Source organism: Halobacterium noricense (genome assembly GCF_021233435.1).
Classification (GTDB): Archaea; Halobacteriota; Halobacteria; order Halobacteriales; family Halobacteriaceae; genus Halobacterium; species Halobacterium noricense.
The window spans coordinates 1-222,031 of record NZ_CP089469.1; the positions used below are offsets into that span (position 1 = coordinate 1).

Sequence of the window (222,031 nt, forward strand, 5' to 3'; positions counted from 1 at the left end):
AAACGACCAAAACGAACGAAACGAACATAACGAGAAAAACGAAGATAATGACTGACACCAATACCGCACGAATCACGGTAGCGAACCAGAAGGGAGGCGCGGGGAAGACTACCGACGTCATTCATACTGGCGGCGCACTCTCTGCGCGAGGCCACGACGTCCTCCTGGTCGATATCGACTACCACGGAGGGCTCACCTGCTCGCTTGGCTACAACGATCTGTACTACGACACCGACCGCACAACGCTGTTCGACGTCCTCGACTTCGACCAGATGGAGTCGGTGAACGACATCATCGTCGAGCACGAGGAATTCGACATCCTTCCCGCCAGCGAGAAACTCGCGAACAACAAGAACATCCAGACGCTGCTTGAGGCGCCGAAGAGTCGCGAGCGGTTGGAGATGACTCTCGACGAACTCGAGAAGGACTACGACTACATCATTGTCGACACGCCGCCATCCCTGAACGTCCTCACCGACAACGCCCTCGTCGCAACCGGCAACGTCGTTATCCCCGTCATTCCCGAGAAGCTCAACGCCAACAGCCTCCAGATTTTCGCAAAGCAACTGAGTTCCCTCGAACAGGCGTACGGAGACATCAACCGGCTCGCCATCGTCTGTAACCGTGTCGAGCAGAACGCCGAGCACCGTGACACTATCGAGGAGATCAAGTCGGCGTACTCCCTCCCGGTGTTCGAGATCCCGAAGCGGACCGACCTCTCTCAGTCGATTGGCGAGGGTGTGTCCGTCTTCGGCTTCGGCAAGGAGAACCAGCGCGTCGAGGATGCACGCGACCTGTTCAACGAGATCGCCGACCTGTTCGATGAGACGTTTGAGAAGACCGCACCTGAGGAGGTGGAAGCATGACCGACGGTTGGGGCGATGCATCCGGCATCGAGGGCAACTACGAAGAGGAGGACGACGAGGCTGATTCCAGCGAAACGAGTGAGGTGAGTGAAACGGTGGAAACCAGTTCATCGACCGAAACGACCGAATCGACTTCAACGAAGGAAACGAACGAAACGAGCAAAACGAAGACGAACATCAAGGACGAATGGAATGGGCGGACGATCTACATTCCCGACGATGTCCTCGACGAGATGGAGGATACCTACCTCGAGTCCCAGCTGAAGCTCCGCAAGGCGGGGCAGGACGAGTTCAAGAAGAACCGTCACTTCTACCCGCTACTCGTCCAGTTCGGTGTTGAGGCGCTCTCTGATGCGGATGCTGAGGAAATCCAGGCTCGGCTCTCGGAACTCGGCGACGAATGACCTTGCGCAGAGCGAGGCTCAGAATTTTGTATAGCGATATACGATATACATTCTACTGTATTACGGATTTCCGGTACTAAGAGACTCTAGACCTCCGAATTCTCCCGATGAGCCGAATACAACAAGTGGTCCTGATTATGCCCGTAATCACGACCACTTTGAAGTACCCCGGCGCCGTCGGTGAAGCACGAATGCTGCAACCGCCTCACGACGACGCTTCCCCCAGGGTAGAGGACCCGAGACCGGGGCTGCAGGACGGTGGAGGGCCGGTGAATGCCTGACCGAGCGCTTTCGACGCCGCTCGACGACAGCTTCGAGCGCTACCTCCAAGACAAGGGGAAAGGCCGGGGCGGCGGCGGTGGGAACTATCGACGTAACGCTGCACGCGAGCTCGAACGGTTCGCCGAGTGGGCCGCCGGCGACCGCGGCGCCGACGACTGGACCGGGATCGTCCCCGACGACATCGACCGCGAGCCGACCTTCGACGATCTCGACGAACGCGTGTTCCGGGAGTACGCCCGGCATCTCGGTGGAGATCGGGGACTCAAGCAGAACACGGTACAAACCTATTACCGCTATATCTCTGCCTGGTGTGGGTGGTGTGTCAACGAAGGGTATCTCGAGGCGCATTACGCGCAGCGGGCGAGTGCGATGGCACCGTTACCGGAGGACGACGGCCGCAAGCCCGGAGACCAACAGGCCTGGACGTCCGAACAGCGCCACGCCCTCACCCGCCACGTCGACGAACGGGCCCGCGACGCCGTCGAGACGTACACGACACTCCCGGAGGGTACTGACCCCCTCGACAAGCAGCGAGCACGCTACGCGGCGCTGAAGGCGGCTCGTGACCGGGCGCTGGTGTTCGTCCTCGCGTACACCGCCGTCCGCGTCGGAGAACTCCTCCGCGATCCGAACGACCCGCGCCGGCGCGGCGTCCGTTGGGAGGACCTCTCCCTCGACGACGGGAGTATGGACGTCTACCGGAAGAAACAGCAATGGGACGCCGCGAGTCTCCCCGACCCGGTGATCTCGCCGCTACGGAGCTACCGCCAGCTGATGGACCCACCGACGGAGCGCTGGCCGGTGTTTCCCACGTTCGACCAGCGGACGCTCGCAGGGCTCGTCCAGGATGATCTCGCCGACCGAGGAGAACATACGGAGGCAATCGCCGAACGCCGTGGGGAGTACGCTCGCGACCTCCTCCTGGCGCTCGATGAGGATATTCGGCCGCCGTCGATCACGACGGACGGCGCACGGTCGATTCTCCAACGCCTCTCTGAGGCCGCAGAGATCGATATCGACCATCCGAAACACGACTATCTCGCCCCGCACGGTGGTCGGCGTGGGATGGGAGAAGTTCTCGTTCGAGCATTCGGATACACGGTTGCCGCCCGGTATCTCGACAATTCAGAGGAGATGGTGAGAGAGCGGTATTCACATATCGAGGCCGGAGAACTCGGTAATGTCGCTACTGAGGCGCTCGAGGAGATCGATAGTATACCGTAGTAACATATTTCGAGTGTGAGGGGTAGACCGTCGCGTTCACACCGCGTCGACGGTGAACAGCGAGTCGTCGCTGAGGACGACCTGTACCCGGCGGTGCCAGGCGTCAGCAAAGGCCTCCCGTTGCTGGTCGCTTGCCGATCCGTCGAGAATCCCCTGGAGGTTCCCGATCGCGGGTCCACCGCCAGGAACATCGCTGACGTGGTAGGCCACTTCGACGGTCTCGTCCGTGTCGGTTCGCCGGAACCGGAACGTCGGGTCCGCCGTGTCCGGGTCGAACGCGTCGAAGCGCAGGAGGTCGCGGCGGCCGCCATAGCCGCCGGCGAGCCCGCTGAATCCGTCATCGCCGGTCGCGCCAGTCACGTACGAGATGATGCGGCTCATCACGCCGTACGCGGCATCGTCCTGCGGGCCGGCCGTCTGGACCTCGATTTCGCTCCGGACTGGATAGTCGTCGGGATACAGGGCGTCGAGCCCGAGCTGGACGATCCGATAGGCACCCGAGGCTGTCGGACAGGAGTGTCCGGCTTCTTTCACCGCGTCCCGGTAGGTGACGACGAACGGCTCGCCCGGTTCGAGGACGCCGAGGGCCTCCGCGACGGGGTCGCGGATTTCGATCGGGTCGGCGTCGTAGTCGACCTGCCAATTGGTTCTCGTCTGGGTCGTGTCAGTCGCAGTCGAATTCGATGTCATGAGTTGTGGTTGTGATCGTGTCTCGTGGTCAGTAGCGGAGCAGTCGCATCCCGTTGAGGATGACGAGGAGGACGCTGGCCTCGTGGACCAGCATTCCCGACGCGAGGGTGACGTAGCTGGTGAGCACGCCCGCGAGGAGGACGGTCACGGTCAGCACCGCGAGCCCGACGTTCTCGAGGACGTTCCAGCGCGTCGCCTTGCTGAGTTTGACCGCGTACGGGATGCGTTCGAGGTCGTCGGCCATCAGCGCCATGTCCGCCGTCTCGATGGCGGTGTCCGTCCCGGCAGCGCCCATCGCGATGCCGACGTCGGCGGTCGCCAGCGACGGCGCGTCGTTGATGCCGTCGCCGACCATCGCGACGACGTGGCCGTCGGCCTGGTAGCCCTCGATGACGGACTGCTTGTCCTCGGGGAGGAGTTCGGCACGGTAGTCGTCGATGCCGACTTCCTCGGCAACGGCGGCGGCCGTCCGCTCGTTGTCGCCGGTGAGCATCACCGTCTCAATGCCGGCCTCCTGAAGCGCCGCGACGACCCCAGGAGCGGCCTCCCGGAGCTCGTCCCGCATCGCAATCGCGCCGATGACGTCCCCGTCCCGAACGACGTGGACGACTGTCTCGCCGCGCCCCTCACGCTCGCGGACGTAGTCGGCGACCCGACTGGGGACGTCGATGTCGCGGTCGTCCAGCAGTGCGCGGTTGCCGACAACAACTTCGTGGCCATCGGTATGGGTGATAACGCCCTTCCCGGCGACCACGTCGAAATCGTCCGGATCGGGGATCGACTGGAGGCTGGCGTCCGTATCGTCCGCCTGGGCGACCGTCGTTCCGCCGTCCGTCGCGGCGGTCGGATCCTCGCGGGCCGCGTCGACGATGGCGTCAGCGAGGTGGTGTTCGCTCTTCTTCTCGGCGGTCGCCGCGAGTGAGAGGACCTCGTCATCAGCAGCGCCGAACCCCTCAACATCGGCGACGGTGGTCTCGCCCTTCGTGAGGGTGCCGGTCTTGTCGAAGGCGACAAGGTCGATCTTGCCGGCGCGTTCGAGGTGTTCGCCACCCTTCATCAGCACGCCAGACCGAGCGGCGTTGCCGATGGCCGAGACGATGCTGACCGGTGGCCCGATGACCAGCGCGCCGGGACAGCCGATGACCAACAGGGTCAGTGACAGGATCGCGTTCTGCGTGACGGCGTACGCACCGATAGCGAGCACGATGACGGCCGGCGTGTAATACTTCGCGAACCGGTCGATGAGACTCTCCGTGGGCGACTGGGCCTCTTGGGCCTCCTCGACACGGCGGATGATCCGTTCGAGCGTCGTATCCGAGCCCGCACCCGTCGTTCGGATCTCCAGTGCGCCTTCTTGATTGACCGTCCCGGCGTAGACCTCGTCGCCGTCGGCCTTGTGGACGGGCGCGCTCTCGCCGGTGACTGGTGCTTGGTTGACGGCGCTCTCGCCGTCGACGACGTCACCGTCGACCGGAATCTTTCCGCCCGGCTTTACGACGACGACTTCGTCCTCTTCGACCTCGCGGGCGGGGACTTCTTGGAGTTCCCCGTCGCGACGGACGGTCGCCGTGTCGGGCGTCATCTCCAGCAGCTCCTGGAGGGCAGTCCGGGTCTTCCGCATCGTCCGTCCCTCGAGGTAGCTGCCGAGGCTGAACAGGAAGACGACGGCGGCGGCCTCCCAGTACTCCCCGATGATGATGGCCCCGATGGCGGCTAGCGTCACCAGCGTCTTGATGCCGAGCGTCCGGTTGGTGACCTCGTGGTAGGCGGTCTTGGCGATGTCGTAGCCACCCACGATCGTCGCGAGGATGAGGATGGCGGCGCTCGCCGTATTGAAACTCGTGAGGTAGCCCAGACTCCAGCCACCGCCGTAGAGCAGGCCACTCGTCGCCGTGACGATGGCCTTCCGGTGTTTCCGGTAGTACTGCGTGATCGATTGTTTGTTCATGGTGTTAGGCGGGCTGGGGCGTGTACCCCTGGTTTTCGATGGTCTGTGCGAAGGCGTCGGGGTCAGCGACGTTGTCGTCGTACTCAATCTCGACGCGGCCGGTCGCGTAGTGGACTTCGACGTGCTGGACGCCGTCGACGTTCGAGAGGGCGCGTTCGACGGTGCTCGCACAGGTCGGGCAGTCGAAGTCCATGACGCGGAACTGGGTTGTGTCGCTCATTACAGTTTGAGGTAGTGCCCGCACCCCAATAACTATTTTTTAGATGATATGTTTGAATGGGGGAATAGATGATTTGAACGGTCAAACGGGTCGTCTAGGGCTTTCAGTATCACGAACCCAGCGAACCCAGTTCCAAGCAGCGTGCCGCTAGCTTTTCCCGCCTGCTCATACTCAGTTCTCGTATGAGTAGTTCCGGCACCGACCACCGGCTTGCGGACATCGCGTTGCGAGACACGCGGGTTTCGGACGCCATTGACGAACCGATGCGGGCGATGATCCTCGATATTCTCTCGGAGGAGGCGCTAACGGCAACCGAGGTCCACAAACGTCTTGATGACCGCGGCGTTGACCGCACGGAGAACACGGTCCGCCATCACATCAACGAGTTACGAGATGCCGGTCTCGTCGATGTGGTCCGCTTTGAGGAGGGGCGCGGCGGGACGACGAAGTACTACCACGCAAATACGATCGTCCTCTCGTACTCGCTTCCTGAGTCAGCGGATGACGCTGTCGAGGAGATGATTGAGGCCGTTCAGCCCCAGATTTGGGATGCACTCGGGACGCTCACAGAAGACCACGAGGACGCGATAGCGGAGATCGTCGCAGATATGCAACCGTGTGAGCACTGTCAGACCCAGAAGTACGAAACCTACGTGCTCCTAACTGTCCTCCGCCGGGCGTTCGTTCGTGCGCACAGAGAGTCCTAAGCGACAAAATCGGGATTGTTGGGCTCCATCAATAAGGCCACAACATGAAATAATCGGTCGCTGAAGGCTGTGCATGGATCAAGATTACCGATCAGCAACAACTGGTGTCGTCGGGAGTCCACTCGCACGCATTCCCGGTAGTTAGGTTGTTCTCGTCGATATATGCGGAGAGGCAGGCGTAGTTACAGAAATACGTTGGTGAGCCACAGCCGTTCTCGCAATCGCGGACGCAGATTGGATCATGGTCGAAGATCCGGGAGTCACAGTACGCACATGTCTCGTCTGTTTCGGGGGTTGAGACAGTCGTCGACATACTTGTGCTGAGGTGCCCCTCATAGAAAACGCTTCTTTGGGCTGTGATCAGTGAAGGAGTCTCGATCACCACCTCCTCCTCGAATTAGCAGCCTTCCCACCACCTTTTCGAACAGCGTTGAAAACAGTCACCTGTTACAAATCCTCAGGTTTCGGTTTGCGTCGTCCGTCGATATCCTTCGTACAAGGCCGGCAATCCAAGAGGAAGTGCGAGGAATCCAAACCCGAGAAGGGCATATCGGTCTCTATCCTGGTGTCGCACGACGAGGAAGGTCGTGACGATGCCGAATAACGCAATGACGTATGCGGTGTTGCTCCAGAGCACGTTGTAGGTCGAACAGTACAGCCAGCAAACGAACGTGTAGGCTGGGGCGTTCCAGGTCGGTGGATGGAGTTTCGGCCAGAAGAACCGGCAGTACGTGGTCCAGCCCAGCATTGCCAGGGTCGGCAACCCGACGAGCCATACCGCTGCCCCACGGCTTCTGTCACCGTATCGCCGGTATCCGGCGAGGAAGAGTGCGGGAAAGCAGAAAACCCACAGGCAGATGCCGATAGTGTAGGTCACTGGCCAGTGTTCGATGCGGGGCTGTGCAACCGGCAGCCGTACTGCCTCGGGCAGCGTCGCCCACGGGAACGAGGGGTCGGGAACGGGGTTCGTGAGGAACGCTACCAGACAGAGGACTGTCCCGACAAGTAGTCCGTACAGTCCCAGCGTCGTGTATCGGACGAGCCACGGTGGAAGCTGCAGATGCGTTGACTCTTGACGGCGGTCGGAGAATCCGGTCATCGTTCAAGTTTACCGGGTGGAAATCAGGTATCTCGTTCGAGTGCTTCGCGTCGCTGTTCGTATTCCTCGTCGGTCAGCTCTCCGCGGGCGTAGGCGAGCCGGAGCTCCTCGAGGGCTTGGTCTGAGCTACTCTCACTTCCCGTAATCGCGCGGTAGATGAGGTAGCCACCGCCGACGAGGGCGGCGAGGAACAGTAACTGCATCACGATGCCGACGATGAACATCCAGCCAGGCATCGTCCCGTCGCCCCACATATGACCGCCCCACGTACCACCCATCATCGGACCGAACCCCATCATTCCGAAGCCCATGAAGAACAACGGGACGATGAATACGGCGCCGATGATAACGAGAAGGAGCGTGACAAGTCGTGTGTCGTCTGAATTTGTCGGCATATTGTGATCCCTCCGTGAGTTTGGTTCTCAAGTATTACTACGTACTAACTATTCAATGCGGTTATGCCTTCGACCTGCGTGCTTCTCCCACCGCTATTCTTTTGAATTCATACTTCCCACGGCTCTAACCCGAACTATCTGAAGGAAAACTGCAAAAGATGATCCGCACGATGAAACATCTATGCAGGTGACGATGGTCGAGGGTATCTTCGAAGCCCTCCGAATCGGTGTCGGATTCCTCTGGACGGCGGCGTGGGCGATCATTATGGGACTCACGATCACAAGTCTGGTCCAAGTCTACGTCTCCAAGGAGCGAATGGCACAGGTGCTGGGCGACGGTGATCTGAGCGGGCTCACCAAGGCGACCGCGTTCGGGGCGGCAAGTAGCGGGTGCAGTTTCGGCGCCGTCGCCATCGGGAAGGGGCTGTTCAAGAAGGGGGCGCACGCGGTGAACTTTCTCGCGTTTATGTTCGCGTCGACGAATCTGATCGTCGAACTCGGGCTGATGATTCTGATTCTGCTCGGCTGGGAGTTCCTCTTGGCGGAACTGCTGGGCGGCCTCATCCTCATCGCCGTGATGGCCGTTCTCGTCCACCTCACACTGCCAGAGAACCTCTTCGACGAGGTCCGAGAGACGCTCAACGAGCGCGACCGCGAGTCCGGCGTCACCGAGGACCCGACCTGCGGGATGGAAGGCAAAGACGAGTACACCCTCACCACTGACGGCGGCGAGACGCTGGAGTTCTGTTCGGAGGGCTGTATGGAGACGTACCTGCAGGAGGCGTCCAGCCGCGGCGGGTGGCGTGACGAGTTGTTGTCGTGGGGTGGCTGGTACAAGGTCGGGAACCAGTACCGCAAGGAGTGGTCGATGATCTGGAAAGACGTTATCGCTGGCTTCCTCATCTCCGGGTTCGTCATCGTCTTCGTCCCCCAGTGGGTCTGGAACACGCTGTTCATCCAGGGTGACGGCCTCCTCGTCACCGCCGAGAACGCGATTATGGGCGTCGCCATCGCCGTCATCAGCTTCGTTGGGAGCATGGGCAACGTTCCCTTTGCCGTCGCGCTTTGGGGCGGCGGCATCAGCTTCGCCGGCGTCATCGCGTTCGTCTACGCCGACCTCATCACAATCCCCGTCCTGAACGTCTACCGGAAGTACTACGGCTGGAAGGTCATGCTGTACATCCTCGGCGTCTTCTTCGTCACGATGGCGTTCACGGGCTTCCTCATGGAGTTGCTGTTCGACGCCTTCGGCATCGTCCCCGATTTAGCCGGTGGTGAGACGGCGACCGAACAGACATACTTCGAACTAAACTACACGTTCTACCTCAACCTCATCGCGTTCGCGCTTTCCGGATTCCTGCTGTACGTCTATCGTCGTGGTCTCGGTGCGCCCGGCCAGTACCGCGACCCCGTCTGTGGGATGCGGACTGACGACAGCGAGCCATCGGCGACGTACGACGGCGAGACGTACTACTTCTGCTCGCAAACCTGTAAGGAGACCTTCGGAGAGAACCCGGACGAATACGCCACCGGGCATCCGATGGTGATGGAGGGACACGACCACTAACGGACAGCTCATCGATGGTTCACAGTATCGATTGAGTACGTCAGTCGTGCTTGGACACATCTGCTGACGCGGCCTTACTGAACACGCTACCGTGACTCTTGAGCGCAGAGAATTGGAAGCCGAATTTATGATACCTGCCTTTGAATTCCGACTGAATGTACGACCGAATTCTCCTGTCGACCGATGGAACTGTTGCGTCTGAAGATGCTGAAACGCACGCACTCGAGCTCGCAGCCGCTCACAACGCAGTCCTCCACGTGCTCTACGTCGTCGACGAGGATGTCGTGACTGCGTACAGCGGGGACGAGTACGTCGACGAGGCCGAAGGTCCCGAACACGGTCTCGAGGAACATGGCGAGGAGACGCTTTCCGAACTCCGACGTCGAGCCGCAGAAACCGATGTCGACGTCGAGACGGCAATGCAACATGGCCGCCCCGCTGAGACCATCGTGGACCACGCAGACGACTGTGACGCCGATCTCCTCGTGCTCGGTACCAAACGCCGGCCGGACGAATATCGTGCGTTACTCGGAAGTGTCACTGACCGCGTTCTCCGATTGACGACGCGTCCGGCAACCGTCGTGAAAACTGAAGTCAGCGAGTAGGGAACGATCGTCCGTTACCGTCCATCATCTGGTGTGAGACGGGCGCGACGGCGGTCGAACTCCTCGTCGTCGATCTCGCCACGGGCGTACCGCTCTTGGAGGACGGCGAGTGCGCTATCCTCAGCGGGGCCGTTCGATTGCGACCGCGTTCCCAGCCAGTAGATGAAACCGAGGGGGACGGCGACGAGGAGTGTCATCCACAGGAGACCGAACAGCATCATCCCCCAGCCCCAGCTACCCCATCCGGCCATGTGGCCGTCGTTCCACATCCCGTCGTGCCAGCCCCACATCATTGCATCTGGGACAGTCGCGTGTGTTAGCGCCATTCCGGCGACGACGGCCAGAGCCAGCGCTCCGACGACGATGAGTCCCAGAGAACGAATCCCGCGTGCTTGAATTGGATTTTGCATTGTTGTACTCCCAAAGAACTCGGCGTGGTTAGCCGAGGATGTATTCGAGGGCGGGGTAGCGCTCGACGAGCGTCTCGCCGCCGACGTCGTAGTTCTCGATGTACTGGTCGAGGCCCAGGATGCGGCCCGCAGCGAACGCGGCGACCGCGAGGAACACGAGCATGTACGCGAAGTCTCCGTTGATGAATCCGTGGCCCATGTCCCAGTTCCCGAAGTAGAACATGAGCATCATCAGCGCGCCGAAGAACGCCGCGAGGCGGACGAACGCACCCACGAGGAGGCCGAGGCCGATGAACAGCTCGCCCCACGGGACGGCGACGTTCGCGAACTCGACGAACCACGGCGTACTACCCATCCACGCGAACATGCCCGCGAGCGGGTTGCCGTTCGTCGCGGCGACGTTCGAGAGGTAGCCGCCGGCGGCGAACTCGCCGGTGATCTTCGTGAACCCGGAGTAGGCGAACGCGTACCCCATCATGAGGCGGAGCGCGAGCACGAACCACGCGCTGAGGCTGTGGACTTTCCCGCCGACGGTCAGACCGCCGACTCTGCTCTCGAGCTGATTCATGCCGGAGTCGAGTGTGGACATAGTTATTGCACCTTCAACTATCAGTACGGAGGCAGAGACGATATAACGGCGAGCCGGCGTTCTGGGTCAGAAAATCGGCGGGCTATATTACGCTCCTGTCGCGGGTAGAGACGTGTGACCGAGGAGTCCGACCCGTCGGAAATCTTCGCTACACTCGACGACGAGTACGCTCGCGACATCCTCGTGGCGACGAAGACCGACCGACTGTCTGCGAAGGAACTCAGCGAGGAATGTGACATGTCACGCCCGACCGTCTCGCGCCGTGTCACCCGCCTCGTCGAGCAGGGCCTCCTCGAGGAGTATACGCACGTCGACCCCGGGGGACGACACTACAGCGAGTATGAGGCGCGCCTCGAACGCATCGAAATCCTCCTGCAGGCGGAGGGCTTCGACGTCAACATCGACATCCGGCCTGACCCCGCCGACCGGATTACGACCATCTTCGAGGAAATGCGGGGAGACTGAATCATGGACCACACGCTATTCGTCATCGGCAAACTGTTCACGACCGCGTTAGCACTGGTCATCGCATATCAGGCCTATCGCGGATACCAACGACATCACACGCAGTTACTCCTGTACGTCGCCGCCGGCTTCGCATTGGTCGGGCTTGGCGGCCTCCTTGAAGGCGTCCTCTTCGAACTCCTCCAGGTGTCGATCTTCGAAGCAGGATTCGTCGCAGCACTCGTCACCGCAGCCGGGATGCTGTCTATCCTCTACGCCCTGTATGCCCCGAATCCATAAGGATTCAGGACGCCCATTCGACAAGCGGCCTCTGCGCGTCGTGCCCGGTTCGAAGCCGCTACTGTTCGGACTCCCCTCGTTCTCGATAGTGTAGCGTCGCAGTGGGAGTTATATCCATATCGGTCGTACCATATCGTATGATTCGAACACTCGTCGGTGTCCTCGGCGCTATCTCAGCGCTGTTCCCGGACGAAATCGTCGAGCTCTTCGAGAAACTCGCGATTTCGAATCCAGACGAGGGAACAGTGAGAGGGTGGATACGTCCAGCAGTCCGGTCGGAGGGTGTTCTGATAGCTGCGCTTTCACTCTTTAACGGGCGAGCATACGCGTTGCTGATGAATCTTACCGGCGTGTTCGGTGCGATAGTCCTCTTATTTCCCGACCTGTATCAGAGATTTGCCACCGCGTTCCTGTACGAGCGTCCAGAGTCGATAGAATGGAACGAGCGATTCCGCTTGGGCATTCGGGCTATCGGCGCACTCTATGTCTTTTTAGCGGCGAAGACGTACAGAGAGCGTCACAACGATACTTGAGCCACCTCGCTATTGACACCTGGCGCATCCGATGTCTAGTTCGTTACGGCCGCAGGTATCACTTTGAATCTAAAGTTTGAGCCCCACGATATCAGTATGATCGAAGGGGAAATCCGCTAAAGAGAGGAGGCCGTGTGTATCCCTGTATGACGACGACGATCATCGTGGAAGGCATGACGTGCGGTCACTGTGAGCAGACGGTCGAAGAGGCCCTCGAAGAGGTATCCGGCGTGACTGACGTGACCGTCGACAGGGAGAGCGAACAGGCGAGCGTCGATGGTGAGGCAAATGTCACAGCTCTCGTGGAGGCCGTCGAAGACGCAGGGTACACCGCTCACGCCTGAGTATTGCGATCGGCGGATAGCATGGACCGCTTCGAGACGACGGCCATCCGTTGTCTTTGGAGTTTGCCTACGATGGTCCTGCTGTACGGTTTCAGGGGGCGAAGATTCAGGAAGCCGGCGAATCCACCTCAATAGAGAACATGACCCATGGACGACCACAAAGATACAGCTGAGAATTCCCCGGAAGGAGAGGACCAGCAGGACACCACCAGTCACCAGCACGAACACGGCGACCACGATGAAGCGGTCGCTGAATCTGACGAGGAAGGTGTAGAACAGGAGCTACTGGAGGAGGAGGCTCACCCTGCTGCGGCAGGTGAGATGGCGTCCCACGAGCAGCACGAGCACGCCAGACACGAGGGCGAAGGGCACGGCCACGGTTCCCACGAGGGACACGGCGAGGGCCATGGCGGGATGCACGAAGGCCACGAGCAGATGTTCCGCCGGCGCTTTTTCGTCTCGACGCTCCTGTCGATTCCCGTCCTCCTGTACAGCGAAATGCTGCAGGAGTGGCTCGGCTTCTCCGTCCCAGCATTCCCGGGGAGCGAGTGGATCAACCCTGTCTTCGCGGTCATCGTCTTCGCCTACGGTGGAATCCCGTTCCTCCAGATGGCGGTACCGGAGCTGAAAGATCGGTCGCCGGGGATGATGACGCTCATCTCGATGGCCATCTCGGTCGCGTTCGTCTACAGCCTCGCGAGCGTGGTCTTCCCGACGCAGTCTGCGTTTTTCTGGGAACTCGTCACACTGATTGACATCATGCTGCTGGGCCACTGGATCGAGATGCGGTCGGTCCGGCGCGCCTCGAGCGCTGTCGACGAGCTGGCGAAGCTGATGCCGGACACGGCGGAACGGCTCACCGAGGACGGCGAGACCGAAGAGGTCCCTGTTAGTGAGCTCTCCGAGGGAGACCTCGTGCTCGTCCGGCCGGGCGCGAGTGTCCCTGCTGACGGCGTCGTTGAGGAGGGGGATTCCGACGTCAACGAGTCGATGATCACCGGCGAGTCCAAGCCCGTCTCGAAGGAGCCTGACGACGAGGTCATCGGTGGGACGATCAACGGCGACGGCAGCCTCCGTGTCCGTGTCGGTGCGACGGGCGAGGAGACGACGCTCGCGGGCATTATGCGGCTTGTCGAGGAAGCCCAGCAGAGCAAGTCGAAGACCCAGGTGCTGGCCGACCGCGCGGCCGGCTGGCTGTTCTACGTGGCCCTTGGGGCGGCAGTCGTGACCGCAATCGCGTGGACGGTCGCGGTCTCATTCGACGCAACGGTCATCGAGCGCGTCGTCACAGTGCTCGTCATCGCCTGCCCACACGCTCTTGGACTTGCCATCCCCCTCGTCGTCGCGATCAACACCTCCCTGGCGGCGCGCAACGGGATGCTCGTGCGCGACCGCATCGCGATGGAGGACGCACGGAATCTGGATGCCATTATCTTCGACAAGACGGGGACTCTCACCAAAGGCGAGCACGGCGTCGTGGATATGGCGACCGTCGAGGGCGTCGACGAGGACGACGCGCTCGCACTGGCGGCAGCTGTCGAGAGCGACTCCGAACACATGATCGCGCGAGCCATCCGCGAGGCAGCTGACGAGCGTGATCTCAGTGCCCCTGATGCTTCCAGCTTCGAGGCAATCAAAGGACGAGGGGTCCGGGCGAACGTCGACGGCAACGAGGTGTACGTCGGCGGTCCGAATCTGCTCTCACAGCTCGATAGCGAGGTTCCGGGCCACCTCCAGCGGTTCGCTGACGATGCGGGAAAGAACGCACAGACGGTGGTGTATCTCGTCCGTGATGGGGAGTTGATCGCCGCGTTCGCGATGGCCGATGTGATCCGCGAGGAGAGTTTCCGCGTCGTCGACGCCCTCCACGATCTCGATATCGAGGTGGCGATGCTGACCGGCGATTCGCAGGACGTCGCCAACGCTGTCGCCGACGAACTGGGCATCGACACGGTGTTCGCGGAAGTCCTCCCCGAAGACAAGGACAAGAAAGTCCAGGAGCTCCAGGACCAGGGCAAGCTCGTGGGGATGGTCGGCGACGGTGTGAACGATGCGCCGGCGCTGACGCGGGCCGACGTCGGCATCGCAATCGGGAGCGGTACCGACGTCGCGGTCCAGTCGGCGGACGTCATCCTCGTGCAGAACAACCCGATGGACGTCGTTCGGCTGGTAAAACTGAGCAAGGCGAGTTACCGGAAGATGCAGGAGAACATCGTCTGGGCGGCGGGGTACAACGTCTTCGCGATTCCGCTTGCAGCAGGTGTGTTGGCACCGATTGGGATTCTGCTGTCCCCCGCTGTGGGTGCGCTCCTGATGTCGTTGAGTACAGTAATCGTCGCCATCAATGCTCAGCTGCTCCGCCGCGTGGACCTGTCCATCCCCGAGCTTCCAGGCGGGACACCAGCGACTGACGCACAACCTGCAGACTGAAACGCTCCCGATTGCTCCGGAGCTTCTTTCAATTGAGTTCGGTTGGTGGACAGCAAATAGCGACATTGCGTAATTTCGGTGGGTATCGCTATGCGGTCACCGGTTCCACAGTTCCCAGCAGAGGGATAGGTAGTTCGGTATAAACAGACGCTTTCGCCAATGGGCTACATAGCTGCTCCAGCATAGATTTATACCGCTAGGCGGATTTCTTTCCAGTATGAGCCTCGAAGAGACGGTTGACTACCTCGCCGAGGAACTCGACCTCGAGCGAAGTGAACACGTCCGTGAGGTCGGTCAGTCGGTCGCCGAGCTTCGAGACTGATCAGAACATTTCTCTGAAGTCCCGTTCGACGAGACCGTCCTCCAGATACGTGATGAACTCTTGTTTCGTTGGTCCTTGACGGTCGAGTAGATCGTCCCGCTCTGCTCGTTCGAGAACAGCCTGCGCGAAGTCTGTACAGTGGGATTCATGCTGCCCAGCGTACTTCGAGAGGGCCTCTCGCCAGTGCATATCCAGCTCGAACTCGGCTAATCGAATTTGGATCCCGTCTTTCCGTTCGACGTCCAGGTCTTCGAGTTGCTTGAAACGGAGGTTGTTCCGGCGGACCGGCACGATCGAACAGGAAATCCGCTTCACAAATCTTGAGTCGCCGCTTGATGCCCGCATTGAGCGGAGTGACGACACGGTTGTTCCGCAGCTTTGCGTACGAATGGTCCACCTTAACCAACACAATCGACGCATAGGGTGATCCTGTTGGTTAACTGCGCCATCCAGTCAGAGAGCCGCAGGAGACGCATTTCAAGCAAGGACTGGGCCGAGAGATTTTCCCGCCATACGACCAAGGACTACCATGCCCTTTACCGCGAGCTGGCGGACGCTCCTCGACGAGTGTGAGGAACTCGCCGCGGATGCGACACTCATCACGCCGTTGTCGGAGACGCGTTTCCGCCTCACCGACGTCCAAGAGCACCGCATCGTCATCGAGTTCATCGACGCAGGCGACTCCCAGCCGCTCCAACGCGAGCAGTTCGAAACGCTGGCCGAGCGCATTACTGACGCTGGCGGCACCTTCAACCTCCAGCGCCTACCCCCGGACGCAGACCCGTACGCGGCAGTACTCAGCTTGCATCCCCGCTACGAGATCGACGATCGAACTGGGACGCTCACCGAAACCGACGAGCCGACGACGTCCCAGCTCATCACTGGGACGGCCACCCAACCCGCTGCCGACCAGGACGACGCCGCAGACCGTACGGAACCCGACCTCGACGTCTACGCCGATATGCTTCTCTTGATCGACGCGCTCGAACGCCACGATCCAACCGCACTCGAGGACTGTGAGACGCCGGCGCTCATCAACATCTACACACTACTCTCGGACGTCCAGCGCAACGCCGGTGACCTCCGGCAGGACGTGCGTGAGGTACTCCTTGGACGGCTCCACCACGACCAGCCGGTGCATGGTCAGTACGGGTCAGTCCAGCGGACGAGTCGCCGCAATCGCTCGCTGAAGGACGACGACGAGGTTCTGGCCGTCCTCGAGGACGCCGGCATTCCCCGCGAGCGGATTCTGGCCGTCGATCGCGAGAAGGTCGACGACGCCCTCGACGTGACCGAACTCTCCGAATCGGCGGTCTACGAGATCGAGGAGAACGAGTACGTGCGCAAAGCCGACGTCGACGAGGAGCGCAAGGAAACCCGGCTGCAGGGACTGAAGGATCAGCTCGCGCTGAGCGATGATCCCGACGCCGAAGAGCTACGCCAGGAAGTAGACGATCTCGAACAGCGCATCGAGGAATTAACCGAGTTCAAACCCGGCACGGAAGTTGGGTCGCGATCATAGCGACGGCGGCCGAATGGAGCTTCAGATAGATCTTAACCAACGCTAACACCTCATCCCCCACGCTGTTGGTTAAGAACACTCCACCATTTCCAGTAAACACCCCCCTCGTGCCGAATGAAAAACAGGCTGTCTGCGGGCGAATTTGTTTTGCATTCCGATTAACCAACAACGGTGTTTCCGACCGGTGAATGTTGGTTAACAGCGGTCGCGTACCCCGTCGACGATTCGCACTATCGAACATCAGCTCGACGGATACCAGTAATGAAAGCCCTCGGCCGCTCGGCATCCCGCGACCACAGCTGCGCGCCTCGCTTCGCTCGGTGCTTGCAGGGTCGGGGGACGACCGAGACGGCCTCGCCCTTTCTGAGTCCGCCAGGACGCCGGTCGTGCCACCGAGCGTCGAGTCCGGTTGGTCAGGTGGTTCGTAACGGCACGCCCCGCTCGCCGCTGCCGCCCTCCGCGTCGCTCGCGACCGACCATTCCGGGCGTGCGGGCGCTCTCCGCACCGCGAGCGCCCGTTCCGGGCTAAAATGAATGTGCCCTCGACGCCAGCGCTTCACCCGTTCGGGTCCTGCGGACCTCGGCGAAGCCGACCGCGACGGACGTAGTTGCGTCGCGGCGAACGGGGAATGCGCTGGCCGCTCGCTCCGGGCGGGTCGGCGCGCGGTGCTGGATGATCGTCCGCCTCGGGCGCGCTCTCGCTCGCGCCCAAGGGCGCTCACGAAGGCGCGAGCGAGAGCGCGCAGACGAGTCTGTCGGTCGTAGTCGTTGAGAAATCCGCGATGTAGTAGCATCGCGGTGTCGGGCGCGTGAGCGCCTTCAGGTTCGGTGTAAGAACCAATGTCAAGTACGAGCTTTGTACGGTATGAATCTTCGGTCGAACAGGCAGCCGAGAACAACGAGGCGTCCGAGGAGTCGGTCGTTGAGCGTGCACCGAGCAGGCGGTCGGCATGTCCCGAGTGCGACGGACGGGTCGTCAGTGAAAATCAGGAATCGTACTGTATGAAATGCGGTCTTGTGGTCTCCGCGGAGCACGTTGATCGCCAGCCGATGCTTCGTGTGCATGGCCCCTCGGACGATAGCGGGCCTGCTGAGTGGAGTTGTGAGTCGATCAACCCACTCCGGGTCGACAAAGGCCTCCATACGACGTTCTTCCTCGGCAGCGATGGATACGGAAATTCGCTGTCGAGCGAGCAGATGGATAAGTTCGAGCGGTTGCGGCAGCGGCACAAGCGCTTCCAAATGGATGACAAGCGCGCGATTCGGCTCAACGAGGGCTATCGCGATATCGAGTCGATCACCGGCAATTTGGCACTCCCCGGGTTCGTCGCCGAAGATGCCGGACTGTTCCTGAAGCAGGCGGCCGACGCGCGGCTTCCCGGCGGCCGGATGTCCTGGGAAGCACTCGCCGGTGGAGCAGTGCTCCTCGCAGCGACCGAGGCGGGATTCCCCCGGTCGTGTGACGAGGTCGTGCAGTATACGAAGTCCTCGTATGAGCGAGTGAGCGCGGCAGCGCGGAAGTTGCGGTGCGAGCTCGGTCTGGATGTGCCCCCGGCGCGAGAGGGGGTCGTCGACGATGTGCTCATCGCGCTCGACGACAGTCTCGACGTGCAGACGTGTCTGGAGCTGCGGGAACTCAGTGACCACTTCCTGGCGATCGCCGACGAGAAACCGGTTGGGCCGGGGACGTCACGCCTGACGATGGGGGCGGCGGCCGTCTATGCGGCGGATCGGCTCACTGACGGGAAGGTCGTCACCCAAGCGCAGGTGGCTGAAGCAGCAAGCACTGTCGTCGACACCTCGAAAAGTCGAGTCAGCCGGTACTCGCAGGCGTTGCACGACGCCTACGTGGACAAGCACGGAAGCGACGATCCGGGCGCAGTCCTCGAACGCGGCCGCGTCCGACTGCGGTAACGAGCTCTCAAGGCCCTCTTTTTTTTATCGTGACCACCGCCCGGTAACGCCCCGCCTCCCCACCCACCGCTCCCGGCCTCCCTCCGGTCAGCCGGCAGCCACAACCGACACTATAGACAGGTGATCATACAAGTGAAACTAATCGCTCAATATAGGGCAATTCCGTTTCTCCGCCCATTTCTTCGTTGATCTATGGAACGGTCAGACCCACTCTCGACCTAGACGATACACGTCTCGACTCAACAGAGCGTCAGGGCAGCAGCGATCGTTCCTCGACGGTGATGGTGGCTTCAGGATAGAACTCAGTCCACTCCTCGGCGTTCCCCACCCGGTAGAAGAGTGGTACCTCCTCGAAATACCCCCGAAGTGTGTACGTACCGGAACTATAGAAACGATTGCCGTGAATCTCGTACTGGTTCGTGACTGACTGGCCAGCGTCAAGTGGGCGGACGATCGGTACGTTGTCGGTCTGGATACCGTTCGCCGTCACCTCGACCCGATCGGTCTCTCCATACTGGTCCGAGCGGAGCAGAATTTTCCCTCGACCACGCTCGCCCGACCGTGCCAGCGCAAGCAGACCCAGCGGCCAGACACCAGTATTCCGGATACTGATATCCTCGTCATCATCGTTTCGAAGCGTCACGTCGAGCCGAGCCGGACTGTCAACCGTCGCGGCAGCATCCACAAGGTCCAGGTCGAGCGCCAGCGGCCCCGCCGGGTCGGCGACGGAGACATCGGTGACAGTGTACTCGGTGTTCCCCATACAGCCCGCGAGCCCGGTCATCGACACGGTCGCCACCCCGAGGAAGTGACGGCGTTTCATTGCTCCACCTCCCCAGTACGGATCGAGTCCTCGGTGAGTTCGACGAAGATGTCCTCTACCGTTGCGTCGGCCTGGAGTCCGAGTCGGCCCCGGACGTCGGTCAGCGCTCCTTCGTCGACGAGGTGTCCCTGGTGGAGGATACCGATGCGATCACAGACCAGTTCGACCTGCCCAAGGACGTGACTGGAGAAAAACACCGTCGCCCCGCGCTCTGATTCGGCCTTGACGACGTCCCGAACCAACGCCACGCCGTGAGGATCGAGCCCGGTGAACGGTTCGTCGAGGATCAAGAGGTCCGGGTCGCCGACGAGGCTCATCGCAAGCGCGAGGCGCTGTTCCATCCCTTGGGAGAACTCGCCCGCTGGCTGGTCGACGGCGTCGGTGAGGCCAACCCGTTCGAGCAGTGTCGGTGGGTCGTCGTCAGTGCCCTTGGTGTCGATCACCAGTTGGAGGTGGCGTCGGGCAGAGAGGTCGTCGTAGATATCGAATCGATCGGGGAGGATGCCAACCCGCTGGTGGCAGGCGACGACCTCGTCCCAGGGGTCGTGCCCGAGGACCTGCGCCGTTCCCTCGGTCGGCTTGATGTAGTTCATCAGCAGGTTGATCGTCGTCGACTTGCCGGCACCGTTGGGGCCGAGAAAACCATACACTTCGCCTTGCTCGACGGTCAGATCGAGCGCATCGAGAGCGACGGTGCCGTCGTAGTGCTTCGTCAGACCGCTGGTTTCGATGGCTGGCGTCGTCACACCAGATCACCCCGTTCAAAGCGATAGCGGGCAAGTCCCAGCGGCACGACGAGCCACAGCAATAAGACGACGAGTCCCAATATTTCGTGTAGATAGACGGGGATCGGTTTTGTCTCGAATGCTGCCTCAACGACGTACGCGTTGACGGCTGTGGGGGTATGGAGCTTGGTGATCACGCCAGTGTAGCCCGCGCCCGAGTTCCCGACCTCGAGGATCCAGTTCGTGAGGACACGGTATGCTCTATCTGGTGAGATTCTGAGGAGTGCGAACAGCAAGCCGTCGGCCGGTGCATTGGTCGGCGTGGCTGCGAGTCCGGTTAGGTTGCTGTAGGTCATCCCTGCAACTGTCTTCCAGAGGACCGTCAACACGAGGTAGACGACGCCGAAGATCACACCGGTCGCACGGACTGTACTCGTTGTCACCGCCGAGACTGCTGTCGCGATCGAGACGAGAACAACGACGTACAGGAGCATCGCAAGGAAGACAGCCAGAAACAGGAGCGGCGAAAAGAGGCCGAACCGGGCGACTCCGATCAGACCCAGCACGAGTGCGGCCGCCGTAACGGGAATCGCGATCCCCGCACTTCGGCCGAGGATTTTGCCGACGAGGATGTCGGTTCGCGTGAGCGGCAATCCGAGGACGAACTTCAGACTCCCCGACGTCCGCTCGCCGACGATCGACCGGTAACTCAACAGGAGGACGCCCAGTGGGAGCAAAAATGTGCTCGCGACTTGGACGAACCCGACTGTCATATCTGGTCCGAGGTAGTCCCAGCCGACGTAGCTCGGTCGGTATCCCCAGAGGACGAGGAGGATCGCCAGCGCCCACGGACCTTTGGAGGTGAGGATCGTGCGGGCTTCCTTGCGTGCGAGCGGGAACCATCGCGGGCGGGCCATATGCGCCCCTCTGTAACACGAGCCAATAGTAGTGTCCGTTTAGTGCGCCCACCGCCCGGTACCGCCCCGACCGCCCCACCCACCTCCACGGTCCGGGCGTGCACTGCGTGCCGGGCTTTCGCCGCCGAGTTGTTCGACCACCTCCACATCGCGGCGAATGTGGACCGGAGTGGCTCACTCAGGTTCTCGGCGTGACTCGGCGACCGGATATGCATGGCCGTGGAATCCAACCGTCGTTGCCACTCGCACACGAGTGGTTTCGCCCGGTTCGACATTGGCGACGTGGAGTGTCTCGTTCGCTGGTGTGTACGCTCGATACAGCCCGTGAGCCTCTGGTTGCGGACCATGATCGTCGACCGTCACCGTGTATTCCTCGCCCGGCGCGAAGGGATGTTGCCAGCGTCTCCACCACTCTCTGCCGACCTCCAGCGCCATCGCAGTTGCGTTATTGCCCGCATGCACCAGCACTGCTACCCACCAGAGCCCTACCGCCCACAGATATAGACAAAGCAACCCACCGACAAATACCGGTGCTGTCGCCCGACGGTAGCCGCGCGGATTCAGCGTATGGACGTACGCCCAGAGTACCGACCCACCGATCAACAGCGGGAGCCGATACCCGTCCAGTGTCAGCGCCAGCAGCAATGGACCACCCCGAAAGGTGAGTTCCTCGACCACCGGCGCGACTACAGCTGACCGGACCCCAAACCGTGCCTTCCGACGCCACCACTCTCGCTCCCAGTCGAGCTGCTCCTTGAGATCCGTGACCGAGTACGTTTCCGTACCTTCCGTATCCTCCGTGTCGTCAGTGCGTTCGCGATCGGGAAACTCGAACCAGCCGAGCGGATCGGTCCCTGTCACCCTGACGAGCCAGAATTTGCTTCGACGGATGATGCGGCCGAGGCCGATGCTCGCGACAGTGAGTACAACCCATGCCGCAACGATCGGTACCGGGTATACCACCCGCGTTCCCGTAATGGTCGGAACCGAGATGCCCGGTCCGAATGCCATGTGCCAACAGCGAAAGCATGGCTGAAAAGCCCACCGAGGAAATCCCGTCTGTCCCCACGACGTCTACTGCCCGGTAACGGGCCACCTCCCCACCCTCCGCTCCCGGTCTCCCTCCGGTCGACCGGCAGCCACAACCGACAGCACTGCAACGTCGAGTATTCACCCCTGGTTTCCGTCGTCCATTTCGTTTCCCTGTGAAAGTGAGATGTGCGTAGACGGCCGTCTCAAGCGGCTTATTGACGGTTTACATTCCGAATATGGGGTGTTCTTCGACAATCGGTGTATCTCGAGACTGGGCGTGGTTCGTTGGGGTTTCGCATTGACATCACCAGAAGCGTAACGCGGGATGAGGCGAAGATGCACGATTCAGAAACTGATTAACCAACAGGACAGGCGATGTAGTTCTCTGTTGGTTAACTGTAGTGATAGCGCGATTTCTTTATTCAGTTTGGCGTCTGAAATCGGAACACCGAATCGCTACGTGGATGTGTGAGCTCAACAGTACGAACAGATAGGTATACAACCTCAGAACTTGATCTACCGGTATGGCATTTTGTGATTATTGTGACGACAAGGTCCCACCCGGCGAAGGATTAGATTCTCCCCGTAACAGCGCCCACATATTCTGCAATAGAACGTGCATGAGAAGATATCAGGAACAGGAAAACGAAGGTGAGTGAAGAGGAAAACCGCCGAACCAATCTTATCAGATGAGTCGTTTATACCCTGAATCTATCACTCTATCCGTTATCGAATCCACGGTATGGGACTGTTCTCTGACACCCCCTTCTGGAGGACAGTTATTGCGATCCTTGCCCGATGATCCCTCCACCGCCCCTCCCTCCGCTCCCGGCCTCCCTCCGGTCGGCCGGCAGCCACAACCTCATTGACAACCCCTGAAGGAACGTCGTCCTTCAGCTGGGATCAACCGACCGAGGCCCAGATCATGGCAGGTTTCTGTTCCCCCAGTAGCGTGGAGGCACCGTAGCCAATGGCAACAGACCCCTCGTTCAGACTCGAACTCGACACCGCAACCGCCCTTCGCGACTGGCTCCTCGATGCAAGCCATCGCGATACCACCGATACAGTCGTTGCTGAATCGCTCGCAGAACTCGCTGCTGGCATCAACGGGCAGCTCCACAGTCAGTCCGAGTACCTCGAAATCGGCGTGTCGACGACGAAATTCCCCCCGACGAACTCGTCTTCGAGCCCCGATGACCAGAGCGAGATGAGTGAAACCGCTGATCCGTCCGGCCAGGATACCGACGCAGCTGACTGTCCGGCTGAACGTGGCTCAGTCGATACGGAGCACACGGATCCGTCTCAGGTCTATGATGCCCTACCCAGCGATGCGTGGCACTCCCCGACTGGAGAGGATAGTACTTGCTCGGAGGGTTCGTCGACGTCGACGACCGGTTACGAACAGACACCGACTGCTGGACGGAGCCGCAACCGCCCCGATACCGACGAGGACTCCGGCGCGTTCCAGTTCGTTACATCGTACGAATGCGGGGTGTGTGGGGCCGTTCAGGAGATGGAAACCTCACTGCAGGTCTGTGCATTCATCGACAACTGCGCGGCCTGCGGCGCGGTCGACGTCCGGTTCAGTGCAGTCGGAATCCCGGAACCAATGTAGGGACGTTATCTTCTCGCTGCCGTCACTCTTTCGTCGCGCGTTCAAGCGCTCGCTCGAGCTGCGCTCGAATCGCTGTAAAGCGGGCGATCAGGCCGCGCATCCAACCGTCGGGGACGATGACGATCGCCTCGCCATCGTCGAGGCGTTCGAGGTCGCTTTCGGCGATCGGATGCGTTTCATCCTGGAGTTCCTGGCGGCCGACGGAGCGTCCGTCACGGTCATGTACGGGGACGGACCGGCGCTGTTCCTCACGGCCGATCTGTGACCGGGCGTACTCGACGCTCGCTGCATCGCCGACCCGCATGATTACTGATTGGACGAGGCCGCTCAGTAGCGCATTCGCGCGGTCTTTCCCGTAGGCGTCGTGGAGCTGTGCGACCGACTGGACGCCGAGCAGGAGTTGGGTGTTCCGGCCCCGTCCCGCGTTGATCAGGTCACCGATCTTCCGGAGACTAGGAAGGCGCGCGAACTCGTCCAGGACGAAATACGTATCTTGGTCGTCAGCAAGCGCAAAGCGTGCTGCCCAGTCGATGAAGAATCGAAATGCGGGTTGGACCGCGTCACCCTCTGTGATCGGGAAGTCCAAGAGCAACGTCCGCCCCTGTGGGTCCTGCATGTACTCGCGGATCGAGAACTCGCCCGCTTCAGCGAAGTCGCCGCGGAAGAGGTCAGCGATGATCTGCTGAAAGTTCGCGTAGACGCCTGCAGCCTGTCGTTCTGAATCCGGATCGATTGCCGAGGCCGCCGCAGTGAGATCCGAATGTTCGGTAAGCTGCTCGTGCATCTCTTGTTTATCGGTCGACTGGACAAACGCCACAAGATCCGCGTTCGTCGGCGTTGTGTCGTCCGCTTGGGCTTCCCGGTGGAGATACGTCACGACCGCAACGAACAGCTGGCGTGCGGCTGGACTGAAGAACTCAGATCCCTCCGTTTTAGGAAACAGTGCTCGGCCGATTTCGTCGATATCGCCCTCGCGTTCGATTTCGGCGAAGAGATTCCAGTGTGCGGTTGCGCCCGTCGACGAGAGGTAAATCAGGTCCTCGTGGTTGTGGTCGCGCTCGAGGATGTCCTGATATTCGCCTTTGTAGTCGAAGACGACAAACGGATCGTCAGCCCCAGCCTGCATCTGATGGGAGAGATGTTTGATCGTCTCCGTCTTCCCCGCGCCCGTCTCCCCGAGGACGAGAATTGAACGGTCCTTCTGCAGTGGGAAAAACCGTGAGAGGCTCATGTGATCGCTCACAGCAGAGAGTCCCCGAAACGGCAGGACGTAGTTCCCGTCGCTGATGATTCTATAGAGTTCGCGTTCCGTGTCCCAGGTACGCAGTCGCTGGCCAGTATAGGCTGTAGCGCCGAGGATGCCGATGAAGCCGCCGACGCGGAGTAGCGTGAACTGCTCGACGAGCGGGAGGGCCATGCCGGTCAGATATCCCGCCTGATGGAGGATGAGCTCGGCCAGTTGTGCGAGCAGGAGGACGTGGAACGCCCAGAACAGTTTGAGGTGTGCTGGAAAGAGCAGGACAGTTCCGACTGCCCCGACCAGGTAGAACAGCGGGACGAGCCAGAGTGCGCGACTGCGATGTAACCCTTCGAATTTGAGGGCAGTGAAATTCGCCCGCTCGAGGATGGCATACACCCAGGGAAACAGCAGCGCGGCCGCCATCACCGCCACGATCTTGAAGAAGATCTCTACCTCGTCCTCTTGCCGGTAGTCCTCAGTTTGAGACTCGGAATCGGTACGTTTGCTCACGAGTTCACTCTCCAATTGTGCCGTTGACTAACTGAATGTGGAAGTGTCTTCTCCATCGGTCTGTGATGAGGGTATCAGTGGACTGGTCGCATCCCTGTTCGATGTGCAGTACACGGGTGCTGGCGTCGAACCGAATGCCGATGCGCCCGGGACGTCCGGCGGTATCTTCGATCCAATCGAGGAGCTCTAACTTCATTCACCGCCAGCCGCCGTGCGCTTGGTGGTAGGTTTCGGCGTAGTGTCGCCAGTCCTCGCGCAGACGTTCCTCAGCATTCTCAGCATCAAAATCCGACGGGAGAGAGGTATCTTTCCCGCCTTCTTCGCTATAGAATCGGTCGATGTGTGGGCCGCCGTGCTTTCGATCGTCGATCCGGACGATGTGCTCATGTGAGGCGTCGGGTGCGTCCTCAGACGGCATCCAGTAGAACAACCAGACAGCGAAATCGGTCGTCACGGGGGCGGTCGCGGTGTCGACGGCGTCAGAGAGATCGACCGCAAGGCGAATCATCCGCCCTTTGTGTGTGCCGAGAGGGTAGGCGTAGTCATACGATTCAGACATACTCGCTCATACCGATTTTCGAAGCCTAGCATAAAACGCTACCCAAGATACCACCCTCACTGGTGGATCAATCGGCCGTCCCCGCGAAATTCAGCAGAGGTTTTATGACTATTGACTTCTAATGCAACAGTAGAGAGGTTGATATATGTGTCTGAAATAAGCCATGCGGGAGACGAGACGGCTGACCGCGTTGCAGACAGGGCCGAGTTCAGCCGCACGCTCGCCCAGAGCGACTACGATAACGTGACTGTGCTCGCCCTCAGCGAGGCAGCGGACGTCCTCACAGACCGGCGACGGGAACTCATCGACGCGCTTCGCGTGGGCGAATACGAGTCTATCCGCGACCTCGCCCGAGAGGTCGGCCGTGACAAAGGTGCCGTCTCGCGGGACCTCGCCGTCCTCGCCGAGCACGGCGTCACGACGCTCGAGGAGAACGGCCGTGCAAAGCGCCCGGTCCTCCGGACCGGCACGATCGTCGTCGAGCCGGTCGCCGTCACCCACGGCTGACGACGCTATCGCTGCGCACCACTAGCGCGTGCTGTTCTCAGCTGGCTCGCCAGCTACCGACGCGGCTGTTTTTCACTCGAAACGCGGTGTGTTACCAGTAGTTGCCAATACGGTTTCTTTATTCAGTGGATAAGGTGAAACGCCCGGTAAGTACAGAGGAATTACTTATCACTACTACATCCTGCAAATGCTGGGCGACAATCTTTTTAATACAGGCGAGAAAATTGATAAGTTGAGATGATTGGATTCGGTACAGGGATGCCTGTTGCTCACGTGATTGCTATCCTCGTTGGATACATTATTTCCGGGATGGCATTCTACATTTACAAACAGAGAAATGACCGCTCGATGATATTCCTTGGATTCGGACTTGCATCCCATTCTACTACATTTCTGCTACCATTAGTTTCAACTTATTGGATGGAAATCCCCGATTTATTACCTATCAACTATATTCTGCTATTTATTGGCTATGCACTCATAGGATATTTCCTAATACAGAAACAAAACGCGTAGTCTATTCTCAGAAGAGTTAGTAAATATAAGAATGCCCATTTAGCGGTCGGTTGTCCCTCAGCGTGAACATGGATAGGGGAGATACCGATTGTTTGGCCCTACTGATGCAACCGCATCAACACTTATCCTCGAACGACTCATAGATATCGTATATGGCCCTCAGTGTTTGGGAGGTGTTCCTCGCCTTATTCAGAGGAAGTGAGGAATCCAAAGAGAAATCCGGTGAAGAATCCGGTGAAGAGGAAGATGAGGGTCGCTTTGTTCCATCCCCGCTGGACTTGTCCGTCCGAATCGGTCACGGTGGGTCGGACAGCCAGCGGGTCCGGGAACTCGCCAAAATAAACAAACAAGCAGAAGAAATCGAGGAACAACGACGCGATAACTAAGCAGCTCCACTTACCGATTCAGCCGCCTCAGTTCCAGCACTGCTCTGAATAAAGAAACCGCACTAGCAACAACTGTTACAGGTCGATACCGGGTGTCGGCCGTATCAACCAACACTGGAACCAGTGGTGTGTTCGGCGGCAGAAGGGCAGAGAATCCGGAAAGGGATGCAAACGGATTAACCAACAGAAACGCGGTATGACGCGTCAGTGTTGGTTAATCGCTGACCGCGTGGACATCGTCGAGACGTCAGTCGAGAGCGTGCCTATTGCTGTCGGTCGCTCATCGAGCCCCGCTATTGCGCCGTACCGACCCAGCTGGGGCAGCGCGAGTTACTCAGGAACCTCGGTGTGTGCGTGTCGTCAGGCGCGGCCGCCCGCGGTCGCCGTGCTCGCTCGCGCGAATGGGTCGCGCGCCAGCGGGTATGCCCGTCGGTTCCTGCGCTCCAGTTGGTGCTCGGAACTGTCCTCACTCCGCTCCCGTTGGTCGCTCCGTTCGGCGACCGGGCATACTCCGCTGGACGGTCGCGTGGCTGCGGGCGTTGCGCCTTCCTCTGTGACCCGCTCGCGCCAGGGCACCCGAGGCGCGAGCGGTAGCCCGCAGTGTCGAGGTTCAGGTCGTCGGGAAGAGGATGAATGAAGACGCGGCGTTCGCCGCGCCTCGCACCTTGTGAGTGCAATGTCGAGTAACAACGAGAGCGGTAAGAGCGTACTGGTACAGACCGAACTCAGCGAGTTCCGAACGACGATCCCACCGGTCGTCACCGATGGCGGCCATCGCATTGAGGATGCGCGGACGCAGCGGGCGTTGACCGAGGAGATGGACGTGTGGCTCTCGCAGGAAGGCGGCATCTATGGTGTCCAGAAGGGTGCAAGCGGCAGCATCTATGAGGTCGACGTCGTTTCAGAGACGTGCTCGTGCCCGGACTGGCAGACAGGCGAGCCAGACGGTGGGTGCAAACACCTCCGGCGGGTCGACATGGAGATTCGAGCCGGTCGAGTCCCGCGCCCAGATGGCCGACTCACCGAGAGTGCGGCGGTGATCGAACTGCCAGCTGAGGAGGTACGACGGTGATGTTGGTCTGTGAGTGTGGGAGTCGGCGGCTAGAGTTGGAGCGTGCAAGCCAGAACGAAGCGGCGAACGGCTTCTTCGAGTTCTATCGCTGTGCGGTCTGTGGTCGAACGGGAAGCTACGAGGTCGACGATGTCGCCGGGATCGACTGGACGAACGGCTGTGTGACGACTGAGGAGCAGATGCCGTAGCTGCGAATACCCGGCACTCGTTTTTCGTATCCCGAACCACCCCTCCACCTCCAGGTTCCGAGCGCTCACAGTCGTCGTGAGCGCTGGGCTTTCCCGATGGTTGTTTCGCGATTAGCTCCGGACACGACACCCACCGTTATCGATTTGTAACGAGGTCCTGTTCAGCCCCAGCTCCTCAACAGGAACCTCGTGTGTCTGTCCGGTCGAGCAACTGGTGGCCCGAGAATGCGAATCCGTGGATCGTCGACGAGTAGCGATGCATCGGCCCGTCGATGACTGATTCGAGAAGTGGCTGTCTTGTTGTACGATCTGAAGGACTTGGTAGACGCTTCCGAGAAGAGTGGGGGGTTGACCGAGCTATGTGCGATGGAAATTCGGTGTGGCTCACCGCGTGGCAGGTTAAAACCCTGCTGGCACTTTTAGAGAAAGCGCCAGACAGCGCCGGAATATCTGTGCGCTGGTATGGAGATACTGTGCGGTGGTTTGGGGATTGATATATTAGTGCCTCATGGAGGATCAGTGATTACACTCTCGTGACATTCAAAACCGAAATTTAAGCAAGAACTTTCGCCCCTCTCCAGCATAAATGTACTATGGGTTCGATTCGAGATCTGGTCGAACGATTAGAACCAGGTGACAAAGTCCGGTGGTACGCGGAAACAGATAGTATTCAACGCGCCCCTTGTAGAGCGAAGAGAATTGATCTTAATCCAAGAACCGCTATCGTAGAGTTGGAGGGTTCTCGAGGTGGGGAATATAGAATCACGGTTCCTGACCAAGACAAACCTACCATCGCTTACATCCAACCAGGAGGCGATGAAGACGACTATGGGGAGCTGAAGTGGCTATCCGTAGTTGCTGGCGGTGATTTTCGCCACAATACCCTGTATAGCGACGATTCCTGAAGAGAAACTACTCTGTGTAGATCCCCTTATCGATCCATCGATACACAGACAAATGGGTTTGTAAACTGTCCTCTTACATCCGACTAACTGGAAAAACGAGACCTATGTACGACGAGCAAAAAGTAAAGTACCGAGAATGACGCAGTGTCCAGTCTGTGAGAGTGAGAAGGACTATCAACGGATCGGCCAACATTGGTCGAACTCGACGTCGTGCGATTTCCCGTATCCAAGCGAGAGCGAGCGAGCGGTTTTCACTGGGCTCTGGTTAGCGGGCGCGACCGTCTCGGAGACTGGCAACAATCCGCTGCTAGTGAAGACAACAAAATACAAGCAGGCGTTAGAGTGGATCGCTGAGGAGATCGGCATCTGGCACAGTACGATCAAGGAAGGGGCAGGCCGCGAGACGCTTACTGAAGTCGCTGGTGACCAGACGGAACACAAACACGAGAAATGGCGATGGACATCCGTCTCCTGTCCGTGGTTACAGCACTTAGTTGATGCGTCTCTTACCAACGAATTCGTCGATTTCTCTCCACGAGCGGCTCGTATTTTTACCTCGTTTCGGGGTACGCTCAATAATAGCGGCTCTCTTGCACTGTGGTACCCGGACGGTTCTGCATTCGCGGATCTCCTCGCAGACCACGGTTTTAGCGTAACTACCAATGCATACGAGGGACGATCAGATCTGCTTTGGTTCAACCGACAAACATCAGTGGAGTATCTCGACTGGATTGACGGCCCGATACCACCGCTGGCGATGAAGTTCGAGAGTGGGTGAGGACAGAGATCAGCAGCTGTCGTTTGTGGGTAGAACGAACAGTGTGAGTGGTAGTCTATATTCCCTCACAGGGTATCACATAACAGTTCTCATACTGTGCTACAGTATCCGACGAACGGTCAGTACAGGTGAAGCACCTATCGTTGAGTACAGTTACCCGGAACAGCCGACGTATCACCGTCGAATGAATACGAGCCCAAGCAGAACCAATCCGATAGGGAGCATCACAGGCCCGAGCCCCATCGTACATTCCGACCCAGTCGTACAGTAACTGATGATGACGCCAGCGAAGCGTGTGACTTCAACACCGAATAGCGAGAAGCCCTCACTCCCACAGTGGTCTGAACACGACTTAAAAAAGAGAGCCGGGCTCAAGAGGACAAGGAGTCCGCCTGTTAGGGCTAAGACGAGGTTTTTCATCGGTACACAGTACAATGGCATACCATCCCATTAATGGTAATGTCGTACCGGTCAATTCGCAGTCGTACTAAACAGCTGATTCTGAGCAAACGTGCCGAAATTTACTGCTTTGTGACCCGTTCTTTGACATCCTGCTACATCTCGTTGATCTGAGTCAGTTTACAACCGTTTCTCGGTTCTGGCAGTCTCCATTGACGCATTCGGAGTCCGTGACGACGTCGCCACAGTAAGGACACCGTTCGTCGATTGAATCAACTTCTCGTCCCTCGGTCGTGGAGCCAGTATCGGTGATGTACTCAGCAACATCTTCATACAGGTCGATCTGCGCATCAACCCACCCGTCGTTTCGCACGATAATCCCCCATCCCGGTGCGAAATCCCCGAACTCGCCTTTGGCCATCGCGTGCTTCTCAACATCCTCAGTCGATGTTCCAGAAACCTCGCCATCGGCGTTATATTCAGGGATGTCCTGCTCTTCCCAGTACGTGCCAACCCTGCTCCGTGCGAACGCGATACTCGAGGAGTCATTGAGCCGGAGAATGATCGTCGAGAGCAGTCCAGAAAGGAGTGCATCGCCCCCGTCGCGACCATACCGATCATACAGCTGTGCAACTGACTGCAACGTGATGAGTGCCCGCGTGTCTTGCCCGGCCCCGACGTTCACGAGATCCCCGATGCGCCGTAGTGGTGGCAAGCGAGCAAACTCATCGAGAACAAAGTACGCGCTCTGATCGCCATCGTCGAGCGCAAACCGAATTGACCAGTCGATAGTAAACCGAATGAGTGGCTTCGTGGATTCGCCGAGCCGTTGCGGATAGTCGATGATCAAGACCTTGCCCTGTGGGTCGTCCATGTACTGGCGAATCGACCAGCTCCCTGCCTCGCAGAGATCGCCCTGGAACATATTTCGAACCTCCTTGCGGAACGACGCCATGACGCCCTGCGACTGTTCGGACGCGTCAGGGTCGATGTAGTCAGTGATCCCCTGGAGATCAGGATGCTCCGAGAGCGTTTCAGCGAGTTCTTCGACCGTCGTTGATTCGATCCACGTTACGAGGTCCTCATTCGTGGGTGTGGTTCCATCAGGCGCGTCTCGCCGCATGACTTTGAGAACCGCAGCGAACAATTGACGTGAGGCATCGGCGAAGAAATCGGAGCCATCAGATGGAGCCGGGAATAGTTCTCTAGCGAGCTCTTCGCATTCCTGTTCAGATTCGACTTCCTCGAAGATATTCCACTGGACATCGGCTTTCCGACCTGAAAGGACAATGCGCTCATCTTCGTCGAGGTGATCCTGGAAATCCGTTTTGTGGTCGTAGATGATGAACGGCGTTTGCTCATCGGTTTTGTCGCGTATCTGGTCCACGAGCAGTTTCGCCGCGTTGGTCTTCCCCGACCGAGTCGCCCCCAGAATCCCGATTGATCCCGTCACGTCGATGGGAATCATCCGCCGCAGTAGACGACCGCTCAAGTGGTCTGTCTCGTTGATGTGATTGACTGGAAGCCCAACCTCAGAGTCGTCGAGCCGCTCCGACGAGAGCGTTAGCTGCGGTGGGCGATCTCCCCAGTACCGATAGAGAATGAACGGGCTTGCAAGAAATGCCAGCCCCCAGATTGAGAGAGGGATGACTGGGAATTCTGGAGTCGGGAGGTAGAAAAGCCAGACGAGGAGCAACAGAATCCACCCAACAACGAACCACGCCGGACGAACGTAGTACTGGAACCGCTTCGTCAGACTCATCGACTATGTCCCTGTCCACGGTCCTGCTCCTGCTCCTGGCTAATCTGCTCCTGTTCCTGCTCTTGGCCCACTGACTCGTCAAGGGCCTGGTCGAGGGCGTGCTCAACGCCCTGCTCCTGCTCAATTGAATGCTCGTGCGCTCGGTCACGAATTTGGTCGAGATCCTCCCTGTCGATCCAGAGCGGGTCGCCAGGCTGGTCAGCGCGCCCAGTCGCGACCACGTGCGCGTGAGGACGGTCACCACCATCGCGATGGACGGCATAGCCCCAGTCAACACCCTCGCGACTACCGATGGTCTCACGGATGGTTTGCCGTGTCGCGCGCCCGATTTCCTTGTTATCGAGCTGTTCCGCATTCTCGGGCGAGATGATGAGATGGCGACTCATCCCATTCTCCTCGGAACGGTCGAGCAGATGCTGCTGCTCGCTCTCATCCATTTCCTGGCCCGTTCGGTCGCGCAGGTTCTCTTCCTCGTGCTCGATGTAGCGCATCAGCGCCCCCGTGTCTCGGCGCTTAAAATCAGAGTCGATGACCGTTGTCATTGGTTGCCCTCACGTAGTGCTTCGAAATCGAGTCCACTGCCGTCCTGATCAGAGTCATCTTCAGCAGTTGCGCTCTGGTCGTCATCCCCGCCGCTAGCGAGATCGTCAACGTCGTCCTCACGGAGTCGTCGCGCACCGGTTTGCAAGGCCTCTCGAATAGCCGCCTCGCCGTGTTGTTGCTTCACAAGTTCGAACGCAGCCACAGCATAGACGCCAGTCTTTGCATTCAAATCCTGTATCTCCCGGGCAGTGTCCTCCATGTCTGTGAGACCGTCATCGAGGAGGTCTTGCAGCCGTTCAGATGCGCGCGTTTCAGCAGAGACCGCACCCTCGCGTTCGCGACGAAGCCCCTCACGAACGAGTTCGAAAACGACGGTTGAACGAGTCGTGTCCTGGTCGTCGGCCAACTCGTCCAATTCGCGTAAGGTCTGTTCGTCGCTGTAGAAGGTAATTTCCTGATCACGCGCCATGGGAATCTCCCCCGTTTTCACAGGCATCTGTTTTGTGGGACACCGACGGGATACTGTCTTTCCAGTCTCGTTCAGTGCGTCAACTGCCCCGCGCACGGTGGCGCAGGGCTTGTCAGTGAACTCGGCCTCTCCCGACAGTTAGTCGGACGGGACGAATCCCCGATTCGGCGTCACTGTTCCTGACTTCAGGGCGAGTTGACTGTCGCCCGTCCGCCGCGACGACTGTAGGCCGCGACGGACGTACCGCCATCCAACATTTTTCGCTCCAACATAGTCCGCATTCGCTGTCGCACCACACTTCTCGCACTCGAACTCCGCCTGCCTGACGCGATTGCCTTCGCTAGTGTGTCCACACTCGGGACACCGCCGACTCGTGTTCTCCGGATCAACGTACTCAACACTGATGCCTTCCGCGTCAGCCTTGTACTCCACGAGGTCAACGAGCTGGCGGTGCGCCCACTGGTGGAACTCTTTCACCGGCGGCGCACGTTCCCTGATGTGTCTCAGGTTCTCAACCGCGATGTACTCGCAGTTATGCTCCAGTGCTTCCTCGATGATGTCGTTGGCCACGCGGTGGAGGACGTCTCGAACGTATCGGGATTCCCTACCGCTCATCTGCTGAATCGTCCGATGTGCGGATTGTGTACCAGTCTGTTGGAGGTTGCCACGTATCCGCTCGAATTCCCGATGGCGGTGTCGAAGTTCCCTGCCGGACGCGAAGTACGCCGTACTGGTGGTGGCGATGTTGACGATACCGAGGTCAACGCCGAGAACTGTCCTGTCCTCGTCGTCGCCCTGTTGTTCGACCTGTTTCTCGGGCTTCGGTTTGCGAAAGCCGAGATGCAGGTAGTAGTCGCCATCACGCCGAGAAAGCGTGGATTCGGTGACCTCCCAGTCCTCATCGTTGAGGTACTGGTGTTGGTAGCCATCTTCGTCGTCAGGCAACGCAAGATCACACCGAATACGGTCGTCAACCGTTGCGAGTGAGACTGTTCCGTCGTCGAATATCGTCATCGTCCGGGTGTCGTATTTCACTGTCTCGGCGGTGAACTCCGGACGTGATGTCTTGTACTCCTCGTCCAGTTCTTTGATTTCTTCGACGCCGGAGAGTGCGGCTGCGGCTTGGTGGGTGGCGAGGATTGCGTGCTGACTCCCGAGACGCGTTTCCTCTCGCACATCGCCGTAGGCGAGGTCTTGGAGGTACGTCTTCCGCGTTTCACCGTGTTCCCATCCGATCTGGCTGCTGGTGTTGCAGGCAGTTTGCCACTCGTTGATAGTGGCATCAAGCAGTTGCTTCTGCTCGTGGGTGAGGATGGGGCGAGTGATTGCGGTGCGTCTCAGGTAGTCGTCTGCCACGAGTTTCAATAGAGAGTAAAGGTACTTAATAGTTGGTAGGTTTGTGGCAGCGGGCGTCGGCTTCCACCCCGCCCACGGTGGGGCGGGGAATCCGCCTTGCTACCTAGTTTGAGAGGGTGTCATAGAACGGCTCTCACACAACCTATGTGAGTACCCTGATTCGATAAGTACAGGTGAACTACTTACCGCTGGTTCTATCGACCCGGCTCAGAATATGTCGATAACAGCACCAAGGGCAAAACCGATCCCCAATGCGAGCGTTGAGTAAAGGGCTTGTTTACTGGTAGCACGAAAAATACCGGAAAGCATTATTCCGATTGAGCAACCGAAGAGAAGGCCGTGAACTGCTGTCTCATCACTTCCGACCGGCCCTGATGGTGCCATGACTTCAACGAGAATTATGCCCATGAAGCCGAGTAGAAAGAGGGCTCCATCTCGTCGTATGTTCCGTTCCTGCCGCTCAATCATACGTCACTGTTGGGAGAATACTTGAATAGTCTTTGTCACTCGTATTGTTAAGTTCGCAGACCTACTTATCGGCCAATTCACCGTAGAAGTGGATGTAATCAACACTATGAGAAGACTTCTATGACACCCTTACAGAGGCTTAACAGCCACCACAAGCGAGGCGACCGAAGGATGGGACCCTCACACGGGTCCCGACTGACGGAGCCGAGCGCACGCCCCCGAGCGGAGCGACGGGGGCATTCGTGATGCGGTAGCGGTTCAATGCGCACTCGTAGATCTCATCGTCTTTCCAGCCATGATCGGCCCGAGACAGCTATCTTAACCAACACTCGGCGGCAAATGAGAACTCGTGTTGGTTAATACGTCTCAGAAAATCTGAGGACGCTATTCAGCAACTGACACCCGCCGTTAGCCGTTACAACCTGCAAACGGTGGATAGACGGATTTGTGCAGTAGATGGGTATTTCGAGTGTACAGTGCCAGGACTGGCAATTTAGATTCAGCATACACAACGACTTTTACCCTCGGGTGAAATGTCCGACTCATGACCCGGCCGCAGAAGGATAGCACTCCAGACCAAGCGGAAATCACTGACGACAGTGCAATACCCGATGTAGACGGCGAATCTGGTGCTGACAGTGAGACTGCTACGGAATCAGATTATGGATCTGCCGAGACTGACCCTGATTCGGACACAGAAGAGGGGAGCAGTACTAGCGGATTGAATGAGACGATTCGGGATCGCGTCGAGAGCCAACTGAACGAGAAGGATTCGACGACGTCAGTGTTTGCCAATAAGGACCTCGTTCACCCGGATACGATCATTGACGCCAATCGCATCGTTGGTCGCGACGAGCAGCTAGATCGGATCATCGAACTACTCCTCCCCGCAGTGAAGGGAGGGCGGCAAGACAATATTCTCCAATTCGGCCCCTCTGGAACGGGCAAATCCCTCATCATCAACGCGACTGCCGAGGAGGTCGCGACGCTCTGTGAGAATCGCGGTGTCGACTTCGGCGTCATTCGCATCAACTGCCAGCGGATCAGCTCCGAGGATAAAGCCGTCTACGCGATGCTGCAGGACGTGTCTGAGAAGACCGGTGCTGAGGTCGGCATCAAAAAACAGGGAACGGCAACCTCAGACAAGTACGACCGCCTCTACGAGATCGTCAATGAACGCTTCGAGGCGATCCTATTCATCCTGGACGAGATCGACTATCTCACCGGGAATAGCAACGACGACGAGCCGGATTACTCTCGACTGCTCTATCAACTCTCACGCGCTACCGCCGAGGGCGACATCGAAGGCCGGTCAGCAGTCGCTGCACTCACCAACGACACCCAGTTGATACAGAAATTGGATGGGCGGACAGCCAGTTCGTTCAATCCAGATAACGTCGTGTTCCCCGACTACGACGCCACCCAGATTCGAGCCATCCTCGAGCATCGAGAAGATGCGTTCCGTGATGGCGTACTCTCCGGCGATGTGATACCGCTTGCCGCCGCGTTCGCTGCTCAAGACGAGGGTGACGCTCGGAAGGCAATCGACTTGCTCAGAAAGGCAGGTGAGATGGCCGACCGCGAAGGAAGCGGGACCGTCGAGGAGCGCCATGTTCGAACTGCACAGGGGAAACTCGACGTCGACCAAGCACAGAAGACGATCAACGGGCTCTCCGCGCAGAAAAAATACACTCTGTACGCCTTGACGTCGGTCGCTGTTCACGCGACTCGTTCACTCGATTCGATCCCCGGTCCAGTCGCCTATGAGGTCTACAGCTACGTGACCGAGAGCATCGATGCGGTCACGAAATCGGACGATTCCTTCCGACGGTATGCAAAGGAATTAGCGTCGTACAACATCATCTCGAAGGATCGGAGCGGCCGCGGGCGCGGACGTGGTGTTCACAACGAGTACGCCTTCGCTATCGATCCCGAGACTGTCGAAGAGACGATTGAGCGGGACAGCCGGATAACTGAGATCGAACAGGATTCCCTCCAGCTTGTCGTGGAATCCCAGCTCGACGAATTCAATAGCACGTGACATCCTCTCCGCCGTAAACGGCGGGGCTTCCCACGACAGTGGGATTCCGGCTGTGCCGTAGGTTTCAGTCCGAGTAGGCCGCGAGCGTCATCTGCGAGTATTTCTCGCTCGTCTCCCGGTAGACTGTGGCGCTGTCACAGGCGCTCCCGTTCCGAGGCGAGTCATCGCGTTCCGGTTCCCAAGGAACGCTCTCTCCCCACGGATCTACGCGACTGGCGATATTCGCCGCCGCGTTGATGTCTGCTTGGAACTCAGTTACGTGACAGTCGTCGTTCGTACACTCGAACTCCGCTTGTGAATTACGAGATCCAATGTGTCCGCATTCATGGCACGTCTGGCTTGTATAGCGCGGGTTCACGTACTCGACCGGGACACCGGCCTCGGTGGCCTTATCTTCGACCCGGCCTTGAAGCCGAGCGAACGCCCATGCGTGAAGGCGTCGGTTCATGTACTCCCCGTAGTCCAAGTTCTCGCGGATGAAGGACAAGTCCTCCATCACAATCACGGGATCGTCGAACTGTCGGGCGTACTCGACGGCTTTTCGAGACGCCTTCTCGACGATATCTGTCAGCGCGTTCTGATAGTGGTTGAATCGTTCACCGATCCGCCACTCGGCAGCGTCGCGCTCTTGGAGCCGCCGGAGTGTCGTGAACATCTCTTTGCGAAGTGCTCGAGCACGACTGCCACTCTCGAGCATCGGCTTCGTCGGCGTGTTCCGCTTGAGGGCACAGCCCGTAATCAACGTAGATTCGCCGATATCGAACCCGATGTACGTCTCGTCACCGTCCATCTCGGGTTCTTCGACCGAGTACGTGACGGTAATGTGCAACACCCAGCTACTCCGGTTCTGCTGGAGCCGGATCTGTCCGGCCTTGGCACCCTCATTGAGGAGATCGTGCCACAACGATTCTTGCTCGGGGTTGATTCGCAGCGGAATCCAGAAGTTCGTCCCGTAGCCCGGCAGGGGCACGTTCCAGCAAATCTCGTGGTGGCGAGATTCATCGCGGTCGAACTTCGCGGCTTGATTTGTGAGCCGGATCGGGTGTTCGTCGTCTAACTCGCTGGCGTTGTACGTTTTTCGGAGCTTCGGGACGTAGCTGCACAGTGCAGCCTTCGCCTGGTAAGGCAGGTCGAACGGCGTTACTACGTCGGACACGCCGTTCATCGTATCCGCACCGGAGTCGAACGCATCGTGCAACGCCTCGCGGTAGGTGGAGAGAAGGCGACGGAGACGCACCGCCTTCCCCTCCGTCGGTGGGGCAAGTGTCGCCTCGAGAGTTTTCGTCACCTCCCCTGCCATACCACACGATACACATCCTACACACTTTTTGGTTCCGATGCTGTAGAACCGTCTGTGAACCGAAGAAACGTTACAATCCGGGAAGAGCAAGACGAATGGATCCGGGAGAATCATATCAACCTGTCGAGCCTCGTCAGAGAGTGTATCGACGAACGTATGGAATCCAGTTCCGCCGATTAACGGCGGTTGCGTAGTCGAGTGACGCGATTCACGCCTGCCCTTTGGGGCGAGATTCTTCACTGTTTAAAAGATGGGACTGGTCGAGGCGGTACGTAGCCACCCCCCGTTTGCTGATTGTATACTGTGAGAGGCCCCATGTGCAGAATGTATTCTCTCGATCTGGGGTCCGAGCATCATCGACGAACGTCTGACAGACGTCATCCCCCCATTTACTGATTGTATCTCGCTACACCAGAGGAAGTCGGAGGTGGTATCGGAGGCAAGAGAACGTTCCCGCATTGCTCATCGAGGAAATATTCGATAGACCAGCCGTAACAGCCCAGATCGGCTGTTGAGAACTGAAATCTTCCCAAGCGAACAGTCGCAACCCACCCTCTCCCCCCATTTACTGATTGTATCTCACCAAAAGGCGGGTGGGGGTTGAGAGGAGAATCACGACAAGAATATCTAAAACCAGGAAAATCGCGCTTATAGACTTTGAGATAGCTGATCTGGTGAATATCTGCAACTAGGTTTGTAGATAGAAGGTTTTATGCAAAGGGACTGGTAACAATATCCGTAATACAGTAAGAGCGTAATGGAAAGGAAGATATAATTTCTATATGGAGAGGAATGGCTTCGGAACTGTTCTTCGTCTTTATCTCCTCTAAACGTCTTCTAACAGCTGATCTCGACATTTTGGTCATTCTCGATATTAGGATGTCCCCCGGCCCTTTCTCAAGATACATTCCGCAAATGGGGGGAGGGGGAGCAATACAATCAGCAAAGCAGTCGCTATATTCTCTCCTGCTCAACGTTACCCCACGCCAGCGATCTATGATTGAATGCGTGGGGTAACTACAGGGAGAACCACTCGAGGATATCTGGAGCAATCAAGATTCTCGGTTCGCGTTCACCGGTGCGATATACTCGTTTTTCCAGGAGTCGCCGTCACGCCATTGCCAGTAAAAGTAGTGATAGCCCGGCTTCGTCTCTTTGATCGTGATGTAGGCTCCACCAGCTGGGACATCATCGTAGTCTGCTGGATCAGTCGAGACGTCTCGTTCCTCGAGTTCGTTCTGTTTGGCTTCGCTGATCGATTCCTCTTCCTGTTTTTGGTCAGCCATACGCTCGCGTTCGGCGCGTTTCCAAGCCGCCAGCTTCGTGGCATACGTTGCAATCGCATCGAGTCGATCGGGCGACTGCTTGTCCAGTGGTTCGAGAATATAGTTCGGTAGCTCTGGCGCTTGCGGTTCTGTTGTGGGCGGCTCTGAAGATTCGTCCATAGTTACCCCACGTCTCGCTTTGAGTATCAATATGTGGGGTAACTCAGACGGCAAGAGACCGAAACGCGTCTGACGTAGTTATTTGAAGTCACAGAAAGCACAGAACGGATGGAAGCCATGACTCGGAGAATCGGGATCACGAATCAGAAGGGAGGTGTGAGTAAAACCACGAATACAATCAACGTCGCTGGCGGGCTCGCTGCCGATGGTGTAGACGTTCTCGCCGTCGATATGGACCCTCAGGGATACCTCACGCATCGGCTTGGGTTCGAAGACGAGTACACTTCGGACCCACCGTCGCTATACGATGCGCTTCAGTCGCCCGCCGACCACGACGTCGACGATCTCGTTGTCACTCACGAGGAGTTCGATCTCCTTCCGGCCAACATCGATATGTTCCATCTTGAGCAGGACCTCATCGCGAGCGGGATGCGTCCCCGGCTGCGGTTGAAGACGGTCCTGGAGAACGCGACCGCGTGGGACGTCGTCCTTATCGATGCGCCGCCGTCGCTCGGCCCACTGAATGATAACGTCGTTCTTGCCACCGAGGAACTGCTCGTCCCGGTCGAAGCCGACGAAAGTTCCCAGCTCGCGCTCAATCATCTACTCCGCCAGTTGGATACGCTCGAGGATAACTACGACACACACGTCGATGTCCTCGGTCTCATTGTTTCGAACGTGGCCTATCCGCTGGACAATGAACAGCAGGCGGCCATTGACTGGTTCAACGAGCGTTTCGAAGGACGCGTCGGGGTGTGGACCGTTCGAAGCCGGGCAGCAATCAAGCGGGCAGTGAAAGACCAGGGTTCGGTGTTCGCCGAAGACGCCGAGGAAGTCGATATGACCGACGTGTATGCGCAGATAGCTGCGGAGGTGGCCGATGAGTGACGAAATCGACGAACGTCTGAGCCGTCGGTTTGACGACGACCAGGACGACGAGAACGAGACCATTTCTGAGAAGTCACAGAACGACATGAATTCTAGTCAATCAGGGGCCGAGAGGAAGTCACAGGCTTCACAGAGAGCACAGAACATCAAGAAGGAATGGAATGTGCGGAGTTTCTACCTCGATGACGGCCTCGATAGTAATCTCACGACGGCGTTCAAACGACTGGATCTCTCGCTTTCGGAGGCTGACGCCGAGGTCAATCTCAAGAAGACACGGCACTTCTACCCATTGATCGTCGAACTCGGTCTAGAACGCTTGGCGGAAATGGACGTCACAGAAGTCACAGAACGATTGGACGACGAAGATTCAGCATAGGCGATTTCGATTACTCTCCCACGACACTCTTATGTATGACTGGGACGAAGTAATGAATTGAGGGAGTATGAGTAAAGCAGAGTCTGAAAAAGTAGTGTCTGTATCGTCGCGCGGCCAAGCGACCATTCCCAAAGAGTTCCGGGAGGAACTCGACATCGACACACCCGGCCGCGTGAAGTTCGTTCGCACCGAGGAGGGCGAAATCGTCGTCCGTCCCATCCACTCGGTCACAGACCTGCGTGGAGTCTTGGAAGGGAAAACCGACGAGCAGGGTCGTTCAGCAGTCGAACGACTGCGGGAGGAACGCGAGCAGGACAAGGCTAGTGAAGAGGAGTTGCGGCAGCGCTACGCCAGTGATGACGAGGCCGACACATGACAGAGGGGACTGACATTCCCGAGACGATTATCTTCGACGCCGAACCACTCATCGCCTATTTCTGCAACGAACCAGGGAGCGACACCGTCGAGACGTACGTCGACGCCGTCGAAGGCGCGGCCGATGGATACATCTCAGCGATCAACCTCGCCGAGGTCCACTACGTCGTGCGTGCAATCGACGGCGAGGAACGCGCTGATGCTGTCGTCGACGTCCTCGAGGAAAGCGGCATCCGTCGCGTCGATACCGAACAGACCTGGGCGTCAGCAGCCGACTTCAAATTCCGCTACGCTCCAGCGCTCGGTGATGCCTTCGCGCTCGGGACTGCAGCACACGTCGACGGGATGCTCCTGGTCGGTGCCGACGACGACTACGACGACGTCACCGACGTCCCAATCACTCGGTTCCGGACCGAACCGGCATAGACCCTGGATCTCGTCCCATAGTGGCCGCTATGAGTGCTCCTCTGTCCGCTCTTCGAGAAACTCTCGCAGTTTCGATTCGAAAGACGGTGGAGTAGCCCCGAACGTTGACGCTGCAGATTCGACCACTTCGTCAGTCTCGGCTTCCTCTTGTATCGTTCCCAGTCCGTAGAGCACTGTGCGGACGACCTCACTGTAGAATTCCTCTTCGTCGTAGCAGAATTGACAGTCGTTTCGCCAGTAGTCGGGGACGAACTGCACACCGAGTGCCTGGTGTTTGGGACAGATTCCTTTGCGAACCTGCCCGATGTTTCGGAATTCGACCTCCCACGTTCCGTCAGGGGCGATCTCAACGACGAAGTACGCGCCGAGAAGCGCGTCTGCACCATGGTCTGCCGTTCGGTAGAGGAATGCGGTATTGAGAGCCTTGTTCTTGTAGCGACCGGTGTGTATATGACCAGAGAAGTATGCCTTCCCCGCGAAGTGTTCCAGCAGTTCGGGGTGCCAGTAGTGATTCACGAGGATTGTCTCGTCTTCAACTAGTTCGGGATTCTGCGTGAATGTCTCTCCAGCAACGGTGATACTGTCATCTTCGGGGATGTACGTCCCTGGAAGGTCGTAGTCTTGGAACGGCTGTTCCGGGCCGATTGCCCCGTCCCGATTCCCCCAGATGTAGAGGAGCTCTCCCCGCTCGTGGAGCGTCTCGAAATACGGCGTGACCGCATCGAGCTGTTCCCGCCCCTCGTCGACGCCATCAAACCATGCGTTCGTGATATCGCCGACGTGAATTACGAAGTCGAATTCCTCGCCTTCAGTACCGTCGACGACCCGCTCCAGTGAGTCGACATCCCCGTGGTTGTCTCCCATACAAAGAAGTCGGAGCGTCTCATCATCGTTAGTCGTCATTAGTTGACTCCCCGTACTCACTCAGGTGTATAGAAGACCACGTTCACCGTCAAGGAGATATCTCATAACAGTCTCTCACTGCTATTCTTGCTAGTCCTTCTCTCCTTAGTGCGAAGCCCCTCTCTGGTTCTTCTGCAAGATACATTCAGCAAATGGGGGGTGCGATAGATGCCAGCCGACTCCAGTACATCTTCATGCTGCGCCGCCTCGAGCTGGTGCAAAGCCTGGTGGATGAGCCGGCCAATTCCCCATTTCACCGATTTTCGCTACGCGTGATCGGTGAACCACTTGCTGTGAACTCACGAAGATGTGCCACTTCTACCCGCTGATCGTCGAACTCGGCTTGGAACGCTTGGCGGGAATGGAAGTCACAGAAGTCACAGAACGATTGGAAAGCAAGGATTTGGGATAATTGCAGAGGGCGGATACCAGCGTTGTTCATTCACCACAACAACCCTCTACCATACGCGCGTTGTCCTACATGGACAATACAGATGCCCCGATGTAGGCGTCAAAAATCCTCGAAGAGGTCGATCCCATCCATGAGCAAGCATTCGCCTGACCACCTGCACGAATCCCCGGCGGACGCCGAGTATTCCTCGACGCTCCGAATCACGTCGACGCCGTTCGAGGAGCACACGGAGAGTGTGCTGAACCGCGCTGAGCGCTGGGAGCAGGGCGAAGCGGTGCCCACGTCGTCAACTTCCAGGACACCAGCCGGCTCCAGCGCGTTCTCACGCCGCGCCGCCTGGAGCTGGTACGGAGTCTGATGGAGGAGCCAGCCGAGAGCATCCGCGCCCTTACCGACCGCCTCGACCGGGACGTCCGTCAGGTTCACGACGACCTGCAGATCCTGAGCGAGTACCGTATCGTTCACTTCCGCGAAGCGGGCAGCGCGAAGCAGCCCCACGTTCCCTACGACACGGTGAAGATCGAGGTCGAACTCACTACGTCGGTCGGTGACACCTCAGAGTCGTCGACGTCCGCGTAGCCGTCCACAAGCTTATTCCACCCGAGCGCCGACATTTCATCAATGAGTCGCCACTCTGCTGGCGATGACCGCAAGAGCGATGCCGAGGACGGGGGTCGTCCTGAGGTTCCCGAGGGCATTCTTCGCGGTATTGAGGACATCGCCGAAGGGAATACAGCGAGCAAAGAGGATCTCGAGTCTGTCCTGAAGTACTGACTGACGTTTCCTGAGACAGAGATGAGCTACGTATCACTGTCGGCCGTCGGACGAAGAGACGAGGGTCATCTTTGCTGGTGAATCCGATTTCACTCACGAGGCCGTTCGGACTTAGCTCATTGTCGAACTCTACAAAGCGCTGTCCAACTCCTAACACACGTCATCGACACCCAGTTTGCGCTCGTATCGCCAGTCGAGCGATTCGTGGTACTGCTTTTATACCGCTGAACAGGCGCAATACCACGGCCTTCAGGCCGTGGATACGCCCCGCCACTTCGGAGAGAACCCACGTTCGACAGCACTCTGAGTTTCGGGATACCGACGTTTAAGTGACAGGCACCCCTATTACTGGATAGGAATCGGTCGGAACGGAGCGGATTCCGAACCGTCCTTCGGAGGCGGCCTGTCCGCCCACGTAACGAGGCAGTATCCGAAAGAGCAGTCGGTGAACGCCACATCCTCGACGGGTGTGCCAACGTGCCGACTGCTCAAAGCAAACCAGACGATACCCCCGACTCCGTTGACGCCTGCTGGCGTCCCCGTGGCCAAAACAACACGGGGACGCCAAACACGGTTGAGGATAGGGGTACCGGCGGGTTGGCACTGCCAGCAGTCCACCAGTCCGATATTGTGGGACTATCCGTGCCCGAAAGGCCTGGTAGTCCGGTGATTGGGCTGCGAACCTGAAACTCCCACCGCTCGGGATTCCTCCGCGTTTACGCGGAGGAGGATGTCAATCGGCTTCGTCGACATTGTTGAGCGCACTATTCAGTTCGAAGAGTTCCTGGACGACGTCACTCTTAGCGACTCGGTAGCGACGAGGCGACGTGTTTGGGACCTCCTCGACGATATCGGTCTCCAGTAGGAGATCGATGTAGTTGCTGACCGTCTGCCGAGTGACGCCGGCGTGATCGGCGAACTCCGTCTTGTTGAACTCCCGACCGGGAGGGAGGGTGAGGATGGCGTCAAGGAGGATAGGGACGCTCTCGTGCTGAAAGAGATGGAGGACGCCGCTCGGGTTCTCAAGGCGAGCCTCCTTAGTGTCCTTCTCCTCCGCCGGGTGCTTCGGCGTTGACTCGCTCATGTTTCTAGTGTGCCGGTCGGCGTACATAGTTGTTTGTTTTGGCGTAAACGCTCGTTAACGCACACTTATCAGAGAGGGGTGAAGATAGGGGAATATGCGCAAGCCATCGGTGAAATGCGCTCTCCTCGCGGCGATGATAGCTGAGCACCGGTGGGGGTCACCGATCGTCGAGGAGAATCTCCTCTCCATTTCCGCCATCGAGACGAACGACTATCCCACCGCGAGCAAGGTCTTCGATGAGCTCCGATCCGCTCTCTACATCATCAACCGGGGGAAGCGGGGCATCGAACTGAACAGTGGCGAATTCGGAGCGCTCGCTGACCGTCTCTATCACGAGTGCGGGTGGGAACCGTTCGAAATCAAGAGTCGGCTGAAGCACTACGAGGGGTGGGATAATCACGAGTGGGCGTAGTCCCGCGAGAGCGTATTCGACGAAGGAGACACTGTCTTCCGAGGAAAACGCCGTTCGAACCACACTACTCGTCCGAGAGCCACGGCGGCGGGCCGTCTTCTCTGATTTCGGCGTCGATCCCGAGTTCCTCGAGGCACGCCTCGGGGTCATCGATCTCCTCGCCGCGACCGACGTGGCTATCCAGAGCGTCGGCAAGTTGTCGGAGCGCCTCGGCTTCCGTGTCGCCAAAGGACGCCACCCCCGACTCGACGTGTCGCGCAGTCATGCGACCGTCGTTCTTGTGGATGAACTCGACGCCCGAGGGCGGGTCCGATACCGTCGCCATACACACAGATACGCGCCGAGAGTGACGTAACCCTTCCCCTGCGCCACGGTCTTAACCAACAGACACCGCCCTCTACCCCCGAGTGTTGGTTAACCGCTGAGCGCGAGCCCGCCAGCGACCGCCACACCGGCGACCACGACGCCGATCACAAGCAGGGCGTAGTTCGCTATTGGGTTCGCGGCCGTGACGACGTCGAGCGTGTACTTCTCGCCATGCACGGGCGCGAACGGCCGAACGCCAGTCGGTGTGAGCACGTCAGCGAGGATATGCGCCACCACGGCGAGCGTCCCGACGACGGCGCCGAACAGGCCCGTTCCGAGCGCAGCGAGCACGCCACGGGACGTCCCCAGTAGTAGGCCACCGACACCGGCGACCGCGCCGACGGCGAGCGCGAACCACACGGTATGTGTCGGTCCTCGGTGTTTCACGCCGGGGATTCGTTGGTCGACATCAGGGAGCATGGCCCCGCCAACGACAACGGCACCACCGAGCACTCCGAGCGTGGTGTAGCCAAGCGCAGTCAGGATGAATACAACGGGGGCGTAGGCGACCAACGCCGCGCCGTAGTGGCCTTTCTGGTGCATGGGTTAGTAGTCCCGAAGCCACTCCGGCCCGCCGTAGGCGTCGACGTAACACCGCCTGTGTGCCGGCTCGCCCCTCGGGTTCGGCACCGCCTTTTCTAACGGAACCGATTCCCCGCATAGGTCACACTCGGCCGTGTGGCCCGCTTGCCGGGCGTCCGGTGAGAGATTCTTTGTCTCGACATAGAGCTCTTGGAGCGCGCGTGGCGTCAGCCGAACGAGGACTTTCTCGCGGTCGTCCTCATCTCGCTGTTCCGGCGTGTACGTGAGCACCCAATCTCAGTACTTCACAAAGCCGGTTAGTTAGAACGTCTGCTTGCTGAGGATGTGTACTCCAACAAGCAAGCAGACGGTGAGATTCACGAGGACCAACTTCTTAACTTTCTCGTCAACCGCCTTGACGAGGAAGTTCCAATCTCTTTAGCAAATAACGCTGAAATCGCTGCTGAGGACATCTATGAGGTCCTCGTCGGCGCTTGCGCCGACGGGACCTCTGTCTCTACGCTCTGTGCGTCGAGCCAGAATACACCCACTGCGAACACGATCCTCTACCATCTTCGGACGAAGTTCGAGCCGGAACGGCTCGAACGAGTCGCTAACACGCTCCTTCGGAAGGATATCGATGAACTGCTCCCCAAGCAGGTGGAGGTCTGCGCAGACCTCCACCTGCGACCCTACTACGGTGACAAAGCCGACACAGACGGTCTCTATCACTCGGTAGCGAAGCGTGGAACCACCGCGTTCCACGCCTACGCCACACTCTACGCGCGTGTGACGAACAAACGCTACACGCTGGCGGTGCGCCGTCTCGAAGACGGCGACACCGCCAGCAGCGTCCTCGCTGAGTTCCTCGGTATTCTCGACGGCCTTGACACCGAGATCAAGGCCGTCTACCTTGATCGCGGATTCTACGACAGCAAGTGCCTCACGCTGCTTCAGACGCACGACTACGCGTACGTGATCCCAATCATCCGGTGGGGTGAGACGATTCAGCAAGAGCTCTCGGAAGGGTGGAGTCGTGTCATTCAGCACGATCTGACAGGGAAACTCGACGGCCACAGCTGGACCGTCGAGTTTCCCGTCTACATCGACTGTACGTACCTAAACGGGAAGTATGACGAGAACGGTGTGGCGCGTCACGGCTACGCCGCTGACGCGCCGTTCATCGACTCACCACGCGACGCTCGATACCACTACACCAAGCGGTTCGGTATCGAGTCGAGCTATCGATTGTTTGAACAAGCGATAGCGACAACAACCACACGAGATCCAACGGTACGGCTGCTGTACGTCGTGGTGAGTCTGCTATTACAGAACGTCTGGCGGTACCTTCACTACGAGTATGTGGCGACGCCCCGCCGAGGCGGGCGTCGCCTCTGGTGGTGGCCGTACAAGGAGTTCGTCAATATGGTTCGACGAGCTGCGTGGACGGCCCTCGCGGTGCGTCGGGCCGTCCCCGCGAATCGGCCACCTGACGACCGGTTCCACCGCTAACCACCGACCGAGCAAGCCAGCAAAGTGAGTGGCAACGCTGTCGCGTCGGCGGCTGACCGCCGCCGACAGCGACAGCTCTCCGTCGATCCGTCCGTAATCATCTCATCGAGACCATCAGTACAACCGCTTCGAGACAGAACTTAGGCCGCAGAAACAGCTAGCTGTGGATGCTTTGTGAGGTACTGAATCTTGGCCCGCTTCGCCGTCGCCGCCCGGTCCCAGCGAAATCGTCTGTGCGAGGTCGTCCGGAACGTAGTGCCACTCGTTATCCCTGAACCGCGGGTAGTTCCCCGCCGGTCGCGGGTTCTCGGGATCGACGTCGTCCTCGGTCACGCGAGCCCCGCCTCCTCGAAGGCGTCGTTGACGACCTCGGCCGTCGGGGCATTGAGATATGGTTCGATGGCCTGGAAGGAGTCCCAGCCACCGACAGCCATCACAACCCGGGGATTCATCTGTCGGTCGACGAGAAGGCGCTGAGCGAAGCGGCGGCGGAGATCGTGAGAACTCACGTACTGGTAGTCGTCGTCCCCGGTTTCGGCGGCCGCACGCTCGGCCGTGCGCTTCACGACGTCGCGGACGCCGCGCTCGGTGAGATCGATCAATAAATCGTCTGGCGCTATATCTTCGGCATTCTGATAGCGGTGAACGTCGCCCTCGACGTCCGCGGGGAGGTAGGCGTCACGGGGCTTCCCGCCGTTCCCGGTCGTGTCCTTGCCCTCCGGAACCCGGAGTCGATAGTGATCGCCGTCCGGTGTGCGTTTCACGTGCTCGGGGCGGATCTGTGGAATTTCGAAGGCTCGGAGGCCGACGTAGCCACCGAGTTGGATGATGAGATCGTCGCGATGGTTCGCAGCGGCCCGCCGCAGCTCCTCGAGTTCGGCGTCGGTCATCCAGACCTTGTATTCGTCCTGCTTTGCGGTCGCTTCCAGTCGCATAGGAGCTTCTATAACAAGCTTACACTAAATATCTGTCGAGCATCAGAAACGGTGGTGTGTCATCCCCCGATTAGGCCGCTAGAGCGGAGAATAGCGGTATTCCAGTGACGACTTCTATGATAACCCGGAAGTCACTGAACGCCGTGAGGCATCAAATGACGAAAAGAAATGCCGCTATTACGGCCCGACAAGCGATCGTCTCGACTCATACTACGAGATTGACCTACCAACTCGTTCTCGGACAAGATGACCTAGAGGCGGGAACTATCGACGAAACGCTGCACGCGAACTCGAGCGGTTCGTCGAGTGGGCCGCTGGCGAGCGCTGCGACGAGGACTGGACCGGGATCGTTCCCGAGGACGTCGACCGCGACCCGGCCTTCGAAGACCTCGACAAACGCGTCTTCCGTGAGTACGCCCGCCATCTCGCCGGCGACCTCGGGCTCAAACAGAACACGATCCAGACCTACTACGCCTACGTCTCGGCGTGGTGTGGCTGGTGCGTCAACGAGGGCTATCTCGAAGCGCACTACGCGCAGCGGGCGAGTGCGATGGCGCCGCTGCCGGAGGACGACGGCCGCAAGCCCGGCGACCAGCAGGCCTGGACGTCCGAACAGCGCCACGCCCTCACCCGCCACGTCGACGAACGGGCCCGCGATGCCGTCGAGGCGTACACGACACTCCCGGAGGATACTGACCCCCTCGACAAGCAGCGAGGGCGCTACGCGGCGCTGAAGGCGGCTCGTGACCGGGCTTTGGTGTTCGTCCTCGCGTACACCGCCGTCCGCGTCGGTGAACTTCTCCGGGACCCGAACGATCCGCGTCGACGTGGCGTCCGCTGGGAGGACCTCTCGCTTGACGAGGGGAGTATGGACGTCTACCGGAAGAAACAGCAGTGGGACGCCGCCAGTCTCCCCGACCCGGTGATCTCGCCGCTACGGAGCTACCACCAGCTGATGAACCCGCCGACAGAGCGCTGGCCGGTGTTTCCGACGTTCGACCAACGGACGCTCGCGGGACTCGTCCCGGACGAGCTCGCCGACCGAGGGGAACGCCCAGAAGCAATTACTGAGCGGCGTGAGGAGTACGCTCGCGACCTGCTGCTGGCGCCTGATGAGGACATTCGGCCGCCGTCGATCACGACGGACGGCGCACGGTCGATTCTCCAGCGGCTTTCAGAGACCGCAGAGATTGACATCGACCATCCGAAACACGATTATCTTGCGCCGCACGGTGGTCGACGCGGGATGGGTGAGGTCCTCGTTCGAGCATTCGGGTACACGGTCGCAGCCCGGTATCTTGATAATTCGGAGGAGATGGTCCGTGAGCGGTACTCTCATATTGAGGCCGGCGAACTTGGTGATGTGGCGACAGAAGCACTCGACGAAATCGAACCACGGCCCTAGGGCAGAATAACTGAAGTCATCCCCCAGTCCTTGCTCGTCGCATTCCCTCGTAGAGGGCTGGGAGGCCGAGGGGGAGGGCCAGCATGCCGAACCCGATTAGCGCATACTTGGTTCCGCGTATACGCTGCAGTATCAGAACCGTGACGACGGCGCCGAGAAGCACAATCAGGAACGCTGCGTTACTCCAAATAACGTCGTAGGTCGAACATTACAGCCAGCAAACGAACGTGTAGGCCGGGGCGTTCCAGGTCGGTGGATGGAGTTTCGGCCAGAAGAACCGGCAGTACGTGGTCCAGCCCAGCATCGCGACGGTCGGCAACCCGACGAGCCCCACCGCTGCCCCACGATTTCCGTCGCCGTATCGCCGGTATCCAGCGAGGAAGAGTGCGGGAAAGCAGAAAATCCACAGCCAGATCCCGATAGTGTAGGTTACTGGCCAGTGTCCGATACGGGGTTGCGTGACTGGTGCTCGAAGTGAAGCGGGCAAGGTTGCCCAGGGGAACGAGGGATCGGGGACAGGGTTCGTGAATAACGCGACGAGACAGAGGATTGTTCCGGCGAAAAGGCGTAAATGCCGGCCTTAGTGTACCGAATCAACCACGGAGGAAAGGGATCAGTCCGCTGGTGAGTCACCGACATCGTCGGATACCGTCAAATTAGTTAGCGTCCTACTTCATCGATCCGACGTGAGCTGGTCGTGCCGGCGTTCGAATTCTTCCTCGTCGATTTCGCCCTGTGCGTACCGACGCTGGAGGGTATCCATCGCGGAATCCTGACTCTCGGGAGATTCATCACTTCTACCCAGTGCCCAGTAGAGGAGTCCACCAATCAGTCCCAGCATTCCGAGTGCCCCGCCGATGAAGGGGACGCCGCCGCGACCGCCCCTCGATCCGCCCATCATGCCGCCGCCGGGACCCATCATGCCGCCATCGGTACTTCCGCTGCCCTCGACATCTGAGCCGACGGCGACGGCGCCGTTCTGGACTATCGTCTCGCTGTCGGGGACCTCGCCGTCCGGGATCGGGCTGTCTTCAGCTGGACCGCCAGGGCTACCGACGACGATACGACCGACCATGCCGACCGTCTTGTGCGGGATACAGTAATAGTCGTACGTGCCGGGCGCCTCGAACGTGTACTCGAAGGCTCCCGACGAGATGGTTCCACTGTCGAATGCGCTGCCGTCGGCCGGAATCCGGTTCTCGTAGGCGGTCGCCGAGTGTGCTCCGGCCGCTATCTCGAAGCGGACGGTCGTGCCGGGTTCGACGTGGAGTCCGATCGGGTCGAAGTAGTTGTTGCCCATCTTCACGACGGGCGTCTCCTGTGCGGCGACTGGCTGGGTGAATCCCGCACTCGCGACTGTGCCGGCACCGAGCGCTCCTAGGAACTGGCGTCTACTGTAGTCTGTCATTGTAGCTGGTTGGCTTCTGTTATCCACGGATGATGCTGGCGAGTCAGTTCGCGAGTCCGGGCGATTGCTGGCCGGCGCTCTCGATGGCTGCCTCCAGTTCGTCCTGGTCGGCGATGCCGATGAATTCGGCAGTTCTCTCCCCGTTCGCATACACAAGCGTCGTGGGCGTCTTTCGGACACCGTACTCCTCGGCCGTCTCCAGATCGGCCTGGATGTCGACCTCTCGGAACTCGACATCCGGATACGCGTCTTCGATGCCCTCGTTTTTCTCTCGCTGCGTTGCGCACGCTCCACAGGTCTCCTGCGTGAACAGGATAACTTCCGTCATAGTATCTAGTATGGTCTTGTTCCTTTAGCGCATTTCTATTCACATCCGAAAGCTGTGACCCTCACAGCTTTCGGATTCCAAGGAGGTGGACGTGAGTAACGCCGGAGGTTGGTGGTTGGACCGTCACTCCGAGCGTTGGAGCTTGTTCCGACGCGCCTCGAACTCTTCCTCGGTGAGATCTCCGCGGGCGTATGCCATACGCAGCTCCTCCATCGCGGGATCCCGAGACGACTGCGATGCCGTCACCCGACGGAAGACGAGATATCCTCCACCGAGCAGGAGGAGGAGGAAGACCAGCTGGACGAGCATCCCGACGAGTGGCCACCAGCCGCTGGTCGTCCCGTATCCACCCATCATTCCACCGTATCCCATCATCCCGCCGAATCCCATCCCCATCGTGAGCAAGGGGAGGACGATGATCGCCCCGAGGATGAGAAGGACGATGGTTGTGGTGTCGAGTTGGTTTGATGATGCCATGGCTCAGATTTCAGTCGATGATTCGAGTTCGTCCGCGACATTGGCGAGAACGCGTTCGAACCGGTCGTGGACCTCGTTCGCGATCGAGTCGAGCGCCTCGTTGTCGGCGATGCCGACGAGCTGTTGTGGGTCGACGGCACTCACCATGATCTCGCCGTCGTCGGTTTCGTAGACGATGACGTTACACGGGAGGAGTGCGCCGAGTTCGGTTTCTTCGGTCAGCCCTTCGTATGCCAGCGGGGGATTGCATGAAGTCACCGGCATCGGGATAATTGACCCGGTCACGGCGGCACTTATCGCCGGCGTTGTCCTGTGGTCGGCTGGGAAAGTCCTCCGTGGCAGCGGGGCTATCTTCTTCCTGAAAACACCGTTCGAACCTGAGGGCGTCCGAACCGACATGGAGGCCGTTGATGGCGTTGACCAGGTTGAGGACTGGCATGCGTGGCAGATTTGCAGTCAAATCACTATCGCCACCGCTCATGTCGAAACATCCGTTGAGACGATGACGGAGGCTGAAACCGTGACACAGCAGATCACGGCGTCGATCACGCGACGGTTGAACTCTGTCCTGCGTACGATGATCGGCATACCCATCTCAACTCCCATGCTCACGAAGTATGAGAACCTTCTGATGAATACAATTGCAAGCGCGAAGGCACGCACTTCGTGGAGATTCAACCAGGTGGCACGACCAAAGAATGCACTCAGTGTGGCGTCGCAACCGGGAAACCGCTCGGGTGCGTGAACACTCCTGTCTCGCCTGTGGTTTCGAGGCAGACAGAGACGCAAATGCGGCGTGGAAACAGGAAGCATTTATTCAAGGAGGCGGCGAGTAGATAGGGATAGTTCACGCGGTCGCGGTAGTCGTCAACTCCGCTGCACTGCGTAGCGTCTCGAGAAACTCCTCGGCGTCGAGCGCGGCCATGCTTCCAGTTCCGGCGGACGTGATCGCCTGGCGGTACCGGGGATCAGCGACGTCACCGGCAGCGAACACGCCATCAACGCTCGTCCGGGCCGTCGGTCGGCCGACATCGTCTGCCTGCGTGAAGATGTAGCCGCTTTCGTCTCGTTCGACGGCAGTCTCATCCAGGAACCGCGTGTTCGGCGTGTGGCCCACCGCGTAGAACACGCCGCCAACATCGACGGTCTCCCGCTCGACGTCGACCCCGGACTCGGCCTTCTCCGTGGGGTAGCCATCGGGGTGGGAGACGAGCGTGGCACCGGTGACGCCCTTCTCCTGGGAGCCGTGGATGGCTTCGAGTTCCGTGTTCCACCGGAACTGGACGTCGTCGTGGTCGCGAGCACGGTCGGCCATGATCTCGGACGCACGCAGTTCCTCGCGGCGGTGGACGACCGTCACGGAATCGGCGAACTTCGCGAGGAACAACGCCTCCTCCATGGCGCTGTCGCCGCCACCAATGACGAGGACGTCGTCGCCGCGGTGGAACGCGCCGTCACAGGTCGCACACGTCGAAAGCCCGGCCCCCATCAGTTCGTCTTCGTTCTCGGCGCCGACCCAGCGCGCGCTCGCACCGGTCGCGACGATCAGGGCGCGCGTGTGAATCGTGTCGCCGGTCGACAGCGATAGCTCCAGCGGCTGGCCGTCGAGGGCCGCGTCCTCGATGCGACCGTGTTCGAACTGAGCGCCGAACTGCTCAGCCTGCTCTTTGCCACGCTGGACGAGTTCCATGCCACCGACACCCTCAGGAAATCCGAGGTAGTTCTCGACGTCGGTCGTCAGCGTGAGCTGGCCGCCCGGCTCGTCGCCCTCGAGGACGAGGGGGTCGAGGTCGGCGCGGGCCGCGTAGACCGCTGCCGAGAGGCCGGCGATTCCCGAGCCGGCGATGACGAGGTCGTGTACGTCCGTGCTCATCTAGTTCGTGTAGGAGTCGACGAGCGTTCGGAGCTGGTCTTCGCCCTGGAGGCCGACGATCTCCTCGACCTGCTCGCCGTCGGCGAACAGGACGAGCGTCGGGACGCCGCGGACGCCGTAGGCGCCTGCGAGTTGCTGGTTCGCGTCGACGTCGACCTTCGCGACCGTCGCGGCGGTCTCGGCGGCGATAGTCTCGACGGTCGGCTCGAGCATCTGGCAGGGGCCACACCAGTCGGCGTAGAAGTCCGTCAGGACGACATCGTGTTCGCTGACCACGGCATCGAGGTCGTCGGCGCTATCGACGTGAATCGGTTCGTTCGCAGGAGCGCTGCCTGCGTCGGTTGCAGTATCGGTTGCCATCACCTGTCCCTACGGACTGCCGACCATTAAGTCTTGCTCTATTTCCACAATACCCCACACAATTCAAAGAGCAGTCTGGGGCCATGAAGCAAGCAAGGCATAGAAACCGGCGTAACACCCACGTAAGCGCTAGAACCCGTCCTGCCGGGGCTCACACTCGCCCCTACAATTGTAGAGATAGTGAACGTGTGGGGCGGACAACCCATCGCACTTCGACGTCAGGTCCACTCCGGTTCGAGGGCGTCCAGCAGCCGCTCAACCTCAGTGTGAGTGTTGACCGCGTGGACCGACGCGCGGACGGCGTCTGGCGTCGGTAAGGCACGAACGACGATTCCCTCTGACGCGAGTCTATCGACCGTCGCTTCAGGATCAGCCACGTCGATCGTCACGAGTCCCGACTCGGGGTCCATCGGGCTGAGAAGCCGGTCGTGAGGGACGCCAACGGCCAGCTGACCGGCCAATTCCTGGATTCGGGCAGCGATACGGTTGACTCCAACTTCGTCGATCGCCTCGATAGCTTCCGCCAGGGCAACGTGTGGCGCCGGGTTCGCCGAGCCGACCTCGAATCGGCGGGCGCCAGCTGCGAACTCGTAGGGATCTGCAGTCGGCGTCTCGACGCTTCGGTACCCAACTGTGGTGGGGAGGAGGGAGTCAGCAGCTGTCCGGTCGACGTAGAGGAAGCCGCCGCCCCACAGCCCCAGCAGCCACTTGTGACCGGCCGCCGCGACGGCGTCCGCACCCCACTCGCCGACATCGAGGGGAAGCTGTCCCGGCACCTGTACAGCGTCGACGAGCGCGAACGCGCCAGCCTCGTGAGCGATATCAACGAGATCGTTGACGGGCAACTGGGTGCCGTGCGTCCACGTTACCGCGCTGAAACAGGCCAGGCGCGCGTCCTCGACGGCCTCGGCGAAGGCGTCGAGATCGATACGGCCGTCCGATGTCTCGACGACGCGAACCTCGACGCCCTCCTGTTCTAGGCGTTGCCATGGGAGCGTCCCAGCCGGGTGTTCGAGGTCGGTTCGAACGACGGTGTCGCCGGGCTCCCAGTCGATGGCGGTCGCGACAGCGTTGATGCCCGCGGTCGTGCTCTCCGTGAGCGCGATCTCGTCGTCGTCCGCACCGACGAAGGTGGCGACGCGCTCCCGCACGCGGTCGTAGGCGTCGAACGCCACCTCGTAGGGATCGTTTTGCGTGCTCGTTTCGTACTCGTGTGACCGGACGAACTCGTCAGCAGCCTCGACGACGTACCGTGGGCTCGGCCCGTGGGCGCCGAAGTTCAGGTAGACGTCCTCGTGCAGGGCGGGCGTGTCGGCGCGAAGTTCTCTGGGGTTCATCTCGTTGTCGGTGAGTTAGTCGTGATATCGGGCGATCAGGTCGCGGAGGGTCTGTTCGTTCTGGCCGCCACGAAGCTGTTTCACCGGTTGTCCGTCGGCGAACAGGACGAACGTGGGCGTGCTCTGGGCACCGAACTCGATCGCCGTTTCGAGGTTCGACTCGATGTCGATCGTTAGGATCGTCGCCTCAGTGTCTTCGGCGAGCGCTTCGAGGACCGGCTTCATTCGTTTGCAGGTGCCACACCACTCCGTGTAGAACTCCACGAGCGCGACGCTACTGTCTTCGACGACCGTTTCGAGGTCGTCGTCACCAAGCGAAACCACGCGGTCCGTCTCCGCTGTCTGCGTTGCCATTAACAGACTCTATGCATTAGATCGTTAATAGTCTTGGGCATACTATACAATATAGGCCGGGCATGTCTTTCGTCTCAGAGCTATTGAATGAGAGTAAAGCGATGCGAGGGCCATCCGTGGATGCCACGAGCACACAATTGTCGGGTTAGATAGCCTCGTTATTCGAATCAGACATCACCGAACGTAATATCAGCACCATCCCAAATGAGACGAGTACTGCCTGTATGAGGGCCGCTGAGAACAGCGACGTTCCCAACACACTGTAGACGAGGCCTTCACAGATAGCTCCGATTCCTATGAATACGAAGCCGACAGAAACGTAGAGCATCGGATGGCTCTCACTCCGCTTGTATGCGTAGAAGGCGAGGTACGCGACCAGAAGGCTGAGAAACAGCGTAATCAGCTTGACGACGACGATTGACGGGCTGATCATGTGCTCTCCCGGAAGTTCTCCCAAAGCGAAGCGAAATTATCGGCGAGTTCATCACGTGTTTCGACGGAGAGTTCGAACTCACCGTCGGCGATTGAAACGTGGAACGCCTCGACCGTCGTCTCGAACAGCTGTTTGTGCTCTCCACCGGAGCCGATCGTCGAATGGACGGCAATAAGATCATGGCTCCGTAATGTGGAGATGCGACGGTAAATGGTCGCCAGCGACGCGTCACAGACCTCGCTAAGATCCTTTGCCGTTCGTGGCTCCTCCTCAGCTGCAAGTAGAATCGTGCGTGAGTAGTCGTCCGCAAAGACTTCGAGGAGGGACGCGGACGGATTGCCCTCACGACTCTCCATATCTCTGCATTGTGAGGAGGGCGTAAAGATTCGGTGGTTTCCCCGATTCTGGTTCGTAGGCTGAGATTTCCCCGTTCAGAGAGTCGTATTGTGGTACGAGGCTTTTTGCGAATAGTGCAAACAGACAGCGTCCTTTACAGCCCAGCAACCCGAGCGATAGTACTGATGAGACGGTTTCAGAGACGGCATCTCAAAGCGGCAGTCATCAGCGTCGGGTCGTTTGTGCTGTTCGGGGTCGTCACTGGATTGATTCCCAATCCGGTCTACGTTCGGATGGTTCCCCGAACGCTGTTGGATTATCTCTTTCTCGCTCTCACTGCTGGATTCCTGGGCTTCTACGTGTTACAGCGAACAACGGAGCAGCGTGACGACGAAAAGACTGCAACTGCGGGTGCTGTTCTCGGATTTCTAGCGTTTGGATGCCCGATCTGCAACGCGTTTTTGCTTGCCCTGTTTAGCAGTTCCGCGCTAATGACGTACTTCGACCCGCTCCGGCCGCTTCTGGGAGTCGTGAGTGTTGCGCTCTTCGCCGGGCTTCTGTACGTTCGCTCACAACGTCCGTGTGAGTCCTGTGAGGTAGAACCGAAGCAGACGACCACACATCAGTAGACCAGTCAAATGCCAGACACTCAAACAGAAACAACCGACGAGACGGGTTCACGGCGCCGCTGGTCACTGCTCGGACTCGGTGGCGCACTGAGTCTCTGTTGTCTCTTTGCCGCTCCGGCCGCGACAGGCGCTGCCGGAGCTACCGCTGCTGGTGGTGCAACGGCGGCCCTCGGAGGCGGACTCATCCGAATACTAGTGGCGGCACTAACAGTTGGGGTTCTCGGCTTTGTATACCGATTTCGGTCAGACTCCAAATCCTGCGAAACGTGAGTCCTCTAGACGAGAATGAGTCACTACTGTCCGGTCTATCCGAACATCGCTCCGCCAGGGAGATACCCGAACGACCGGAGCGAATACCACGTCACGTAGACGCCGATCACGACGAAGGCCAGACTGCCAGCGTAGCGAGCGGACTGTCCGTATTTGCCAAGCGAGAGTGAACTCCCCGTAACGCGTGCGACAACACTGACACCGAGAATCAGCGTTCCCATGCCCGCTCCGAATGAGCCAAACACGGCAAGTCCCTCGACCAGCCCTTCCGTTGTGAACGATGTGAGAATCATCCCCAGAAAGATCGGCAAATTACACGCTAAACTACCAACTCCGTACACGATACCGAACACAAAGAAGGCTGGTATCGTGGCTGAATCTCGCTCAGGGAGGCGAATCGACTGGAGCGGAGAGAGGTTGTAGAAGTACATGATACCGATACCGATCAAGAGCGGCCCGACGAGGAGCTCCATCGACACGAGATACGGTTCGATCCACTGACCGAGGAGAAGCACGGCACCGCCAATAAGCAGATAGACGGTGACTACGCCGGCCGTAACGAACCCGCCGACGCGAAGCCCATCGATCACTGCGCGTCGGCCGAGTCCCAGTAGCATGAGAAGAGTGCCGACGACGACAACGGCGACTGGGGGATAGTAACTCCCTGTTCCGAGTTTCGCGAGTGGAACGATCAACTCATAGCCGGGGAGCAAAACCCGAATACCGGCAACCGACATGTAGAAGAGCGGAATCGCCCCGACGAGAAACACAAGAATGCCATTAACCAGGAATGCTATCCGGACAGGACCAGACGCATCCGATTGGTCTGCTCGCACTGCATCTTCGCCTTGTGTATAAAAGTACGAGAGGTACGCAGGGAGGAGTCCAACACTACACGGAGCAAAGAACATCAAGACACCCGCAGCGTACGCCGCCACTAGTAGTGATGATGAAGCAAACAGTGCCATCGGTCACTCCCCCTCCGTAGCTGAGTCGATCGTACAGTAGCGTGGGTCGCCAGCACGAGCGAGGTACCCAATCAGAAGCGTGAGGCCACCAACACGGAGCAGGTTCCCGTGAAACGGCATCGCTGCTAACGCACCAGCGAACCCGATGAGGCCGAGAACACCTGCGCCACAGCTCGCACAGCCGGATGCGAGCAGACCGGGAATCGCACTCGACAACCCTCTGGACCCTGAGAGTCCGACCTGAGCTACTCGACCAGCTACGTTCGTGACCGCGACGCCAGTTAAGATTGCATACCCAACAATCAGCCCGAGGCCGATGGCTCCAATTGTCGCGTACGTGTTCGCAGTGAGCGCCACGAGTGCAGTATCGAGATACCCGAGGTTGGCACCGAGCATCTGCATCGAGTACTCCGGGAACGAACTCAAAATTAGAAGGACGTAGGTTGCGACGGAGACCCCGACGAACAAGAGCCCCCGCGTTGCAGATGTCAGCGGGTAGGCCAGCGCTGCTAGAAGCTGTTCGGTGTGATGTTCGAGTCGCAGTGTTGTCATGCGTTCTGCACCCGTGAGATTGCTTCGTCGAATCGGTCGTATGGCTGTGCCCCGACGAGTTTGCCAGCGGTATCTACATCGCGATTGTAGAGAAGGAACGCAGGCGTCCCACGGATCCCGAACTGTGCCGCCCGGCTCATATCCTTGTTAATCGACGCCTCAATCTCGCTTCGGTGGGTCTGCATACACGAATCGACAGCACTTGCATCGACACCGTCGACGCCTTGAGTGATCTCCAGGAGATTTGCTTTCGACGCCCATCCCGAGTTCTTTGAGCCCTGCTTGTCAAAGAGCGTCGAATGCCACCGCCAATACGCCTCGGGGGTGTCCTCTCTCACCTGCCGCCAGACACAGCGATCCATCACCGCCGCGGTCATCGACGTTTTGCCCATGTAGGGAAACTCGATGAAGACGACCCGAACGGTGCCCGATTGGACGTGATTCCGGATTATCTTCGGAAGCGTATTCTGCTCGAAGCGGCGGCAGAAGGGGCACTGGTAGTCACTCCAGTAGTACATATCGGTAGGGGCGTCTAATGGCCCCATTATCGGATGGCCCTGCAGGTCAATTTCAAACCCAGTCGTGTTGGAACTGGTGTGGAACGGGGCCGCAGTCGGAACTTTCGAATCCTGGCTTCCGTCTAGTTTCGAAGCTCCGTAGACGATGCTACCACCAGCGAGGACCGTTCCGATACCACCAAGAACCGCACGCCGTCGTGTGATCGGAGACGGAATATCCATACCCGAATTGCGCCCTCGCCATATATGGCTGGAATGGCGATTTGCAGGGTCTGCAAAAATGCGCCCAGTGCGGATAGTGGGCAGCACGCTACAAGGGATTGCAATTAGAAGAAGTCCACTCGGTTTTGAAGAACACCAGTTGGAGTCTCCCCTTTGAAGTAGTCAGTATAATGTATCTATGGGCGGCTACTGATCTATCTGGAACTGCCACACTTTCGGAAGCTGTGCGTAGACGACCGCGTTGTCGACGAGCACGTCGACAGGGACGTACTCGTCGGGCGCGTGGACGGTGTCGGTTCCGAGCGCGAACTCAACGGTCGACACCCCCGCGTTTCGGAGGGTCTTGGCGTCCCCGCCGCCCGTGGCACTCCGCCGGAAGACACGCTCGCCCGTGACGTCCGCCGCCGTCGACGCGACAGCTTCGACGAGCGGACTGCCGGGAGGCTCGGCGGTCCCGACGCTCCACGAGACGTCGGCTATCGTGATACCCTCGCAGTCGGCAACACACTCCCGAATCCCCGCGAGCACGTCGGGCGTGTGGACACCCGCTGTCAGTCGCACGTCGATCTCGGCGCGAGCGGACTGTGGGACGGTGTTTATCGCGTCCCCGCCCTCGAGGATGCCGAGATTGATCGAGGGATACTGAAACAGATCTCGAGCGACGTCTTCGCCCATCGACGGGCTGTAGTATTCGATGGACTCTTCGACGATCGGCTCCACGTCAGGGTCAATATCGAGGCGCTGGGTGCCGAACCGTTCGCGCACGGTCTCCACGGCATTATAGAGTCGGTCAATTGCGTTGACGCCGAGTACTGGCCGGGAGCCATGGGCCCCCTCACCGCTGGCGTCGAGCGTCAGCCAGATGCTGCCCCGGTCCGCGATTGTGACGGAGTGGCGGCCTTCCTCACAGGTCGGCTCGCCAATCACGCACGCTTCCGCATCGAGCTCACCAGCGTCCAGTAACGCTGGCAAGCCGGCGTCACCACCTACTTCCTCGTCGCTCACGAACGCGAATTGGAGGTCGACAGGTGGCTCAGTGTCGGTGGCTGCGAAGGCCTGTATTACGAATAGCATCGATGCCACAGCCCCCTTCATATCGGTCGCACCGCGACCGTAGACGCGCTCGTCGGTGCGCTCACCGAGCGGATCGTGGGACCAGGCATCGGCGTTGAAGGGCACCGTATCGAGGTGGCCATTATATAGCAGTGTGTGGTCAGACTCACCCGGTAGTCGAACGAGCAGATTCGGCTTTGCTGGATCGACTGCAAAACGCTCTACTTCGACCGGAAGCGGGTCGAGGAATTGTTCGATTCTGGTGACGATTTCGCTGGTGTCGCCGGGCGGGTTCGACGTCTCAACCGCGAGAAGGTCGAGGGCGAGCGCGACCAGTTCCTCTCGGTGGGCTCGCACGTATTCGGTAGGAGTGTCATTACTCATTCAGGAGTGGGTTTGCTGTCGAGCGGTCCCGCCACCGAGAGCGGCGAGAGCCAGTGATGGCCAAGCGTCAGTGCAGAAGCCTGGTTTCCGTCCCGTATCCCGGCCGTTACCAAGTTCGCCACAAACGACGTCATGTTCGTATCGCGCAGCTTTGGTCGGGATCACCAGAAGAGTAAAGCCAATACAAGGCGCCAATCACGCCAGCTGTTAGCGCAGTCACGACGATTCTGATGAGCCCACCACCGAGTGCAGCCGCCGTTCCCCCGGCAGCCGCGGCGCCGGCCGCCGGCGCCGCGAAGAGACAGCAGAGACTCAACGCGCCGCCAACACCGAGTAGTCGCCACGGCGGTGTCGATGCATCCTCCGTACTCGCCTCCGCGTCCGAACCAGTCATCGATTGGTCCCTCGTTTGCCTGATGGACCCAAGTGCGTTTGGGTTGTCGCGGCCGTCGCTCGCACTGTCAGCACACCTTGCAACGCCGGCGCTGGTAGACCAAGAGTGCGGTGAAGAACGCGACGCTCACGACACCGAGGATTGGGCGGAGCGGGTCGAAGTACGTCATGAGCGCCGACGAGCTGAACAGCGCGAGCAACACGGCGTTGCAGATCGGACAGCCGAACGCCAGAAAGCCGCCGACGATTCCACCGGCGGCGAATCGATCGCCAATTGGCTCCTCGGCTAGCGAGCGCTGGTAGACGAACGCCCCGGCGAACGCCGCAGTCGCGACGAGGAACAGGTAGTCTGCTGGGGTCCGAGAGACCATCCGGACGTAGACTCAGTACATCACAAAGCCGCTTAGTTAGAACGTCTGCTTGCTGAAGGTGTGTCTACGACCCAGCAAGCAGACAGTGAGATTCACGAGGACCAGCTTCTTAACTTTCTCGTCAACACCCTTGAGGAGGAAGTTCCGCTTTCCTTAGCCAATAACGCTGAAATCACTACTGAGGGCATCTATGAGGTCCTCGTCGGCGCTTGCGCCGACGGGACCTCTGTCTCTACGCTCTGTGCGTCGAGTCAGAACGGCCCCGCTGCCAACACGATCCTCTACCATCTCCGGACGAAGTTCGAGCCCAAACGGCTCGAACGAGTCGCTAACACGCTTCTTCGACGAGATATCGTCGAACTGCTTCCTGAGCAGGTGGAGGTCTGCGCAGACCTCCACCTGCGGCCCTACTACGGTGATGAAGACGACACGGAGAACCTCTATCACTCGGAAGCCAAGCGTGGAACCACCGCATTCCACGCCTACGCCACACTCTACGCGCGTGTGAAGAACAAACGATATACGCTGGCGGTGCGCCGTCTCGAAGACGGCGACACCGCCAGCAGTGTCCTCGCTGAGTTTCTTGGTGTACTCGACGGCCTTGACGCCGATGTCAAGGCCGTCTACCTTGATCGCGGATTCTACGACAGCAAGTGTCTCACGCTGTTGCAGGCGCACAACTACGCCTACGTGGTCCCGATCATTCAGTGGGGGAAGACGATTCAGCAGGAACTTGCGGAAGGGTGGAGTCGCGTCATTCAACACGATCTGACGGGGAAACTCGACGGTCACAGCTGGACCGTCGAGTTTCCCGTCTACATCGACTGTACGTACCTGAACGGACGGTACGACGACCACGGTGTGGCGCGTCACGGCTACGCCGCTGACGCGCCGTTTATCGAGACACCACGCCAGGCTCGATACCATTACTCGAAACGCTTCGGTATCGAGTCAAGCTATCGCTTGTCCGAGCAAGCGATAGCGACGACAACGACGCGAAACGCGACGGTGAGACTTCTGTACGTTGTGGTGAGTCTGCTCTTGCAGAATGCGTGGCGGTATCTGCACTACGAATACGTGGCGACGCCGCGCCGAGGCGGGCGTCGCCTCTGGTGGTGGCCGTACAAGGAGTTCGTGAATATGGTTCGGCGGGCTGCGTGGACGGCCCTCGCGGTGCGTCGGGCCGTCCCCGCGAATCGGCCACCTGACGACCGGTTCCACCGGTAGTCACCGACCGAGCAAGCTCCCTTCAGGAGTGGCAACGCTGTCGCGTCGGCGGCTGACTGCCGCCGACAGCGACAGCTCCCTCTTCGATCAGCGTTGCTCGACCGTTACTGACGACTCATCACAACAGAACAGATGGCTCAGGTCAGGCTAACTGGCGATGCTTTGTGAGGTACTGAGACTGGGTTCGGCAGCAGTCCCGTCACCGCACCGAACAGGATGAAGACTGCGGCGCTCACACCGGCGCTCCGGACCAGCCGAGGGTTTGGCAGTGACGTCATGAGTTCGTATCCCGGTGATTCGAATACGTTCGCGGGGCCGCTAGCTGTTTGTCGAAGGTACGATGCAGAGGTATCTCGATGGGACAGAACAATATAGAGTTAAAGCTTGGTTTTCCGTCTCCGGGATATCGACCTCGCCCGCTAATATTGTGTTTCCAACCCACTATTATACGATATTCCTCTGGCGTTTGAAAGTGATTATGGTCCAATCGGGCACTATATTAGAATAGTGGCTTTCGTCGGACCTACACCGCGTTTTCGGCTGTCTCAATTATCGAATACGGATTGTGTGTGCCATCATTCCGTACCACGACGACGAGTCCCGCCGTCTCTTCGACTGGTACGGTGATGGTACCCAGCGTATCGTACACACGAACGGTTGCATGCAGTGACTCTCCGTGGTACTCCTCGTAGACTGGAGTGCCGATCGCCTCGAGCTGAATGTGCTCTAGAATCGCCTGGATATCCGACGAAGCGTACTGTGCGGACGCCGCCTCGTCTCGGTACAGGACATCGTACCCGCCATCCTCGTAGGATGCCAGGCCGACCAGCGTCTCACCGAGATCAGCCTTCAGTGTCGACTTGAGGGAGCTAGCGATGTCCCCCAGTGAGCGGTCCCCCGAGAGCCGATCGTCCGCGCCAGTAGACTCATCGGTCATTATTGTTTCACGCGTGCGCTTCGATCACGGAGCGAAGCTGCGCTTCGTCTTGCATCCCGACGAGTCGTTCCGCCGGCTGGCCGTCAGCGAACAGGACGAGGGTCGGAACCCCTCTGACCCCGTACTCTGCGGCGAGTTGCTGATTCGCGTCGATGTCGATCTTCGCTACGGTCGCATCGGTCTCGGCCGCGATCGTTTCGACGACTGGTTCGAGCATCTGGCACGGACCACACCAATCGGCATAGAAGTCGGCTAGCACGAGATTGTACTCGGCGACAGTTTCGGACAGCTCGGCGCCGCTGTCGATATGGATCGGTTCGGACGGGCTCTTCAGGGTGGACGCCTCAGCACCGCCCGTTTCAGCCTTGTTTCGAAGCTCCGCCAGTTTCTGTCGACGGATCTCCTCGATATCTTCAGCCATTAGGTGTCCGTTTGAACCGCGCCGCCTTATTTGTTTTGCATAACTCGCACAATACTGCCTCGGTGGGGTTTGAACGATAGGGGTCAGAGACAGGACTCAATCGACTGCTTCTCTCGGCCCTCCGGGTCTCGGCAGTACCGGTCTTCGAACTCCTGAATAAGCTGTCCGATGGCCGCATACCAATCGTTGAGCAATCGCTGCATGTCATGGGCAACTTCCTCTGGTGCCCGCGAACGATACACGTAGTAGTACCCTCCGTGCTCGTAGTTTACTTGCTCCTGAACTACCACGCCGGCCTCAAGGAGCCGAGAAATCGAACGGTACGCAGTCGAACGCTCACAATCCATTCGATCTGCGACGTCGTCGACCGTGAGATCCCCCTCTGCCTGTTGTAGCAGCTGAAATACCATCTGATCCCGCTCGTTGAGCCCGTGGACGCAGCCCAAGAGGTCGAGGCACCCCAGGTCGCGCTCGAGGTCCTCACGCACTGATGTGGCCACCATGTCCGAAAATAAGGTAGCAGAGACGATTAAAGTTGTTCCCGAACACTACAATACTCGGTTGGCAGAATAGGTGCTAAAGTGAGTCTTTTCCCAGGTTTCTCCGCTTTCGCGAGAGGATACCCGAAGAGACTTTGTCCTGAAGACCCAAGACAATACACGAATGATGCTCCCAATCGACCCGGACCAGATCGGCTCTGCAGATATCGGTGAAGAACGGGCGACCCTTGAAATGAGCCACGAGGAGGCCGTTGAGCACGTCCGCGAGGTGTTTACGGACGCCGGCTTCGGCATTCCCGTCGAGTTCTCACCCTCCGAGATGCTTAACGAGAAAGTGGACGCGGACCGCGACCCCTACTACGTGCTCGGCGCGTGCAATCCCGAGGTCGCCGACCGCGCGCTCGATGCGACCGACAACCGGCTCGGCGCCCTGATGCCGTGCAACGTCGTCGTTTGGGAAGCAGAACCCGGGAAGCAGGTCGTCTACCACGTCTCCATCATGCGCATCGCCCGCCTCATCGGGATGGCGCCCGACAACGAGGAGATGGCAGACATCGTCGCCGATACCGGCGAACTCGTCGACGAGGCGTTCGCGAACCTCTAACATGGGTCATCACACGTTCGACGCCGACCGCGCCGACAAGCTCGAAGATGCACAACAGCGATACCGGTTCCTCTCCGCGGAGGAGTTGCTCTGGGCGCTCTCACCGGATGGGGACGAAACAGTGGCAGACCTGGGTAGCGGGACCGGGTTCTACACCGACGACGTGGCACCAACTGTCGACCACGTGTACGCCGTCGACATCCAGGAGGCGATGCACGACTACTACCGGAAGAAAGGCGTCCCCGAGAACGTCGACCTCGTGACGAGTGGCGTCGACGACCTCCCACTCGATACTGGCAGTCTCGACGCTGCATTCTCGACGATGACCTACCACGAGTTCGCAAGCGAGCAGGCGTTGAGCGAAATCAGTCGCGTGCTCACGTCACAGGGGACGTTTGTTATCGTCGACTGGGCAGCTTCCGGAAGTGGGAACCACGGCCCACCCGTTGCCGAACGATTTTCGGCCGTCGAGGTTGCAAATGTGCTCCGCCAGCACGGATTCAATATAGAGTTTCAGGCCGAACGGCCGGAAACGTTTCTGCTGATAGGACATACTAAATAAACCGTCTGGTGCGTTTTGCAGTAATTTTTCGTAGAATCTGACAAGAACGTGTTCGTGCGCCGATCAGATATAGGAGTTCGTAACCAACAATCTAAGTGGGAAATCGCTACTGTTGGTTAAGTTTCTCTGCGCCCGCGGAAGGGCGGAGGCGCGTTCTGACACGTAGCGAGCGGAGGTCCACTACCTCTGGCCGGAAGGCCATATGGTGGAGAAAGTGCTCCACGAGCCGCTCAGTGGCCCTGCGGAAGCCGTCGCTCCCGACGGTGGCCGAACAGGCGACGTTCGCGACCGACTGGTCGTCAACGAGAACCCACAGTCGCAGGACAAACTCGAGCCCCGCACCAAGCGTGCCGTCACCGAAGCGATGGACGTCTCACTCCTCTCAAAAGGGAGCCGCTACGAGGTGCAGTTCGCGCCCGAGAACCGAAGCCGGCGCGATTGGAGAAGCGTTCGCAGAATGAGTTACTGCCCCTGTTTCGTTCTCTAACGCTCAAAGCGTACCACCCTCCTTTCGAAATACGTCGAAAACTGACGGCAACAACGGCAGACTTGCACCACCAATTGTTCACGCCACTTACCACCAAACTCGAAGTTCAATAGAGCCCTGCCTCGTGACTTCATCCACGCTCGCCTAGCCCGGGCGGGCGTTAATGGTCCCCCAGGCAACGAGCGCCAAGGAGACGACCAGGGATGTCCCCCAGAGGTAGGCGGTCGCCAACAACATGGGTTCGACCGACCGCATCAGCATCGACGCGGGGAGAAGCCACTGTCCAACAATAAATGACCAGACGGCGACCGAGCGGGTGCGCCCCGAAAGAGTTGTGTGCTCGATACCGAACCCGGCGACAACGGCGAGGATAGACAGCATCCCGAACTGGGCGTGTGCGGTGACCGCCATCGGCGGCATCGTGGGGCCGGCGGGCGACAGCGCGAACGTCTGGAGCAGTCCCCACAGCGCTTGCACGGTGAGCGCGACGAAGCCCGACACCCGGAGCGTCCACGACATTAAGTGACAGATGGTACGAGCACGTCAGTGATAAGTCTACGGAGACGACTGGCTGCCGCGTCCAACCCGTAACAGCGACCTGGACGGGTTGACGGCTCTCGGCGGAATGGAATGTAAAGCCGGTACAGTAATACGCATCCCCAAACATCATCCGGCAGTGCGACGGAAGAACAAGCTACTGGTCGCCGGGGTCGGTATTCTTGTGCTCCTGGGCGTTCTAGGGGTGACGACGATGAGCGCGTCCACCGAGTTTGTAACGCCGACAGCGCTTTCCGAAGACAACAATTACGAGGGTGACTGGGTAAACCTCGAGGGTACCGTCCAGAATCTGGACACGAGCGGCGAGCGCACTACGTTCGCCGTAGCTGACGGGAACCACTCTATCCCCGTCACCTACGAGGGGACGCTCCCCGACACGATGCAGGAGGGACGGATCGTCGTCGCGAAGGGCCGGTACGCGGATGGCTCCCTGACCGCCCAGCAGCTCTCGGTGCGTGCCCACGAGGGCGAGGAACGACCCGACGACGTCTGATGAGCGCCGACGAGCCCGCTACCGACGGTAAGAGCACCGGCCCGCCGGCGATAAGCGCCGACAACTTGACGAAGCGTTACGGCCAGTTCCACGCCGTTGACGGTGTCTCATTCTCGGTTGCGGACGGCGAGACTATCGGGTTCTTCGGGCCGAACGGCGCGGGGAAGTCGACAACCATTCGAATGCTCGCTGGGCTCGTGCGGCCGACGGCCGGGTCGGTCCGCTTCGGGGGTGTGGAGCGATCGCTCGGCGACCCGGACGCCACCAGCGGTGTCGGCGTCGTGACGCATGACGCGATGCTGTACGACGACCTGACCGCCCGTGAGAACCTCCAATTTCACGCCCGCCTACACGGCGTCGACGGCGTCGACGCCCGAGTCGAAACGGTCCTCAACAACGTGGGTCTCGCCGACCGGGGAAGCCAGCGGCCTGCGACATTCTCGCATGGCCTCCAGAAGCGCCTGTCCCTTGCGCGCGCGCTGCTCCACGACCCCGACGTACTGTTGCTCGACGAACCGTACTCGGGGCTCGACCAGCGCGGTGTTGCCGACCTCGGCCACATTCTCGACGGCATCGACGACAGGACCGTCCTCCTATCTACCCATAACCTCAACCTGGGACTGCAGCGGTGCTCGCGAGCGCTCGTCCTTGACCGTGGCCGCGTCCAGGCCGACATCCAGACCGCGTCCACGTCGCCGGACGAGTTCGAAGCTATCTACCGGCGTGCTATCGGGCTTGACGGCCAGTCGACGGACAACCGCTCCACCGCCACCGACCAGCAATGACAAGCTACCTCACCGCCGTCTACCTCGTAATGCGCAAGGATCTCCACCTAGAGGTGCGAACAAAGCAGGTGACGACCACGGCCGCCGTGTTCGCGTTACTGGTCGTACTGGCGTTCGCGTTCGGATTCGTGAAGACGTTCACCGACCCTCAGGTCGTCGGGCGGAGCGCGCTCTGGGTTGCGTTCGTGTTCGCCGGCACCCTCGGAGTGACTGAAGCGGCCGACGTCGAGGCCCAGCACGCCGCCCTTGACGGCCTACTGCTGGCGCCTGTCGATCGATCGGCGGTGTACGTCGGGAAGGTCCTCAGCACGACCGCGTTCGTGCTCGCCGTAGACCTCGTCACCCTCGCCGCGACTGGCGTATTCCTCGGGTATGAACTTGCGCTCTCGATGATGCCGGCGCTCGTCGGCGTGCTCGGGCTGGCCGCATTCGGCTTCTCAGCGGTCGGCGTTGTCGTATCGACGCTGACGTTTCGGTCGTCGCTGGGCGAACTCGTGTTGCCCGTGCTACTCGTGCCGCTGGTCGTTCCGGTGTTGCTCGCAGGCGTCGAACTTACAGCCGCGCTCACGACCGGCGCACCGACGGGCACGTGGCTCCGTGTATTGGGTTCGTACGCAGGCATTCTATTCCTTGGCGGACTCGTCACCTTCGAGTACGCCGTCGAGGAATGAGAATGAGCGAAGGGTGGCGCTGATTACAGCACGCGGTAGGCGACGAGGCCGCCGCCGACCATCACAGCGAGACTGCCGAAGACAGGCATCGTCGGGAACTCAGGGATCGAATTACTCTCCGATGACCCTGTCTCGGCCATATTGGCTCCACCAGCACTTCCGTTACCGCCGGCCGTAGCGGAGCGCGCGTTCGAGACATCGACCCTGACTGTCTCGTTCGCACTCACTGGGCCGTCTGACGTGAGAACCGGGACGGGCGAGTCACCAACGCGGAGGTTCTCGGAGTGGTCAACCTCATCGATGTCGTATCCCTGGAACGACACCGCGAAGCTCTCCGCGTCGCGACGGAGTTGCTTCTCGAACGTTCGGTCGGCGATGTCGTAGGCGACGCCGACCTGTGTGCTGCCGTTCGCGGGGACCGATACGTCCACAGCGACGCCGCCATCGACGCGCCGGTAGTTGGTCTCTTCACCGGCCGCCATCGCGGAGTACGGCTGGCCGTCCGACGGCACTCCGATGACGACCGTACCGGCGAACGGCCGGTCGGCGTCATTCTGGAGGGTGAGCGTCTCCACCACGCCCGTGAGACCCGAGCGATTCTGTGGTGCAAGCACGCGGACGACGTGGCTGACGGGGTCGCCGCCCATCACCGAGAGCACGCTGGATTCGTTGATGGGCGGCGGCGTCGACACGGTCACATTCTGGGTGCCGCCGTCCGCAGTGGAAACCGTTTCGCGATACTGGACGCCGTCGACGGCGACGGCAAGGCGGTACGTCTCGTTCGACTCCAGGGGAGCGAACGCAAACGTCCCGTTTTCGGCCGCCTGGGTGCGGTCGACCGAGAAGCCGGCTTCGTCGATGAGGCTGACAGTGGTGTTTGGTCGCGGCTCGCCGGCCTCGTCGACTACCTGGCCGGAGATAGCGGCCTCGAGGTCGATGGTCGCTGTGGAGTCGTTCCGCAGCACCTCGTAGTGGGCGGCGCCGTCGTGGACGACGCGGACGACGTACGCGGGCGAGTCGGGCGCGTCAACGGAGAAGGTGGTTCCATCGACGGTCGTCCGCACGGAGTTCCCCGTACTGCGCAGGTTTTCGTCGACAGGTGCGACGGTCACGCGAGCGCCATCGGCTGAGCCGTCCGCAACGGTGACGGTGCCTGAAACTGAGGTAGTCGCTGCAGCGATACTTGGGAGGGCAATGATGCAAGCGGTGAAAACAACGACTGCGGCAAGAGCGTGCTTATGGTTCATGTTAGTCTGTTGCCTCCGGTTCGACATCGGTACTCGAAGCAGTCGAAGCAGTTAGCGTCTGAATACCGTGCTCGGGGTCGAACACGAGCACGGTGGACATCCCTGCGACGAGCAACACGAGGCTGAGCCGCAGTAGGGACATTAACGGCACCTGCTTGACGGTCATCGAGGCAGTGCCGTCGCTGACGCCTGCGATAACGTAGGTGTCGGTCACGAGTCCCCGGTCGATGAGGACATCCCTGACCTGCATGTTACCTTGCTGGGGGTACTCGCGCTGACCGGCGACCCCGGAGGTGACAAGTTTCCCGTCCTCGTAGACCGCGAGCGAGACGCCGTCGACTTGAACGCGCGTCGGGACCACACCTTCGGGCGGATTCGCTGGCGAGCCGATGGCCTGCGGGCTCGCGAGCACCGTCGCGTCGGCGTTCGGCACGAAGTTCCACATCAGCCGGCCGCGTGCGACAAGGCCTTGACCGGTCTGGACGGAGAAATTGCCCGCAGTCTCGTTGCGTTGGATGACGCCTACCCACGTCCGGGAGCCGTCGAGTTGGATAACCGTCGCCTGTGGCCCCCTTCTGACGTCAGTGACGGTGCCGTACACCGCCTGTACCGTTCCGTTTAGTGACGGTCCACGAGCGGCCACTTGGTCGGTCGAGAGCGCGTACGACTCAGGCTCGGGGTTCTGGGGGAACTCGTTGCTGGTGTAGTCCAGCACGCGGACCGAGTAGTCGGTGCCGGCAACGTCCTGATAGGAGGTATCAACGGACTCAGACGCGACGCCGGTTGCTATCGCTGACGCCTGGCCCGCGAACATATACATAAACGGGAGCGACAGCACGAGTAGCACGGCACCGACATGGATGGCAGTAATTCCTGTCTCCTTAAACACCGCGCCCCGGTCGGCGGCCGCCGGAATTCGGGCGAGCGCGCGCTTCGTGACGCCAAGAATGGCGTACGCGGCTGGGGGGAGAATCGAGAGCACGCTGATACTCCCGAGGACGCCATATATAGGGGATTGAGTCGGAGGCGAAGGATAAAGCTGCCAGATCTCTGAGGGTGCAACGAACGCAGCGACCACGGCCGCGGTGCCGAAGACGGCTAATCCGGCGAGGCTGCGGCGGCGTCCTTCGACGTCGAAGTCCATGTAGAAACCCAACAACAGCAGCGCGACGCCGACCAACGGGTAGCTCCAAAGGTTGAAGTAATGAGACTCCACGGACACTTCGACGCCGGTAACCGCGGCCCGGAGGACAGGGAACGACAGCCCCCAGAGGGAGACGAACGTCAGCAGACCGAACAGCAGGACGGCGGCGTGCAGGAGATTGTCCCGCGTGAGCCACGCGCCGTCTGAGCCGGTCGCTTCGTCGTCCTGGAGGAACCAGTACGCGAGCGGGACGACGACGCCCAAGACGCTAGTCAACACCATCAGGACGATGAACGAGATGCCGATACCGCCGTCGGCGAACGAGTGGACACTCCGGAACGTCCCGCTGCGGACGATGGAGGTGGTGTAAATTGCGAGCGAGAATACCGTCGCAGTCATCGCGGGCGCGAGAATCCGGTACTCGTCGTTCGGCCGGTACCGGACGACGGCGTGGACAGTGGCAGTGAGGAACAACCACGGCACAAGAATGGCTGTCTCCACCGGGTCCCACGCCCAGATACCACCCCAGCCGAGTACGGTGTACGACCAGAGGCCGCCGAGCGCCACGGCGACCGTAAGGAACAGCCAGCTGACGCGCAGCCAGCGCGTGACGCTCCCGCGCCAGGCCGCAAACACGCTTCCGTCACCCCGGAATAGAGAGACGAAGTGCGCGGCGCCGATGGCGAACGGCATTGTGAGCAGCGCGTAGGAGATAAACATCACGGGTGGGTGGATGGCCATGTACGGGTCGACCAGCAGAGGGTTGAGCCCCTCGCCGCTCGTCGGAATGTACCCCGGTGGCGCGTTCGCGAACTCCGTCCGAATGGACGCGAACGGGCTCTGGAGCAGTAGCATCCCGACGAAGTACGTGACGATCCCGAACGTGATAGCGTGGACGAGCTTCGAGTGGCGGTCCGGGAACCCGCGGATGACCCCGGCGGTGAACGCGACCAGCACAGTGAGTGCCGCCCACAGCAAGATCGATCCCTCGTTACCGGCGTACACGCCGGTCACGCGGTACAGCAGCGGGAGGTAGTCGGCGGTGTTGTTCCACACGTACGCGTTCGAGTAGTCCGTCACCACGAACTGGTACGTGAGCTGGGCCAGGGCGCCGGCCAGCGCTACCGCGCCTGCGCCCGTGAGTATTGTCACGTACCCGACGTGCCGGTCGTCATCGGCGAGGTACGCGCGGGCAAGAATACCGGTTGCGCCCAGCAGAACGGTGAACGCGGTGGCGAGCAGGACATTCCCGACGTTCATTGGTTGTCACCCGCGTCGTACTCGCGCTCGGCCTCTGCGAGGTAATCGAGGAACGCCTCGCGGTCGGCGTACCCGGAGATTTTCACGAGCTGTTCGCCCTCGGGCGTGATGATGACGTGCTGTGGCGGGTAGTTGGCGTTGTACCGCTGCTGGAGGCGGCCGTATTCGCCCTGGTCGCTGTCGAGGTTCACCGCTACCTTCACGAAGTCGTCGAGTTCAGCTTGTACCTCGGGGTCAGAGTAGACGTACTGGTTGTAGTCTTCGCAGTACGTACACCACGTCGTCCAGAAGTAGACGATAATAGGGCGGTCCTGCTCGCTGGCTAGCTGCTCGGCCTCGGAGAAGTCGGTCCGCCATTCGGTTTCGCCGTGGTACGAATAGTTATCGTCGCTCAACACTGGTGCGGAGTGCATCGACAGGTAGCCAATGCCCAGAAGGAAGACGAAGAAGGCGATTGTAAGCGCCTTTCGAGGCTTCATCGATGTGTGACGCTTTCTCATCTCTCTCATTAAAATGTGCTGTCTGTGAACGACCCGGGGTCGGCGCACGTCAGACGGTCTTTCGTGTGTCCGCTAATACTCCCATGTCCGCAGAAAAGCTTTATTACAGTCGTGTCCACATATTGGAATACCGATTGCGAATACCGCAGTAGCAAGCTGAAATCACCACCGGGACCGATGAGCAATATGTAGAGATTTACGATGAGCAAACGAGATTCAACGAGACTACTGAAACCGACGCTGCTCGTGGTCGGAGCGCTCGTCGCGGGTGTTATCGTCGTCTTCGCCGTCAACGGCGCGTTGGCGTTCATGAGCGACACCGGCGGGGCGCCGTCGGCTATGGAGGGCGACGGCGGTGGCGGCGTCATCCAGCTACCGGGAACGTGGAGCGGCTCGGAGTGGTACAGTCCGGAACTCCGCGATGAGGGGTTCGAGTACAAGAACGCTTCAGCGGGCGACGAGGTGGAGTTCGTCCCGAAGGAGATGAACAACTCAACGCTCCCGGAGAACGAGAATCGGCGGGAGCTCGTCCAGTACGGGCGTGAGATCTTCGCGAACACGTCCAACGAGATGCCCAACCACGTCGGCAACGAACTGTCGTGTGCGAACTGTCACGGCGGCGGCGACCTGCCGACGACCACCGGTATGGTCGGCCAGGATATCGATATGATTCCGCTCGTCGGCACCGCAGCCGGCTATCCCGAGTGGACCGGCCGTACTGAGCGGATGCGGGACATGCGCCAGCGCATCATGGGCTGCTTCCTGCGGAGCATGGACGCGCCCGGTTCCCCCGAGGGGGTCCCAGCGTACGACAGTCGTGAGATCCAGGCGATGGAGTCGTACATGGTCTGGCTGAACAAGGGCACGCCGAGCCAGAAGGTGCCGTACTGGCGGCACATCCGGAAGCCCGAGGGCGACGAGAAGGTGAACGTAACAGAAGCCAACCCGGTGCGGGGCGCCGAGCTCTACCTCGAGAACTGCGCATCCTGCCACGGCGCTGACGGCCAGGGGACTCCCGGCCAGTATCCGCCGCTATGGGGTGAGGGCTCCTACAACGACGGTGCCGGCATGGGCCGGCTGTACACGTCTGCCGGATTCATCCGGGAGGCCATGCCGTACGGCACGGCGCACACGTTCACGGACTGGAGGGACGTCCATGACGTCGCCGCGTTCATGAACGGCCACAAACGCCCGCACCTCCCACGGCAGCCCAAAGACTGGGCCGAGTCTGGGGCGCCCGACGAGGGGATCTACTACCAGCGCGTTCAGGAGCGGTTCGGCTACGACATGAACCCGATGACGAAGAAGCTCATGATCGCCGGGATTCCCATCGGCTCCCAGGAGATCAATCAGAGCGTCATCCCTGACAACGTTGACCGCTACGACCAGCCCCTCCGTGACGTCGAAGTGAACGGCTCGTGGCAGACCACCTGGATTCGGACGTACGAGGACCACGACAACGGCTGGTCCACGAACGAGACCGAGTCGAACAACTCAACGTCCACTGACGCGCAAGAGTTGATAGGGGCAGCAATAGACGGCGGCAGTAGCCAGCAGGCAAGCTGACCGCCGTCCGTGATTCGCTGACATAATGGTAGAGGCTCCAACTACGTTCGCGGTGTTCGCCGCCGGCATTCTGACGATCTTGACGCCGTGCTGTCTGCCGATGATCCCGGTACTCGTAGTTGGGTCGTCAGGCCACTCGCTGCGCCCGGTGGCCATCGTGGCGGGGAGTACGCTCACGTTCACCGTGCTCGGGGTCGCGACTGGGATGATAGGGTCCGTAACCCCTGACACCGTCCGGTTACCGTTCGCCATCATGATGCTGGCGTTCGGGGCCATAATGGCAGACGACGACCTCAACGAGATGTACTCCCGGTACGCGTCCCGGCTGTCAGGACGCGCGTCGGCTGCGAGCACGCGGATCGACAAGGACGAGCGGCCGCTGACAAACGCGTTCGTCGTCGGCCTCCTGCTCGGGGTTATCTGGCTACCGTGCGTCGGTCCCGTCCTTGGGGGCGTGCTCGCGCTCGCCGGAACGACCGGTGACGTTGGGCGGAGCGCATGGCTGTTGTTCACCTACGGTGGCGGCTTCTCAGTGCCGCTGCTCGGGGTGGCCTACGCCGGTAAGCACGGTGTCCGGCGGATCTTCAATTCCGTCACTGAGGGTGTCTCGGGGGACGCGGTCCAGACAGCGACCGGGTACACGTTCCTGGCATTAGGCGTGGCCGTCCTCTTCGACGTGGACAAATTGCTGCTTGCGTCAATCGTTGAGTACCTATGAGAGCACACGCATGAGTTCGGACGAGATTGAATCGACGACCGATCAAGCAAGCGAGCGGTCCCAGAGTCTGCGGCTCGGACAGCTGGTCGGACGTGTGACCCGCGTGCTGCGTGCGGTGATCATGAGCCGCGTCGTGAAGTGGGGAGCGCTGGTGTCAGGCGTGGCATCGTTCGTACTGGTGTTCGGTTCCGCGTCGGACGTGATGTACGGCGTCTCCCACGGTGGAAACCTGCTGGCGTATTGGCACATCGCGCTGGCATGGGTGGCGGCATCCGCGCTCGGGACGACGTTCGTCGGCAGTGCGCTCTACCTTCGGTACCGGGGAGCGTTCTGGAGCCGGCTCGCGCACAGCGCGGGTGAACTCGGATTCTTGCTCGTGACGCTGACGCTGCTGTTCGGGAGTTTCTGGGGGAAGGTTATCTGGAACTCCTACTGGGAGTGGACGGACGTGCGGCTGGTGACGTTTCTGGTCGTGTGGTTCATCTACGCGGGCTACCTGGTCGTCCACGCTGGTACCGATGGTGGCAGCGGCGACCGATACGCCGCCGTCTACGGCGTGCTTGGCTTTATCACAGTGCCTATCTCCTACGTCTCGACGCGGCTGTGGACGCCGACATTTCACGAGACGACGCTGGGGAACCCGGACGTGAGTGCGAATATCGACCCGACGACGCTACTGGTGTCGCTGCTGGCGGCGTCGCTACTATACCTCTACCTACTCGGGCTCCGCATACGGCTGCACGAACTCGAAGACGACCTCGCGGCACGCCAGCAACGGAGGTGACATAATGGAACCACTGCTACTGGCCGGCTACACGGCACTGTTCGTGACGCTGTTCGGGTACGTGGCGTACCTGCAGCGGCGGATGGAACACCTTGAGCGCCGTCTCGCCGACCTCGACGACTGAAGTCACGCCAACGACCAATAGCTTATTGCCATTACATGGTTCATACACTATTATGAATTCGAGTGGTAACGGGGGAACGACGGCAGCCGGCCGCCGGGCGTTCCTTAAGAGAGCAGCGCTGGTGACCGGCGCCGCCGCAGCGGGCGGCACAACCGGAACAGTCACGGCCCAAGAGGGACAGAGTTACGACGGCTGGCTCGCCAACACGAGTAACTTCGACGGAACCTACGACTACACGGGCCAAGATCAGGTGACTGTCTGGGTCGGCGCATCCGGCAACGGTGGGAACCTCGCGTTCGGTCCGGCAGCGATCCGCGTCGATCCCGGCACCGAAGTCGTCTGGGAGTGGACAGGCAAGGGCGGCACCCACAACGTCGTCGACAACGCGGGGAACTTCGAGAGCGACACGTACAGCCAGGCTGGCGAGACGTACTCACGGACGTTCGAGTCAGAGGGGACGTACAAGTACCTCTGTGTCCCTCACCAGTCGATGGGGATGAAAGGCGTCGTTGTTGTCGGCGGGTCAGGCGGATTGGATCCAAGCGAGTTCGAGAAACCTGCCTCGGCCAGTGGCTCCGGCGATGGCAACGGAGCGGGTGGTGACGGCTCGTCCAACGGTGGAAACGGCCGACCGATATCCCTGGAGGCAGCTCTGATGGTGACTAGTGTGGCAATAGCGTTCCTCTCGCCCATCATGTTCGGCCTGTTCCTGATGTTCGACGACAGTGACGACACTGCCGCCGCCGAGTAAGCGCCACTGTCGGCGACCCATCTAATGTTCGACGATAAGATGCACACCGCTAGCGCGGCTGAACCAGGTGACACAAGCAAGTGACATCCGCCGCGCCGTGAACGGTGCGGCTTCCCTTGACAAAGGGAACCCGGCCTGGTACCGGTTGGTTCCAGGACTTGCTCTTCCGAGGTCGGCGGGGTAGGTTTTCGGCCCTTCGCTAGGGAGCGTCCTATGGCCCTGTCACGGGGGCTCCCATCTGTCACCGAGTCATCGCCCCGCGGTTTCTCAACGTGTCTCTCTCCGTGGCGGTCGCGTGGTTCGAGGGAGCGAATCGCTCCCTCGTCGTTTTCGGTGTTAGTGGTACTATTGGCCTCTTCCTTGCAGGAGCGCCGGGTGCGGCCATATTAGGCGTTCTCGGTGTTGTGGTGGCATTGTTCAGATTAGCTGATTCCAGGTGAACGCGAAGGTTTGCAACCATGTTTCTGCAGAGTCAGCAGTTGCGTGGCGGAAGTGGTTGGCGAACTGCTCAGTCCGACGTTTCAGCTCCTTAAACACGCGTTCGACAGCATTCCGATTCCCATGCGTGACGTGTCGGAATCGGAGCCCAAGCTCGAATAATGCCGCTTTGAGCCACGGTGCGCCATCAACGAGAAACACGGCAGTTTCGACGCGATGTTTCTCACGGAGTTCCTCCACAAACTGTTTTGTCAAGACGATTGTTCGGGTGGGAAAGAGTCTGACGTGCAGGAATTCGTTGGTTTCAGGATCAACGGCAGCGTACAGCCAGTAACGCTGGTCGTTGAGTTGAATCACGGTTTCGTCGAGTGCGACGTGATTCGGATTCTTCCCGGAATTGGGCTGTAGGCCGGCTTTCTGGACCCAATTGTGGACAGTTGAGCGAGCACGTTCGACACCGAATGAAGCTAAGACTGAGACGGTATCCGAGAGTGATAATCCGGCAGCATGGAGTCGGATACCCAATTTCATCGCGGGTTCCGGTGTCGCTTCTCGCTCCACAAATTCTAACTCGAAGCAGTCGCTACCTCCGGTGAGGCGGGCGATTTCTGGCATGGATCACTAGAATCTCGCTCCGCCTCACCCTTCATCCTTATCTGAACACTGCCTTGTGGTCTTTGCAAAGACACTTGGTCATCCGTCTTTAGCTAAGCCAGAAACCGCGTGACAGCAGCGACTTATCGAGGCTACTTTTCGGGAGGAATGAGGAGGCGTAGCTGTGTCCAACAGAGCCTCCTCATCGAGAATTATGCGTCGGCTCACTACTCTCTTTCCCTCCGAGTTCCTCGAAGAGCACGCCGAGGAACTCGGCGTGGTCGAGCGAGAGGGCAAGCTTCAGATTCCCGTCCTCGTGTGGGCGCTCGTGTTCGGCTTCGCCGCAGGCGAGAGCCGAACACTCGCCGGGTTCAGACGCTGCTACAACTCCACAGCTGATGAAACGATCTCTCCCGGTGGATTCCATCAGCGGCTGACGCCGACGTTGGCAGAGTATCTCCGCGACCTCGTCGAGCGTGGTCTCGACGAGGTCGCTGTTCCCAACGCTGTTGACGCTGATATCGACCGATTCAGAGACGTGATGATCGCTGATGGAACGGTGTTGCGGTTGCACGAATTCCTCTCTGATGAGTTCCAAGCCCGTCACGAGGAGCAGGCTGGAGCGAAGCTCCACCTGCTCCACAACGCCACCGAGCAGACGATTGAACGACTCGACGTGACCGACGAAAAAGCGCACGACAGCACGCTGTTCAAAACGGGCTCGTGGCTCCAAGGACGGCTCGTTCTGTTCGATCTAGCGTACTTCAAGTACCGCCGGTTCGCGTTAATCGACGAGAACGACGGCTACTTCGTGAGTCGGCTGAAGCAGAACGCGAATCCGGTGATAACGGAGGAATTACGGGAATGGCGCGGGCGCGCCATTCCCTTAGAGGGCAAGCAGATCCACGATGTGGTCGATGATCTCTCTCGGAAGTACATCGACGTTGAGGTCGAAGCGGAGTTCAAGCGAGGCCAGTACGAAGGAACGCGGTCGCTGGACACGAAGCGGTTCCGCGTCGTCGGCGTCCGTGACGAGGACGCCGACGACTACCATCTGTATATCACGAATCTATCGCGAGAGGAGTTCTTCCCGGAGGATTTAGCAACGCTGTATCGGTGTCGGTGGGAGGTAGAAACGCTGTTTCGTGAACTGAAGACGCAGTACGAGTTGGACGAGTTCGACACAAGCGACCCGGATATCGTGAGAATTCTGCTGTATGCGGCGTTGCTGTCGCTGCTGGTGAGTCGTGAGCTGTTGGATCTGGTGACCGAGCAGGCTGATGACGAGATCGTGTTTCCGCCAGAACGCTGGGCGGCGACCTTCCGGTCGCACGCCCAGCTCATCCTCCACGAACTCGGTGAGTATCTCGGTTACTCACCACCGCCGTTGCTGGAGCGGCTGATCGAGGATGCTCAGAAGATTCACCAGCAACGACCGGTCTTACAGGAGACGCTCGCTACCGCTACACAACCGAGGTGTGAGTCTTAGCTAAAGACGAATGGCGGTGGAGGTGGGTGTACTTCTCGGCGTCGAAGACGTTGCTGGTGCCGCCGCAGTTCTGAAATTATCGCGCGCTACCGTATAAAATACTTTGACGAGGGCGTCGGCGCCGAACCAGGGTCGAGATCACTCCAGTCGCTCTTCGAGGGTGCACTCAATTGCGTCGTCGACGAGTCCTTCTTGGACGAGGTCCACCACCGCGTCGATGTCGTCGTGTAGCGGTCGGTCCGCCTCGACGGGTGGAGAGACCTCCCGCACGAGGTCGTAGACAGCGCTCGTGCCAGCAGCGTGTTCGAGGTCGTCGTCGAGGAACTCGCTGGCCTGGGCGGCTACGAGGAGTTCAACGCCGACGACCGTCCCGGCTTTCTCGGCAGCCTCGCGGAAACCGTACGCGCTCCCCGCGCTCATACTCACGTGATCTTCCTGGCCGCCGGAGACCGACGTGTTGTCCGTCGAGGGGCGGCCTAGCGACCGGAGGTCGTTGATGAGTGCGGCGGCCGTGTACTGGGGAATCATCAATCCCGAGTGGAGGCCGCTGTCGGGCGTGAGGAACGGCGGCAGGTGGGATTCCTGGACGTTCGGGTTGAGCATGCGGTCGACGCGGCGTTCGCTGATGGCCGCCAGTTCTGCGAGCGCGGTCGCGGCGTAGTCGAGGCGGAGCGCGAGCACCTCGCCGTGGAAGTTCCCGCCGGAGACGACTGCTGCGGTGTCGGTGCCGCTCGCGCGCGGGTCCGCCGACTCGGCGTCGAAAACTAGGGGGTTGTCAGTCGCGCTGTTGAGTTCGGTCTCGATGGCGTCTCGGAGGTGGTCGAGCGCGTCTCGGACGGCGCCGTGGACTTGGGGTAGACACCGGATAGAGTAGGCGTCCTGGACGCGGTCGCAGTTCCGGTGGCTCTCCACGATCTCGGAGTCCGCGGTGAGGCGCTTGACGTTCCGCGCGCTCGCCGCCTGGCCGTCGTGGGGACGAACGCGCTGGACGGCAGCGCTGCAGTTCGCGGTCGTCGACATCGTTACTTCCGTGGTGAGCGCGCCCGCGGCGTCAGCAGCACGGAGCGCGCGCTCGCCGTCCAGAAGGGCGAGCGCGGCCAGCCCAGTGGTGAGTTGGGTGCCGTTAATGAGCGCCAGCCCCTCCTTCGCGCGCAGCGTCACGGCCTCGAGGTCAACGCGTGCGAGCGCCTCATCGCCGGGAAGCCGGTCGCCGTCGACGTCGGCCTGTCCCTCGCCAATGAGCACGAGCCCGAGATGCGCGAGTGGCGCGAGGTCGCCACTTGCGCCAAGGCTGCCCCGGGAGCGAACAACTGGGTGGACGCCAGCGTTCAGCATCCCAGCAAGCAGGTCGACAATGCGTTCGCGGACTCCCGAATAGCCCTTCACGAGTGCGTTCAGCCGCGTGAGCAGGAGCGCACGCACCTCCTCGCGGTCAAGCTCGCGGCCCGCGCCCGCGGCGTGGCTGCGCAGGAGGTTCGTCTGGAGGGACTCGACCTCGTCGCGTGGAATCTGGGTATCGACGAGCTGGCCGAACCCCGTATTCACGCCGTAGACCGGGTCACCAGCCTCGACGACATCCTCGACGCGCTCCCGCGAGCGGCGCACGGCCTCCCGGTCGTCGTCGGCGATACCGACGGTGGCGTCCCGGCGTGCGACCGCCTCGACGTCTTCGGGCGTGAGCGTTTCGCCGTCAACGACGACGTCACTCACGGCCGACCACCCGTCCGTCGTCGGCAACGACGACGCCATCCTTGAGGACAGTGTCGACGCAGTTCACACCAAAATTGTAGGGGATGTGGACGTGACTCGGGCCGTCCACGACCGCGACGTCGGCGGCCGTGCCCTCACGGAGCGTGCCAGTACCGTCGTCGCGGTCGAGCGCGAGCGCGGCATCCCGCGTGGCGCCGACGAGCGCGTCTCCGGGTGCCATCCGCATGCCGTTGCAGGCGAGCGCGACCGCGAAGCCCATGCTCTGGCTGTAGCAGTTCGGGTTCAGGTCGGTTGCAAGCGCGACCGGCGACCTGCTCCGATCGTCGCCTGCCGCCCGGAACTGTTCGGGGTCGGCGTAGTCCTCGCCAAGCGAGAACGCTGTCCCCGGCAACAGGACAGGTACGACGCCCGCTTCCGCGAGCGCTTCGGCGTCGTCCTCATCGGCGTGCAGGAGGTGGTCCGCGCTCACCGCCTCGAGGTCGGCTGCAAGCTGTGCGCCCCCGAGGCGCGTGAACTCCTCCGCATGAATTTTCGGCTTCAGGCCATGCTCGCGGCCTGCCTCCAGCACACGACGAGACTGCTCAACGGAGAACACGCCCTCTTCGCAGAACACGTCGCAGAACTCCGCAGCCGGGTGGTTGGCGGCGACCGGCAGCTGCTCATAGACAACCTCGTTGACGTAGTCCTCGGTGTCCTGGCCGTCGGGAACGGCGTGTGCACCCATGAACGTCCCGACAACGTCGACCGGGTGGTTGGTGCCCGCACGCTCGATGGCGTCCAACAGCCGGCGCTCAGTATCCACATCGAGGCCGTAGCCGGTCTTGACCTCCGCAGTCGTCGTGCCGTGCGAGAGCATCAGATCCAGCTGGGCCTCGAGGTTCGCGGCAAGCTCCTCGGTGCTTGCATCGCGGACGGCCTCAACGGTCCGGAGGATGCCGCCACCCGCCGCAAGAATCTCTTGGTAGGTCTTCCCACGGAGCTTCGCCGCGAACTCGTCACTGCGGTCACCCGCGAAGACGGCGTGCGTGTGCGGATCCACAAACCCCGGAATCACGGTCTGTCCCCCAGCGTCGACAGCAGTGTCAGCGTTCTCGCGGGGATACTCGCGAGTCACCGCGTCGCTATCCCCAACCGTCACGACGTCGCCATCGATAGCGGCGATGGCGGCGTCCTCGCGGGTCTCAAGCGCGCCGTTCGCACTCTCGGATTCATTGGGGCCGACGACAACCTCCGCGGCATCGTAGACGACTGTCAAGTGCTCAGACATGAGTTCCAGCCAGGAAGTGTGCGATGGTTCGCGCCGCCGTGTCAACGGTGCGGTCATCCTCGTCGAGTGGCGGCGCGGTCTCTACGACCTCGAAGCCGGCGACCCTGGGGTCGCGGGCGACCTCGCGGACGAGACGGAACAGCTCGCGGGGCTGGAGGCCGCCCGGCGTCGGCGCGCTCGCGCCCGGGTAGGCGGCGTCCAGGACGTCGATGTCTACGCTTACATAGAGGTGGTCGACGCCCTCAAGCGCAGCGAACGCGTCCTCAAGCGCGTGCTCTGGGTCCGCGCCCACGGCCTCCGCGGTGACGACGCTGCCGCCCTGCTCGCGGACGAACTCGGCGTACCGCGTCGACGTCTCGAAGTGTCGCGCGCCCACGACCGAGAGGCCGTCCAGGCCGGCGTCGAAGAGCTGGCGGTACGGCGTCCCACTCGTCGGTTCGCCACGGACCTCCCGACAGTCTAGGTGGGCGTCGAAGCTCACGACGCCAAGGCTGCCAGCCTCGAGGAGAGGCGCAGCGTTCGCGTACGATAGCGAGTTGTCGCCGCCGACGAACACGGGGACCGTGTCGGCATCGTGGACTGCCGCAGCGGCTTCCGTGACCTCCTCCTGAACGACGCTCACGTCGTCATCCACGAGCACGACATCACCGACGTCTCCCACGGACGCTACCGGTCCGGCCGTGAAGTGGTGGGTCTTCACGCCGGCGAGTGCGTCCTTCACCGCGGCGGGGCCCTCGTTGGCGCCGCGGCGGCCGATGACCGCGCCGTCGTAGGGCTCGCCGACGAGCACGGCGTCGTACTCGCCGGCATCCTCGATGGTCGTTGACTCCACGATGTCGCCGAACTGCTCGTCGTTCGGATCTTTGGAGGGCGCCGTCCAGTCCTCGGGGTTCCGGAACATCAGTTGTCCTCGCTCATCGGCACCCGGACACCTGAGTGTTCGGCTTCCTCGACAGCGTCCTCGTAGCCGGCGTCAGCGTGTCGAATCACACCCATCCCGGGGTCGGTGGTGAACACGCGGCGGGCCTTCTCGGCGGCGAGGTCGCTGCCGTCGAGGACGACGTGGTTGTTCGCGTGGAGGGCATTCCCGATGCCGACGCCGCCGCCATCGTGGACGCTTACGATGTCCGCGCCCGCTGCGCAGTTCAACAGCGCGTTCAGGATGGGCCAGTCCGCGACCGCGTCCGAGCCGTCTTGCATCGCCTCCGTTTCCCGGTTCGGACTGGCGACCGACCCCGCGTCGAGGTGGTCCCGTGTGACGACTACCGGGGCGTCGATCTCGCCATCTGCGACGAGGTTGTTGATGCGGAGCGCGAACCTGGCGCGCTCGGTTAGTTCGTCTTCCCCTGCTTGGTACCCCAGCCAGCAGACTCTGCTCGGGAGGCCCTGGAACTGGACCTGTTCCTGGGCGAGGTCGATCCAGCGGTGGAGCGCATCCTTCTCCGGGAACAGTTCCTTGACGGCCTCGTCGGTGCGGTGGATGTCCTCGGGATTTCCGGAGAGCGCGACCCACCGGAATGGCCCTTTCCCGCGGCAGAACAGCGGCCGGATGTACGCCGGTACGAACCCCGGATAGTCGAAGGGGTCGTGGGTCTCGCCATCGCTCGTGGTGACGTCGCCGCGGTAGTCTTCAACCTGGCCGCGGATGTTGTTCCCGTACTCGAAGGCGACCGCGCCACGGTCCTGAAGTTCGAGAATAGCGGCGACGTGGCGCTCCATCGTGTCCATCGCCGCCTCGACGTACCGGTCGGGGTCGTCCTCACGCAACCGGTCGGCCTCCTCAACGGTGTAACCGCTCGGGTAGTACCCCTCGAGTTCGTCGTGGGCGCTCGTCTGGTCGGTCACCACATCCGGCACGAACCCGCGGTCAAGCATCCCTTCGAGCATGTCCGCAGCGTTCACGTGCACGCCCACCGAGTAGGGCTCACCGGCTTCAGCGGCTTCTTCAGCGCGCCGAATGGCCTCGTCAAGGTCGTCGGTCTTCTCCATGCAGTAGCCGGTCTCAATACGGCGGTCGATGCGGTCCTCGTCGACCTCGGCGGCGATGCAGACACCGTGGTTCATCGTCACTGCGAGCGGCTGTGCGCCGCCCATGCCGCCGAGTCCACCGGTCGCGACGACCTTCCCGCGGAGCCCCTCGCTGCTGGGGTAATGCTCGCGCGCGAGTTCCGCGAGCGTCTCAAAAGTCCCCTGGATGATGCCCTGCGTGCCGATGTACGCCCACGAACCCGCAGTCATCTGGCCGTACATGATGAGGCCCTCCGCCTCGAGCTCGTGGAAGTGATCCCAGTTGTCCCACTTGCCCACGAGGTTGGAGTTCGCGATCAGGACTCTCGGAGCTCGCTCGTGAGTCTCGAAGACGCCGACGGGCTTCCCGGACTGTACGAGTAGTGTCTCCTCGTCGTCGAGCTCGCGGAGTTCCGTGAGGATAGTGTCGTAGGCGTCCCAGCTTCGGGCGGCCCGTCCGGTGCCGCCGTACACCACGAGGTCCTCGGGTTTTTCGGCGACCTCGGGGTCGAGGTTGTTGTTCAGCATGCGCAGGGCGGCCTCCTGTCGCCATCCCTCGCACTCGATGTCGGTGCCGGTCGGCGCGCCCTGGTAGTCGCGCCACTGTTCGGAGGGTTCGCCGACGTTGAAGTCACCATCTGGCGCGTCTGGCATGCGTTGACGTAGGCGGCGAACAACAAAGGAAGGTTAGCCCGCGTACGGAGGAGTATTTATCAGTCTGGGGGCGAGAGTTGCCGCAACATGTACGAAGCCAGGTTCCGCGTCGAGGACCACGGACCGTACGCCGCGGTCACCCGCGACTCCGACGCTCGCATCGAACTCTGGTGCAACGACCACTGCGACCTCCTGCACGTCGCCGAATCCGACGACAACGCACTCGACCGCGTCGCGTCGTCAGTCGGCGTCCGCGACGAACTCTCGCTAGGCGACGACCGCGTCGTCATCACCGACGACTGCCTGCAGCGCCACGAGGAGACCGTCGAGTGGTACCTCGAGCGCCATGACTGCCTACTGTTGCCACCGCTCGCGTACGAAAACGGCGCGAAACACTGCCGCGTGCTCGCGCTCGACCCCGCGAACCTCACTGGCGTCTACCGCGACCTGTCGGCCGACCACGAGGTCGCGGTCGCAGAGAAACACGAACTCGCGACGCCCGCCCGCGAGGCCCCCGTACTCTCTCTGGACGGCATCCTCCCCTCACTGACCGCCCGCCAACGGGACGTCCTGCGGACCGCCCACCGCAACGGCTACTACGAAATCCCCCGGGAAACCACGACCGCCGAACTCGCGGAGCGATTCGACCTCGACCGCCGTACCGTCGAAGAGCACCTGCGGCGCGCAGAAAACAAGATTCTCGGCGCGCTCGTCGACCACGGCGTCGTGTAGCGACTACAGCATCGCGTAGGGAACAGAAACGACCGACGAACCGCCGATGACGGCAGGAGACGAGCGGCGTCTACAGGTGGACAGGCTGAGTGCCTCGGACCTTGACACGTAGCGAGCGGAAGCCCACCTCTTCAGGGGTGGGAGGATGTCAAGTCGAGGTGGTTTACAGTAGTCCGAGCGCGGCGACCGCGTGAGTCATCGCGGCGATAACCGGGACGAGGATGACGGTGCGCATCGCGAACAGCGCCACGAGATCGCGGAACCGGACCGGCACGTCGCTGAACATGTCCATCACCATCGGGCCGACGCTGGAGAAGAAGATAAGCTGGGAGACCGACAGCACCGCGATGAAAAAGCGAGCCTTCGGGGCGGTCTCGGTGACGAGGAGGACGGGCACGTACATCTCCGTGATACCGACAATGGTGGCGGGAGCGACGGTCTCCGCGTTCGGGATGCCGAGCGCGCCGACGACCGGGACGAGGGGCGCACCGAGGTAGTCGAAGACCGGCGTGTGCGCCGACAGCAAGGTCGCCGCGAGGCCGACTGCGAGGATAGTTCCGAGAATAAGGCTGGTGAGCTTGAAGCCGTCGACGAACCCGCGCCACGCGGCCTCGAGGAACGTCTCGCCTTCTTCAGCCTTCTCGACAGCCTCGTTGACGGCGAACCGGAGGTAGTCGAAGCCCGACCCCTCGAAGGGGCGCTCGGGATCGGGTTCGTCGATGTACTCCTCGGGGACGTTGCTAATGGGCGGAATCCGCACCAGGATGACCCCACAGATGGCGACGCAGAGGAAGTACGCGAGGAAGATAACGGGGAAGAGGTCGAGCATGTTCAGGGTGGCGGCGACGACGCCGACGAACCCGATGCTCACCGTGGAGAAACACGTCGCGATGGTGAAGACGTCGCGTTTGTGGTAACCGCCGCGTTCGAAGACGTTTCGCGTGACGTAGAGGCCGACGCTGTACGAGCCGACCCAAGATGCGAGGCTGTCGAGGGCTGCGCGTCCCGGAAGCTTGAACAGCGGCCGCATCAGCGGGCGGGCGAGTGTGCCGACGAATTCGAGGCCGCCGAGCTCTACGAAGATAGTGATGAAGATGGCGCCGATGGGGATGATGACGCCGACGCTGTACACCAGCGTCGACCACATAAACTGGCCAGTGTTGGGACCGTGGAGCCAGCCAGGGCCGACCTTGAGGAACATTACAGGCGCGAGCAGGAGGCCAGCGACCCGGAGCGCCCAGAACACGGTCGAGCTCTCCCAATAGGAGGCATCGACGCTGACGTCGATAGCGCCGCGATCGTCGAGTTCCGCGACCGTCGTGAGGAGGCCGCCGGCGACAATGATAGCCATCGAATAGACGCCAACAGCGTCCGGGAACGTCGCCGTAATTCGGCTGACGACAATGTCGAACGGCACCGTGAATTCGCCCTGCCACGGCACGGGCAACAGGAAGAAGAACGCGCCAATGGCGAATGCCACGACGAACTTCGCGACGTGGCGCACGTCGAAGGACTGCAGGTCAATCTCGTCGAGCGTCCGGGCGTCGGGTTCGACGTCCACGGTCCAGGTCTGCTGCTCTGGTTGAGTGCTCATACCGTGGTATATTCTATCATGGAAGTTATACCAAATACCTCCAAACGCGGACGTATTTATACACTGCCGCTGCGACACCACCGCGGAAAACCACCACTCCAGGGGTGTTTAACTGACTCAACTTCTGTTAAGCCGGCCGCTGTGAGCAGCGAGAGGGTCATGGTCTCGAATTGGGCTTCGAACGCCAGCCCTTCGGCTACTGTGTGGCAATTCTTCGTCTGCCTGTGGAACTACGGCTGGATTGTCACGGCCAGTGTATTACTTAGTGGTACCACGCACATATTTCACCGCGGAATCTCATTAGACCTGTACATGGGATTCACGGACGATTTGGAAACGGTAGCCGAACCAATCTGGGACGCCATCGCGTCACACCCGATGGTTGAAGCACTCGGGAACGGCACGCTCGACGAGGCGCCATTCCGGTATTGGGTCCGGCAGGACTACGTCTACCTGATTGAATACTCGCGCGTGTTCGCCCACGGGGCAGCGAAAGCACCTAGTCTCGGTCGGATGGGTACGTTTGCGGAACTCCTGGATTCGACGCTGAACACTGAAATGGACCTCCACCGCGAGTACGCCGCGACGTTCGACGTCTCGGAAGCAGAGCTGGCGGCGACCGAGCCATCGCCGACGACCCAGGCGTACACCGACTTTCTCGTACGGGTTGCAGCGACCGACACGTTCGGCGACCTGGTCGCGGCGCTTCTACCCTGTATGTGGGGATTCAACGAGACCGGCAAGCGACTCGCTGAACGCAGCACACCTGACGACGACCGGTACGCCGAGTGGATTAACATGTATGCTGGCGAGGAGTTCACTGAGCTGACCGAGTGGTGCAAGACCCTGATGGACGATGTCGCCGCGAACGCGACGGACGCAGACCGCGAGCGCTATCGCGAGCGCTTCGAAACGTCGGCCCGCTACGAATACCGATTCTGGGACGCCGCCTGGCGCCAGGAGGAGTGGTCGCTTTGACCCACGGCCGCGGAAGCGACACGCTACCACGGTTCTGTAGTTCGGAGCAAGTCGCGCTCCGTCCAGCGCAGGAGATCAAGGCTGTCGCGATCTTCGTCTCCCAGGTGTCAGTGATTGCGGCCGACTACAGGGGTAATCGCCAGTGAGCAACCGGACCGATAGTGCGGCCCCCCTGCAGACCCTGCGGGAATCTCTCCAGCGGATGGGGCCATCGTGGGTCGCGGGCGCCGTCGCGGCAGGCCCGGCGTCGCTGGCGTCACTAATCACCGCTGGCGGCGCGTACGGCTACGCGCTGTTCTGGGTCGTAGTGTTGTCGGCCCTTGCAGGCGCGTTCGCCCAGTATCTCGCGATGCGGTTGGGCCTCCTCACCGAACGCGGCATCGTCGCCGTTGTCGAAGCCCATCTCGGCGACAGCTGGGCATGGCTGCTCGTCTTAGACGTCGTGCTGGCCGCCGGCTCCGCCCAGCTCCTCATCATGAAGACAGTGGCGACTGTCTCCGAGACCATCACCGGCGTTGATGCTCGCATCTGGGGCGTCGTCTGGGCCGTCGTCTTGGCCGTCGGCCTTGCCACCCGAGGCTACCGATTCCTCGAAACGGTGGCGAAAGCGCTGGTCGCCGGCGTCGTTCTCGCGTTTCTCGCGTCACTGCTCGTCGTGCCCGTCGATGCGGGCGCCGCCGCGCGCGGCCTCGTCCCCGCGCTCCCAGCCGGCAGCGCGCTCGTCGCCGCGGGCGTCCTCGGTGGCGCCGTCCACATCACCCTGATTACGATGCACTCGTACACGATGCGCGCCAGAGAGTGGACCGTCGAGGAGTACGGCCTCGCGACGTTCGATGTCGGCGCGTCAATGCTCGTCGCGTTCGGCATCTACAGCATCGCCGTATTCCTCGTGACGGCGAGCGTCCTCACTACCGGAGATCTCTCGGCTGTTGAGGCCGCTCGCACGCTCGGCCCGCTCGCCGGCCGGTACGCGGAGTGGCTGTTCCTCCTCGGCTTACTCGGCGCTGCGGTCTCAACACTCGGCGGGAACACGATCGCCCCACCGTTCCTCCTCGCGGACAAGCTGGGGTGGGGAACCACTGTCGACGACAACCGCTACCGGGGGCTGCTGGTCGCTGCCGCACTTCTGTCGGCACCGGGCGCGTTCATCGGCGGTCCGGTCCTCAGCCAACTGGCGCTCGTGCTCGCTATTGGAACTGTTGGCACACCGTTCGCTATTGTGGTCGTGCTCTACCTCTTGAACTCCGCGGCGGTCGCCGAGTCGCCTTCGACGCTTACGAACCTCGGCGGTCTCGGGCTGCTGGCAGTCACCGGTACGCTCGCGGTGAACTTCGTCGCCGAACAGGTCGCGGGCGGTGTCGACACCCTCTCAGGGGCCATCCTCGCGTTCGCCGTCATCCTCACAGCTGCTACGGTCGCACTCGTCGCGAAGTTTGCTCGACTGTCGCTCACCGGCCCTGCCGCGTCTAATGAGTGACCGTCGAGTCCCACTCACGGGGTCGACACTGATTGTCGGTCCCTCGCAGGCCGGCAAAACCCGACTCACCGCCCGCGCCCTGAACGCATGGATTGACACGCACGGCGCTGCCGGTGTTGTTGTTCTTGAGTTCGCACCCGAAGTCGAACAGGACGGGACGCTGCTCGGCGGCCGCCTCGACCGCTTCACGACGGTTCCCGACGACGCCTGGCACGGCATTCTGGATGCGTACGCACCCCGAACTGCGGGTGAGACCGACGCGAAAGCCGCCGCACTCGCCGCAGATAACGCTAACCGTGCGGCCCGCCTCCTCAACGCCGCGCCCGACGACCCTGCCGCCGTTTTCGTCAACGATGCCACCATCCCTCTCCAAGCCGAGGAGATCGCCCCGCACCGACTCGTGGCCTACTGCAAGCAGGCCTCCTGTGCGGTCCTGAACGCGTACGAGGGAGAGCTCGGCACTGATGACTCGGTTTCACAGCGTGAGTACGAGGCGCTCACGGCACTCAGATCGTGGGTCGACCGAACCCGCTCACTCTCGGTACCCTCCAATAGCTGAAGGACTATGTGTCCCCCTTACAGCGGTAGCGAAGCAAAAGCCCACCCCTGAAGGGGTAGAAGAAGTTAATACTGAACGGACGACGCACGCGTCGATTCCAGACTTCACAGACACCGGCGACCTCGTGGTCGCCGACGACCGCGTAGACAACCAGTTGGCCTACCCGACGCCGACGGAATTGCGCCACTGTCACCGAAGACGCCGGACGGTCGTCATTCTCGTCATTTCGGCGTAGATTCTGGCAAGGAGAGAATGGAACTGCGCCAAGAATTAACCAACACCCGCTGGTAAAACGTCCAGTTGTTGGTTAAGATAATGTTGGTATAGTACCCCACGGAAAGACTTATATTATGTTGGCACGACACACCAACATAGGGGCACAGATGGGCTCAACAGTCATCTACAAAGATGAAGACACATTCGCCGACGGGTCCAGATATGAAATGATCGCGACCGCCATCCCGAAAAGCGACGACTACCCCGAGGGCGTCAAGTACCGGTTCCAGTACATGGCCGAAGACGGTCGAACTCTGCTCCGGTTCGACAACTTCCCGGACCACCCGGGCGTTGACCGGCACCACTACCATACGCCCTCTGGCGTCTACGACGACATCGAGTACACCGGCATCAAAGCCCACGCCCAGACGTTCTACGACGAAATGGACGACCGCCGCGAGAGGTAACCCACCATGCCTGACAAATCCAACACACCCGACGACACCGACGTCAACAGTACCAACTCCGAGACCGAGGAGATCGTGATGGACGACGTCGAAGCCGAGGCGGGCTTCCTCGAGGACCGCGACCCTGAGGACTACCCCTCGGTGCTGCGAATCACATCCGACCCCGAGGAAGCCCACCGCCAGGACGCGCTCGACCGCCTCGACCGCTGGAAAGCTGGCGAGGAAGTCCCACATGTCATTAATTTCGAGAACCCCAGCGACCTCCGAGCGCTGCTCACCGACCGCCGTGTTGAACTGCTCCGCAGTATCATGACCGACCGGCCGGATAGTATTCGCCAGCTGGCTGAGCGCCTCGACCGCGATGTCAAGAGCGTCCACGACGACCTGCAGGTCCTCGCTGACTACGACATTGTCCACTTCGAGCAGGCTGGCCGGGCAAAGCGCCCGTTCGTCCCCTACGATTCCATCGAGGTCAGTCTCGAAATCTCGACCCCAACCTCGGCCGACGACGTTGCCCCTGCATGACCAACCGCGATTCCGCACGATGCAGAGACGAAACGAATCGTTGACGTCGAAGAATACTGATTGTCCTCGCGCGTATTTTCAAACGTCGTCTGATTACAAGCGCGTCGTTAACCAACACCGGTGAAGAATAGTCGGATTTGTTGGTTAACTGGCTGGATGGTGAGAATCTTCCGTTACGGGATGCAGCGGCCGGCGTCACAGTGTTGTGGCGCCGGAGAAGGTTGTGACGTTTGACGAGGACATTCCTTTACTGTTCGGGGGCCGGGTGGTGTGGGGGTTTGACGTAGTGAATTGGCCGTCTCAGGTAGTAGTACGCGGCGACCAGTAGCAGTGCGAGTCCCACTACGGGTAGAATGGTTCCAGTAATTCCGCCTTGGTCGGTGGTGAAGATCAACACGAGACCGATGATTACGGCTGTTCGACGAACGACTCTGCCTCGTAGCGTGAAGATTTTCGCGCCGCAGTGCGGACAACGGCGAGCATCTGGCTGAATAGCTTCTCGGCAATCACCGCACCGGATTGTGTTTCCATCTTTCTTCGGGCGTGACCCACCAAATGCGATGTTCTTGAGCAACCCCATATTCGGCTACTTATATTGAGATAAAATTAATTCTTCGACAAGAAGAGAAATGACTACCCCGGACTGGACGCCACCTACCGAGCGTGGCGGGCGGCACTCCCCGAAGAGAAACGCACCGATTGGTAGCCACTAACCACCCCACACCCAACACACCATGACTCAGACACTCCACGTCACGATTGGCTCCCCCGACCGTAGCGGCCTCGAAGACCGCCTCAAAGCAATTGACAGCGGCGAAGACGTCACGCCCCACAATCCGACGCTCGCCATCGAAGACCTCGAAACGTTCGGACGGGTGTTCCGCAGCACGAACCTCGAACTCCTGGAAGCCATCGTCGAACACAATCCCAGCAGCATTCGGGAACTCGCGCGTTTCGTCGACCGGAACCCGCCGGAGGTCTTGGAGAACGTCAACGAGCTCGCAGACTACGGCCTGCTCGAACTCGAGGAGGATGGGCAGGCGAAACGGCCGGTCGTTTGGTACGACGAGATCGACGTCGATCTCCCGTTGACGTCGACGGGGGGCCAGCGGGACCCGGCAAACGCCTAACGGACCGATTCTTTGCTTAGGTCGGTGCGATTCTCGCCCTCAGTGTTAACCAACACTGGCCAAATATGGCGGTGGGTGTTGGTTAAGACAATGCTAGCCGAGTAACCCCGACTTACCCGGCGGTTGCCCGGTCGTGTGAACAAGAACGCACTCAGGACACAGTATCGCCGTGAATCAGCGTCTAAACGAGTGAACGTTCCAATCTTCCCACCGGCTCGTTCACACAGGATTCCCGATCTCGTATGCACATCTCGAAAGTCCATTCTCTTGACGTGGAATCCTGTGGGGAATTCCGTAGAGGGACCTAAATAATGGTATAACATTTACAAGATTTCCCGCGAAGGGTTACGCAGAATGACTGGATTCCCGGACCGAGAAAACCCTCAAACTCAACGGCTAACGCTCTTCTGTAGGAGATTGTTGATTCAGTTCAGCTGTCGCTCTGGAATCGAAGAGAGCAAGGACACCGCGCTAGCGGTGTCCGACACGAATGATTCCGCTCGATGTGTTTGGCTCGGAATCGCTCGCAGCGGACCTGCTGGAACAGGTGCGCTGGCGTGACGGCGTTTCCTGCCCTCGCTGCCGTTCTGACCGGACGGTCAAGAACGGCAGCTATGGGGCGTTTCAACGCTATCTCTGTAAGAATTGCGACCGCACGTTCAACGATAAGACGGGCACAATTTTCGCTCACTCGAAGGTTGCGCTCCGCAAGTGGTTGTTCTCGATTTACGCGTTCTTACGGTTCAATACGAGTCTTCGCCAACTTCAGCGAGAGATCGATGTGACCTACAAGACGATGCACCGGCGCGTCGAGCGCTTCACCAGAGCGCTCGACGCGCCTCAACTCGACCTCGTTGGACCGGTCGAAATCGACGAAGTGTACGTCTCTGCGGGGTTGAAAGGCCGCGAGCGCGACCAACCGTCGCGCTCGCGTGGCCTGTCCACGCGCGGACGAGGTTCGTACGAGGGAGACAAACCACCCGTCTTCACCATCGTTGACCGTGGAACGGGACAGCGGTACGTCGTCCCGGCGAAATCCGCAGACGAATCGACGGTGCGACTCCTCCTCGCTGACCACGAGGAGGAGTCGCTAACAGTCTACACCGACGGATTTCGGGCATACGACCCGCTTGAGGACGACGACGAGTTCACCCGCAAATACGTCGTCCACGGTGACGGCGAATACGCTGATGGAGACATCCACGTGAACACGTGCGAGAGCCACGCGTCGCTGGCGCGACGCTGGCTCTCGCCGCATCGAGGCGTCTCGAAGGACAAGTTGACACAGTATCTCCGCGCCTTTCAGCTACGCAGCGAACTCTTCAGAAAATCCGGTCGAGAAGCACTCAAACACGCTGTCAAAGCGACTCTCTGAAATCAACAATATGCTACACATGAGCGATTGAACTTATTGACGCGTTCAGCGCGGAGGTGTCCAACGCGTTTCTTGACACCAACCTACCGGACAAACCGATGGTATTCGTGGAGTTCCATGCCAACTACGGCGTCGAGAACGAGATCGAGTTTTGTCGAACGGTGTTTGAGGCCCACGACGTGCAGCGCTTCGAGGTCAGTGATAACGACCAGGAGATGCGGGAGCTATGGGAGGCCCGACGCGAACTGGCAGAGGCATTTGAACCGTACGATCGGGACCTCTCGCCCCTCACACCCGGCGACATTACCGTCCCAATTAGCAACTACACAGATATCGTCAACTATGCCAAGGAACTCGGCGACGAACACAGCGTTCCGGTGGCGTGCTTTGGCCACGCCGGAGATGGCAACATCCACTACTTCGTCATGGTCAACCCTGACGATCCCGACTCCGTGGCTGCGGGCGAAACCGTCTCAAAGAAACTCGTTGAACGGGCTATCGAACTCGGTGGTACCGCGACTGGTGAACACGGAATCGGTATCGGTAAGCGCGACTATCTTGCCAGGGAGTACAATGATGCGACGGTGGAGTCCATGCGAGCCATCAAACGTGCGTTGGATCCGAACGGGATTCTCAATCCCAGGAAAATTTTCCCTAGTGAGGAGTAGCCGTAACAGTTCCTATCCGTACTGTTTACCACACACTTGACTTCTGGTGGGCGAACTCTCGGCAACGTGAGTTGCTACCACGGACAGATGTATGTCATCCATTGCGGAACGCCTGTCGATGCCGGCAGCGTCGCGGCCCTGGGCGAACTGTTCCTTCTTGAACTGTTCGTAGTCGGGACTCGTGTTGTCGTTTGGACGGGGTCGTGTTTAGTTAAGACTGAAAAGTGAGGCGAGAGTGATTTCTGCTGTCCATGGCTGAAATCACTCGCCTCAGTGGCTGTAGCGACTGGATCGAGTTAGATTTTGTGGAGCGAGAGCGGACACCGAGCGAGCTGATGAGCCTCGGTATTCGACTTCATTTGGCTGGACTCTCACTTTCAAATACCGTCAAAGAACTTGAGAAGTTCGGTGTCCAACGCTCGCGGAAAGCCATCCATGACTGGGTACAGAAAGCTGATCTACAGCCAGCGACGCCAGTCCGGATCAGGTTGCGGTTGACGAAACGGTGATCCGCATCGACGGCCAGCAGTACTGGCTGTACGCTGCCGTCAATCCAGCCTCAAACAAATTCCTGCATATACGGCTGTTTCCGACCACAACAACGGCGTTGACTGAACGATTCCTGCAGAAACTCCGCGAGAAACACGATGTCGAAGACGCGGTGTTTCTGGTTGATCACGCCCAGCATCTCAAAACAGCACTGCAACGAGTTGGGCTTCGATTCCAGGCCGTTCGTCATGGGAATCGGAATGCTGTCGAACGTGTCTTTCGAGAGATAAAAAGACGGACTTCCTCATTTAGTAATAGTTTTAGCCACGTCGAGCCAACAACAGCGGAATCGTGGTTGCAAGCCTTCGCCGTCTGGTGGAACTCGCTAAACTAAACACGATGATAGGGTCCGCCCGAAGATAGAGGATACCCTCGAGGGCAGCAACCTCGTCCAGAAGTCGGGGCTGTGGCTCGAACTCGATCCGCTGTCCGTCGTGAGGGACGGCACGCGTGAGGCCGCGATGGACCTGTACGAGGAGAACCTTCACCTCGTCCTCGAAACCGTCGCCGACGTGATTCCCCGATTGGACGGGAAGGTCGTCGTCACCGCGGACCACGGCGAGGCGTTCGGCGAACAGGGCGTCTGGGAACACCACATCGAGACCCACATTCCTGCACTGGTCGAAGTGCCGTGGCTGGAGGTCGACGGGCCGAGTGAGGGGTGACGCTTCCAACGGTTTCGACTAACTGAGGGACCTCCGCTTTGCGCGTTGAGTATCTCCCACTATATCGGTCGAAACTGGCGGCTGAGACGGTGTTCAAAATGGAACGGAGAGGTTCAGTCGCAGCCTCTCCGCTGGAGGAGCAAACGGCGTGAACGCTGCCGTCATCATCCCAGTGGATTCTCATTCCTGTTCGAGTAACCCCGTAAATCCTACGTAGAACACTTCTTCCCCCGCTTCCTGTCCTAATGCTGTGCAAAGCTGATCTTTGAACTCAATGGTACCGAGTACGTCGGCTTGGACGTGAGCTTCCCCGAGAATTCGGCGTTTGAATTAGTGGTGGACCCCACCTATCCATTCAAAATCCGGTGGTACGATATCCAAGAATCCGATTAACGTAGCCCTCATCGGTCGATTTCTTCCAAAGCTTCCGTGGCGACATCGCCCAATTCCCCGGCCTCAATATGTGAGTAGCGCTCCCGAACCATCTCCTCTGAGTTATCGAGATACCGGGCCGCCACCGTGTACCCGAACGCCCGGACAAGCACCTCACCCATACCTCGGCGACCGCCGTGCGGAGCGAGGTAATCGTGTTTTGGGTGGTCTATGTCGATCTCTGCGGCCTCCGAGAGCCGTTGGAGAATCGACCGTGCGCCATCCGTCGTGATCGACGGCGGCCGAATGTTCTCATCGAGCGCCAGCAGGAGGTCTCGAGCGTACTCATCACGCCGCTCAGTAATTGCCTCTGGGGGTTCCCCTCGGTCGGCGAGCTCATCCTGGACGAGCCCTGCGAGCGTCCGTTGGTCGAACGTGGGGAACACCGGCCACCGCTCCGTCGGTGGGTTCATCAGCTGGCGGTAGCTCCGCAGCGGCGAGATCACCGGATCGGGGAGACTGGCGGCGTCCCACTGCTGTTTCTTCCGGTAGACGTCCATACTGCCGTCGTCGAGGGAGAGGTCCTCCCAGCGGACGCCGCGCCGGCGAGGGTCGTTTGGATCTCGGAGGAGTTCGCCAACGCGGACGGCGGTGTACGCAAGGACGAACACCAGAGCCCGGTCACGAGCCGCCTTCAGCGCCGCGTAGCGTGCTCGCTGCTTGTCGAGGGGATCAGTATCCTCCGGGAGTGTCGTGAATGCCTCGACGGCGTCGCGGGCCCGTTCGTCGACGTGGCGAGTGAGGGCGTGGCGCTGTTCGGACGTCCAAGCCTGCTGGTCGCCAGGCTTGCGGCCGTCGTCCTCCGGCAGCGGCGCCATCGCACTCGCCCGCTGGGCGTAGTGCGCTTCGAGATACCCTTCGTTGACACACCAGCCACACCACGCAGAGATATAGCGGTAATAGGTTTGTACCGTGTTCTGCTTGAGTCCCCGATCTCCACCGAGATGTCGGGCGTACTCCCGGAACACGCGTTCGTCGAGATCGTCGAAGGTCGGCTCGCGGTCGACGTCGTCGGGGACGATCCCGGTCCAGTCGTCGGCGCCGCGGTCGCCGGCGGCCCACTCGGCGAACCGCTCGAGCTCACGGGCTGCGTTACGTCGATAGTTCCCGCCGTCGCCGCCGCGGCCTTTCCCCTTGTCTTGGAGGTAGCGCTCGAAGCTATCGTCGAGCGGCGTCGAAAGCGCTCGGTCAGGCATTCACCGGCCCTCCACCGTCCTGCGGGCCCGGTCTCGGGTCCTCTACCCCGGGGGAAGCGCCGTCGTGAAGCGGTTGCAGCATCCGTGCTTCACCGACGGCGGCGGGGTACTTCAAAGTGGTCGTGATTACCGGCGTAATCAGAACCACCGGTGACAGATGTCTCATAACCATTTTTCCTATGATAGAAGGGTTCTATCCCCCGAAATTCGGTTTTGGCCAACGGTATAAATCATATACCGCTATACCAAAACCGCGACCGGTGGAGTTGAGACTACAGTGGGTTTAGCGGGCCTGTGATGCGTAGTTTCGACCGATTTGACGAACGGAATCTGCCTCAGATCGCTCTCGAAACGCGTGTTCTTGTTGAACTGGAAACTAACCCGGGGCATTTCCGAGGCTTCGGATAGTGTAGCCACTCAGACGCCGCGCTACCACGGGGAGAGTCCCCTCACTATCCGATTCCCGTTTCTTTCTTCAACAGCGTCAGTGTGTTGTCGGCTGTGACGATGGGCGAATGCTCGTACTCACCGGTCAACTCAACCTGTACGAGCAGATCCACCGCTCGCCAGATCGAGTACAGGAGACACGCGAACGCGAAGTAGAAGAACCGTAGGCCGAAATGCTTCGACGTGGTTGCGGCCATAAATCGCTTGATCGACTTGTACCCACTCTCGATCTCCCACCGATACCCATACTCGGTGAGGTGGCCACTCCTCCGATTCGTCATAAACACCGAATACTCAGTACTTCACAAAGCCGGTTAGTTAGAACGTCTGCTTGCTGAGGATGTGTACTCCAACAAGCAAGCAGACGGTGAGATTCACGAGGACCAACTTCTTAACTTTCTCGTCAACCGCCTTGACGAGGAAGTTCCAATCTCTTTAGCAAATAACGCTGAAATCGCTGCTGAGGACATCTATGAGGTCCTCGTCGGCGCTTGCGCCGACGGGACCTCTGTCTCTACGCTCTGTGCGTCGAGCCAGAATACACCCACTGCGAACACGATCCTCTACCATCTTCGGACGAAGTTCGAGCCGGAACGGCTCGAACGAGTCGCTAACACGCTCCTTCGGAAGGATATCGATGAACTGCTCCCCAAGCAGGTGGAGGTCTGCGCAGACCTCCACCTGCGACCCTACTACGGTGACAAAGCCGACACAGACGGTCTCTATCACTCGGTAGCGAAGCGTGGAACCACCGCGTTCCACGCCTACGCCACACTCTACGCGCGTGTGACGAACAAACGCTACACGCTGGCGGTGCGCCGTCTCGAAGACGGCGACACCGCCAGCAGCGTCCTCGCTGAGTTCCTCGGTATTCTCGACGGCCTTGACACCGAGATCAAGGCCGTCTACCTTGATCGCGGATTCTACGACAGCAAGTGCCTCACGCTGCTTCAGACGCACGACTACGCGTACGTGATCCCAATCATCCGGTGGGGTGAGACGATTCAGCAAGAGCTCTCGGAAGGGTGGAGTCGTGTCATTCAGCACGATCTGACAGGGAAACTCGACGGCCACAGCTGGACCGTCGAGTTTCCCGTCTACATCGACTGTACGTACCTAAACGGGAAGTATGACGAGAACGGTGTGGCGCGTCACGGCTACGCCGCTGACGCGCCGTTCATCGACTCACCACGCGACGCTCGATACCACTACACCAAGCGGTTCGGTATCGAGTCGAGCTATCGATTGTTTGAACAAGCGATAGCGACAACAACCACACGAGATCCAACGGTACGGCTGCTGTACGTCGTGGTGAGTCTGCTATTACAGAACGTCTGGCGGTACCTTCACTACGAGTATGTGGCGACGCCCCGCCGAGGCGGGCGTCGCCTCTGGTGGTGGCCGTACAAGGAGTTCGTCAATATGGTTCGACGAGCTGCGTGGACGGCCCTCGCGGTGCGTCGGGCCGTCCCCGCGAATCGGCCACCTGACGACCGGTTCCACCGCTAACCACCGACCGAGCAAGCCAGCAAAGTGAGTGGCAACGCTGTCGCGTCGGCGGCTGACCGCCGCCGACAGCGACAGCTCTCCGTCGATCCGTCCGTAATCATCTCATCGAGACCATCAGTACAACCGCTTCGAGACAGAACTTAGGCCGCAGAAACAGCTAGCTGTGGATGCTTTGTGAGGTACTGAACTTGGGATTACGCTCGCCTCACTGGGCCTGGGGTGGGCCGGTGAACCCGCGGTAGCCGGGCTCATCGAACCTGTCTTGGGGTCGATCCTCCCGGAGACGCTCATCCATCTGGTGGCCGTCGCGATTGGGTTTACCGTCATCACGTTCCTGCACGTCGTCTTCGGTGAACTCGCGCCGAAGACGTTCGCAATCGCCCAAACCGAGCGGATTTCGCTGTATCTCGCCCCGCCGATGAAGGTCTTCTACTACCTCTTCTACCCCGGCATCGTCGTGTTCAACGGCGCAGCCAACGCGTTCACGGCATTCCTCGGCGTTCCGCCGGCGTCCGAATCCGACGAGACGCTCGGCGAACGCGAAATCCGGCGCGTCCTCGCACAGTCCGGTGAGGAAGGCGATATCGACGTCGCGGAAGTTGCCATGATCGAGCGCGTGTTCGAACTCGACGACACCACCGTCCGTGAGGTCATGATCCCGCAACCGGACGTCGTGAGCGTGGCCGCCGACGCCACACTGTCGGAACTCCGCGAAACCGTCTTCGAAGCGGGCCACACGCGCTACCCCGTCGTCGAGGCCGACGACCGCACCCAAGTTATCGGGTTCGTCGACGTCAAGGACCTCCTGCAGGCAAGCGAGCGCGAGGACGAAGGTACCACGACGGCCAGCGACCTCGCTCGTGACATCCTCATCGTTCCCGAAACCACGACCATCAACGATCTGTTAGTACAATTCCGCTCCGAACACCGGCAAATGGCCGCTGTTATCGACGAGTGGGGCGCCTTCGAGGGGATTGCAACCGTCGAGGATGTTGTTGAGGCCGTCGTCGGCGATCTACGTGATGAATTCGACGTCAGTGAACGCGAACCGTCGATTCGCCGGCGTGAGGACGGCAGCTACGACGTCGATGGGGGCGTCTCTCTAGCCGATCTTAACGACGTGCTCGATGCGGACTTCGAACATCCGGCAGTCGAAACGGCTGCCGGATTGGTCCTCGACCAACTGGACCGTGCCCCAGATGTCGGTGACCGAGTCGAGGTTGATGAGTACGGATTCGAGGTGACGGGCGTCGACGGATCACGGATTTCGTCGCTTCGAATCTTCGAATCTGGCAGCGACGAGACGAACTAGGTAGCCAGGCAAATTCCGGCTATCGAGGTTTCCCGGCCGAAAAGGGAGATGTTAATCGTTGGACTGGGTGGTCGTCGGTCCTGTCTCCCGAAGAGCGTCTTCGACGGTGTCGATCACTTCTCGGATGTTGAAATTCTCGTCGGCGTCAAGGGCGAACGCGACGCCATGTGTCTCGTTCGTTGGCACAGCAACGTCCAGCATTTCCTGATACACGCGCACTGTCGCCCGTAGCTCCTCCTCCTGATGCTCTTCATGGACGACGTGGCCTAACGCCTCGAATCGTAATTCTTCGACAATCTCGTCGACTTGCTCTGGGTCGTATTTCTGTTCAGCCCAGTTTGAACGGAAAACGTGGCCGACGCCTTCTCGGTTATAATAACTCACGCCGATCATCGCCTCTTCGCCCACCTCCTCTCTTAGGACTTCCTCCGTCCGTTCGGCTAACTCTTCCATACAGACAAGTAACTGTAAGACGATTAAGGAGTTGTGGCCGGGTCTCTCCTAAATGTGGCAGGAACCGCTCTGGAGGGAGGAACACCAATCCCTACATGGCATCACCCAGACGACGTCAGGGACATGGTATATCATCGACGTATTTGATAGCAAAATCGGTACTTCCCGAACGTCGCTTCGTGAACTGTGCTGAGTCATGGACGAACAGAGTGAATGCCGGTGTGGTAACTGAGTGAACAGGAAGTAGAATCCACGCATGAGGAGAAGTGAAGTAAGAAGGCTGAGATACGCTGTTCTAGGCGAATGCTGTTGCTCACCAGGAGCTTGCCCAAGGCCGCGGGCTGACGTCAGCCCGCGGCCGGCGCGTATGCTTCTGGCACACCTGTTCCGTTCATTTCGATCTCCCAAGTCCGCTCTAGCTCTTCCTCTAATGCATGTCTGATCCAGTCAGAGAAGGTCTTGAACGTGAATTCCTCGGGCAGGTCGCGCCCGCCCCGCTGGGGGCGGGCGACGACCGCCCATCGAAGCACAAGCCAGAGGTTCTCCAACAGGAATCCAACCAGGACGAACGCGAAGCGGATGATTGGGTCTTGTGTCGTCGTTACCACTCGTGCTTGGCGAAATACACGGTAGCTCGTTTCGATCGCTGACCGTTTCCGATAGAGCCGTTCGACTTGTTTCGGCGTGCGATCGGCCAGATCGCACGCCACATAGCCTCGAACGACCTCGCCACTTTTCCCGCGATCTCCGGCGTGATATGACACAGCGACCGCGAGCGGGAATTCCAGTTCCCGCTCGCGGCCTTTGTACATCCGATAGGTTGTCATGTACGAGCAGTGCGTATCCAGCTTCTTCCTCATGCGCTTGCCCTTCTTTTGGACGGGAACGACAGTCGCAGCAACCTCCCGTGAGCGGCGCAGAATACGTTCGTTGTAGAAGCCGCGATCAGCCAACAGAAGCTCTATCTCGAAGGGATAGGCCTCGACGCGGTCGAGGACGCGCTCGACCGCGTCGGCCTCTTTCTCATCACTACGGACGTACGTCATCGCCAACGTCACTGGCTTTCCGTTCGAGACGAGATACGCCGTGCAGTACCGGTGGCACGTCGTTGTTCCGTCTTTCGCGTGCATGCGACAGAGTTCACCTTCTTCATCGGCGTACGTTCCGTGGTAGGGGTTATCGACGAAGTCAATGGAGACGATCCTCGACCGATCAGGGTCGAGGATCGTCATCGCTAACTCTCTGAGAAGGCGGTTAGCAACCCGCTCAAGCCACTCCCGGTTGAGCGTATGTAGCCAGTCCATGACAGTATCGTCACAGACAGCGTTGTCGTTGTCCTTGCACGTCTCCCAGATGGACGTCTGATTGACTGCTGCAAGAATGACGACCGCCCAGATATCGCCGGGATCGAGGGGTGAGCCCTCGATCCCTGGCAAAGGGAGCTGGCAGATGACGTCTTCCGCTAAATCTTTCACGTCCGAGTCCGAAAGAACACCGTCTGGTTGAGGGGTTTTGAACACATTCACTTAACCAGACATCTTCCACATCAGATCAACGCTTTAGCTCCAGCTCTCATACCGGTTGGGAAGTACCGAATTTTGTCGTCAACAGTCTCGATGAGGAACTTTCGCTGGAGCTCGGGGAGAATGTAGTGGTCACGACCGAAGAACTGTACGAGGTCCTCGCCGGCGCCAGCGCCGGCGGGACCTCGATTAATCACGTCTGCGAGACGACCGATGACTCGCCCCACGCCAATACCGTCCGTGGATATCTTACCGATCAGTTCGATCTTGATACCGTTGAAGCGGTTGGGAACACCCTCCTTCAACGAGATGTCCTTGAGACGCTTCCAGATCGACCGGTGGAGGTCGTCGCCGACCTTCACCTCGATCCCTACTACGGTGACGAGGACGAGACGGAGTCACTGTACTTCTCACAGGCAAAACGAGGAACCACTACCTTTCACGCCTATGTCACGCTCTACGCACGAGTGCGTAACAAGCGATACACACTGGCGGTTCGCCAGCTGGTCGCTGGCGAAGCTACCAGCGATGCTCTTGATGAGTTCCTCGAACTCCTCGACGGCCTTGACCTGCGCGTCAAGGCCGTCTACCTTGACCGCGGATTCTACAACAGCACCTGTCTCAAACTGCTGTACGCGCACAACTACGCCTACATCATGCCAATCGTCAAGTGGGGCGAAACGATTCAAGACGAACTCAGCAAAGGCTGGAGTCGCGTGATCGAACACGAACTCGCTGGGCGGGTGACATTCCCCGTGTTCATCGACTGTGTCTACCAGCGAGGACGATACGACGAGCATGGGGTGGCGCGTCACGGCTACGCCGCTGACGCGCCGTTCATTGACACGCCACAGGATGCACGAGAACACTACAGCAAGCGCTTCGGCATCGAAGCAAGCTACCGATTAGCCAAGCAGAGCCTTGCTCTCACCAGTTCTCGAGACGCTGGGCTTCGGTTATTGCTGTTTGTCGTGAGTCTGTTGCTGCAGAACGTCTGGCGATACCTTCACTGGATGTACGTGGCGGCGCCCCGCCGTGGGGGGCGCCGCCTCTGGGAGTGGTCGTTCACGGAGTTCTGTGAGATGGTGGTTCGTGCTGCCTGGACAGCTCTCGGTGTGCGCAGAACTGTCCCAGCGAATCAACCACCAGACGACCGGTTCTTCCGGTAGCTGTCCATGAATTGGGGCAGCGCTCGTGAGTGGCTACACTGTCGCGTCGGCGGCGGATCGCCGCCGACAGCGACTGACTGACGCTAGATCTCGCCACCACCATCGTATCGAAGGCTATCCAGACATCATAGACGCAGATTCAGTGTCTTCTGGAGGAGACTGTGAGTCTCTCGATGTGATCGACTGAGCGTGAACTAGCCACTGGCTGGAGTCGTGAGATCGCCTAGTGATCAACGAAACTTCTGGGTGAACTGGGATGAGGACTCAGTCGAAGAAAGCCTCTCTACCTTATCTCTGGCACGTGGAGTACCCAAAACTTCTGTGAACTACTATAGGTACGGGAACAGAGAACAGGTTTACAGGCGGTTGGGGCGAATGTTCCCAGAGCTTGATGCCGGATTGCAGTCAATAACTCGTGAGACAAACCCAGATGGAAATCGCTAGCATTCGTGGGGAGGTAGATGTTTCCCGTTCGTACTTCCGGGGGATTGACCTCCTCCCGCGCCTGAAGACGCGGGAATCCCGCCACGGGATTTCAGGCCGAGTGCAACGACCTTGTGGTTTCAAGACGCATACGTTCCAAGCGTCAACTGCTGGATTTCAGCATCGGCTTGGCTGTCTTGTGGCGCGGTCAAACGCGCCCCATCCTCAGCCGAGTCATCGTCGTTCTCGTGTTCTCTGAAACGACTCTCTCCGCTGAGGTAGCGGTCTGCGATATTTATCGCCCCATTCACGTCCGCTTGGTACTCGCCCGTCCAGCAGTCATCGTTCGTGCATTTGAACGTCGCCTGCTTCGGGCGATACCCAACTTCACCGCACGCATGGCACTCCTTCGAGGTATTTCGAGGATTCACCGTTTCGACGGGAATCCCCTTCTCGACGGCCTTGTACCGTATCTGCGCGTGGAGTTTAGCGAACCCCCACCCGTGGAGACGGCGATTCATATACTCGCCGTAGTCCATCGACTCCCGAATGTACGTCAAGTCTTCCAGAACCAGCACGGGATTCTCGACGGATTCTGCGTACTCCACGACTTCATGGGTGACACGATGGAACACGTCGTCTATCTGGTTCCACAGGTCGTCGCCGAACGATTCGACGATACGGTCACTTCCGCGTTCTTGAAGCCGTCGCGTAGCGGTGAAGTAGGTCTTGCGGAGCCGACGAACGGTTTTTCCTTCGTCCGCCCATAGTTCGGGGCGGGTCGGAGAACCGTGATCGTCGCGGTGACACACCGTGACGAGTGACGCTTCCCCAATGTCAACTCCGATAGGAGTCCGTTCATCTTCGGACGCCTTGGAACAATCCTCCACGTCGCGGGTAGCGGTGACGTGGAGATACCACGTCCCGTCCCGCTGAAACAGCCGACTCTCACCCATCTCCGCGTCCCCCGCGTTCAACGCTTCCAACCAGTCCCGCTGGTCGGGGTTAGGATGTGCTGGCATCCAGAGGTGGTAGTCTTCGTGGTGCGGGATTTTGACGTACCACTCGATAGCGTTCTCGGGCTGGTGGTCGAGGCGGAGCCCCTCGTTGGTGAACCGAACAGGGTGGTCGTCGTGAAGGCCGCCCGCGTTGTACGTCGTCGTCAACTGCGGGACGTACTTCTTGAGGGCGTTCTTCGCGTATCCCGACAGGTCGTAGTTGACCACCACGTCGTTCGCTTCGGTCTGCGTGGTGCAACCAGCGTCGAACGCATCTCGAAGGGCCTGCTGGTAGGCGTCCCGCGTCTCACGGAGTTTCCGCCGTTTGTGTGCGTTCGGGTCTACCAGTTTCAGTTCCAGCGTCTTGGTGAGTTCCGTCATGTGTCGCCCTCCTTGTGACGCTGAATGTAGTCCTGCACCGTTTCGCTGGAGACGTGACCCGCCGTTCCTGCGTAGTAGCCCCGCGCCCATCGAATCTTCTCGCCGTCGTTGTCGGCGTAGCGATGGTTGTATTTCCGCGAGGAAATACCCTTGAACCAGTTGGCGAGAAGTGACGGTGCGTGCTTCGGTGGACTACTGACGAATAGGTGGATATGGTCGGGCTGAACGGTCAGGTCGATAATTTCCAAGCCCTTGTCGTCGGCGATTTCGTGGAGGATGGTTCGCACACGGTCGGCGACCTCGCCTTCGAGTACCGACTGACGGTACTTCGGCAACCACACTATGTGGTAGTTGAGGTTGTAGGTCGCGTGCCGTGTGGTCTTCATCCGTGTTGCACACTATGGGTCGCCGAGGTCTTAATACCGTCGGTGAAGCGTGGGAAATCCAGCAATGGCGGGATTCGTGGATTGACGCACTATGCCTACCGCTTGACCTCCGCCTGAAGACGGAGGTATGCGCTATCGGTCTGTATCAATCCGAAGACGAAAATAGCGGGAGGGCGCGTGGTAGAGATGCGAAGAAGGCCGGCTCGCGGAGCGTGTCGACTTTGATAGGAGGTTGGAACTGCGGCAGCCGTAGTCGGTTAGACGATCGGCTCGATGACGACGTGGTCCTGCGTGAGGATAGGGCGCTTCGCCCGGCCGTCTTCCTCGTAGGTGATGATGTTATGCTCTGCTAGCTCACGGAGGTCGCGGCTGACGGCAGCCTTATCGCGGCCGAGCTGTCGAGCGAGAGCGCGGACTGACTCCGGGGAGCTCTCCTTGAGGGTGTTGATGATTTCGTGGCGCCGGTCAGTGAGGACTGCGTTTGCGGTGTCGTGGCTGACGACGTGGACGTCGTCCATGCCACCCTTTGCGAGTGCCCGGGCCATCTGTTGGCGGAGGCGCTGCTGGTCGGTTATCTGGGGTTTTGTTTCTGCCATAGTGTATTCCCTTACTGTTGTGTAACGAGGTCAACGGTGATAAGAATATCGGTAGTGCTTGAGAAGCCGACTAACGGCTGTTCTCGAATTTTATCCATTCAGTTGTGTCGAAAACTTTAAGCACCTGAAACTGTTACACGTTAGTAGGGACAAACCTACTCTACCAGCATCTCATCTCAACTATCTACTATGGCAGGATTCGATTATACCTACGAGATTCAGGAGTACAGACAGAGAACCTACCAGATAGGCGTTCGAGTGGACCCATCTTTCAACACCGTTGAATCGTTCGCTGTCGTTCTGTTCTTCCGCCGAGCCGACGGTGAACGTGTCACGGTGGCGAAGGTGGACAACGCCGAACACGACGAAGGGCGCATCCACATCGACCGCCACTACCGAGAGCAAAGTGCGGAAACCAAAGACCGCTCATGTGTAGCATATTGTTGATTTCAGAGAGTCGCTTTGACAGCGTGTTTGAGTGCTTCTCGACCGGGTTTTCTGAAGAGTTCGCTGCGTAGCTGAAAGGCGCGGAGATACTGTGTCAACTTGTCCTTCGAGACGCCTCGATGCGGCGAGAGCCAGCGTCGCGCCAGCGACGCGTGGCTCTCGCACGTGTTCACGTGGATGTCTCCATCAGCGTATTCGCCGTCACCGTGGACGACGTATTTGCGGGTGAACTCGTCGTCGTCCTCAAGCGGGTCGTATGCCCGAAATCCGTCGGTGTAGACTGTTAGCGACTCCTCCTCGTGGTCAGCGAGGAGGAGTCGCACCGTCGATTCGTCTGCGGATTTCGCCGGGACGACGTACCGCTGTCCCGTTCCACGGTCAACGATGGTGAAGACGGGTGGTTTGTCTCCCTCGTACGAACCTCGTCCGCGCGTGGACAGGCCACGCGAGCGCGACGGTTGGTCGCGCTCGCGGCCTTTCAACCCCGCAGAGACGTACACTTCGTCGATTTCGACCGGTCCAACGAGGTCGAGTTGAGGCGCGTCGAGCGCTCTGGTGAAGCGCTCGACGCGCCGGTGCATCGTCTTGTAGGTCACATCGATCTCTCGCTGAAGTTGGCGAAGACTCGTATTGAACCGTAAGAACGCGTAAATCGAGAACAACCACTTGCGGAGCGCAACCTTCGAGTGAGCGAAAATTGTGCCCGTCTTATCGTTGAACGTGCGGTCGCAATTCTTACAGAGATAGCGTTGAAACGCCCCATAGCTGCCGTTCTTGACCGTCCGGTCAGAACGGCAGCGAGGGCAGGAAACGCCGTCACGCCAGCGCACCTGTTCCAGCAGGTCCGCTGCGAGCGATTCCGAGCCAAACACATCGAGCGGAATCATTCGTGTCGGACACCGCTAGCGCGGTGTCCTTGCTCTCTTCGATTCCAGAGCGACAGCTGAACTGAATCAACAATCTCCTACAGAAGAGCGACCAAAGACTTCGACATCGACGTGACGTCGTGGGAAGAAGCCGAGGAGTACCTCCTCGAACGCTGGCGTCGGTATGCCGACCGCTATGAGGAGACCCACGGTACGTCCCACGTAGAGTAGCAGAGAAGGCAGCCCGCTTGTTCCTCGATGGCACTGCGATGCCGTTTGCGAGCTGGTAGAGAGTGCGACTACGTCCTCACTTCAACTTACGCCACTCCAATTGTTGACATCCTCCTCCGCCTGAAGGCGGAGGAATCCCAACGCTTGGGATATTAGGGTTTGCAGTCTCCGTGTTCTCTCGGTGTGAACCGGCCGCTCTCGCGGTCGAACAGGAAGACTCCGGGCTGTGCCAACCAGCCGTTACTCATATCCCCGGTTGGGAGACTCTGAGTTATCTTTCGCCGAATGTTTACCGCACCATTCACGTCTGCGTTCATCGTCGTCCCGCAGGACGAGCAGACGTACAGACCACGCTCCACACGATTCGAGTTACGAATCTGTCCGCAACACGAACATGTCTTCGAGGTGTTTTCCTCGTCTACGCGGTCAACGAGGATACCGTGTTCCTCGGCCTTGTATTCAAGCAGGTTCGTGAAGCGGTTGAACTCCCAGCCGTGGAGTTTCTTGTTCCCCGACGCCCCCCAATTCCGAGATTCTCCATCGTCGTCACGGATATCGCTGAGGTCGCCAACAGCTATCGTCTCCACGCCTGCTTCGACACACCGTTGGACAATGTGCTTCGAGAGCGTGTGGAGAAAATGGTCCTTGCGTCGAGAGAGTGACCGGCGAGCCCTTACTGCTCGCTTCGACGGGCCGTTCTGGCCTTCGGTCTGGTACTGTTCACGGGTGAAGTAGTGCTTGTCCTCTTTGAGCGTGTTCCCCGGATACAACTCCGAACGGCCGTCTTCGTAGTCGATAGCGAGGTAGTTGCTGATCCCGAGGTCGATACCCGCCGTCTTCTCGCCGGGTGCATCCTCGACGGGAATTGCTTTCTTGCAGACGAGGTGCAGTTCCCAACAGTCGCCGTTGTAGACGGCACGCACCTGCTGAATGTTCTCGACTACTACGTCGGGTCGGGTTTCGTACTCTGCGAGGATGAAGTCCGACCGACTCGCTTTCAGGTTGAAGCCTTTCGAGAGGCGAACCTGCCCGTGTTTGTCGTCGTGTTTGATGCCTTTCTGCTTCCACGTGACGGTCGAGCGCGGGTGGTCGTCGCCACGTTTCCGATATCCGGGTGGGTTGTTGCCGTCGTCGGAGTTGTACCAGCCGGTGAACGCTTCAGCAAGTTCTTCGAGAACTCGCTGACTTGACTGCGAATGGAGGTCACTGTAGCGTTCGTGGTCTTTCAACTCCGATTTGAGTTCGGCTTCGTCGGGGATCTCACCATCTTCGTCCCACCGGTCTTGAATGTAGTAGCGGCCGACATTCCACAGTTTTGATGCTGCGAACCCGCACTGGTCGAGATCGTCACGAACCTGGCTGTGGTTCGTAATGCGTGCGACGTAGGTGCGGGTTGTCTCCAGCATCGTACTGTTCATAACTAGTTATGGAATAGAGGATATTAAAGGCGATGTTTTGGCGTGGAATATCCGAACCTGTCGGAGTCAGTGGAACGTGTCACTGAGTGACGGCGCGTATCCACGGCCTGAAGTCCGTGGTATTGCGCCTGCTCCGCATATAATCTTAACCTTAGTATTCGCGTCCGATTTCGAGTTTCTTCATGGCCTTCTCAAATTCTTCGTCGTATCGCCGCGCGGGATCTCGGAGGTGGTCGCGAATCGACTCGGTCACGTTGACGGCTCGTCTTTGAGCTGCGAAGCAGTCACTAACGGCAGCAAGTAGTTCGACAGCCCTGCTTTCAGCCCGCCTTTCCTCAGGAGAAGCGTCGCAAAAGTCCTGCCAGAACAGTAAGACGAGCAAATCTTCTGCATCAGTACGCGATAACCGCTTGAAACGAAGTAGCGTACACTCTATCCTACGTCATAGAATCCAAACGCTTCTTCAGCCGCGTATTTTGGTTACTGAATTCGGTTACAGGTTACGTATACTGTTTCAGTAACCGCCAGTCTGATCTAGGGCCTTCTGCTGTTCAGCTTCTGTTGCATCCTCCCGCACTTCTGGGAGCGCCTCACGGAGCCCGACGCGCATCAGTAACCGAGCGAGGTCACTCTGCGAGACACCATCCTCCGTGTCGATATCTTCGTCAAGAACGGCGCCAAGTTTCTTGGCTGTCTCGCCAAGCTGTCTAACATCGTTGAGGCCGACGAGGAGTGCCTTCAGTTGCGCGTCGCGAAAGTTGATGTTTTCCGGTGACTCGCCGTCCTCGATGGCGACGAGAGCGTCCTTAATTGCGGCGACGCGGTCGGCAGCGGCGTCTTGGTCGTCTTCGGTGCTGGTTGCCTGTGAGGTGTGGCGCTTCTGCTCTTTCGCTGCTTGGAGCGCTTCCTCGGCGTCGACATTGGATTGCTGGTCGGACATGATTACTGGAGTTTGAGGTGATCGAGCAGGGTGGTGGTGTTCGTTCGGTACGCTTCGCGAGCGCGCTTGCCCGTCTGGTACAGCTCGTCGTCGTCTGCTGCGAACAACGTTCGGCCCTCAGCCTGGAGGTTTCCAATATTCTGGCTGTCTGCAACCGGGTCGCCGGCGATGTCGGGATAGGTTTCCTCAAGGTCGTCGACAAACTCGCCGGACTGCTTCGTTGCTCCAGAAATCATCGTCGGGATGACCATCGAGAGGTGTGGGTGGACGTCGTGGGCGTCAAGGACGTCCCCGAGGTCCTCACGGATCGCTTCGAGGTCGTCGCGAAGGCTGTCGAGTTGGTCGCGCTCGAACGCACCCGGACAAAGCGGTGTGACGACGTGTTCGGCAGCGAAGATGCCGTTAAGCGCGATGTTGTCTTCTTTGCCGGGCAAGTCCAGGACGACGAGGTCGTAGCGGTCTGCGAGCTGTTCGCTGATGAACGAGTCGAGTTTCAGATAGCGTTGCTCGACGGGGACAGAGGCAAGGTTATTGTCGGCGCCGCTAATGCCGGTGTCCGCGGGAATCAGGTCCGGGCCTTCACCAGTAGCGTAGACCATGCGGTCGACGATATCCGGGATGTTGTCGACGATAAACTCCCAGTCGTCGCCGAAGACTGCGGAGATCGGTGCGTCAGGGTCTTCGACGTCGTCGACGATGCCGAACTGTGTGGCGAGGTCGTTCTGGGTGCCGGCGAGGTCCAAGAGAACGACATCGAGGTCGTGGTCGGTGGCAGCAGCTGTAGCGACATGGGCTGCGGAGGTTGTTTTTCCGACGCCTCCTTTTTGGACGTAGAAGGCGGCGCGTGCTGTATCACGATTCACGGTTACAGTAACCGTAACCACGTTACATAAAGTTTCGTCAGACACTCAGTATCCACCGCTGACCGCGAAGCGACAGTGATGCCGCTCGGTGGAAAGGTACCGCGCGCCGCTGAAGTGGTCGTAGGTGTGGAGCGCACCAAGGACGTGTATCAGAGACACGGGGCGTGGCTATTGATCCGTGTGAGGATGCTAATGGCTCTCCCTCGATTCTCAAGGATACACGAACGTCTGAGACGAAGGAGCCAGTCAAACAGACAAAGCGGCTGCTGGCTGTAACCAGTAACCGTAATCAGTAACCATAGTGCGTGACTGTTGATTCGGTGGTTACAGGGACGTGAAACAGAACCCTCAATAAATCGGGGAATCATCGGTAAAATAGCCTGTGCGCCCGTTTAATGCCGGTGACTCGGAATACACCCGCTCTATCGCTATCGACGCCAGCACTATTGACGGGATAACAGTCACGACGGCAGTTCTCTCGGAGCGTGATGACGAACTCTCCGTTCTTGATAGTATCTACGAAGCAGCGGAGGGTCACGAGTTCCGGCCGTTTCAGGACAAATCTCATCGTCTCGACTACGAGGGGAGTATTGACTTCTTCGAGACGGTCACCAATCAGAATAAGGACCGAGTGATCGCGACCTCGCACTTGGGACGGGACGGTTCGAACCCAGAGCGTGTCGAAGCAGTTCAGTCGGCCGTATTAGTGAATGAGCTGGCTGTTGACGACACGCTCGTTATTCTCGATGGTGCTGCCGATAAGGCGGATCGGTTTGGGCGCGCGTACTACGGGATCTCTGAAAATGTTCCACCGGTCGTGACCTGCATTCAATCAGAATACTACTATCCTGCTTCGCTCCTTGCGGACGTTTCCGCGAATCATCTTGCCCGGCAGATCGACCATCCTCGACACTGCTCAGCGGTTGATCCCGAAGCGCCCCAGACGAAGGAAGACTTCAACGACCGGTGGGGTAGTGCGTATAATTCTCTGTTCACCAATTCTAATCCGGTCGAAGTAGAGCCGATAACGCAGCGCCGCGCTGAGTCGGTCGCAAGCCGAGTGAACTGCTGGTATCGAGGCTGGATGGGGGGCGGAGAGCCTGACGAATTCAACCGGTCACTACGACCAGTTGCAGAGTACGCCCGGCGTCAAGGCTACGACAAGCTGGCATCGCGGCTATTGGAGATTTAGAAGCAAGGTGGGATTGCTGCACCCACGTCCATCTTCAACGCCCGTCGGCTTGCGCCTCAAGGCTTGCGGGTCATGGTCATGCAGCCTCCACGCGGCACCTTCCGCGCTCACCTAGAACACACTCCCACGCTCATATAGAGCTTTTGGAGAAACGCTCGACGTAACCAGTAACCGTAACCAGTAACCAGACTAACCTCTCTGCATTCGTCGCATGGGCCCTTGACATCCTCCTCCGCGTTCACGCAGAGGAATCCCGAGCGGTGAGAGTTTCAGGTTTGCAGTCCCACCGAACCCCGACACGGTAAGAATCCGTGTGGGGTTCACGGACTGAGTGGGTGGGAGTGCCAAGCCCCCGGTACTCCTATCCTCGGTCAGATCGGGACTCCCAGGGTTGTTTTTGCCTCAAGGGAGTCCCCCAGACTTCGACGGACTCGGAGTTACTTTTCGTGGTGCGTACAGCAGTCCGGCACAGCGCTGGTTCATTATAGGAACCAGCCGTTCACCAGACTGATTCCGGATACTGTCGTCCGAGAGACGCGGTTTCTCGTGATCACGAAAATCAGTGATCGCTCTTGGGTAGAGGATTGTTGGTCAGTTCTCAGCAATAGCTGGAAGTCACAGCAGGCAAGGGTGACGCAACCGCGTCACCCGACGAACAATGATGCCAATCAAGACGTTCGTCTCGGAGCGTCGCGCCGCGAATCTGCTGGCACAGATTCGCTGGCGTGACGGCGTCTATTGCCCGCGCTGCCGTGACGAATCTGTGATTCGGTACGGCAGCTATCGCGTGTTTCAACGGTATCTGTGTAAGGATTGCGACCGGACGTTCAACGATCAAACTGGCACCGTCTTCGAACACTCGGCGGTCGCACTCAGAAAATGGTTTCTCGCCGTCTACACCTACATCCGCATGAACACGAGCGTCAGGCAGCTAGACGCAGAGATCGACGTTTCCTACAAGACGGTCTACCGGCGCGTCCAGCGCTTCTTGCGAGCGCTGGACGCGCCTCGACCACACCTCAAAGGCCCCGTTGAGATCGACGAATTCTACGTGAAAGCGGGTCTCAAGGGCCGCGAGCGCGACCAACCGTCGCGCTCGCGTGGCCTGTCCACGCGCGGGCGTGGAACATACGCTGAGGACAAGCTCCCTGTGTTTGTTCTCGCAGATCGTGGCACCGGTGAACGGCACGTGATCCCAGCGAAAGCCGCAACCGAATCACGGATTCGACTCCTCCTGGCTGCCCGCCAGCAGGAGTCGTTAACCGTCTACACAGACGGGTTTCGGGCGTACGACCCACTTGACGAGGACGACGCATTCACCCGTCAATACGTCGTCCACGGTGACGGCGAGTACGTCGATGGAGCCGTTCACGTGAACACCTGCGAGAGCCACGCGTCGCTGGCGCGACGGTGGCTCTCGCCGCATCGAGGCATCTCGAAAGACAGACTCACACCGTATCTCCGAGCGTTTCAGCTCCGCCGTGAAGTATTCCGAAAACCGGGGAAAGAAGCGCTCAAAACCACCCTCGAAACTGCGCTATGACTCACCAACAATCTCCGCCACAAGAGCGCACTCTATTATATCGATCCACATCGAGCCGACGAGCTAAAACAGCGACTTGTATCGCTCGATTCAGCCGTTCAACGCTTCGAGGCGGCACCCGACGACGCCTACGCCAAGCAGGGCTGGGAACAGGAAGTCTCCAGTATCGATCGAGGTGAAAGAACCGAGCCGACAAGCGAGCACTCCAAAACTGCAGAAGAACGAGCACAAGCCCTTATCGCAGATATCGAAGACCGCCGCGCAGAGAAATAATCTCAACGGCGTGGTCCATTCGGCGTTGAATATCTGGTCTCCTTACGATCCCCCTCCTTATCCCGACAAGAGCGAGAGTTGAATTAGTAGATACCGTTCGTAACGGACGTCGGTGCCGACAGCCTTGGAATGGTCGTGCTCTGGATGTCGTACCGGGCGTCCCCTCGGAGGGAAGTGACGACGCCACCCCGCTCTGAGAACGCTAATGGTTGTCGTCGCCGAACCAGCCACGCTCTTCGAGTTCGCTTCGCAGTCGCTCGACTGCAGCAGCCTTGTCGCCGTCGCCGACGACGATCACCTCCCACGGTTTGAGGCCGATTTTCCCACCTTCGACCCAGTAGTCGATATCGCCCTCGAGGATGACTTCGGTCCTGTCCTCGAGGTCGGCGTCCATCTCCCGGTAACGGTTCGCCCAGATCATACAGGGGAGCTCGGCGTCGCCGTCGGTGAGCGTGAAGTAGAGCGCCGTACTGTTCTTGTGGAGGCCAGTGACCTCCCCGATACAGCGGACGCCGTTGAGGGCAGGCGTGTCCTGGACGACCGACGCGATCCGGTCGTTCAGCTGGGATACGCTAAGGACCTCTCTCGCATCGGGTTCGACCGCCTCCCATTCGGTATCCGATGCGTCCGCCATCTCCGTTTCCTAACTTCTGAGCACGAACCCCAAAAAGCTACGTTCGAGTGTTGGGGTTGGCTGCGTTACACAGACCTACAGGTCGCGAGGCTGGACCGTCTTCCGGTTGTTCGCTTCGGCACGGTCGGCGGCGTCATTGAGCAGTTCAGCGACTTCCCCGTTGAGGGCGTCGTAGAAATCGGCCGAGACGTTGTGCTCCGAAAGTTCGTCCTTCACGGCTGCTTTGACGATTAGGTCAGACATTCTATCACGGAGTTCTCTTGTCCACTATATAAGGGTTCAAAGCTTTTCGCGAGGGATTCTGACCATTTTATTTCCGAACTCCGTATCGAACGTTCTCCCGGCTACGAAAGGGGGATTCGGTGGCTCTCCAGTACCTTCGCCGCATTCTTGCAGGCCCGGCCGCTGTTGCGTTCCTGAACGTCCGAATGACAAGGTTAAAACGGACCGATAGACAATACCTCCCATGAGTGCGCTTTCCGGTCTTCGGAACCCGGCGTACACGGGGGAAAACCGGTGTCTCCCCTGTACCGTTCTTAACCTCGTGCTGGTCGCCGTGCTCGTGGTCCCGATCCTGCGTTTCCTCGGACTGCCGGCTGCGACGCTCGTTGCCGCCATCGGCGCAGGCGTCGTCTGGGTACGAGGCTACCTCGTTCCATACACGCCACGGATTGCACCTGAATTGGTCGCGCTGTCGCCGCTTCCGGGCCACTGGTTCAAGAAGCAGGTCGGCGGCGGGTCAATTTCGGGCGACGAGCCGGCTGGAGAGGAGGTCTTCGAGGCGCTCGTCGCTGCCGGCGTTGTCCGACTTGACGAGGAGGCCGTGTTGATGGACTCAGACTTCGAGTCCGAATGGCACGTGGAGATGTCCTCACTCGCCTCACAATCGCTAGACGAATTGGCCGCCGCAGCGGAGGGTATCTCGGGTGTCGAGAGTGCTCGACCTCTTCGCTCGGAGGGGAAGCGCTGGTTCGTCGTGAACAAGCGCCACTCGCTGGTCCCGTATCCGATACTCCTTGCGGAAGTCGGGGCAGTTCGTGCGCTTCCGCCGTCAGTACCCGACGGGTCGGTTCAACTCACCTCGGCACGGATGCTCCGACAATTCCTCGAAACGTGTCCCGTCTGTGAGGCCGACCTCGTCCGGTCCTTGACGACCGGCTGTTGTGGCTCTCCGAAGAACGCGTCGGAAATGCGAGTCTGTACGGTCTGCGGACATCGGCTGTTCACCATCCCCGAACCCGAGTCGGCTGATCCGCCTGCCGACGCTGAACCGGCCTCCGTGTGAGACTGTCCTACACTACTGTCTATTGCCACTATCGGATACGGTCTGTTCCGAACGCGGATGTGCACGGCCCTCAAACCGGCTGGTTCACACAGTATTGTACTATTGGAAAACACTTTTACCAGCATCCATGCAATACAATACCAATGAAACGAGTCGTGAAGTGGGCCGCTGTGCTCGGAACGATCGCAAGCCTCTGGACAGCCGTCTCGCCCACGTTCTGGCAACCCGACCACGTCCAAGTACTTACCAACGTCCTGTTAGGCGAGTTCGCGGCGCTCGCGCTCGCACATACCGCCTATCGGCTTGCCTCCGAACAGCAACCCTCCATACGGTTCTCCCTCGCGGCGACTGCGCTTGGCGTGCTGATCGCAGCCTCGCCGCTGACGTTCGGGCTCGTTACAGGGCTCACCACGAGCAACATAGTCTCCGGCGGTCTGATCGCTGTAACCGGTCTTACGGCCGCTTTCATCACGTTCCGTAGATCGAAGGAACGGAACCTTCCGAACGCGCTGGCGGCCGACGAGGCACCTGCGGCCTAAGGCCCGACTGCTTTTCCCGCCCCCAATCGTTCGGTTCCCTCTCCCTCCGGAACGAGTCGAAGACACGGGGGCGACTTCGATTTGCTCGAAGTGGAAGTGCAATTCCGACACGGCATCCGTACACGAACGTCCTCGTCGGGAATATTCACCGTCTCGTGCCCCAAATGCCAACGTTTTTCTTCTTGACGGCGTCGACCATCTTGGAACGCTTCTGCGTTGGGGACCACGATGCGCTTGCGACACGGACGTATCCGCCAAGTGCCATCGATGTCCTCCCAATTCATATGCTGGAGCGGCGTACTCCCATGTAATCCGATGAAATGCGTCCGATTCTCGGTGCGCTACCCGGACACCTCGTCCACTCCATTACACCGGGTCGCGGGGAAGATCTTCGTTCCACGGGTGGTGATGCTCACATAGAGGCTGACCTAGATGCGACGGCATTACTCTGGTAGGACAATGACCGCGAGGTCACCGAAGCCTTCGGTTTGCTCCGTTCGAGCAACTTCGCCGTGACTCAGCTGGGGGCGCTTTCCTTCTGTCGGTCGTCTTCTACGGGGCGGTACGATTCGAGTCGGAGAACACACAGTGTGCTGAAATGTTTCACGACGGTCTTATCGAATTGAGGGATATCCGATGTTGATCGCGTCCAGTCGTTCGGTGGACGACTTATCGAGGCTCACCGAGCGTCAGCGCGCCCCTATACACCGGACTCGACGCAGGCTACTACGACATGTCCCACGTGGTGAAGTTTTCACGGGCGTAATCGCGGACCTTGACTACCCGACGAGCACGGCAGGAGAGTTGCTCCGCAAGGCGGAGGCGAAGTAAAGAAGAGGCACGCAAACAAACGAAAGAACTCTATTCTCGGCGGGACGGACCGAAACGCTGTCGCCGCTCGCGAGTACCAAAGAAAGGCGAGTTCAGTACAGCTGTTTCTCGCGCTCCTCGCGCTCATCCTGCTCCTTTTCTTCCTCTTCTTCCTCTTTGATCCGCTGCCGCCCGCGCCAATACTGGCGTATCCCGGGGATGATCTTGTTCTTCAGGTCGAGGCCGAAAGAGACGATGCCATAGGTCCAGAAGAAGAAGAGGACCACCATCGCGCTCCAGTAGACGAACGCCAGCGTTTCCGTCGCCATGTCAGTCGTTGCTCTCCCCCCGCGACCCGACGGGACTCTTGGTCTCGGGAACGGTGTCAACGCCGTGGAGGAGTGCGTCACCCGTCTCGGCGTCGAAGAGGTGGACCTTGCTTCGGTCAAGGACTACCTCTATCTCCTCGTCTTGGTCGATCCCCTCGTTAGGGTCGACGCTCATGAGCAACTGGTCACTTGTCGCTGTCTCCTGTGCCATCGACGTCTCGCCATTGCCGAGGAGCAGGTAGGCGAATACCTCGTCGCCCATCGGTTCGAGGACGTCCGTGGTGACTTGGATGCGCCCCGAAGGGTTTGCCAGTGACTCAGTCTGGTAGGCGGGGTAGACGTTCTCCGGACGGATACCGACGGTCACGTCGTCCCCTATTTCCACCTCTTCGAAGGCGGCGGAGTCAAGGTCGAAGTCGAGGTCGAAGTACTCCGTGACGATTGCGCGTTCAGTTATTTCACCCTCCACGAAGTTCATCGACGGCGAGCCGATGAAGCCAGCGACGAACCGGTTGACGGGTTCGTTGTAACAGACCAATGGAGGGTCTATCTGCTGGAGCTGACCAGTATCGAGGACGGCGATGCGATCGGCCATTGTCATCGCCTCCGCCTGGTCATGAGTGACGTAGATAATTGTTGTGTCCAACTGCTTGTGGAGGCGCTGGAGCTCTGTACGCATGTGTACCCGGAGCTTCGCGTCCAGATTGGCGAGCGGCTCGTCCATCAGAAACACGTCCGGCTCTCGGACAATGGCCCGCGCGATGGCGACACGCTGGCGCTGTCCGCCGGACATTTCGTCGGGCATCCGGTCGAGCATCCCCTCGAGCTGGACTACATCGGCCGCGCGCTCGACCCGGCGATCGACCTCCTCTTTGGGATAGTCCCGGAGCCGGAGCCCGAAGCTGATGTTGTCGTAGACATCCATGTGCGGGAAGAGAGCGATATTCTGGAACACCATCGCCACACCCCGGTCCTTCGGCGGAAGGTTTGTCACGTCCCGGGTTCCGATGGTCACCGTCCCCTCGCTTGGGGTAGTGAGCCCCGCGACCATCTCCATCGTTGTCGACTTCCCACATCCTGAGGGACCAACGAGACAAATGAACTCTCCATCGTCGATGTCGAGGTTCATGTCGTCGACGGCGATGACATCCTCGTAACGTTTCGTGATGCGATCTAGTTTAAGTTCTGCCATTATTCTTTGAGTGCGCCTGCAGTCAGTCCGCTTACGATGCGTTCCTGTGCGACGATGACGAGTATCACGACGGGGAGGACCCCGATGATGCTCGCCGCTGCCATGAGGTTGTACTGCGTCGCGTACTGTGTCTGATAGCTGAGGATACCGCCAACAAGTGGCGACCAGTTGGCTGCCTGTGGGGAGGTGGCCATGATAGAGCTGAAGAAGTACTCGTTGTACACCGAGATGAAAGTGAGGATCGCGGCCGTCGCGACCCCCGGTGCCGAGAGGGGCATGATAACGCGGAATAGCGCACCGAGCCGTGTGGTCCCCTCAATACGTGCGGCGTCCTCGAGCCCGTCGGGGATTTGGGCGTAGAAGGTCGTGAGGATGAAGATTGAAAGGGGTAAGAACAGCGCGCTGAACGGCATTACCATTGACCCTGGCGTATTCAACAGCCGCGGCGGCGTGAACACTGGAATTTCGGTGAACGGTAGCGTCACCGGCACATTTCCCGTGAACGCCTCGAAGAGGGGGATTACGAATGCCGCTGGCGGGAAGTAACTGATCGCCAGGATCGCAAGCATCAGCGCTCCCCGACCGGGGAACTCCAGCCGGCCGAAAGCGTAGCCGGCGAGACTAGCGATGACGAGGACGATGAGCGTTGTTGTGATGGCAAGCGTAAAGCTGTTCAACACAAACAGGTGGAACGGAACCTGCTGGAACACCTCCACGAAGGCCTCCACATTAAACCCCTTCGGTATGGGCAGCGGGAACGTCACCGAACTCCCCATCAACTGGATCTCAGGCAGGAAGCTTCCCGCTAGAAGCCGTCCTTCCGGCGTCAGGGTTAATACCAGTAGCCAGTAGAAGGGGAATAACGTTGTCACCCCAAAGAAGGCTGTGGCAACGTAGAACAGCGCGCGGTATACACGATTTGGGTTCCGTATCGCCCGCTGTGTCCACCGGGCGAGCGGCCCGTCATCCTCGGCCGTTTCCTGTCTGTCCGTGTCGTGCTCGGTTGCCATCTTAGATTCCCTCCTTGTACTGTTGGTAGATGATCACCGTCACTGCAATACCGATGATAGCCGCGGTGACGAACGCGATGGTCGCCGACGTTCCCTGTCGGGTGAGAAACGTCGAGACAACCATACAAGACAGCGATGGTACAACCTCACAGCCCGCCACCGAGTCGATGAGACCGTACACTTTCAACGCACCCACCATCCGGAAGAGGACGGCAACACCGACCGTCGGCAGGATGAGCGGCAGGGTGATCATCCGGAACTGCTGCCATTTCGAGGCCCCAGCGACCTTCGCAACGTCGTAGAGGCTCCGGTCGATGCTCTGTAGCCCAGCGAGGATGAGTAGCGCCATGAATGCCGATGTCTTCCAGATATCGGCGACGATGACGATGAACAGTGCGCTCTGTGGGTCGTTGAGCGTGTTGGTTGCGGAGAGGATCCCGAGGTCGGCGAGTGGTCCGACTGCGAACCCGACGTTCGGGTGGAACATCAGGTAGAACATGATCCCCTGAATGACGACCGGCACGGCCCACGGGATGATGATGGCCGCGCGCACCCAGCGCCGGCCGAAGAAGTCCTGGTCAAGGATGAGTGCCTGCCCCATCCCAATCACCGTCTCAAAGGTAACGGTAACACCAGCGAACAGAACTGTCACAACGAGTGCGCTTGATATCATTCCCGGGATGCTGAACTCGCTCGGAAGGAATGTCGTTGTCCCCGGGAGCCAACGGTTCTTCTCCCCGGTGAACAGCTCAATGTAGTTGTCGAACCCAACGAACGTCTGGGACGCCTGGTCGATCGTTGTCTCGTACAGCGACAGCTCGAAGGTCCGCAACAGCGGGTAAAACGCGACGGCTCCGAGGATGACGAAGACGGGTACCAATAGCAAGTAGGCGTACTGGGTGTCGCTGAGGTTCTCAACCCGCCGAGTCAACGTGACAAGTGGTCCGGAGCGTTTCGACTCGCGCGAGCGGTCTGTAGCTGTCCCTGAGCTCATGCGTTCGTCCTTAAGCGTAGCGTAATATCACTGTGCATAGTAGTGTGTCAAAAAGGATGCGTTTCCGAGAGTTATCCCTCGATGTCTTCCAGCTCGGACTGCAACGTTGTCATCCCCTCGGCAGCGGAGACGTTCTGGGCGACGACCCGGTTGGCCTGCTCAGCGATGACGCTCGACTGGTCGCTCCAGACGGAGGTGACGGGCCGGGCCATCGTGTTCTCACCGGCTACGCGGAGGGTATCGAGGTACTGACCCGTCGGATCGACGTTCTGCGCCTGGTCGGAGTTGAACAGCTCGCTTCGCGGGGGGAGCCACCCCTCAATCTCGAAGAGGGAGAGCTGGACTTCCGGCACCATCGTGGCCTCCATCACCTGACGGACAGCATCCAATTTTTCGCTGTTCGGGTTGGCAGTTACGTGCCAGCCGCCAAGCGCGGAGGTACTACCGCCGGTGCCCTGGAACTCAGCCTCACTCTCGGAGACGGCGTAGGGAATCGGCATCGTACCGACGTTCTCCACTCCGAGCTCATTCGCGCTCTGGGCAATCGCGTAGGGCCAGTTTCGGTGGAAGAGGGAGTCCCCGTTCGTGAACGGCGCCAGTGAGGCGTCCTCAATCCAGCCGAGGATCTCTGTGGGAGCGAAGCCGCCACCGTACTCGGAGAGGTGGTCATATTCCTCGTCGTGGACGAACTTCCGCATCATTTGCAGGGAGTTGATGACGGGATCCGAGTCGACCGTCACGGGCCTTTCGCCAACAGGACCGAACAGGTTGTCCCGACCACCGAAGTACGCCCCGCCCCACGAGGAAAGGACTTCGTTGAACGTACAACAGGCGGTGCCCGCGTAGATGTCCCACTGCGTGGTAAAGCCGTACTCAACATCAGAGTTAGCCGTAACTTCCTCGGCGATGTTCGACCAGCGCTGCCACGTCATTGGCTCGGTCGCCCAGTTTTCGCCCTCGGGGTCGTAGCCCGCCTCCTCAATGAGGTCCTTTCGGTAGAGCATCACCGGGTAGTCTGGATAGAGCGGGACGCCATAGAGGTCGCCGCTCTGGGGAGCAATAGCTGTGTCGGTGAACCCGCTGAAGTATTCCTCGTCAATAGTCGTCAGCGCATCATCGCTGAGTAGTTCCGAGAGGTTGGCAACCTGGCCCCGCTGGATGAAGATATTCACCCAGCCGTTGTCCATCATGAACATGTCGGGGGATGCCTCTCCGGCACTCAGAAGCCGGTTGTAGTTCGCCCGCCGCCCACCGGTGTCCTCCTGGCCGCCCTCCAGTTCGATCTCGATGTCGTCCGAGAGCCCCCCCTCGTTATGGAGGAGATCGCTGAACTCCTCGCCATGGTCGTTTGCGAAAGTCGCGTCAAAGCCCCACGTAACCGTCGTAGTCGACCCCGAATTATTCGATCCGTTAGGGTTGCTGTTCCCGCCCAACACGCCTGCACAGCCGGCGAGTCCAGCTGCCATGCCGGTTGCTCCGGCGCCCGCAACAAAGCGGCGCCGGGAGACTGACGTTTCATCCTGTCCACTACCTGTGCCGTGTGGTGGCATAAAACGTTCATCATTGTATGAGTACTTATATCTTATGAACGTGGGTTTTGATATAACAAAACGGTTTTACCGACAAACGAAACCAAGAGAAGGCGGCGGAACAAGAGATCCAAATCAGTTAGATAATTGTGAACTCAGGCCAGAGTTAACTCTCGTTTGGTGGTGCTGACGCTCGCCAGGGAACGTATTCGGATCGGTTCGTGGCCGTAATGCAGTCGTGTTTTAGAAACGGATCTCTGCTCACCGATGGTGATGGGGCGGATCGTACGAGGCTTTTCGAGGCTACCTCACCGGCGAGATTGACGTGGTCGTCATCCCGATACACTGCCCGCAGCGCTCAGACAAGTTTATCCGTCGGATTCGCTAATAATACCGCGATGGACGCCGACGACGTTGTCGACGAACTTACCGACTTCGGCCTCTCCGAGAAGGAGGCGCTCGCCTACGTGACAATCCTCCAGAACGGCTCCACGCGGACTCGAGTCGTCAGCGAGGAGGCCGACATCTCGAAGAGCTACACCTACGACATCGTCGAAAAACTCGCTAACCGTGAACTCATCCAGATTGACGATCATGTTGTTCCCACACAACTGCGCGCAGTCCCACCTTCCGAGGGTATCGCTAACCTTGTCGGTCGGCTCCACACGATCGAATCGGAATTGGAGAGCTTCTTCGACTCGGAGAACTACGAGCGCCAGCGCTTCCGGATCATCAAGTCCCGGCAGACGATCCTAACGAGCCTGACCGACCTCATTGACGATGCAGAATCCGAGATAGCTCTCTCACTGCCCGCATCGGCGCTCAACAAGGTCGAAGGCTCACTACGTCGGGCACAGGAGCGCGACGTGTTCTGTGTACTCCTAGTCACGGAGCACGACGGCGAGGTACCTATCGACGACGATATCGCCGACGTCATCCAGACGTGGTCCCCGCCCGCGCCGCTCACCCTCGTGGTGGACCTATCCGAGGGTATCGCCGCCTCTGAGCGTGCCGTCCTAAACTCCAATTCCGACAAATACGCTATCTACCACGCCGAGGAACGCATCGCTTCTATCCTCTCCGATTCCTTCATCGCGAACTACTGGCCGATGGGCGAACAGATCTACGTCGACGACCCCTCCCCGCTCCCGAAGACCTACGACAGCTTCCGCCACGTGGTCTTTGATGCGACGCTCCATCTCCGTGCTGGCCAAGAACTTCCCGTGGAGATAGAGGCCCGCCCAACACACACACGGGAACCGTACGAGACAATTCGAGGCACCGTCGTCGACACAGTTCAAAGTCTCGTCCGTCCGTACTCCGAAGGGTTCTCAGGTAAGCTTTCAATGGTCGTCGACACTGGCAACGAACGTCTCACGGTGGGTGGTCCGGGCGCCTTTATTGAGGAATACGAGGCCAACATTGTCACGCTCGAACCTACGTCCGATCCGTAAACCTGGCACGATAGATAGCTGATTCATACAGCGCCCTGAATCTGTGTACCACCTAACCACGAGGGATTCATTGTTGCTTAACTAAGCGGGTGACAAGTCTCGTAGAGATGGGCGGCGAACACCCTATTGGATGTAAAGCGATCGGTTTCGGGTAATCGGTCACTCACAACAGAACCGTCTGTTCGCCATTTATATCTGAATGCTACCGCATTAGCAATTCTGGGCGCTCTCCTTACGATCAACGAGATTGACGTGCTTACCGAGCAAATCTTAGACGAACCGCAGACACGTCGGTGTGCCCGTTTTTGTTCGAGGATTTTCTCGTCGCAATTCCTCGGCTCTATCGTCGAACACGAACGGCACCACGTCATTGCTGTGCTGGTGGCAAATGAAAATCCAATCGCCGTCCGGATGGACTGCGAAGTTCCGAGGCCACCGTCCGGTAGTCGGCGTGACTGCCAGTCGGACTACTTCGCGTGGGGCTGCTCGGACCTTGAACGTCGCAATAGAATCGTGGCCGCGGTTCGATGCGAATAGGTAGTTGCCGGACGGGTGGACGTGTACGTCGGCGGCGATGGTGTCTGACGCGTCGATCCCGTCCGGAAGCGTAGACTGAATTTGTATAATTGTCGGCTGCCGAGGGTCGCTGATATCGACAACCGAAAGAGTCGAGGTAAGTTCGTTCACTAGGTATCCAACAGACTCCGTTGGATGCACGTCAAAGTGACGCGGACCGGACCCCGGCCGACAATCGATCTCTGCGTTCGGGATTGGACGGAGCCGGTCGTCGGCTCGATCGAGTTCGTATACAACGACCTGGTCAGTTCCTAAGTCTGGAACGTAGACGATCGAATCGGTTATAAATCGGGTCGAGTGCGGATGTGGCGAGGCCTGACGGTCGTCGTCCGGGCCAGATCCCTCGTGACGCACCAACTCCAACGGTCCGTTGAGGGTTCCATCCGCCTTCAGGGATAGCAACGCAACGGAACCACCCGCATAGTGAGCAACGACTGCGTACTCGCCACGTGGCCCAATCTCGACGTGACAAGGGCTGGCGTCGCCCGTCTCCGTTCGATCGAGACGGTCGAATCGGCCATTCGTAGGGTCAACTCGGTAGCTTACTGCTGACCCCGCTTCACACTCATTGATGGCTACGAAAACCGGTTCGGACGGATAAACATCGAGGAATGATGGATTGTTCTCGTTGACCACGTCGCACTGTTCAAGCGACCCATCCTCGACTCGGAACGATGTGAGCCCGCCCTCACTAGCTTCGGTGTACGAGCCGACGACCGCGAAGTCGCTGTCTGACCTATCAGCCATGTGGTTACAGATCACGCCAAGAGTGCTGTGGCTCCCATCCGAGCAGCTCTTCGGCCTTCGAAAGATCAAAGAGTGTTTCGTGGCCTTCGGGTGTGTCACGTACTGCTGCATCTGGGTAGAATTCTTCGACAAGCTCACTTGTTGTCGCGTTCGCAGTCGTGTCGCCCGCGACCGCCCAGAACGTCTCGTGTCCTTCAAATTCAGCTTCAACCGCCTTCCTAGCAATCGATGTAGCGTCCGCCATCGCGAGGTACGAGAAGAGTACTTCCCGGCCGGTGGCCGGGTGTACGTCATCCAGAATGTCAAGCGACCGATCAGGTTCAACGAATGACTCCTGCATCTCCTCGTCGGTCACCACCCACGGATACCGGAGCGACGAAATCGTCAAATCTATCGAAGGACGCCGTCCGAATCCATCCGCAGTCACTTCCATTGCGTGTTTCGCGATTCCGTACGGGTCGTCCGGCGCCCGCGAGTGATCTTCATCAACCGGGATGTAGCGTACATCGGCCGGGCGTTCTTGATGTTCGCTGCCTATCGCGTTAATACTTGATGCGAGACAGACCGCCTCTAGCCCGAGCGAATCCGCGGCTTCAAGTACGTGCGCAGCGGACAGAACGTTGCTTTCGTACACCCGGAAATCGGGATTGCTGTACGGGTTCGGAATCGTCCCCATGTGAACAACTGCGTCCGCGTCGTACTTTGCGAGCGCACCGTACGTCTCGCCTGCATCCAAGAGGTCCGCCGTGACGTAGCGGTCCGAGACTTCCTCGCGGCGTTTCCCGCGTGAGATGTTCACTGTCTCGTATCCCTGTTCGCCGAGGTGTTCGAGGATTGCTGACCCGATTTTGCCGTTACCGCCTGTCACAGCTATCGTGTTGAGCGTCATGTTCTCTGTAATCTCTGTGGTCGTCAGTTGAACTACTCTAGCAATCCTTTGATGTAACCAATCGCGAACAGCCGACCCATATCTGTGTAGCCAGCCATTGCGTCGTCACGGTCTTGTTCGCCTACCATCCGTGGGACATGGTCGGGACGAATCGCCCCATCGAAGCCAACCTCCTGGTACGCCTCGATAGCTTCCTTCATATCCGTTGGCCCCCCATCATGCCACGTCTCCACGAAGTTCTGCTCGTCGCCCTCAACATCACGGAAGTGAACGAAGTGGATCCGGTCACCGAACTCGCGGATTGCCTCAATTGTGTCTCCTTCCATCGCCGAGAAGTTCCCCTGACAGAATGTAACTCCGTGTCGATTGCTGTCATGGAGATTGAGGATGCGTCGGTAGTCGTCGTAGGACTTGACGATTCGAGGAACCCCCCGCACGGGCGATGTTGGCGGGTCGTCGGGATGGAGCGCGAGATTCACGTTGTACTCCTCTGCGACGGGGATAATCTCGTCAAGAAAGTACTCTAGGTTTTCCCAGAGTTCCGCCTCGGTAATGTCAGCGGCCTCGTGGTCGGGGGCACGCTCCATCCACTCGTGGTCGTAGCCGATCCGCTGGGAGCCTCCACGCCCCGGCAGCGAGTCCGAGGTGCGAATCACACCGAGCGGGTTCTCGGTCCACACCCAGCAGTACGTGTCAATCCCGAGCCGCCCCATATTCTCGATGAGTGTCTTGACGGTCTCAATCTCCGCGTCGCGACCCTCCTTTCCGAGGACAGTCTTCCCCATTGGGGGACGATCTTCAACGACGTCGAGCGAGAACCCGTGGTCCGAGAACCGAGTGACGGTGCGCTGGAGCGTGTCGTACTCCCACCAGTTGTCGACGCCCCAGAAGCGGACGACAGCCGTGTCTACACCGAGTTGTTTCGCGATCTTCCACCGGCGGTCGGGCCGCGGCGGCAGCATGACGGTTGGCTTCATCTCGTATTGGTCAGTCATTTGTATTTAATGTCGTGAGGTTCAGTTATCGGTCTGCGCGTTCCTGTGTAGAGCGCCAGCACTCATAGAAGGCGCTTACGGGATGGTAGTCCGGCTCGACACCCGGTGGACCGGGGGCGACGAGGTCGTTACCATCATCGGCTGGGAGACGTTTCTCGTACCAAAGACTGGCAGGGCCGCGGTAGCTGTCAGTACACGCAAGGACTCGACTGTTCCACTCATCAAGACGGTTGGCCTCCTTGTCGTTGTCGTGCGCAGCCGCTCGCTCAGCAATTGCTGCGGAGGCACCAAGGGCTTCTGCCAGCACCCATCCGTATTGGTCGGTAACAATAGGTGTTCCATCGGCTTTGTGTGTATAGACGAAGCCATCCCCAGTCCAGCCGTTATTGACAGCTACCTCGAATAGTTCTAGCGCACGGGAATACCAGCCGCCCTCAGGTGCGTTTTCGTCGCCATTAGTATCGGCCTCGGTCATGCCGTCGTATCGATCGAGTAGCGCAAGGAATTTTGCCCACTCGACGTGGTGGCCGGGCTGGTATCCTGGGGGCCGAAACTGGTGATGGGGTTCGTCGCCGTTGTATTCGAAGTCGTGGGTCCAGTCGTCGGTATAGTGTTCCCACAGCAACCCATCCGTCTCCGCTGCGAGGTCGACTGTAATTGTACGTGCGATATGACGTGCTCGATTTAAATACTCGTTTTCGTCGGTCGCCTCGTAGGCGGCGAGATACGCCTCGCAGGCGTGCATGTTCGCGTTCTGGCCACGGTAGGCCTCCTGCTCGGTCCAGTCCGGGTTACAGTCACTTCGGAGCAGGCCGGTATCGTCGTGGAACCGTTCCTCGATCAGCTCGTGGATAGCTGCAAGGCCGTCCTCGGCGCCATCAATCCCAGCCTCGGTAGCACGTGCGTACGCAAGGAGAACAAAGGCATGGCCGTACGCCGAGCGGGTTCGGTCGAGTGGCGTTCCATCGGCGTCGACGAGCAAGTGATAGCCCCCTCCGTTGTCACGGTGTTCTTTCTCAAGGAATGCCAGCCCGTGTTTGGCAACGTCGAGGCACCAGTCCGGGCCGCCAACGATTGCACCGACTGCGAAGTTCGCGACTGAGCGACACGTTGCTACGAGGTGTCTGCGGTGGTCCGTATATGGCTCCCCAGATGTTGGGTGTAACAACCGGAATCCCCGTTCTGCGAGTACGTCTGGATACTGTACCCGGAGCGTTGCGAGCAGTCGGGCGCGATGCGCGGTTGCGTGGCGGTTACTTTCTTTCATACGAGATGATTAGATCGAACTCGAACTACGTTCCTCCTTCGATGAATTCTCGTCAAGCAAGCATCCTTAATTGATTCGTTGATGGCTATTTTAACCGTTTTGAAACGCGCCTGAATAAATTGCTGAAAGGGCGTTGAATGCGCTAAGGGGCTACTCGTGGCCCGAAATACGCACCGTCTCGTAAGGCTCTTCGAGGTACTCGATATCGGATTTAGAGAGGTTGATATCGAGGGCTTCGACCGCGTCTTCGAGGTGTTCGATGCTGGAGGTCCCGACAATAGGGGCGTCGGTGTACTCATTCTCGAAGTGCCAGGCCAACGCGATCTGGGCCATCGTCACGCCGTACTCTTCGGCGAGTTCCTGGACGCGTTCGTTGATCTCGATTCCGTTACCCTCCATGTACGGCCGGCCGACTTCGGCCTCATGTTCACCGCGAATCGTCTCTGAGATCTCCTCGTGTTGCCGCGTGAGGTAGCCGGCGCCTAGCGGGCTCCAGGGGATGACGCCCACGTTCCACCGCTCGCAGACGGGGTACATCTCGCGTTCCTCTTCTCGGTAGGCGAGATTGTAGAGATCCTGCATTGTCTCGAAGCGGGCTAGCCCCTCACGCTCGCTGATCTGCAGCGCGCGCTGGAACTGGTGGGCCCACATAGATGAGGCCCCGATATGGCGGACTTTGCCGCGCCGGACAGCGTCATCTAAGGCTCGTAGCGTCGTCTCGATGGGCGTATCGTAGTCCCATCGGTGGACTTGGTAGAGGTCCACCGTCTCCATCCCCAGTCGGTCCAGCGAGTGCGCCAGTTCCTGCTCGATGGCCTTTCGGGAGAGGCCCTGCCTGTTGGGACTGTCGCCCATCTCGCCGAAGACCTTTGTGGCGACGACCTGCTCGTCACGATCGTACTCGGCAAGCACATCCCCAAGGATCTCCTCGCTTTCGCCCGCCGAGTAGACGTTAGCCGTGTCGAAGAAGTTCACTCCCAGTTCGATGGCTCGTTCGATTAGTTCCGCCGATTCCTCACGGTTGAGCATCCACTCGTGACCGCTCCCGAAGCTCATACACCCAAGACAGATCTTCGAGACCTCCATACCGGTTGATTTCAGTGTCGTGTACTCCATATTAGAAGGTTACAGCATTACCACATAAATACCACGGGAGGTGGGTAGAAGTCTCCGTGGACTCTCTACTAACGAATCCCTATTTGCACCTCCCCCTGATTTTGATTTACGAACTAGAAGGCACTGTCTAGTTTAGCACCTTGTCATCTGGCGTTCGATTACCAAGCGATTGATGCGGTCTGAGGCGGTTGTAGTAATGCGAAAATAACGCAAGCCATTGGCGAACGCTCTGCCGACTGCCCACCCACGAGTTGTGGAAACGGTCAAGTCGCATCTTGAGTGTGTGAAACCATTTTTCGATGAGGTTTCGGTCGGTATAGTAAACCCGACCGTTCAATCCTAATCGAGCAATGGCAGTCCGATAGCCGAACTGATCGACGAGAAACGTGGTGTCCGAAAGATCGTGTTTCTCCGCCAGCCCAGACAGGAACGCAGCCGCCGGATCCGTGCCATGGCGTCCGAACAACGCAACGTCAAGAATGAGCTTCGTATCAAGGTCTATTGCAGCGTACAACCAAGACCACTCGCCGTTGATTTTGACAGCGGTTTCGTCAACCGCGACCCGCGACGGCGAAGCCGTCGGCGGGTCGGGAACGCTGTCAGCCAGCCGATGTACCCACTGCCAAACAGCTTGGTGAGAGCGTTCAACGCCTGATTCCGCGAGAATCGTTGTTGTCTCTCTGAGCGAACAACCGGTCGCATGAAGCCGGACAGCAAACGTCCTGACGGGCGTTGCTGTCCGCTCACGCTCCCAAGTTTCTTCTAAATCCGCCGCAAAGCACTTGCTGAGCAGGTCTGCGAGCATCTGAACCAACTAACTCAACGACCTGCTCACTTCTCAAACTGACTTAACTAGACAGTGCCTCATGGTGTGTGGTGTCTGTGTCTTGGTGATTTGTTCTATTCGGCCCAATAGGCGTCGCCGGGTTTGGTTTCAAAAACGGCACGAGAAAGGACATCGATGGCCTTTTCGAGGCCTTCGCGAGCGCTGGTGAGTGAATCCTCATGTTCAATAGAGAGGGCGCCGTCGTAGCCGACCATACGCAACGTGGAGACGACATCCTTCCAATGGCTCTCATCGTGGCCGTAACCGATGGAACGGAACAACCACGCCCGATTGGGTTCGTCGGTGTAGTCGGTAGTATCGAGAACACCCTTCTCGCGGGTGTTAGCGTCGTAGATTTTGGTGTCCTTAGCGTGGACGTGGTGGATGGCGTCTGTCTCGCCAAGGAGGCGGATAGCGGTCGTAATATCGATTCCCTGCCAGTAGAGGTGGGAGGGGTCGAAGTTGGCCCCAATATGGTCGTTGGTCGCCTCCCGGAGGCGGAGCATACCGTGAGGCTCGTAGACGAGCATGTTGGGGTGCATCTCGATAGCGACATTCACGTCGTGGGCCGCCGCGTGGTCAGCGAGATCGGTCCAGTACTCTGTCGCTACGTCCCATTGGTACTCGTGAGCGTCGGCGTGTTCGCTTGGCCAGGGTGCGGTAATCCAGTTTGGCACCTCATCGTCGGGACCGCCGGCGGGCAGACCCGAAAAACAGGTGACTGTGTTTACCTCGAGTTGCGCTGCGAGTTCGATGGCCTCACGAAGTTCCGTATCGGCCTGGCTCGCGCGCTCCTCGTTGGGGTGAAGCGGGTTGTTGTGTGTCGCGAGTGCCGAAATGCGGAAGTCGTGCTCTTCGAGCAGGTCGTGGAGGTTCTGCTGGGCGGCCTCGTCGTTGAGGTAGTCCTCGCGTGGGAGGTGGTCGTCACCGGGGAAGCCGCCACAGCCTAGTTCAACAGTGCCCACTCCCTGGCTAGAGAGGTAGTCGAGGGCATCATCGAGCGGTTCATCGCCGAGCGGAACGGTGAGTACGCCGACGTCCATGGTTACAGTTGAATCGCGTGCCCCTTCTCGTCGGAGCGGTAGATAGCGTCGATGACGCGCTGTACTTCCAGTGCTTGGTCGACTGTGTTTCGCTTGGGAACTTCGCCAGACCGTACGATATCGAAGAAGTACTCCTGCTCGCGCTCGTGTGTGTCCTCCTCACGGGTCTGGATGTCGGTGTTGCTGAAGTGGTTCGCACCGATATCGTTTACCTCATGGATGGTGAGGTCACCGCTCTCGCGGTCGAAAGTGGCACCCCCCTCGGTGCCCTGGATGACGAAGTCGTTGTTCGGGGGGCGGTTGCTCGCCCACGCCACTTCGATGGATACCGACTGGCCTGCAGCGGTGCGGATGAACGCTGTCGCATGGTCGTCGACAGTGAACTCAATCTTCTCTTCGTCCTCTCCCCACATCTCGAGGTAGGTGTAGTCCTCGCGGCCGCCAAACTCTGAGCGTGTCTCGCCGGAGACCTCGGTGATCTCGGGGAAGTCGAGGAAGTGGAGTGCGAGGTCGATAGCGTGGACACCGATGTCGAGAAGGGCACCGCCACCGGAGATCTCCTTCGTCGTGAACCAACCGCCACGACCGGGGATGCCTCGCTGTCGGACGTAGTTTGCTTCGACGTGCGTGATGTTGCCGAAGCGGCCGTCCTCTTGGTAGGTCTTGAATACCTCGGCACCAGGGTTGAAGCGGTTGTTGAACCCAACCACACAGAAGCTATCGGCTTTGTGCGCCGCATCTACGATGCGTTCAGCGCTCTCCAGCGTGTTTGCGAGCGGCTTCTCCAGCAGCACGTCGACACCTGACTCTAGAGCCTCAATGGCATACTGTTCGTGGAACTTATTCGGTGTTGTGATGAGGACAGCGTCGATACCTGCTTCGTACAATTCCTCGTAGGTGCCGAACGTCGGGACATTGTACTCATCCTCGAAGCGCTGACGCGCCTCATCAGCGACGTCAACGCCGCCAACGAGAGTTTCCCCGAGGTCTGTGATACGCTCTGCATGATGATGTCCAATGCCACCAAGACCCACAATACCGACGCGGACTGGGTTCTGTAGTTGACTACTCATATTCTAGATTAACTTCGAACCGGGTTGTAATCCTTTCCCTTCCAAGCAGGGTACCAAGAGAGCGAGAGGCACGTGCCACTCTGGATGAGGCTTATACGCGGAGCAGGCGCAATACCACGGCGTTCAGGCCGTGGATACGCGCCGTCACTCAGTGACACCTTCCACCGATACCGACAGGGCTGGATATTCCACGCCAAACACAGCCTTTAATATACTCTATTCCATAACTAGTTATGAACACAGTACGATGCTGGAGACAACCCGCACCTACGTCGCACGCATCACGAACCACAGTCAGGTTCGTGACGATCTCGACCAGTGCGGGTTCTCAGCCTCGAAACTGTGGAATGTCGGACGCTACTACATCCAACAACGGTGGGATGAAGACGGTGAGATACCCGATGAAGCCGAACTGAAATCGGAGTTGAAAGACCACGAACGCTATAGTGACCTGCATTCGCAGTCAAGTCAGCGAGTTCTCGAAGAGCTTGCTGAATCGTTCACCGGCTGGTACAACTCCGACGACGGCAACAACCCACCGGGATACCGGAAACGTGGCGACCGACACCCACGCTCCACCGTGACGTGGAAACAGAAAGGCATCAAACACGACGATAAACACAGTCAACTCCGCCTCTCGAAAGGATGGAACCTGAAAGACGGACGGTCGGACTTCATCCTCGCGGAATACGAAACCCGACCCGACGTACAGGTGGAGAACATCCAGCAGGTGCGTGCCGTCTACAACGGCGACCGCTGGGAACTCCACCTCGTCTGCAAGAAAGAAATCCCAGTCGAGGACGCACCCGACGACAAGACGGCGGGGATTGACCTCGGTATCAGCAACTACCTTGCCATCGACTACGAGGACGGCCCTTCAGAGTTGTATCCGGGGAACACGCTGAAAGAAGACAAGCACTACTTCACCCGCGAGGAGTACCAGACTGAAGGCGAGAACGGGCCGTCGAAGCGGGCGTTGAAGACCCGTCGGAAACTCTCCCGGCGCAAAGACCACTTCCTCCATACGCTCTCGAAAAACATTATTCAACGGTGTGTCGAAGAAGGCGTGGAGAAGATCGCGGTAGGTGACCTTAGCGACATCCGCGAAGACGAGAATGGCGATTCGCGGAACTGGGGTGCGTCGGGGAACAAGAAACTCCACGGGTGGGAGTTCGACCGCTTCGTCCGTCTCCTTGAATACAAGGCCGAGGAATACGGCATCCTCGTTGACCGTGTGGACGAGGAGAATACGTCGAAGACGTGTTCGTGTTGCGGGCAGATTCGGGATACGAACCGTGTGGAGCGTGGGCTGTACGTCTGTTCGTCGTGCGAGACGACGATGAACGCGGACGTCAATGGTGCAGTAAATATCCGGAGAAAGATAACTCAGAGTCCCCCGACAGGGGATATGAGTAACGGCTGGTTGGCACAGCCCGGAGTCTTCCTGTTCGACCGCGAGAGCGGACGGTTCACACCGAGAGAACAGGGAGACTACAAACCGTAATATCCCAACGCTCGGGATTCCTCCGCCTTCAGGCGGAGGAGGATGTCAACACCGACTACGAACCCGTCAACGGGGGCAAGGCGTTCCGGGTCATCCAGCAGATACTCAAATCGACGGACTTGGAGACGGTTCTCACACAGAAGAATGCGTCTGTCAGCGTCGACAGTGCTCGCCTCTACAAGCGCGCAAAGTATCGCTACTGGATGACAAGTACGTCCAGTTTTGGGAAGCCCGGTATCAGTACCTCACAAAGCGTCCTCAGTTGAGTCAGTCTGAGGTCTGATTTCTGTTGCGGAGTGCAGTGACCGACCGCGATCTCCTCACAGATCGACGGGAAGCTGTCGCTGTCGGCGGCGCTCAGCCGCCGACGCGACAGCGTCGCCACTCAGTGCCGGGGCTGTCCCGGTCAGTGGTTAGCGGTGGAATCGGTCGTCAGGTGGTCGGTTCGCGGGGACGGCCCGACGCACCGCGAGGGCCGTCCACGCAGCCCGTCGAACCATATTCACGAACTCCTTGTACGGCCACCACCAGAGGCGACGCCCGCCTCGGCGCGGCGTCGCCACGTATTCATAGTGGAGATACCGCCAAACATTCTGTAGCAGCAGACTCACTACGACGTACAGCAGTCTCACCGTCGCGTCTCGTGTCGTTGTCGTCGCTATCGCTTGCTCGGACAAGCGATAGCTCGATTCGATACCGAAGCGTTTGCTGTAGTGGTATCGAGCGTCGCGTGGTGTCTCGATGAACGGCGCGTCAGCGGCGTAGCCGTGACGCGCTACACCGTTCTCGTCATATCGTCCGTTCAGGTACGTACAGTCGATGTAGACGGGAAACTCGACGGTCCAGCTGTGACCGTCGAGTTTCCCTGTCAGGTTGTGTTGAATAATGCGACTCCACCCTTCCGAGAGTTCCTGCTGAATCGCCTCACCCCACCGGATGATCGGGACAACGTAGGCGTAGTTGTGCGCCTGAAGCAGCGTGAGACACTTGCTGTCGTAGAATCCACGATCAAGGTAGACGGCCTTGACCTCGGTGTCAAGGCCGTCGAGAACACCAAGGAACTCAGCGAGGACGCTGCTGGCGGTGTCGCCGTCTTCGAGACGGCGCACCGCCAGCGTGTAGCGTTTGTTCTTCACACGCGCGTAGAGTGTGGCGTAGGCGTGGAACGAAGTGGTTCCTCGCTTCGCTTCGGAGTGGTAGAGAGCGTCTGTGTCGTCTTCATCACCGTAGTAGGGTCGCAGGTGGAGGTCTGCGCAGACCTCCACCTGCTCGGGAAGCAGCTCAACGATGTCTCGTCGAAGAAGCGTGTTAGCGACTCGTTCGAGCCGCTCCGGCTCGAACTTCGTCCGTAGATGATAGAGAATCGTGTTCGCCGATGGGGAGTCTTCACTGGAGTTGCACAGCGTCGAGATCGAGGTCCCGTCGGCGGTCGCGCCGACGAGGACCTCGTAGATGTCCTCTGCATCGATTTCAGCGTTGTTGGCGAGATTCAGAGAAACTTCCTCGTCAAGGCAGTTGACGAGGAAGTTAAGGAGCTGGTCCTCGTGGATTTCATTGTCCGCTTGCTTTGCTTGCTTGGACACAACTCAGCAAGCGGACTCCTTCAACTTGCGAGCTTTGTGAGGTACTGGGTATCAGTACTAGGCGTTCAGATGTCCTCAATCGGGTCAACGTTCCCGAATGTCTCATCAACGACACCCTCTGGAGCCGCCCATTCGACAGCATTTTTAATGACCTGTTGGACCATCTCGTCGTAGTAGGTTGGGTACGTCTCGTGACCAGGACGGAAGTAGAAGATTCGACCGGCTCCGCGACGGTACGCGCATCCCGATCGGAACACCTCACCGCCCTCGAACCACGACGAGAAGACGAGCGCGTCTGGTTGCGGAATGTCGAAGCGTTCGCCATACATCTCCTCGCGGTCGAGTTCAAACGACTCGGGAAGGCCCTTTGCAACTGGATGGCCTGGTTCGACGACCCAGAGGCGTTCGCGTTCGCCGACCTCACGCCACTTCAGCGAGCAGGACGTACCCATCAAGCGCTTGAACGGCTTCGAGTAGTGCGCAGAGTGGAGAGGGACGAATCCCATGCCGGCGAGGATAGCCTCTTGTACACGATCCACCACCTCGTCGGACACCTCGTCGTGGGCCATGTGGCCCCACCAGAGGAGGACATCCGTATCATTGATAACGTCCCGCGTTAGGCCGTGCTCGGGGCCCTCGTCGAGAGTTGTCGTCCGCACGTCATGGCCCTCCTCGTCGAGGAATTCGGCGATGACAGCGTGGATGCCGTCAGGGTACACCTCAGCAACGTCGTCTCTCTCGCGTTCGTGTCGGTGCTCGTTCCAGATGGTGACGCTGACCATCAGTAACCCACCGTAGCCCGCGAATTGCGTGTTGCTCGGAGTACGATTTCGTACACGAACGACGGGTCTCAGGGTGGGTGTAAATAAGTTGGCGTTCCGATTCTGGTAGTGTTCAGATAAGCAGTTTTCAGAGGGGGAGTTGGTGGGAACAGCTGAAAGCCCTCGAATATCTCTGCTCCCGCGACTCGCTGCGCGCGTTCGCTCGCTCACGTGCTTACTTCGCCGAGACGCCTCGCCCTTTCAATCCATCAGGAATGCCAGTTGAAGCGCCGAGCGCGGCTAGCCGGTTTCAGTCCTTATCTGAACACCACCTCGAGAAGTGATGCAAATTTTAAGATGGGGTGGGATGACATACAGTATGTGGCATTAGACAGCATCCTCCTTGCAGTCGGTCCAGGAGATAAAGAACGCGCAGAGAAACTCGCAGAATTCGTCGCAGACGTCGCTGGACCAGCTGATACTACAGTGGTCCTCTTGCACGTTTTCACGCAAGATGAGTATACCTCTGTGACTGAAAGATTAGGAATCGAGAGCCCCACAGAGATAGCACCGGATGAGGTCGCTCAGCGCCACGAAACAACTCGGTCCATCTCGAAAACGCTAGACGAGGCTGGGATATCCTACGAGATTCGAGGAGCCGTCGGCCCGCATGGTGAGGAAATTATTCGGCTAGCCACAGAGGACAACTCGGGCCTCGTTGTCGTTGGGGGGCGAAAACGCTCACCGACGGGGAAAGCCGTGTTCGGGTCGACCGCGCAAGAAGTCATGCTCTCCGCTCCCTGCCCAGTAACGTTCGTCCGTGGGGAGTAGTTGAGCGCGGTTCAATAAATTGGTGTGAGTACCACAACGCCAATCATTCTGCATCAGGCCGTCGAGTCGCTCATGCTTCCCAGATATTTGCCCCGTCACGGAGTTTGTTAGGACAGTAGGTCAAACGCGAAGAATTTATACTTACTCGCCAGCGGAGAGTGTGATCTGCGTCGCCTCAAAATCTTCCGTAAACGCCTGTGAACCGCCGACGGAAAACTGAATGTCGTCTCTTTTTACAATAAGCGTCTCCTGGGTCGGAAACTGGTTTGTAACCGGGCGAATAAGGCTCTGTTTGACGTCAACAACCGTCACCTCGGCGGTCTCGAACTCGTCGCTTGTTTGGGCCGGTCGCATAGCTATTTCGGCTCGAATAGTTTGATGATCGAACAGTTCCAGGGTCGCATCGAACACCGCGTGTCGGAAACTGGAGTATGTCTGCGGAAATTCGTGGATTTGAGAGATCCATTCCTGGGTGGCCATTGGCCAGTAATTTGCGATGAACGAATCGAAAAACGTGGACACGATCTGTGCCTCCGCGTGGAAGATGGCACGTTTATCTGAATTTGACTGCACCAACATTTCGGCGGGCGCGACGATACCGTAGGATCGGTCCACGGTCAGGATGAGCGGGGCAGCGGCGTCCCAGCTGCGGACAACATGGGCACACTCGTCAACCGTCTGGCCATCGTAGTCCGAGAGCATGAGAACGGAGAAAACGTTGTCTCGATATGCTCCCTTGATTGAGGTGTTCACGTGGTCAAACAGCGGCCCGGGTATCGAGAGTACCACTTCTTCCTCGGCGGAACTGATTAACTCGTTTATCTGATTCAAGAGGGTTTTACGAGCTTTGAGTACTTTGAACTCCTGTTCCGTACGGCCGCTGGAGTCGTACAGTTGCTCCAGACGTTCCCCGATTGTGTACAGTTGTGAGACGAGATCTTCGATACCTTCCTGAGGCTGTATCGCTTCTATCTGTGTCGGAACCTGGTGGTCGTGTATTTCGACTAGCCCGCGATTTTCGAGTTCGTCGATGATGTCGTACGCGTAGCTTTTTGAAATGTCTGCTTCCGTCGAAATCTCACTTACCTTCGTGCTCCCATTTCTTAGGATGGTCAGATACGCGAGGACCTCCTTCTCCGAGAGACCGAACCGAGTTAGTTCGTCGATAAATGCGGCGTTTGTCATTACTAGTAGGTAGGCGGCAGACAAGTAAAAGAACTGCGAAGGTTTTTCTATTATCAAAATCCCAGTCGCTTTCTCGACAATATCTATGAAGTATATTGTATTTTCTCAAAAACCTTATTAGCATACCGGGTGATTTCCCCCTATGATGCTCCGATCGTCACTGAGGGATTATAAAATGAACAGCGGCACGAGCGGATTGTTCCCCGGCGAGCGACGGTCGCTGAACGGGTTGTTCTGCAGTTCTGACTCCCGACTCCTATACGTCGATAGAACGGGCGGTCTCCAAGACTACTCGTATCCTCTGTCGGGTCAATACGGAATCACTGAAACACGCATCGGGATACGGGATCAGGAATCAATGCAGTGGCTCGACGAGGCCGAGGTGGTCTCGCAGGAGTACCTCGACGACAGTGCGCTAGTCCAAACAACGTACGATTTCGGCGCGTTCCGGCTGATTCAGCGTGACTTCACGACGGGAATTTTCCACAATACCTCATTCAAACTACAAGGCGGATACACGTCAGCGAGCGAGCTAATCGGGGTATTCAGCTTCTCTCCAGAGGGACAGGAAGGACGCGTCGGTCAACTGGTCCACGGCGATGTCGTCGAGATATATCACGACGCAGAACATGACTATCTCACCTCCTCGAATGGTTTCACAGACGTCATCCCTCAGGTCCCGGCACGGTTCGACAAGATACTCTCGGAAGATGCCCAGTCACTTCCGCGGTCGCTTGAACGAGACGACTACGAGGAGAGTCGACTAACGGGGAGTACCTGTGTCATCGCACCAATAGAGGAAGGTACAGTGACGATAACGAACGCGGTGACTGATATCTCCGTGACCGATCGACGAGAATCTCTCTCCGAGATTAGAGACGTCGCCGCTTCGCATGCCTCTCCTTCGGAGATCAAAGCCAAGGCGTGTAGCGAATCAGTCCCGCTCCCGGAGCATTCAGACTCGGTTAAAACAGACCTCCGCGTAGTAGATTTCCTCTCAGCGGACACCGGTGCGAGGATCGCTGGGCCCGATTTTGACCCATTTTACCAAAACTCCGGCGGGTACGGCTACACGTGGTTCCGGGACGATAGCGAGATCGCTATGTTTCTCCTTGAAGCCGACCGAGCACTAAAACTCGATCTCGAGGAAACGCACAGGCGAAGCGCGAAGTTCTATGTCGAGACGCAACTGGATGACGGCCGCTGGCCCCACCGAGTCTGGCCCAGGAACGCTCGCCTGGCGCCAGGATGGGCGAACGGCCACATCGAGGGGAACGACAGAAGCTATCAAGCTGACCAGACCGCAAGCGTACTCGTTTACCTGGCGAACTACCTGACGCGGTACCGTGACCGACTCCCAACCGGTTTAAAAGCGGACATCCGGGGTTCATTGGCCACGGGACTGGACGGTCTGGACGAGTCTCTCGCCCCAGATGGATTACCTACGACGTGCGAGAACGCTTGGGAAAACATGAACGGCCGGTTTACGCACACTGCCGCCTGTTTCCTCCGGGCTTACAGCGCTATCGCTGCCGCTCCGATTGACACACGTCTTCGGGAACATGCCCGAACTCAGGCAAAGAGCGTGTACAACTCGCTACACCAACTGTGGGTGGACAACGAGAGATATTTCGCCATGCGAATGACCGACGGTAACCTGGACCCCCGAATCGACGTCAGTACTGTAAGTCTGATCGATGCCCATCTCGCGTTTCGCGAGATCAACGACGTTGAGAACAAACGGACTGAGCAGCTACGGGAACACCTTGTGACCGTTTTCGATCGTCTCTGGAAGGACACCGGCGAAGTGCGAGGACTGATTCGATTTGAAGGAGACACATGGCGGCGCCGCTCCCAAGAAAGCGAGAAGGTGTGGACCGTGGCGACCGGATGGGGAGCGTACGCGGCGGAAAAATCGATCTCGCTCCTCAACGGATCAGAAAATGAATACGACCCGTACGAGTGGTCTGATCGCCTGTTCCAAGAGATTGATTACGGTGGCTCCCTATGTCTGTCGTCGGGGTACCTGCCGGAACAGTTCTTCGATACGGGACAACCGGACAGCGCGACGCCGCTGGGCTGGCCACACGCTATTCGACTTGCAACCTTCGCTCTCCGGGAGATCCGATAACGATGCGTCGAGATCGATCAAACGCCGTTCGTGGTCCGACGGTGAACGAATTCGTGGAGTATCTTCGTAATCTCATTGAGCACGATTTCAACAAGGTCGTTCATACACTACTATAACCGCCGGAGGCCACATTCAACTCTCGACGACAAACACCATCGAGAAGGTACAGAATGTGTTATCACACACCAATCCAATGAGAGAGGTAGCACGCGACCGTAACCCCCAATACTTCGTGGCCTCCCTGCGGCAGTACGTCTTTGCGCCGCTCTCGACAGCAGCGCGTCGCGTCGACCGCGAGCAGACCGAACTCACTGCAGAGCGGAACGCGTACGAGGCGTTCGACGACTGCCTCCAGTCAATCACTTCTGAAGCCCCTCCACCCAGGCAGCGCCCTGCTGCAAGTATCTCCCGGCACAAACAGCAGGTCGGAAAGACAGACCGCCTCCGAACCACCTACGAAGAGACTGTGATGGATATTTCACACTACGAGCGAGTCTACGGCGAGCCGCTCGTCGAGCATGTCTCACGGGAGTTTCACGCCAAATTCGCCAGCGGGTTCAAGCACACCACTTCCATCCCCTTCACGGCCGAGTACAAGCGCGCACTTCGACAGCAAGTGAGACAGGCCATTGAACGCCGCAAGGACATGCTCGGAACACTTAGAGAAGAATCCCAGGCAATCTCGGACGCCTGTACCTCACTCAAGGATATCTCGATGCCTCTCCAGACAACTATCATCCCGGAGTGGCACACCGAGTCGTTCACCACCAAGCTCAACACTGTGTCGAAACAACGACAGAAGGTCCTCCGAACTCGCGACAGCATCGATCACATCGACGTCCATTCTCTGTGTGCGTACCTCTACGCCGACGAATCCTGGACGTACCCGGTACTCACCGCAGTTGCCCGGATGCGGGAGACTGTATCCCTCGAACCGTCTCACTTGAAGGCTTCGAAGACCGACGCCTGAACGGGCCGCATTGAGGCCGATCTCCCCGGTTATTTGTGGTATCTCTTTGAGCAAGTCGATCGTCATGCGGTAGGACGTATCGAGGTAAATCCGGAGACAGTGAAGCGAAACTAGTGCGTAGTCGGCGAATCCGTCGCCACCATCTGGGGCGGCGGATTCGCCTCCATCGCCAGTAACTCTTTGAGCAACCGGCACAACTTCCCCAATGAAGCGGGAGATTTGGGTCATGAACAACTGAAGTCTCCCGCTTCAACTCCTTTGATTTAGCGGCCTACCTCGCTTCTGTCTGGCGATTCAACACAGCCCCTGAACGGTACCGTCATCCAGTAGTCCTAGGAGTTGACTAGCAGCGCTAGCCGTCGATCTCTTCAAGGGCCTCGGTGGCAACATCACCGAGTTCACCGGCCTCAATGTGTGAGTAGCGCTCTCGGACCATCTCTTCGGAGTTGTCGAGATATCGGGCCGCCACCGTATACCCGAACGCGCGGACTAGCACCTCGCCCATCCCACGACGGCCACCATGCGGAGCAAGGTAATCGTGTTTCGGATGGTCGATATTGATCTCTGCGGGCTCTGAGAGCCGTTGGAGAATCGATCGTGCGCCGTCCGCCGTGATCGACGGCGGCCGAATGTCCTCATCGAACGCCAACAGGAGATCGCGAGCGTACCCCGCACGGCGTTCGGCGATTGATTCTGGACGTTCCCCTCGTTCGGCTAGCTCTTCCTGGACCAGCTCTGCGAGCGTCCGTTGGTCGAACGTCGGAAACACGGGCCAGCGTTCCGTCGGTGGGTCCATCAGCTGGCGGTAGCTCCGCAGCGGCGAGATCACCGGGTCGGGGAGACTGGCGGCGTCCCACTGCTGTTTCTTCCGGTAGACGTCCATACTCCCCTCGTCGAACGAAAGGTCCTCCCAGCGAACGCCGCGCCGGCGCGGGTCGTTCGGGTCCCGGAGGAGTTCCCCGACGCGGACAGCTGTGTACGCGAGGACGAACACCAGAGCCCGGTCACGACCCGCCTTCAACGCCGCGTAGCGCGCTCGCTGCTTGTCGACGGGATCAGTATCCTCCGAGAGTGTCGTGTACGCCTCGACAGCGTCGCGGGCCCGTTCGTCGACGTTCTGGGTGAGGGCGTGGCGCTGTTCGGACGTCCAGGCCTGCTGGTCGCCGGGCTTGCGGCCGTCGTCCTCTGGCAGCGGCGCCATCGCACTCGCTCGCTGCGCGTAATGCGCTTCGAGATACCCCTCGTTGACACACCACCCGCACCACGCAGAGATATAGCGGTAATAGGTTTGTACCGTATTCTGTTTGAGTCCCCGATCTCCACCGAGATGCCGGGCATACTCCCGGAACACTCGTTCGTCTAGATCGTCGAAGGTCGGCTCCCGGTCGACGTTGTCGGAGACGATTCCGGTCCAGTCGTCGTCGCCGCGGTCGCCGGCGGCCCACTCGGCGAACCGCTCGAGCTCGCGAGCAGCGTTACGTCGATAGTTCCCACCATCGCCACCGCGGCCCTTCCCCTTGTCCTGGAGGTAGCGCTCGAAGCTGTCGTCGAGCGGCGTCGAAAGTGCTCGGTCAGGCATTCACCGGCCCTCCACCGTCCTGCGGGCCCGGTCTCGGTGTCTCCACCCGGGGGAAGCGTCGTCGTGAGGCGGTTGCAGCATTCGTGCTTCACCGACGGCGGCAGGGTACTTCAAAGTGGTCGTGATTATTGGCATAATCAGGACCATCAGGGTTAGATCCGAAATGCGTCGGTTTCGACGGTTTCCAGGTCCCTATCCGTTGAGTAGTCGATACCCATACTAGTATAAAGTATATTCTGCTATATCAAATTCTGGGCGTGACGTTCGAGAGATTCGGCGTTTGGATTTCTACAAACCACTCACCAGACGACACTACTCCGGACGCCTCAACTCAATACACTACCTCTCATATTGACCCCTCTCCGAGTATCACCAAAGAAGGGATTCAACAGGCCTAAAGACCCCTATATTTCTCCGCCGGGAACTCCATACCAGTACTGCGTGTTGGACGCGTCTGGGCCGTTGTCGAAGTCGGCTTCGTAGTGATCGGCCGTAATTGTCTCTCTGTAGTCGATACTCGTCCCGAGGTCGCAGATGGAGAGATAGTCCTTCTGCCAGGTGATATCATCGGAGGAAGAGTTATAACTCCAGTTTAGCTCCGTGACTTCTGAGCTTCCAGTGGAGGAGAAGTAGAGGTCGGGCTGTGAGTACGATGCCGAGAGGGATCCACTCCCACTTGTGTCGGTCCCGATCGAGACACTGATACCGCCGGTTATCGTCCACGTCCCGTCTTTTGTTCCGGTTGGCGCTCGATTGATAATCGTCGGGTCGGAGGCGACGGATTCATTCCACTGGTGGCTGGCCATACTATAGTAGTCGTTAGAATTATTTGCGATAAGATTGTTGCAGTAGGTAGTGGAGCACCTCGACGAGAGCTCCGTCGAAGAGCTACAAGATGCTCTCGACAACGTGGAGGGAAAGAAGCCAACAGAGCGGTTGTTAGCCGCGATTGCGTACAAGAGCGGTGTCACGCAAGCTGAGCTAGCCCAGTAGTACGACGTTCATCGGATAACAATCTACAGTTGGCTCACCCGACTCAACACCGACGAGTCGCTTGAGCAGGCTGTTACTGATGCTAAGCGAACTGGGAGAAAGCGAAAACTCTCACAAGCACAGCAACAAGAGTTCGAACGCACGGTTCACGAACCGCCCGAAGAGGTCGGGCTTGACGCGCCGGCGTGGACGCCGGCGCTCGTCCAAGAATATCTCGAAGATACGTACGGCGTCGAATACTCCTCTCCGAGTTGCCGGCGGCTGTTGAAAGAAGCTGGACTAACCTATCAAAAACCACGCCGCACAGCCGCCGAAGCCGACGAAGATGAACAAGAAGAATTCCACGACGAGCTCAAAAAAGCGAGCGGAGATGGACGCCACCGTAGTCTGCATCGATCAAACGAAGAAATCTGTGCAAGTTGAGCCGCGTGCCGCGTGGTTTCCACGCGGCACGCGGCCCTCAGTCGAACTCTCCGGACAGCGTGAGTGGACGTGTCTATTGGGCGCGATCACCGAGGACGGTGATCGCTTTTTCTCCCGCTTCGAAGAGTACGTCACCGCCGAACATGCGAAACATTTCATTCTTGCATTATGTGAAGAGTTCGAAGATGACTTGCTCGTCGTCCTAGATGGAGCGCCGTATTTTCAGGCGTCGGCGGTCACGGACCTGGCGGCCTGTGACGACCTCGCGTTCGTGACGTTACCACCGTACTCGCCGGAGTTGAATCCTGTCGAAGAGTGCTGGAGACAGTTGCAAGCAGCTCTGAGCAACCGCTTCTTTGACTCACTCGACGAGCTAACGACCGCAATCGATACCGCTCTCAACCAGGTCTCCGTTCCAAAAGTGAGTAATTACTTCTAACGCCTACTATCAGTACCTCACAAAGCATCGCCGGCTAATCCGACTTGAGCCATCTGTTCTGTTGTGGTGAGTCGTCGATCACGGTTGAGCAACGCTGATCGAAGGCGGAGCTGTCGCTGTCGGCGGCGCTCAGCCGCCGACGCGACAGCGTTGCCACTTGCGGAGACGCCGTACTCGGTGGGTGACTACCGGTGGAACCGGTCGTCTGGTGGCCGGTTCGCGGGGACGGCCCGACGCACCGCGAGGGCCGTCCACGCTGCCCGTCGAACCATATTCACGAACTCCTTGTACGGCCACCACCAGAGGCGACGCCCGCCTCGGCGCGGCGTCGCCACGTATTCGTAGTGCAGATACCGCCACGTGTTCTGCAACAGCAGACTCACCACGACGTACAGCAGTCTCACCGTGGAGTCTCGCGTCGTTGTCGTCGCTATCGCTTGCTCAGACAACCGATAGCTCGACTCGATACCGAACCGTTTCGAGTAGTGGTATCGAGCGTCGCGTGGATTCTCGATGAACGGCGCGTCAGCGGCGTAGCCGTGACGCGCCACGCCGTGCTCGTCGTACCGTCCGTTCAGGTACGTACAGTCGATGTAGACGGGAAACTCGACGGTCCAGCTGTGACCGTCGAGTTTCCCCGTCAGATCGTGTTGGATGACGCGACTCCACCCTTCCGAGAGTTCCTGCTGAATCGCTTCACCCCACCGGATGATCGGGACAACGTAGGCGTAGTTGTGCGTCTGTAACAGCGTGAGACACTTGCTGTCGTAGAATCCGCGATCAAGATAGACGGCCTTGACGTCGGTGTCAAGGCCGTCGAGGACACCGAGGAACTCAGCGAGGACGCTGCTGGCGGTGTCGCCGTCTTCGAGACGGCGCACCGCCAGCGTGTAGCGTTTGTTCTTCACACGCGCGTAGAGTGTGGCGTAGGCGTGGAATGCGGTGGTTCCACGCTTGGCTTCCGAGTGATAGAGGTTCTCCGTGTCGTCTTCATCACCGTAGTAGGGCCGCAGGTGGAGGTCTGCGCAGACCTCCACCTGCTCGGGGAGCAGTTCGACGATGTCTCGGCGAAGAAGCGTGTTAGCGACGCGTTCGAGCCGTTCCGGCTCGAACTTCGTCCGTAGATGATAGAGAATCGTGTTCGCCGATGGGGAGTCTTCACTGGAGTTGCACAGCGTCGAGATCGAGGTCCCGTCGGCGGTCGCGCCGACGAGGACCTCGTAGATGTCCTCTGCACCGATTTCAGCGTTGTTGGCGAGGTTGAGAGAAACTTCCTCGTCAAGGCAGTTGACGAGGAAGTTAAGGAGCTGGTCCTCGTGAATCTCACTGTCTGCTTGCTGGGTCGTAGACACACCTTCAGCAAGCAGACGTTCTAACTAAGCGGCTTTGTGATGTACTGACTATTGTTCTGGACCTCCTCGATCGGTGTCTTTCCATCGAGAGCTTGATGCGGTCTGTGGTGGTTGTAGTAATGCATAAACTGTTCAAGCCACTCTTGGACGCTTGACCGACTGCCAACCTACGAATTATGGAAGTGGTCGACCCCCATTTTGAGGGTGTGAAACCACTTTTCGATCAGGTTTCGCTCGGTATAGTTGACCTGACCGCTCAATCCTAATCGAGAGAGGGAAGTCCGATAGCCGAATTAATCAACCAGAAACTCAGCATCGGAGAGATCGTGTTTCTCCTTGAGCCGATGCAGAAACGCAGCGGCCGGATCAGTCCCATGCCGACCAAATAATGCGACGTCAAGAATCAACTTTGTCTCGGTGTCTATTGCAGCGTATAACTAAGACCACTCACCGTTAATCTTGACAGCGGTTTCGTCAACCGCGACCCGCTTCGGCTGCGCTCAGGCGGGTCTCATCCGCTGTCAGCCAGCCGATGAACCCAGTTCCAAACCGCGCCATGAGAGCGTTCAACGCCTAATTCAGCTAAGATCGTTGTTGTTTCTCGAAGTGAACAACCGGTCTGGTGGAGGCGGACGGCGAACACCCTGACGGGCGTCGCCGTCCGCTCATTCTCCTAAGTTTCTTCTAAATCCGGTTCATAGCGCTCGCTGAGCAGGTCTGCGAGCATCTTTGGACAAAAACTCAACGATCTACTCGCTTCTCAAACTAACTCAACTAGACAGTGCCCTATAGTGAATCTGTTGGCTGGGGAATCAGTTCTTGGTCAATGATGTTGACCGGGTTCTGTGGGTTTAGAATTGGCCAGTGTGGCATAGTTGGCGGTTATGACGAAGATCAGGGAAAGACACGCGTAAATCGGAGCTCCTAACCGGATATAATGCCGGGTCGAACCCCTACTATTACAAGCATACCTGTGTAATTCCTTCGAGAGGATGAGGCAATATCTGATCCCATCCAACTATATTGAATAGTATCGGATGCTCTATCGAGTCGACAGTAACACTCAGTAATGTGAATAACTGAGTTCGATCACATTCGCCGCCTTCTTGACGGCCGTGACTATTTCGTTAAACCGATTGTCTTCCTCCATTCGGTTCTTTGGACCGGAAACCGAGACAGAGGCGATAATGTCGTCCGTACTACGACTGTGAATAGGGGCGCCGATAGTGAGCACACCCTGCCGTCGGTCCTGGTCCTCTACGGAGTATCCGCGCTCTCTTGTTTGCTCTAGTTCCTCAAACAGTTCCTCTCGGTCCGTAATGGTGTGTTCGTTCGCACGCGGAAGCCCACGTTCGTCAACGATAGATTCGACGTGTTCGATAGAGTAGTGTGCAAGAATAGCCTTTCCGAGCGCTGTCCAGTGCATATGTGTGTACTCTCCAACCGGTGCGTTATCGTGAATCGAATCACGACCTTCGGACTTGTAAATCAGAACTCGAAGTCCGTTTTCCTCAATCCCAAGACTAGCGACTTCACCAGTTGTCTCCTCAAGTTTGTCCACCTCAGATCTTGCGGCTCGAAATAATTTTGACTGATTTCGCAATTCACCACCGTAGTTTAAGAATCGATAGCTCAGGGTGTACTCGTCACCATCTTGAACGACGAAATTCCTGTTCTGCAGTGTTTGAAGATGGATATGAACTGTGCTTTTTGGGAGATCCAGATTGTGGGCCAGTTCCGATAGCCCAACACTCCCTTCAGACTTGATCTGTTCAAGGATGTCGAACGCTTTATTGACTGAACCCAGTGTCTTTTTCGCGCCATTTGAGGGATCAGCGACCATATAGACACTACCTTGCTTCAATGCTTTAATTGTATCTACGTCGTCACGGCGGAATCAGTTGGTCAATATTGTTGAACTCATACCCTGAACCGCATCACGGACAATTTGGCATCAATAACGAATCAATGAAACCAGACCGCGAAAAGGAGGGCGACCTCAGTGAATCAAGACTGTACGAGGTTCTTCAGGGAATTGTCCCGATCCGTCTCCGAAAGCTGGGTAACGTTTTCTGCGACGATATCTGCCAGGCGGTCCCAGTGCTTCGGACTATGGCCAGCATTATGGGGTGTAATAATGACGTTCTCGAAGTCCCATAGTGGATGATCGGCCGGGAGCGGTTCGGGATCGGTAACGTCGAGTGCGGCGCCGTCGATCTGATTCTGCTGGATTGCGGTAACGAGGGCATCCGTGTCGATAATCTTCCCACGACCGACGTTAATCACTCGGGCGTCCGACGGAAGTGTCGTGAATTCCTCCTCGGAGAGTAACCCGCGTGTCGTGTCGGTAAGCGGCGCTGCGATAATGAGGTAGTCCGTTTGAGCGAGAGCCTGCTCAAAGTCCGCCTGGTCAAAGCCGATCACTTCATCTGTCGGACCGCCTTTCTCCGGTGTGTATCTGACCCCGATTGTCTCAACCTTGAATGCCGACAGCCGTTCTGCGACTGCGGACCCAATGGAGCCCAGGCCGACGACGGTGACTGTACTCCCCATCAATTCCTCCGCCTGATAGTGACGCCATTCATTACGCTGTTCGCGTTCCTGGCCCTCGCGGAGCTGGCGTGAGAAGGTTAGTATGTATCCAGCAACCTGTTCTGCGATATTGGGTGCGTGAATACCGGATGCGTTGGTTACTGCGATACCCATCTCGTCGAAGGTATCTAACGGGAGGTGGTTGTATCCCGCTGCAATACCGGCGAACAGCTGGAGGTCTTTCGCGTGTTCTAGTAATTCCGGGTCGATGTCGACGCCGGAGACGACCGTTGCATGTTCGATGAGCTCACGCTCTTCGACTGAGGTTGTCGCAAGCTGGACATCATGATTCGGTAACCGATTTGCGAGCAAGTCGGCGTAGTCACGTGCGTGAAGCCCGTGCGTATTGGATCGCAGGACGAGAACATCCGGTGTATTGTCATTCATGGATATCTCTGCCGGCAGAAGTGATTTACATCACTCTGTGGCTGTGTAGTCTGCCAATTAAGTGGCACCATATTAAACTTCCCCACGAGATTTTTCACGATAAGATAGATTCCCACGGCATTGGGCCCGTACAAGCGTGAAATAATACAATCATGTTCGATACTGTGGGACGTGGAATTGGACCCAACCAAACTATAGTAACCGGTAGAAATTTTTACTCAGAGATAGTTGCAGTAGCTAGTGAATCATCTCGACGAGATCACCGTCGAGGAATTGCAAGACGCTCTCGACAACGTGGACGGAAAGAAGCCGACACAACGGCTCTTAGCCGCAATCGCGTACAAGAATGGTGTAACGCAGACCGAGCTAGCCGAGTGGTACGACGTGCAGCGACGGACCATCTACAGCTGGCTCAACCGACTCGACACCGACGAGTCGCTTGAGCAAGCCGTTGCTGATGATAAACGAACTGGGAGAAAGCGTAAACTCTCAGAATCACAGCAAGAAGAGTTCGAACGCACGGTTCACGACCCACCTGAAGAGGTCGGGATCGACGCGCCGGCGTGGACGCCGGCGCTCGTCCAACAGTATCTTGAAGACACGTACGGCGTCGAGTACTCCTATCCGAGTTGTCGGCGGCTGTTGAAAGAAGCTGGACTAACCTATCAAAAACCACGCCGTTCAGCCGCCGAAGCCGACGAAGACGAGCACGAAGCGTTCCACGACGAGCTTAAAAAAGCGAGCGGAGATGGACGCCACCGTAGTCTGCATCGATCAAACGAAGAAATCCGTGCAAGTTGAGCCGCGTGCCGCGTGGTTTCCGCGCGGCACGCGGCCCACCGTGGAACTCTCTGGCCAACGCGACTGGACGTGTCTATTGGGCGCGATCACCGAGGACGGTGATCGCTTTTTCTCCCGCTTCGAAGAGTACGTCACCGCCGAACACGCGAAACATTTCATTCTCGCATTATGCGAAGAATTCGAAGATGACTTGCTCGTCGTCCTAGATGGAGCGCCGTACTTCCAGGCGTCGGCGGTCACGGACCTGGCGGCCCGTGACGACCTCGCGTTCGTGACGTTACCATCATATTCGCCGGAGTTGAATCCTGTCGAAGAGTGCTGGCGGCAGCTGCAAGCAGCTCTGAGCAACCGCTTCTTTGACTCACTCGACGAGCTAACGACCGCAATCGATACCGCTCTCAACCAGGTCTCCGTTCCAAAAGTGAGCAATTACTTCTAACGTCTACTATATTATTGAACGAGGAAGTCCGTCGTTTTATCTCTCGAAAAACACGTTCGACAGCATTCCGATTCCCATGACGAACGTTCTGGAATCGAAGCCCGAATCGCTGGAGTGCTGTTTTGAGATGCTGGGCGTGATCAACCAGAAACACCGCGTCTTCTATCGTGTTTCTCGCGTAACTCCTGCAGGAACTGTTCAGTCAATACCGTTGTTGTCGTCGGAAACAGCCGTACATGCAGGATTGTTCGAGTTGGGATTGACGGTAGCGTACAGCCAGTACTGCTGGCCGTCGATGCGGATCACCGTTTCGTCAACCATAATCTAATCCGGACTCGCATCGCTGGCGGGCTGTAGATCAGATTTCCCCCAGCCAGTCATGGATGGCTTTCCGCGAGAATGGTGATGGTATTCTCGACGGTGATCTCAAGGTCATCGTGCTAATGACGTAACATTCGGCACTCGAATGGTTTGCGGCAGTAGATTTTTGCACCATGTTACTGTAAAACACACATATGAGCGACGCAGATAGTAAACGGAACCCACAGTACTTCGTGGACTCTCTCCAGCAGCACGTGCTCGCGCCGCTGTCGACGGCCGAGTCCCGCCTCAATCGGGAGCACGCCGAAGTAATCGTCGAACGAGACGCCTTCGAGGCGTTCCGCGAGCGCCTGGACAGCATCGACCCGGCACCGTCGACGTCGCCGGACCGGGCGACACGAATTTCGAATCACGCGTCTACGACCGACAGAGTCGACCGCGTTCGTACTGCCTACCACGAAACTGTCCTAAACATGCCACACTACGACGACACGTACGATGAATCGCTCATCGAACACCTCGCCGGCGAGTTCGGCCCGAAGATTGCTGAGGGCGTTCGACCCGAGTCGTCGGTGTCGTTCACTGCGGCGTACAAGCACGTACTCATAGAGGTAGCAGCGGAAGCCGCGCAAAGACGTGAGAACTTCCTCGAAACCATCGACGAGGAAGCACGGTCAATTGAATCGGCGTGGACGGATCTCAAGGACATCTTCGCCGCGCTGGACACGACGATAATTCCGGAGTGGCACTGCGAGTCGTTCACGGAACAGCTCGACGCCGTCGCGCAGCGCCGCCAGCGAACGATTCAGCAACGAGACTCAGTTCCTCGCTTCGACGACCACTCCCTGTGCGCGTACCTATACGAGAACGAGTCGTGGACGTACCCGGTGTTGACGGCGGTCGCGCGGACGCGGGAAGCTGTCAGCCTCGAACGCTCAACCAGACCGGGAACCACGAACGCGGCTGACCCCGGGAGACGGAATTCGTGACAAATCATCCGTTCCATTCGTAACGCTAGGTGCCAGAGATCTTGAGGGAATCATCGGGAGATTTCTTGCAACTCGGTACGCGAATCTGATTTCCGAGAGACGGCTTTCAACAGTTATCGGCATCACATTCATCGGATTTCGAAGGCTTCGTCATTCAGCAGTTCTCAATTTGACTGGTGTACATGCTTCAGCGCGGCTTAGTTGGTAGGCTAGGATGGCTAAAGATACGCCTGGGAGAGAGTATTCCCGACGGTCGCGGATGCATGCCATTCAGTGGCTGTAAAGTGCATCATCAAGGAAGAATTCACATTCTAGACGAGCGAGCCGCATCGCTGTGAGCGAGCAGGCTGGGTGGTTCACCACCCCAACTGTCGAATGTAAATGCCTCATAACGACGTGTCTGACGTATGTACGACAGTATTAGAAAGCCCCGCGGAGCTGGCAATGTTACAGAGTGCGGTGGGACACACCAGGTGTCGAATGAAATCAGTTGTCTGCTCCTAGCACGTTAAATGCTCACGTTATTGACGTCAGCAAACCGGTCATCCTGGTGAATAACTTGCTTAACGACCTCCGGATCTTCCATCAGGAAGTAGTAATGTGTAACACCTTGCCCGCGGCCACGACCGACGCGTTCAGACCGGCCAAGAATATCAAGGAACACTTGTTCACCGAGCCGGTCAGCCATCCGCCGATGTGAGAGTGTATCCATATCTAAGAGTGCCGTAAGTTGCTTGTATACGTCGTATATCTGGCGTGTCGAAAATTCGCTGTCGTCAGGATTGTTGTCTGCGAGGAGTGAAAGAGAGTACACGGTGGCTTTAATCTGCGGTGGCTGCCCTTCGAGAAGTTGTGCGAACCGATCGATGTCCGCTTTCTCTCGTGCATCTCGAACGTGTTCCTCAAGGACTTGGTCCGCTCCAGCATCTTTGGCTAGCTCTCCCGCGTTACGAAGGATATCGAGCGCTTTCCGAGCATCACCGTGTTCTTGCGCAGCAAATGCAGCGCTTAATGGAATCACATCATCTGTGAGAACACCATCGTGGAACGCGTCAGACCGGTTATGCATGATATTTCGGAGTTGGTTAGCGTCGTATGGAGGAAATACGAATTCCCGGTCTTGCAGACTGCTGAGCACGCGTTCATCGAGCGTATCTTTGAACGAGATCTTGTTACTAATGGCGATGATGCCGACTTTACAGGAGTCGACTTTCCCAGCTTCCCCGGCGCGTGACAGTTGCATTAGTATCTCGCTGTCTTTGAGTTTGTCAATCTCGTCGAGGATGATAACGGCAACATCGTACAGTTCGTCGAGGATATTCCAGAGTCGGTGGTAGTAGACGTCAGTTGAGAGTCCGGTAACGGGAATCGAGATGTTCGTTGCCTCTGGGCTGTTGAGGTTTCGAGCGATATTGATGACAACGCGGGTTTCCGTTGTGGATTGCGTGCAGTCGATGTAGACACGCCCCATGTCTGTATCGTTGGTTTCAGCGAATTGCTTGGCGCTTTGTGTGACGTGTTTCGCTACGAGTGATTTCCCAGTCCCGGTTTTCCCGTAAATGAGTGTGTTTCGTGGGGATTTGCCACGGACTGCGGGGTGGATGCTGGAGGCAACGTCTTCGATTTCTTCGTCACGGCCGATGATTCGGTCTTCGTCGGGAATATGGTCGATGTCAAGGAGTTCTTTCCTGGCGAAGATGGCGTCCTCGCTCGCCCAGATGTCGTTGAGTGATTGTTGCGACCCGGTGTTATCGGCCATACACTCGACACCCGGTTGAATGCATATAAATCCACAGGTCCCTCCACCCCAGGTGTCGAATGTAAACACCGAAAATCAGGACTTTTACGCCCTATAGTCGGATTTAAGTGAAGTCTCCCACACCATCCGTCGGATGAAGATTGAGGGGCGGTCGTCGAGTGTAAACCGTGACATGTGTGGCAGTAATTACGGCACGGTTCTGAGACACCCACACCCCAGGTGTCGAATGTAAGTCCCTAAAATACCCAGGTAAAGACGCTTACAACGCTATACAGTATTAGTAGCAGATTACAGATGATGTGGGGATTCCCAAAACAGGCTATACTAGGGGAAAGGTATAAGTCATTAGCAGTAAAACAATAACCGTACTGCAACAAAGTAAAAGAGAAAAGGAGCGGCTAGCTCCTTCTTTCTATTCTTCCAGAACAAAAACGCGAGTATCAGCCTGTCTCTCCTGCTTCTCGTATGGATTTACACTCGACACCTGGGGTGTGTGCCCGAGACCATCTATCTTTGAAGAGAAAATCTCTCTCCAGGAAACGTGAATCCGACAACGCTCAACCAATCCACGCCCAGCGGGAAGTTGCATTCCAACGCGCGGGCCTAGACACGCTTGTCATCGACCTGGACCCACAAGAAGGGAACCTAACGACCCTCTTCGATGTCGGTGAACATCGCGGCGACCCAGACGCCGACAACATCGTCCGACACATCCTCGAACGGCCAAAAGGTGAATTTGGAGATCTCATCGAGACCAGCAGCAAGGGTGTAGACATCGTTCCAAGTCACGACATGCTTGGTGATTTTACCAGCAATCTCGAGCAGAAGATCACCTACGAGGCACAGATGGAGAGCATGGACAGAGAAGACTACCCCCGGTTTGAACTCCTCCACGACCTCCTCTGGAAGGAAGAACAACTGCAGAACAAGTACGGCGCTGTTCTGATCGACCCGAATGCTAGCAGAAGACCTGCTGTTTGACATCCTCCTCCGGCTGAAGGCGGAGGAATCCCGAGCGGTGGGAGTGACAGGTTTGCAACCACGGACGCCGCCACTTTACGGGAGTTCACATCTACCCCAGTCGTCGTGGTCGGTGGCTGTCTAGCCGTGCCAAGCGGCTGTTACTCCTATCCTCAGTGTCGGTGACTCCCAGCTGTTGTTTTTGCCAGTAGGGAGTCGCTGACACGTCAACGGACCCGGAGGTATCGTCGGGCTTGCTCAGGCCGACGGGCACACGGCGAACCCTTCGAGGATTCGTGTTCACCGCGTCGGCGTTTCGGATACTGTCTCATTGAGTGGCGGATAGACCGCCTCCGAAGGACGGTTCGGAATCCGCTCCGTTCCGACCTGACCTTACCGACGTATAGCGGTCCTTGGAATTTGAATGTTAGGATTGGAAACTCGGCTCTGCTATTGACTGTGGAACGTGCCACTGAGTGACGGCGCGTATCCACGGCCTGAAGGCCGTGTGGTATTGCGCCGGTACAGCGTATAACTCAATTTTCGCGCTCCGAACACTCGTTGCGCCTGTCAAGCCAGCCGGAAAGGGGAATTTGAGCCTCGACGGCCTTGAACAACTGGTCACTGGAATGGAGGAGAAACTCGACATTCAGGTCGGGCTTTCCTGCGTCGTGCCGAGTGGCGTAGGACAAACGAACGCCCACCAGCAGTACCAGCGCAAATTCGACGCCACGGAGGAATTCGCGACGCCCGTCTCAATCGGTGACCGCGAAAGCATGATGGATGAAATGTGGGAAGCGCGTGGGTCTGCGTTCAAGGTCGTCGAAGAGCGCTGGAAAACCCACGAAGTCAACGGCGAGATGGTTTCCGAGCCGGGGCCGCGTCGCGTCTCCGACCGGGAACTGGAAACACTCGAGAAACTGTGGACTCTAGCGGCCTTCATCGCGACCGAAACCTTCGACGAGAACTTCGATGAGGAACTGCTGTTGAATATCACTGACCACGAGGACGTAACACTTCAGCCAGCACTCGGAAACGAACCTGAGGTGACTAACTAATGGGAGGCATGAAGAAGGGCTCTGGTGATCTGAGCTTCGAGGATGACTCTAAGGGCAACGAGGAAACTGACGCCAAGAGTCAGTCCGGAGAAGCCCCCACAGCCACCCCCGAACAGGACGCCGACACGACATCGACCGGCTCCAGCGACTCCGACAACACTGGTAGCGTGACAGACGCATCGTCTGAAACTGAGAGTGATTCGGCCGAAGAGTCACCAACATACCCTTACTTCGTGCGGCGGAGTAACGTCGGCGATGAGCGCGACACGCGACTGGAAATCCATGTTCGCGACGATGTTGCAGACACCGAGACCGAGTTCCTCAATAACCTCGCGGAAGAGCTTGGGACGACTGACGTGGCGAAAACGGACGCACGAGAGTATGCTCTGGTGCTCGCTCACGAGCGGCCGGAACTCGTCGCCGAGTTGATGCAGGAAGACGGCTACGGAGAACTTGATTGACTGAGTAACGTAGGCAGTGGCAAGGACGAATGATGCCGATTACGGATTTCTTGTGGTGTACGCGTGGGTTCGACAGTTCGAGTCGCTGTCACGCGGTTTTGACTTAGCTAAAGACGGATGGTACCTCGGTTACTCGCCACCGCCGTTGCTGGAGCGGCTGATTGAAGACGCACAGAAGTCCACCAGCAACGACTGATCTTACAAGAGACGCTCGCTACCGCTACGCAACCGTGGTGTGAGTCTTAGCTAAAGACGAATGCTCTAAGGCGGTTCACTCTGCTTCGAGCTGCTCGTAGAACGTTCGGGGGTCGACAATTTCGATACTACGGAACGAATCTAGATCGAGGAGGTGCTGATCACCAGAGACAACATAATCTACGTTGCCAGCAACAGCGGCTTCGAGGAACTTGTCATCGTCAGGATCGTCTTCAACAGCGGTGATCTCTTCATCCGGCTCGACAAATTCCGCGAAATAGCGGATCGTTTCGACCTCCTGTTGGACTTCGTCTTCGTCCATTCCAAACCGGTCCGGGTACTTGAGGAGCGTCTCGCGAAACTCTGTGAGGGTCTCGACGGAGACGATGATCTGGTACTTACTGCTAAAGCCTTTGACGACGACGTCGTGTGGGACGCCGGCCGCGATAACGCTTGAGGTCAGGGACCCACCGCTAAAGCGGTGGGGTTGTCAGTGGACTCCCGCTCTGGCCGATACTCTCGGCAGGCGAATAGTCGCCGTTCGCGTTCAGCGTCCCTGACTTCAGCGCAACCTGACAGTTTGCGCGTCCAGCACCAGACTTGAGCCAGTGCTGGAGAAGCCGCCACCCGATATTCCGGGCGGCATTATAGTCGGCGTGCAGTTCCTTCCCACAGTTCAGGCACTCGAAGTCGTCACCATCACGATTGTCCTCATGCGTGAACCCGCACGCTGCGTGGCTGCACCGCTGACTCGTGTACGCCGGCTCAACCGACTCCACCAGTATCCCGTGCTCTTCGGCTTTGTACTCGGTGTACTCCTGGATCGTGCGGAACGCCCACTGCTGGAATTTACTGGCGTTCGAAATACGGTCACGAATCTGCTCGAGATCCTCGAACGCAATAGCCGAACAGTCATGGCGGCGCGCTTCTTGCACGATGGCTTTCGAGACACGGTGGAGATAATCCTCACTCCAGCGTGAGAACCGTGATCCAATACTCTGGATGGTGAGGTGGGCGGACCGAGTGCCAGTCTGTTGCAGACGACCACGCCGTCGTTCGTACTCGCTGCGCTTGTGGTTGAGGGAGTCCGCATTCCCGAGGAACGCGCCCGTACTGGTGACAGCAAGCGAGCCATCAACGTTGAGGTCAACGCCGAGAACCGCTCCGTTCTCGACTGCTGACGCATCCGTCTCTAGTTCCTTCTCGACGGCGACGTGGAGGTAGTACTCGCCGTCACGCTTGTGGAGAGTTGCCTCGTTGCGTTCCCACTCCTCACTATCCCAATACTCCGCAAACGGCGTGCCTTCGTCGTCCTCAGGCGTCACGTATTCCGCGCGAATGCGGCCATCGACGGTGGCAAGCGTACAGTGGTCGTCGTTGTACGTAATGGTGCGGACGCTGTACACGAGGACCGTCCCGCGGAAGGTGGGCTTGCTTGCGGGTTCGCCCTCGAAGATGCGATCTTGGCAGTTCGAAAGAGCGTTAGCCGCGAGGCTGCGCGCTGACTGAACATGGTTGGAGTGCAGCTCCGTGTCCTCGCGCACGTCGTCATAGGTGGCGGCGTTGAGGTCACCCTGGTCAGTAATAATCTCAGTACCTCACAAAGCATCCACAGCTAGCTGTTTCTGCGGCCTAAGTTCTGTCTCGAAGCGGTTGTACTGATGGTCTCGATGAGATGATTACGGACGGATCGACGGAGAGCTGTCGCTGTCGGCGGCGGTCAGCCGCCGACGCGACAGCGTTGCCACTCACTTTGCTGGCTTGCTCGGTCGGTGGTTAGCGGTGGAACCGGTCGTCAGGTGGCCGATTCGCGGGGACGGCCCGACGCACCGCGAGGGCCGTCCACGCAGCTCGTCGAACCATATTGACGAACTCCTTGTACGGCCACCACCAGAGGCGACGCCCGCCTCGGCGGGGCGTCGCCACATACTCGTAGTGAAGGTACCGCCAGACGTTCTGTAATAGCAGACTCACCACGACGTACAGCAGCCGTACCGTTGGATCTCGTGTGGTTGTTGTCGCTATCGCTTGTTCAAACAATCGATAGCTCGACTCGATACCGAACCGCTTGGTGTAGTGGTATCGAGCGTCGCGTGGTGAGTCGATGAACGGCGCGTCAGCGGCGTAGCCGTGACGCGCCACACCGTTCTCGTCATACTTCCCGTTTAGGTACGTACAGTCGATGTAGACGGGAAACTCGACGGTCCAGCTGTGGCCGTCGAGTTTCCCTGTCAGATCGTGCTGAATGACACGACTCCACCCTTCCGAGAGCTCTTGCTGAATCGTCTCACCCCACCGGATGATTGGGATCACGTACGCGTAGTCGTGCGTCTGAAGCAGCGTGAGGCACTTGCTGTCGTAGAATCCGCGATCAAGGTAGACGGCCTTGATCTCGGTGTCAAGGCCGTCGAGAATACCGAGGAACTCAGCGAGGACGCTGCTGGCGGTGTCGCCGTCTTCGAGACGGCGCACCGCCAGCGTGTAGCGTTTGTTCGTCACACGCGCGTAGAGTGTGGCGTAGGCGTGGAACGCGGTGGTTCCACGCTTCGCTACCGAGTGATAGAGACCGTCTGTGTCGGCTTTGTCACCGTAGTAGGGTCGCAGGTGGAGGTCTGCGCAGACCTCCACCTGCTTGGGGAGCAGTTCATCGATATCCTTCCGAAGGAGCGTGTTAGCGACTCGTTCGAGCCGTTCCGGCTCGAACTTCGTCCGAAGATGGTAGAGGATCGTGTTCGCAGTGGGTGTATTCTGGCTCGACGCACAGAGCGTAGAGACAGAGGTCCCGTCGGCGCAAGCGCCGACGAGGACCTCATAGATGTCCTCAGCAGCGATTTCAGCGTTATTTGCTAAAGAGATTGGAACTTCCTCGTCAAGGCGGTTGACGAGAAAGTTAAGAAGTTGGTCCTCGTGAATCTCACCGTCTGCTTGCTTGTTGGAGTACACATCCTCAGCAAGCAGACGTTCTAACTAACCGGCTTTGTGAAGTACTGAATCTCGGTTGGGTCGTCGGCCCAGCCATACTCCGCGACGGACTGGGCGGCGTAGCGAAACTGCTCGAACGTCTCGTCGAGGACGCTGTGAGCGCCGTCGGGCACGTCGAGTTTCACTTGGATGTTCCGAACGACCGCCACACCTCATATGGGTATCTGGAATTACTTAAAAATTTAAGTCCGAATTGGGGAGTCAGCCGGGCTATCGTCAGTGGACTGTTGAGTAAAGCGGACGCGCTGCCTCCCACCCCTGAAGCGGTGGGTTTCCGCGCTGCTTCCGCTATGAGTACGTTCGTATCAAGAACCGCCTTCATTCACCAGATCCCCGCGCTTCATGCACTAACTCATCAACTTCCTCCATCGACAGTTCAACTGTTTCGGCTCGCTCTTCGACCCGCTGTTGGAACTCTTCGACTGACGGGAGTTCGAGTTTCTTTAGGACGAGCCCGTAGTCGGTTGGGACGACCATCAGCTTCGTTCCCTTCTTGAGCCCGAATTCCTCCCGTAGCCGGCTTGGAATCGTGATTTGGCCTTTCGATGTTACGGTGGTTACTTCAGGATTGTCGGTGCTCATTAAATAGTTCTACGTAAGGAATTCTTACGTGCCGTATTGAATCCATCGGCCATCCAGTACTACGAGCCAGAGACACAAACAGCGTGAACAGAGATACCCACACCAGATATCAACTAGTGATAGTTGTACCGGCGGGAAGCTTGCCACCTAGAAGATCCAAAGAACAGCGGAAGCGGTGGGGAGGGGGAGACATTCCTATCCTGTACCGGCTTCTCGAACCAGCCACAACTCCTGCCCTCGCTCGCGTTCTGCAGACTCTTCAGAGTGGCTCGGCCAGAGTTAACCAACAATCTGAACCGATACGTGCAAAGTGTTGGTTAAGGTTGGCGCGCCGATCAGACACCGCCCGGTGACGGCTACTCGTCCACGTTCGGTGTATCCTCTGTGAAACGCCTGCAGTAGTTTCCCTTTCTCGGCAGTCTTAACCAACACTATTACGACCTAGTCATCCTAATGTTGGTTAAGACGATGGCCCACACACGCCCCAATCCACCGGACAACATCGCCCAGTACATCCTCGATGGCCTCGATCGCCAGGGTCCCGAGGCGCTTCGCCAGATCGCTGAGCACGCTGAGGATCTGGCCGACTGGAAAGCAGCACAGGCAGCTGCCGAGATGGACAAAGAAGATGTCGTGCGTGAGGACAGCCAGGAGGATAACGACCGCCCTGTCGATGTTCCTGCGAAAGCCAGCGTCGTCACCAAGGAGATCAACAACAACCGCTACTACTACTATCAGTGGCGGGCCGGCGATCAGGTCAAATCTAAGTACAAGTCCCCAGTCGAAGCCGGCGAGTAGAACGCGCAACTACCGTCAAGTGCACTGATATTGAAGCGGATAGACATACTACTGCAAGGCTTACTTGGAGGTAACATCGCTGTCCGGTCCTCGATTCGTTTCGACGAGGAACTCTACCGTATATTCCCAAGCATCCAGGTCGTAGTGAATCGTGGCGACATGCGTCCCGGGTTCGTGTGCCTCCAGGTCAACGACGTCGCGGACATCGTCGAATGCTGGCGTTTTCAACTCGGTTCCCCATCCGTAATCCGCCGGACTTCGGGACGTTGGCGGATCTGAACCAGTAGTGTAGCCGAGGTCACGCTCTCCCTGGGAGTTCTCTCGGATTACGACTTTGTGATGTCCCGCCGCCTCTTCGTTTGGATCATCGTTAGTCATAGTCCTCGAAGAGGTCGTCAATCGCAGATTCGATGAATTCATCGCGAAGCTCGCACTCCTTGATTTTTACCTGTGCATCGAGTGTTCCCGCCAGTTGGTGTGCTAGTGTTCTTGATTCGTCATCAAGGACGTCGCTCATTCCGGAATCAAGTTTCTTGATGATGGCTTCTCGGGCGTCGTTGGCGGCCTCACGGTTGGTAAAGACACCGTATGGATAGGATCCCGACGGACCGTCTGTATACACGACGAACGCTTTCGTGTTAGTCATCGATTTCACCTATCTCGTGGTCGTCGCTATCTGGGCACTCGCTCGTTTCTGGAGTATTGGCGGGGAGCCAGGAGCTATTACAGACTTTCCGTAACGTCCTATCGCCGCTTTCTTCTGGGTCATTCATCTGAGCGTACGCTGTTCGGTACCTGCGGCCGACAGCGTCCGCCACCTTGAGAGTAGTTACCTCGGTGTGTGTTCTCATGCAGACTCCTAAAAGAACCTCGCACTAAATGGTGCTGGTCAGGGGAGTAAGCGGACCGCTTACCGGATAAATCAGAGGATTGTTTCCGAGTTATCAGACAACTCGGAAGTGAAATGTTAGACTGGAGGTGGTCCAGCGAAACAATATTACTAGCGGGCTTTGAAAATATTATAATACAGATCACCATCCTCCAATCACAATACGTGGCAAGGATTCGGTGAGTAGCGAGCTAGTCCCTCTTGGACATCACTCTCCCACCTCAATGACTCAGACACAGCAAGAACAACTTCCGAAGAATCTGACTCTCCACGTAGGAAACGAAGCATCTCTCTTAGAACGTCCAGACCACTCAACCCAACAGACGGAGTTGGTGTTGGCTCCCGTGGAGCTACACCGTCGAAACATCCAACGCAGACTGCGAGAATCCCAGACCCCAAAAACAAGTTTCCAATTCAGCGACCCGACAACAGTTGGGAAACAGCTCCTTGACGTCGCTGGCCTGCCGACAACGACGGTCGACCGCATCGATCGTTTATCGATGATTCGCTCCATACTGTCGGACGAGGATGTGTCGATCGCGTCACCGGTTGTGCCGTCGGAGCCACAGAGTGTTGAGCAGATTCGGACGGAGATTGAGGCTGTGACCGGCTTCCATCCGGGGCGACTCAACATCGTCCAAGATGTCGTTGGTGGGCTTCAAGCGCCGATCAATGCGGATGGCGCTGAGCTGCTTGACGCCGCAGTCAGTATCGAACAGGCACTCCGCCAGGTGACATCGACATCGACGTCGGTCTCTGACGTGGCGTTCGTTCGCCGCGCGGCGCGAGAGCTCCTTGCGACTGATGGTGCGATTTGGGAAGACGCGTTTCCAGACGTCGAGCGTGTATCACTAGTTGGTGTGAGCAGTGTTCCCGCTGCCTACATTGACCTCCTGCACGCCGTCCTGGCGTCGGTGGCCGTGCCGGTGCACGTCCATTTCCGGCGTGGGACTGGCTCATACCTCACTCAGCGGGCCTCGGAGTTGTTCGACGTCGCCAGCCCAGGAATGGTGGTGTTCGAGTCGTGACCGCGTCCGGTCGGCTCGCCCTTGCTGAGCCACTCGATGGCGCTGATGTCCCAGTTGCGGAGGTGGTGACGACGACACGCCGTGAGGAGGCGCGAACCGTGATGGCGACTGTAGCCACGTTACGTGATGTTGGCGTGCCGGTCCGTGACATCGCTGTGGTTGCACGCGACATGGACCAGTACGAGGAGCCACTGTATCGGGCTGCGATCCAGTACGGGATTGCGCCCGTGTTCTGGGTGCAGCTCAGAGTAACCCAGACGCGGCCATACGCACTCATTGAGTCAGTCTGCGACGTACTGGGCGCGGAGGAGGTGTCTCGGGAGGTCCTATGTCGCCCACTCGAACATCGCTGGTGTCCCCCATCGGAAACATCGCCGTCATCATCGTGGCCACTTGATTCACAGACAGTCCAGCGGTTGATGCAGGAGCTACCAGATGAACCACGAACACTCGAAGCGTGGCGGGACGATCTTGCCACAACTCAGGAGAGAGATGACTGTCTCATGACGTACATTACGTGGCTCACCGACTGTCCAGAGCCAACGCCGACTGTAGTCACAGATCGCCTCCTCAGTGTTGTTGACCGGTATGAGGAGCTCGGGCTGCCGGTGACGAAAACGCGTGATTGCCCGGCGCTTATTGAGACAGAACGGGACGCGCGAGCAATCATTCGCGTGAAAACGCTCATCCAGCAACTTCGTTATAAGTACGCTGACCGCCTCGATGAAGGATCGCTTGACCAGTCATGGAGTAGCGTCGCGGAGTTGAGTCAGTTGATCGCAACCCAGCGACCCGGTCGACGAGAACACTCGAACGCACATGCCGTGGATGTCTTCGAAGCGAACGACATCTGGCTGTTGGACATCCCGTACGTCATCGCCGTTGGATTAGTGGACGGTGAGTGGCCGACCCAACCGGAGAGCGTTGTTCCCGCAGAACTTCAGGAAGAAATCCTTCGGGGAGAAGGGCGTACAGGAGCGCTTGCACCGCGGACGGCGTGGACGACTGGCCGAGACCGTGACCAGTTTGCTGACACCGTGCAGGCCGCTGGAGACGGGTTGGTCGTGACTCGCCACACCGAATCCACGTCTGGTGACGAGCGACGACCATCTCCGTTACTGGACCAGTTGAACACCAAGGTCGTGCCAGCCGATGAGCGACGACGACTGGTGAGTCCCAGCCGAGACCTCCCAGACGCTGTCGAAGCGATGCTCAACGAGGAGGAGACCAATGCCAAGTGACGAGCCGATTCGACTGCGGAACGCACAACGAACCATTCGTGATGCGTACTTCCAACATGAGTCTGGATTGTTCACGCTCAACTGCGTTCCGGGCGCAGGGAAGTCTGAGGTCTCCGACCACATCGGTGCAGAGGACATCCTTCGTCGGTATGTCGCGGGGGATCCAACACCCGAGCAGCGAGTCGCAGTCATCTCATTCAACCGCAGCGAGGCGGAGAATCTCATCCCGGACATCTGTACCCGGCTTCGAGAACTCGTCGAACACGATCTGATCCCCGCCGCGAACGATGTATCTGACGAGGAACTGGAATACCTGATTCAGCGAATCAGACACGCTCCTTTCGTCGGAACGATTGACGGTGTCCTTCGGGACGTGCTGAGTGATATCGCTCCCGACATCGGTTTCGAGGAGATGCCAACCGTCGGAAACCCCGCTCGACAGAAACAGCTGCATACCACCTGTTACCGCCGTATTCAGGAGGACTCCGACATCGTACAGCGACTGGCGCGGCTGGAGGCTGCGTACCCCGCTGGTGAGCACGGTGACGACATGACCGAGATGCTTGAGACTGCGGTCAGGTACTGCCGAAACCGCCGACTCTCAACCGATGAGTTCCGGACTGGTCTCGAACAGACCGTTGACGACACCTACCCGGACGGCGCTCCAGACTCGTTCGGTGACATCATCACCGCAATCGAACGCTATGTCGGCGCAGACGTTGACAAGAATGCCTACGACGATATTGGCGATGAGGAGCTCGACGCGATCTGTGACGCAGATGCGCGTCTCTACGACGCCTGGCGTGCTAGAGTCGACGACTTCTGCGCGGTCCTTGAGACGTACCGGCGAACGTACCGGCATGCCATCCGTGACGAGGAGGTTGTGTCACACACGGATGTTGCGTACCTCGTCGACGCGTACTTTGCTGGCCGACTCGATGACATTGATGACGCTCAGCGATCCCGCATCCAACAGCGGTATCACACGCGGATTCGGAGCCTGATTATCGACGAAGCGCAGGACGTCTCTGCGATCCAGCACGCGGCACTCTCGCACCTAGTGACATCCAATACGCGGGTGTTTTGCGCTGGAGATCTCCTCCAGAGCATCTACCGCTGGCGGCACGCTGACCCAACTCTCTTCGAGACCGCGGCAGACGAAGGCGAGTATTTAGGAGTTGATTGGGATATTCACGAGCATCGGACTGCGACAACAACGTACCGATGTGTTCCGGACATCGCTAGTGCGATCAACGAAATCTCCGAGGCGACACTCACAGATCCTGCCCGTGGAAACCTCGGCGACGTAAATGTCCGATATCCGGGGCTCGAAGCGAGTCGGGACTCAACGACTGGTTCGAGTATTCATATCGCGGCCTTCGACCCAATTCCGGCACATCCTGATTCAACTACCTGGGTCAATCCTGACGAGGAGAGCGGGGAAGCGGCGAAGCTGGCAACGCTTATTGCCAATGGGCTCGCAGACGGAACGTTCACTGACGACAACGATGCCCCTCTCGGAATCACCGTGTTGTTCCGGTGGTCGGCGAAAATGGACGAGTACGAGGACGCGTTTGACGAGGAAGATGTGAGCGTGCGGACAGCGAGTGAGAACCTCTTCGAATGTCCGGTCGTGAATACGGTACTCGATGTGTGTGAATGGTTAGTCGAGCCGGCTGACCCTGAACAGACTCGCCAGCTTGTCACGGAGTCGAGTCTCGGACTTGAGTCGCTCAAACCTGCCTTCGAAACACATTGTTGGAGCCTTGATGCGGTGCTCAGCGACTGCGAACTCACGGACGCCCACCAAGACATCCTTAACAGTCTCATCGAGCTCCGCAACCGGCGTGAACGGTTCTTCTCGCAGCCTGCTGGAACATACGTCGAGGACATCATCAAGGCGCTTGCTCTCCGGGCAGACCCCCACGAACGCTTCGACATCACCCCGGCACAGCGAGTCGCCAACCTCGATGCACTCGTTGATACCCTCCAAGAGTGGGAAACGGACGACCACATAGACCTACGCGAACTTTCCGAGCTGATCGACCCGTTCCGCCAACAGGCCCACTTGGGCCCGAACCAGCCAAGCACCGCTGACACAAGCCACGATGTGGAATTTCGGACAATCCACGACGCAAAAGGCGACCAAGACGACGTCATAGTCGTAGCGAATCCTGGCTTCGACCTCTGGAAGCACGGGCCACAAGCGCAACGCTTCATTTCTCAAGGCAGTATCAACGCCCTCAGGCCACCAACAAACACCGACACCCCCGAAGACGTGTCGCTCCCACCGTTCACCAACGGACTGTACGAGCCAGAAAACCAGTGGGACCGCGACGTCGGATTACGATGGACGACAAGTCACTGGTGTAATAATATCGAGGACGCTGCAGACCCGACATCGTTGCTCGGTCCCGACCGACTCGTCCGAGCGGCGGCGAACAAGCGAGCAGAAGCATGGCGACTGCTGTACGTCGCTCTCACACGGGCACAAGACCACCTCGTTGTCCCACTCCCACGGTCACGCCCCTATGAACCACGGCCACGTGACCGGTGGCTCGACACGATTCGAGACGCCCTCAACTTCACCGGCGATCAGACAGGGACGTACACGGTTGATACAGAACCGCATTCCTTCGACGTCGGCGTCAACGACGTCGCCCTGGATGCAACATGGCGGAATACGTCCCGTTCCCGGGATGACGACGTCGCCGTGAACCCCCCGTGCCGCGCGGATCTCGCTCCCTGGGTGCCACGGTTCGTCAACCCGAGTACGATGTACCCACTCACCGAAGCCCCCGACACACACGTACTCAACCACCTCCTCGGGAACGCCCTACATACAGACGCGAACGACGTTCCGGACCACGTCCCCCTCCGGTTCGACACCCTCGGCCCAGACGACATCGGCTCCTGCTTACACAAGGTACTGACCACACTCGTCGACCGTGACGTACCGGAACCCACACTCCGCAACGCCGGCGACGAGGTTCGACACGTGTTCGACGACATCCTGAACGACCATGCTAAACGGATCGGCGACGATGAACGCGACGAACTGTTCACCTTCTTCGAAGAGGAGGTACTGGACGACTTCCTCGCGTCAGATCTATGGGCGCGAATCCAGCGGGCCGAGCGAGTTACCGTGGAGAGACCAATCGATGGCCTCGTGACGAACAACGACGTTGAGATTGAGGTCCACGGAACGAGCGATTTCGTCGTCGAGTCACCCTCAGGCGAGCAGCATGTGTCCGACGTGAAGATCACACTGACGAAGCCAACGGCAGAGACCCAACGGCGGTACAAACTTCAAGTAACGGCCTACTCGTACCTGTTTGAGCAGCAAGAACACTCGACAACCCCCGTAGACGGGACAGTGGAAACCTTCGGAGTTGCGCGTGACACGATCGACCCATCTTGGCCGGCTGATATTGTCGAACGGAGACTTACAGCTCTCATTCGACAGTAGCCGGCAATCGCATTGCAACACCCAGATTTGTAAAACGCTTTTTGTAGAGGATTGTTGGTGGAGAGCCTTCCGGCGATTTCGCTGTCGTTGTGTCTCACTGGTGGACGGGACCGAACAGGGGTGTCACCGTTTCTACCGAAGGTTCGATTGACCCAGACCGAGACGAGAGTTCGCTACCAACAAACTCCGCCACAAGAGCGGGGGTGGAAACAGATTTGACTGGCGACGGGAAACAGGAGACACGATGGCAGAGCGAGAGGCAGACACCGCGGACAGTGGAGCGTTGCCAGTGGACCCGAGGGACCTGCTAGCGGTGGCAACTGACGAGTCCGTCGACCCGTACCGACGGGAAGCCGCTATCAAACGCCTCGGGGAAGTCTCTGGACCCTCAGAACGCTATCTAGAGGCGTTGGCTAGCGGTGAGGCGTTGTCGCCGATTGAGCAGTCGTTGGCGACGACCGTCCTCGACGAGCGGTTGCGTGCGCGGACCAACGAGTAGCCCTAGGTGGGCCACCGTCGAGACAGTAGTGAGAACCCCGACCAGTGTTATCAGGCGTAATAGCTGCCCCAGTACGCTTATCTGTGCGGGTTGATGGGTCGTGATTGGTGGCCGCGGAGGTTGTCACACGCTCCACACCCGCCACCTGATACCCCTTCCTCACGTACCTACTGAGAACGGGAAGCCAGCGACCACTACGTTGGCGTGGATGCGTACAGCTGGGGGGAGACGAGAGTGCTCCGGGCCGCCGGCTGCTGGCAGGAAACATCCACGCGTGTGGGAATAAGTGGCAGTCATCTGACGGCGAGTCAGGTCGCTAATCTCCCAAGAGGCTATCTGGTACCAGCGACTGCCAACAGGCGTGTCGTCTGTGGCTGATCTAGGTAGACGAGGGCTCTGAGCAGTCTTCCTGTCTAGTTGCGCCGCTCATAGCAAAGGTACTACGGTCGAGGTGTTCCGAAGGCCTATATTTTCTACCGTGAACTAGGGTGTATGCACGATTTGACGGGGTTTCAGCGTGATCTGCTGTACGTCATTGGCGGGTTAGATGAGCCACACGGGCTTGCTGTGAAGGCTGAAATGGAGGAGTACTACGAATCCGAAATCCATCACGGGCGGCTCTATCCGAATCTTGATACACTCGTTGACAAGGGCTTGGTTGAGAAAGGCGAGCTAGACCAGCGCACAAACTCCTATGCGCTCACCCGGCGTGGCCGCCGCGAGCTTACTGCGCGACGCGACTGGGAAACCCAGTACGTCAACATCAGCGAGTAACAGCCCGCCTCCAGCGTTCAACATGGGTGTCACTCACTCCAGCAACACTGCCCCCTTCGCGTGGTAGTCGCTTGATAGCTCCGTGGACTCACTCAAGCAGGCCGAGTTCAGTGAGGCGGTCTTCGACGTGTTTCAGTGCGGACTGTGCGTCCTCAGATTCATTTGCACCGGTAATCACGAGTTTCCCACTGCCGAAGAGGAGAACGACGACGTCGGGGTCCTCAAGGCGGTAGACGAGGCCAGGAAACTGTTCGGGTTCATACTCTATTTGCTCCAACCCCAGACCGATCGCAATCGCGTTCAAGTTCAACGATTGCTTGAGATCGGCACTGGAGACGATATTCTGCACCTCAATCGGCGGATTACTCGCGACATCGATGCCTAACTCGCGGATGTCCTCAAACACGATCTCGAGGGCTTCGTGAACGTCATCGACGCTTTTCGCGCCGGTGCAGACGACTTTCCCCGAGCGGAAGATCAGCGTGGCTGACTTCGGCTCCTGGAGGCGGTAGACGATTCCAGGAAAGTCCTCGGGGTTGTACTCCGCGCCGGGAAGGTCTGTGGAGAGTTGGTCGAGGGCGAGTTCTTGGCCGATATCGCTGGATGCAACGACGTTCTCGATATGGATCGTGTCCGCCAGAGTGCTCATACAGAGTATTTCTCGGACAACTCACTTAAATAGCGGGTGGAAATGTGTGGCGCTGGTGAGGCCCTCAACGGCTAATCGATTCGGGTATAGGCCGCTAAGTACAGATGTTCCATTCAATAACTGTTTCTACGCCAAGAATTTCGAATCTGGCTCCGTTCGTGGGACTCTCAGTGATACGGATCTGCCAGTCGTGGAGGGTGTCATAGAAGGCTTTCCACACCAGACAGGGAGCGCTCAGCACAGACGGCCTATCTACCGATCAGGAGAGCTGTCTGCGCCATCTCTGACAAATTCATCCGTGAGCTTTTGATTATTGGTGGAGTATACCACGATATGACATTCAGCGCGAGTTGGCACAACCTGCTTGAAAACGCCGAGGAACTGCCACCGGACGCAACTCTTCTCACGCCGCTCTCTCGCAAACCGTTCCGACTCACAGACGTGCAAGAACACCGTATTCTCATTGAGTATCGAGAAGATGATGGTACCGTTCCACTCCACCGCGAGCAGTTCGAGACTCTATACGATCACGTCACCGAAGGTTGGAGTAGCTTTGAACTCGACAATCTTCCCCCTGATGCCGAACCCTACGCCACTGTCCTGAGCTTGCACCCGCGGTTTGAGATTGACGACCGCGAGGGAATGCTCTCGGAAAGTGAATCCCCGACGAGTTCCCCGTTAGTCGATGCTCACGAGGTGGAGAGAGATGGAGACGACCGCGAGGAGCCCGATATTTCCGTCTACTCCGACGCACTCTTGCTTATCGATGCGCTCGAACGCAACGACCCAACTAATCTTGAATCGGTAGACACTCCTGCGTTGGTGAACCTCTATACACTACTCTCCGACGTACAGCGAAACGCGAATGATCTCCGTCAGGGTGTGCGGAGTGTGTTACTCGACCAGCTCCATCACGATCAACCTGTCTCCGGGCAGTACGGGTCTGTCCAGCGAACCTCACGGCGAAATCGGTCACTCAAAGAAGATGCGGACGTACTGGACGTACTGGAAGACGCAGGGATTGACCGTGAACGTGTGACAAGCGTAGATCCCAGCAAGGTAGATGATGCGCTTGAGGTGACGGAACTCTCAGAATCAGACGTCTATGAAATCGAGGAGAGTGAATATGTTCGGAAAGCTGAAGTCGATGAGGAAAGCAAAGAGACGCGTCTCCAAGGGCTCAAAGATCGATTAGCTGCCACCGACGAGGACACCGAAGACCTACAGGAAGAAATCCAAGAATTAGAACAGCGGATAGACGACCTCACTAGCTTCGAGTCAGCGTCATCTTTCGACACCAAGTCAGACGGCGAACTGTAACTGGAACTCGATCAGTACAGAAAATCTATACAGCACTCGGTCATTATTTCACGACGTTATTGGTGTCCTGACTCTGCTACCGTGAGGACTTTGAGAATCCCGTCAACGTTGAGTAGCCACGACACCAGCGGTTATTTCGCAACGTTCCAGAAACGAGGCTAATAAAATAGTCTCAGTGAACATCCATCCCGAGCTCTCCTAATGGGAAACATATGCAAGCCGCCCAGTACGTCGAAACACTTCGCCACAGTGTGGACACCTAACTTCTGGTGGCTAATTGCCGCCCCGTTCTTCCCGCTCTTCCCACGTTATTCCGGGCCCGATTTCTTCTGCTTTCTTACTCTCATATGTTGTACCTGCTATGCCAGAACTGTTCAACCTCCCGTTAGATGTAGAATGGAGTAGCTGTACACCACGATTTGACGCGACCGTTTGAGCTTCATCCGTGAACCCTGACGTTGTGACAACAACTACACCATCGATATCACGGCGCTGAAGCAACCCTGCAGCCTTCTGAATGGTTGGGCTACCCACGTTATTCCCGCCTGAATAATCAGTACCTCACAAAGCATCGCCGGCTAATCCGACTTGAGCCATCTGTTCTGTTGTGGTGAGTCGTCGATCACGGTTGAGCAACGCTGATCGAAGGCGGAGCTGTCGCTGTCGGCGGCGCTCAGCCGCCGACGCGACAGCGTTGCCACTTGCGGAGACGCCGTACTCGGTGGGTGACTACCGGTGGAACCGGTCGTCTGGTGGCCGGTTCGCGGGGACGGCCCGACGCACCGCGAGGGCCGTCCACGCTGCCCGTCGAACCATATTCACGAACTCCTTGTACGGCCACCACCAGAGGCGACGCCCGCCTCGGCGCGGCGTCGCCACGTATTCGTAGTGCAGATACCGCCACGTGTTCTGCAACAGCAGACTCACCACGACGTACAGCAGTCTCACCGTGGAGTCTCGCGTCGTTGTCGTCGCTATCGCTTGCTCAGACAACCGATAGCTCGACTCGATACCGAACCGTTTCGAGTAGTGGTATCGAGCGTCGCGTGGATTCTCGATGAACGGCGCGTCAGCGGCGTAGCCGTGACGCGCCACGCCGTGCTCGTCGTACCGTCCGTTCAGGTACGTACAGTCGATGTAGACGGGAAACTCGACGGTCCAGCTGTGACCGTCGAGTTTCCCCGTCAGATCGTGTTGGATGACGCGACTCCACCCTTCCGAGAGTTCCTGCTGAATCGCTTCACCCCACCGGATGATCGGGACAACGTAGGCGTAGTTGTGCGTCTGTAACAGCGTGAGACACTTGCTGTCGTAGAATCCGCGATCAAGATAGACGGCCTTGACCTCGGTGTCAAGGCCGTCGAGTACACCAAGGAACTCAGCGAGGACGCTGCTGGCGGTGTCGCCGTCTTCGAGACGGCGCACCGCCAGCGTGTAGCGTTTGTTCTTCACACGCGCGTAGAGTGTGGCGTAGGCGTGGAATGCGGTGGTTCCACGCTTGGCTTCCGAGTGATAGAGGTTCTCCGTGTCGTCTTCATCACCGTAGTAGGGCCGCAGGTGGAGGTCTGCGCAGACCTCCACCTGCTCGGGGAGCAGTTCGACGATGTCTCGGCGAAGAAGCGTGTTAGCGACGCGTTCGAGCCGTTCCGGCTCGAACTTCGTCCGTAGATGATAGAGAATCGTGTTCGCCGATGGGGAGTCTTCACTGGAGTTGCACAGCGTCGAGATCGAGGTCCCGTCGGCGGTCGCGCCGACGAGGACCTCGTAGATGTCCTCTGCACCGATTTCAGCGTTGTTGGCGAGGTTGAGAGAAACTTCCTCGTCAAGGCAGTTGACGAGGAAGTTAAGGAGCTGGTCCTCGTGAATCTCACTGTCTGCTTGCTGGGTCGTAGACACACCTTCAGCAAGCAGACGTTCTAACTAAGCGGCTTTGTGATGTACTGAGTGTGAAAAACTGTCTGAGTAGAGGGGGCGAGATTTCTTTTAAAACGATTCCGTGGATCGGTGGAAATTGAGTTTCCTCCGTATGTTTCGGAGGTGATCAGCCCGGTGCGTAGCTCAATAGATGATACCTGTAGTCGTTTACGATCTGCCCGGAATTGGCGGAACGACTGAGATGCGTCTCTATGGCTGAGTCCATCCGTCGTTCTCCTACGACCGACAAGCGACGCCGGTAAATAAGGAGAGTGTGTTTGGGTACTGAATGCCGAAGCCAGATATCAAACAACAGGTCGTCGAGTGGGGGCTTATCTGGGGAGTTTCTTCGGATTTGCAAGATTCGAGCCACCGCTATCGTTAGTGGCGGCCGGGCTCAACGGCGTCGGCGCAGTACTGGTATTCAACCGCGACGAGCAAAACCATGGACGGCTGAGTGGGCTCGCCATCGTCTTTGCGTCGTGGGTCTTTATAGCGCTTACTGCGGATGCGGATTCGCTCGCCGCTGCCTCTTTCGTTGCTACGACGTGGTTTACCTTCGAGAGTAAAGAAGAGTATAGCCGGGGAATAATATCGAGAATCCCACTTGGGAAAGAGGGTGAGTGATTCCCTTGCCCCGAGCTATACCAACTCAGCCGCCTTGTTTATCAGCGAAGATCGTTTGGTGCGTACGCTCTTCTGTAGGAGATTGTTGATTCAGTTCAGCTGTCGCTCTGGAATCGAAGAGAGCAAGGACACCGCGCTAGCGGTGTCCGACACGAATGATTCCGCTCGATGTGTTTGGCTCGGAATCGCTCGCAGCGGACCTGCTGGAACAGGTGCGCTGGCGTGACGGCGTTTCCTGCCCTCGCTGCCGTTCTGACCGGACGGTCAAGAACGGCAGCTATGGGGCGTTTCAACGCTATCTCTGTAAGAATTGCGACCGCACGTTCAACGATAAGACGGGCACAATTTTCGCTCACTCGAAGGTTGCGCTCCGCAAGTGGTTGTTCTCGATTTACGCGTTCTTACGGTTCAATACGAGTCTTCGCCAACTTCAGCGAGAGATCGATGTGACCTACAAGACGATGCACCGGCGCGTCGAGCGCTTCACCAGAGCGCTCGACGCGCCTCAACTCGACCTCGTTGGACCGGTCGAAATCGACGAAGTGTACGTCTCTGCGGGGTTGAAAGGCCGCGAGCGCGACCAACCGTCGCGCTCGCGTGGCCTGTCCACGCGCGGACGAGGTTCGTACGAGGGAGACAAACCACCCGTCTTCACCATCGTTGACCGTGGAACGGGACAGCGGTACGTCGTCCCGGCGAAATCCGCAGACGAATCGACGGTGCGACTCCTCCTCGCTGACCACGAGGAGGAGTCGCTAACAGTCTACACCGACGGATTTCGGGCATACGACCCGCTTGAGGACGACGACGAGTTCACCCGCAAATACGTCGTCCACGGTGACGGCGAATACGCTGATGGAGACATCCACGTGAACACGTGCGAGAGCCACGCGTCGCTGGCGCGACGCTGGCTCTCGCCGCATCGAGGCGTCTCGAAGGACAAGTTGACACAGTATCTCCGCGCCTTTCAGCTACGCAGCGAACTCTTCAGAAAATCTGGTCGAGAAGCACTCAAACACGCTGTCAAAGCGACTCTCTGAAATCAACAATATGCTACACATGAGCGTTCGCGCGATTTGAGACTAATTGCTCGAACGATGCAACATCAGGAATTTCCTGGCGCTCCGGCAGCCGGAGATCAGCCAGCGCCTCCGCATACCCATCCGCCATATACCGAATCCCCACAATCGCAAGCAACAACCCGGGAATAGAGGCAACCGCAGTCGGCGTCATCGCAAAAATATGACGCCCACCAGTCACGTGAATAACCGTATTCATAATACCGAAATCCCAGACCAACAACACAACCAAAAAGAGATACGGCGGATACACCTGCAACCCCGGAATACGTTCCGCAAGCACATCGAAGTGAAAGGCGTTCACAACACGTTCGACGAGTAGCGTATCCCGGAACTGCAACTGTCCGTCTGTCATCATTCCAGATACCGACAGCCCACCATCTTAGATGTTCGCCGCCAGATACGACGCCGACCACGAAAACCAACCCCGCCTACATCGCTCGTGATGCACGCAGAGGGTGGGAACACTCTAGATGAGAGTGATATTCCCAGGCCGAACGCAGGTCGACATCGTCCTCTCGTAGCAGGTCAATTGTGTGGATTATCGGGTGTCTCCAGCCGGGTGATATCCTCGATGACGTCAAAGTCGTCATCGAAGGAGTACAGGTACTCGATTCCCTCTCGTTCCATGTACGCGGTGAGGGTCGCATCACCGAACGCGAATTCGTCGTAGGTCTCGAAGAGCTCCACCGCACGGTGAAAGTCCTTCTGAGCGGAGTGAACCAGTTCGAAGCCTGCTGACTCTGAGAGTCGATCCCGGAGGTCTACCGCTATATCGTGACGCTGGCGTTCGTGAATCCAGTTCAGAGACTCCAACAGCACGTAGTTCGTGATTCGAGCAGTCGGGAGGTCACCACGGTCGATGGCGTGGATGATGCCCTCGGCCTGTTCGTGGCGGCCGCTCGGGGTCGTATCCTTGTAGTCGATGAGAATATTTGAATCGACGACGGCGACCGCCATTCAGGCGTCCTCCGTGAACGCAGGGTCTTCTTCGTGGCCGGCGAGGTCGTGCGTTTCGAGGCTATCACCACCCATCGGAGCCTGCAGATCGTCATCTTCGAACGCGCCGTAGCGCTGTCGGACGACCTCAACGGTGAGGTCACCTTTCTCGGTGACGTTCCAGCGGAGCTTGTCGCCGGCCTCGATGTCGAGACGCCGACGGAGCGACGCTGGGATAGTAACCATTCCTCGGTCACTGACTTTGGTTTCCTCGGGTGGTTCTTCAGCTGCCATACTCGCCAGTACAGGCCCTCATCTGATACATGTTGCGCCACATGCACCTCGGAAGGTGGACGAATCACTAGGGTCGAACACTCTTTACGAAAATATACGTTAACTAGAGACCACTTCCTGGGTTTGCAGCTACCGACTTGCCTCAGTGTGTTGTTCTCGACGTATCGTAGCAAGATCCTCACCAACACGAACCGAATTTATCCCGGTGTCCGTTTCGTTGTGCGCGATAATGAGGACGCCTGGTGCGGTTGTGACTGTTGGAGTGTCTCCTTCATCGAGACCAGCGTCGACAGCGTTGGGAAGTTGTAGTTGGTAGCCGTTGCCGGCGATTTGGATGGTTGCTGTGACCGCTCGATACGCCGTGTTGGTATCGGTGGCAGCCGTCGCAACAAGGTCTGCTTCGACATCATCAGGAACACGGTCGACGTCGACGGCGACTAGAAGGCCTTCGAAGGCGTGAATTCGTGTCTTGGCTAGTCGGGTTGCTGTGTTGTTGTCGTCTTCGGCAACGAGTGTCGCTGCTCGTGCTGATCGAGTAATTTGGAGAGCGAGGCCGTCGCCGGACTTCTTGATGGCGTTCGCCACACTCGTTAGTATACTATGCTAACGAAAGAATGCTTCGACCCTACCACCATCCCCTCAGCCTCCAAACCACACACCACCACTTCCGAATCTTCCCCACCCCCACACACCACTATTTCCGGAGCTATCGGGGCAACACCCGGACCTAAATCAGAGGTCTAAAACACCGGAGCAGCCGTTCCCACCCCGTTCTGCGGCAGACTCAACGATATTCGCAACTGCTCCGAACCGCGAACTAGAATCCAGAACGCCTACGATACTGACCCTACCACCTCACTCGGCTGTGTTGAATCACTAGACGGCGTCGGTACAGGTCGCTAAATCAAAGGCGTTGAAGCGGGAGATTCCGGTTGCCTATGACCCAAATCTCCCGCTTCACTGGAGAAATTGTCCCGGTCGCTCAAAGCGTTACTGGCGATGGAGACGAATCCGCCGCTCCGGAAGGAGGCGGCGGATTCGCCGACTATGCGTTCGTTTCCCTCCATTGTCTCCGGATTTACCTCGATACGTCCTACCGGATGACCATCGACCTGCTGAAGGAGATGCCACAAATAATCGGGGAAATCGGCCTCAGCGCGGCCGATCTCCCACACCCATCGACGTTATGTAAGGCGTTCGATGAGATGAGTATGAGTGTCTGTCGAGTGCTACTGCGCCAGTCGGCGCAGTTGCACGACCCCTCGAAACACGGCGCTATTGACGCCACGTTCTACGAACGGTCCGCCGCGAGCCGCCACTACTGTCAGCGAACGAGTTACCGTGTGCAGAAGCTGAAAGTCACGAAACTCGTCGATACAGACACGCAAGCCATCCTTGACGTGCATTGCTCGACCAACCGTGAAGGAAGTGATGCCGACCTCTGTGCGCAGATCGCCCGCCGGAACGCGGGCGATCTGCTCAGTCTCGCCGCGGACAAGGGTTACGACAAGAACGCGCTCCGCACCGCGTTGCGTGACCTCGACATTCGTCCGCTGATCAAGCACCGCATCTTTGCTCCGTACGACCACGCGCACAACGCTCGTATTGACGAAGATCGCTACAATCAGCGGTCAATGACCGAAACCGTCAATTCGGCAGTGAAGCGCTCGCTCGGCTTCGCCGTGCGAGCGCGTTCCTGGTATCGTGAGTTCCGTGAAATCGCTCTGATGTGTGTCGTCTACAACATCAAGCGTGCCGTGAAACAGTAAAATCCGACGCCTTATGGCGATTCAACACGGCCAGTGAGGTGTATTCAGGAACTAGATGGATCTCATGTTCTCCGTCTTTCTCGTAGTCCTCCTACGTAAACCAGTGTCCTCCTAACAGTAGTTGCCTAGCGCGGTTTCTTTATTCAGAACAAGTGCTGGAAGTGGGGCGGCTGAATCGGTAAGTGGGAATGCAAGTTAATTGAATTGACAGCAATCGTATTCCTTGCAGAATATTTTAACTGCCCTCGGGACTATTGACTGGATATGAGTGGTCCCCGCTCGATTAAGCTCATACTCTTGATTCTCGTGTACTTTTGGGCGCTCACTCTCGGTGCTAGTCTTCTCGTACTACGTCCAGTTCGTGTTTTTCTCATCGTCCCAGTTTTGGCTGGTCTGGGTTTGCTTGGTCATGCTGTGAAAAAGAGCCATCTAGATGAGCTCGGGTACGCGATAATGTGGCTATGGGCTACTGTACTTGCTCTCATTATCGGTGGACTTACCGCTGAAACCTTTATCTTGCACCGCGATATGCCACCGTTAGTTGAGTTCCCAATAGCCCGTATTCTTGGGACTATCGGACTCCTCGCTGTCCTCGTTACGACGTACGTACTCGGTGTACAGCGTTCAACACAAGCGAAAGAGCGGAATACAGATACTACCTAAACCCGGGTATTAGACCCAATCCCTCTATCGATTCACTGCACTTACCGGGCGTTTCACCTCATCCACTGAATAAAGAAACCGTATTGGCAACTACTGCTAAGCCAATTCCAGCAGAGGGTGAGCAGGGCGCGGTAGTTCAACGGGTGTTCGAATTAGTGGATGTTTTGCGATTCTGGCATGGGAACCGCTACAGTACAGAGTTCGTCGTCTTCGACACAGCGTTCACAGAGCGGTGACTGTGCCTCGATGTCGATAGCATCCCACGCGTAGGTCGCTCCGCATGTCGGGCAGTGCCAGTCGTACACGCCGTGTTCCTCTGCGAGTGCCGGGAATTGATGTGCTAACGTCGGTGTGAGTTTCGCGTCAGGATACGCATCGAAGTACTCCACGAGCTGGTGCTTTCGATACCCATCCACCCCGGGCAACAGTCCGGTGAACCCGACATCTTCGTAGCCCTCGTTAGCTTGCCCACAGCGAATCCGGAACGGACAGGTGTCGCACTCCCAGTCAGACACCGGATCAGCAGGCGGTAACACCTCGTCGCTCCGATACTGGGTTTGGGCTCGCATCCACGGAACAACGCGGTCCTGCCAGAACGACTCGTCAAACTGGACGTGGAACACTTCGATATCTAGCGTGTCACGCCCACCGTACAGCAGGACTCCATCACGCAGCGACCGGTCATACTCAGCATCCAGCGCATACATGTACGCGTGCAACTGTGCCTTGTGATGCGGTTTCGGGCTGTCCAGATACGATACCGACGATGTTGTCTTGATTTCCATCACGAGAATCGGGTCCCCAGAGGAATCCACGAGCACCGGGTCAGTCACACCCTTCACGCGGACTGGCGCGCCACCGTCGTCGATAGTCGTGTCTATCCACATCGAGTTCCGCACATAGGTGTTCTCGGTCGTGACTGCATCCAGCAAGTACGGCACGACAATCTCTTCCTCGAAGGCAGACCCAATCCAGAACAACCCTTGTGGTGCATCACCTTCCTTTGGTGCGTTCTCTGCGTAGTACCGGACCTTCCGATGGCACTGTAGCAACTTACTCGGGGAATGTTTCTCCGCGGCAGGTGGTGGGGATGCGCCGTTGAAGTACGGCCGCCCCTCCAGAATGTTCTCTGTGAACTGTTCTTCCTGATACCAGTCGTTGAATGATTCGTTCGTAATCGCGTCAAGGAGACGCTTCCGGCGATCGGCCTCCGGCGCGCGATTCGGAGTCAGGAATTCGGTGGTGGGCGTATTCGCTTGGTCGTCTGGCATTACACGTGCAGTGAGAATGGCAGCGGGGATAGGCAGCGGCGTGGTGGTTCCAAATCTGCCAAGACATCTCCGTCACCGGATAGCCCGATACGTCCGTGCCTTCGTATTCCCGTCAGTGACGATCAGGTTGTAGTGCTCCAGTTTCGAGAGGTAGTTTCGGACTGTGCGCTCGGATTTCGGGTCGTCAACGCGGTCCTGGTACGCAGTGTAGAGTGCTGACGGGTCAATCTCACCAGCCTCAGTAACGATCTCGTAGAGGACTTTCTGGTGGGGCGTGAGGCGATCCAGCGTTTTCCGTTCGATTTCCAATTTCGCTTCCGAAACCGCGTCCGCCACAAGCTCGGAGTGAATTCGGTCCGCACCTTGACTGGCCGCGGTTCGAGCAGCTTTCCGAAGGATGCCGATTGCGACACGGGCATCGCCGGCTGCCCGGTCCGCGATTTGTCGTAGCTCTGCATCCCGGATTGTGTTCTCGGCTAATCCCCACTGGACGCGGTCATGGAGGATTGAGACTAATTCATCATTCGAGTAGGCGGTGAAGTGGATGCGGTTGGCGTTCCGGAGGCGGCTTTGGAGCCGGTCGTCTAGTGGGGTGAACAGTTCTTCTTCCCGGTTGGCGATGAGGATGAGTGAGAGGGTGGGGATGCGGTAGAGGTCGTAGAGCAAGTCTTTGTCTTGGAGTTGATCAACTTCGTCCAGGATGACGACGTATGGCGGGCCGTCGTAAGCGCGGAGGCGGTCCAAGAGCACGTCGCGCGGGGTAGACTGGCGGTGAATGTCAACGGTTTCTCCGATACCGTTGAGGAGCTGGTAGAGGGTTTTGAAGCGGGTATAGTCCTCCCAGCAGTTCACGTACTGTGTGTTCAGGTCTACGACGTTCCGGCGGAGTTCCTCGGTGAGGAATTGCGCGATGCAGGTTTTCCCGACGCCCGAGGGGCCGTAGAGGAGTGTGGGGTCGATTCGACTCCCGTCCGTGACCGGTTCGAGGATGCTGGACAGGTAGTTGACTTCGTTGTCCCGGTGTTTCACCTCCTGCGGGACGAATTCTGGCTGGAGCACTCGCGCGTCGGTAATCATGACTTGCGTCGACGCAGTCCGCCAGCATCATAAATGGAAGCGTGTTGTTTCCAAATCTTCCAAAACAGGTCTGTTGAGTCACCATACTTAGCGAAGATACGCACCACATCGAGGAGGGTTCTTACCAGTGGATTTTGGCGTGAAACAACCGCTCAGTGGGACTGCGAATCTACCAGACGGTTATTGAGAAGGAGAACGATTCGTCCATTCCACTTTAAATATCACCGTGTAGCAAATCAGTAGCGAAAGAGCCCATACACCACCAATTACGAGCGGCGATTGCTCACTTTGAGGGGCATAGATACCCTCTATGGAAACGGCATTCCCAAGAATGAACAGTACAAAAACAAGACCACTGAACCGCCACAGAGGCCCAGTCTCGATATTAGGGTGCTTCCGAAGCAAGAGATACGCCGTACAGACTGACCCACCGAATCCGACTAGTACTGGCGGTGCTGTACCCGCTGTTAGGCCGAGAGAGATCGAAATAGCGAGTAAGCCCACGCCGACAGACACAGATAAGATGCACGCCACGCGGATTACCTGCCAGCCAGAGACCATACCAGACTTATCCATTCGGCCAAGAAAAGCCTACGCCATTCATTAAACCCTCTGTACTTAGCGAGGACCTCACCAGCAGATTCTGTTACTCTTCTTCGTTCACGTCACGTTCAATGTCATCCGAGTCGCTCGCTTCGATATCTGATAGACTTCCCTGACTCAGTTCGCTTGCATCGCGTTCATCTTCCTCATCTGGCGTCGCTTCCGACGGCCGAATCACCCGCTCCCCACCATCATCATCTTCGGTGTTTTGCTCCTCACCATCATCCTCGTCCTCTTCGGTGTTTTCGGTCTGTTGGTCTTGTTCCTCGTTGGACGTTTGATTGGATGGGTTCTCTGGATGCTCAAGGGATGAGTCGTCCAGATTACTCTCAACATCAGTCAACTCCTCCCCGTCATCTGCACTGTCTGTGCTGCCTGACGTATCCGACCCGCGGCTGGTGTCCTCGATAATCGTTCCGTCCTCGGCTTCCGGGTACTGCAGGAGCAGTGACGGATTCTCTTCCACCCACTCCATGATCTCTTCTGTCTGCTCGTCCACCAACTCCCGCAGCGCCCGTAACTTCCGATAATTACTGATCAAGCCTTCCCGTGCCATCTTCTTCGTCAGGTGCTCCCCCATATCCGTCAAATCGTGCACCTTCTTCGTCCCCACATCACCTTGCCCAAGCGACACCGTCAGCAATCCCAACTTAGCGGCATCATCACGCCGCTCGATAATCGTTGACGACGTCACATCGATTTCCGGTTCAATTTCCGAATACGTCATCGGTCCATCGTGCAGCAGCACCAGCATCTCAACCGCACCCTTCCGCTGTAGGAACTCCTGGACAGTGAGGCTCATCACCGGCCAGCTCACCACCACGACGTATAGAAACCCAAGTTAACTCCAAATTAGAGACAACCAGACACCAGACCACACGGTCGAAATCCCCTTCGTACCTACCCCGATCTAACTCGAAACCACGCCTAACTCCATACTGGAGTTAACTCTGATTTGGAAATAAAATAAAATCGCAGAAAAACGCAGAACGGCAACAACAGGCACTCTACGCGCGTTTTAGTGGATATATTCGGAAAGCACACGCGGATGCTTACCAGCAAAAGTGGAGTTGAGGGACGCAGGGTCATGATGACGCTGCTCCCACGAACCGCACCGCCAGCCCAGCACCACCCGTCAACGAGACGAATCACCGGAGGTGTCCAGCGATGAGCGACCTGCCAAGCGTCGATGACCTTGATCTGGACCCCGCATACAACACCCTAGAACAACAGGCTGACGACATCATCGAATACGGTACCGAATGGCCAGAGCTCGCCACGCAACTTGACGTCTCCAAATACCGCAGCCAAGACCCGTACCCAGCGTGGCACGCCGAAACAAACGATTTCGACCCCGTGTTCCTCGCTGCACTCTGGGCGAAAACCGAAGACAAGTCCATCACCGGGATCGCCGACCGGCTTGAAGACAACCCCGAGATTGCCACGGCGCTCGGGTTCAACCCGGACGACATCCCGCATGGTGACACGTTCGCCCGCGCGTGGCGAAACCGCCTCAACGACGAGGACTCCGACGTAGACCTGCAGACCATTATTGAGACAACCGCGAAAACAATCGACAAACTCGCCACGGAACGCGGTAGCCCGATCGGCGGACACACAGGATTGCAAGCTGACGAAACCGACGGCTCCTCAACACGCGCGGGACAACGGTTACTCCGCGAGAAAACCCGGGAAGTCCTTGACCAAATGGCAGACGTCGTGTTCCCTGAACTTGACCTTCCCCGCCCGGAACACGCCATCTACGACGAGGAGGACCTTCTCGAACTCATGACCGTCATGGGGATGGAAGGTGACGCCGCAAACGATGGAGCGACCATCAACAGTGACCGACTTGCTGCTCAGAAAGATATTGACATCGACGACCCGTTCTACGTTGACGGACCTACCGGCGAAACACTCCTCGAAGCGATTCACGACTTGACCATCAAGCGGATTACCGACATGGTGAATCGCAGCGCTGAACGTGCGCTCAAACGCATCAAGCCGTACGCCGAATTCCCAGAACCAGTCTTCCTCGCAATCGACATTACCTACGTCGCCTACTACGGTGGTCGTGACGGTCTTGAATGGGTTACAGGAACGCCGGACCACAAGGACTACAGCTGGTGTCACAAGTTCGCCACAGCAACCCTCGTCGGTGATGGCGTCCATCTCACCGTCGGGATGCTCCCTGTTGGAAACGAAGACCACGTTGACAACGACGCGTACCCAGGTGACGACGAATACACGGTCATCCACGGCGATGTTGTTCGGGATCTCCTCGAAATCGTCCCTGATAGCGTCACACCACGATGCGTGTACGCTGACCGCGGATTCGCTAGCACAGACGCGATCGCTGCGTTCGAGGAGAACAATCTGAAGTACCTGATGCCAGCCCCTCGTAACGACCGGACGAAACGATGGCTGCGACGAAATGTGGATATGGAGCGCGGCATTCTCGCGGTCAAGCAGGACTGGGGCGTCCGCGGGAAGGTGAAGCACGGCTCGTCAAACCACCGGAAAACAACGAATCTCGTCGGATTACCGGGTGACCCAGATGATGAGCAGTACGGGTACGGTGAAGTCCCGGATGACGACGAGGAAGAGGTAGACGAAGAGGACCAGTCTGCAGTGCCGTTCTACACGAATCTGCACGTGAGCGATGAAACGGCACTGGACCGCCGGCAAGCGAAGGAAAAAGTGGAAGAGTACAACCAGCGGGGTGGCATCGAAACGTCTTATAAGAAAATCAAGGAGTTCGCAGCGTGGACGACGTCTCGGAAGTTCGAACCACGGCTGTTCCACTTCGGGTTCGCGGTCCTCCTGTATAACGCGTGGTTGATGGTTGACTTCCTCGTGCAGGTGGGGTTAGACGTTGAGGTCCGGTCGAAACCACGAATCACGGCACAACGCTTTATCAAATTTATAGACCGGAACCTCGTCGGGCTGATATAGCCGGTCTCCGCGTTCGTGTCTTCTTTTCCCCATAGAGCCATCAGTACGCAGTTCCGGTGTATTCGGCTGATTTCTCCCCTTCGCAGCCCTACTACTTCGAATTCCGGGTAATCGAGACGGTGATCCGGCCTGATAGGGGGAGACAGCTCGGTGAAAACTAGAAATTCCGTACAGCAAATCTCCGGAATTAGCAACTACAGCCACGAATTCTCTATATAGCGGCATACGATTTATCATCTGTATTCGGGGGCGGGTTCTGGGTATAGGAGTTCTGTGCACACCAATATCGCAGGTTTAGCCTTTTCGCTAATCCACTTGTGCTTAATCGAATAAGCGACGGTAGAATTATGGAGGTCGCCGCCGTCGGGTCAGTCAACGGAATGGACGACACTCAGGACGGCGTTACCCCCAGGGAAGACGCCGACAGAACCACCTTCGAGGCGGCAATACAGCAGTTCGTCCAGTCGAAGGGGAAGGTCGGCGACTCTGGACGGTACGCCACCGACTCGAAACGCCTGCTGGAGCGCTTCGAAGAATTCGCCGCCGACCGTGGCGTCGAGGACGTCGAGTCGATTTCGACGCGCCTCCTCGAAGGCTACGCCCAGCACCTCGACCGCCGCGTCCAGACGCGCGAGCAACAGGGAAAACCCCACGGCATCAGCGGAGCCACCGCCCACCAGTACTTCGCTCGGGTGCGTGCGTGGCTGGAGTACCTCGTCAAACGCGACCTCCTCTCGGAAAACCCTGCAAAGAGCCATCACGTCGAAGACGAACTCCCTGATGAGTCACTCGGCACGACCGACGACGGCCAGCAGTTCTGGAGTCCGGCGACGCGCAAGCAGATCGTCCGCTGGACGGACTGGTACTTCGACGCCGCCCTCGACGACGAGCAGGGATGGGTCACGCCGGCGGATGCTGCCCGCGAGCGGGCCCTTATCGCCACGGTCGCTTACTCTGGGGCCCGCGGCGCCGAACTCTTCCGTGACCTGGACAACGACCGACGCAACGGTCTTCGGTGGCGCGATGTCGACCTCGACGCGGGGACACTGTCTGTCCTCGGGAAGTCCCAAGAAATCGAGGAAGCCCCGCTCCTTGACGCCGGAAGGACGCGGCTGGCGGACCACTATCGGCGTCAGAACCCCAAGGATGAGGACTGGCCCGTCTGGGTGACACGACACCCCCCGTCACTCTACGCCGGCGCTCGCATGCTCGACGGCGTCAACGAAGACGACGACCGCCTCACACCAGACACGGTGTTAGATGTCTACCGCGAGCACGACGGTACGCCGCCGGCGCTCTCCATCGGCGGGGCACGGCGCATCCTCCGCGAACACTCCGACGCGTCAGGGCTGGTCGGCTCCGATGGCGACCATCTGAAACTACACGGCGCCCGACGTGGCCTCGGAGACGAACTCTATACCCACGACGCAGAGGCCGCTCAGGAGGCGCTCCGTCATCAGAGCATCGAGACAACACACAAGTCCTACCGTGACCGCGACGGTGAGCGCGTTCGCGAGCGCGCCCAAGAAATCCTAAATGGAGAGTGAGGAGTACGTCTCCTCAGAAACACGTCCCACAGAGACCGGTATGGCTAGATACACCACCGCTGAAGCTGACTAATTTCATGGCTAATTCGGCAGCTGCATCCCGATACAGTAAGTTGAGAAGGCTCCGAGAACTCCGTATATCGTTGTCACCGAGGGTTTGTTGCTTTGAACCATTAGAACATTCATGACCGGTAAGACGGTTCGGTATGAAGAGCCAACGGAGGGTTCGTACGTTCGGCTCCCCGTCCCACTCGGAACTCAGCGAGCGCGTAGATGGCTTGGAATCGGAACTCGAGGCGAACGGTCCAGAGGCAGTGCTACGTCGGTATGAGATTTCTCCGCCATCGATCACCACGGAGACCGTTCGGAATCTCTTCCGCCGACTCTGCAAGGAGGGTGAGATCCCAGTCGAGGGCAAGCACGAGTACGTCAACTGCCCCGCGCACGGTGGCGCAGGGCTTGTCAGTGAACTCGGCCTCTCCCGACAGTTAGTCGGACGGGACGAATCCCCGGTTCGGCGTCACTGTTCCTGACTTCAGGGCGAGTTGACTGTCGCCCGTCCGCCGCGACGACTGTAGGCCGCGACGGACGTACCGCCATCCAACATTTTTCGCTCCAACATAGTCCGCATTCGCTGTCGCACCACACTTCTCGCACTCGAACTCCGCCTGCCTGACGCGATTGCCTTCGCTAGTGTGTCCACACTCGGGACACCGCCGACTCGTGTTCTCCGGATCAACGTACTCAACACTGATGCCTTCCGCGTCAGCCTTGTACTCCACGAGGTCAACGAGCTGGCGGTGCGCCCACTGGTGGAACTCTTTGACCGGCGGCGCACGTTCCCTGATGTGTCTCAGGTTCTCAACCGCGATGTACTCGCAGTTATGCTCCAGTGCTTCCTCGATGATGTCGTTGGCCACGCGGTGGAGGACGTCTCGAACGTATCGGGATTCCCTACCGCTCATCTGCTGAATCGTCCGATGTGCGGATTGTGTACCAGTCTGTTGGAGGTTGCCACGTATCCGCTCGAATTCCCGATGGCGGTGTCGAAGTTCCCTGCCGGACGCGAAGTACGCCGTACTGGTGGTGGCGATGTTGACGATACCGAGGTCAACGCCGAGAACTGTCCTGTCCTCGTCGTCGCCCTGTTGTTCGACCTGTTTCTCGGGCTTCGGTTTGCGAAAGCCGAGATGCAGGTAGTAGTCGCCATCACGCCGAGAAAGCGTGGATTCGGTGACCTCCCAGTCCTCATCGTTGAGGTACTGGTGTTGGTAGCCATCTTCGTCGTCAGGCAACGCAAGATCACACCGAATACGGTCGTCAACCGTTGAGAGTGAGACTGTTCCGTCGTCGAATATCGTCATCGTCCGGGTGTCGTATTTCACTGTCTCGGCGGTGAACTCCGGACGTGATGTCTTGTACTCCTCGTCCAGTTCGTTGATTTCTTCGACGCCGGAGAGTGCGGCTGCGGCCTGGTGGGTGGCGAGGATTGCGTGCTGACTCCCGAGACGCGTTTCCTCTCGCACATCGCCGTAGGCGAGGTCTTGGAGGTACGTCTTCCGCGTTTCACCGTGTTCCCATCCGATCTGGCTGCTGGTGTTGCAGGCAGTTTGCCACTCGTTGATAGTGGCATCAAGCAGTTGCTTCTGCTCGTGGGTGAGGATGGGGCGAGTGATTGCGGTGCGTCTCAGGTAGTCGTCTGCCACGAGTTTCAATAGAGAGTAAAGGTACTTAATAGTTGGTAGGTTTGTGGCAGCGGGCGTCGGCTTCCACCCCGCCCACGGTGGGGCGGGGAATCCGCCTTGCTACCTAGTTTGAGAGGGTGTCATAGAACGGCTCTCACACAACCTATGTGAGTACCCTGATTCGATAAGTACAGGATATACAGTGGTCGCGTGGAAATTCCTCAGACATGAAATACCAGCTCCGATTAGCCACTCCGGAAGATGCACCAGCCATCCGTTCTATCTACGCGCCTTTCGTCGAATCGTCACCAATTTCGTTTGAAGTTGACCCGCCAACGACTACGGAGATGGCAGAGCGGATTGAGACGACTCTCCACAAGTATCCGTGGTTCGTTTGCGAGACGGACGAAGGCGAAATTCTCGGATACGCAACTGCGAGTTCGTTGCGATCAACCCCGCCGTATGCATGGACGGCTGAACTGTCAGTATACGTCGCTGAAGACACTCACCAATCGGGTATCGGAACCGCGCTGTACACTTCCCTCTTGGAGACTTTGAAGGAGCAAGGATATTATAACGCGTACGCAGTTGTGACGCTCCCGAACCCTGCAAGCGTGAAGTTACACGAGCGAATGGGGTTCGAACCGGTCGGTACGTTCCCCGCAGTTGGCTACAAACAGGGGGAGTGGCACGATATCCAGTGGTGGTATCGACAGCTGGCAGATCACCCATCCGATCCGGAACCACCGCAGCCATTAACTGCCATCCGAGGGTCGCCCGTGCTTGAACACATTCTGAAAAGAGCAGAGACATACTTCGACATCTAATCAATACGCAGACCTACTTATCGGCCAATTCACCGTAGAAGTGGATGTAATCAACACTATGAGAAGACTTCTATGACACCCTTTAGTTTGAAGTTACTATCACTGGAGGGCGGTTAGACGGGCATCATCGCCCGTTTTCAGATCCGCAAGCCGTGCTTAATGATACGTGCTTGGCTAGTGTCTTATAAGCTACGAGTTGCGAGAATCTGCATACCATCGTCGCAACGAATCACATTGGTACAGTGGCTTAACAGCCACCACAAGCGAGGCGACCGAAGGATGGGACCCTCACACGGGTCCCGACTGACGGAGCCGAGCGCACGCCCCCGAGCGGAGCGACGGGGGCATTCGTGATGCGGTAGCGGTTCGATGCGCACTCGTAGATCTCATCGTCTTTCCAGCCATGATCGGCCCGAGACAGCTATCTTAACCAACACTCGGCGGCAAATGAGAACTCGTGTTGGTTAATACGTCTCAGAAAATCTGAGGACGCTATTCAGCAACTGACACCCGCCGTTAGCCGTTACAACCTGCAAACGGTGGATAGACGGATTTGTGCAGTGGATGGGTATTTCGAGTGTACAGTGCCAGGACTGGCAATTTAGATTCAGCATACACAACGACTTTTACCCTCGGGTGAAATGTCCGACTCATGACCCGGCCGCAGAAGGATAGCACTCCAGACCAAGCGGAAATCACTGACGACAGTGCAATACCCGATGTAGACGGCGAATCTGGTGTTGACAGTGAAACCACTACGGGATCAGATCACGAACCTGCCGAGACTGACCCTGGTTCGGACACAGAAGAGGGGAGCAGTACTAGCGGATTGAATGAGACGATTCGTGATCGCGTCGAGAGCCAACTGAACGAGAAGGATTCGACGACGTCAGTGTTTGCCAATAAGGACCTCGTTCACCCGGATACGATCATTGACGCCAATCGCATCGTTGGTCGCGACGAGCAGCTAGATCGGATCATCGAACTACTCCTCCCCGCAGTGAAGGGAGGGCGGCAAGACAATATTCTCCAATTCGGCCCCTCTGGAACGGGCAAATCCCTCATCATCAACGCGACTGCCGAGGAGGTCGCGACGCTCTGTGAGAATCGCGGTGTCGACTTCGGCGTCATTCGCATCAACTGCCAGCGGATCAGCTCCGAGGATAAAGCCGTCTACGCGATGCTGCAGGACGTGTCTGAGAAGACCGGTGCTGAGGTCGGCATCAAAAAACAGGGAACGGCAACCTCAGACAAGTACGACCGCCTCTACGAGATCGTCAATGAACGCTTCGAGGCGATCCTATTCATCCTGGACGAGATCGACTATCTCACCGGGAATAGCAACGACGACGAGCCGGATTACTCTCGACTGCTCTATCAACTCTCACGCGCTACCGCCGAGGGCGACATCGAAGGCCGGTCAGCAGTCGCTGCACTCACCAACGACACCCAGTTGATACAGAAATTGGATGGGCGGACAGCCAGTTCGTTCAATCCAGATAACGTCGTGTTCCCCGACTACGACGCCACCCAGATTCGAGCCATCCTCGAGCATCGAGAAGATGCGTTCCGTGATGGCGTACTCTCCGGCGATGTGATACCGCTTGCCGCCGCGTTCGCTGCTCAAGACGAGGGTGACGCTCGGAAGGCAATCGACTTGCTCAGAAAGGCAGGTGAGATGGCCGACCGCGAAGGAAGCGGGACCGTCGAGGAGCGCCATGTTCGAACTGCACAGGGGAAACTCGACGTCGACCAAGCACAGAAGACGATCAACGGGCTCTCCGCGCAGAAAAAATACACTCTGTACGCCTTGACGTCGGTCGCTGTTCACGCGACTCGTTCACTCGATTCGATCCCCGGTCCAGTCGCCTATGAGGTCTACAGCTACGTGACCGAGAGCATCGATGCGGTCACGAAATCGGACGATTCCTTCCGACGGTATGCAAAGGAATTAGCGTCGTACAACATCATCTCGAAGGATCGGAGCGGCCGCGGGCGCGGACGTGGTGTTCACAACGAGTACGCCTTCGCTATCGATCCCGAGACTGTCGAAGAGACGATTGAGCGGGACAGCCGGATAACTGAGATCGAACAGGATTCCCTCCAGCTTGTCGTGGAATCCCAGCTCGACGAATTCAATAGCACGTGACATCCTCTCCGCCGTAAACGGCGGGGCTTCCCACGACAGTGGGATTCCGGCTGTGCCGTAGGTTTCAGTCCGAGTAGGCCGCGAGCGTCATCTGCGAGTATTTCTCGCTCGTCTCCCGGTAGACTGTGGCGCTGTCACAGGCGCTCCCGTTCCGAGGCGAGTCATCGCGTTCCGGTTCCCAAGGAACGCTCTCTCCCCACGGATCTACGCGACTGGCGATATTCGCCGCCGCGTTGATGTCTGCTTGGAACTCAGTTACGTGACAGTCGTCGTTCGTACACTCGAACTCCGCTTGTGAATTACGAGATCCAATGTGTCCGCATTCATGGCACGTCTGGCTTGTATAGCGCGGGTTCACGTACTCGACCGGGACACCGGCCTCGGTGGCCTTATCTTCGACCCGGCCTTGAAGCCGAGCGAACGCCCATGCGTGAAGGCGTCGGTTCATGTACTCCCCGTAGTCCAAGTTCTCGCGGATGAAGGACAAGTCCTCCATCACAATCACGGGATCGTCGAACTGTCGGGCGTACTCGACGGCTTTTCGAGACGCCTTCTCGACGATATCTGTCAGCGCGTTCTGATAGTGGTTGAATCGTTCACCGATCCGCCACTCGGCAGCGTCGCGCTCTTGGAGCCGCCGGAGTGTCGTGAACATCTCTTTGCGAAGTGCTCGAGCACGACTGCCACTCTCGAGCATCGGCTTCGTCGGCGTGTTCCGCTTGAGGGCACAGCCCGTAATCAACGTAGATTCGCCGATATCGAACCCGATGTACGTCTCGTCACCGTCCATCTCGGGTTCTTCGACCGAGTACGTGACGGTAATGTGCAACACCCAGCTACTCCGGTTCTGCTGGAGCCGGATCTGTCCGGCCTTGGCACCCTCATTGAGGAGATCGTGCCACAACGATTCTTGCTCGGGGTTGATTCGCAGCGGAATCCAGAAGTTCGTCCCGTAGCCCGGCAGGGGCACGTTCCAGCAAATCTCGTGGTGGCGAGATTCATCGCGGTCGAACTTCGCGGCTTGATTTGTGAGCCGGATCGGGTGTTCGTCGTCTAACTCGCTGGCGTTGTACGTTTTTCGGAGCTTCGGGACGTAGCTGCACAGTGCAGCCTTCGCCTGGTAAGGCAGGTCGAACGGCGTTACTACGTCGGACACGCCGTTCATCGTATCCGCACCGGAGTCGAACGCATCGTGCAACGCCTCGCGGTAGGTGGAGAGAAGGCGACGGAGACGCACCGCCTTCCCCTCCGTCGGTGGGGCAAGTGTCGCCTCGAGAGTTTTCGTCACCTCCCCTGCCATACCACACGATACACATCCTACACACTTTTTGGTTCCGATGCTGTAGAACCGTCTGTGAACCGAAGAAACGTTACAATCCGGGAAGAGCAAGACGAATGGATCCGGGAGAATCATATCAACCTGTCGAGCCTCGTCAGAGAGTGTATCGACGAACGTATGGAATCCAGTTCCGCCGATTAACGGCGGTTGCGTAGTCGAGTGACGCGATTCACGCCTGCCCTTTGGGGCGAGATTCTTCACTGTTTAAAAGATGGGACTGGTCGAGGCGGTACGTAGCCACCCCCCGTTTGCTGATTGTATACTGTGAGAGGCCCCATGTGCAGAATGTATTCTCTCGATCTGGGGTCCGAGCATCATCGACGAACGTCTGACAGACGTCATCCCCCCATTTACTGATTGTATCTCGCTACACCAGAGGAAGTCGGAGGTGGTATCGGAGGCAAGAGAACGTTCCCGCATTGCTCATCGAGGAAATATTCGATAGACCAGCCGTAACAGCCCAGATCGGCTGTTGAGAACTGAAATCTTCCCAAGCGAACAGTCGCAACCCACCCTCTCCCCCCATTTACTGATTGTATCTCACCAAAAGGCGGGTGGGGGTTGAGAGGAGAATCACGACAAGAATATCTAAAACCAGGAAAATCGCGCTTATAGACTTTGAGATAGCTGATCTGGTGAATATCTGCAACTAGGTTTGTAGATAGAAGGTTTTATGCAAAGGGACTGGTAACAATATCCGTAATACAGTAAGAGCGTAATGGAAAGGAAGATATAATTTCTATATGGAGAGGAATGGCTTCGGAACTGTTCTTCGTCTTTATCTCCTCTAAACGTCTTCTAACAGCTGATCTCGACATTTTGGTCATTCTCGATATTAGGATGTCCCCCGGCCCTTTCTCAAGATACATTCCGCAAATGGGGGGAGGGGGAGCAATACAATCAGCAAAGCAGTCGCTATATTCTCTCCTGCTCAACGTTACCCCACGCCAGCGATCTATGATTGAATGCGTGGGGTAACTACAGGGAGAACCACTCGAGGATATCTGGAGCAATCAAGATTCTCGGTTCGCGTTCACCGGTGCGATATACTCGTTTTTCCAGGAGTCGCCGTCACGCCATTGCCAGTAAAAGTAGTGATAGCCCGGCTTCGTCTCTTTGATCGTGATGTAGGCTCCACCAGCTGGGACATCATCGTAGTCTGCTGGATCAGTCGAGACGTCTCGTTCCTCGAGTTCGTTCTGTTTGGCTTCGCTGATCGATTCCTCTTCCTGTTTTTGGTCAGCCATACGCTCGCGTTCGGCGCGTTTCCAAGCCGCCAGCTTCGTGGCATACGTTGCAATCGCATCGAGTCGATCGGGCGACTGCTTGTCCAGTGGTTCGAGAATATAGTTCGGTAGCTCTGGCGCTTGCGGTTCTGTTGTGGGCGGCTCTGAAGATTCGTCCATAGTTACCCCACGTCTCGCTTTGAGTATCAATATGTGGGGTAACTCAGACGGCAAGAGACCGAAACGCGTCTGACGTAGTTATTTGAAGTCACAGAAAGCACAGAACGGATGGAAGCCATGACTCGGAGAATCGGGATCACGAATCAGAAGGGAGGTGTGAGTAAAACCACGAATACAATCAACGTCGCTGGCGGGCTCGCTGCCGATGGTGTAGACGTTCTCGCCGTCGATATGGACCCTCAGGGATACCTCACGCATCGGCTTGGGTTCGAAGACGAGTACACTTCGGACCCACCGTCGCTATACGATGCGCTTCAGTCGCCCGCCGACCACGACGTCGACGATCTCGTTGTCACTCACGAGGAGTTCGATCTCCTTCCGGCCAACATCGATATGTTCCATCTTGAGCAGGACCTCATCGCGAGCGGGATGCGTCCCCGGCTGCGGTTGAAGACGGTCCTGGAGAACGCGACCGCGTGGGACGTCGTCCTTATCGATGCGCCGCCGTCGCTCGGCCCACTGAATGATAACGTCGTTCTTGCCACCGAGGAACTGCTCGTCCCGGTCGAAGCCGACGAAAGTTCCCAGCTCGCGCTCAATCATCTACTCCGCCAGTTGGATACGCTCGAGGATAACTACGACACACACGTCGATGTCCTCGGTCTCATTGTTTCGAACGTGGCCTATCCGCTGGACAATGAACAGCAGGCGGCCATTGACTGGTTCAACGAGCGTTTCGAAGGACGCGTCGGGGTGTGGACCGTTCGAAGCCGGGCAGCAATCAAGCGGGCAGTGAAAGACCAGGGTTCGGTGTTCGCCGAAGACGCCGAGGAAGTCGATATGACCGACGTGTATGCGCAGATAGCTGCGGAGGTGGCCGATGAGTGACGAAATCGACGAACGTCTGAGCCGTCGGTTTGACGACGACCAGGACGACGAGAACGAGACCATTTCTGAGAAGTCACAGAACGACATGAATTCTAGTCAATCAGGGGCCGAGAGGAAGTCACAGGCTTCACAGAGAGCACAGAACATCAAGAAGGAATGGAATGTGCGGAGTTTCTACCTCGATGACGGCCTCGATAGTAATCTCACGACGGCGTTCAAACGACTGGATCTCTCGCTTTCGGAGGCTGACGCCGAGGTCAATCTCAAGAAGACACGGCACTTCTACCCATTGATCGTCGAACTCGGTCTAGAACGCTTGGCGGAAATGGACGTCACAGAAGTCACAGAACGATTGGACGACGAAGATTCAGCATAGGCGATTTCGATTACTCTCCCACGACACTCTTATGTATGACTGGGACGAAGTAATGAATTGAGGGAGTATGAGTAAAGCAGAGTCTGAAAAAGTAGTGTCTGTATCGTCGCGCGGCCAAGCGACCATTCCCAAAGAGTTCCGGGAGGAACTCGACATCGACACACCCGGCCGCGTGAAGTTCGTTCGCACCGAGGAGGGCGAAATCGTCGTCCGTCCCATCCACTCGGTCACAGACCTGCGTGGAGTCTTGGAAGGGAAAACCGACGAGCAGGGTCGTTCAGCAGTCGAACGACTGCGGGAGGAACGCGAGCAGGACAAGGCTAGTGAAGAGGAGTTGCGGCAGCGCTACGCCAGTGATGACGAGGCCGACACATGACAGAGGGGACTGACATTCCCGAGACGATTATCTTCGACGCCGAACCACTCATCGCCTATTTCTGCAACGAACCAGGGAGCGACACCGTCGAGACGTACGTCGACGCCGTCGAAGGCGCGGCCGATGGATACATCTCAGCGATCAACCTCGCCGAGGTCCACTACGTCGTGCGTGCAATCGACGGCGAGGAACGCGCTGATGCTGTCGTCGACGTCCTCGAGGAAAGCGGCATCCGTCGCGTCGATACCGAACAGACCTGGGCGTCAGCAGCCGACTTCAAATTCCGCTACGCTCCAGCGCTCGGTGATGCCTTCGCGCTCGGGACTGCAGCACACGTCGACGGGATGCTCCTGGTCGGTGCCGACGACGACTACGACGACGTCACCGACGTCCCAATCACTCGGTTCCGGACCGAACCGGCATAGACCCTGGATCTCGTCCCATAGTGGCCGCTATGAGTGCTCCTCTGTCCGCTCTTCGAGAAACTCTCGCAGTTTCGATTCGAAAGACGGTGGAGTAGCCCCGAACGTTGACGCTGCAGATTCGACCACTTCGTCAGTCTCGGCTTCCTCTTGTATCGTTCCCAGTCCGTAGAGCACTGTGCGGACGACCTCACTGTAGAATTCCTCTTCGTCGTAGCAGAATTGACAGTCGTTTCGCCAGTAGTCGGGGACGAACTGCACACCGAGTGCCTGGTGTTTGGGACAGATTCCTTTGCGAACCTGCCCGATGTTTCGGAATTCGACCTCCCACGTTCCGTCAGGGGCGATCTCAACGACGAAGTACGCGCCGAGAAGCGCGTCTGCACCATGGTCTGCCGTTCGGTAGAGGAATGCGGTATTGAGAGCCTTGTTCTTGTAGCGACCGGTGTGTATATGACCAGAGAAGTATGCCTTCCCCGCGAAGTGTTCCAGCAGTTCGGGGTGCCAGTAGTGATTCACGAGGATTGTCTCGTCTTCAACTAGTTCGGGATTCTGCGTGAATGTCTCTCCAGCAACGGTGATACTGTCATCTTCGGGGATGTACGTCCCTGGAAGGTCGTAGTCTTGGAACGGCTGTTCCGGGCCGATTGCCCCGTCCCGATTCCCCCAGATGTAGAGGAGCTCTCCCCGCTCGTGGAGCGTCTCGAAATACGGCGTGACCGCATCGAGCTGTTCCCGCCCCTCGTCGACGCCATCAAACCATGCGTTCGTGATATCGCCGACGTGAATTACGAAGTCGAATTCCTCGCCTTCAGTACCGTCGACGACCCGCTCCAGTGAGTCGACATCCCCGTGGTTGTCTCCCATACAAAGAAGTCGGAGCGTCTCATCATCGTTAGTCGTCATTAGTTGACTCCCCGTACTCACTCAGGTGTATAGAAGACCACGTTCACCGTCAAGGAGATATCTCATAACAGTCTCTCACTGCTATTCTTGCTAGTCCTTCTCTCCTTAGTGCGAAGCCCCTCTCTGGTTCTTCTGCAAGATACATTCAGCAAATGGGGGGTGCGATAGATGCCAGCCGACTCCAGTACATCTTCATGCTGCGCCGCCTCGAGCTGGTGCAAAGCCTGGTGGATGAGCCGGCCAATTCCCCATTTCACCGATTTTCGCTACGCGTGATCGGTGAACCACTTGCTGTGAACTCACGAAGATGTGCCACTTCTACCCGCTGATCGTCGAACTCGGCTTGGAACGCTTGGCGGGAATGGAAGTCACAGAAGTCACAGAACGATTGGAAAGCAAGGATTTGGGATAATTGCAGAGGGCGGATACCAGCGTTGTTCATTCACCACAACAACCCTCTACCATACGCGCGTTGTCCTACATGGACAATACAGATGCCCCGATGTAGGCGTCAAAAATCCTCGAAGAGGTCGATCCCATCCATGAGCAAGCATTCGCCTGACCACCTGCACGAATCCCCGGCGGACGCCGAGTATTCCTCGACGCTCCGAATCACGTCGACGCCGTTCGAGGAGCACACGGAGAGTGTGCTGAACCGCGCTGAGCGCTGGGAGCAGGGCGAAGCGGTGCCCACGTCGTCAACTTCCAGGACACCAGCCGGCTCCAGCGCGTTCTCACGCCGCGCCGCCTGGAGCTGGTACGGAGTCTGATGGAGGAGCCAGCCGAGAGCATCCGCGCCCTTACCGACCGCCTCGACCGGGACGTCCGTCAGGTTCACGACGACCTGCAGATCCTGAGCGAGTACCGTATCGTTCACTTCCGCGAAGCGGGCAGCGCGAAGCAGCCCCACGTTCCCTACGACACGGTGAAGATCGAGGTCGAACTCACTACGTCGGTCGGTGACACCTCAGAGTCGTCGACGTCCGCGTAGCCGTCCACAAGCTTATTCCACCCGAGCGCCGACATTTCATCAATGAGTCGCCACTCTGCTGGCGATGACCGCAAGAGCGATGCCGAGGACGGGGGTCGTCCTGAGGTTCCCGAGGGCATTCTTCGCGGTATTGAGGACATCGCCGAAGGGAATACAGCGAGCAAAGAGGATCTCGAGTCTGTCCTGAAGTACTGACTGACGTTTCCTGAGACAGAGATGAGCTACGTATCACTGTCGGCCGTCGGACGAAGAGACGAGGGTCATCTTTGCTGGTGAATCCGATTTCACTCACGAGGCCGTTCGGACTTAGCTCATTGTCGAACTCTACAAAGCGCTGTCCAACTCCTAACACACGTCATCGACACCCAGTTTGCGCTCGTATCGCCAGTCGAGCGATTCGTGGTACTGCTTTTATACCGCTGAACAGGCGCAATACCACGGCCTTCAGGCCGTGGATACGCCCCGCCACTTCGGAGAGAACCCACGTTCGACAGCACTCTGAGTTTCGGGATACCGACGTTTAAGTGACAGGCACCCCTATTACTGGATAGGAATCGGTCGGAACGGAGCGGATTCCGAACCGTCCTTCGGAGGCGGCCTGTCCGCCCACGTAACGAGGCAGTATCCGAAAGAGCAGTCGGTGAACGCCACATCCTCGACGGGTGTGCCAACGTGCCGACTGCTCAAAGCAAACCAGACGATACCCCCGACTCCGTTGACGCCTGCTGGCGTCCCCGTGGCCAAAACAACACGGGGACGCCAAACACGGTTGAGGATAGGGGTACCGGCGGGTTGGCACTGCCAGCAGTCCACCAGTCCGATATTGTGGGACTATCCGTGCCCGAAAGGCCTGGTAGTCCGGTGATTGGGCTGCGAACCTGAAACTCCCACCGCTCGGGATTCCTCCGCGTTTACGCGGAGGAGGATGTCAATCGGCTTCGTCGACATTGTTGAGCGCACTATTCAGTTCGAAGAGTTCCTGGACGACGTCACTCTTAGCGACTCGGTAGCGACGAGGCGACGTGTTTGGGACCTCCTCGACGATATCGGTCTCCAGTAGGAGATCGATGTAGTTGCTGACCGTCTGCCGAGTGACGCCGGCGTGATCGGCGAACTCCGTCTTGTTGAACTCCCGACCGGGAGGGAGGGTGAGGATGGCGTCAAGGAGGATAGGGACGCTCTCGTGCTGAAAGAGATGGAGGACGCCGCTCGGGTTCTCAAGGCGAGCCTCCTTAGTGTCCTTCTCCTCCGCCGGGTGCTTCGGCGTTGACTCGCTCATGTTTCTAGTGTGCCGGTCGGCGTACATAGTTGTTTGTTTTGGCGTAAACGCTCGTTAACGCACACTTATCAGAGAGGGGTGAAGATAGGGGAATATGCGCAAGCCATCGGTGAAATGCGCTCTCCTCGCGGCGATGATAGCTGAGCACCGGTGGGGGTCACCGATCGTCGAGGAGAATCTCCTCTCCATTTCCGCCATCGAGACGAACGACTATCCCACCGCGAGCAAGGTCTTCGATGAGCTCCGATCCGCTCTCTACATCATCAACCGGGGGAAGCGGGGCATCGAACTGAACAGTGGCGAATTCGGAGCGCTCGCTGACCGTCTCTATCACGAGTGCGGGTGGGAACCGTTCGAAATCAAGAGTCGGCTGAAGCACTACGAGGGGTGGGATAATCACGAGTGGGCGTAGTCCCGCGAGAGCGTATTCGACGAAGGAGACACTGTCTTCCGAGGAAAACGCCGTTCGAACCACACTACTCGTCCGAGAGCCACGGCGGCGGGCCGTCTTCTCTGATTTCGGCGTCGATCCCGAGTTCCTCGAGGCACGCCTCGGGGTCATCGATCTCCTCGCCGCGACCGACGTGGCTATCCAGAGCGTCGGCAAGTTGTCGGAGCGCCTCGGCTTCCGTGTCGCCAAAGGACGCCACCCCCGACTCGACGTGTCGCGCAGTCATGCGACCGTCGTTCTTGTGGATGAACTCGACGCCCGAGGGCGGGTCCGATACCGTCGCCATACACACAGATACGCGCCGAGAGTGACGTAACCCTTCCCCTGCGCCACGGTCTTAACCAACAGACACCGCCCTCTACCCCCGAGTGTTGGTTAACCGCTGAGCGCGAGCCCGCCAGCGACCGCCACACCGGCGACCACGACGCCGATCACAAGCAGGGCGTAGTTCGCTATTGGGTTCGCGGCCGTGACGACGTCGAGCGTGTACTTCTCGCCATGCACGGGCGCGAACGGCCGAACGCCAGTCGGTGTGAGCACGTCAGCGAGGATATGCGCCACCACGGCGAGCGTCCCGACGACGGCGCCGAACAGGCCCGTTCCGAGCGCAGCGAGCACGCCACGGGACGTCCCCAGTAGTAGGCCACCGACACCGGCGACCGCGCCGACGGCGAGCGCGAACCACACGGTATGTGTCGGTCCTCGGTGTTTCACGCCGGGGATTCGTTGGTCGACATCAGGGAGCATGGCCCCGCCAACGACAACGGCACCACCGAGCACTCCGAGCGTGGTGTAGCCAAGCGCAGTCAGGATGAATACAACGGGGGCGTAGGCGACCAACGCCGCGCCGTAGTGGCCTTTCTGGTGCATGGGTTAGTAGTCCCGAAGCCACTCCGGCCCGCCGTAGGCGTCGACGTAACACCGCCTGTGTGCCGGCTCGCCCCTCGGGTTCGGCACCGCCTTTTCTAACGGAACCGATTCCCCGCATAGGTCACACTCGGCCGTGTGGCCCGCTTGCCGGGCGTCCGGTGAGAGATTCTTTGTCTCGACATAGAGCTCTTGGAGCGCGCGTGGCGTCAGCCGAACGAGGACTTTCTCGCGGTCGTCCTCATCTCGCTGTTCCGGCGTGTACGTGAGCACCCAATCTCAGTACTTCACAAAGCCGGTTAGTTAGAACGTCTGCTTGCTGAGGATGTGTACTCCAACAAGCAAGCAGACGGTGAGATTCACGAGGACCAACTTCTTAACTTTCTCGTCAACCGCCTTGACGAGGAAGTTCCAATCTCTTTAGCAAATAACGCTGAAATCGCTGCTGAGGACATCTATGAGGTCCTCGTCGGCGCTTGCGCCGACGGGACCTCTGTCTCTACGCTCTGTGCGTCGAGCCAGAATACACCCACTGCGAACACGATCCTCTACCATCTTCGGACGAAGTTCGAGCCGGAACGGCTCGAACGAGTCGCTAACACGCTCCTTCGGAAGGATATCGATGAACTGCTCCCCAAGCAGGTGGAGGTCTGCGCAGACCTCCACCTGCGACCCTACTACGGTGACAAAGCCGACACAGACGGTCTCTATCACTCGGTAGCGAAGCGTGGAACCACCGCGTTCCACGCCTACGCCACACTCTACGCGCGTGTGACGAACAAACGCTACACGCTGGCGGTGCGCCGTCTCGAAGACGGCGACACCGCCAGCAGCGTCCTCGCTGAGTTCCTCGGTATTCTCGACGGCCTTGACACCGAGATCAAGGCCGTCTACCTTGATCGCGGATTCTACGACAGCAAGTGCCTCACGCTGCTTCAGACGCACGACTACGCGTACGTGATCCCAATCATCCGGTGGGGTGAGACGATTCAGCAAGAGCTCTCGGAAGGGTGGAGTCGTGTCATTCAGCACGATCTGACAGGGAAACTCGACGGCCACAGCTGGACCGTCGAGTTTCCCGTCTACATCGACTGTACGTACCTAAACGGGAAGTATGACGAGAACGGTGTGGCGCGTCACGGCTACGCCGCTGACGCGCCGTTCATCGACTCACCACGCGACGCTCGATACCACTACACCAAGCGGTTCGGTATCGAGTCGAGCTATCGATTGTTTGAACAAGCGATAGCGACAACAACCACACGAGATCCAACGGTACGGCTGCTGTACGTCGTGGTGAGTCTGCTATTACAGAACGTCTGGCGGTACCTTCACTACGAGTATGTGGCGACGCCCCGCCGAGGCGGGCGTCGCCTCTGGTGGTGGCCGTACAAGGAGTTCGTCAATATGGTTCGACGAGCTGCGTGGACGGCCCTCGCGGTGCGTCGGGCCGTCCCCGCGAATCGGCCACCTGACGACCGGTTCCACCGCTAACCACCGACCGAGCAAGCCAGCAAAGTGAGTGGCAACGCTGTCGCGTCGGCGGCTGACCGCCGCCGACAGCGACAGCTCTCCGTCGATCCGTCCGTAATCATCTCATCGAGACCATCAGTACAACCGCTTCGAGACAGAACTTAGGCCGCAGAAACAGCTAGCTGTGGATGCTTTGTGAGGTACTGAATCTTGGCCCGCTTCGCCGTCGCCGCCCGGTCCCAGCGAAATCGTCTGTGCGAGGTCGTCCGGAACGTAGTGCCACTCGTTATCCCTGAACCGCGGGTAGTTCCCCGCCGGTCGCGGGTTCTCGGGATCGACGTCGTCCTCGGTCACGCGAGCCCCGCCTCCTCGAAGGCGTCGTTGACGACCTCGGCCGTCGGGGCATTGAGATATGGTTCGATGGCCTGGAAGGAGTCCCAGCCACCGACAGCCATCACAACCCGGGGATTCATCTGTCGGTCGACGAGAAGGCGCTGAGCGAAGCGGCGGCGGAGATCGTGAGAACTCACGTACTGGTAGTCGTCGTCCCCGGTTTCGGCGGCCGCACGCTCGGCCGTGCGCTTCACGACGTCGCGGACGCCGCGCTCGGTGAGATCGATCAATAAATCGTCTGGCGCTATATCTTCGGCATTCTGATAGCGGTGAACGTCGCCCTCGACGTCCGCGGGGAGGTAGGCGTCACGGGGCTTCCCGCCGTTCCCGGTCGTGTCCTTGCCCTCCGGAACCCGGAGTCGATAGTGATCGCCGTCCGGTGTGCGTTTCACGTGCTCGGGGCGGATCTGTGGAATTTCGAAGGCTCGGAGGCCGACGTAGCCACCGAGTTGGATGATGAGATCGTCGCGATGGTTCGCAGCGGCCCGCCGCAGCTCCTCGAGTTCGGCGTCGGTCATCCAGACCTTGTATTCGTCCTGCTTTGCGGTCGCTTCCAGTCGCATAGGAGCTTCTATAACAAGCTTACACTAAATATCTGTCGAGCATCAGAAACGGTGGTGTGTCATCCCCCGATTAGGCCGCTAGAGCGGAGAATAGCGGTATTCCAGTGACGACTTCTATGATAACCCGGAAGTCACTGAACGCCGTGAGGCATCAAATGACGAAAAGAAATGCCGCTATTACGGCCCGACAAGCGATCGTCTCGACTCATACTACGAGATTGACCTACCAACTCGTTCTCGGACAAGATGACCTAGAGGCGGGAACTATCGACGAAACGCTGCACGCGAACTCGAGCGGTTCGTCGAGTGGGCCGCTGGCGAGCGCTGCGACGAGGACTGGACCGGGATCGTTCCCGAGGACGTCGACCGCGACCCGGCCTTCGAAGACCTCGACAAACGCGTCTTCCGTGAGTACGCCCGCCATCTCGCCGGCGACCTCGGGCTCAAACAGAACACGATCCAGACCTACTACGCCTACGTCTCGGCGTGGTGTGGCTGGTGCGTCAACGAGGGCTATCTCGAAGCGCACTACGCGCAGCGGGCGAGTGCGATGGCGCCGCTGCCGGAGGACGACGGCCGCAAGCCCGGCGACCAGCAGGCCTGGACGTCCGAACAGCGCCACGCCCTCACCCGCCACGTCGACGAACGGGCCCGCGATGCCGTCGAGGCGTACACGACACTCCCGGAGGATACTGACCCCCTCGACAAGCAGCGAGGGCGCTACGCGGCGCTGAAGGCGGCTCGTGACCGGGCTTTGGTGTTCGTCCTCGCGTACACCGCCGTCCGCGTCGGTGAACTTCTCCGGGACCCGAACGATCCGCGTCGACGTGGCGTCCGCTGGGAGGACCTCTCGCTTGACGAGGGGAGTATGGACGTCTACCGGAAGAAACAGCAGTGGGACGCCGCCAGTCTCCCCGACCCGGTGATCTCGCCGCTACGGAGCTACCACCAGCTGATGAACCCGCCGACAGAGCGCTGGCCGGTGTTTCCGACGTTCGACCAACGGACGCTCGCGGGACTCGTCCCGGACGAGCTCGCCGACCGAGGGGAACGCCCAGAAGCAATTACTGAGCGGCGTGAGGAGTACGCTCGCGACCTGCTGCTGGCGCCTGATGAGGACATTCGGCCGCCGTCGATCACGACGGACGGCGCACGGTCGATTCTCCAGCGGCTTTCAGAGACCGCAGAGATTGACATCGACCATCCGAAACACGATTATCTTGCGCCGCACGGTGGTCGACGCGGGATGGGTGAGGTCCTCGTTCGAGCATTCGGGTACACGGTCGCAGCCCGGTATCTTGATAATTCGGAGGAGATGGTCCGTGAGCGGTACTCTCATATTGAGGCCGGCGAACTTGGTGATGTGGCGACAGAAGCACTCGACGAAATCGAACCACGGCCCTAGGGCAGAATAACTGAAGTCATCCCCCAGTCCTTGCTCGTCGCATTCCCTCGTAGAGGGCTGGGAGGCCGAGGGGGAGGGCCAGCATGCCGAACCCGATTAGCGCATACTTGGTTCCGCGTATACGCTGCAGTATCAGAACCGTGACGACGGCGCCGAGAAGCACAATCAGGAACGCTGCGTTACTCCAAATAACGTCGTAGGTCGAACATTACAGCCAGCAAACGAACGTGTAGGCCGGGGCGTTCCAGGTCGGTGGATGGAGTTTCGGCCAGAAGAACCGGCAGTACGTGGTCCAGCCCAGCATCGCGACGGTCGGCAACCCGACGAGCCCCACCGCTGCCCCACGATTTCCGTCGCCGTATCGCCGGTATCCAGCGAGGAAGAGTGCGGGAAAGCAGAAAATCCACAGCCAGATCCCGATAGTGTAGGTTACTGGCCAGTGTCCGATACGGGGTTGCGTGACTGGTGCTCGAAGTGAAGCGGGCAAGGTTGCCCAGGGGAACGAGGGATCGGGGACAGGGTTCGTGAATAACGCGACGAGACAGAGGATTGTTCCGGCGAAAAGGCGTAAATGCCGGCCTTAGTGTACCGAATCAACCACGGAGGAAAGGGATCAGTCCGCTGGTGAGTCACCGACATCGTCGGATACCGTCAAATTAGTTAGCGTCCTACTTCATCGATCCGACGTGAGCTGGTCGTGCCGGCGTTCGAATTCTTCCTCGTCGATTTCGCCCTGTGCGTACCGACGCTGGAGGGTATCCATCGCGGAATCCTGACTCTCGGGAGATTCATCACTTCTACCCAGTGCCCAGTAGAGGAGTCCACCAATCAGTCCCAGCATTCCGAGTGCCCCGCCGATGAAGGGGACGCCGCCGCGACCGCCCCTCGATCCGCCCATCATGCCGCCGCCGGGACCCATCATGCCGCCATCGGTACTTCCGCTGCCCTCGACATCTGAGCCGACGGCGACGGCGCCGTTCTGGACTATCGTCTCGCTGTCGGGGACCTCGCCGTCCGGGATCGGGCTGTCTTCAGCTGGACCGCCAGGGCTACCGACGACGATACGACCGACCATGCCGACCGTCTTGTGCGGGATACAGTAATAGTCGTACGTGCCGGGCGCCTCGAACGTGTACTCGAAGGCTCCCGACGAGATGGTTCCACTGTCGAATGCGCTGCCGTCGGCCGGAATCCGGTTCTCGTAGGCGGTCGCCGAGTGTGCTCCGGCCGCTATCTCGAAGCGGACGGTCGTGCCGGGTTCGACGTGGAGTCCGATCGGGTCGAAGTAGTTGTTGCCCATCTTCACGACGGGCGTCTCCTGTGCGGCGACTGGCTGGGTGAATCCCGCACTCGCGACTGTGCCGGCACCGAGCGCTCCTAGGAACTGGCGTCTACTGTAGTCTGTCATTGTAGCTGGTTGGCTTCTGTTATCCACGGATGATGCTGGCGAGTCAGTTCGCGAGTCCGGGCGATTGCTGGCCGGCGCTCTCGATGGCTGCCTCCAGTTCGTCCTGGTCGGCGATGCCGATGAATTCGGCAGTTCTCTCCCCGTTCGCATACACAAGCGTCGTGGGCGTCTTTCGGACACCGTACTCCTCGGCCGTCTCCAGATCGGCCTGGATGTCGACCTCTCGGAACTCGACATCCGGATACGCGTCTTCGATGCCCTCGTTTTTCTCTCGCTGCGTTGCGCACGCTCCACAGGTCTCCTGCGTGAACAGGATAACTTCCGTCATAGTATCTAGTATGGTCTTGTTCCTTTAGCGCATTTCTATTCACATCCGAAAGCTGTGACCCTCACAGCTTTCGGATTCCAAGGAGGTGGACGTGAGTAACGCCGGAGGTTGGTGGTTGGACCGTCACTCCGAGCGTTGGAGCTTGTTCCGACGCGCCTCGAACTCTTCCTCGGTGAGATCTCCGCGGGCGTATGCCATACGCAGCTCCTCCATCGCGGGATCCCGAGACGACTGCGATGCCGTCACCCGACGGAAGACGAGATATCCTCCACCGAGCAGGAGGAGGAGGAAGACCAGCTGGACGAGCATCCCGACGAGTGGCCACCAGCCGCTGGTCGTCCCGTATCCACCCATCATTCCACCGTATCCCATCATCCCGCCGAATCCCATCCCCATCGTGAGCAAGGGGAGGACGATGATCGCCCCGAGGATGAGAAGGACGATGGTTGTGGTGTCGAGTTGGTTTGATGATGCCATGGCTCAGATTTCAGTCGATGATTCGAGTTCGTCCGCGACATTGGCGAGAACGCGTTCGAACCGGTCGTGGACCTCGTTCGCGATCGAGTCGAGCGCCTCGTTGTCGGCGATGCCGACGAGCTGTTGTGGGTCGACGGCACTCACCATGATCTCGCCGTCGTCGGTTTCGTAGACGATGACGTTACACGGGAGGAGTGCGCCGAGTTCGGTTTCTTCGGTCAGCCCTTCGTATGCCAGCGGGGGATTGCATGAAGTCACCGGCATCGGGATAATTGACCCGGTCACGGCGGCACTTATCGCCGGCGTTGTCCTGTGGTCGGCTGGGAAAGTCCTCCGTGGCAGCGGGGCTATCTTCTTCCTGAAAACACCGTTCGAACCTGAGGGCGTCCGAACCGACATGGAGGCCGTTGATGGCGTTGACCAGGTTGAGGACTGGCATGCGTGGCAGATTTGCAGTCAAATCACTATCGCCACCGCTCATGTCGAAACATCCGTTGAGACGATGACGGAGGCTGAAACCGTGACACAGCAGATCACGGCGTCGATCACGCGACGGTTGAACTCTGTCCTGCGTACGATGATCGGCATACCCATCTCAACTCCCATGCTCACGAAGTATGAGAACCTTCTGATGAATACAATTGCAAGCGCGAAGGCACGCACTTCGTGGAGATTCAACCAGGTGGCACGACCAAAGAATGCACTCAGTGTGGCGTCGCAACCGGGAAACCGCTCGGGTGCGTGAACACTCCTGTCTCGCCTGTGGTTTCGAGGCAGACAGAGACGCAAATGCGGCGTGGAAACAGGAAGCATTTATTCAAGGAGGCGGCGAGTAGATAGGGATAGTTCACGCGGTCGCGGTAGTCGTCAACTCCGCTGCACTGCGTAGCGTCTCGAGGAACTCCTCGGCATCGAGGGCAGCCATACTCCCGGTGCCGGCGGACGTGATCGCCTGGCGGTACCGGGGGTCGGCGACGTCGCCGGCGGCGAACACGCCATCGACGCTCGTCCGGGCCGTCGGTCGGCCGACATCGTCTGCCTGCGTGAAGATGTAGCCGCTTTCGTCTCGTTCGACGGCAGTCTCATCCAGGAACCGCGTGTTCGGCGTGTGGCCGACGGCGTAGAACACGCCGCCAACATCGACGGTCTCCCGCTCGACGTCGACCCCGGACTCGGCCTTCTCCGTGGGGTAGCCATCGGGGTGGGAGACGAGCGTGGCGCCGGTAACGCCGTCCGCTTGGGAGCCGTGGATGGCTTCGAGCTCCGTGTTCCAGCGGAATTGAATGTCCTCGTGGTCGCGAGCACGGTCGGCCATGATCTCCGAGGCCCGCAGCTCCTCACGCCGGTGGACGACTGTCACGGAGTCGGCGAACTTCGCGAGGAACAACGCCTCCTCCATGGCGCTGTCGCCGCCACCGACGACGAGGACGTCGTCTCCGCGGTGGAACGCACCGTCACAGGTCGCACACGTCGACAGTCCCTGCCCCATCAGTTCGTCCTCGTTCTCAGCGCCGACCCAGCGCGCGCTCGCGCCGGTGGCGACGATCAGCGACCGCGTGTAGAGCGTGTCGCCGGTCGACAGCGATAGCTCCAGCGGCTGGCCGTCCAGGTCCGCATCCTCGATGCGGCCGTGTTCGAACTGCGCACCGAACTGCTCGGCCTGCTCTTTGCCGCGCTGGACGAGCTCCATCCCGCCGACGCCGTCGGGAAAGCCGAGATAGTTCTCGACGTCGGTCGTCAGCGTGAGCTGGCCGCCCGGCTCGTCGCCCTCCAAGACGAGGGGTTCGAGGTCGGCCCGCGCAGCGTAGACGGCTGCCGAGAGGCCGGCGATTCCCGACCCGGCGATGACGAGGTCGTGTACGTCCGTGCTCATCTAGTTCGTGTAGGAGTCGACGAGCGTTCGGAGCTGGTCTTCGCCCTGGAGGCCGACGACTTCCTCGACTTGCTCGCCGTCCGCGAAGAGGACGAGCGTGGGAACGCCGCGCACGCCGTAGGCGCCTGCGAGTTGCTGGTTCGCGTCGACGTCGACCTTCGCGACCGTCGCGGCGGTCTCGGCGGCGATAGTCTCGACGGTCGGCTCGAGCATCTGGCAGGGGCCACACCAGTCGGCGTAGAAGTCCGTCAGGACGACATCGTGTTCGCTGACCACGGCATCGAGGTCGTCGGCGCTATCGACGTGAATCGGTTCGTTCGCAGGAGCGCTGCCTGCGTCGGTTGCAGTATCGGTTGCCATCACCTGTCCCTACGGACTGCCGACCATTAAGTCTTGCTCTATTTCCACAATACCCCACACAATTCAAAGAGCAGTCTGGGGCCATGAAGCAAGCAAGGCATAGAAACCGGCGTAACACCCACGTAAGCGCTAGAACCCGTCCTGCCGGGGCTCACACTCGCCCCTACAATTGTAGAGATAGTGAACGTGTGGGGCGGACAACCCATCGCACTTCGACGTCAGTTCCACTCCGATTCGAGCGCGTCGAGCAATCCGTCGACCTCCTCCCGAGTGTTGACTGCATGGACGGATACCCGGATCGCGTTCGGGCTCGGGAGCGAGCGCACGACGAATCCCTCTGTCGCCAGTCGTTCGACCGTCGATTCGGGATCGTCGACGTCGATCGTGACGAGGCCCGACTCGGGCGGATTGGGACTGTAGAGCTGACCGTCCGGGATGCCGTCCACGAGCCGTCCGGCCAGGGTCTGGATTCGCTCCGCGATGCGATCAATTCCGATCTCGTCGATCGCATCGATCGCCTCGGCTAGGGCGACGTGGGGAGCGGGGTTCGACGAGCCGACCTCGAACCGTCGGGCACCGACCGCAAACTCGTAGGGGTCCGCCGTCGGTGTCTCGACGCTCCGGTAGCCGACCGTGTTGGGCGTGAGCGATTCAGCGACGTCGCCGCCGACGTAGAGGAAGCCACCGCCCCAGAGTCCCAAGAGCCACTTGTGGCCGGCTGCTGCGACCGCGTCAGCACCCCATTCGTCGACGTCCATCGGGAGCTGCCCCGGCACCTGAACAGCGTCGACGAGCGCGAACGCACCCGCCTCGTGGGCGATGTCGACGAGGTCGCTGACGGGCAACTGGGTGCCATGTGTCCACGTCACCGCACTGAAGCACGCAAGTCGTGCATCCTCAACGGCCTCGGCGAAGGCATCGAGGTCGACGCGACCGTTTTTGGTCTCGACTACTCGAACGTCGACGCCCTGCTGTTCCAAGCGTTGCCACGGAAGCGTTCCGGCTGGGTGCTCGAGATCGGTTCGAACGACGGTGTCGCCGGGCTCCCAGTCGATGGCGTTCGCGATAGCGTTGATGCCCGCGGTCGTGCTCTCCGTGAGTGCGATTTCGTCGTCGTCCGCACCGACGAAGGTGGCGACGCGCTCCCGTACGCGGTCGTATTCGTCGAATGCCACCTCGTAGGGGTCGTTTCGAGTATTCGTCTCGTACTCGTGTGACCGCACGAACTCGTCAGCAGCTTCGACGACGTACCGCGGGCTCGGCCCGTGAGCGCCGAAGTTCAGGTAGACGTCCTCGTGCAGGGCGGGCGTGTCGGCGCGAAGTTCTCTGGGGTTCATCTCGTTGTCGGTGAATTAGTCGTTGTACTGGGCAATCAGGTCGCGGAGGGTCTGTTCGTTCTGGCCGCCACGAAGCTGTTTCACCGGTTGCCCGTCGGCGAACAGGACGAACGTGGGCGTGCTCTGGGCACCGAACTCGATTGCTGTTTCGAGATTTGATTCGATGTCGATCGTCAGGATCGCCGCGTCAGTGTCTTCCGCGAGTGTTTCGAGAACCGGCTTCATCCGCTTGCAGGTCCCACACCACTCCGTGTAGAACTCCACGAGAGTGACGCCGCTGTCCTCGACGGCAGTCTCAAGGTTGCCATCGTCGAGTGAACCCACGCTGTCCGTCTTCGCTGTTTGTGTTGCCATTAACAGACTCTATGCACTAGATCGTTAATAGTCTTGGGCTTACTATACAATATAGTCCGGGTATGTCTTTCGTCTCAGAGCTATTGAATGAGAGTAAAGCGATGCGAGGGCCATCCGTGGATGCCACGAGCACACAATTGTCGGGTTAGATAGCCTCGTTATTCGAATTAGACATCACCGAACGTAATATCAGCACCATCCCAAATGAGACGAGTACTGCCTGTATGAGGGCCGCTGAGAACAACGACGTTCCCAACACACTGTAGACGAGGCCTTCACAGATAGCTCCGACTCCTATGAATACGAAGCCGACAGAAACGTAGAGCATCGGATGGCTCTCACTCCGCTTGTATGCGTAGAATGCGAGGTACGCGACCAGAAGGCTGAGAAACAGCGTAATCAGCTTGACGACGACGATTGACGGGCTGATCATGTGCTCTCCCGGAAGTTCTCCCAAAGCGAAGCGAAATTATCGGCGAGTTCATCACGTGTTTCGACGGAGAGTTCGAACTCACCGTCGGCGATTGAAACGTGGAACGCCTCGACCGTCGTCTCGAACAGCTGTTTGTGCTCTCCACCGGAGCCGATCGTCGAATGGACGGCAATAAGATCATGGCCCCGTAATGTGGAGATGCGACGGTAAATGGTCGCCAGCGACGCGTCACAGACCTCGCTAAGATCCTTTGCCGTTCGTGGCTCCTCCTCAGCTGCAAGTAGAATCGTGCGTGAGTAGTCGTCCGCAAAGACTTCGAGGAGGGACGCGGACGGATTGCCCTCACGACTCTCCATATCTCTGCATTGTGAGGAGGGCGTAAAGATTCGGTGGTTTCCCCGATTCTGGTTCGTAGGCTGAGATTTCCCCGTTCAGAGAGTCGTATTGTCGTACAAGGCTTTTTGCGAATAGTGCAAACAGACAGCGTCCTTTACAGCCCAGCAACCCGAGCGATAGTACTGATGAGACGGTTTCAGAGACGGCATCTCAAAGCGGCAGTCATCAGCGTCGGGTCGTTTGTGCTGTTCGGGGTCGTCACTGGATTGATTCCCAATCCGGTCTACGTTCGGATGGTTCCCCGAACGCTGTTGGATTATCTCTTTCTTGCTCTCACTGCTGGATTCCTGGGCTTCTACGTGTTACAGCGAACAACGGAGCAGCGTGGCGACGAAAAGACTGCAACTGCGGGTGCTGTTCTCGGATTTCTAGCGTTTGGATGCCCGATCTGCAACGCGTTTTTGCTTGCCCTGTTTAGCAGTTCCGCGCTAATGACGTACCTCGACCCGCTCCGGCCGCTTCTGGGAGTCGTGAGTGTTGCGCTCTTCGCCGGGCTTCTGTACGTTCGCTCACAACGTCCGTGTGAGTCCTGTGAGGTAGAACCGAAGCAGACGGCCACACATCAGTAGACCAGTCAAATGCCAGACACTCAAACAGAAACAACCGACGAGACGGGTTCACGGCGCCGCTGGTCACTGCTCGGACTCGGTGGCGCACTGAGTCTCTGTTGTCTCTTTGCCGCTCCGGCCGCGACAGGCGCTGCCGGAGCTACCGCTGCTGGTGGTGCAACGGCGGCCCTCGGAGGCGGACTCATCCGAATACTAGTGGCGGCACTAACAGTTGGGGTTCTCGGCTTTGTATACCGATTTCGGTCAGACTCCAAATCCTGCGAAACGTGAGTCCTCTAGACGAGGATGAGTCACTACTGTCCGGTCTATCCGAACATCGCTCCGCTAGGGAGATACCCGAACGACCGGAGCGAGTACCACGTCACGTAGACGCCGATCACGACGAAGGCCAGACTGCCAGCGTAGCGAGCGGACTGTCCGTATTTGCCAAGCGAGAGTGAACTCCCCGTAACGCGTGCGACCACACTGACACCGAGAACGAGTGTCCCCATACCCGCTCCGAATGAGCCAAACACGGCAAGTCCCTGCACGAGCCCTTCCGTCGTGAATGACGTGAGAATCATCCCCAGAAAGACCGGCAGATTACACGCTAGGCTGCCAACTCCGTACACGATACCGAACACAAAGAAGGCTGGAATCGTTGCTGAATCTCGCTCAGGGAGGCGGATCGACTGCAGCGGAGAAAGGTTGTAGTAGTACATGATACCGATACCGATCAAGAGCGGCCCAACGAGGAGTTCCATCGACACGAGATACGGTTCGATCCACTGGCCGAGGAGAAGCACGACACCGCCAATAAGCAGATAGACGGTGACTACGCCGGCCGTCACGAACCCGCCGACGCGAAGCCCATCAATCACTGCGCGTCGGCCGAGCCCCAAGAGCATGAGGAGTGTGCCGACGACGACAACGGCGACTGGGGGATAGTAACTCCCTGTTCCGAGTTTCGCGAGTGGAACGATCAACTCATAGCCGGGGAGCAAAACCCGAATACCGGCAACCGACATGTAGAAGAGCGGAATCGCCCCGACGAGAAACACAAGAATGCCATTAACCAGGAATGCTATCCGGACAGGACCAGACGCGTCCGATTGGTCTGCTCGCACTGCATCTTCGCCTTGTGTATAAAAGTACGAGAGGTACGCAGGGAGGAGCCCAACACTACACGGAGCAAAGAACATCAAGACACCCGCAGCGTACGCCGCCACTAGTAGTGATGATGAAGCAAACAGTGCCATCGGTCACTCCCCCTCCGTAGCTGAGTCGATCGTACAGTAGCGTGGGTCGCCAGCACGAGCGAGGTACCCAATCAGAAGCGTGAGGCCACCAACACGGAGCAGGTTCCCGTGAAACGGCATCGCTGCTAATGCACCAGCGAACCCCATGAGGCCGAGAACACCCGCGCCACAGCTCGCACAGCCGGATGCGAGCAGACCGGGAATCGCACTCGACAACCCTCTGGATCCTGAGAGTCCGACCTGAGCTACTCGACCAGCTACGTTCGTGACCGCGACGCCAGTTAAGATTGCATACCCAACAATCAGCCCGAGGCCGATGGCTCCAATTGTCGCGTACGTGTTCGCAGTGAGCGCCACGAGTGCAGTATCGAGATACCTGAGGTTGGCACCGAGCATCTGCATCGAGTACTCCGGGAATGAACTCAAAATTAGAAGGACGTAGGTTGCGACGGAGACCCCGACGAACAGGAGTCCCCGTATCGTAGACGTCAGCGGATAGGCCAGTGCTGCCAGAAGCTGTTCGGTGTGGTGTTCGAGACGCAGGGCGATCATGCGTTCTGCACCCGTGTGATTGCTTCGTCGAATCGGTCGTATGGCTGTGCCCCGACGAGTTTGCCAGCGGCATCTACATCGCGATTGTAGAGAATGAACGCAGGCGTCCCACGGATCCCGAACTGTGCCGCCCGGCTCATATCCTTGTTAATCGACGCCTCAATCTCGCTTCGATGGGTCTGCATACACGAATCGACAGCACTTGCATCGACACCGTCGACGCCTCGAGTGATCTCCAGGAGATTCGCTTTCGACGCCCATCCCGAGTTCTTTGAGCCCTGCTTGTCGAACATAGTCGAATGCCACCGCCAGTATGCCTGAGGGGTGTCCTCTCTCACCTGCCGCCAGACACAGCGATCCATCACTGCCGCGGTCATCGACGTTTTGCCCATGTAGGGAAACTCGATGAAGACAACCCGAACGGTGCCCGATTGGACGTGGTTCCGGATTATCTTCGGAAGCGTATTCTGCTCGAAGCGACGGCAGAAGGGGCACTGGTAGTCACTCCAGTAGTACATATCGATAGGGGCGTCTAATGGCCCCATTATCGGATGGCCCTGCAGGTCAATTTCAAACCCGGTCGTGTTGGAACTGGTGTGGAACGGGGCCGCAGTCGGAACTTTCGAATCCTGGCTTGCGTCTAGTCTCGAAGCTCCGTAGACGATGCTACCACCAGCGAGGACCGTTCCGATACCACCAAGAACCGCACGCCGTCGTGTGATCGGAGACGGAATATCCATACCCGAATTGCGCCCTCGATATATATGGCTGGAATGGCGATTTGCAGGGTCTGCAAAAATGCGTCCAGTGCGGATAGTGGGCAGCACGCTACAAGGGATTGCAATTAGAAGAAGTCCACTCGGTTTTGAAGAACACCAGTTGGAGTCTCCCCATCGAAGTAGTCAGTACAATGTATCTATGGGCGGCTACTGATCTATCTGGAACTGCCACACTTCTGGAAGCTGTGCGTAGACGACCGCGTTATCGACGAGCACGTCGACAGGGACGTACTCGTCGGGCGCATGGACGGTGTCGGTTCCGAGCGCGAACTCGACAGTCGACACCCCCGCGTTTCGGAGGGTCTTGGCGTCCCCGCCGCCCGTGGCACTCCGCCGGAAGACACGCTCGCCCGTGACGTCCGCCGCCGTCGACGCGACAGCTTCGACGAGCGGACTGCCAGGAGCCTCGGCGGTCCCGACGCTCCACGAGACGTCGGCTATTGTGATACCCTCGCAGTCGGCGACACACTCCCGAATCCCCGCGAGCACGTCGGGCGTGTGGACACCCGCTGTCAACCGCACGTCGATCTTGGCGTGAGCGGACTGTGGAACGCTGTTTATCGCGTCGCCCCCCTCGAGGATGCCGAGATTGATCGAGGGATACTGAAACAGATCTCGAGCGACGTCTTCGCCCATCGACGGGCTGTAGTATTCGATGGACTCTTCGACGATCGGCTCCATGTCAGGGTCAATATCGAGTCGCTGGGTGCCGAACCGTTCGCGCACGGTCTCCACGGCATTGTAGAGTCGGTCAATTGCGTTGACGCCGAGTACTGGCCGGGAGCCATGGGCGCCCTCACCGCTGGCTTCGAGCGTCAGCCAGATGCTGCCCCGGTCCGCGACCGTGACGGAGTGCCGCCCCTCCTCGCAGGTCGGCTCCCCGATAACACAGGCATCCGCGTTGAGATCTCCATTCTTCAGCAGCGCGGGCAGGCCCGCGTCTCCGCCTACTTCCTCGTCGCCCACGAACGCAAACAGGAGGTCGACAGGTGGCTCAGTGTCGGTAGCTGCGAAGGCTTGAATCGTGAACAGCATCGACGCCACAGCGCCCTTCATATCGGTTGCGCCCCGGCCGTAGACGCGGTCATCCACACGTTCTCCCAGGGGGTCGTGCGCCCACGCCTCGTCGTCGAACGGAACGGTATCGAGGTGGCCGTTGTATAGCAGCGTGCGATCCGACTCACCGGGAACCCGAACGAGCAGGTTCGGCTTCGCCGGATCGACCGCGAACCGCTCGACGTCGACGGGAAGCGGGTCGAGGAACTCCTCGATCTCGGCAACGATTTCGCGCGTATCGCCGGGTGGGTTGGACGTATCGATTGCGAGGAGATCCAGACCGAGCGCGACCAGTTCCTCGCGGTGGGTGTGCACGTACTCGGCGAGACTCCCCTCATTCATCGCTCTGAAACCGCGGCTTCGACCGTTTGGATGACTTCGTACGGGTCGTGCTCCGCATCGTTTCGAAGGGCGACGACGAGGCCCGTAGTGTCCGTGACCGGCACCACGACTGTAACTACATCCTCGTAGACGCGAGCAGTCGCGCGTAACGACTGTCCGTGGTGATCTTCGTACGCTGGAATACCGATGCCCTCCAGCTGAACGTTCTCCAGGATCGCGGTGATATCCGCCGTCGTGTACTGGGCGGACGCATCGCTGTCCCGGTACGGGACGCTGTACTCGCCGTTCTCGTAGGCGGCGATGCCGACCAGTGACTCACCGACGGTGTCGGTCAACGGCGATTCAAGTCTTCGCGCAACGTCGGAGATCGACTGATTACTGGCGGTCTGCTGGTCTGATGACGAGTGGTTGTCGGCCATTGTGGGTCGCTCAAATGTGGTTTTCGATAACGGTGCGAAGCCGTGATTCGTCTTGCATTCCGATCAGCCGCTCAACCGGCTGCTCGTCCGCGAACAGGACGAGCGTGGGGACGCTTCGAACGCCGTACTCGGCGGCGAGCTGTTGGTTCGCGTCAATATCGACCTTTGCGACCGTCGCGTCGGTCTCGGCGGCGATAGTCTCGACGACTGGTTCGAGCATCTGGCACGGCCCACACCAGTCCGCGTAGAAGTCCACGAGCACGACGTCGTGCTCGTCGACAGTTTCAGTCAGCGCGGTCTGTCCGTTGATCTGGATCGGCGTCATTGGAGTCTGCGTGGTAGCCTCGGTCGTCTGCGCTGACCCGGATCTGTCACGAAGCTCCTCCAATTTCCGCTGTCAAATCTCCTCTAAACTCTCCTCCATGCTATGGTTCTTCGATGCGCGACGATTTAGTTGTTTTGCACGAATAGCACAATACTGTCCTGGCGCACGGGTTCGACGTTCTGCCTCGGGAAGTTAGTGAGAGACCTGTACCTGGTTACTCCGGAGCGGGCGGTTCGTGCGTCCCGAAGTCGGGATGGGTTTCCTGCATCCAGACGTACACGATCGCTCCTGAGACGAACATCAACAGGGCAATTACGTAGAACGCGGCCTCGATGCTCAGCAACTCCATCGAGAGGCCGATGAGGATGGCGCCGACACCGTAGCCGGTGTCCCGCCACATCCGGTAGACGCCCATGCCGGTCGCACGCCACGTCGGGTGCGCGGCGTCTCCAGGCACTGTCATCAGGTTCGGGTAGAGCAACGCCATCCCGAGCCCCGACACCCCGGAGAGTACAACCCATGGGAGGTAGCCGTCGACGAGGACCATTCCGAGGACGCCCGCGCCGGCGAGGAACATCCCGGCGAGAACCGGTGGTCGGCGTCCGATCCGGTCGGCGAGGCCGCCGGTCGCGATCTGGAGGAAGTACATCGCGCTGTGGACGGCGACGACGAATCCGACCGCCGCGATGCCGAGTCCCTGACTGGTGAGATACAGCGGGACGGCGAGCCAGAACAGCGTGTCGACGAACTTCTCGATGTGTCCCGCCTGGGCAGCGGCGAACAGCGTCTTGTCGCCGTAGGTCGCGCGCTTCAGCACCTCGACGAACGGCAGGTTCGCGTCGTGATGGTCGTCGTCCTCAACCTCCAACTCCGCGAGGTGGACCGTCTCCTTGATCAGGAAGATCGAGATGAGGAACGCCAGCACGACGACAGCAGCGAGGAAGTAGAACGGCTCCGGTCGAAGGCTCGTCTGGGCGGCGATGACACCCGTCACCCAGGCGCCGACGGCGACGCCGGTGTACCCGAACGCTTCGTCGATACCGACTGCGAGGCCGCGCTGGTCGGGGCCCGCGATGTCGATTTTGGCGTTAATTGCCATACTCCAGGTCAACGCTTGGTTGATCCCCAGTAAGACGTTCCCGACAGTGATCCACGCCCAGCTCGGGGCGTAGATGAGGATGATGGGCAGCGGGAGTGCGGTCGCCCAGCCGAGGACGAGTACGGGCTTGCGGCCGTACTCGCCGCCCCATTTGCCGGCGTAGAGGTTCAAGAGGCCCTTGACAAAGCCGAATGAGACGACGAACGAGCCGATGACGAGCAGGGACTCGACGCCGAGGACGTCACGGCCCAGTACCGGGACGACTGCGCGTTCGGACCCGATGGTCAACCCGGTGGCGAACACCAGGAGGACGTGGAGTGAGAACTGCCCGAGGTGCTCACGGATACCCTGTTTGAGGTCAGTTTCCGTACTCATGGATTACTCGGCGGCGCAGTTGTTGGGGCCCAGTTCCAGCTCGGCCAGCTCGTCGGCTGGAACCGACTCTTGTCCCACGTTCGTCCGCTTGACACGTTCGAAGTTCGGCGGATGGTCCGGAATGTCCGCTGCGAGTTCCTCGACGAATTCCTCCCGGTCGCGGCCCAGATCGTCGTTTTGGTCTTTGACTTCAGCAAGGGTCGCAGCGACTGGCGGTTCAGGGGACCCAGGGTCGTGGGCCGGCAGGACGAGCGCGTCGTCCGGTCGATCGAGCAATCGCTGGAGACTCTCGTAGAGTGTTGCCGCGTTCCGTTCGACATCGGAATCCTCGATGCCTGCTTCGACGCCAAGTTCGACGCGTCCCACACTCTCGTGGAAGAGTGTATCGCCCGTGAGCAACGCTGCACCCTCGATGTCGAACGAGACGCTTCCCTCGCTGTGGCCCGGCGTGTGAATGACCTCGACGTCGGTCTGTCCGACCGGTACGGCCTGGCCGTCTTCGAGGGGTGTCGCGTCGAGCGCGAGCGCGTCTTTCGGGTGAAGGTAGTAGGATGTATCGTGTCGGTCGGCGAGCTCTGCGGCTCCGGAGACGTGGTCGGCGTGGGCGTGCGTGTCGAAGACGCTGACGAGGGTGGCATCGTACTCGTCGAGGATCAGTTCGTACTCGTCGAGATAGTGCGACGGGTCGAAGACGGCGGCCTCCCCGTCCGAGACGAGAACGTGTGAAAGACAGCCCTTTCCCGGACGCGCGACCTGAACGAGCGTGCTATCGAGGTCGGCTGGTACTTCTGCGTGCCGATGGATGCGGCTCCAGCCATTCATCCCGTCGGTAAGCGTTACTGCGTCGTAGCCCAGTTCGTTGAGGACCTCTGTTGCAGTCTGGGAGACGACACCTGCGGCACAGACCGTGACAATTCGCTTCTCACGGGGGAGGTCGGAGAGGGCGTCTTTGGCCTGTTCGGGGTCGTCAGTGAGTTCGTCGTAGACGTCGACGTTGACACTCCCCGGGATATGCCAGTCCTCGAAATCTGCTTCGTGGCGGATATCGACGACGAGCAGATCGTCGTCGCCGTCGTGTACCAGCTCGCTAAATTCGTTCGGCGGTAGTTTCTCCATCTGTGTTTCCGTGTAGTAGGGAGACCGGCAACAGGCTACTGCCGGACATGACCGGCACTGTTAATTTTGACGAGGCCAAATGTGTTCGTATGAGTCTGTACGAGGCGTCGATCCGGGTCAAACACGAGTGCCCGTACCGGTCGATATCGGAACGCTATCCGGACTTAACGATACGCGAGTGGCCGCTGAGCGACTGCCAAGTTCTCGAAATCACATCCGAGGCGACGCCCACCGACGAGTTACTCGAGGAGATCGATCAGCTCGGCACCGTGCTGCACGAGTCAGCGGACGAGGACGGGTATCACGTCGTTACGCAGTCCTGTCTCTGCTCGCTCGAGGAATCTATCATCGACCGATTCGAGGAACATAATTGCCTGTATCAGTCCCCGACGATCTACCGACAGGGCTGGGAGCACTACACGGTGATTGCGTTTGATGGAGAAGACATCCGGGCGCTGCTCGGTGACTTGCGCTCTGATAGGGAGATCGAACTCCTCTCGAAAACCCCGATTTCAGAGAAGCAGGTTCCGCACAGTATGTTGGCCCCGGTCGACCAGCTCTTCGAAAACCTCACAGACCGGCAGGTGGCAGCACTCCAGTTAGCGCTCGAAACGGGCTACTACGAACAGCCACGGAAGACGTCGCTGCGTGACCTCGCCGAGCAGACGTCCGTCGCTCGGTCGACGTACGAGGAACACCTTCGAAAGGCGGAGAACAAACTGCTCACGAACGCGGGTCAGTTCCTCCGGTTAGTCACCGCGACGACGACATCGAACCCGCTACAGGTCGAAACAACCCCGCAGGAAGAACAGGCCGCCGACTAACCCGGCCGAGGAGTTGAGACGGTAGGTTCCAGGTTCTCGTCTGCTTAGTTCGCGGCGCAGTTATTGGGGCCGAGTTCGAGCGTCTCGACGTCGCCACTGGGCTGTTCTTTGCCCCAGTTGATCTGCTTGATCTCGTTGTAGTTCGCGGGCTCCTCGGCGAGACTCTCGACGATGGTCTCGACGAACGTCTCCTCGTCGCCGTCCTCGACGTAGCTCAGCAGTTCGTTCGTCGTCTCCGCCTGCAGGTCGCCGAGCGCCGTCGCAAGCGGCCGAACCTCCTCATCACTGAAGTGACCGGGGAGGACGACCGTCTCGTCTGAGAGATCGGTTAGCGTGGTGAGGCTGTCGAATAGCCGGCTGGACGCCTCGCGAACGGCCTCCTCGGAGCCATCCTCGAGGTCGGGTCGACCGACGCTCCGCAGGAACAGCGTGTCCCCGGAGAGGAGCGCGTCGTCGAACCGGAACGAGACACTGCCGGGCGTGTGGCCGGGCGTGTGCAGCACATCGAGGGCTCGGTCGCCGACGGCAATGGTGTCTCCATCCTCGATTTCGGTGACGTCGTCGAGTTCGCCCGCATCCTCGGAGTGGAGGTAGTAGGGGACGTCGAGTTCGCCGGCGAGGCGGCGGGCGCCGGAGACGTGGTCGGCGTGCGCGTGCGTGTCAGCGACCCCGATGATGTCGAGGTCGTTGTCGTCCGCGACGTTCAGGTACCGGTCGATGTACTGGGTCGGGTCGACGACGACGGCTTTGTCGCCGTCGTGTGCGAGGTAGGACACACAGCCCGTCCCGGGGCGAACGATCTGGGTGATGCCGTCGGCGCTATCCACGTCGTATTCGCGGTGGACGCGTCCCCAGGCGTTCATGCCGTTGGGGATGGATTTGGCGTCGAACCCGTGTTCGCGGAGGAAGTCGGCAGCGCGGGCGGACGTGACGCCCCCGACACAGACGACAGCGATTTCTTCATCTTCGGGGAGGTCGTCGAGATTGTCTTCCAGTCCCGAATAGTCGTACTGGAGGAGTTCGTCGTAGATGGGAACGTTCGTGCTTCCCGGGATCTGCCACTCCTCGTAGTCGTCCTCGTTGCGGACGTCGAGGACGAATAGGTCCTCGGCGTCGTCCTCGGCGATGCGGCGTGCGACTTCGGACGCCTCGATATCAGTATTGCTCATTACAGCCAATACTACACAGTCGGGCGGATATAAATGTGTTGGGAGCGGGTTATTGGAGGGTTCGCCTATTCCTACGACAATGCCGGTATATCGCCCCAAAATATAATTAGTGGCTTGAAACAGACCGGCTGTAACTGATGTCTGGGTCGCCAACTATTTCATAATTCGCCCACAACTGCCTAGGTATGGGTCATCACACATTCGATGCTGCCAAAGCGACGAAACTCGAGGACGCGGCGACACGGTATCGGTATCTCTCTCGAGAGGAGCTTCTCTGGGCCCTTGATCCGAATGGATCCGAGACAGTCGCTGATCTGGGTAGCGGAACCGGCTTCTACACAGATACAATCGCGCCGCA

Annotated in this window: 223 protein-coding genes and 22 pseudogenes (1 of these 245 cut by a window edge); 104 read left to right on the forward strand and 141 right to left on the reverse strand. The window is 58.7% G+C overall.

Translation table 11 applies throughout. The features are described 5' to 3' along the window. The first annotated feature begins 47 nt into the window (after window positions 1–47). The 3 genes from LT974_RS15450 (at window position 48) to LT974_RS15460 (ending at window position 2,776) form a co-directional block, all read left to right on the forward strand. The gene (locus tag LT974_RS15450; RefSeq protein ID WP_114587425.1) at window positions 48–866 is read left to right on the forward strand and encodes a ParA family protein; all 819 of its coding nucleotides are present in this window, start codon (window positions 48–50) and stop codon (window positions 864–866) included. Further along, complete coding sequence (locus LT974_RS15455) at window positions 863–1,270, forward strand: hypothetical protein (protein WP_232590539.1); 408 nt, start codon at window positions 863–865, stop codon at window positions 1,268–1,270. Before LT974_RS15450 ends, LT974_RS15455 begins: the two co-directional genes overlap by 4 nt. Before the next feature lie 273 nt (window positions 1,271–1,543). After that, window positions 1,544–2,776, forward strand: coding sequence for a tyrosine-type recombinase/integrase (locus tag LT974_RS15460; protein WP_232590541.1), 1,233 nt, complete (start codon window positions 1,544–1,546; stop codon window positions 2,774–2,776). 36 nt (window positions 2,777–2,812) lie between these two features. Here LT974_RS15460 and LT974_RS15465 read toward each other — a convergent pair whose 3' ends face one another. From LT974_RS15465 to LT974_RS15475, 3 genes are read right to left on the reverse strand one after another with little or no spacing between them, the layout of a single operon-like run. After that, window positions 2,813–3,466 carry a hypothetical protein gene (locus tag LT974_RS15465; RefSeq protein WP_232590543.1) on the reverse strand — a complete coding sequence of 218 codons (654 nt, stop codon included), beginning with the start codon at window positions 3,464–3,466 and terminating at the stop codon, window positions 2,813–2,815. 28 nt (window positions 3,467–3,494) lie between these two features. Next, on the reverse strand, window positions 3,495–5,414 hold the full coding sequence (locus LT974_RS15470; RefSeq protein WP_232590544.1) for a heavy metal translocating P-type ATPase: 1,920 nt from the start codon (window positions 5,412–5,414) through the stop codon (window positions 3,495–3,497). Window positions 5,415–5,418: 4 nt separating this feature from the next. Then, window positions 5,419–5,634 (reverse strand): heavy-metal-associated domain-containing protein, encoded by a 216-nt coding sequence (locus LT974_RS15475; RefSeq protein WP_099254168.1) that lies wholly within the window; start codon window positions 5,632–5,634, stop codon window positions 5,419–5,421. 182 nt (window positions 5,635–5,816) lie between these two features. Here LT974_RS15475 and LT974_RS15480 point away from each other — a divergent pair, with 182 nt between their 5' ends. Next, window positions 5,817–6,341 carry an ArsR/SmtB family transcription factor gene (locus LT974_RS15480; protein WP_232590545.1) on the forward strand — a complete coding sequence of 175 codons (525 nt, stop codon included), beginning with the start codon at window positions 5,817–5,819 and terminating at the stop codon, window positions 6,339–6,341. Between the two features lie 91 nt (window positions 6,342–6,432). Here LT974_RS15480 and LT974_RS15485 read toward each other — a convergent pair whose 3' ends face one another. The 3 genes from LT974_RS15485 to LT974_RS15495 form a co-directional block, all read right to left on the reverse strand. After that, on the reverse strand, window positions 6,433–6,654 hold the full coding sequence (locus tag LT974_RS15485) for a hypothetical protein (protein WP_099254166.1): 222 nt from the start codon (window positions 6,652–6,654) through the stop codon (window positions 6,433–6,435). 144 nt (window positions 6,655–6,798) lie between these two features. Further along, window positions 6,799–7,440, reverse strand: a complete 642-nt coding sequence (locus LT974_RS15490) for a hypothetical protein (RefSeq protein ID WP_099254165.1) — start codon at window positions 7,438–7,440, stop codon at window positions 6,799–6,801. Window positions 7,441–7,463: 23 nt separating this feature from the next. Next, window positions 7,464–7,835, reverse strand: coding sequence for an SHOCT domain-containing protein (locus tag LT974_RS15495; RefSeq protein ID WP_232590546.1), 372 nt, complete (start codon window positions 7,833–7,835; stop codon window positions 7,464–7,466). Window positions 7,836–8,016: 181 nt separating this feature from the next. Between LT974_RS15495 and LT974_RS15500 the strand changes: the two genes are divergently transcribed. Next, window positions 8,017–9,402, forward strand: a complete 1,386-nt coding sequence (locus LT974_RS15500) for a permease (protein WP_232590547.1) — start codon at window positions 8,017–8,019, stop codon at window positions 9,400–9,402. A 155-nt stretch (window positions 9,403–9,557) separates the two neighbouring features. Continuing rightward, window positions 9,558–10,007, forward strand: coding sequence for a universal stress protein (locus LT974_RS15505; RefSeq protein ID WP_008364394.1), 450 nt, complete (start codon window positions 9,558–9,560; stop codon window positions 10,005–10,007). Window positions 10,008–10,021: 14 nt separating this feature from the next. On the opposite strand, the gene LT974_RS15510 is transcribed toward LT974_RS15505, so the two are convergent. Further along, entirely contained in the window at window positions 10,022–10,417 is a 396-nt protein-coding gene (locus tag LT974_RS15510; RefSeq protein WP_049908462.1) for an SHOCT domain-containing protein, read from the reverse strand. Window positions 10,418–10,445: 28 nt separating this feature from the next. Continuing rightward, window positions 10,446–11,006 carry a DoxX family protein gene (locus LT974_RS15515; protein ID WP_058365957.1) on the reverse strand — a complete coding sequence of 187 codons (561 nt, stop codon included), beginning with the start codon at window positions 11,004–11,006 and terminating at the stop codon, window positions 10,446–10,448. Window positions 11,007–11,120: 114 nt separating this feature from the next. On the opposite strand from LT974_RS15515, the gene LT974_RS15520 reads away from it, so the two are divergent. From LT974_RS15520 to LT974_RS15540, 5 genes are all read left to right on the forward strand, one after another. Continuing rightward, the gene (locus LT974_RS15520; protein ID WP_232590548.1) at window positions 11,121–11,471 is read left to right on the forward strand and encodes an ArsR/SmtB family transcription factor; all 351 of its coding nucleotides are present in this window, start codon (window positions 11,121–11,123) and stop codon (window positions 11,469–11,471) included. A 3-nt stretch (window positions 11,472–11,474) separates the two neighbouring features. After that, window positions 11,475–11,750 carry a DUF7521 family protein gene (locus tag LT974_RS15525; RefSeq protein ID WP_004594584.1) on the forward strand — a complete coding sequence of 92 codons (276 nt, stop codon included), beginning with the start codon at window positions 11,475–11,477 and terminating at the stop codon, window positions 11,748–11,750. 137 nt (window positions 11,751–11,887) lie between these two features. Continuing rightward, window positions 11,888–12,283 carry a hypothetical protein gene (locus tag LT974_RS15530; protein WP_004594583.1) on the forward strand — a complete coding sequence of 132 codons (396 nt, stop codon included), beginning with the start codon at window positions 11,888–11,890 and terminating at the stop codon, window positions 12,281–12,283. A gap of 146 nt (window positions 12,284–12,429) precedes the next feature. Beyond that, a complete protein-coding gene (locus LT974_RS15535; protein WP_232590549.1) occupies window positions 12,430–12,627 on the forward strand; it encodes a heavy-metal-associated domain-containing protein in 198 nt (65 codons plus the stop codon). 147 nt (window positions 12,628–12,774) lie between these two features. Next, window positions 12,775–15,057, forward strand: a complete 2,283-nt coding sequence (locus LT974_RS15540; RefSeq protein WP_232590550.1) for a copper-translocating P-type ATPase — start codon at window positions 12,775–12,777, stop codon at window positions 15,055–15,057. 322 nt (window positions 15,058–15,379) lie between these two features. On the opposite strand, the pseudogene LT974_RS15545 reads toward LT974_RS15540, so the two are convergent. Continuing rightward, window positions 15,380–15,673: pseudogene (locus LT974_RS15545) on the reverse strand (hypothetical protein); the annotation flags it as partial. Between the two features lie 235 nt (window positions 15,674–15,908). Here LT974_RS15545 and LT974_RS15550 point away from each other — a divergent pair. Both LT974_RS15550 and LT974_RS15555 read left to right on the forward strand, forming a co-directional pair. Continuing rightward, entirely contained in the window at window positions 15,909–16,901 is a 993-nt protein-coding gene (locus LT974_RS15550) for a hypothetical protein (protein WP_232590553.1), read from the forward strand. An 840-nt stretch (window positions 16,902–17,741) separates the two neighbouring features. Next, complete coding sequence (locus LT974_RS15555) at window positions 17,742–18,815, forward strand: transcription initiation factor IIB (protein ID WP_232590555.1); 1,074 nt, start codon at window positions 17,742–17,744, stop codon at window positions 18,813–18,815. A gap of 250 nt (window positions 18,816–19,065) precedes the next feature. On the opposite strand, the gene LT974_RS15560 is transcribed toward LT974_RS15555, so the two are convergent. From LT974_RS15560 to LT974_RS15575, 4 genes are all read right to left on the reverse strand, one after another. Continuing rightward, complete coding sequence (locus LT974_RS15560; protein WP_232590557.1) at window positions 19,066–19,599, reverse strand: hypothetical protein; 534 nt, start codon at window positions 19,597–19,599, stop codon at window positions 19,066–19,068. Window positions 19,600–19,634: 35 nt separating this feature from the next. Next, window positions 19,635–20,384, reverse strand: a complete 750-nt coding sequence (locus LT974_RS15565; protein ID WP_135830738.1) for an ABC transporter ATP-binding protein — start codon at window positions 20,382–20,384, stop codon at window positions 19,635–19,637. After that, a complete protein-coding gene (locus tag LT974_RS15570; RefSeq protein ID WP_135830739.1) occupies window positions 20,381–21,280 on the reverse strand; it encodes an ABC transporter permease subunit in 900 nt (299 codons plus the stop codon). Before LT974_RS15570 ends, LT974_RS15565 begins: the two co-directional genes overlap by 4 nt. Window positions 21,281–21,454: 174 nt before the next feature. Beyond that, the gene (locus LT974_RS15575; RefSeq protein ID WP_135830740.1) at window positions 21,455–22,291 is read right to left on the reverse strand and encodes a CPBP family intramembrane glutamic endopeptidase; all 837 of its coding nucleotides are present in this window, start codon (window positions 22,289–22,291) and stop codon (window positions 21,455–21,457) included. Window positions 22,292–23,282: 991 nt separating this feature from the next. On the opposite strand from LT974_RS15575, the gene LT974_RS15580 reads away from it, so the two are divergent. Then, window positions 23,283–23,927: a hypothetical protein gene (locus tag LT974_RS15580; RefSeq protein WP_135830741.1), complete on the forward strand. Its 645-nt coding sequence runs from the start codon at window positions 23,283–23,285 to the stop codon at window positions 23,925–23,927. A 22-nt stretch (window positions 23,928–23,949) separates the two neighbouring features. Here LT974_RS15580 and LT974_RS15585 read toward each other — a convergent pair whose 3' ends face one another. Continuing rightward, window positions 23,950–25,677 (reverse strand): type IV secretory system conjugative DNA transfer family protein, encoded by a 1,728-nt coding sequence (locus LT974_RS15585; protein WP_135830742.1) that lies wholly within the window; start codon window positions 25,675–25,677, stop codon window positions 23,950–23,952. 43 nt (window positions 25,678–25,720) lie between these two features. Between LT974_RS15585 and LT974_RS15590 the strand changes: the two genes are divergently transcribed. Continuing rightward, the gene (locus LT974_RS15590) at window positions 25,721–25,867 is read left to right on the forward strand and encodes a hypothetical protein (RefSeq protein WP_232590559.1); all 147 of its coding nucleotides are present in this window, start codon (window positions 25,721–25,723) and stop codon (window positions 25,865–25,867) included. A gap of 6 nt (window positions 25,868–25,873) precedes the next feature. Here the strand turns inward: LT974_RS15590 and LT974_RS15595 are convergent, their stop codons facing one another. Beyond that, complete coding sequence (locus LT974_RS15595; RefSeq protein ID WP_232590561.1) at window positions 25,874–26,236, reverse strand: DUF7718 family protein; 363 nt, start codon at window positions 26,234–26,236, stop codon at window positions 25,874–25,876. 147 nt (window positions 26,237–26,383) lie between these two features. Between LT974_RS15595 and LT974_RS15600 the strand changes: the two genes are divergently transcribed. The 6 genes from LT974_RS15600 to LT974_RS15625 all read left to right on the forward strand — a co-directional run bounded on the left by LT974_RS15600 (window position 26,384) and on the right by LT974_RS15625 (window position 30,588). Further along, complete coding sequence (locus LT974_RS15600; RefSeq protein WP_209000315.1) at window positions 26,384–26,743, forward strand: HVO_A0114 family putative DNA-binding protein; 360 nt, start codon at window positions 26,384–26,386, stop codon at window positions 26,741–26,743. A 237-nt stretch (window positions 26,744–26,980) separates the two neighbouring features. Continuing rightward, window positions 26,981–27,259: a hypothetical protein gene (locus tag LT974_RS15605; protein ID WP_232590563.1), complete on the forward strand. Its 279-nt coding sequence runs from the start codon at window positions 26,981–26,983 to the stop codon at window positions 27,257–27,259. Between the two features lie 152 nt (window positions 27,260–27,411). Further along, complete coding sequence (locus LT974_RS15610) at window positions 27,412–27,645, forward strand: hypothetical protein (RefSeq protein ID WP_232590565.1); 234 nt, start codon at window positions 27,412–27,414, stop codon at window positions 27,643–27,645. Between the two features lie 676 nt (window positions 27,646–28,321). Next, window positions 28,322–28,717 (forward strand): hypothetical protein, encoded by a 396-nt coding sequence (locus tag LT974_RS15615; RefSeq protein ID WP_210425046.1) that lies wholly within the window; start codon window positions 28,322–28,324, stop codon window positions 28,715–28,717. After that, window positions 28,717–28,905 (forward strand): hypothetical protein, encoded by a 189-nt coding sequence (locus tag LT974_RS15620; RefSeq protein WP_135830745.1) that lies wholly within the window; start codon window positions 28,717–28,719, stop codon window positions 28,903–28,905. The genes LT974_RS15615 and LT974_RS15620 overlap by 1 nt, the downstream gene beginning before the upstream one ends. 1,215 nt (window positions 28,906–30,120) lie before the next feature. Further along, window positions 30,121–30,588, forward strand: a complete 468-nt coding sequence (locus LT974_RS15625; protein ID WP_232590566.1) for a hypothetical protein — start codon at window positions 30,121–30,123, stop codon at window positions 30,586–30,588. 574 nt (window positions 30,589–31,162) lie between these two features. Here the strand turns inward: LT974_RS15625 and LT974_RS15630 are convergent. From LT974_RS15630 to LT974_RS15650, 5 genes are all read right to left on the reverse strand, one after another. Next, window positions 31,163–32,749, reverse strand: coding sequence for a type IV secretory system conjugative DNA transfer family protein (locus LT974_RS15630; RefSeq protein ID WP_232590567.1), 1,587 nt, complete (start codon window positions 32,747–32,749; stop codon window positions 31,163–31,165). Beyond that, entirely contained in the window at window positions 32,746–33,291 is a 546-nt protein-coding gene (locus tag LT974_RS15635) for a hypothetical protein (protein ID WP_004592029.1), read from the reverse strand. The genes LT974_RS15630 and LT974_RS15635 overlap by 4 nt, the downstream gene beginning before the upstream one ends. Next, window positions 33,288–33,761, reverse strand: coding sequence for a hypothetical protein (locus LT974_RS15640; RefSeq protein WP_004592030.1), 474 nt, complete (start codon window positions 33,759–33,761; stop codon window positions 33,288–33,290). The genes LT974_RS15635 and LT974_RS15640 overlap by 4 nt, the downstream gene beginning before the upstream one ends. A 138-nt stretch (window positions 33,762–33,899) precedes the next feature. Then, window positions 33,900–35,117: an RNA-guided endonuclease InsQ/TnpB family protein gene (locus LT974_RS15645; protein ID WP_232590568.1), complete on the reverse strand. Its 1,218-nt coding sequence runs from the start codon at window positions 35,115–35,117 to the stop codon at window positions 33,900–33,902. A gap of 207 nt (window positions 35,118–35,324) precedes the next feature. Further along, entirely contained in the window at window positions 35,325–35,585 is a 261-nt protein-coding gene (locus tag LT974_RS15650) for a hypothetical protein (protein WP_232590569.1), read from the reverse strand. Window positions 35,586–36,129: 544 nt separating this feature from the next. Here LT974_RS15650 and LT974_RS15655 point away from each other — a divergent pair. After that, window positions 36,130–37,626 carry an AAA family ATPase gene (locus LT974_RS15655; protein WP_232590570.1) on the forward strand — a complete coding sequence of 499 codons (1,497 nt, stop codon included), beginning with the start codon at window positions 36,130–36,132 and terminating at the stop codon, window positions 37,624–37,626. 64 nt (window positions 37,627–37,690) lie between these two features. On the opposite strand, the gene LT974_RS15660 is transcribed toward LT974_RS15655, so the two are convergent. Together LT974_RS15660 and LT974_RS15665 are read right to left on the reverse strand one after the other, a co-directional pair. Next, complete coding sequence (locus tag LT974_RS15660) at window positions 37,691–38,926, reverse strand: transposase (protein ID WP_232590711.1); 1,236 nt, start codon at window positions 38,924–38,926, stop codon at window positions 37,691–37,693. Between the two features lie 1,052 nt (window positions 38,927–39,978). Further along, window positions 39,979–40,371, reverse strand: a complete 393-nt coding sequence (locus tag LT974_RS15665; RefSeq protein ID WP_232590326.1) for a hypothetical protein — start codon at window positions 40,369–40,371, stop codon at window positions 39,979–39,981. Window positions 40,372–40,488: 117 nt separating this feature from the next. Here LT974_RS15665 and LT974_RS15670 point away from each other — a divergent pair, with 117 nt between their 5' ends. The 4 genes from LT974_RS15670 (at window position 40,489) to LT974_RS15685 (ending at window position 42,436) form a co-directional block, all read left to right on the forward strand. Then, window positions 40,489–41,259, forward strand: coding sequence for a ParA family protein (locus LT974_RS15670; RefSeq protein ID WP_232590712.1), 771 nt, complete (start codon window positions 40,489–40,491; stop codon window positions 41,257–41,259). Further along, complete coding sequence (locus LT974_RS15675; protein ID WP_135830724.1) at window positions 41,252–41,635, forward strand: hypothetical protein; 384 nt, start codon at window positions 41,252–41,254, stop codon at window positions 41,633–41,635. Before LT974_RS15670 ends, LT974_RS15675 begins: the two co-directional genes overlap by 8 nt. Window positions 41,636–41,702: 67 nt before the next feature. Next, the gene (locus LT974_RS15680; RefSeq protein ID WP_232590327.1) at window positions 41,703–42,011 is read left to right on the forward strand and encodes an AbrB/MazE/SpoVT family DNA-binding domain-containing protein; all 309 of its coding nucleotides are present in this window, start codon (window positions 41,703–41,705) and stop codon (window positions 42,009–42,011) included. Next, window positions 42,008–42,436 carry a PIN domain-containing protein gene (locus LT974_RS15685; protein ID WP_232590328.1) on the forward strand — a complete coding sequence of 143 codons (429 nt, stop codon included), beginning with the start codon at window positions 42,008–42,010 and terminating at the stop codon, window positions 42,434–42,436. Before LT974_RS15680 ends, LT974_RS15685 begins: the two co-directional genes overlap by 4 nt. A 27-nt stretch (window positions 42,437–42,463) precedes the next feature. Here LT974_RS15685 and LT974_RS15690 read toward each other — a convergent pair whose 3' ends face one another. Then, the gene (locus LT974_RS15690) at window positions 42,464–43,339 is read right to left on the reverse strand and encodes a metallophosphoesterase family protein (RefSeq protein WP_332840563.1); all 876 of its coding nucleotides are present in this window, start codon (window positions 43,337–43,339) and stop codon (window positions 42,464–42,466) included. Between the two features lie 542 nt (window positions 43,340–43,881). Here LT974_RS15690 and LT974_RS15695 point away from each other — a divergent pair. Both LT974_RS15695 and LT974_RS15700 read left to right on the forward strand, forming a co-directional pair. Beyond that, window positions 43,882–44,330: pseudogene (locus tag LT974_RS15695) on the forward strand (HVO_A0114 family putative DNA-binding protein). A 42-nt stretch (window positions 44,331–44,372) separates the two neighbouring features. Further along, on the forward strand, window positions 44,373–44,525 hold the full coding sequence (locus LT974_RS15700) for a hypothetical protein (RefSeq protein ID WP_232590330.1): 153 nt from the start codon (window positions 44,373–44,375) through the stop codon (window positions 44,523–44,525). Window positions 44,526–45,258: 733 nt separating this feature from the next. Here the strand turns inward: LT974_RS15700 and LT974_RS15705 are convergent. Further along, a complete protein-coding gene (locus LT974_RS15705; RefSeq protein WP_232590331.1) occupies window positions 45,259–45,609 on the reverse strand; it encodes a helix-turn-helix domain-containing protein in 351 nt (116 codons plus the stop codon). A 94-nt stretch (window positions 45,610–45,703) separates the two neighbouring features. Here LT974_RS15705 and LT974_RS15710 point away from each other — a divergent pair, with 94 nt between their 5' ends. Beyond that, on the forward strand, window positions 45,704–46,021 hold the full coding sequence (locus LT974_RS15710; protein WP_232590332.1) for a hypothetical protein: 318 nt from the start codon (window positions 45,704–45,706) through the stop codon (window positions 46,019–46,021). A 64-nt stretch (window positions 46,022–46,085) separates the two neighbouring features. Here the strand turns inward: LT974_RS15710 and LT974_RS15715 are convergent, their stop codons facing one another. The 3 genes and pseudogenes from LT974_RS15715 to LT974_RS15725 form a co-directional block, all read right to left on the reverse strand. Continuing rightward, window positions 46,086–46,346: a type II toxin-antitoxin system HicB family antitoxin gene (locus LT974_RS15715; protein ID WP_232590333.1), complete on the reverse strand. Its 261-nt coding sequence runs from the start codon at window positions 46,344–46,346 to the stop codon at window positions 46,086–46,088. An 89-nt stretch (window positions 46,347–46,435) separates the two neighbouring features. Continuing rightward, window positions 46,436–46,930: a metal-dependent hydrolase gene (locus tag LT974_RS15720; protein ID WP_232590334.1), complete on the reverse strand. Its 495-nt coding sequence runs from the start codon at window positions 46,928–46,930 to the stop codon at window positions 46,436–46,438. 3 nt (window positions 46,931–46,933) lie between these two features. Next, window positions 46,934–47,206, reverse strand: a pseudogene (locus tag LT974_RS15725) (hypothetical protein); the annotation flags it as partial. Window positions 47,207–47,254: 48 nt separating this feature from the next. Here LT974_RS15725 and LT974_RS15730 point away from each other — a divergent pair. Continuing rightward, the gene (locus LT974_RS15730; RefSeq protein WP_232587224.1) at window positions 47,255–48,421 is read left to right on the forward strand and encodes an ISH3 family transposase; all 1,167 of its coding nucleotides are present in this window, start codon (window positions 47,255–47,257) and stop codon (window positions 48,419–48,421) included. Window positions 48,422–48,535: 114 nt separating this feature from the next. Here the strand turns inward: LT974_RS15730 and LT974_RS15735 are convergent, their stop codons facing one another. Beyond that, window positions 48,536–48,754: a hypothetical protein gene (locus LT974_RS15735; protein ID WP_232590733.1), complete on the reverse strand. Its 219-nt coding sequence runs from the start codon at window positions 48,752–48,754 to the stop codon at window positions 48,536–48,538. Beyond that, the gene (locus LT974_RS15740; protein ID WP_232590335.1) at window positions 48,751–49,356 is read right to left on the reverse strand and encodes a site-specific integrase; all 606 of its coding nucleotides are present in this window, start codon (window positions 49,354–49,356) and stop codon (window positions 48,751–48,753) included. The genes LT974_RS15735 and LT974_RS15740 overlap by 4 nt, the downstream gene beginning before the upstream one ends. 256 nt (window positions 49,357–49,612) lie before the next feature. Between LT974_RS15740 and LT974_RS15745 the strand changes: the two are divergent. Then, window positions 49,613–50,761 (forward strand): annotated as a pseudogene (locus LT974_RS15745) (phage integrase SAM-like domain-containing protein); the annotation flags it as partial. A gap of 673 nt (window positions 50,762–51,434) precedes the next feature. Here the strand turns inward: LT974_RS15745 and LT974_RS15750 are convergent. The 4 genes from LT974_RS15750 to LT974_RS15765 all read right to left on the reverse strand — a co-directional run bounded on the left by LT974_RS15750 (window position 51,435) and on the right by LT974_RS15765 (window position 53,373). Then, on the reverse strand, window positions 51,435–52,169 hold the full coding sequence (locus tag LT974_RS15750; protein WP_232590337.1) for a plastocyanin/azurin family copper-binding protein: 735 nt from the start codon (window positions 52,167–52,169) through the stop codon (window positions 51,435–51,437). A gap of 43 nt (window positions 52,170–52,212) precedes the next feature. Beyond that, window positions 52,213–52,497 (reverse strand): thioredoxin family protein, encoded by a 285-nt coding sequence (locus LT974_RS15755; protein ID WP_232590339.1) that lies wholly within the window; start codon window positions 52,495–52,497, stop codon window positions 52,213–52,215. A gap of 123 nt (window positions 52,498–52,620) precedes the next feature. Beyond that, entirely contained in the window at window positions 52,621–52,974 is a 354-nt protein-coding gene (locus LT974_RS15760) for an SHOCT domain-containing protein (protein WP_232590341.1), read from the reverse strand. Between the two features lie 3 nt (window positions 52,975–52,977). Continuing rightward, complete coding sequence (locus LT974_RS15765; RefSeq protein WP_232590343.1) at window positions 52,978–53,373, reverse strand: DUF302 domain-containing protein; 396 nt, start codon at window positions 53,371–53,373, stop codon at window positions 52,978–52,980. A 234-nt stretch (window positions 53,374–53,607) separates the two neighbouring features. Between LT974_RS15765 and LT974_RS15770 the strand changes: the two are divergent. Next, window positions 53,608–53,774: pseudogene (locus tag LT974_RS15770) on the forward strand (zinc ribbon domain-containing protein); the annotation flags it as partial. Between the two features lie 47 nt (window positions 53,775–53,821). On the opposite strand, the gene LT974_RS15775 reads toward LT974_RS15770, so the two are convergent. From LT974_RS15775 to LT974_RS15800, 6 genes are all read right to left on the reverse strand, one after another. Further along, on the reverse strand, window positions 53,822–54,847 hold the full coding sequence (locus LT974_RS15775) for an NAD(P)/FAD-dependent oxidoreductase (protein ID WP_232590571.1): 1,026 nt from the start codon (window positions 54,845–54,847) through the stop codon (window positions 53,822–53,824). Then, entirely contained in the window at window positions 54,848–55,207 is a 360-nt protein-coding gene (gene trxA / locus LT974_RS15780) for a thioredoxin (RefSeq protein ID WP_232590572.1), read from the reverse strand. A gap of 218 nt (window positions 55,208–55,425) precedes the next feature. Further along, complete coding sequence (locus LT974_RS15785; protein WP_232590573.1) at window positions 55,426–56,544, reverse strand: aminotransferase class V-fold PLP-dependent enzyme; 1,119 nt, start codon at window positions 56,542–56,544, stop codon at window positions 55,426–55,428. Window positions 56,545–56,559: 15 nt separating this feature from the next. After that, window positions 56,560–56,898, reverse strand: a complete 339-nt coding sequence (locus tag LT974_RS15790) for a thioredoxin family protein (protein ID WP_232590574.1) — start codon at window positions 56,896–56,898, stop codon at window positions 56,560–56,562. 145 nt (window positions 56,899–57,043) lie between these two features. Further along, entirely contained in the window at window positions 57,044–57,331 is a 288-nt protein-coding gene (locus LT974_RS15795; protein ID WP_330990156.1) for a DUF7521 family protein, read from the reverse strand. After that, window positions 57,328–57,687, reverse strand: coding sequence for a winged helix-turn-helix domain-containing protein (locus LT974_RS15800; RefSeq protein WP_058984935.1), 360 nt, complete (start codon window positions 57,685–57,687; stop codon window positions 57,328–57,330). The genes LT974_RS15795 and LT974_RS15800 overlap by 4 nt, the downstream gene beginning before the upstream one ends. 165 nt (window positions 57,688–57,852) lie before the next feature. On the opposite strand from LT974_RS15800, the gene LT974_RS15805 reads away from it, so the two are divergent. Further along, complete coding sequence (locus tag LT974_RS15805) at window positions 57,853–58,296, forward strand: hypothetical protein (RefSeq protein ID WP_232590715.1); 444 nt, start codon at window positions 57,853–57,855, stop codon at window positions 58,294–58,296. Window positions 58,297–58,601: 305 nt separating this feature from the next. Here the strand turns inward: LT974_RS15805 and LT974_RS15810 are convergent, their stop codons facing one another. The 5 genes from LT974_RS15810 to LT974_RS15830 form a co-directional block, all read right to left on the reverse strand. Continuing rightward, window positions 58,602–59,534: a cytochrome c biogenesis CcdA family protein gene (locus LT974_RS15810; protein WP_232590575.1), complete on the reverse strand. Its 933-nt coding sequence runs from the start codon at window positions 59,532–59,534 to the stop codon at window positions 58,602–58,604. 3 nt (window positions 59,535–59,537) lie between these two features. Continuing rightward, entirely contained in the window at window positions 59,538–60,086 is a 549-nt protein-coding gene (locus tag LT974_RS15815; protein ID WP_232590576.1) for a hypothetical protein, read from the reverse strand. Beyond that, window positions 60,083–60,826 carry a DsbA family protein gene (locus LT974_RS15820; RefSeq protein ID WP_232590578.1) on the reverse strand — a complete coding sequence of 248 codons (744 nt, stop codon included), beginning with the start codon at window positions 60,824–60,826 and terminating at the stop codon, window positions 60,083–60,085. Before LT974_RS15820 ends, LT974_RS15815 begins: the two co-directional genes overlap by 4 nt. A gap of 186 nt (window positions 60,827–61,012) precedes the next feature. Next, window positions 61,013–62,263, reverse strand: a complete 1,251-nt coding sequence (locus LT974_RS15825) for a M20 family metallopeptidase (protein WP_232590580.1) — start codon at window positions 62,261–62,263, stop codon at window positions 61,013–61,015. Window positions 62,264–62,724: 461 nt separating this feature from the next. Then, window positions 62,725–63,027: a hypothetical protein gene (locus LT974_RS15830; protein ID WP_408611739.1), complete on the reverse strand. Its 303-nt coding sequence runs from the start codon at window positions 63,025–63,027 to the stop codon at window positions 62,725–62,727. Window positions 63,028–63,087: 60 nt separating this feature from the next. Between LT974_RS15830 and LT974_RS15835 the strand changes: the two genes are divergently transcribed. Beyond that, a complete protein-coding gene (locus tag LT974_RS15835; protein WP_136361172.1) occupies window positions 63,088–64,254 on the forward strand; it encodes an ISH3 family transposase in 1,167 nt (388 codons plus the stop codon). 523 nt (window positions 64,255–64,777) lie between these two features. Here LT974_RS15835 and LT974_RS15840 read toward each other — a convergent pair. From LT974_RS15840 to LT974_RS15850, 3 genes are all read right to left on the reverse strand, one after another. Further along, window positions 64,778–65,191, reverse strand: a complete 414-nt coding sequence (locus LT974_RS15840; protein ID WP_232590582.1) for a hypothetical protein — start codon at window positions 65,189–65,191, stop codon at window positions 64,778–64,780. A gap of 7 nt (window positions 65,192–65,198) precedes the next feature. Next, window positions 65,199–65,612: a thioredoxin gene (gene trxA, locus LT974_RS15845; RefSeq protein WP_232590584.1), complete on the reverse strand. Its 414-nt coding sequence runs from the start codon at window positions 65,610–65,612 to the stop codon at window positions 65,199–65,201. 83 nt (window positions 65,613–65,695) lie between these two features. Further along, window positions 65,696–66,115 carry a helix-turn-helix domain-containing protein gene (locus LT974_RS15850; RefSeq protein WP_232590585.1) on the reverse strand — a complete coding sequence of 140 codons (420 nt, stop codon included), beginning with the start codon at window positions 66,113–66,115 and terminating at the stop codon, window positions 65,696–65,698. 160 nt (window positions 66,116–66,275) lie between these two features. Between LT974_RS15850 and LT974_RS15855 the strand changes: the two genes are divergently transcribed. From LT974_RS15855 to LT974_RS15865, 3 genes and pseudogenes are all read left to right on the forward strand, one after another. Next, window positions 66,276–66,716, forward strand: a complete 441-nt coding sequence (locus tag LT974_RS15855) for a DUF302 domain-containing protein (protein WP_232590586.1) — start codon at window positions 66,276–66,278, stop codon at window positions 66,714–66,716. 1 nt (window position 66,717) lies between these two features. After that, window positions 66,718–67,278: a class I SAM-dependent methyltransferase gene (locus LT974_RS15860; RefSeq protein WP_232590587.1), complete on the forward strand. Its 561-nt coding sequence runs from the start codon at window positions 66,718–66,720 to the stop codon at window positions 67,276–67,278. A gap of 166 nt (window positions 67,279–67,444) precedes the next feature. Beyond that, window positions 67,445–67,717 (forward strand): annotated as a pseudogene (locus tag LT974_RS15865) (hypothetical protein); the annotation flags it as partial. A 192-nt stretch (window positions 67,718–67,909) separates the two neighbouring features. Here the strand turns inward: LT974_RS15865 and LT974_RS15870 are convergent. Further along, window positions 67,910–68,284, reverse strand: a complete 375-nt coding sequence (locus tag LT974_RS15870) for a hypothetical protein (RefSeq protein ID WP_232590588.1) — start codon at window positions 68,282–68,284, stop codon at window positions 67,910–67,912. Between the two features lie 232 nt (window positions 68,285–68,516). Between LT974_RS15870 and LT974_RS15875 the strand changes: the two genes are divergently transcribed. From LT974_RS15875 to LT974_RS15885, 3 genes are read left to right on the forward strand one after another with little or no spacing between them, the layout of a single operon-like run. Further along, entirely contained in the window at window positions 68,517–68,816 is a 300-nt protein-coding gene (locus LT974_RS15875) for a cytochrome c maturation protein CcmE domain-containing protein (protein ID WP_456298804.1), read from the forward strand. Further along, a complete protein-coding gene (locus LT974_RS15880) occupies window positions 68,816–69,601 on the forward strand; it encodes an ABC transporter ATP-binding protein (RefSeq protein WP_232590590.1) in 786 nt (261 codons plus the stop codon). Before LT974_RS15875 ends, LT974_RS15880 begins: the two co-directional genes overlap by 1 nt. Then, a complete protein-coding gene (locus LT974_RS15885) occupies window positions 69,598–70,272 on the forward strand; it encodes a heme exporter protein CcmB (RefSeq protein ID WP_232590591.1) in 675 nt (224 codons plus the stop codon). Before LT974_RS15880 ends, LT974_RS15885 begins: the two co-directional genes overlap by 4 nt. A gap of 23 nt (window positions 70,273–70,295) precedes the next feature. On the opposite strand, the gene LT974_RS15890 is transcribed toward LT974_RS15885, so the two are convergent. The 3 genes from LT974_RS15890 to LT974_RS15900 form a co-directional block, all read right to left on the reverse strand. Continuing rightward, window positions 70,296–71,384 carry a carboxypeptidase-like regulatory domain-containing protein gene (locus LT974_RS15890; protein ID WP_232590592.1) on the reverse strand — a complete coding sequence of 363 codons (1,089 nt, stop codon included), beginning with the start codon at window positions 71,382–71,384 and terminating at the stop codon, window positions 70,296–70,298. 136 nt (window positions 71,385–71,520) lie between these two features. Beyond that, window positions 71,521–73,923 carry a cytochrome c biogenesis protein CcsA gene (gene ccsA, locus LT974_RS15895; RefSeq protein WP_232590593.1) on the reverse strand — a complete coding sequence of 801 codons (2,403 nt, stop codon included), beginning with the start codon at window positions 73,921–73,923 and terminating at the stop codon, window positions 71,521–71,523. Further along, window positions 73,920–74,402, reverse strand: coding sequence for a thioredoxin family protein (locus tag LT974_RS15900; protein WP_232590595.1), 483 nt, complete (start codon window positions 74,400–74,402; stop codon window positions 73,920–73,922). Before LT974_RS15900 ends, ccsA (LT974_RS15895) begins: the two co-directional genes overlap by 4 nt. A gap of 222 nt (window positions 74,403–74,624) precedes the next feature. Here LT974_RS15900 and LT974_RS15905 point away from each other — a divergent pair, with 222 nt between their 5' ends. The 5 genes from LT974_RS15905 to LT974_RS15925 all read left to right on the forward strand — a co-directional run bounded on the left by LT974_RS15905 (window position 74,625) and on the right by LT974_RS15925 (window position 78,366). Further along, window positions 74,625–75,989, forward strand: coding sequence for a c-type cytochrome (locus tag LT974_RS15905; RefSeq protein ID WP_232590597.1), 1,365 nt, complete (start codon window positions 74,625–74,627; stop codon window positions 75,987–75,989). Between the two features lie 25 nt (window positions 75,990–76,014). Then, complete coding sequence (locus tag LT974_RS15910) at window positions 76,015–76,707, forward strand: cytochrome c biogenesis CcdA family protein (protein ID WP_232590599.1); 693 nt, start codon at window positions 76,015–76,017, stop codon at window positions 76,705–76,707. A gap of 121 nt (window positions 76,708–76,828) precedes the next feature. Further along, window positions 76,829–77,491 (forward strand): cytochrome c biogenesis protein CcsA, encoded by a 663-nt coding sequence (gene ccsA, locus LT974_RS15915; protein WP_232590600.1) that lies wholly within the window; start codon window positions 76,829–76,831, stop codon window positions 77,489–77,491. Between the two features lie 4 nt (window positions 77,492–77,495). Continuing rightward, window positions 77,496–77,615 (forward strand): CcmD family protein, encoded by a 120-nt coding sequence (locus LT974_RS15920; RefSeq protein WP_230892585.1) that lies wholly within the window; start codon window positions 77,496–77,498, stop codon window positions 77,613–77,615. Between the two features lie 52 nt (window positions 77,616–77,667). Beyond that, window positions 77,668–78,366, forward strand: a complete 699-nt coding sequence (locus tag LT974_RS15925; protein WP_232590601.1) for a halocyanin domain-containing protein — start codon at window positions 77,668–77,670, stop codon at window positions 78,364–78,366. A 417-nt stretch (window positions 78,367–78,783) separates the two neighbouring features. On the opposite strand, the gene LT974_RS15930 is transcribed toward LT974_RS15925, so the two are convergent. Further along, window positions 78,784–79,419 carry an IS6 family transposase gene (locus LT974_RS15930; protein ID WP_232590602.1) on the reverse strand — a complete coding sequence of 212 codons (636 nt, stop codon included), beginning with the start codon at window positions 79,417–79,419 and terminating at the stop codon, window positions 78,784–78,786. 193 nt (window positions 79,420–79,612) lie between these two features. Between LT974_RS15930 and LT974_RS15935 the strand changes: the two genes are divergently transcribed. Further along, complete coding sequence (locus LT974_RS15935) at window positions 79,613–80,887, forward strand: IS4 family transposase (RefSeq protein ID WP_232590007.1); 1,275 nt, start codon at window positions 79,613–79,615, stop codon at window positions 80,885–80,887. 138 nt (window positions 80,888–81,025) lie between these two features. Here LT974_RS15935 and hutH read toward each other — a convergent pair whose 3' ends face one another. Genes hutH through hutU form a run of 4 tightly spaced genes read right to left on the reverse strand, consistent with a single transcriptional unit; the run spans window position 81,026 to window position 86,525 of the window. After that, window positions 81,026–82,636: a histidine ammonia-lyase gene (gene hutH, locus LT974_RS15940; protein ID WP_408611740.1), complete on the reverse strand. Its 1,611-nt coding sequence runs from the start codon at window positions 82,634–82,636 to the stop codon at window positions 81,026–81,028. Next, window positions 82,590–83,864: an imidazolonepropionase gene (gene hutI / locus LT974_RS15945; protein WP_232590604.1), complete on the reverse strand. Its 1,275-nt coding sequence runs from the start codon at window positions 83,862–83,864 to the stop codon at window positions 82,590–82,592. The genes hutH and hutI overlap by 47 nt, the downstream gene beginning before the upstream one ends. Further along, window positions 83,857–84,765, reverse strand: coding sequence for a formimidoylglutamase (hutG, locus tag LT974_RS15950; RefSeq protein WP_232590605.1), 909 nt, complete (start codon window positions 84,763–84,765; stop codon window positions 83,857–83,859). Before hutG ends, hutI begins: the two co-directional genes overlap by 8 nt. Further along, window positions 84,765–86,525, reverse strand: a complete 1,761-nt coding sequence (gene hutU / locus LT974_RS15955; RefSeq protein WP_232590606.1) for a urocanate hydratase — start codon at window positions 86,523–86,525, stop codon at window positions 84,765–84,767. Before hutU ends, hutG begins: the two co-directional genes overlap by 1 nt. An 87-nt stretch (window positions 86,526–86,612) precedes the next feature. On the opposite strand from hutU, the gene LT974_RS15960 reads away from it, so the two are divergent. Then, a complete protein-coding gene (locus tag LT974_RS15960; protein ID WP_232590607.1) occupies window positions 86,613–87,257 on the forward strand; it encodes a helix-turn-helix domain-containing protein in 645 nt (214 codons plus the stop codon). 163 nt (window positions 87,258–87,420) lie between these two features. Here LT974_RS15960 and LT974_RS15965 read toward each other — a convergent pair whose 3' ends face one another. After that, window positions 87,421–88,851: a YjiH family protein gene (locus tag LT974_RS15965; protein ID WP_232590608.1), complete on the reverse strand. Its 1,431-nt coding sequence runs from the start codon at window positions 88,849–88,851 to the stop codon at window positions 87,421–87,423. Between the two features lie 312 nt (window positions 88,852–89,163). On the opposite strand from LT974_RS15965, the gene tenA reads away from it, so the two are divergent. The 10 genes and pseudogenes from tenA to LT974_RS16015 form a co-directional block, all read left to right on the forward strand. Continuing rightward, window positions 89,164–89,829, forward strand: a complete 666-nt coding sequence (gene tenA, locus LT974_RS15970) for a thiaminase II (RefSeq protein ID WP_232590609.1) — start codon at window positions 89,164–89,166, stop codon at window positions 89,827–89,829. Between the two features lie 202 nt (window positions 89,830–90,031). Further along, window positions 90,032–91,306 carry a divalent metal cation transporter gene (locus LT974_RS15975; protein WP_232590717.1) on the forward strand — a complete coding sequence of 425 codons (1,275 nt, stop codon included), beginning with the start codon at window positions 90,032–90,034 and terminating at the stop codon, window positions 91,304–91,306. Beyond that, a complete protein-coding gene (locus LT974_RS15980; RefSeq protein ID WP_232590611.1) occupies window positions 91,299–91,865 on the forward strand; it encodes a hypothetical protein in 567 nt (188 codons plus the stop codon). Before LT974_RS15975 ends, LT974_RS15980 begins: the two co-directional genes overlap by 8 nt. 350 nt (window positions 91,866–92,215) lie before the next feature. Further along, window positions 92,216–92,548, forward strand: a complete 333-nt coding sequence (locus tag LT974_RS15985) for a toxin-antitoxin system TumE family protein (protein WP_232590613.1) — start codon at window positions 92,216–92,218, stop codon at window positions 92,546–92,548. A gap of 6 nt (window positions 92,549–92,554) precedes the next feature. Further along, window positions 92,555–93,073, forward strand: a complete 519-nt coding sequence (locus tag LT974_RS15990) for an HVO_A0114 family putative DNA-binding protein (protein ID WP_232590616.1) — start codon at window positions 92,555–92,557, stop codon at window positions 93,071–93,073. 734 nt (window positions 93,074–93,807) lie between these two features. Continuing rightward, window positions 93,808–94,203 carry an HVO_A0114 family putative DNA-binding protein gene (locus LT974_RS15995; protein WP_232590617.1) on the forward strand — a complete coding sequence of 132 codons (396 nt, stop codon included), beginning with the start codon at window positions 93,808–93,810 and terminating at the stop codon, window positions 94,201–94,203. 490 nt (window positions 94,204–94,693) lie between these two features. Then, window positions 94,694–95,578 (forward strand): IS1595 family transposase, encoded by an 885-nt coding sequence (locus LT974_RS16000; protein WP_232589891.1) that lies wholly within the window; start codon window positions 94,694–94,696, stop codon window positions 95,576–95,578. Window positions 95,579–95,613: 35 nt separating this feature from the next. Continuing rightward, window positions 95,614–96,246, forward strand: a complete 633-nt coding sequence (locus tag LT974_RS16005) for an FAD-binding oxidoreductase (RefSeq protein WP_332840564.1) — start codon at window positions 95,614–95,616, stop codon at window positions 96,244–96,246. Window positions 96,247–96,497: 251 nt separating this feature from the next. Continuing rightward, window positions 96,498–97,129: pseudogene (locus tag LT974_RS16010) on the forward strand (IS6 family transposase). 7 nt (window positions 97,130–97,136) lie between these two features. Beyond that, a pseudogene (locus LT974_RS16015) lies at window positions 97,137–97,460 on the forward strand (hypothetical protein); the annotation flags it as partial. Window positions 97,461–97,861: 401 nt separating this feature from the next. Here the strand turns inward: LT974_RS16015 and LT974_RS16020 are convergent. Both LT974_RS16020 and LT974_RS16025 read right to left on the reverse strand, forming a co-directional pair. Then, entirely contained in the window at window positions 97,862–99,088 is a 1,227-nt protein-coding gene (locus LT974_RS16020; RefSeq protein WP_232590618.1) for a phage integrase SAM-like domain-containing protein, read from the reverse strand. A 452-nt stretch (window positions 99,089–99,540) separates the two neighbouring features. After that, window positions 99,541–99,831, reverse strand: a pseudogene (locus LT974_RS16025) (transposase); the annotation flags it as partial. 46 nt (window positions 99,832–99,877) lie between these two features. Here LT974_RS16025 and LT974_RS16030 point away from each other — a divergent pair. After that, on the forward strand, window positions 99,878–101,044 hold the full coding sequence (locus LT974_RS16030; protein WP_232587224.1) for an ISH3 family transposase: 1,167 nt from the start codon (window positions 99,878–99,880) through the stop codon (window positions 101,042–101,044). Between the two features lie 181 nt (window positions 101,045–101,225). Continuing rightward, a pseudogene (locus tag LT974_RS16035) lies at window positions 101,226–102,356 on the forward strand (hemolysin family protein); the annotation flags it as partial. Window positions 102,357–102,407: 51 nt separating this feature from the next. Here LT974_RS16035 and LT974_RS16040 read toward each other — a convergent pair. After that, window positions 102,408–102,809, reverse strand: coding sequence for a hypothetical protein (locus tag LT974_RS16040; RefSeq protein WP_232590619.1), 402 nt, complete (start codon window positions 102,807–102,809; stop codon window positions 102,408–102,410). A 347-nt stretch (window positions 102,810–103,156) separates the two neighbouring features. After that, window positions 103,157–104,329 carry an ISH3 family transposase gene (locus LT974_RS16045; protein WP_232590719.1) on the reverse strand — a complete coding sequence of 391 codons (1,173 nt, stop codon included), beginning with the start codon at window positions 104,327–104,329 and terminating at the stop codon, window positions 103,157–103,159. Between the two features lie 74 nt (window positions 104,330–104,403). Here LT974_RS16045 and LT974_RS16050 point away from each other — a divergent pair. Beyond that, window positions 104,404–105,501: pseudogene (locus LT974_RS16050) on the forward strand (ISH3 family transposase); the annotation flags it as partial. Between the two features lie 563 nt (window positions 105,502–106,064). Here the strand turns inward: LT974_RS16050 and LT974_RS16055 are convergent. The 3 genes from LT974_RS16055 to LT974_RS16065 all read right to left on the reverse strand — a co-directional run bounded on the left by LT974_RS16055 (window position 106,065) and on the right by LT974_RS16065 (window position 108,285). Then, entirely contained in the window at window positions 106,065–107,303 is a 1,239-nt protein-coding gene (locus tag LT974_RS16055; protein ID WP_232590620.1) for an RNA-guided endonuclease InsQ/TnpB family protein, read from the reverse strand. Next, a complete protein-coding gene (gene tnpA, locus LT974_RS16060) occupies window positions 107,300–107,689 on the reverse strand; it encodes an IS200/IS605 family transposase (RefSeq protein ID WP_232590621.1) in 390 nt (129 codons plus the stop codon). The genes LT974_RS16055 and tnpA overlap by 4 nt, the downstream gene beginning before the upstream one ends. 257 nt (window positions 107,690–107,946) lie before the next feature. Further along, window positions 107,947–108,285, reverse strand: coding sequence for an HVO_A0114 family putative DNA-binding protein (locus LT974_RS16065; protein ID WP_230892701.1), 339 nt, complete (start codon window positions 108,283–108,285; stop codon window positions 107,947–107,949). Window positions 108,286–108,474: 189 nt separating this feature from the next. Here LT974_RS16065 and LT974_RS16070 point away from each other — a divergent pair, with 189 nt between their 5' ends. Further along, window positions 108,475–108,732 (forward strand): DUF7718 family protein, encoded by a 258-nt coding sequence (locus LT974_RS16070; RefSeq protein ID WP_232590622.1) that lies wholly within the window; start codon window positions 108,475–108,477, stop codon window positions 108,730–108,732. Window positions 108,733–108,734: 2 nt separating this feature from the next. Here LT974_RS16070 and LT974_RS16075 read toward each other — a convergent pair whose 3' ends face one another. The 4 genes from LT974_RS16075 to LT974_RS16090 form a co-directional block, all read right to left on the reverse strand. Beyond that, window positions 108,735–109,619 (reverse strand): IS1595 family transposase, encoded by an 885-nt coding sequence (locus tag LT974_RS16075; protein WP_232590623.1) that lies wholly within the window; start codon window positions 109,617–109,619, stop codon window positions 108,735–108,737. Between the two features lie 362 nt (window positions 109,620–109,981). Then, window positions 109,982–111,235, reverse strand: coding sequence for an RNA-guided endonuclease InsQ/TnpB family protein (locus tag LT974_RS16080; protein WP_232590624.1), 1,254 nt, complete (start codon window positions 111,233–111,235; stop codon window positions 109,982–109,984). A gap of 526 nt (window positions 111,236–111,761) precedes the next feature. Next, on the reverse strand, window positions 111,762–112,187 hold the full coding sequence (locus LT974_RS16085; RefSeq protein WP_232590626.1) for a hypothetical protein: 426 nt from the start codon (window positions 112,185–112,187) through the stop codon (window positions 111,762–111,764). Between the two features lie 2 nt (window positions 112,188–112,189). Beyond that, window positions 112,190–113,050, reverse strand: coding sequence for a ParA family protein (locus LT974_RS16090; protein WP_232590628.1), 861 nt, complete (start codon window positions 113,048–113,050; stop codon window positions 112,190–112,192). Window positions 113,051–113,432: 382 nt separating this feature from the next. Here LT974_RS16090 and LT974_RS16095 point away from each other — a divergent pair, with 382 nt between their 5' ends. Then, on the forward strand, window positions 113,433–114,242 hold the full coding sequence (locus LT974_RS16095) for a hypothetical protein (RefSeq protein ID WP_232590631.1): 810 nt from the start codon (window positions 113,433–113,435) through the stop codon (window positions 114,240–114,242). 658 nt (window positions 114,243–114,900) lie between these two features. Then, on the forward strand, window positions 114,901–115,785 hold the full coding sequence (locus LT974_RS16100) for an IS1595 family transposase (RefSeq protein ID WP_059059168.1): 885 nt from the start codon (window positions 114,901–114,903) through the stop codon (window positions 115,783–115,785). A 475-nt stretch (window positions 115,786–116,260) separates the two neighbouring features. Here LT974_RS16100 and LT974_RS16105 read toward each other — a convergent pair whose 3' ends face one another. Both LT974_RS16105 and LT974_RS16110 read right to left on the reverse strand, forming a co-directional pair. After that, window positions 116,261–116,692 (reverse strand): exodeoxyribonuclease VII large subunit, encoded by a 432-nt coding sequence (locus LT974_RS16105; protein ID WP_232590634.1) that lies wholly within the window; start codon window positions 116,690–116,692, stop codon window positions 116,261–116,263. Between the two features lie 75 nt (window positions 116,693–116,767). Beyond that, window positions 116,768–116,935: a DUF1931 domain-containing protein gene (locus LT974_RS16110; protein ID WP_232590636.1), complete on the reverse strand. Its 168-nt coding sequence runs from the start codon at window positions 116,933–116,935 to the stop codon at window positions 116,768–116,770. A gap of 223 nt (window positions 116,936–117,158) precedes the next feature. Here LT974_RS16110 and LT974_RS16115 point away from each other — a divergent pair, with 223 nt between their 5' ends. Together LT974_RS16115 and LT974_RS16120 are read left to right on the forward strand one after the other, a co-directional pair. Then, on the forward strand, window positions 117,159–117,977 hold the full coding sequence (locus tag LT974_RS16115; RefSeq protein WP_232590638.1) for a hypothetical protein: 819 nt from the start codon (window positions 117,159–117,161) through the stop codon (window positions 117,975–117,977). A 143-nt stretch (window positions 117,978–118,120) separates the two neighbouring features. Beyond that, window positions 118,121–118,516 carry an SPW repeat domain-containing protein gene (locus LT974_RS16120; protein ID WP_232590641.1) on the forward strand — a complete coding sequence of 132 codons (396 nt, stop codon included), beginning with the start codon at window positions 118,121–118,123 and terminating at the stop codon, window positions 118,514–118,516. 923 nt (window positions 118,517–119,439) lie between these two features. Here LT974_RS16120 and LT974_RS16125 read toward each other — a convergent pair. From LT974_RS16125 to LT974_RS16145, 5 genes are all read right to left on the reverse strand, one after another. Further along, window positions 119,440–119,655, reverse strand: a complete 216-nt coding sequence (locus LT974_RS16125; protein WP_232590643.1) for a hypothetical protein — start codon at window positions 119,653–119,655, stop codon at window positions 119,440–119,442. Between the two features lies 1 nt (window position 119,656). After that, complete coding sequence (locus LT974_RS16130; protein WP_232590645.1) at window positions 119,657–120,847, reverse strand: ABC transporter ATP-binding protein; 1,191 nt, start codon at window positions 120,845–120,847, stop codon at window positions 119,657–119,659. Continuing rightward, window positions 120,847–121,857, reverse strand: a complete 1,011-nt coding sequence (locus LT974_RS16135) for a carbohydrate ABC transporter permease (RefSeq protein WP_232590647.1) — start codon at window positions 121,855–121,857, stop codon at window positions 120,847–120,849. Before LT974_RS16135 ends, LT974_RS16130 begins: the two co-directional genes overlap by 1 nt. A 1-nt stretch (window position 121,858) precedes the next feature. Beyond that, window positions 121,859–122,851, reverse strand: coding sequence for a carbohydrate ABC transporter permease (locus tag LT974_RS16140; protein ID WP_232590649.1), 993 nt, complete (start codon window positions 122,849–122,851; stop codon window positions 121,859–121,861). A gap of 71 nt (window positions 122,852–122,922) precedes the next feature. Then, window positions 122,923–124,401 (reverse strand): extracellular solute-binding protein, encoded by a 1,479-nt coding sequence (locus LT974_RS16145; protein ID WP_232590651.1) that lies wholly within the window; start codon window positions 124,399–124,401, stop codon window positions 122,923–122,925. A gap of 377 nt (window positions 124,402–124,778) precedes the next feature. Between LT974_RS16145 and LT974_RS16150 the strand changes: the two genes are divergently transcribed. Next, window positions 124,779–125,834, forward strand: a complete 1,056-nt coding sequence (locus tag LT974_RS16150; RefSeq protein ID WP_232590653.1) for a TrmB family transcriptional regulator — start codon at window positions 124,779–124,781, stop codon at window positions 125,832–125,834. A 270-nt stretch (window positions 125,835–126,104) separates the two neighbouring features. Here the strand turns inward: LT974_RS16150 and LT974_RS16155 are convergent, their stop codons facing one another. The 8 genes from LT974_RS16155 to LT974_RS16190 all read right to left on the reverse strand — a co-directional run bounded on the left by LT974_RS16155 (window position 126,105) and on the right by LT974_RS16190 (window position 134,366). After that, a complete protein-coding gene (locus LT974_RS16155) occupies window positions 126,105–127,157 on the reverse strand; it encodes a lactonase family protein (protein WP_232590654.1) in 1,053 nt (350 codons plus the stop codon). A 4-nt stretch (window positions 127,158–127,161) separates the two neighbouring features. Further along, complete coding sequence (locus tag LT974_RS16160; protein ID WP_232590655.1) at window positions 127,162–128,046, reverse strand: NAD-dependent epimerase/dehydratase family protein; 885 nt, start codon at window positions 128,044–128,046, stop codon at window positions 127,162–127,164. A 32-nt stretch (window positions 128,047–128,078) separates the two neighbouring features. Continuing rightward, a complete protein-coding gene (locus tag LT974_RS16165) occupies window positions 128,079–129,023 on the reverse strand; it encodes a mannonate dehydratase (RefSeq protein WP_408611743.1) in 945 nt (314 codons plus the stop codon). A 43-nt stretch (window positions 129,024–129,066) separates the two neighbouring features. Then, window positions 129,067–130,308 (reverse strand): AGE family epimerase/isomerase, encoded by a 1,242-nt coding sequence (locus tag LT974_RS16170; protein ID WP_232590656.1) that lies wholly within the window; start codon window positions 130,306–130,308, stop codon window positions 129,067–129,069. 150 nt (window positions 130,309–130,458) lie between these two features. Continuing rightward, window positions 130,459–131,424 (reverse strand): aldo/keto reductase, encoded by a 966-nt coding sequence (locus LT974_RS16175; RefSeq protein ID WP_232590657.1) that lies wholly within the window; start codon window positions 131,422–131,424, stop codon window positions 130,459–130,461. Between the two features lie 127 nt (window positions 131,425–131,551). Next, window positions 131,552–132,229 carry an IS6 family transposase gene (locus LT974_RS16180; protein ID WP_232590658.1) on the reverse strand — a complete coding sequence of 226 codons (678 nt, stop codon included), beginning with the start codon at window positions 132,227–132,229 and terminating at the stop codon, window positions 131,552–131,554. A 95-nt stretch (window positions 132,230–132,324) separates the two neighbouring features. Continuing rightward, on the reverse strand, window positions 132,325–133,293 hold the full coding sequence (locus tag LT974_RS16185; protein ID WP_232590659.1) for a sugar phosphate isomerase/epimerase family protein: 969 nt from the start codon (window positions 133,291–133,293) through the stop codon (window positions 132,325–132,327). A 2-nt stretch (window positions 133,294–133,295) separates the two neighbouring features. Then, window positions 133,296–134,366 (reverse strand): Gfo/Idh/MocA family protein, encoded by a 1,071-nt coding sequence (locus LT974_RS16190; RefSeq protein ID WP_232590660.1) that lies wholly within the window; start codon window positions 134,364–134,366, stop codon window positions 133,296–133,298. Window positions 134,367–134,613: 247 nt separating this feature from the next. Here LT974_RS16190 and LT974_RS16195 point away from each other — a divergent pair, with 247 nt between their 5' ends. After that, window positions 134,614–135,870, forward strand: a complete 1,257-nt coding sequence (locus LT974_RS16195) for an RNA-guided endonuclease InsQ/TnpB family protein (RefSeq protein WP_232590661.1) — start codon at window positions 134,614–134,616, stop codon at window positions 135,868–135,870. A gap of 413 nt (window positions 135,871–136,283) precedes the next feature. On the opposite strand, the gene LT974_RS16200 is transcribed toward LT974_RS16195, so the two are convergent. Beyond that, a complete protein-coding gene (locus tag LT974_RS16200) occupies window positions 136,284–137,453 on the reverse strand; it encodes an ISH3 family transposase (RefSeq protein ID WP_232590662.1) in 1,170 nt (389 codons plus the stop codon). A gap of 65 nt (window positions 137,454–137,518) precedes the next feature. Further along, the gene (locus LT974_RS16205) at window positions 137,519–138,235 is read right to left on the reverse strand and encodes a ThuA domain-containing protein (RefSeq protein ID WP_232590663.1); all 717 of its coding nucleotides are present in this window, start codon (window positions 138,233–138,235) and stop codon (window positions 137,519–137,521) included. 360 nt (window positions 138,236–138,595) lie between these two features. On the opposite strand from LT974_RS16205, the gene LT974_RS16210 reads away from it, so the two are divergent. After that, window positions 138,596–139,045 (forward strand): universal stress protein, encoded by a 450-nt coding sequence (locus tag LT974_RS16210; RefSeq protein WP_232590664.1) that lies wholly within the window; start codon window positions 138,596–138,598, stop codon window positions 139,043–139,045. Window positions 139,046–139,186: 141 nt separating this feature from the next. Here the strand turns inward: LT974_RS16210 and LT974_RS16215 are convergent, their stop codons facing one another. Next, entirely contained in the window at window positions 139,187–140,230 is a 1,044-nt protein-coding gene (locus tag LT974_RS16215) for a TrmB family transcriptional regulator (RefSeq protein WP_232590666.1), read from the reverse strand. A 142-nt stretch (window positions 140,231–140,372) separates the two neighbouring features. Between LT974_RS16215 and LT974_RS16220 the strand changes: the two genes are divergently transcribed. Next, window positions 140,373–142,361 (forward strand): glycoside hydrolase family 15 protein, encoded by a 1,989-nt coding sequence (locus tag LT974_RS16220; RefSeq protein ID WP_232590668.1) that lies wholly within the window; start codon window positions 140,373–140,375, stop codon window positions 142,359–142,361. A gap of 193 nt (window positions 142,362–142,554) precedes the next feature. Next, window positions 142,555–143,331: a DUF7260 family protein gene (locus LT974_RS16225; RefSeq protein ID WP_232590737.1), complete on the forward strand. Its 777-nt coding sequence runs from the start codon at window positions 142,555–142,557 to the stop codon at window positions 143,329–143,331. A gap of 3 nt (window positions 143,332–143,334) precedes the next feature. Here LT974_RS16225 and LT974_RS16230 read toward each other — a convergent pair. From LT974_RS16230 to LT974_RS16240, 3 genes and pseudogenes are all read right to left on the reverse strand, one after another. Next, window positions 143,335–143,559 (reverse strand): annotated as a pseudogene (locus LT974_RS16230) (IS5/IS1182 family transposase); the annotation flags it as partial. Between the two features lie 124 nt (window positions 143,560–143,683). Then, the gene (locus tag LT974_RS16235) at window positions 143,684–144,910 is read right to left on the reverse strand and encodes a tyrosine-type recombinase/integrase (RefSeq protein WP_232590669.1); all 1,227 of its coding nucleotides are present in this window, start codon (window positions 144,908–144,910) and stop codon (window positions 143,684–143,686) included. A gap of 404 nt (window positions 144,911–145,314) precedes the next feature. Continuing rightward, window positions 145,315–145,716 (reverse strand): hypothetical protein, encoded by a 402-nt coding sequence (locus LT974_RS16240; protein WP_232590670.1) that lies wholly within the window; start codon window positions 145,714–145,716, stop codon window positions 145,315–145,317. A 49-nt stretch (window positions 145,717–145,765) separates the two neighbouring features. Here LT974_RS16240 and LT974_RS16245 point away from each other — a divergent pair. Further along, window positions 145,766–146,765 (forward strand): annotated as a pseudogene (locus tag LT974_RS16245) (IS630 family transposase). Between the two features lie 185 nt (window positions 146,766–146,950). Here LT974_RS16245 and LT974_RS16250 read toward each other — a convergent pair. From LT974_RS16250 to LT974_RS16265, 4 genes and pseudogenes are all read right to left on the reverse strand, one after another. After that, entirely contained in the window at window positions 146,951–148,117 is a 1,167-nt protein-coding gene (locus tag LT974_RS16250; protein ID WP_012289254.1) for an ISH3-like element ISH27-2 family transposase, read from the reverse strand. A gap of 20 nt (window positions 148,118–148,137) precedes the next feature. Beyond that, window positions 148,138–148,844 (reverse strand): annotated as a pseudogene (locus LT974_RS16255) (IS6 family transposase). Between the two features lie 336 nt (window positions 148,845–149,180). Continuing rightward, on the reverse strand, window positions 149,181–149,960 hold the full coding sequence (locus LT974_RS16260) for an IclR family transcriptional regulator (RefSeq protein WP_232590671.1): 780 nt from the start codon (window positions 149,958–149,960) through the stop codon (window positions 149,181–149,183). A gap of 164 nt (window positions 149,961–150,124) precedes the next feature. After that, window positions 150,125–151,096, reverse strand: coding sequence for a D-2-hydroxyacid dehydrogenase (locus tag LT974_RS16265; protein ID WP_232590672.1), 972 nt, complete (start codon window positions 151,094–151,096; stop codon window positions 150,125–150,127). A 240-nt stretch (window positions 151,097–151,336) separates the two neighbouring features. Between LT974_RS16265 and LT974_RS16270 the strand changes: the two genes are divergently transcribed. Next, window positions 151,337–152,336, forward strand: a protein-coding gene (locus LT974_RS16270) for an IS630 family transposase (RefSeq protein ID WP_232590673.1) whose coding sequence is annotated in 2 segments (ribosomal slippage) — window positions 151,337–151,830 and window positions 151,829–152,336 — 1,002 coding nt in all. Because the reading frame shifts where the segments join, the coding sequence is not laid out codon by codon here. Here LT974_RS16270 and LT974_RS16275 read toward each other — a convergent pair. Beyond that, a pseudogene (locus tag LT974_RS16275) lies at window positions 152,296–152,736 on the reverse strand (DDE-type integrase/transposase/recombinase); the annotation flags it as partial. The gene LT974_RS16270 and the pseudogene LT974_RS16275 sit on opposite strands and share 41 nt — an antisense overlap. Window positions 152,737–152,851: 115 nt before the next feature. Between LT974_RS16275 and LT974_RS16280 the strand changes: the two are divergent. Further along, a complete protein-coding gene (locus LT974_RS16280) occupies window positions 152,852–153,646 on the forward strand; it encodes a DUF7260 family protein (RefSeq protein WP_232590674.1) in 795 nt (264 codons plus the stop codon). A 508-nt stretch (window positions 153,647–154,154) separates the two neighbouring features. Here the strand turns inward: LT974_RS16280 and LT974_RS16285 are convergent. After that, window positions 154,155–155,405 (reverse strand): Cdc6/Cdc18 family protein, encoded by a 1,251-nt coding sequence (locus tag LT974_RS16285; RefSeq protein ID WP_232590675.1) that lies wholly within the window; start codon window positions 155,403–155,405, stop codon window positions 154,155–154,157. 564 nt (window positions 155,406–155,969) lie between these two features. On the opposite strand from LT974_RS16285, the pseudogene LT974_RS16290 reads away from it, so the two are divergent. From LT974_RS16290 to LT974_RS16305, 4 genes and pseudogenes are all read left to right on the forward strand, one after another. Continuing rightward, window positions 155,970–156,405: pseudogene (locus tag LT974_RS16290) on the forward strand (ParA family protein); the annotation flags it as partial. A 490-nt stretch (window positions 156,406–156,895) separates the two neighbouring features. After that, window positions 156,896–157,423: pseudogene (locus tag LT974_RS16295) on the forward strand (ParA family protein); the annotation flags it as partial. Continuing rightward, complete coding sequence (locus LT974_RS16300; protein WP_232590678.1) at window positions 157,423–157,884, forward strand: acyl-CoA dehydrogenase; 462 nt, start codon at window positions 157,423–157,425, stop codon at window positions 157,882–157,884. The pseudogene LT974_RS16295 and the gene LT974_RS16300, both read left to right, overlap by 1 nt. Before the next feature lie 112 nt (window positions 157,885–157,996). Continuing rightward, a pseudogene (locus LT974_RS16305) lies at window positions 157,997–158,130 on the forward strand (IS4 family transposase); the annotation flags it as partial. Window positions 158,131–158,155: 25 nt separating this feature from the next. On the opposite strand, the gene LT974_RS16310 reads toward LT974_RS16305, so the two are convergent. The 5 genes from LT974_RS16310 to LT974_RS16330 form a co-directional block, all read right to left on the reverse strand. Next, window positions 158,156–158,542, reverse strand: a complete 387-nt coding sequence (locus tag LT974_RS16310) for a putative toxin-antitoxin system toxin component, PIN family (protein WP_332840565.1) — start codon at window positions 158,540–158,542, stop codon at window positions 158,156–158,158. Between the two features lie 10 nt (window positions 158,543–158,552). After that, window positions 158,553–159,668 carry an RNA-guided endonuclease InsQ/TnpB family protein gene (locus LT974_RS16315; protein ID WP_332840566.1) on the reverse strand — a complete coding sequence of 372 codons (1,116 nt, stop codon included), beginning with the start codon at window positions 159,666–159,668 and terminating at the stop codon, window positions 158,553–158,555. A gap of 187 nt (window positions 159,669–159,855) precedes the next feature. After that, complete coding sequence (locus tag LT974_RS16320) at window positions 159,856–161,022, reverse strand: ISH3 family transposase (protein ID WP_232587224.1); 1,167 nt, start codon at window positions 161,020–161,022, stop codon at window positions 159,856–159,858. A 20-nt stretch (window positions 161,023–161,042) separates the two neighbouring features. Next, window positions 161,043–161,210 carry a hypothetical protein gene (locus tag LT974_RS16325; RefSeq protein WP_232590681.1) on the reverse strand — a complete coding sequence of 56 codons (168 nt, stop codon included), beginning with the start codon at window positions 161,208–161,210 and terminating at the stop codon, window positions 161,043–161,045. Window positions 161,211–161,379: 169 nt separating this feature from the next. Continuing rightward, entirely contained in the window at window positions 161,380–161,643 is a 264-nt protein-coding gene (locus LT974_RS16330) for an AbrB/MazE/SpoVT family DNA-binding domain-containing protein (protein ID WP_232590682.1), read from the reverse strand. A 453-nt stretch (window positions 161,644–162,096) separates the two neighbouring features. Between LT974_RS16330 and LT974_RS16335 the strand changes: the two genes are divergently transcribed. Further along, on the forward strand, window positions 162,097–162,441 hold the full coding sequence (locus LT974_RS16335) for a hypothetical protein (protein WP_232590683.1): 345 nt from the start codon (window positions 162,097–162,099) through the stop codon (window positions 162,439–162,441). A gap of 60 nt (window positions 162,442–162,501) precedes the next feature. Here the strand turns inward: LT974_RS16335 and LT974_RS16340 are convergent, their stop codons facing one another. Together LT974_RS16340 and LT974_RS16345 are read right to left on the reverse strand one after the other, a co-directional pair. Then, a complete protein-coding gene (locus LT974_RS16340; RefSeq protein WP_157534049.1) occupies window positions 162,502–162,819 on the reverse strand; it encodes a hypothetical protein in 318 nt (105 codons plus the stop codon). Next, window positions 162,812–163,087, reverse strand: a complete 276-nt coding sequence (locus LT974_RS16345; protein ID WP_232590684.1) for a hypothetical protein — start codon at window positions 163,085–163,087, stop codon at window positions 162,812–162,814. Before LT974_RS16345 ends, LT974_RS16340 begins: the two co-directional genes overlap by 8 nt. Window positions 163,088–163,830: 743 nt before the next feature. On the opposite strand from LT974_RS16345, the gene LT974_RS16350 reads away from it, so the two are divergent. The 5 genes from LT974_RS16350 to LT974_RS16370 all read left to right on the forward strand — a co-directional run bounded on the left by LT974_RS16350 (window position 163,831) and on the right by LT974_RS16370 (window position 170,341). Further along, window positions 163,831–164,358, forward strand: a complete 528-nt coding sequence (locus LT974_RS16350; protein WP_232590685.1) for a hypothetical protein — start codon at window positions 163,831–163,833, stop codon at window positions 164,356–164,358. Beyond that, window positions 164,355–165,599: a PD-(D/E)XK nuclease family protein gene (locus LT974_RS16355; protein WP_232590686.1), complete on the forward strand. Its 1,245-nt coding sequence runs from the start codon at window positions 164,355–164,357 to the stop codon at window positions 165,597–165,599. Before LT974_RS16350 ends, LT974_RS16355 begins: the two co-directional genes overlap by 4 nt. Beyond that, complete coding sequence (locus LT974_RS16360) at window positions 165,589–169,068, forward strand: UvrD-helicase domain-containing protein (RefSeq protein ID WP_232590687.1); 3,480 nt, start codon at window positions 165,589–165,591, stop codon at window positions 169,066–169,068. Before LT974_RS16355 ends, LT974_RS16360 begins: the two co-directional genes overlap by 11 nt. Window positions 169,069–169,312: 244 nt before the next feature. After that, on the forward strand, window positions 169,313–169,567 hold the full coding sequence (locus LT974_RS16365; RefSeq protein ID WP_232590689.1) for a hypothetical protein: 255 nt from the start codon (window positions 169,313–169,315) through the stop codon (window positions 169,565–169,567). Between the two features lie 492 nt (window positions 169,568–170,059). Beyond that, entirely contained in the window at window positions 170,060–170,341 is a 282-nt protein-coding gene (locus tag LT974_RS16370) for a PadR family transcriptional regulator (protein WP_232590691.1), read from the forward strand. 88 nt (window positions 170,342–170,429) lie between these two features. Here LT974_RS16370 and LT974_RS16375 read toward each other — a convergent pair whose 3' ends face one another. Then, window positions 170,430–170,990 carry a TATA-box-binding protein gene (locus LT974_RS16375; RefSeq protein WP_232590693.1) on the reverse strand — a complete coding sequence of 187 codons (561 nt, stop codon included), beginning with the start codon at window positions 170,988–170,990 and terminating at the stop codon, window positions 170,430–170,432. A gap of 333 nt (window positions 170,991–171,323) precedes the next feature. Here LT974_RS16375 and LT974_RS16380 point away from each other — a divergent pair, with 333 nt between their 5' ends. Next, window positions 171,324–172,310 carry a hypothetical protein gene (locus LT974_RS16380; protein WP_232590695.1) on the forward strand — a complete coding sequence of 329 codons (987 nt, stop codon included), beginning with the start codon at window positions 171,324–171,326 and terminating at the stop codon, window positions 172,308–172,310. A gap of 273 nt (window positions 172,311–172,583) precedes the next feature. On the opposite strand, the gene LT974_RS17980 is transcribed toward LT974_RS16380, so the two are convergent. Then, window positions 172,584–172,844 carry a restriction endonuclease gene (locus LT974_RS17980; RefSeq protein ID WP_408611742.1) on the reverse strand — a complete coding sequence of 87 codons (261 nt, stop codon included), beginning with the start codon at window positions 172,842–172,844 and terminating at the stop codon, window positions 172,584–172,586. Between the two features lie 195 nt (window positions 172,845–173,039). Next, a complete protein-coding gene (locus LT974_RS16385; protein ID WP_232590394.1) occupies window positions 173,040–174,206 on the reverse strand; it encodes an ISH3-like element ISH27-2 family transposase in 1,167 nt (388 codons plus the stop codon). Window positions 174,207–174,608: 402 nt separating this feature from the next. Here LT974_RS16385 and LT974_RS16390 point away from each other — a divergent pair, with 402 nt between their 5' ends. Together LT974_RS16390 and LT974_RS16395 are read left to right on the forward strand one after the other, a co-directional pair. Next, window positions 174,609–174,851: a hypothetical protein gene (locus LT974_RS16390; RefSeq protein ID WP_232590697.1), complete on the forward strand. Its 243-nt coding sequence runs from the start codon at window positions 174,609–174,611 to the stop codon at window positions 174,849–174,851. A gap of 155 nt (window positions 174,852–175,006) precedes the next feature. Then, the gene (locus LT974_RS16395) at window positions 175,007–175,891 is read left to right on the forward strand and encodes an IS1595 family transposase (protein ID WP_232589891.1); all 885 of its coding nucleotides are present in this window, start codon (window positions 175,007–175,009) and stop codon (window positions 175,889–175,891) included. Window positions 175,892–175,904: 13 nt separating this feature from the next. Here the strand turns inward: LT974_RS16395 and LT974_RS16400 are convergent, their stop codons facing one another. The 4 genes from LT974_RS16400 to LT974_RS16415 all read right to left on the reverse strand — a co-directional run bounded on the left by LT974_RS16400 (window position 175,905) and on the right by LT974_RS16415 (window position 177,748). Beyond that, window positions 175,905–176,288 (reverse strand): hypothetical protein, encoded by a 384-nt coding sequence (locus LT974_RS16400; RefSeq protein WP_232590699.1) that lies wholly within the window; start codon window positions 176,286–176,288, stop codon window positions 175,905–175,907. Window positions 176,289–176,458: 170 nt separating this feature from the next. Further along, window positions 176,459–176,890 carry a type II toxin-antitoxin system VapC family toxin gene (locus LT974_RS16405; protein ID WP_232590701.1) on the reverse strand — a complete coding sequence of 144 codons (432 nt, stop codon included), beginning with the start codon at window positions 176,888–176,890 and terminating at the stop codon, window positions 176,459–176,461. Next, a complete protein-coding gene (locus tag LT974_RS16410; protein ID WP_232590703.1) occupies window positions 176,891–177,163 on the reverse strand; it encodes an AbrB/MazE/SpoVT family DNA-binding domain-containing protein in 273 nt (90 codons plus the stop codon). 129 nt (window positions 177,164–177,292) lie between these two features. Beyond that, window positions 177,293–177,748: a hypothetical protein gene (locus tag LT974_RS16415; protein ID WP_232590705.1), complete on the reverse strand. Its 456-nt coding sequence runs from the start codon at window positions 177,746–177,748 to the stop codon at window positions 177,293–177,295. Between the two features lie 353 nt (window positions 177,749–178,101). Between LT974_RS16415 and LT974_RS16420 the strand changes: the two genes are divergently transcribed. Then, window positions 178,102–178,932, forward strand: a complete 831-nt coding sequence (locus tag LT974_RS16420) for an IS5 family transposase (RefSeq protein ID WP_232590706.1) — start codon at window positions 178,102–178,104, stop codon at window positions 178,930–178,932. Between the two features lie 815 nt (window positions 178,933–179,747). On the opposite strand, the gene LT974_RS16425 is transcribed toward LT974_RS16420, so the two are convergent. The 3 genes from LT974_RS16425 to LT974_RS16435 form a co-directional block, all read right to left on the reverse strand. Further along, window positions 179,748–180,866, reverse strand: coding sequence for a CRISPR-associated protein Cas4 (locus LT974_RS16425; RefSeq protein WP_232590707.1), 1,119 nt, complete (start codon window positions 180,864–180,866; stop codon window positions 179,748–179,750). Window positions 180,867–180,938: 72 nt separating this feature from the next. Continuing rightward, window positions 180,939–181,943, reverse strand: coding sequence for a Cdc6/Cdc18 family protein (locus LT974_RS16430; protein ID WP_232590708.1), 1,005 nt, complete (start codon window positions 181,941–181,943; stop codon window positions 180,939–180,941). 646 nt (window positions 181,944–182,589) lie between these two features. After that, window positions 182,590–183,348 (reverse strand): hypothetical protein, encoded by a 759-nt coding sequence (locus tag LT974_RS16435; protein ID WP_232590709.1) that lies wholly within the window; start codon window positions 183,346–183,348, stop codon window positions 182,590–182,592. 365 nt (window positions 183,349–183,713) lie between these two features. Between LT974_RS16435 and LT974_RS16440 the strand changes: the two genes are divergently transcribed. Then, window positions 183,714–185,501, forward strand: a complete 1,788-nt coding sequence (locus tag LT974_RS16440) for a transposase (protein ID WP_232590710.1) — start codon at window positions 183,714–183,716, stop codon at window positions 185,499–185,501. A gap of 347 nt (window positions 185,502–185,848) precedes the next feature. Next, on the forward strand, window positions 185,849–187,048 hold the full coding sequence (locus LT974_RS16445) for a tyrosine-type recombinase/integrase (RefSeq protein WP_232590319.1): 1,200 nt from the start codon (window positions 185,849–185,851) through the stop codon (window positions 187,046–187,048). A 488-nt stretch (window positions 187,049–187,536) separates the two neighbouring features. Here the strand turns inward: LT974_RS16445 and LT974_RS16450 are convergent, their stop codons facing one another. Continuing rightward, entirely contained in the window at window positions 187,537–188,754 is a 1,218-nt protein-coding gene (locus LT974_RS16450; RefSeq protein WP_232590322.1) for an RNA-guided endonuclease InsQ/TnpB family protein, read from the reverse strand. 206 nt (window positions 188,755–188,960) lie between these two features. On the opposite strand from LT974_RS16450, the gene LT974_RS16455 reads away from it, so the two are divergent. Continuing rightward, complete coding sequence (locus tag LT974_RS16455; protein WP_049909256.1) at window positions 188,961–189,560, forward strand: GNAT family N-acetyltransferase; 600 nt, start codon at window positions 188,961–188,963, stop codon at window positions 189,558–189,560. Window positions 189,561–190,212: 652 nt separating this feature from the next. Continuing rightward, window positions 190,213–191,709 (forward strand): AAA family ATPase, encoded by a 1,497-nt coding sequence (locus tag LT974_RS16460; RefSeq protein WP_232590324.1) that lies wholly within the window; start codon window positions 190,213–190,215, stop codon window positions 191,707–191,709. Window positions 191,710–191,773: 64 nt separating this feature from the next. Here the strand turns inward: LT974_RS16460 and LT974_RS16465 are convergent, their stop codons facing one another. Together LT974_RS16465 and LT974_RS16470 are read right to left on the reverse strand one after the other, a co-directional pair. Beyond that, a complete protein-coding gene (locus tag LT974_RS16465) occupies window positions 191,774–193,009 on the reverse strand; it encodes a transposase (RefSeq protein ID WP_232590711.1) in 1,236 nt (411 codons plus the stop codon). Between the two features lie 1,052 nt (window positions 193,010–194,061). Further along, window positions 194,062–194,454 (reverse strand): hypothetical protein, encoded by a 393-nt coding sequence (locus LT974_RS16470; RefSeq protein ID WP_232590326.1) that lies wholly within the window; start codon window positions 194,452–194,454, stop codon window positions 194,062–194,064. Between the two features lie 117 nt (window positions 194,455–194,571). On the opposite strand from LT974_RS16470, the gene LT974_RS16475 reads away from it, so the two are divergent. The 4 genes from LT974_RS16475 to LT974_RS16490 all read left to right on the forward strand — a co-directional run bounded on the left by LT974_RS16475 (window position 194,572) and on the right by LT974_RS16490 (window position 196,519). Beyond that, window positions 194,572–195,342, forward strand: coding sequence for a ParA family protein (locus LT974_RS16475; protein ID WP_232590712.1), 771 nt, complete (start codon window positions 194,572–194,574; stop codon window positions 195,340–195,342). Beyond that, window positions 195,335–195,718, forward strand: coding sequence for a hypothetical protein (locus LT974_RS16480; RefSeq protein WP_135830724.1), 384 nt, complete (start codon window positions 195,335–195,337; stop codon window positions 195,716–195,718). Before LT974_RS16475 ends, LT974_RS16480 begins: the two co-directional genes overlap by 8 nt. Window positions 195,719–195,785: 67 nt before the next feature. Continuing rightward, a complete protein-coding gene (locus LT974_RS16485) occupies window positions 195,786–196,094 on the forward strand; it encodes an AbrB/MazE/SpoVT family DNA-binding domain-containing protein (protein WP_232590327.1) in 309 nt (102 codons plus the stop codon). Then, a complete protein-coding gene (locus LT974_RS16490; RefSeq protein ID WP_232590328.1) occupies window positions 196,091–196,519 on the forward strand; it encodes a PIN domain-containing protein in 429 nt (142 codons plus the stop codon). Before LT974_RS16485 ends, LT974_RS16490 begins: the two co-directional genes overlap by 4 nt. A 27-nt stretch (window positions 196,520–196,546) precedes the next feature. Here LT974_RS16490 and LT974_RS16495 read toward each other — a convergent pair whose 3' ends face one another. Beyond that, entirely contained in the window at window positions 196,547–197,422 is an 876-nt protein-coding gene (locus tag LT974_RS16495) for a metallophosphoesterase family protein (protein WP_332840563.1), read from the reverse strand. Between the two features lie 542 nt (window positions 197,423–197,964). Between LT974_RS16495 and LT974_RS16500 the strand changes: the two are divergent. Then, window positions 197,965–198,413, forward strand: a pseudogene (locus LT974_RS16500) (HVO_A0114 family putative DNA-binding protein). 42 nt (window positions 198,414–198,455) lie between these two features. Further along, window positions 198,456–198,608 (forward strand): hypothetical protein, encoded by a 153-nt coding sequence (locus LT974_RS16505; RefSeq protein ID WP_232590330.1) that lies wholly within the window; start codon window positions 198,456–198,458, stop codon window positions 198,606–198,608. Between the two features lie 733 nt (window positions 198,609–199,341). Here LT974_RS16505 and LT974_RS16510 read toward each other — a convergent pair. Continuing rightward, window positions 199,342–199,692, reverse strand: coding sequence for a helix-turn-helix domain-containing protein (locus LT974_RS16510; protein WP_232590331.1), 351 nt, complete (start codon window positions 199,690–199,692; stop codon window positions 199,342–199,344). 94 nt (window positions 199,693–199,786) lie between these two features. On the opposite strand from LT974_RS16510, the gene LT974_RS16515 reads away from it, so the two are divergent. Next, window positions 199,787–200,104 (forward strand): hypothetical protein, encoded by a 318-nt coding sequence (locus LT974_RS16515; protein WP_232590332.1) that lies wholly within the window; start codon window positions 199,787–199,789, stop codon window positions 200,102–200,104. Window positions 200,105–200,168: 64 nt separating this feature from the next. Here LT974_RS16515 and LT974_RS16520 read toward each other — a convergent pair whose 3' ends face one another. The 3 genes and pseudogenes from LT974_RS16520 to LT974_RS16530 all read right to left on the reverse strand — a co-directional run. Next, window positions 200,169–200,429: a type II toxin-antitoxin system HicB family antitoxin gene (locus LT974_RS16520; protein ID WP_232590333.1), complete on the reverse strand. Its 261-nt coding sequence runs from the start codon at window positions 200,427–200,429 to the stop codon at window positions 200,169–200,171. An 89-nt stretch (window positions 200,430–200,518) separates the two neighbouring features. After that, window positions 200,519–201,013 carry a metal-dependent hydrolase gene (locus LT974_RS16525; RefSeq protein ID WP_232590334.1) on the reverse strand — a complete coding sequence of 165 codons (495 nt, stop codon included), beginning with the start codon at window positions 201,011–201,013 and terminating at the stop codon, window positions 200,519–200,521. Between the two features lie 3 nt (window positions 201,014–201,016). After that, window positions 201,017–201,289, reverse strand: a pseudogene (locus tag LT974_RS16530) (hypothetical protein); the annotation flags it as partial. A gap of 48 nt (window positions 201,290–201,337) precedes the next feature. On the opposite strand from LT974_RS16530, the gene LT974_RS16535 reads away from it, so the two are divergent. Beyond that, window positions 201,338–202,504, forward strand: coding sequence for an ISH3 family transposase (locus tag LT974_RS16535; RefSeq protein WP_232587224.1), 1,167 nt, complete (start codon window positions 201,338–201,340; stop codon window positions 202,502–202,504). Between the two features lie 114 nt (window positions 202,505–202,618). Here LT974_RS16535 and LT974_RS16540 read toward each other — a convergent pair whose 3' ends face one another. Then, window positions 202,619–202,837 carry a hypothetical protein gene (locus tag LT974_RS16540; RefSeq protein WP_232590733.1) on the reverse strand — a complete coding sequence of 73 codons (219 nt, stop codon included), beginning with the start codon at window positions 202,835–202,837 and terminating at the stop codon, window positions 202,619–202,621. Next, the gene (locus tag LT974_RS16545; protein ID WP_232590335.1) at window positions 202,834–203,439 is read right to left on the reverse strand and encodes a site-specific integrase; all 606 of its coding nucleotides are present in this window, start codon (window positions 203,437–203,439) and stop codon (window positions 202,834–202,836) included. The genes LT974_RS16540 and LT974_RS16545 overlap by 4 nt, the downstream gene beginning before the upstream one ends. Before the next feature lie 256 nt (window positions 203,440–203,695). On the opposite strand from LT974_RS16545, the pseudogene LT974_RS16550 reads away from it, so the two are divergent. Next, window positions 203,696–204,844 (forward strand): annotated as a pseudogene (locus tag LT974_RS16550) (phage integrase SAM-like domain-containing protein); the annotation flags it as partial. Between the two features lie 673 nt (window positions 204,845–205,517). On the opposite strand, the gene LT974_RS16555 reads toward LT974_RS16550, so the two are convergent. The 4 genes from LT974_RS16555 to LT974_RS16570 form a co-directional block, all read right to left on the reverse strand. After that, window positions 205,518–206,252, reverse strand: coding sequence for a plastocyanin/azurin family copper-binding protein (locus tag LT974_RS16555; RefSeq protein ID WP_232590337.1), 735 nt, complete (start codon window positions 206,250–206,252; stop codon window positions 205,518–205,520). Between the two features lie 43 nt (window positions 206,253–206,295). Further along, window positions 206,296–206,580, reverse strand: a complete 285-nt coding sequence (locus tag LT974_RS16560) for a thioredoxin family protein (RefSeq protein ID WP_232590339.1) — start codon at window positions 206,578–206,580, stop codon at window positions 206,296–206,298. Window positions 206,581–206,703: 123 nt separating this feature from the next. Then, window positions 206,704–207,057 carry an SHOCT domain-containing protein gene (locus LT974_RS16565; RefSeq protein ID WP_232590341.1) on the reverse strand — a complete coding sequence of 118 codons (354 nt, stop codon included), beginning with the start codon at window positions 207,055–207,057 and terminating at the stop codon, window positions 206,704–206,706. Between the two features lie 3 nt (window positions 207,058–207,060). After that, window positions 207,061–207,456 carry a DUF302 domain-containing protein gene (locus LT974_RS16570; protein WP_232590343.1) on the reverse strand — a complete coding sequence of 132 codons (396 nt, stop codon included), beginning with the start codon at window positions 207,454–207,456 and terminating at the stop codon, window positions 207,061–207,063. Window positions 207,457–207,690: 234 nt separating this feature from the next. Here LT974_RS16570 and LT974_RS16575 point away from each other — a divergent pair. Then, window positions 207,691–207,857: pseudogene (locus LT974_RS16575) on the forward strand (zinc ribbon domain-containing protein); the annotation flags it as partial. Window positions 207,858–207,904: 47 nt separating this feature from the next. On the opposite strand, the gene LT974_RS16580 reads toward LT974_RS16575, so the two are convergent. The 6 genes from LT974_RS16580 to LT974_RS16605 form a co-directional block, all read right to left on the reverse strand. Next, window positions 207,905–208,930 carry an NAD(P)/FAD-dependent oxidoreductase gene (locus LT974_RS16580; protein ID WP_232590345.1) on the reverse strand — a complete coding sequence of 342 codons (1,026 nt, stop codon included), beginning with the start codon at window positions 208,928–208,930 and terminating at the stop codon, window positions 207,905–207,907. After that, on the reverse strand, window positions 208,931–209,290 hold the full coding sequence (gene trxA / locus LT974_RS16585; RefSeq protein ID WP_232590346.1) for a thioredoxin: 360 nt from the start codon (window positions 209,288–209,290) through the stop codon (window positions 208,931–208,933). 218 nt (window positions 209,291–209,508) lie between these two features. Next, window positions 209,509–210,627: an aminotransferase class V-fold PLP-dependent enzyme gene (locus LT974_RS16590; protein WP_232590347.1), complete on the reverse strand. Its 1,119-nt coding sequence runs from the start codon at window positions 210,625–210,627 to the stop codon at window positions 209,509–209,511. A 15-nt stretch (window positions 210,628–210,642) separates the two neighbouring features. Beyond that, window positions 210,643–210,981, reverse strand: a complete 339-nt coding sequence (locus LT974_RS16595) for a thioredoxin family protein (protein ID WP_232590348.1) — start codon at window positions 210,979–210,981, stop codon at window positions 210,643–210,645. Between the two features lie 145 nt (window positions 210,982–211,126). Then, a complete protein-coding gene (locus tag LT974_RS16600; RefSeq protein WP_408611732.1) occupies window positions 211,127–211,414 on the reverse strand; it encodes a DUF7521 family protein in 288 nt (95 codons plus the stop codon). Beyond that, on the reverse strand, window positions 211,411–211,770 hold the full coding sequence (locus LT974_RS16605) for a winged helix-turn-helix domain-containing protein (RefSeq protein ID WP_232590349.1): 360 nt from the start codon (window positions 211,768–211,770) through the stop codon (window positions 211,411–211,413). Before LT974_RS16605 ends, LT974_RS16600 begins: the two co-directional genes overlap by 4 nt. Window positions 211,771–211,935: 165 nt before the next feature. Here LT974_RS16605 and LT974_RS16610 point away from each other — a divergent pair, with 165 nt between their 5' ends. After that, a complete protein-coding gene (locus LT974_RS16610) occupies window positions 211,936–212,379 on the forward strand; it encodes a hypothetical protein (RefSeq protein WP_232590350.1) in 444 nt (147 codons plus the stop codon). A gap of 305 nt (window positions 212,380–212,684) precedes the next feature. Here the strand turns inward: LT974_RS16610 and LT974_RS16615 are convergent, their stop codons facing one another. From LT974_RS16615 to LT974_RS16650, 8 genes are all read right to left on the reverse strand, one after another. Beyond that, entirely contained in the window at window positions 212,685–213,617 is a 933-nt protein-coding gene (locus LT974_RS16615; protein ID WP_232590351.1) for a cytochrome c biogenesis CcdA family protein, read from the reverse strand. Window positions 213,618–213,620: 3 nt separating this feature from the next. After that, on the reverse strand, window positions 213,621–214,169 hold the full coding sequence (locus LT974_RS16620) for a hypothetical protein (protein ID WP_232590352.1): 549 nt from the start codon (window positions 214,167–214,169) through the stop codon (window positions 213,621–213,623). Beyond that, a complete protein-coding gene (locus LT974_RS16625; RefSeq protein WP_232590353.1) occupies window positions 214,166–214,909 on the reverse strand; it encodes a DsbA family protein in 744 nt (247 codons plus the stop codon). Before LT974_RS16625 ends, LT974_RS16620 begins: the two co-directional genes overlap by 4 nt. Window positions 214,910–215,095: 186 nt before the next feature. Further along, window positions 215,096–216,346, reverse strand: a complete 1,251-nt coding sequence (locus LT974_RS16630) for a M20 family metallopeptidase (RefSeq protein WP_232590355.1) — start codon at window positions 216,344–216,346, stop codon at window positions 215,096–215,098. Next, window positions 216,343–216,765 carry a hypothetical protein gene (locus tag LT974_RS16635; protein ID WP_058984929.1) on the reverse strand — a complete coding sequence of 141 codons (423 nt, stop codon included), beginning with the start codon at window positions 216,763–216,765 and terminating at the stop codon, window positions 216,343–216,345. The genes LT974_RS16630 and LT974_RS16635 overlap by 4 nt, the downstream gene beginning before the upstream one ends. 10 nt (window positions 216,766–216,775) lie before the next feature. Continuing rightward, window positions 216,776–217,090, reverse strand: a complete 315-nt coding sequence (trxA, locus tag LT974_RS16640) for a thioredoxin (protein WP_232590358.1) — start codon at window positions 217,088–217,090, stop codon at window positions 216,776–216,778. 214 nt (window positions 217,091–217,304) lie between these two features. Next, a complete protein-coding gene (locus LT974_RS16645) occupies window positions 217,305–218,564 on the reverse strand; it encodes an MFS transporter (RefSeq protein WP_232590360.1) in 1,260 nt (419 codons plus the stop codon). A 3-nt stretch (window positions 218,565–218,567) separates the two neighbouring features. Beyond that, window positions 218,568–219,680 (reverse strand): MBL fold metallo-hydrolase, encoded by a 1,113-nt coding sequence (locus tag LT974_RS16650; RefSeq protein ID WP_232590362.1) that lies wholly within the window; start codon window positions 219,678–219,680, stop codon window positions 218,568–218,570. An 89-nt stretch (window positions 219,681–219,769) separates the two neighbouring features. Between LT974_RS16650 and LT974_RS16655 the strand changes: the two genes are divergently transcribed. Continuing rightward, window positions 219,770–220,504 carry a helix-turn-helix domain-containing protein gene (locus tag LT974_RS16655; protein ID WP_232590364.1) on the forward strand — a complete coding sequence of 245 codons (735 nt, stop codon included), beginning with the start codon at window positions 219,770–219,772 and terminating at the stop codon, window positions 220,502–220,504. 44 nt (window positions 220,505–220,548) lie between these two features. Here LT974_RS16655 and LT974_RS16660 read toward each other — a convergent pair whose 3' ends face one another. Beyond that, window positions 220,549–221,673 carry an MBL fold metallo-hydrolase gene (locus LT974_RS16660; RefSeq protein WP_232590366.1) on the reverse strand — a complete coding sequence of 375 codons (1,125 nt, stop codon included), beginning with the start codon at window positions 221,671–221,673 and terminating at the stop codon, window positions 220,549–220,551. A 185-nt stretch (window positions 221,674–221,858) separates the two neighbouring features. On the opposite strand from LT974_RS16660, the gene LT974_RS16665 reads away from it, so the two are divergent. After that, a protein-coding gene (locus LT974_RS16665) for a class I SAM-dependent methyltransferase (protein ID WP_232590368.1) crosses the window boundary here: on the forward strand, window positions 221,859–222,031 show its beginning. Its footprint extends 391 nt past the window's final position; only the first 173 of its 564 coding nucleotides appear in the window; its start codon is at window positions 221,859–221,861; its stop codon lies beyond the right edge, outside the window.

Excerpts from the sequence above, each read along its gene's own strand:
- LT974_RS15450 (WP_114587425.1), top strand. The coding sequence starts at position 48 with ATGACTGACACCAATACCGCACGAATCACGGTAGCGAACCAGAAGGGA.
- LT974_RS15455 (WP_232590539.1), top strand. The coding sequence starts at position 863 with ATGACCGACGGTTGGGGCGATGCATCCGGCATCGAGGGCAACTACGAA.
- LT974_RS15460 (WP_232590541.1), top strand. The coding sequence starts at position 1,544 with ATGCCTGACCGAGCGCTTTCGACGCCGCTCGACGACAGCTTCGAGCGC.
- LT974_RS15465 (WP_232590543.1), bottom strand. The coding sequence starts at position 3,466 with ATGACATCGAATTCGACTGCGACTGACACGACCCAGACGAGAACCAAT.
- LT974_RS15470 (WP_232590544.1), bottom strand. The coding sequence starts at position 5,414 with ATGAACAAACAATCGATCACGCAGTACTACCGGAAACACCGGAAGGCC.
- LT974_RS15475 (WP_099254168.1), bottom strand. The coding sequence starts at position 5,634 with ATGAGCGACACAACCCAGTTCCGCGTCATGGACTTCGACTGCCCGACC.
- LT974_RS15480 (WP_232590545.1), top strand. The coding sequence starts at position 5,817 with ATGAGTAGTTCCGGCACCGACCACCGGCTTGCGGACATCGCGTTGCGA.
- LT974_RS15485 (WP_099254166.1), bottom strand. The coding sequence starts at position 6,654 with ATGTCGACGACTGTCTCAACCCCCGAAACAGACGAGACATGTGCGTAC.
- LT974_RS15490 (WP_099254165.1), bottom strand. The coding sequence starts at position 7,440 with ATGACCGGATTCTCCGACCGCCGTCAAGAGTCAACGCATCTGCAGCTT.
- LT974_RS15495 (WP_232590546.1), bottom strand. The coding sequence starts at position 7,835 with ATGCCGACAAATTCAGACGACACACGACTTGTCACGCTCCTTCTCGTT.
- LT974_RS15500 (WP_232590547.1), top strand. The coding sequence starts at position 8,017 with ATGCAGGTGACGATGGTCGAGGGTATCTTCGAAGCCCTCCGAATCGGT.
- LT974_RS15505 (WP_008364394.1), top strand. The coding sequence starts at position 9,558 with ATGTACGACCGAATTCTCCTGTCGACCGATGGAACTGTTGCGTCTGAA.
- LT974_RS15510 (WP_049908462.1), bottom strand. The coding sequence starts at position 10,417 with ATGCAAAATCCAATTCAAGCACGCGGGATTCGTTCTCTGGGACTCATC.
- LT974_RS15515 (WP_058365957.1), bottom strand. The coding sequence starts at position 11,006 with ATGTCCACACTCGACTCCGGCATGAATCAGCTCGAGAGCAGAGTCGGC.
- LT974_RS15525 (WP_004594584.1), top strand. The coding sequence starts at position 11,475 with ATGGACCACACGCTATTCGTCATCGGCAAACTGTTCACGACCGCGTTA.
- LT974_RS15530 (WP_004594583.1), top strand. The coding sequence starts at position 11,888 with ATGATTCGAACACTCGTCGGTGTCCTCGGCGCTATCTCAGCGCTGTTC.
- LT974_RS15535 (WP_232590549.1), top strand. The coding sequence starts at position 12,430 with ATGACGACGACGATCATCGTGGAAGGCATGACGTGCGGTCACTGTGAG.
- LT974_RS15540 (WP_232590550.1), top strand. The coding sequence starts at position 12,775 with ATGGACGACCACAAAGATACAGCTGAGAATTCCCCGGAAGGAGAGGAC.
- LT974_RS15550 (WP_232590553.1), top strand. The coding sequence starts at position 15,909 with ATGCCCTTTACCGCGAGCTGGCGGACGCTCCTCGACGAGTGTGAGGAA.
- LT974_RS15555 (WP_232590555.1), top strand. The coding sequence starts at position 17,742 with ATGTCAAGTACGAGCTTTGTACGGTATGAATCTTCGGTCGAACAGGCA.
- LT974_RS15560 (WP_232590557.1), bottom strand. The coding sequence starts at position 19,599 with ATGACCGGGCTCGCGGGCTGTATGGGGAACACCGAGTACACTGTCACC.
- LT974_RS15570 (WP_135830739.1), bottom strand. The coding sequence starts at position 21,280 with ATGGCCCGCCCGCGATGGTTCCCGCTCGCACGCAAGGAAGCCCGCACG.
- LT974_RS15575 (WP_135830740.1), bottom strand. The coding sequence starts at position 22,291 with ATGGCATTCGGACCGGGCATCTCGGTTCCGACCATTACGGGAACGCGG.
- LT974_RS15580 (WP_135830741.1), top strand. The coding sequence starts at position 23,283 with ATGGCAACAGACCCCTCGTTCAGACTCGAACTCGACACCGCAACCGCC.
- LT974_RS15595 (WP_232590561.1), bottom strand. The coding sequence starts at position 26,236 with ATGTCTGAATCGTATGACTACGCCTACCCTCTCGGCACACACAAAGGG.
- LT974_RS15605 (WP_232590563.1), top strand. The coding sequence starts at position 26,981 with ATGATTGGATTCGGTACAGGGATGCCTGTTGCTCACGTGATTGCTATC.
- LT974_RS15610 (WP_232590565.1), top strand. The coding sequence starts at position 27,412 with ATGGCCCTCAGTGTTTGGGAGGTGTTCCTCGCCTTATTCAGAGGAAGT.
- LT974_RS15615 (WP_210425046.1), top strand. The coding sequence starts at position 28,322 with ATGTCGAGTAACAACGAGAGCGGTAAGAGCGTACTGGTACAGACCGAA.
- LT974_RS15620 (WP_135830745.1), top strand. The coding sequence starts at position 28,717 with ATGTTGGTCTGTGAGTGTGGGAGTCGGCGGCTAGAGTTGGAGCGTGCA.
- LT974_RS15630 (WP_232590567.1), bottom strand. The coding sequence starts at position 32,749 with ATGAGTCTGACGAAGCGGTTCCAGTACTACGTTCGTCCGGCGTGGTTC.
- LT974_RS15635 (WP_004592029.1), bottom strand. The coding sequence starts at position 33,291 with ATGACAACGGTCATCGACTCTGATTTTAAGCGCCGAGACACGGGGGCG.
- LT974_RS15640 (WP_004592030.1), bottom strand. The coding sequence starts at position 33,761 with ATGGCGCGTGATCAGGAAATTACCTTCTACAGCGACGAACAGACCTTA.
- LT974_RS15650 (WP_232590569.1), bottom strand. The coding sequence starts at position 35,585 with ATGATTGAGCGGCAGGAACGGAACATACGACGAGATGGAGCCCTCTTT.
- LT974_RS15655 (WP_232590570.1), top strand. The coding sequence starts at position 36,130 with ATGACCCGGCCGCAGAAGGATAGCACTCCAGACCAAGCGGAAATCACT.
- LT974_RS15660 (WP_232590711.1), bottom strand. The coding sequence starts at position 38,926 with ATGGCAGGGGAGGTGACGAAAACTCTCGAGGCGACACTTGCCCCACCG.
- LT974_RS15665 (WP_232590326.1), bottom strand. The coding sequence starts at position 40,371 with ATGGACGAATCTTCAGAGCCGCCCACAACAGAACCGCAAGCGCCAGAG.
- LT974_RS15670 (WP_232590712.1), top strand. The coding sequence starts at position 40,489 with ATGACTCGGAGAATCGGGATCACGAATCAGAAGGGAGGTGTGAGTAAA.
- LT974_RS15675 (WP_135830724.1), top strand. The coding sequence starts at position 41,252 with ATGAGTGACGAAATCGACGAACGTCTGAGCCGTCGGTTTGACGACGAC.
- LT974_RS15680 (WP_232590327.1), top strand. The coding sequence starts at position 41,703 with ATGAGTAAAGCAGAGTCTGAAAAAGTAGTGTCTGTATCGTCGCGCGGC.
- LT974_RS15685 (WP_232590328.1), top strand. The coding sequence starts at position 42,008 with ATGACAGAGGGGACTGACATTCCCGAGACGATTATCTTCGACGCCGAA.
- LT974_RS15690 (WP_332840563.1), bottom strand. The coding sequence starts at position 43,339 with ATGACGACTAACGATGATGAGACGCTCCGACTTCTTTGTATGGGAGAC.
- LT974_RS15700 (WP_232590330.1), top strand. The coding sequence starts at position 44,373 with ATGAGTCGCCACTCTGCTGGCGATGACCGCAAGAGCGATGCCGAGGAC.
- LT974_RS15705 (WP_232590331.1), bottom strand. The coding sequence starts at position 45,609 with ATGAGCGAGTCAACGCCGAAGCACCCGGCGGAGGAGAAGGACACTAAG.
- LT974_RS15710 (WP_232590332.1), top strand. The coding sequence starts at position 45,704 with ATGCGCAAGCCATCGGTGAAATGCGCTCTCCTCGCGGCGATGATAGCT.
- LT974_RS15715 (WP_232590333.1), bottom strand. The coding sequence starts at position 46,346 with ATGGCGACGGTATCGGACCCGCCCTCGGGCGTCGAGTTCATCCACAAG.
- LT974_RS15720 (WP_232590334.1), bottom strand. The coding sequence starts at position 46,930 with ATGCACCAGAAAGGCCACTACGGCGCGGCGTTGGTCGCCTACGCCCCC.
- LT974_RS15740 (WP_232590335.1), bottom strand. The coding sequence starts at position 49,356 with ATGCGACTGGAAGCGACCGCAAAGCAGGACGAATACAAGGTCTGGATG.
- LT974_RS15750 (WP_232590337.1), bottom strand. The coding sequence starts at position 52,169 with ATGACAGACTACAGTAGACGCCAGTTCCTAGGAGCGCTCGGTGCCGGC.
- LT974_RS15755 (WP_232590339.1), bottom strand. The coding sequence starts at position 52,497 with ATGACGGAAGTTATCCTGTTCACGCAGGAGACCTGTGGAGCGTGCGCA.
- LT974_RS15760 (WP_232590341.1), bottom strand. The coding sequence starts at position 52,974 with ATGGCATCATCAAACCAACTCGACACCACAACCATCGTCCTTCTCATC.
- LT974_RS15765 (WP_232590343.1), bottom strand. The coding sequence starts at position 53,373 with ATGTCGGTTCGGACGCCCTCAGGTTCGAACGGTGTTTTCAGGAAGAAG.
- LT974_RS15775 (WP_232590571.1), bottom strand. The coding sequence starts at position 54,847 with ATGAGCACGGACGTACACGACCTCGTCATCGCCGGCTCGGGAATCGCC.
- trxA (WP_232590572.1), bottom strand. The coding sequence starts at position 55,207 with ATGGCAACCGATACTGCAACCGACGCAGGCAGCGCTCCTGCGAACGAA.
- LT974_RS15785 (WP_232590573.1), bottom strand. The coding sequence starts at position 56,544 with ATGAACCCCAGAGAACTTCGCGCCGACACGCCCGCCCTGCACGAGGAC.
- LT974_RS15790 (WP_232590574.1), bottom strand. The coding sequence starts at position 56,898 with ATGGCAACGCAGACAGCGGAGACGGACCGCGTGGTTTCGCTTGGTGAC.
- LT974_RS15795 (WP_330990156.1), bottom strand. The coding sequence starts at position 57,331 with ATGATCAGCCCGTCAATCGTCGTCGTCAAGCTGATTACGCTGTTTCTC.
- LT974_RS15800 (WP_058984935.1), bottom strand. The coding sequence starts at position 57,687 with ATGGAGAGTCGTGAGGGCAATCCGTCCGCGTCCCTCCTCGAAGTCTTT.
- LT974_RS15805 (WP_232590715.1), top strand. The coding sequence starts at position 57,853 with ATGAGACGGTTTCAGAGACGGCATCTCAAAGCGGCAGTCATCAGCGTC.
- LT974_RS15810 (WP_232590575.1), bottom strand. The coding sequence starts at position 59,534 with ATGGCACTGTTTGCTTCATCATCACTACTAGTGGCGGCGTACGCTGCG.
- LT974_RS15815 (WP_232590576.1), bottom strand. The coding sequence starts at position 60,086 with ATGACAACACTGCGACTCGAACATCACACCGAACAGCTTCTAGCAGCG.
- LT974_RS15820 (WP_232590578.1), bottom strand. The coding sequence starts at position 60,826 with ATGGATATTCCGTCTCCGATCACACGACGGCGTGCGGTTCTTGGTGGT.
- LT974_RS15825 (WP_232590580.1), bottom strand. The coding sequence starts at position 62,263 with ATGAGTAATGACACTCCTACCGAATACGTGCGAGCCCACCGAGAGGAA.
- LT974_RS15830 (WP_408611739.1), bottom strand. The coding sequence starts at position 63,027 with ATGGTCTCTCGGACCCCAGCAGACTACCTGTTCCTCGTCGCGACTGCG.
- LT974_RS15840 (WP_232590582.1), bottom strand. The coding sequence starts at position 65,191 with ATGACCGATGAGTCTACTGGCGCGGACGATCGGCTCTCGGGGGACCGC.
- trxA (WP_232590584.1), bottom strand. The coding sequence starts at position 65,612 with ATGGCTGAAGATATCGAGGAGATCCGTCGACAGAAACTGGCGGAGCTT.
- LT974_RS15850 (WP_232590585.1), bottom strand. The coding sequence starts at position 66,115 with ATGGTGGCCACATCAGTGCGTGAGGACCTCGAGCGCGACCTGGGGTGC.
- LT974_RS15855 (WP_232590586.1), top strand. The coding sequence starts at position 66,276 with ATGATGCTCCCAATCGACCCGGACCAGATCGGCTCTGCAGATATCGGT.
- LT974_RS15860 (WP_232590587.1), top strand. The coding sequence starts at position 66,718 with ATGGGTCATCACACGTTCGACGCCGACCGCGCCGACAAGCTCGAAGAT.
- LT974_RS15870 (WP_232590588.1), bottom strand. The coding sequence starts at position 68,284 with ATGTCGTGGACGCTCCGGGTGTCGGGCTTCGTCGCGCTCACCGTGCAA.
- LT974_RS15875 (WP_456298804.1), top strand. The coding sequence starts at position 68,517 with ATGAGCGCGTCCACCGAGTTTGTAACGCCGACAGCGCTTTCCGAAGAC.
- LT974_RS15880 (WP_232590590.1), top strand. The coding sequence starts at position 68,816 with ATGAGCGCCGACGAGCCCGCTACCGACGGTAAGAGCACCGGCCCGCCG.
- LT974_RS15885 (WP_232590591.1), top strand. The coding sequence starts at position 69,598 with ATGACAAGCTACCTCACCGCCGTCTACCTCGTAATGCGCAAGGATCTC.
- ccsA (WP_232590593.1), bottom strand. The coding sequence starts at position 73,923 with ATGAACGTCGGGAATGTCCTGCTCGCCACCGCGTTCACCGTTCTGCTG.
- LT974_RS15900 (WP_232590595.1), bottom strand. The coding sequence starts at position 74,402 with ATGAAGCCTCGAAAGGCGCTTACAATCGCCTTCTTCGTCTTCCTTCTG.
- LT974_RS15905 (WP_232590597.1), top strand. The coding sequence starts at position 74,625 with ATGAGCAAACGAGATTCAACGAGACTACTGAAACCGACGCTGCTCGTG.
- LT974_RS15910 (WP_232590599.1), top strand. The coding sequence starts at position 76,015 with ATGGTAGAGGCTCCAACTACGTTCGCGGTGTTCGCCGCCGGCATTCTG.
- ccsA (WP_232590600.1), top strand. The coding sequence starts at position 76,829 with ATGAGCCGCGTCGTGAAGTGGGGAGCGCTGGTGTCAGGCGTGGCATCG.
- LT974_RS15920 (WP_230892585.1), top strand. The coding sequence starts at position 77,496 with ATGGAACCACTGCTACTGGCCGGCTACACGGCACTGTTCGTGACGCTG.
- LT974_RS15925 (WP_232590601.1), top strand. The coding sequence starts at position 77,668 with ATGAATTCGAGTGGTAACGGGGGAACGACGGCAGCCGGCCGCCGGGCG.
- LT974_RS15930 (WP_232590602.1), bottom strand. The coding sequence starts at position 79,419 with ATGCCAGAAATCGCCCGCCTCACCGGAGGTAGCGACTGCTTCGAGTTA.
- LT974_RS15935 (WP_232590007.1), top strand. The coding sequence starts at position 79,613 with ATGCGTCGGCTCACTACTCTCTTTCCCTCCGAGTTCCTCGAAGAGCAC.
- hutH (WP_408611740.1), bottom strand. The coding sequence starts at position 82,636 with ATGGCGTCGTCGTTGCCGACGACGGACGGGTGGTCGGCCGTGAGTGAC.
- hutI (WP_232590604.1), bottom strand. The coding sequence starts at position 83,864 with ATGTCTGAGCACTTGACAGTCGTCTACGATGCCGCGGAGGTTGTCGTC.
- hutG (WP_232590605.1), bottom strand. The coding sequence starts at position 84,765 with ATGTTCCGGAACCCCGAGGACTGGACGGCGCCCTCCAAAGATCCGAAC.
- hutU (WP_232590606.1), bottom strand. The coding sequence starts at position 86,525 with ATGCCAGACGCGCCAGATGGTGACTTCAACGTCGGCGAACCCTCCGAA.
- LT974_RS15960 (WP_232590607.1), top strand. The coding sequence starts at position 86,613 with ATGTACGAAGCCAGGTTCCGCGTCGAGGACCACGGACCGTACGCCGCG.
- LT974_RS15965 (WP_232590608.1), bottom strand. The coding sequence starts at position 88,851 with ATGAGCACTCAACCAGAGCAGCAGACCTGGACCGTGGACGTCGAACCC.
- tenA (WP_232590609.1), top strand. The coding sequence starts at position 89,164 with ATGGGATTCACGGACGATTTGGAAACGGTAGCCGAACCAATCTGGGAC.
- LT974_RS15975 (WP_232590717.1), top strand. The coding sequence starts at position 90,032 with ATGGGGCCATCGTGGGTCGCGGGCGCCGTCGCGGCAGGCCCGGCGTCG.
- LT974_RS15980 (WP_232590611.1), top strand. The coding sequence starts at position 91,299 with ATGAGTGACCGTCGAGTCCCACTCACGGGGTCGACACTGATTGTCGGT.
- LT974_RS15985 (WP_232590613.1), top strand. The coding sequence starts at position 92,216 with ATGTTGGCACGACACACCAACATAGGGGCACAGATGGGCTCAACAGTC.
- LT974_RS15990 (WP_232590616.1), top strand. The coding sequence starts at position 92,555 with ATGCCTGACAAATCCAACACACCCGACGACACCGACGTCAACAGTACC.
- LT974_RS15995 (WP_232590617.1), top strand. The coding sequence starts at position 93,808 with ATGACTCAGACACTCCACGTCACGATTGGCTCCCCCGACCGTAGCGGC.
- LT974_RS16000 (WP_232589891.1), top strand. The coding sequence starts at position 94,694 with ATGATTCCGCTCGATGTGTTTGGCTCGGAATCGCTCGCAGCGGACCTG.
- LT974_RS16020 (WP_232590618.1), bottom strand. The coding sequence starts at position 99,088 with ATGCCTGACCGAGCGCTTTCGACGCCGCTCGACGATAGCTTCGAGCGC.
- LT974_RS16040 (WP_232590619.1), bottom strand. The coding sequence starts at position 102,809 with ATGGAAGAGTTAGCCGAACGGACGGAGGAAGTCCTAAGAGAGGAGGTG.
- LT974_RS16055 (WP_232590620.1), bottom strand. The coding sequence starts at position 107,303 with ATGACGGAACTCACCAAGACGCTGGAACTGAAACTGGTAGACCCGAAC.
- tnpA (WP_232590621.1), bottom strand. The coding sequence starts at position 107,689 with ATGAAGACCACACGGCACGCGACCTACAACCTCAACTACCACATAGTG.
- LT974_RS16065 (WP_230892701.1), bottom strand. The coding sequence starts at position 108,285 with ATGGCAGAAACAAAACCCCAGATAACCGACCAGCAGCGCCTCCGCCAA.
- LT974_RS16070 (WP_232590622.1), top strand. The coding sequence starts at position 108,475 with ATGGCAGGATTCGATTATACCTACGAGATTCAGGAGTACAGACAGAGA.
- LT974_RS16075 (WP_232590623.1), bottom strand. The coding sequence starts at position 109,619 with ATGATTCCGCTCGATGTGTTTGGCTCGGAATCGCTCGCAGCGGACCTG.
- LT974_RS16080 (WP_232590624.1), bottom strand. The coding sequence starts at position 111,235 with ATGCTGGAGACAACCCGCACCTACGTCGCACGCATTACGAACCACAGC.
- LT974_RS16085 (WP_232590626.1), bottom strand. The coding sequence starts at position 112,187 with ATGTCCGACCAGCAATCCAATGTCGACGCCGAGGAAGCGCTCCAAGCA.
- LT974_RS16100 (WP_059059168.1), top strand. The coding sequence starts at position 114,901 with ATGATGCCAATCAAGACGTTCGTCTCGGAGCGTCGCGCCGCGAATCTG.
- LT974_RS16105 (WP_232590634.1), bottom strand. The coding sequence starts at position 116,692 with ATGGCGGACGCATCGGATACCGAATGGGAGGCGGTCGAACCCGATGCG.
- LT974_RS16110 (WP_232590636.1), bottom strand. The coding sequence starts at position 116,935 with ATGTCTGACCTAATCGTCAAAGCAGCCGTGAAGGACGAACTTTCGGAG.
- LT974_RS16115 (WP_232590638.1), top strand. The coding sequence starts at position 117,159 with ATGAGTGCGCTTTCCGGTCTTCGGAACCCGGCGTACACGGGGGAAAAC.
- LT974_RS16120 (WP_232590641.1), top strand. The coding sequence starts at position 118,121 with ATGAAACGAGTCGTGAAGTGGGCCGCTGTGCTCGGAACGATCGCAAGC.
- LT974_RS16125 (WP_232590643.1), bottom strand. The coding sequence starts at position 119,655 with ATGGCGACGGAAACGCTGGCGTTCGTCTACTGGAGCGCGATGGTGGTC.
- LT974_RS16130 (WP_232590645.1), bottom strand. The coding sequence starts at position 120,847 with ATGGCAGAACTTAAACTAGATCGCATCACGAAACGTTACGAGGATGTC.
- LT974_RS16135 (WP_232590647.1), bottom strand. The coding sequence starts at position 121,857 with ATGGCAACCGAGCACGACACGGACAGACAGGAAACGGCCGAGGATGAC.
- LT974_RS16140 (WP_232590649.1), bottom strand. The coding sequence starts at position 122,851 with ATGAGCTCAGGGACAGCTACAGACCGCTCGCGCGAGTCGAAACGCTCC.
- LT974_RS16145 (WP_232590651.1), bottom strand. The coding sequence starts at position 124,401 with ATGCCACCACACGGCACAGGTAGTGGACAGGATGAAACGTCAGTCTCC.
- LT974_RS16150 (WP_232590653.1), top strand. The coding sequence starts at position 124,779 with ATGGACGCCGACGACGTTGTCGACGAACTTACCGACTTCGGCCTCTCC.
- LT974_RS16155 (WP_232590654.1), bottom strand. The coding sequence starts at position 127,157 with ATGGCTGATAGGTCAGACAGCGACTTCGCGGTCGTCGGCTCGTACACC.
- LT974_RS16160 (WP_232590655.1), bottom strand. The coding sequence starts at position 128,046 with ATGACGCTCAACACGATAGCTGTGACAGGCGGTAACGGCAAAATCGGG.
- LT974_RS16165 (WP_408611743.1), bottom strand. The coding sequence starts at position 129,023 with ATGAAGCCAACCGTCATGCTGCCGCCGCGGCCCGACCGCCGGTGGAAG.
- LT974_RS16170 (WP_232590656.1), bottom strand. The coding sequence starts at position 130,308 with ATGAAAGAAAGTAACCGCCACGCAACCGCGCATCGCGCCCGACTGCTC.
- LT974_RS16175 (WP_232590657.1), bottom strand. The coding sequence starts at position 131,424 with ATGGAGTACACGACACTGAAATCAACCGGTATGGAGGTCTCGAAGATC.
- LT974_RS16180 (WP_232590658.1), bottom strand. The coding sequence starts at position 132,229 with ATGCTCGCAGACCTGCTCAGCAAGTGCTTTGCGGCGGATTTAGAAGAA.
- LT974_RS16185 (WP_232590659.1), bottom strand. The coding sequence starts at position 133,293 with ATGGACGTCGGCGTACTCACCGTTCCGCTCGGCGATGAACCGCTCGAT.
- LT974_RS16190 (WP_232590660.1), bottom strand. The coding sequence starts at position 134,366 with ATGAGTAGTCAACTACAGAACCCAGTCCGCGTCGGTATTGTGGGTCTT.
- LT974_RS16195 (WP_232590661.1), top strand. The coding sequence starts at position 134,614 with ATGCTGGAGACAACCCGCACCTACGTCGCACGCATCACGAACCACAGT.
- LT974_RS16205 (WP_232590663.1), bottom strand. The coding sequence starts at position 138,235 with ATGGTCAGCGTCACCATCTGGAACGAGCACCGACACGAACGCGAGAGA.
- LT974_RS16215 (WP_232590666.1), bottom strand. The coding sequence starts at position 140,230 with ATGACAAACGCCGCATTTATCGACGAACTAACTCGGTTCGGTCTCTCG.
- LT974_RS16220 (WP_232590668.1), top strand. The coding sequence starts at position 140,373 with ATGATGCTCCGATCGTCACTGAGGGATTATAAAATGAACAGCGGCACG.
- LT974_RS16225 (WP_232590737.1), top strand. The coding sequence starts at position 142,555 with ATGAGAGAGGTAGCACGCGACCGTAACCCCCAATACTTCGTGGCCTCC.
- LT974_RS16235 (WP_232590669.1), bottom strand. The coding sequence starts at position 144,910 with ATGCCTGACCGAGCACTTTCGACGCCGCTCGACGACAGCTTCGAGCGC.
- LT974_RS16240 (WP_232590670.1), bottom strand. The coding sequence starts at position 145,716 with ATGGCCAGCCACCAGTGGAATGAATCCGTCGCCTCCGACCCGACGATT.
- LT974_RS16260 (WP_232590671.1), bottom strand. The coding sequence starts at position 149,960 with ATGGTCGCTGATCCCTCAAATGGCGCGAAAAAGACACTGGGTTCAGTC.
- LT974_RS16265 (WP_232590672.1), bottom strand. The coding sequence starts at position 151,096 with ATGAATGACAATACACCGGATGTTCTCGTCCTGCGATCCAATACGCAC.
- LT974_RS16280 (WP_232590674.1), top strand. The coding sequence starts at position 152,852 with ATGAGCGACGCAGATAGTAAACGGAACCCACAGTACTTCGTGGACTCT.
- LT974_RS16285 (WP_232590675.1), bottom strand. The coding sequence starts at position 155,405 with ATGGCCGATAACACCGGGTCGCAACAATCACTCAACGACATCTGGGCG.
- LT974_RS16300 (WP_232590678.1), top strand. The coding sequence starts at position 157,423 with ATGGGAGGCATGAAGAAGGGCTCTGGTGATCTGAGCTTCGAGGATGAC.
- LT974_RS16330 (WP_232590682.1), bottom strand. The coding sequence starts at position 161,643 with ATGAGCACCGACAATCCTGAAGTAACCACCGTAACATCGAAAGGCCAA.
- LT974_RS16335 (WP_232590683.1), top strand. The coding sequence starts at position 162,097 with ATGTTGGTTAAGACGATGGCCCACACACGCCCCAATCCACCGGACAAC.
- LT974_RS16340 (WP_157534049.1), bottom strand. The coding sequence starts at position 162,819 with ATGACTAACGATGATCCAAACGAAGAGGCGGCGGGACATCACAAAGTC.
- LT974_RS16345 (WP_232590684.1), bottom strand. The coding sequence starts at position 163,087 with ATGACTAACACGAAAGCGTTCGTCGTGTATACAGACGGTCCGTCGGGA.
- LT974_RS16350 (WP_232590685.1), top strand. The coding sequence starts at position 163,831 with ATGATTCGCTCCATACTGTCGGACGAGGATGTGTCGATCGCGTCACCG.
- LT974_RS16360 (WP_232590687.1), top strand. The coding sequence starts at position 165,589 with ATGCCAAGTGACGAGCCGATTCGACTGCGGAACGCACAACGAACCATT.
- LT974_RS16365 (WP_232590689.1), top strand. The coding sequence starts at position 169,313 with ATGGCAGAGCGAGAGGCAGACACCGCGGACAGTGGAGCGTTGCCAGTG.
- LT974_RS16370 (WP_232590691.1), top strand. The coding sequence starts at position 170,060 with ATGCACGATTTGACGGGGTTTCAGCGTGATCTGCTGTACGTCATTGGC.
- LT974_RS16375 (WP_232590693.1), bottom strand. The coding sequence starts at position 170,990 with ATGAGCACTCTGGCGGACACGATCCATATCGAGAACGTCGTTGCATCC.
- LT974_RS16380 (WP_232590695.1), top strand. The coding sequence starts at position 171,324 with ATGACATTCAGCGCGAGTTGGCACAACCTGCTTGAAAACGCCGAGGAA.
- LT974_RS16395 (WP_232589891.1), top strand. The coding sequence starts at position 175,007 with ATGATTCCGCTCGATGTGTTTGGCTCGGAATCGCTCGCAGCGGACCTG.
- LT974_RS16400 (WP_232590699.1), bottom strand. The coding sequence starts at position 176,288 with ATGATGACAGACGGACAGTTGCAGTTCCGGGATACGCTACTCGTCGAA.
- LT974_RS16405 (WP_232590701.1), bottom strand. The coding sequence starts at position 176,890 with ATGGCGGTCGCCGTCGTCGATTCAAATATTCTCATCGACTACAAGGAT.
- LT974_RS16410 (WP_232590703.1), bottom strand. The coding sequence starts at position 177,163 with ATGGCAGCTGAAGAACCACCCGAGGAAACCAAAGTCAGTGACCGAGGA.
- LT974_RS16420 (WP_232590706.1), top strand. The coding sequence starts at position 178,102 with ATGACCCAAATCTCCCGCTTCACTGGAGAAATTGTCCCGGTCGCTCAA.
- LT974_RS16425 (WP_232590707.1), bottom strand. The coding sequence starts at position 180,866 with ATGCCAGACGACCAAGCGAATACGCCCACCACCGAATTCCTGACTCCG.
- LT974_RS16430 (WP_232590708.1), bottom strand. The coding sequence starts at position 181,943 with ATGATTACCGACGCGCGAGTGCTCCAGCCAGAATTCGTCCCGCAGGAG.
- LT974_RS16435 (WP_232590709.1), bottom strand. The coding sequence starts at position 183,348 with ATGAGCCTCACTGTCCAGGAGTTCCTACAGCGGAAGGGTGCGGTTGAG.
- LT974_RS16440 (WP_232590710.1), top strand. The coding sequence starts at position 183,714 with ATGAGCGACCTGCCAAGCGTCGATGACCTTGATCTGGACCCCGCATAC.
- LT974_RS16445 (WP_232590319.1), top strand. The coding sequence starts at position 185,849 with ATGGAGGTCGCCGCCGTCGGGTCAGTCAACGGAATGGACGACACTCAG.
- LT974_RS16455 (WP_049909256.1), top strand. The coding sequence starts at position 188,961 with ATGAAATACCAGCTCCGATTAGCCACTCCGGAAGATGCACCAGCCATC.
- LT974_RS16460 (WP_232590324.1), top strand. The coding sequence starts at position 190,213 with ATGACCCGGCCGCAGAAGGATAGCACTCCAGACCAAGCGGAAATCACT.
- LT974_RS16465 (WP_232590711.1), bottom strand. The coding sequence starts at position 193,009 with ATGGCAGGGGAGGTGACGAAAACTCTCGAGGCGACACTTGCCCCACCG.
- LT974_RS16470 (WP_232590326.1), bottom strand. The coding sequence starts at position 194,454 with ATGGACGAATCTTCAGAGCCGCCCACAACAGAACCGCAAGCGCCAGAG.
- LT974_RS16475 (WP_232590712.1), top strand. The coding sequence starts at position 194,572 with ATGACTCGGAGAATCGGGATCACGAATCAGAAGGGAGGTGTGAGTAAA.
- LT974_RS16480 (WP_135830724.1), top strand. The coding sequence starts at position 195,335 with ATGAGTGACGAAATCGACGAACGTCTGAGCCGTCGGTTTGACGACGAC.
- LT974_RS16485 (WP_232590327.1), top strand. The coding sequence starts at position 195,786 with ATGAGTAAAGCAGAGTCTGAAAAAGTAGTGTCTGTATCGTCGCGCGGC.
- LT974_RS16490 (WP_232590328.1), top strand. The coding sequence starts at position 196,091 with ATGACAGAGGGGACTGACATTCCCGAGACGATTATCTTCGACGCCGAA.
- LT974_RS16495 (WP_332840563.1), bottom strand. The coding sequence starts at position 197,422 with ATGACGACTAACGATGATGAGACGCTCCGACTTCTTTGTATGGGAGAC.
- LT974_RS16505 (WP_232590330.1), top strand. The coding sequence starts at position 198,456 with ATGAGTCGCCACTCTGCTGGCGATGACCGCAAGAGCGATGCCGAGGAC.
- LT974_RS16510 (WP_232590331.1), bottom strand. The coding sequence starts at position 199,692 with ATGAGCGAGTCAACGCCGAAGCACCCGGCGGAGGAGAAGGACACTAAG.
- LT974_RS16515 (WP_232590332.1), top strand. The coding sequence starts at position 199,787 with ATGCGCAAGCCATCGGTGAAATGCGCTCTCCTCGCGGCGATGATAGCT.
- LT974_RS16520 (WP_232590333.1), bottom strand. The coding sequence starts at position 200,429 with ATGGCGACGGTATCGGACCCGCCCTCGGGCGTCGAGTTCATCCACAAG.
- LT974_RS16525 (WP_232590334.1), bottom strand. The coding sequence starts at position 201,013 with ATGCACCAGAAAGGCCACTACGGCGCGGCGTTGGTCGCCTACGCCCCC.
- LT974_RS16545 (WP_232590335.1), bottom strand. The coding sequence starts at position 203,439 with ATGCGACTGGAAGCGACCGCAAAGCAGGACGAATACAAGGTCTGGATG.
- LT974_RS16555 (WP_232590337.1), bottom strand. The coding sequence starts at position 206,252 with ATGACAGACTACAGTAGACGCCAGTTCCTAGGAGCGCTCGGTGCCGGC.
- LT974_RS16560 (WP_232590339.1), bottom strand. The coding sequence starts at position 206,580 with ATGACGGAAGTTATCCTGTTCACGCAGGAGACCTGTGGAGCGTGCGCA.
- LT974_RS16565 (WP_232590341.1), bottom strand. The coding sequence starts at position 207,057 with ATGGCATCATCAAACCAACTCGACACCACAACCATCGTCCTTCTCATC.
- LT974_RS16570 (WP_232590343.1), bottom strand. The coding sequence starts at position 207,456 with ATGTCGGTTCGGACGCCCTCAGGTTCGAACGGTGTTTTCAGGAAGAAG.
- LT974_RS16580 (WP_232590345.1), bottom strand. The coding sequence starts at position 208,930 with ATGAGCACGGACGTACACGACCTCGTCATCGCCGGGTCGGGAATCGCC.
- trxA (WP_232590346.1), bottom strand. The coding sequence starts at position 209,290 with ATGGCAACCGATACTGCAACCGACGCAGGCAGCGCTCCTGCGAACGAA.
- LT974_RS16590 (WP_232590347.1), bottom strand. The coding sequence starts at position 210,627 with ATGAACCCCAGAGAACTTCGCGCCGACACGCCCGCCCTGCACGAGGAC.
- LT974_RS16595 (WP_232590348.1), bottom strand. The coding sequence starts at position 210,981 with ATGGCAACACAAACAGCGAAGACGGACAGCGTGGGTTCACTCGACGAT.
- LT974_RS16600 (WP_408611732.1), bottom strand. The coding sequence starts at position 211,414 with ATGATCAGCCCGTCAATCGTCGTCGTCAAGCTGATTACGCTGTTTCTC.
- LT974_RS16605 (WP_232590349.1), bottom strand. The coding sequence starts at position 211,770 with ATGGAGAGTCGTGAGGGCAATCCGTCCGCGTCCCTCCTCGAAGTCTTT.
- LT974_RS16610 (WP_232590350.1), top strand. The coding sequence starts at position 211,936 with ATGAGACGGTTTCAGAGACGGCATCTCAAAGCGGCAGTCATCAGCGTC.
- LT974_RS16615 (WP_232590351.1), bottom strand. The coding sequence starts at position 213,617 with ATGGCACTGTTTGCTTCATCATCACTACTAGTGGCGGCGTACGCTGCG.
- LT974_RS16620 (WP_232590352.1), bottom strand. The coding sequence starts at position 214,169 with ATGATCGCCCTGCGTCTCGAACACCACACCGAACAGCTTCTGGCAGCA.
- LT974_RS16625 (WP_232590353.1), bottom strand. The coding sequence starts at position 214,909 with ATGGATATTCCGTCTCCGATCACACGACGGCGTGCGGTTCTTGGTGGT.
- LT974_RS16630 (WP_232590355.1), bottom strand. The coding sequence starts at position 216,346 with ATGAATGAGGGGAGTCTCGCCGAGTACGTGCACACCCACCGCGAGGAA.
- LT974_RS16635 (WP_058984929.1), bottom strand. The coding sequence starts at position 216,765 with ATGGCCGACAACCACTCGTCATCAGACCAGCAGACCGCCAGTAATCAG.
- trxA (WP_232590358.1), bottom strand. The coding sequence starts at position 217,090 with ATGACGCCGATCCAGATCAACGGACAGACCGCGCTGACTGAAACTGTC.
- LT974_RS16645 (WP_232590360.1), bottom strand. The coding sequence starts at position 218,564 with ATGAGTACGGAAACTGACCTCAAACAGGGTATCCGTGAGCACCTCGGG.
- LT974_RS16650 (WP_232590362.1), bottom strand. The coding sequence starts at position 219,680 with ATGGAGAAACTACCGCCGAACGAATTTAGCGAGCTGGTACACGACGGC.
- LT974_RS16655 (WP_232590364.1), top strand. The coding sequence starts at position 219,770 with ATGAGTCTGTACGAGGCGTCGATCCGGGTCAAACACGAGTGCCCGTAC.
- LT974_RS16660 (WP_232590366.1), bottom strand. The coding sequence starts at position 221,673 with ATGAGCAATACTGATATCGAGGCGTCCGAAGTCGCACGCCGCATCGCC.